At 61.6% G+C, this 211,028-nt stretch carries 211 protein-coding genes, 2 tRNA genes and 1 pseudogene (1 of these 214 only partly in view); 104 read left to right on the top strand and 110 right to left on the bottom strand.

What is annotated here, in order from left to right:
- Positions 1-210: 210 nt before the first annotated feature.
- The gene (locus J7557_RS09340) at positions 211-570 is read right to left on the bottom strand and encodes a hypothetical protein (protein WP_291419577.1); all 360 of its coding nucleotides are present in this window, start codon (positions 568-570) and stop codon (positions 211-213) included.
- 398 nt (positions 571-968) lie between these two features.
- Between J7557_RS09340 and purU the strand changes: the two genes are divergently transcribed.
- Positions 969-1,823, top strand: a complete 855-nt coding sequence (gene purU, locus J7557_RS09335) for a formyltetrahydrofolate deformylase (RefSeq protein ID WP_291419575.1) — start codon at positions 969-971, stop codon at positions 1,821-1,823.
- 44 nt (positions 1,824-1,867) lie between these two features.
- Here purU and J7557_RS09330 read toward each other — a convergent pair whose 3' ends face one another.
- The 5 genes and pseudogenes from J7557_RS09330 to J7557_RS09310 all read right to left on the bottom strand — a co-directional run bounded on the left by J7557_RS09330 (position 1,868) and on the right by J7557_RS09310 (position 7,716).
- Positions 1,868-2,308, bottom strand: a complete 441-nt coding sequence (locus J7557_RS09330; protein ID WP_291419573.1) for an Rrf2 family transcriptional regulator — start codon at positions 2,306-2,308, stop codon at positions 1,868-1,870.
- Positions 2,309-2,961: 653 nt separating this feature from the next.
- Positions 2,962-4,740: pseudogene (locus tag J7557_RS09325) on the bottom strand (cation:proton antiporter); the annotation flags it as partial.
- 147 nt (positions 4,741-4,887) lie between these two features.
- The gene (locus tag J7557_RS09320; RefSeq protein WP_291419572.1) at positions 4,888-5,979 is read right to left on the bottom strand and encodes an ATP-dependent RecD-like DNA helicase; all 1,092 of its coding nucleotides are present in this window, start codon (positions 5,977-5,979) and stop codon (positions 4,888-4,890) included.
- The gene (locus J7557_RS09315; RefSeq protein ID WP_291419570.1) at positions 5,979-6,662 is read right to left on the bottom strand and encodes a fumarylacetoacetate hydrolase family protein; all 684 of its coding nucleotides are present in this window, start codon (positions 6,660-6,662) and stop codon (positions 5,979-5,981) included. The genes J7557_RS09320 and J7557_RS09315 overlap by 1 nt, the downstream gene beginning before the upstream one ends.
- The gene (locus J7557_RS09310) at positions 6,655-7,716 is read right to left on the bottom strand and encodes an aldo/keto reductase (protein WP_291419568.1); all 1,062 of its coding nucleotides are present in this window, start codon (positions 7,714-7,716) and stop codon (positions 6,655-6,657) included. The genes J7557_RS09315 and J7557_RS09310 overlap by 8 nt, the downstream gene beginning before the upstream one ends.
- Positions 7,717-7,850: 134 nt before the next feature.
- On the opposite strand from J7557_RS09310, the gene J7557_RS09305 reads away from it, so the two are divergent.
- From J7557_RS09305 to J7557_RS09290, 4 genes are all read left to right on the top strand, one after another.
- Positions 7,851-8,219 (top strand): GFA family protein, encoded by a 369-nt coding sequence (locus tag J7557_RS09305; RefSeq protein ID WP_291419566.1) that lies wholly within the window; start codon positions 7,851-7,853, stop codon positions 8,217-8,219.
- 28 nt (positions 8,220-8,247) lie between these two features.
- On the top strand, positions 8,248-9,114 hold the full coding sequence (locus J7557_RS09300) for an EamA family transporter (protein WP_291419564.1): 867 nt from the start codon (positions 8,248-8,250) through the stop codon (positions 9,112-9,114).
- Between the two features lie 59 nt (positions 9,115-9,173).
- Entirely contained in the window at positions 9,174-9,575 is a 402-nt protein-coding gene (locus J7557_RS09295; protein ID WP_291419562.1) for a YciI family protein, read from the top strand.
- 95 nt (positions 9,576-9,670) lie between these two features.
- A complete protein-coding gene (locus J7557_RS09290; protein ID WP_291419560.1) occupies positions 9,671-11,125 on the top strand; it encodes a GumC family protein in 1,455 nt (484 codons plus the stop codon).
- 44 nt (positions 11,126-11,169) lie between these two features.
- Here the strand turns inward: J7557_RS09290 and J7557_RS09285 are convergent, their stop codons facing one another.
- Together J7557_RS09285 and J7557_RS09280 are read right to left on the bottom strand one after the other, a co-directional pair.
- Positions 11,170-11,961, bottom strand: coding sequence for a WecB/TagA/CpsF family glycosyltransferase (locus J7557_RS09285; RefSeq protein ID WP_291419558.1), 792 nt, complete (start codon positions 11,959-11,961; stop codon positions 11,170-11,172).
- A gap of 108 nt (positions 11,962-12,069) precedes the next feature.
- Positions 12,070-13,128 carry a glycosyltransferase gene (locus tag J7557_RS09280; protein WP_291419556.1) on the bottom strand — a complete coding sequence of 353 codons (1,059 nt, stop codon included), beginning with the start codon at positions 13,126-13,128 and terminating at the stop codon, positions 12,070-12,072.
- Positions 13,129-13,249: 121 nt separating this feature from the next.
- Here J7557_RS09280 and J7557_RS09275 point away from each other — a divergent pair, with 121 nt between their 5' ends.
- Complete coding sequence (locus tag J7557_RS09275) at positions 13,250-14,110, top strand: DUF6492 family protein (RefSeq protein ID WP_291419554.1); 861 nt, start codon at positions 13,250-13,252, stop codon at positions 14,108-14,110.
- A gap of 11 nt (positions 14,111-14,121) precedes the next feature.
- Here the strand turns inward: J7557_RS09275 and J7557_RS09270 are convergent, their stop codons facing one another.
- Both J7557_RS09270 and J7557_RS09265 read right to left on the bottom strand, forming a co-directional pair.
- On the bottom strand, positions 14,122-15,072 hold the full coding sequence (locus tag J7557_RS09270; RefSeq protein WP_291419552.1) for a glycosyltransferase family 2 protein: 951 nt from the start codon (positions 15,070-15,072) through the stop codon (positions 14,122-14,124).
- Between the two features lie 13 nt (positions 15,073-15,085).
- On the bottom strand, positions 15,086-16,411 hold the full coding sequence (locus J7557_RS09265; RefSeq protein WP_291419551.1) for an O-antigen ligase: 1,326 nt from the start codon (positions 16,409-16,411) through the stop codon (positions 15,086-15,088).
- A 220-nt stretch (positions 16,412-16,631) separates the two neighbouring features.
- Here J7557_RS09265 and J7557_RS09260 point away from each other — a divergent pair, with 220 nt between their 5' ends.
- The 7 genes from J7557_RS09260 (at position 16,632) to J7557_RS09230 (ending at position 25,164) form a co-directional block, all read left to right on the top strand.
- The gene (locus J7557_RS09260) at positions 16,632-17,687 is read left to right on the top strand and encodes an endo-1,4-beta-xylanase (RefSeq protein ID WP_291419549.1); all 1,056 of its coding nucleotides are present in this window, start codon (positions 16,632-16,634) and stop codon (positions 17,685-17,687) included.
- Positions 17,688-17,693: 6 nt separating this feature from the next.
- Positions 17,694-19,130, top strand: coding sequence for a lipopolysaccharide biosynthesis protein (locus J7557_RS09255; RefSeq protein ID WP_291419547.1), 1,437 nt, complete (start codon positions 17,694-17,696; stop codon positions 19,128-19,130).
- Between the two features lie 301 nt (positions 19,131-19,431).
- The gene (locus tag J7557_RS09250; RefSeq protein WP_291419546.1) at positions 19,432-20,871 is read left to right on the top strand and encodes a UbiA family prenyltransferase; all 1,440 of its coding nucleotides are present in this window, start codon (positions 19,432-19,434) and stop codon (positions 20,869-20,871) included.
- Entirely contained in the window at positions 20,871-22,208 is a 1,338-nt protein-coding gene (locus tag J7557_RS09245; protein WP_291419544.1) for an FAD-binding oxidoreductase, read from the top strand. Before J7557_RS09250 ends, J7557_RS09245 begins: the two co-directional genes overlap by 1 nt.
- A gap of 9 nt (positions 22,209-22,217) precedes the next feature.
- Positions 22,218-22,640, top strand: a complete 423-nt coding sequence (locus tag J7557_RS09240; RefSeq protein WP_291419542.1) for an EamA family transporter — start codon at positions 22,218-22,220, stop codon at positions 22,638-22,640.
- A 56-nt stretch (positions 22,641-22,696) separates the two neighbouring features.
- A complete protein-coding gene (locus J7557_RS09235) occupies positions 22,697-23,707 on the top strand; it encodes an NAD(P)-dependent oxidoreductase (RefSeq protein WP_291419540.1) in 1,011 nt (336 codons plus the stop codon).
- A gap of 11 nt (positions 23,708-23,718) precedes the next feature.
- On the top strand, positions 23,719-25,164 hold the full coding sequence (locus tag J7557_RS09230; RefSeq protein WP_291419538.1) for an aspartate aminotransferase family protein: 1,446 nt from the start codon (positions 23,719-23,721) through the stop codon (positions 25,162-25,164).
- Between the two features lie 53 nt (positions 25,165-25,217).
- Here the strand turns inward: J7557_RS09230 and J7557_RS09225 are convergent, their stop codons facing one another.
- Positions 25,218-26,903 (bottom strand): hypothetical protein, encoded by a 1,686-nt coding sequence (locus tag J7557_RS09225; protein ID WP_367272881.1) that lies wholly within the window; start codon positions 26,901-26,903, stop codon positions 25,218-25,220.
- A gap of 224 nt (positions 26,904-27,127) precedes the next feature.
- On the opposite strand from J7557_RS09225, the gene J7557_RS09220 reads away from it, so the two are divergent.
- Positions 27,128-28,543, top strand: coding sequence for an exopolysaccharide biosynthesis polyprenyl glycosylphosphotransferase (locus tag J7557_RS09220; protein WP_291419536.1), 1,416 nt, complete (start codon positions 27,128-27,130; stop codon positions 28,541-28,543).
- 85 nt (positions 28,544-28,628) lie between these two features.
- Positions 28,629-30,359: a hypothetical protein gene (locus J7557_RS09215; RefSeq protein WP_291419534.1), complete on the top strand. Its 1,731-nt coding sequence runs from the start codon at positions 28,629-28,631 to the stop codon at positions 30,357-30,359.
- Here the strand turns inward: J7557_RS09215 and J7557_RS09210 are convergent.
- Complete coding sequence (locus J7557_RS09210) at positions 30,356-31,783, bottom strand: aminobutyraldehyde dehydrogenase (RefSeq protein WP_291419532.1); 1,428 nt, start codon at positions 31,781-31,783, stop codon at positions 30,356-30,358. The genes J7557_RS09215 and J7557_RS09210 overlap by 4 nt on opposite strands.
- Positions 31,780-32,547, bottom strand: a complete 768-nt coding sequence (locus J7557_RS09205; RefSeq protein ID WP_291419530.1) for a gamma-glutamyl-gamma-aminobutyrate hydrolase family protein — start codon at positions 32,545-32,547, stop codon at positions 31,780-31,782. The genes J7557_RS09210 and J7557_RS09205 overlap by 4 nt, the downstream gene beginning before the upstream one ends.
- 102 nt (positions 32,548-32,649) lie before the next feature.
- Here J7557_RS09205 and J7557_RS09200 point away from each other — a divergent pair, with 102 nt between their 5' ends.
- Entirely contained in the window at positions 32,650-34,011 is a 1,362-nt protein-coding gene (locus tag J7557_RS09200) for a glutamine synthetase family protein (RefSeq protein WP_291419528.1), read from the top strand.
- Positions 34,011-35,312, top strand: coding sequence for an FAD-binding oxidoreductase (locus tag J7557_RS09195; RefSeq protein ID WP_291419526.1), 1,302 nt, complete (start codon positions 34,011-34,013; stop codon positions 35,310-35,312). The genes J7557_RS09200 and J7557_RS09195 overlap by 1 nt, the downstream gene beginning before the upstream one ends.
- On the opposite strand, the gene mnhG is transcribed toward J7557_RS09195, so the two are convergent.
- From mnhG to J7557_RS09090, 21 genes are all read right to left on the bottom strand, one after another.
- Complete coding sequence (mnhG, locus tag J7557_RS09190) at positions 35,309-35,674, bottom strand: monovalent cation/H(+) antiporter subunit G (RefSeq protein ID WP_291419524.1); 366 nt, start codon at positions 35,672-35,674, stop codon at positions 35,309-35,311. The genes J7557_RS09195 and mnhG overlap by 4 nt on opposite strands.
- Complete coding sequence (locus J7557_RS09185; protein ID WP_035085482.1) at positions 35,671-35,952, bottom strand: K+/H+ antiporter subunit F; 282 nt, start codon at positions 35,950-35,952, stop codon at positions 35,671-35,673. The genes mnhG and J7557_RS09185 overlap by 4 nt, the downstream gene beginning before the upstream one ends.
- Positions 35,949-36,434, bottom strand: coding sequence for a Na+/H+ antiporter subunit E (locus J7557_RS09180; protein WP_291419521.1), 486 nt, complete (start codon positions 36,432-36,434; stop codon positions 35,949-35,951). Before J7557_RS09180 ends, J7557_RS09185 begins: the two co-directional genes overlap by 4 nt.
- Positions 36,431-38,020, bottom strand: a complete 1,590-nt coding sequence (locus tag J7557_RS09175; protein ID WP_291419597.1) for a monovalent cation/H+ antiporter subunit D — start codon at positions 38,018-38,020, stop codon at positions 36,431-36,433. The genes J7557_RS09180 and J7557_RS09175 overlap by 4 nt, the downstream gene beginning before the upstream one ends.
- A gap of 10 nt (positions 38,021-38,030) precedes the next feature.
- Complete coding sequence (locus J7557_RS09170) at positions 38,031-38,366, bottom strand: Na+/H+ antiporter subunit C (RefSeq protein WP_291419519.1); 336 nt, start codon at positions 38,364-38,366, stop codon at positions 38,031-38,033.
- The gene (locus J7557_RS09165) at positions 38,357-41,260 is read right to left on the bottom strand and encodes a monovalent cation/H+ antiporter subunit A (RefSeq protein ID WP_367272882.1); all 2,904 of its coding nucleotides are present in this window, start codon (positions 41,258-41,260) and stop codon (positions 38,357-38,359) included. Before J7557_RS09165 ends, J7557_RS09170 begins: the two co-directional genes overlap by 10 nt.
- Before the next feature lie 150 nt (positions 41,261-41,410).
- A complete protein-coding gene (phnE, locus tag J7557_RS09160) occupies positions 41,411-42,241 on the bottom strand; it encodes a phosphonate ABC transporter, permease protein PhnE (RefSeq protein WP_291419516.1) in 831 nt (276 codons plus the stop codon).
- Between the two features lie 3 nt (positions 42,242-42,244).
- Positions 42,245-43,156 (bottom strand): phosphonate ABC transporter, permease protein PhnE, encoded by a 912-nt coding sequence (phnE, locus tag J7557_RS09155; protein WP_291419514.1) that lies wholly within the window; start codon positions 43,154-43,156, stop codon positions 42,245-42,247.
- A gap of 62 nt (positions 43,157-43,218) precedes the next feature.
- A complete protein-coding gene (gene phnD, locus J7557_RS09150) occupies positions 43,219-44,139 on the bottom strand; it encodes a phosphonate ABC transporter substrate-binding protein (RefSeq protein WP_291419512.1) in 921 nt (306 codons plus the stop codon).
- 33 nt (positions 44,140-44,172) lie between these two features.
- On the bottom strand, positions 44,173-44,988 hold the full coding sequence (gene phnC / locus J7557_RS09145; RefSeq protein ID WP_291419510.1) for a phosphonate ABC transporter ATP-binding protein: 816 nt from the start codon (positions 44,986-44,988) through the stop codon (positions 44,173-44,175).
- A gap of 99 nt (positions 44,989-45,087) precedes the next feature.
- Positions 45,088-46,287, bottom strand: a complete 1,200-nt coding sequence (locus J7557_RS09140) for an alpha-D-ribose 1-methylphosphonate 5-triphosphate diphosphatase (protein ID WP_291419509.1) — start codon at positions 46,285-46,287, stop codon at positions 45,088-45,090.
- The gene (locus J7557_RS09135) at positions 46,274-47,005 is read right to left on the bottom strand and encodes a phosphonate C-P lyase system protein PhnL (protein WP_291419507.1); all 732 of its coding nucleotides are present in this window, start codon (positions 47,003-47,005) and stop codon (positions 46,274-46,276) included. The genes J7557_RS09140 and J7557_RS09135 overlap by 14 nt, the downstream gene beginning before the upstream one ends.
- A gap of 9 nt (positions 47,006-47,014) precedes the next feature.
- Positions 47,015-47,836, bottom strand: coding sequence for an ATP-binding cassette domain-containing protein (locus J7557_RS09130; protein WP_291419504.1), 822 nt, complete (start codon positions 47,834-47,836; stop codon positions 47,015-47,017).
- Positions 47,833-48,747 (bottom strand): alpha-D-ribose 1-methylphosphonate 5-phosphate C-P-lyase PhnJ, encoded by a 915-nt coding sequence (locus tag J7557_RS09125; RefSeq protein ID WP_291419502.1) that lies wholly within the window; start codon positions 48,745-48,747, stop codon positions 47,833-47,835. The genes J7557_RS09130 and J7557_RS09125 overlap by 4 nt, the downstream gene beginning before the upstream one ends.
- On the bottom strand, positions 48,744-49,829 hold the full coding sequence (locus J7557_RS09120) for a carbon-phosphorus lyase complex subunit PhnI (RefSeq protein WP_291419500.1): 1,086 nt from the start codon (positions 49,827-49,829) through the stop codon (positions 48,744-48,746). The genes J7557_RS09125 and J7557_RS09120 overlap by 4 nt, the downstream gene beginning before the upstream one ends.
- The gene (gene phnH, locus J7557_RS09115) at positions 49,829-50,368 is read right to left on the bottom strand and encodes a phosphonate C-P lyase system protein PhnH (RefSeq protein WP_291419498.1); all 540 of its coding nucleotides are present in this window, start codon (positions 50,366-50,368) and stop codon (positions 49,829-49,831) included. The genes J7557_RS09120 and phnH overlap by 1 nt, the downstream gene beginning before the upstream one ends.
- On the bottom strand, positions 50,368-50,811 hold the full coding sequence (gene phnG / locus J7557_RS09110) for a phosphonate C-P lyase system protein PhnG (protein ID WP_291419496.1): 444 nt from the start codon (positions 50,809-50,811) through the stop codon (positions 50,368-50,370). The genes phnH and phnG overlap by 1 nt, the downstream gene beginning before the upstream one ends.
- Positions 50,804-51,559 (bottom strand): phosphonate metabolism transcriptional regulator PhnF, encoded by a 756-nt coding sequence (gene phnF, locus J7557_RS09105; RefSeq protein WP_035085507.1) that lies wholly within the window; start codon positions 51,557-51,559, stop codon positions 50,804-50,806. Before phnF ends, phnG begins: the two co-directional genes overlap by 8 nt.
- Before the next feature lie 119 nt (positions 51,560-51,678).
- Complete coding sequence (locus tag J7557_RS09100; RefSeq protein ID WP_291419493.1) at positions 51,679-52,767, bottom strand: helix-turn-helix domain-containing protein; 1,089 nt, start codon at positions 52,765-52,767, stop codon at positions 51,679-51,681.
- A 402-nt stretch (positions 52,768-53,169) separates the two neighbouring features.
- Positions 53,170-54,534 (bottom strand): amidohydrolase family protein, encoded by a 1,365-nt coding sequence (locus tag J7557_RS09095; RefSeq protein ID WP_291419491.1) that lies wholly within the window; start codon positions 54,532-54,534, stop codon positions 53,170-53,172.
- Between the two features lie 130 nt (positions 54,535-54,664).
- Complete coding sequence (locus tag J7557_RS09090) at positions 54,665-55,234, bottom strand: SH3 domain-containing protein (protein WP_291419489.1); 570 nt, start codon at positions 55,232-55,234, stop codon at positions 54,665-54,667.
- Between the two features lie 714 nt (positions 55,235-55,948).
- Between J7557_RS09090 and J7557_RS09085 the strand changes: the two genes are divergently transcribed.
- From J7557_RS09085 to J7557_RS09060, 6 genes are read left to right on the top strand one after another with little or no spacing between them, the layout of a single operon-like run.
- A complete protein-coding gene (locus tag J7557_RS09085) occupies positions 55,949-57,391 on the top strand; it encodes a basic amino acid/polyamine antiporter (protein WP_291419487.1) in 1,443 nt (480 codons plus the stop codon).
- Between the two features lie 17 nt (positions 57,392-57,408).
- Positions 57,409-58,647, top strand: a complete 1,239-nt coding sequence (locus J7557_RS09080; protein WP_291419485.1) for an arginine deiminase — start codon at positions 57,409-57,411, stop codon at positions 58,645-58,647.
- A 27-nt stretch (positions 58,648-58,674) separates the two neighbouring features.
- A complete protein-coding gene (locus J7557_RS09075; protein ID WP_291419484.1) occupies positions 58,675-59,055 on the top strand; it encodes an SHOCT domain-containing protein in 381 nt (126 codons plus the stop codon).
- Positions 59,052-59,771 carry an exopolysaccharide biosynthesis protein gene (locus J7557_RS09070; protein ID WP_291419482.1) on the top strand — a complete coding sequence of 240 codons (720 nt, stop codon included), beginning with the start codon at positions 59,052-59,054 and terminating at the stop codon, positions 59,769-59,771. The genes J7557_RS09075 and J7557_RS09070 overlap by 4 nt, the downstream gene beginning before the upstream one ends.
- A 47-nt stretch (positions 59,772-59,818) precedes the next feature.
- Positions 59,819-60,382, top strand: coding sequence for a DUF308 domain-containing protein (locus tag J7557_RS09065; protein ID WP_291419480.1), 564 nt, complete (start codon positions 59,819-59,821; stop codon positions 60,380-60,382).
- Between the two features lie 2 nt (positions 60,383-60,384).
- Positions 60,385-61,851 carry a Na+/H+ antiporter NhaC family protein gene (locus tag J7557_RS09060; protein WP_291419478.1) on the top strand — a complete coding sequence of 489 codons (1,467 nt, stop codon included), beginning with the start codon at positions 60,385-60,387 and terminating at the stop codon, positions 61,849-61,851.
- 8 nt (positions 61,852-61,859) lie between these two features.
- Here the strand turns inward: J7557_RS09060 and J7557_RS09055 are convergent, their stop codons facing one another.
- Positions 61,860-62,894 carry a helix-turn-helix domain-containing protein gene (locus J7557_RS09055; protein WP_291419476.1) on the bottom strand — a complete coding sequence of 345 codons (1,035 nt, stop codon included), beginning with the start codon at positions 62,892-62,894 and terminating at the stop codon, positions 61,860-61,862.
- Between the two features lie 100 nt (positions 62,895-62,994).
- Positions 62,995-63,468: a hypothetical protein gene (locus J7557_RS09050; protein ID WP_291419474.1), complete on the bottom strand. Its 474-nt coding sequence runs from the start codon at positions 63,466-63,468 to the stop codon at positions 62,995-62,997.
- A gap of 201 nt (positions 63,469-63,669) precedes the next feature.
- Between J7557_RS09050 and J7557_RS09045 the strand changes: the two genes are divergently transcribed.
- Together J7557_RS09045 and J7557_RS09040 are read left to right on the top strand one after the other, a co-directional pair.
- Positions 63,670-64,848, top strand: coding sequence for a succinylglutamate desuccinylase/aspartoacylase family protein (locus J7557_RS09045; protein ID WP_291419473.1), 1,179 nt, complete (start codon positions 63,670-63,672; stop codon positions 64,846-64,848).
- Between the two features lie 61 nt (positions 64,849-64,909).
- Complete coding sequence (locus tag J7557_RS09040; RefSeq protein ID WP_291419471.1) at positions 64,910-65,614, top strand: META domain-containing protein; 705 nt, start codon at positions 64,910-64,912, stop codon at positions 65,612-65,614.
- Between the two features lie 149 nt (positions 65,615-65,763).
- On the opposite strand, the gene aceA is transcribed toward J7557_RS09040, so the two are convergent.
- Both aceA and J7557_RS09030 read right to left on the bottom strand, forming a co-directional pair.
- Positions 65,764-67,059, bottom strand: a complete 1,296-nt coding sequence (gene aceA, locus J7557_RS09035) for an isocitrate lyase (protein WP_291419469.1) — start codon at positions 67,057-67,059, stop codon at positions 65,764-65,766.
- 74 nt (positions 67,060-67,133) lie between these two features.
- Entirely contained in the window at positions 67,134-67,361 is a 228-nt protein-coding gene (locus J7557_RS09030; protein WP_291419467.1) for a hypothetical protein, read from the bottom strand.
- 153 nt (positions 67,362-67,514) lie between these two features.
- On the opposite strand from J7557_RS09030, the gene J7557_RS09025 reads away from it, so the two are divergent.
- The 8 genes from J7557_RS09025 to J7557_RS08990 all read left to right on the top strand — a co-directional run bounded on the left by J7557_RS09025 (position 67,515) and on the right by J7557_RS08990 (position 79,082).
- Positions 67,515-68,921, top strand: coding sequence for a short-chain fatty acyl-CoA regulator family protein (locus tag J7557_RS09025; protein WP_291419465.1), 1,407 nt, complete (start codon positions 67,515-67,517; stop codon positions 68,919-68,921).
- Positions 68,922-69,146: 225 nt separating this feature from the next.
- Positions 69,147-70,805: an aspartate-alanine antiporter gene (aspT, locus tag J7557_RS09020; protein ID WP_291419463.1), complete on the top strand. Its 1,659-nt coding sequence runs from the start codon at positions 69,147-69,149 to the stop codon at positions 70,803-70,805.
- A 50-nt stretch (positions 70,806-70,855) separates the two neighbouring features.
- The gene (aspT, locus tag J7557_RS09015; RefSeq protein ID WP_291419461.1) at positions 70,856-72,544 is read left to right on the top strand and encodes an aspartate-alanine antiporter; all 1,689 of its coding nucleotides are present in this window, start codon (positions 70,856-70,858) and stop codon (positions 72,542-72,544) included.
- Positions 72,545-72,584: 40 nt separating this feature from the next.
- Positions 72,585-74,180 (top strand): bifunctional aspartate transaminase/aspartate 4-decarboxylase, encoded by a 1,596-nt coding sequence (locus J7557_RS09010; protein WP_291419459.1) that lies wholly within the window; start codon positions 72,585-72,587, stop codon positions 74,178-74,180.
- 94 nt (positions 74,181-74,274) lie between these two features.
- On the top strand, positions 74,275-74,553 hold the full coding sequence (locus tag J7557_RS09005) for a YtcA family lipoprotein (RefSeq protein WP_291419457.1): 279 nt from the start codon (positions 74,275-74,277) through the stop codon (positions 74,551-74,553).
- Positions 74,553-75,596, top strand: coding sequence for a multidrug transporter subunit MdtN (gene mdtN, locus J7557_RS09000; protein ID WP_291419455.1), 1,044 nt, complete (start codon positions 74,553-74,555; stop codon positions 75,594-75,596). Before J7557_RS09005 ends, mdtN begins: the two co-directional genes overlap by 1 nt.
- Positions 75,577-77,568: an FUSC family protein gene (locus J7557_RS08995; RefSeq protein ID WP_291419453.1), complete on the top strand. Its 1,992-nt coding sequence runs from the start codon at positions 75,577-75,579 to the stop codon at positions 77,566-77,568. The genes mdtN and J7557_RS08995 overlap by 20 nt, the downstream gene beginning before the upstream one ends.
- The gene (locus tag J7557_RS08990) at positions 77,568-79,082 is read left to right on the top strand and encodes a TolC family protein (protein ID WP_291419451.1); all 1,515 of its coding nucleotides are present in this window, start codon (positions 77,568-77,570) and stop codon (positions 79,080-79,082) included. The genes J7557_RS08995 and J7557_RS08990 overlap by 1 nt, the downstream gene beginning before the upstream one ends.
- A 446-nt stretch (positions 79,083-79,528) precedes the next feature.
- Here J7557_RS08990 and J7557_RS08985 read toward each other — a convergent pair whose 3' ends face one another.
- Positions 79,529-80,530 (bottom strand): oxidoreductase, encoded by a 1,002-nt coding sequence (locus tag J7557_RS08985; protein WP_291419449.1) that lies wholly within the window; start codon positions 80,528-80,530, stop codon positions 79,529-79,531.
- 94 nt (positions 80,531-80,624) lie between these two features.
- Between J7557_RS08985 and J7557_RS08980 the strand changes: the two genes are divergently transcribed.
- Positions 80,625-81,551, top strand: coding sequence for an AraC family transcriptional regulator (locus J7557_RS08980; protein ID WP_291419447.1), 927 nt, complete (start codon positions 80,625-80,627; stop codon positions 81,549-81,551).
- Between the two features lie 149 nt (positions 81,552-81,700).
- On the opposite strand, the gene J7557_RS08975 is transcribed toward J7557_RS08980, so the two are convergent.
- The 4 genes from J7557_RS08975 to J7557_RS08960 are packed head-to-tail and all read right to left on the bottom strand — an operon-like array spanning position 81,701 to position 86,399.
- Complete coding sequence (locus J7557_RS08975; protein ID WP_291419445.1) at positions 81,701-83,296, bottom strand: glycoside hydrolase family 43 protein; 1,596 nt, start codon at positions 83,294-83,296, stop codon at positions 81,701-81,703.
- A gap of 50 nt (positions 83,297-83,346) precedes the next feature.
- A complete protein-coding gene (locus tag J7557_RS08970; protein ID WP_291419443.1) occupies positions 83,347-84,282 on the bottom strand; it encodes an aldo/keto reductase in 936 nt (311 codons plus the stop codon).
- Complete coding sequence (locus J7557_RS08965) at positions 84,279-85,313, bottom strand: L-idonate 5-dehydrogenase (protein ID WP_291419441.1); 1,035 nt, start codon at positions 85,311-85,313, stop codon at positions 84,279-84,281. The genes J7557_RS08970 and J7557_RS08965 overlap by 4 nt, the downstream gene beginning before the upstream one ends.
- An 18-nt stretch (positions 85,314-85,331) precedes the next feature.
- A complete protein-coding gene (locus tag J7557_RS08960) occupies positions 85,332-86,399 on the bottom strand; it encodes an ABC transporter ATP-binding protein (protein WP_291419439.1) in 1,068 nt (355 codons plus the stop codon).
- A gap of 106 nt (positions 86,400-86,505) precedes the next feature.
- Between J7557_RS08960 and J7557_RS08955 the strand changes: the two genes are divergently transcribed.
- A complete protein-coding gene (locus tag J7557_RS08955) occupies positions 86,506-87,282 on the top strand; it encodes a GntR family transcriptional regulator (protein WP_291419438.1) in 777 nt (258 codons plus the stop codon).
- Between the two features lie 43 nt (positions 87,283-87,325).
- Here J7557_RS08955 and J7557_RS08950 read toward each other — a convergent pair whose 3' ends face one another.
- From J7557_RS08950 to J7557_RS08935, 4 genes are all read right to left on the bottom strand, one after another.
- Entirely contained in the window at positions 87,326-89,287 is a 1,962-nt protein-coding gene (locus tag J7557_RS08950) for a LamG-like jellyroll fold domain-containing protein (RefSeq protein WP_291419436.1), read from the bottom strand.
- A 16-nt stretch (positions 89,288-89,303) separates the two neighbouring features.
- Positions 89,304-90,134: a carbohydrate ABC transporter permease gene (locus tag J7557_RS08945; RefSeq protein WP_291419434.1), complete on the bottom strand. Its 831-nt coding sequence runs from the start codon at positions 90,132-90,134 to the stop codon at positions 89,304-89,306.
- A gap of 3 nt (positions 90,135-90,137) precedes the next feature.
- Positions 90,138-91,025: a carbohydrate ABC transporter permease gene (locus tag J7557_RS08940; RefSeq protein ID WP_291419432.1), complete on the bottom strand. Its 888-nt coding sequence runs from the start codon at positions 91,023-91,025 to the stop codon at positions 90,138-90,140.
- Positions 91,026-91,094: 69 nt separating this feature from the next.
- Positions 91,095-92,393 carry an ABC transporter substrate-binding protein gene (locus J7557_RS08935; protein ID WP_291419430.1) on the bottom strand — a complete coding sequence of 433 codons (1,299 nt, stop codon included), beginning with the start codon at positions 92,391-92,393 and terminating at the stop codon, positions 91,095-91,097.
- Positions 92,394-92,715: 322 nt separating this feature from the next.
- On the opposite strand from J7557_RS08935, the gene J7557_RS08930 reads away from it, so the two are divergent.
- The 3 genes from J7557_RS08930 to J7557_RS08920 all read left to right on the top strand — a co-directional run bounded on the left by J7557_RS08930 (position 92,716) and on the right by J7557_RS08920 (position 94,685).
- Positions 92,716-93,144 (top strand): disulfide bond formation protein B, encoded by a 429-nt coding sequence (locus J7557_RS08930; RefSeq protein WP_291419428.1) that lies wholly within the window; start codon positions 92,716-92,718, stop codon positions 93,142-93,144.
- The gene (locus J7557_RS08925; RefSeq protein ID WP_291419426.1) at positions 93,141-93,785 is read left to right on the top strand and encodes a thioredoxin domain-containing protein; all 645 of its coding nucleotides are present in this window, start codon (positions 93,141-93,143) and stop codon (positions 93,783-93,785) included. Before J7557_RS08930 ends, J7557_RS08925 begins: the two co-directional genes overlap by 4 nt.
- A 150-nt stretch (positions 93,786-93,935) precedes the next feature.
- Entirely contained in the window at positions 93,936-94,685 is a 750-nt protein-coding gene (locus tag J7557_RS08920) for a murein L,D-transpeptidase family protein (RefSeq protein WP_291419424.1), read from the top strand.
- Positions 94,686-94,703: 18 nt separating this feature from the next.
- Here the strand turns inward: J7557_RS08920 and J7557_RS08915 are convergent, their stop codons facing one another.
- Positions 94,704-95,153 (bottom strand): hypothetical protein, encoded by a 450-nt coding sequence (locus J7557_RS08915; RefSeq protein ID WP_291419422.1) that lies wholly within the window; start codon positions 95,151-95,153, stop codon positions 94,704-94,706.
- 151 nt (positions 95,154-95,304) lie between these two features.
- Between J7557_RS08915 and J7557_RS08910 the strand changes: the two genes are divergently transcribed.
- The 3 genes from J7557_RS08910 (at position 95,305) to J7557_RS08900 (ending at position 97,732) form a co-directional block, all read left to right on the top strand.
- Positions 95,305-95,796, top strand: coding sequence for a copper chaperone PCu(A)C (locus tag J7557_RS08910; protein ID WP_291419420.1), 492 nt, complete (start codon positions 95,305-95,307; stop codon positions 95,794-95,796).
- Positions 95,797-96,089: 293 nt separating this feature from the next.
- On the top strand, positions 96,090-96,407 hold the full coding sequence (locus J7557_RS08905; protein ID WP_291419419.1) for a hypothetical protein: 318 nt from the start codon (positions 96,090-96,092) through the stop codon (positions 96,405-96,407).
- Positions 96,408-96,580: 173 nt separating this feature from the next.
- Positions 96,581-97,732 (top strand): L,D-transpeptidase family protein, encoded by a 1,152-nt coding sequence (locus J7557_RS08900; protein WP_291419417.1) that lies wholly within the window; start codon positions 96,581-96,583, stop codon positions 97,730-97,732.
- 135 nt (positions 97,733-97,867) lie between these two features.
- On the opposite strand, the gene J7557_RS08895 is transcribed toward J7557_RS08900, so the two are convergent.
- Both J7557_RS08895 and J7557_RS08890 read right to left on the bottom strand, forming a co-directional pair.
- Positions 97,868-99,202: an Nramp family divalent metal transporter gene (locus J7557_RS08895; RefSeq protein WP_291419415.1), complete on the bottom strand. Its 1,335-nt coding sequence runs from the start codon at positions 99,200-99,202 to the stop codon at positions 97,868-97,870.
- A 90-nt stretch (positions 99,203-99,292) separates the two neighbouring features.
- Positions 99,293-100,219, bottom strand: a complete 927-nt coding sequence (locus J7557_RS08890; RefSeq protein ID WP_291419413.1) for a cation diffusion facilitator family transporter — start codon at positions 100,217-100,219, stop codon at positions 99,293-99,295.
- A 419-nt stretch (positions 100,220-100,638) separates the two neighbouring features.
- On the opposite strand from J7557_RS08890, the gene J7557_RS08885 reads away from it, so the two are divergent.
- On the top strand, positions 100,639-101,643 hold the full coding sequence (locus J7557_RS08885) for an RNA polymerase subunit sigma-70 (protein ID WP_291419411.1): 1,005 nt from the start codon (positions 100,639-100,641) through the stop codon (positions 101,641-101,643).
- A gap of 101 nt (positions 101,644-101,744) precedes the next feature.
- Positions 101,745-102,326 carry a dihydrofolate reductase family protein gene (locus J7557_RS08880; RefSeq protein ID WP_291419409.1) on the top strand — a complete coding sequence of 194 codons (582 nt, stop codon included), beginning with the start codon at positions 101,745-101,747 and terminating at the stop codon, positions 102,324-102,326.
- A 233-nt stretch (positions 102,327-102,559) separates the two neighbouring features.
- Here the strand turns inward: J7557_RS08880 and J7557_RS08875 are convergent.
- Positions 102,560-102,649: transfer RNA gene (locus tag J7557_RS08875), tRNA-Ser, on the bottom strand.
- Between the two features lie 211 nt (positions 102,650-102,860).
- Between J7557_RS08875 and J7557_RS08870 the strand changes: the two genes are divergently transcribed.
- The 17 genes from J7557_RS08870 (at position 102,861) to J7557_RS08790 (ending at position 117,127) form a co-directional block, all read left to right on the top strand.
- Positions 102,861-103,640, top strand: coding sequence for an MBL fold metallo-hydrolase (locus J7557_RS08870; RefSeq protein WP_291419407.1), 780 nt, complete (start codon positions 102,861-102,863; stop codon positions 103,638-103,640).
- A gap of 244 nt (positions 103,641-103,884) precedes the next feature.
- Positions 103,885-104,424, top strand: a complete 540-nt coding sequence (gene rplU, locus J7557_RS08865) for a 50S ribosomal protein L21 (protein WP_291419405.1) — start codon at positions 103,885-103,887, stop codon at positions 104,422-104,424.
- 14 nt (positions 104,425-104,438) lie between these two features.
- Positions 104,439-104,705 (top strand): 50S ribosomal protein L27, encoded by a 267-nt coding sequence (gene rpmA, locus J7557_RS08860; RefSeq protein ID WP_092426362.1) that lies wholly within the window; start codon positions 104,439-104,441, stop codon positions 104,703-104,705.
- Between the two features lie 116 nt (positions 104,706-104,821).
- Positions 104,822-105,352: a GNAT family N-acetyltransferase gene (locus J7557_RS08855; RefSeq protein WP_291419403.1), complete on the top strand. Its 531-nt coding sequence runs from the start codon at positions 104,822-104,824 to the stop codon at positions 105,350-105,352.
- The gene (locus J7557_RS08850) at positions 105,349-105,876 is read left to right on the top strand and encodes a GNAT family N-acetyltransferase (RefSeq protein WP_291419401.1); all 528 of its coding nucleotides are present in this window, start codon (positions 105,349-105,351) and stop codon (positions 105,874-105,876) included. The genes J7557_RS08855 and J7557_RS08850 overlap by 4 nt, the downstream gene beginning before the upstream one ends.
- Positions 105,877-105,892: 16 nt before the next feature.
- Complete coding sequence (locus tag J7557_RS08845; protein WP_291419399.1) at positions 105,893-106,432, top strand: GNAT family N-acetyltransferase; 540 nt, start codon at positions 105,893-105,895, stop codon at positions 106,430-106,432.
- Positions 106,429-107,472 carry a GTPase ObgE gene (obgE, locus tag J7557_RS08840; protein ID WP_291419397.1) on the top strand — a complete coding sequence of 348 codons (1,044 nt, stop codon included), beginning with the start codon at positions 106,429-106,431 and terminating at the stop codon, positions 107,470-107,472. The genes J7557_RS08845 and obgE overlap by 4 nt, the downstream gene beginning before the upstream one ends.
- Positions 107,472-108,611, top strand: a complete 1,140-nt coding sequence (gene proB / locus J7557_RS08835) for a glutamate 5-kinase (RefSeq protein WP_291419395.1) — start codon at positions 107,472-107,474, stop codon at positions 108,609-108,611. The genes obgE and proB overlap by 1 nt, the downstream gene beginning before the upstream one ends.
- Positions 108,608-109,891 carry a glutamate-5-semialdehyde dehydrogenase gene (locus tag J7557_RS08830; RefSeq protein WP_291419393.1) on the top strand — a complete coding sequence of 428 codons (1,284 nt, stop codon included), beginning with the start codon at positions 108,608-108,610 and terminating at the stop codon, positions 109,889-109,891. The genes proB and J7557_RS08830 overlap by 4 nt, the downstream gene beginning before the upstream one ends.
- A gap of 1 nt (position 109,892) precedes the next feature.
- Positions 109,893-110,528, top strand: coding sequence for a nicotinate-nucleotide adenylyltransferase (locus tag J7557_RS08825; RefSeq protein ID WP_367272880.1), 636 nt, complete (start codon positions 109,893-109,895; stop codon positions 110,526-110,528).
- Positions 110,529-110,711: 183 nt separating this feature from the next.
- The gene (gene rsfS, locus J7557_RS08820) at positions 110,712-111,104 is read left to right on the top strand and encodes a ribosome silencing factor (RefSeq protein ID WP_291419391.1); all 393 of its coding nucleotides are present in this window, start codon (positions 110,712-110,714) and stop codon (positions 111,102-111,104) included.
- Between the two features lie 39 nt (positions 111,105-111,143).
- Complete coding sequence (gene rlmH / locus J7557_RS08815) at positions 111,144-111,626, top strand: 23S rRNA (pseudouridine(1915)-N(3))-methyltransferase RlmH (RefSeq protein WP_291419389.1); 483 nt, start codon at positions 111,144-111,146, stop codon at positions 111,624-111,626.
- Positions 111,627-111,784: 158 nt separating this feature from the next.
- Positions 111,785-113,212, top strand: coding sequence for a peptidoglycan DD-metalloendopeptidase family protein (locus tag J7557_RS08810; RefSeq protein WP_291419387.1), 1,428 nt, complete (start codon positions 111,785-111,787; stop codon positions 113,210-113,212).
- 6 nt (positions 113,213-113,218) lie between these two features.
- Entirely contained in the window at positions 113,219-114,610 is a 1,392-nt protein-coding gene (locus J7557_RS08805) for a S41 family peptidase (protein ID WP_291419385.1), read from the top strand.
- 90 nt (positions 114,611-114,700) lie between these two features.
- Entirely contained in the window at positions 114,701-115,840 is a 1,140-nt protein-coding gene (locus tag J7557_RS08800; protein ID WP_291419383.1) for a divergent polysaccharide deacetylase family protein, read from the top strand.
- A 58-nt stretch (positions 115,841-115,898) separates the two neighbouring features.
- Positions 115,899-116,432, top strand: a complete 534-nt coding sequence (locus J7557_RS08795) for an RNA pyrophosphohydrolase (RefSeq protein ID WP_291419381.1) — start codon at positions 115,899-115,901, stop codon at positions 116,430-116,432.
- A gap of 8 nt (positions 116,433-116,440) precedes the next feature.
- Positions 116,441-117,127 carry an aspartate/glutamate racemase family protein gene (locus tag J7557_RS08790; protein ID WP_291419379.1) on the top strand — a complete coding sequence of 229 codons (687 nt, stop codon included), beginning with the start codon at positions 116,441-116,443 and terminating at the stop codon, positions 117,125-117,127.
- On the opposite strand, the gene J7557_RS08785 is transcribed toward J7557_RS08790, so the two are convergent.
- The 7 genes from J7557_RS08785 to J7557_RS08755 all read right to left on the bottom strand — a co-directional run bounded on the left by J7557_RS08785 (position 117,128) and on the right by J7557_RS08755 (position 126,865).
- Complete coding sequence (locus J7557_RS08785) at positions 117,128-119,281, bottom strand: methyl-accepting chemotaxis protein (RefSeq protein WP_291419377.1); 2,154 nt, start codon at positions 119,279-119,281, stop codon at positions 117,128-117,130.
- 203 nt (positions 119,282-119,484) lie between these two features.
- Complete coding sequence (locus J7557_RS08780) at positions 119,485-119,907, bottom strand: F0F1 ATP synthase subunit epsilon (RefSeq protein WP_291419375.1); 423 nt, start codon at positions 119,905-119,907, stop codon at positions 119,485-119,487.
- A gap of 85 nt (positions 119,908-119,992) precedes the next feature.
- Entirely contained in the window at positions 119,993-121,432 is a 1,440-nt protein-coding gene (gene atpD, locus J7557_RS08775; RefSeq protein WP_291419374.1) for a F0F1 ATP synthase subunit beta, read from the bottom strand.
- A 21-nt stretch (positions 121,433-121,453) separates the two neighbouring features.
- Positions 121,454-122,341, bottom strand: coding sequence for a F0F1 ATP synthase subunit gamma (locus J7557_RS08770; RefSeq protein ID WP_291419372.1), 888 nt, complete (start codon positions 122,339-122,341; stop codon positions 121,454-121,456).
- A gap of 22 nt (positions 122,342-122,363) precedes the next feature.
- A complete protein-coding gene (atpA, locus tag J7557_RS08765) occupies positions 122,364-123,899 on the bottom strand; it encodes a F0F1 ATP synthase subunit alpha (RefSeq protein ID WP_291419370.1) in 1,536 nt (511 codons plus the stop codon).
- On the bottom strand, positions 123,899-124,459 hold the full coding sequence (locus J7557_RS08760) for a F0F1 ATP synthase subunit delta (RefSeq protein WP_291419368.1): 561 nt from the start codon (positions 124,457-124,459) through the stop codon (positions 123,899-123,901). The genes atpA and J7557_RS08760 overlap by 1 nt, the downstream gene beginning before the upstream one ends.
- Before the next feature lie 237 nt (positions 124,460-124,696).
- A complete protein-coding gene (locus J7557_RS08755) occupies positions 124,697-126,865 on the bottom strand; it encodes a primosomal protein N' (protein ID WP_291419365.1) in 2,169 nt (722 codons plus the stop codon).
- A 125-nt stretch (positions 126,866-126,990) separates the two neighbouring features.
- Between J7557_RS08755 and J7557_RS08750 the strand changes: the two genes are divergently transcribed.
- The 4 genes from J7557_RS08750 (at position 126,991) to J7557_RS08735 (ending at position 130,864) form a co-directional block, all read left to right on the top strand.
- Positions 126,991-127,167: a hypothetical protein gene (locus tag J7557_RS08750; RefSeq protein ID WP_291419364.1), complete on the top strand. Its 177-nt coding sequence runs from the start codon at positions 126,991-126,993 to the stop codon at positions 127,165-127,167.
- A gap of 38 nt (positions 127,168-127,205) precedes the next feature.
- Entirely contained in the window at positions 127,206-128,135 is a 930-nt protein-coding gene (locus J7557_RS08745) for a tyrosine recombinase XerC (RefSeq protein ID WP_291419362.1), read from the top strand.
- Positions 128,136-128,360: 225 nt separating this feature from the next.
- Positions 128,361-129,317 carry a DMT family transporter gene (locus J7557_RS08740; RefSeq protein WP_291419361.1) on the top strand — a complete coding sequence of 319 codons (957 nt, stop codon included), beginning with the start codon at positions 128,361-128,363 and terminating at the stop codon, positions 129,315-129,317.
- Between the two features lie 83 nt (positions 129,318-129,400).
- Entirely contained in the window at positions 129,401-130,864 is a 1,464-nt protein-coding gene (locus J7557_RS08735; protein ID WP_291419358.1) for a hypothetical protein, read from the top strand.
- Positions 130,865-131,175: 311 nt separating this feature from the next.
- On the opposite strand, the gene J7557_RS08730 is transcribed toward J7557_RS08735, so the two are convergent.
- The 9 genes from J7557_RS08730 to J7557_RS08690 form a co-directional block, all read right to left on the bottom strand.
- The gene (locus tag J7557_RS08730; RefSeq protein WP_291419356.1) at positions 131,176-131,958 is read right to left on the bottom strand and encodes a succinate dehydrogenase iron-sulfur subunit; all 783 of its coding nucleotides are present in this window, start codon (positions 131,956-131,958) and stop codon (positions 131,176-131,178) included.
- 63 nt (positions 131,959-132,021) lie between these two features.
- A complete protein-coding gene (locus J7557_RS08725; RefSeq protein ID WP_291419354.1) occupies positions 132,022-132,312 on the bottom strand; it encodes a hypothetical protein in 291 nt (96 codons plus the stop codon).
- Between the two features lie 26 nt (positions 132,313-132,338).
- On the bottom strand, positions 132,339-132,770 hold the full coding sequence (locus tag J7557_RS08720) for a DUF3052 domain-containing protein (protein WP_291419352.1): 432 nt from the start codon (positions 132,768-132,770) through the stop codon (positions 132,339-132,341).
- A 2-nt stretch (positions 132,771-132,772) separates the two neighbouring features.
- The gene (locus J7557_RS08715) at positions 132,773-133,315 is read right to left on the bottom strand and encodes an AprI/Inh family metalloprotease inhibitor (protein ID WP_291419350.1); all 543 of its coding nucleotides are present in this window, start codon (positions 133,313-133,315) and stop codon (positions 132,773-132,775) included.
- On the bottom strand, positions 133,312-133,485 hold the full coding sequence (locus J7557_RS08710) for a hypothetical protein (protein ID WP_291419348.1): 174 nt from the start codon (positions 133,483-133,485) through the stop codon (positions 133,312-133,314). The genes J7557_RS08715 and J7557_RS08710 overlap by 4 nt, the downstream gene beginning before the upstream one ends.
- Positions 133,486-133,496: 11 nt before the next feature.
- Positions 133,497-135,308 (bottom strand): succinate dehydrogenase flavoprotein subunit, encoded by a 1,812-nt coding sequence (sdhA, locus tag J7557_RS08705; protein ID WP_291419346.1) that lies wholly within the window; start codon positions 135,306-135,308, stop codon positions 133,497-133,499.
- A 5-nt stretch (positions 135,309-135,313) separates the two neighbouring features.
- Positions 135,314-135,706: a succinate dehydrogenase, hydrophobic membrane anchor protein gene (gene sdhD / locus J7557_RS08700; protein WP_291419344.1), complete on the bottom strand. Its 393-nt coding sequence runs from the start codon at positions 135,704-135,706 to the stop codon at positions 135,314-135,316.
- 2 nt (positions 135,707-135,708) lie between these two features.
- Positions 135,709-136,095, bottom strand: a complete 387-nt coding sequence (gene sdhC, locus J7557_RS08695; protein WP_291419342.1) for a succinate dehydrogenase, cytochrome b556 subunit — start codon at positions 136,093-136,095, stop codon at positions 135,709-135,711.
- Positions 136,096-136,592: 497 nt separating this feature from the next.
- On the bottom strand, positions 136,593-136,808 hold the full coding sequence (locus J7557_RS08690) for a DUF1674 domain-containing protein (protein WP_291419340.1): 216 nt from the start codon (positions 136,806-136,808) through the stop codon (positions 136,593-136,595).
- A gap of 93 nt (positions 136,809-136,901) precedes the next feature.
- On the opposite strand from J7557_RS08690, the gene htpX reads away from it, so the two are divergent.
- The 8 genes from htpX to J7557_RS08650 all read left to right on the top strand — a co-directional run bounded on the left by htpX (position 136,902) and on the right by J7557_RS08650 (position 146,586).
- Positions 136,902-137,885 carry a zinc metalloprotease HtpX gene (htpX, locus tag J7557_RS08685; protein WP_291419338.1) on the top strand — a complete coding sequence of 328 codons (984 nt, stop codon included), beginning with the start codon at positions 136,902-136,904 and terminating at the stop codon, positions 137,883-137,885.
- 61 nt (positions 137,886-137,946) lie between these two features.
- Complete coding sequence (locus J7557_RS08680; protein ID WP_291419335.1) at positions 137,947-139,248, top strand: RsmB/NOP family class I SAM-dependent RNA methyltransferase; 1,302 nt, start codon at positions 137,947-137,949, stop codon at positions 139,246-139,248.
- A 178-nt stretch (positions 139,249-139,426) separates the two neighbouring features.
- Positions 139,427-141,052 (top strand): heparinase II/III family protein, encoded by a 1,626-nt coding sequence (locus tag J7557_RS08675; protein ID WP_291419333.1) that lies wholly within the window; start codon positions 139,427-139,429, stop codon positions 141,050-141,052.
- Between the two features lie 67 nt (positions 141,053-141,119).
- On the top strand, positions 141,120-142,703 hold the full coding sequence (purH, locus tag J7557_RS08670; protein ID WP_291419331.1) for a bifunctional phosphoribosylaminoimidazolecarboxamide formyltransferase/IMP cyclohydrolase: 1,584 nt from the start codon (positions 141,120-141,122) through the stop codon (positions 142,701-142,703).
- Positions 142,704-142,809: 106 nt separating this feature from the next.
- Positions 142,810-144,165, top strand: coding sequence for an oligosaccharide flippase family protein (locus J7557_RS08665; protein WP_291419329.1), 1,356 nt, complete (start codon positions 142,810-142,812; stop codon positions 144,163-144,165).
- Positions 144,166-144,269: 104 nt separating this feature from the next.
- Complete coding sequence (gene leuC, locus J7557_RS08660; RefSeq protein WP_291419327.1) at positions 144,270-145,676, top strand: 3-isopropylmalate dehydratase large subunit; 1,407 nt, start codon at positions 144,270-144,272, stop codon at positions 145,674-145,676.
- Between the two features lie 53 nt (positions 145,677-145,729).
- Positions 145,730-146,098 (top strand): metallopeptidase family protein, encoded by a 369-nt coding sequence (locus J7557_RS08655; RefSeq protein WP_291419595.1) that lies wholly within the window; start codon positions 145,730-145,732, stop codon positions 146,096-146,098.
- Between the two features lie 68 nt (positions 146,099-146,166).
- On the top strand, positions 146,167-146,586 hold the full coding sequence (locus J7557_RS08650) for a DUF1761 domain-containing protein (RefSeq protein ID WP_291419326.1): 420 nt from the start codon (positions 146,167-146,169) through the stop codon (positions 146,584-146,586).
- Between the two features lie 181 nt (positions 146,587-146,767).
- On the opposite strand, the gene J7557_RS08645 is transcribed toward J7557_RS08650, so the two are convergent.
- The 4 genes from J7557_RS08645 to dapF all read right to left on the bottom strand — a co-directional run bounded on the left by J7557_RS08645 (position 146,768) and on the right by dapF (position 150,807).
- Positions 146,768-147,397: a septation protein A gene (locus J7557_RS08645; protein ID WP_291419325.1), complete on the bottom strand. Its 630-nt coding sequence runs from the start codon at positions 147,395-147,397 to the stop codon at positions 146,768-146,770.
- Positions 147,398-147,480: 83 nt separating this feature from the next.
- On the bottom strand, positions 147,481-148,671 hold the full coding sequence (gene ftsY, locus J7557_RS08640; RefSeq protein ID WP_291419324.1) for a signal recognition particle-docking protein FtsY: 1,191 nt from the start codon (positions 148,669-148,671) through the stop codon (positions 147,481-147,483).
- Positions 148,672-148,696: 25 nt separating this feature from the next.
- Positions 148,697-149,959 (bottom strand): tRNA (N(6)-L-threonylcarbamoyladenosine(37)-C(2))-methylthiotransferase MtaB, encoded by a 1,263-nt coding sequence (mtaB, locus tag J7557_RS08635; protein ID WP_291419322.1) that lies wholly within the window; start codon positions 149,957-149,959, stop codon positions 148,697-148,699.
- The gene (gene dapF, locus J7557_RS08630) at positions 149,959-150,807 is read right to left on the bottom strand and encodes a diaminopimelate epimerase (protein ID WP_291419593.1); all 849 of its coding nucleotides are present in this window, start codon (positions 150,805-150,807) and stop codon (positions 149,959-149,961) included. The genes mtaB and dapF overlap by 1 nt, the downstream gene beginning before the upstream one ends.
- A gap of 152 nt (positions 150,808-150,959) precedes the next feature.
- Between dapF and J7557_RS08625 the strand changes: the two genes are divergently transcribed.
- The 5 genes from J7557_RS08625 to J7557_RS08605 all read left to right on the top strand — a co-directional run bounded on the left by J7557_RS08625 (position 150,960) and on the right by J7557_RS08605 (position 154,237).
- Complete coding sequence (locus J7557_RS08625; protein WP_291419320.1) at positions 150,960-151,397, top strand: trans-aconitate 2-methyltransferase; 438 nt, start codon at positions 150,960-150,962, stop codon at positions 151,395-151,397.
- Positions 151,398-151,594: 197 nt separating this feature from the next.
- Positions 151,595-153,178: a signal recognition particle protein gene (gene ffh / locus J7557_RS08620; RefSeq protein ID WP_291419318.1), complete on the top strand. Its 1,584-nt coding sequence runs from the start codon at positions 151,595-151,597 to the stop codon at positions 153,176-153,178.
- A 36-nt stretch (positions 153,179-153,214) separates the two neighbouring features.
- Positions 153,215-153,577, top strand: a complete 363-nt coding sequence (gene rpsP / locus J7557_RS08615; RefSeq protein ID WP_035084937.1) for a 30S ribosomal protein S16 — start codon at positions 153,215-153,217, stop codon at positions 153,575-153,577.
- Between the two features lie 104 nt (positions 153,578-153,681).
- Complete coding sequence (locus tag J7557_RS08610) at positions 153,682-153,984, top strand: BrnT family toxin (RefSeq protein ID WP_291419315.1); 303 nt, start codon at positions 153,682-153,684, stop codon at positions 153,982-153,984.
- On the top strand, positions 153,968-154,237 hold the full coding sequence (locus tag J7557_RS08605; protein ID WP_291419313.1) for a BrnA antitoxin family protein: 270 nt from the start codon (positions 153,968-153,970) through the stop codon (positions 154,235-154,237). The genes J7557_RS08610 and J7557_RS08605 overlap by 17 nt, the downstream gene beginning before the upstream one ends.
- A gap of 57 nt (positions 154,238-154,294) precedes the next feature.
- Here J7557_RS08605 and leuB read toward each other — a convergent pair whose 3' ends face one another.
- From leuB to leuD, 4 genes are all read right to left on the bottom strand, one after another.
- Positions 154,295-155,395: a 3-isopropylmalate dehydrogenase gene (gene leuB, locus J7557_RS08600; RefSeq protein ID WP_291419311.1), complete on the bottom strand. Its 1,101-nt coding sequence runs from the start codon at positions 155,393-155,395 to the stop codon at positions 154,295-154,297.
- Between the two features lie 140 nt (positions 155,396-155,535).
- A complete protein-coding gene (locus tag J7557_RS08595; protein ID WP_291419309.1) occupies positions 155,536-155,931 on the bottom strand; it encodes a RidA family protein in 396 nt (131 codons plus the stop codon).
- A gap of 5 nt (positions 155,932-155,936) precedes the next feature.
- On the bottom strand, positions 155,937-156,365 hold the full coding sequence (locus J7557_RS08590) for an N-acetyltransferase (protein ID WP_291419308.1): 429 nt from the start codon (positions 156,363-156,365) through the stop codon (positions 155,937-155,939).
- A gap of 5 nt (positions 156,366-156,370) precedes the next feature.
- Positions 156,371-156,976: a 3-isopropylmalate dehydratase small subunit gene (leuD, locus tag J7557_RS08585; RefSeq protein WP_291419306.1), complete on the bottom strand. Its 606-nt coding sequence runs from the start codon at positions 156,974-156,976 to the stop codon at positions 156,371-156,373.
- 181 nt (positions 156,977-157,157) lie between these two features.
- Between leuD and J7557_RS08580 the strand changes: the two genes are divergently transcribed.
- Entirely contained in the window at positions 157,158-158,198 is a 1,041-nt protein-coding gene (locus J7557_RS08580; RefSeq protein WP_291419304.1) for a helix-turn-helix domain-containing protein, read from the top strand.
- On the opposite strand, the gene J7557_RS08575 is transcribed toward J7557_RS08580, so the two are convergent.
- On the bottom strand, positions 158,195-158,971 hold the full coding sequence (locus J7557_RS08575) for a FadR/GntR family transcriptional regulator (RefSeq protein WP_291419303.1): 777 nt from the start codon (positions 158,969-158,971) through the stop codon (positions 158,195-158,197). The genes J7557_RS08580 and J7557_RS08575 overlap by 4 nt on opposite strands.
- 149 nt (positions 158,972-159,120) lie before the next feature.
- Between J7557_RS08575 and J7557_RS08570 the strand changes: the two genes are divergently transcribed.
- Entirely contained in the window at positions 159,121-160,512 is a 1,392-nt protein-coding gene (locus J7557_RS08570) for a M20/M25/M40 family metallo-hydrolase (RefSeq protein ID WP_291419301.1), read from the top strand.
- A 155-nt stretch (positions 160,513-160,667) separates the two neighbouring features.
- On the opposite strand, the gene J7557_RS08565 is transcribed toward J7557_RS08570, so the two are convergent.
- From J7557_RS08565 to deoD, 3 genes are read right to left on the bottom strand one after another with little or no spacing between them, the layout of a single operon-like run.
- Entirely contained in the window at positions 160,668-161,030 is a 363-nt protein-coding gene (locus J7557_RS08565) for a DUF1304 domain-containing protein (RefSeq protein WP_291419299.1), read from the bottom strand.
- Positions 161,031-161,044: 14 nt separating this feature from the next.
- On the bottom strand, positions 161,045-161,668 hold the full coding sequence (locus J7557_RS08560) for a hypothetical protein (protein ID WP_291419297.1): 624 nt from the start codon (positions 161,666-161,668) through the stop codon (positions 161,045-161,047).
- Positions 161,665-162,375 (bottom strand): purine-nucleoside phosphorylase, encoded by a 711-nt coding sequence (gene deoD, locus J7557_RS08555; RefSeq protein ID WP_291419295.1) that lies wholly within the window; start codon positions 162,373-162,375, stop codon positions 161,665-161,667. The genes J7557_RS08560 and deoD overlap by 4 nt, the downstream gene beginning before the upstream one ends.
- A gap of 125 nt (positions 162,376-162,500) precedes the next feature.
- Here deoD and J7557_RS08550 point away from each other — a divergent pair, with 125 nt between their 5' ends.
- The 3 genes from J7557_RS08550 to J7557_RS08540 are packed head-to-tail and all read left to right on the top strand — an operon-like array spanning position 162,501 to position 164,286.
- Complete coding sequence (locus tag J7557_RS08550) at positions 162,501-162,986, top strand: SRPBCC domain-containing protein (RefSeq protein WP_291419293.1); 486 nt, start codon at positions 162,501-162,503, stop codon at positions 162,984-162,986.
- 56 nt (positions 162,987-163,042) lie between these two features.
- Positions 163,043-163,996, top strand: coding sequence for an N-acetyl-gamma-glutamyl-phosphate reductase (argC, locus tag J7557_RS08545; RefSeq protein WP_291419291.1), 954 nt, complete (start codon positions 163,043-163,045; stop codon positions 163,994-163,996).
- A 2-nt stretch (positions 163,997-163,998) separates the two neighbouring features.
- Positions 163,999-164,286, top strand: coding sequence for a GNAT family N-acetyltransferase (locus tag J7557_RS08540; protein ID WP_291419289.1), 288 nt, complete (start codon positions 163,999-164,001; stop codon positions 164,284-164,286).
- Here the strand turns inward: J7557_RS08540 and J7557_RS08535 are convergent.
- The 3 genes from J7557_RS08535 to J7557_RS08525 all read right to left on the bottom strand — a co-directional run bounded on the left by J7557_RS08535 (position 164,283) and on the right by J7557_RS08525 (position 166,204).
- The gene (locus J7557_RS08535; protein ID WP_291419287.1) at positions 164,283-164,960 is read right to left on the bottom strand and encodes a YoaK family protein; all 678 of its coding nucleotides are present in this window, start codon (positions 164,958-164,960) and stop codon (positions 164,283-164,285) included. The two genes, J7557_RS08540 and J7557_RS08535, sit on opposite strands and share 4 nt — an antisense overlap.
- A 73-nt stretch (positions 164,961-165,033) precedes the next feature.
- Positions 165,034-165,109, bottom strand: a tRNA-Ala gene (locus J7557_RS08530).
- A 78-nt stretch (positions 165,110-165,187) separates the two neighbouring features.
- Positions 165,188-166,204 carry an NAD-dependent epimerase/dehydratase family protein gene (locus J7557_RS08525; protein WP_291419286.1) on the bottom strand — a complete coding sequence of 339 codons (1,017 nt, stop codon included), beginning with the start codon at positions 166,202-166,204 and terminating at the stop codon, positions 165,188-165,190.
- Positions 166,205-166,274: 70 nt separating this feature from the next.
- Here J7557_RS08525 and J7557_RS08520 point away from each other — a divergent pair, with 70 nt between their 5' ends.
- Entirely contained in the window at positions 166,275-166,841 is a 567-nt protein-coding gene (locus J7557_RS08520) for a TetR/AcrR family transcriptional regulator (RefSeq protein WP_291419284.1), read from the top strand.
- Here the strand turns inward: J7557_RS08520 and J7557_RS08515 are convergent.
- Complete coding sequence (locus J7557_RS08515) at positions 166,838-167,839, bottom strand: Gfo/Idh/MocA family oxidoreductase (RefSeq protein WP_291419282.1); 1,002 nt, start codon at positions 167,837-167,839, stop codon at positions 166,838-166,840. The genes J7557_RS08520 and J7557_RS08515 overlap by 4 nt on opposite strands.
- Positions 167,840-168,025: 186 nt before the next feature.
- Here J7557_RS08515 and J7557_RS08510 point away from each other — a divergent pair, with 186 nt between their 5' ends.
- From J7557_RS08510 to J7557_RS08500, 3 genes are all read left to right on the top strand, one after another.
- The gene (locus J7557_RS08510; protein ID WP_291419280.1) at positions 168,026-169,366 is read left to right on the top strand and encodes a hypothetical protein; all 1,341 of its coding nucleotides are present in this window, start codon (positions 168,026-168,028) and stop codon (positions 169,364-169,366) included.
- The gene (locus tag J7557_RS08505; RefSeq protein WP_291419278.1) at positions 169,363-170,172 is read left to right on the top strand and encodes a hypothetical protein; all 810 of its coding nucleotides are present in this window, start codon (positions 169,363-169,365) and stop codon (positions 170,170-170,172) included. The genes J7557_RS08510 and J7557_RS08505 overlap by 4 nt, the downstream gene beginning before the upstream one ends.
- Before the next feature lie 86 nt (positions 170,173-170,258).
- Positions 170,259-170,537 (top strand): hypothetical protein, encoded by a 279-nt coding sequence (locus tag J7557_RS08500; protein ID WP_291419277.1) that lies wholly within the window; start codon positions 170,259-170,261, stop codon positions 170,535-170,537.
- A gap of 18 nt (positions 170,538-170,555) precedes the next feature.
- Here J7557_RS08500 and J7557_RS08495 read toward each other — a convergent pair whose 3' ends face one another.
- Together J7557_RS08495 and J7557_RS08490 are read right to left on the bottom strand one after the other, a co-directional pair.
- Positions 170,556-171,758, bottom strand: a complete 1,203-nt coding sequence (locus J7557_RS08495) for a GGDEF domain-containing protein (RefSeq protein WP_291419275.1) — start codon at positions 171,756-171,758, stop codon at positions 170,556-170,558.
- Between the two features lie 83 nt (positions 171,759-171,841).
- Complete coding sequence (locus J7557_RS08490; protein WP_291419273.1) at positions 171,842-172,855, bottom strand: LLM class flavin-dependent oxidoreductase; 1,014 nt, start codon at positions 172,853-172,855, stop codon at positions 171,842-171,844.
- A 109-nt stretch (positions 172,856-172,964) separates the two neighbouring features.
- Between J7557_RS08490 and J7557_RS08485 the strand changes: the two genes are divergently transcribed.
- A complete protein-coding gene (locus J7557_RS08485) occupies positions 172,965-173,552 on the top strand; it encodes an acyloxyacyl hydrolase (protein ID WP_291419271.1) in 588 nt (195 codons plus the stop codon).
- Between the two features lie 129 nt (positions 173,553-173,681).
- On the top strand, positions 173,682-174,167 hold the full coding sequence (locus J7557_RS08480) for an acyloxyacyl hydrolase (protein WP_291419269.1): 486 nt from the start codon (positions 173,682-173,684) through the stop codon (positions 174,165-174,167).
- On the opposite strand, the gene J7557_RS08475 is transcribed toward J7557_RS08480, so the two are convergent.
- Positions 174,164-175,354 carry an NAD(P)/FAD-dependent oxidoreductase gene (locus tag J7557_RS08475; protein ID WP_291419267.1) on the bottom strand — a complete coding sequence of 397 codons (1,191 nt, stop codon included), beginning with the start codon at positions 175,352-175,354 and terminating at the stop codon, positions 174,164-174,166. The genes J7557_RS08480 and J7557_RS08475 overlap by 4 nt on opposite strands.
- A 327-nt stretch (positions 175,355-175,681) precedes the next feature.
- Between J7557_RS08475 and J7557_RS08470 the strand changes: the two genes are divergently transcribed.
- Positions 175,682-176,725 (top strand): aspartate-semialdehyde dehydrogenase, encoded by a 1,044-nt coding sequence (locus J7557_RS08470; protein ID WP_291419265.1) that lies wholly within the window; start codon positions 175,682-175,684, stop codon positions 176,723-176,725.
- A gap of 208 nt (positions 176,726-176,933) precedes the next feature.
- Positions 176,934-177,815: an EamA family transporter gene (locus J7557_RS08465; protein WP_291419263.1), complete on the top strand. Its 882-nt coding sequence runs from the start codon at positions 176,934-176,936 to the stop codon at positions 177,813-177,815.
- Between the two features lie 12 nt (positions 177,816-177,827).
- Here the strand turns inward: J7557_RS08465 and J7557_RS08460 are convergent, their stop codons facing one another.
- The 3 genes from J7557_RS08460 to J7557_RS08450 form a co-directional block, all read right to left on the bottom strand.
- Positions 177,828-178,172, bottom strand: coding sequence for a hypothetical protein (locus tag J7557_RS08460; RefSeq protein ID WP_291419261.1), 345 nt, complete (start codon positions 178,170-178,172; stop codon positions 177,828-177,830).
- Positions 178,173-178,274: 102 nt separating this feature from the next.
- Positions 178,275-178,523: a hypothetical protein gene (locus J7557_RS08455; RefSeq protein ID WP_291419259.1), complete on the bottom strand. Its 249-nt coding sequence runs from the start codon at positions 178,521-178,523 to the stop codon at positions 178,275-178,277.
- A gap of 376 nt (positions 178,524-178,899) precedes the next feature.
- Entirely contained in the window at positions 178,900-179,538 is a 639-nt protein-coding gene (locus tag J7557_RS08450; RefSeq protein ID WP_291419258.1) for a carbonic anhydrase, read from the bottom strand.
- A gap of 72 nt (positions 179,539-179,610) precedes the next feature.
- Between J7557_RS08450 and J7557_RS08445 the strand changes: the two genes are divergently transcribed.
- Positions 179,611-179,817: a DUF1737 domain-containing protein gene (locus J7557_RS08445; RefSeq protein ID WP_291419256.1), complete on the top strand. Its 207-nt coding sequence runs from the start codon at positions 179,611-179,613 to the stop codon at positions 179,815-179,817.
- Positions 179,818-179,847: 30 nt separating this feature from the next.
- Here the strand turns inward: J7557_RS08445 and J7557_RS08440 are convergent, their stop codons facing one another.
- The 3 genes from J7557_RS08440 to J7557_RS08430 are packed head-to-tail and all read right to left on the bottom strand — an operon-like array spanning position 179,848 to position 181,738.
- On the bottom strand, positions 179,848-180,426 hold the full coding sequence (locus J7557_RS08440) for an NUDIX domain-containing protein (protein WP_291419253.1): 579 nt from the start codon (positions 180,424-180,426) through the stop codon (positions 179,848-179,850).
- Between the two features lie 54 nt (positions 180,427-180,480).
- The gene (locus J7557_RS08435) at positions 180,481-181,107 is read right to left on the bottom strand and encodes an FMN-binding negative transcriptional regulator (RefSeq protein ID WP_291419251.1); all 627 of its coding nucleotides are present in this window, start codon (positions 181,105-181,107) and stop codon (positions 180,481-180,483) included.
- A gap of 19 nt (positions 181,108-181,126) precedes the next feature.
- Positions 181,127-181,738 carry a LysE/ArgO family amino acid transporter gene (locus tag J7557_RS08430; protein ID WP_291419249.1) on the bottom strand — a complete coding sequence of 204 codons (612 nt, stop codon included), beginning with the start codon at positions 181,736-181,738 and terminating at the stop codon, positions 181,127-181,129.
- 72 nt (positions 181,739-181,810) lie between these two features.
- Here J7557_RS08430 and J7557_RS08425 point away from each other — a divergent pair, with 72 nt between their 5' ends.
- Positions 181,811-182,713 (top strand): LysR family transcriptional regulator ArgP, encoded by a 903-nt coding sequence (locus J7557_RS08425; RefSeq protein ID WP_291419247.1) that lies wholly within the window; start codon positions 181,811-181,813, stop codon positions 182,711-182,713.
- On the opposite strand, the gene J7557_RS08420 is transcribed toward J7557_RS08425, so the two are convergent.
- Genes J7557_RS08420 through ccmA form a run of 5 tightly spaced genes read right to left on the bottom strand, consistent with a single transcriptional unit; the run spans position 182,700 to position 185,504 of the window.
- Entirely contained in the window at positions 182,700-183,251 is a 552-nt protein-coding gene (locus J7557_RS08420; RefSeq protein ID WP_291419245.1) for a DsbE family thiol:disulfide interchange protein, read from the bottom strand. The two genes, J7557_RS08425 and J7557_RS08420, sit on opposite strands and share 14 nt — an antisense overlap.
- Complete coding sequence (gene ccmD, locus J7557_RS08415) at positions 183,248-183,409, bottom strand: heme exporter protein CcmD (protein WP_291419244.1); 162 nt, start codon at positions 183,407-183,409, stop codon at positions 183,248-183,250. The genes J7557_RS08420 and ccmD overlap by 4 nt, the downstream gene beginning before the upstream one ends.
- A complete protein-coding gene (locus J7557_RS08410) occupies positions 183,406-184,167 on the bottom strand; it encodes a heme ABC transporter permease (RefSeq protein ID WP_291419242.1) in 762 nt (253 codons plus the stop codon). Before J7557_RS08410 ends, ccmD begins: the two co-directional genes overlap by 4 nt.
- A 48-nt stretch (positions 184,168-184,215) precedes the next feature.
- The gene (gene ccmB, locus J7557_RS08405; protein ID WP_291419240.1) at positions 184,216-184,881 is read right to left on the bottom strand and encodes a heme exporter protein CcmB; all 666 of its coding nucleotides are present in this window, start codon (positions 184,879-184,881) and stop codon (positions 184,216-184,218) included.
- The gene (gene ccmA, locus J7557_RS08400) at positions 184,878-185,504 is read right to left on the bottom strand and encodes a heme ABC exporter ATP-binding protein CcmA (protein ID WP_291419238.1); all 627 of its coding nucleotides are present in this window, start codon (positions 185,502-185,504) and stop codon (positions 184,878-184,880) included. The genes ccmB and ccmA overlap by 4 nt, the downstream gene beginning before the upstream one ends.
- Positions 185,505-185,661: 157 nt before the next feature.
- Here ccmA and acnA point away from each other — a divergent pair, with 157 nt between their 5' ends.
- From acnA to J7557_RS08380, 4 genes are all read left to right on the top strand, one after another.
- Positions 185,662-188,415, top strand: coding sequence for an aconitate hydratase AcnA (gene acnA, locus J7557_RS08395; protein WP_291419236.1), 2,754 nt, complete (start codon positions 185,662-185,664; stop codon positions 188,413-188,415).
- 135 nt (positions 188,416-188,550) lie between these two features.
- Positions 188,551-189,288 (top strand): thioredoxin family protein, encoded by a 738-nt coding sequence (locus J7557_RS08390; RefSeq protein WP_035084865.1) that lies wholly within the window; start codon positions 188,551-188,553, stop codon positions 189,286-189,288.
- Positions 189,289-189,601: 313 nt separating this feature from the next.
- Entirely contained in the window at positions 189,602-189,946 is a 345-nt protein-coding gene (locus J7557_RS08385) for a DUF2794 domain-containing protein (protein ID WP_291419591.1), read from the top strand.
- Positions 189,943-190,416 carry a GNAT family N-acetyltransferase gene (locus J7557_RS08380; RefSeq protein ID WP_291419233.1) on the top strand — a complete coding sequence of 158 codons (474 nt, stop codon included), beginning with the start codon at positions 189,943-189,945 and terminating at the stop codon, positions 190,414-190,416. The genes J7557_RS08385 and J7557_RS08380 overlap by 4 nt, the downstream gene beginning before the upstream one ends.
- On the opposite strand, the gene J7557_RS08375 is transcribed toward J7557_RS08380, so the two are convergent.
- The 3 genes from J7557_RS08375 to J7557_RS08365 all read right to left on the bottom strand — a co-directional run bounded on the left by J7557_RS08375 (position 190,379) and on the right by J7557_RS08365 (position 192,203).
- Positions 190,379-190,873 (bottom strand): ATP-binding protein, encoded by a 495-nt coding sequence (locus tag J7557_RS08375; RefSeq protein ID WP_291419231.1) that lies wholly within the window; start codon positions 190,871-190,873, stop codon positions 190,379-190,381. The two genes, J7557_RS08380 and J7557_RS08375, sit on opposite strands and share 38 nt — an antisense overlap.
- A gap of 8 nt (positions 190,874-190,881) precedes the next feature.
- Positions 190,882-191,379 carry a GNAT family N-acetyltransferase gene (locus tag J7557_RS08370; RefSeq protein WP_291419229.1) on the bottom strand — a complete coding sequence of 166 codons (498 nt, stop codon included), beginning with the start codon at positions 191,377-191,379 and terminating at the stop codon, positions 190,882-190,884.
- Between the two features lie 98 nt (positions 191,380-191,477).
- Positions 191,478-192,203 carry a Bax inhibitor-1/YccA family protein gene (locus J7557_RS08365; RefSeq protein WP_035084858.1) on the bottom strand — a complete coding sequence of 242 codons (726 nt, stop codon included), beginning with the start codon at positions 192,201-192,203 and terminating at the stop codon, positions 191,478-191,480.
- 201 nt (positions 192,204-192,404) lie between these two features.
- Here J7557_RS08365 and thpR point away from each other — a divergent pair, with 201 nt between their 5' ends.
- The 4 genes from thpR to rlmN all read left to right on the top strand — a co-directional run bounded on the left by thpR (position 192,405) and on the right by rlmN (position 195,916).
- The gene (thpR, locus tag J7557_RS08360; protein ID WP_291419226.1) at positions 192,405-192,944 is read left to right on the top strand and encodes an RNA 2',3'-cyclic phosphodiesterase; all 540 of its coding nucleotides are present in this window, start codon (positions 192,405-192,407) and stop codon (positions 192,942-192,944) included.
- Positions 192,945-193,161: 217 nt separating this feature from the next.
- The gene (locus J7557_RS08355) at positions 193,162-193,683 is read left to right on the top strand and encodes an invasion associated locus B family protein (protein ID WP_051960785.1); all 522 of its coding nucleotides are present in this window, start codon (positions 193,162-193,164) and stop codon (positions 193,681-193,683) included.
- 87 nt (positions 193,684-193,770) lie between these two features.
- Entirely contained in the window at positions 193,771-194,271 is a 501-nt protein-coding gene (locus J7557_RS08350) for an invasion associated locus B family protein (RefSeq protein WP_291419222.1), read from the top strand.
- A 436-nt stretch (positions 194,272-194,707) separates the two neighbouring features.
- Positions 194,708-195,916: a 23S rRNA (adenine(2503)-C(2))-methyltransferase RlmN gene (gene rlmN, locus J7557_RS08345; RefSeq protein ID WP_291419220.1), complete on the top strand. Its 1,209-nt coding sequence runs from the start codon at positions 194,708-194,710 to the stop codon at positions 195,914-195,916.
- A 27-nt stretch (positions 195,917-195,943) separates the two neighbouring features.
- Here the strand turns inward: rlmN and J7557_RS08340 are convergent, their stop codons facing one another.
- Together J7557_RS08340 and J7557_RS08335 are read right to left on the bottom strand one after the other, a co-directional pair.
- Positions 195,944-196,792, bottom strand: a complete 849-nt coding sequence (locus tag J7557_RS08340) for a 23S rRNA (adenine(2030)-N(6))-methyltransferase RlmJ (protein WP_291419218.1) — start codon at positions 196,790-196,792, stop codon at positions 195,944-195,946.
- Positions 196,792-197,439: a LysE family translocator gene (locus tag J7557_RS08335; RefSeq protein WP_291419216.1), complete on the bottom strand. Its 648-nt coding sequence runs from the start codon at positions 197,437-197,439 to the stop codon at positions 196,792-196,794. Before J7557_RS08335 ends, J7557_RS08340 begins: the two co-directional genes overlap by 1 nt.
- Before the next feature lie 166 nt (positions 197,440-197,605).
- Between J7557_RS08335 and J7557_RS08330 the strand changes: the two genes are divergently transcribed.
- The 4 genes from J7557_RS08330 to J7557_RS08315 all read left to right on the top strand — a co-directional run bounded on the left by J7557_RS08330 (position 197,606) and on the right by J7557_RS08315 (position 201,447).
- Positions 197,606-198,250 carry a chloramphenicol phosphotransferase gene (locus tag J7557_RS08330; RefSeq protein WP_291419214.1) on the top strand — a complete coding sequence of 215 codons (645 nt, stop codon included), beginning with the start codon at positions 197,606-197,608 and terminating at the stop codon, positions 198,248-198,250.
- A gap of 67 nt (positions 198,251-198,317) precedes the next feature.
- Positions 198,318-200,429: an EAL domain-containing protein gene (locus J7557_RS08325; RefSeq protein WP_291419212.1), complete on the top strand. Its 2,112-nt coding sequence runs from the start codon at positions 198,318-198,320 to the stop codon at positions 200,427-200,429.
- A 6-nt stretch (positions 200,430-200,435) separates the two neighbouring features.
- Positions 200,436-201,035, top strand: coding sequence for a sigma factor (locus J7557_RS08320; RefSeq protein WP_291419210.1), 600 nt, complete (start codon positions 200,436-200,438; stop codon positions 201,033-201,035).
- A gap of 28 nt (positions 201,036-201,063) precedes the next feature.
- Positions 201,064-201,447, top strand: coding sequence for a VOC family protein (locus J7557_RS08315; protein WP_291419208.1), 384 nt, complete (start codon positions 201,064-201,066; stop codon positions 201,445-201,447).
- A gap of 124 nt (positions 201,448-201,571) precedes the next feature.
- Here the strand turns inward: J7557_RS08315 and J7557_RS08310 are convergent, their stop codons facing one another.
- The 8 genes from J7557_RS08310 to J7557_RS08275 form a co-directional block, all read right to left on the bottom strand.
- Positions 201,572-202,123, bottom strand: coding sequence for a dihydrofolate reductase family protein (locus J7557_RS08310; protein WP_291419206.1), 552 nt, complete (start codon positions 202,121-202,123; stop codon positions 201,572-201,574).
- A 550-nt stretch (positions 202,124-202,673) separates the two neighbouring features.
- A complete protein-coding gene (locus tag J7557_RS08305; RefSeq protein WP_291419204.1) occupies positions 202,674-204,077 on the bottom strand; it encodes a hypothetical protein in 1,404 nt (467 codons plus the stop codon).
- A gap of 135 nt (positions 204,078-204,212) precedes the next feature.
- Complete coding sequence (locus tag J7557_RS08300; protein ID WP_291419202.1) at positions 204,213-206,357, bottom strand: sodium-translocating pyrophosphatase; 2,145 nt, start codon at positions 206,355-206,357, stop codon at positions 204,213-204,215.
- Between the two features lie 179 nt (positions 206,358-206,536).
- Positions 206,537-206,809, bottom strand: a complete 273-nt coding sequence (locus tag J7557_RS08295) for a DUF167 family protein (RefSeq protein WP_291419200.1) — start codon at positions 206,807-206,809, stop codon at positions 206,537-206,539.
- A gap of 28 nt (positions 206,810-206,837) precedes the next feature.
- Positions 206,838-207,140, bottom strand: coding sequence for a YggT family protein (locus J7557_RS08290; RefSeq protein ID WP_291419198.1), 303 nt, complete (start codon positions 207,138-207,140; stop codon positions 206,838-206,840).
- Between the two features lie 292 nt (positions 207,141-207,432).
- The gene (locus tag J7557_RS08285; protein WP_291419196.1) at positions 207,433-208,041 is read right to left on the bottom strand and encodes a DedA family protein; all 609 of its coding nucleotides are present in this window, start codon (positions 208,039-208,041) and stop codon (positions 207,433-207,435) included.
- Positions 208,042-208,126: 85 nt separating this feature from the next.
- The gene (typA, locus tag J7557_RS08280) at positions 208,127-209,941 is read right to left on the bottom strand and encodes a translational GTPase TypA (RefSeq protein WP_291419588.1); all 1,815 of its coding nucleotides are present in this window, start codon (positions 209,939-209,941) and stop codon (positions 208,127-208,129) included.
- Positions 209,942-210,204: 263 nt separating this feature from the next.
- Positions 210,205-211,028 carry the 3' portion of an SDR family NAD(P)-dependent oxidoreductase gene (locus J7557_RS08275; RefSeq protein WP_291419194.1) on the bottom strand. 22 nt of this gene lie beyond the right edge of the window, so only the last 824 of its 846 coding nucleotides appear in the window; its start codon lies off the right edge, out of view — the gene reads right to left on this strand; the stop codon is at positions 210,205-210,207.

The following is a 211,028-nucleotide window of genomic DNA, read 5'->3' as shown; positions in this document are numbered from 1 at the left end:
TGGGGTTTTGCGGTCCAGCTTGCCGTCGGAAGCATCCGGGGATGCAACGGGGGCTCACTGCCGCTTGGCCGGTGGTCGGCATCCACGCATCCGCCTGAGCGACCTCAAGCAGCCCGTCTTCCCGCCCGGCACTTCGTCGGTGCCGCGTGTTAGCGGCGGGAACGGGCAAAGAATGGCACGGTTTTACGGGGCGGGGATAAGATGGATAGATCAGGCCGGCAGGCCCTGCACCAGCCAACCATCCTCGCGAAAACTGTCGGGATCGGAATGGGCGCGGCGGAAGGCCGAAAGGCCGGCTTCGGCATCGCCGAGCGCGCGGCGCAGCGGCTCCGGCGCGATTTCCGCGCCCGCAGGCAGGCGCAGCAGGGACCGGCTGCCGGGCTCGCGCGAGATCAGGCGATAGATATCGGCCATGAACCGCCTGATCGCGACAGCCATGAGGCCGGTGACCGGATCATTTTCGCGGCGCAGGGACAGCTCGAACTGCAACTCTTCGAGCTGTTCGCTGAGGCGCTGGTGTTCGGAAACCTGGTGGCCGGGAATGGCGCTCTTTTCAATGAAACTGGGCATGGGTGCGGCTCCTCTCTCTTGACGGAGAGTGTGCGGCCGGATTGCGCAGGCGGGGATAGATTTGGCTGCGCCTCGCCTATGCGAAGTTTTTGTGACTGGACAGCTCCGGCGAACGGGCGCAAGCTCCCCTCATGTTCAACCAACTTTAAGGAGGTGATCCAGTGTCTTTTGAGAATGCGGTACTCGATAGAGGTCTGGGATTGAAGGTGATGTCGGGGAGTGATCTCTGCTAACACCAACCTCCTAGGCCCTCGAGGCCTATGACTCAGGGAAGGGCCGCTCCATGGAGCGGCCCTTTTCCATTTTCGCGGCAGGGGACAAGATGGGCGGCGTTTGGGCTTGACGGAAATCTCCAAGCCATTGATACCGCTGGCCGACACCTTCCTCGGAGGCCCATCTTGTCCTCGGCCAATTTCGTCCTGACCCTTTCCTGCACCGACCGTCCCGGCATTGTTGCCGCCGTGACCACGGAGCTGGCGGCGCTCAACGCCAATATCGCTGAATCCAACCAGTTCTGGGACAAGGAAACCGGTCGTTTCTTCATGCGCCTCGCCTTCACCGCGCCCGAGGGCGTGGGCCGGGAGAAAATCGAAAAGGCGCTGAAGTCGCCGATCGAGCGTTTTGACATGAAGACCGCGCTCAGCGATGAAAGCCGCCGCAAGCAGATCGTTATTTTGGTCAGCAAGTTCGACCATACGCTGCTGCACCTGCTCTATCAGATCCGCGTCGGCTGGCTCGACGCCGAAGTCGCCGCGGTGATTTCCAACCACGAAGACGCCCGCAAGATTGCCGAAGATGCCGGCATTCCCTTCCACCACCTGCCGGTGACCAAGGACACCAAGGCGGCGCAGGAGGCCCAGGTGCTCGACATCGTCAAGACGGTCGGCGCCGATCTCGTCGTGCTCGCCCGCTACATGCAGGTGCTTTCAGACAACCTGTCCACGCGCCTCTTTGGCCAGGTGATCAATATTCACCACTCGTTCCTGCCCAGTTTCAAGGGCGCCAAGCCCTATCACCAGGCCCATGAGCGCGGCGTAAAAATCATCGGCGCGACGGCGCATTATGTTACGCCCGACCTCGACGAAGGTCCGATCATCGAGCAGGAAACCGCCCGCGTCACCCATGCGCTGAGCCCGGACGATCTCGTCGCCGCCGGCCGCGATATCGAAAGCCGCGTTTTGGCTCGCGCGGTAAAGCTGCACCTTGAAAGCCGGGTCATGCTCAACGGCAAGAAGACGGTGGTCTTCGGCTGAGGGGTTTCACACCCACAGTGTCATCCCCGCGATGGGAGCTGGCCTCAGGCGACTTCGTCGATCGGCAGGTCTTCGAGATTGAGAGAATCCGCAAGACTCGTGCTGTCGAGCACGGCACGGGTGGCGAGAGTTACCCGCTCGAAGACGTGGCGGATCTCGCACGAACTCTCGTCCTTGCAGTCCTCGCACTTGCGATAGGCAATCTTTGAGAGGCAGGGCAAAGGCGCGATCGGACCGTCGATCAGGCGCAGCACTTCGCCATACTTGATCTCCTCGGGCGCCTTGACCAGCTCATAGCCGCCCATGCGGCCGCGCCGGCTCGAAACCATGCCGGCGCGCTTTAATTCAAGCAGGATCTGTTCGAGGAATTTTTTCGGGATCGCCTGGTCGCGGGAAATTTCGCCGATCATGCGGCTCTCGCCCCGCCCGGCCCGGGCCAGTGCCACAAGGGCTCGTAGCGCATATTTGGCCTTTTGCGACATCATGGCGCCAGCTACTCCCTCGGCTCCGGCTTGACCACCGGCACGTCCGGCTCGGCTTTTTTGGGTTCGTCGTCCTGCGGCTCCGGCGCTGGTTCATCGGCCTCCGTGGGCGCAGGATCGGTTTCGGACGGCCCCGTATTCTCGACCGTGTCGCCTGAAACATCTGTTTCCGGCGGCGGCAGGGTTTCGACCGTTTCGGCCGCGGGCTCGGACGCCGTTTCCGGAGACTTGGCCGGCAGGACGATGATCTCGTCGATAGCAGGCGGCGCTTCGCCGATGGACGGAGTGTCCTCTGCCGCGGGCTCCTGGGTTTCGGCCGGCTCGAGCACGACCAGTTCCGCCGATGGCGTCTCGTCTGCCGCGGCGTCTACCTGATTGGTCGGTTCCAGCACGACAAGTTCGGCCGGTGGAACTTCGGCTGGCTCCGGCTCCGGGGCCGGCGGGGGCAGGTCGACGACGGCGGGCGCTTCGATGACCGCGATGGTTTCGGCAGGCTCTGGTTCCACCGGTGTTTCGACGGCGGCAGGCATGGGGATGATCGGTTCGGCGACGGCAACGATGGCAGCGGCCTGAGCCAGGATATTTTCGCTCGGCGGCAGGGGGCCGGCGGGTTCCGTCGATGCCGGCTGTGCCGGCAATTCATCGCGTAGCAGGCCCAAAATGCCCTTGCCGATTTCGCGCTCGCCACGAATGACAATGGTGGCGCCGAGGCCGCGGAGGAAGTCTTCCTCTTCCTCGGAATAGGCGCGGGCGATGATGCTGATCTCGGGATTGAGCTTTCGCCCGCTCTCGCAGACCGTGCCGGCCTCGAAAGCATTGGAAATGGCAACGACGAGGTTTTTCGCCTGGCCGAGATTGGCGAGTTTCAGCGTCGCCTGGCTTGCCGCATTGCCATAGATGACCTCGAGCCCCGCGGCGCGCGCGGCGGCGACGTCGTGGTCGGAATCCTCGATCACCACGATGGAGCGGCCGGCGGCCTTGAGCCCATCGGCAACGATGCGCCCGACCTGACCATAGCCGACCAGCACGGAATGACCCGTGACGGTGAGGGGTTCGACGACATCGTCATCCGGCCCCGGCGCCCCGCGCTCGATGGCGGCTTCGCGCGGCATGTCGGTGGTTGCCGGCCCCAATGAGGCGGCGGAAAGCCCGGCGGGCTCGACCCGGGTTTCCGGCGTCGCGACGGCGACGCGGGGGCCGAAGCGGGCTTCGACGCGCGGGCGCAAAAATTCGAGAAGGAAGAAGACGATGGGGTTGAGGACGATGGAGATCAGCGCGCCGGCGAGGATCAGGTCCTGCCCCTCTTCGGGCATGATGGCAAGGCTCACGCCCATACTGGCGAGGATGAAGGAGAATTCGCCGATCTGCGCCAGGCTCGCCGAAATGGTCAGCGCCGTGCCCGCCGGGCGGCGGAACAGCAGGACGATGGCAAAGGCGGCAAGGGACTTGCCGACGACGATGATGAAGACCGTCGCCAGCACCGGCAGCGGATCGGTGAGGATGATGGTCGGGTCGAAGAGCATGCCGACCGAGACGAAGAACAAAACCGCAAAAGCGTCGCGCAGCGGCAGCGTTTCATTGGCGGCGCGATGGCTGAGTTCGCTTTCCGAAAGGATCATGCCGGCGAAGAACGCGCCGAGCGCCAGGGATACGCCGAAAAGCACCGCCGAACCCAGGGCGACTCCAAGCGCAATCGAGAGCACGGCCAGACGGAAAAGTTCGCGGCTGCCGGTATGGGCGGTGAAATGCAGCGCCCAGGGAATGACGCGGCGCCCGACGATCAGCATGAAGCCGACAAAGGCGGCGATTTTCACCAATGTGATCGCAAGCACGCCCCAGATGCCGACATCGGCATTGAAGATGCGCTCGACGAAAGACACGAAGGGATCGTGCACGCCCGTATCGGTGCCGTTGAGCCCGGCAAAGGCGGGGATCAGAACCAGCGCCAGCACCATGGCGAGGTCTTCGACGATGAGCCAGCCGACGGCGATGCGGCCGCGCTCGCTCTCGATGAGGCGGCGATCCTGCAGCGCCTTCAAAAGCACGACGGTGGACGCGACCGAGAGGGCGAGACCAAAGAGCAGCGAGCCGCCGAGATCCCAGCCGAGCAGGGTACCAAGACCCGCGCCGAGTGCCGTCGCCACCGCGATCTGGGCGATGGCGCCGGGAATGGCGAGGGCCCGCACGCTCATCAGGTCCTTGAGCGAGAAGTGGAGACCGACGCCGAACATGAGAAGAATGACGCCGAGTTCGGCCAATTCGGCGCCCAGCGCCTGATCGGCGACGAAGCCGGGCGTATAGGGACCGGCCAAAACGCCGGCAAAGAGATAGCCGACAAGAGGGGGCAGGCGCAGCTTACTGGCCAGCATCCCGAAAATATAGGCCAGCACCAAACCCGCGACGATCGTGGTGATCAGGGGGGTATCGTGGTGCATCGGCCGTCCTCCGGGGCGAGAAACTCTAGTATGATGATGGGGTATCACCGTGTCAGGCGCAAGAAGCAAAGGCCTCGAAAGATCAATCCCTTGGCTCAGGCGCGACAGAAACTCTAGAGAGAGGGCAAACTTGGCTGAACTGTGACTTCAGCTGATGATGGTGATGCGCTCGGCGGCGCGGGTAATGCCGGTATAGAGCCAGCGCGCCCGCTCTTCGCGGAACACGAAGCTTTCGTCGAAAAGATAGACATTGTCCCACTGGCTGCCCTGCGCCTTATGGACGGTGAGGCAATAGCCGAAGGTGAACTCGTCGAACTGCCGCCGCTCGGCCCAGGCCATGCCCTCCTCTTCGCCCGCGAAGAAGGCTTTGTGAGTAAGGACCTTCGCTTCGCCCTTGCCTTCGTCATCGGCGAGGAGCAGTGACCATTTTCCGTTGGTGCGGCGCGTCGCGTCGGTGACGATCCAGATCTGGCCGTTGAGGAGCTTTTTGCGCGGATTGTTGCGCAGGCAAACCATGCGGTCGCCCACGACCGGCTCATGGAAGGGCAGGCCCTTCAGCTCGCGCAACCGGTCATTATAGGTAAGGCGCGTCTTGTTGCGGCCGACCAGAACCTGATCGGCTTCGAGCACGGCGTCGCGATCGACCTTGTCGCGGCCGACGACGATGCTCTCGCCATAGCGGCCGTGTTCGAGAAAGCCGCCTTCGCGCACGGCCATGGAGAGCTGGATGATGGGGTTGTCGGCGGCCTGGCGGTGAATTTCGGTGAGCATGACGTCGGGTTCTTCGGTGGTGAAGAACCCTGCGCCCTGTACCGGAGGCAACTGGAAGGGGTCGCCGAGAACGAGGATTTTTACGCCGAAGGAGAGGAGATCGGCACCGAGCTGTTCATCGACCATCGACACTTCGTCGATAACGATGAGATCGGCATCGGCCGCCGGGCTTTCCGGATCGAGCACGAAGCGCGGCTCGCCATCGCCTTCGGAAACCAGCGTATAGATCAGCGAGTGAATGGTCTGCGCGCCCTTGCAGCCACGTTTTCGCATGACGAGCGCGGCCTTGCCGGTAAAGGCGGCATATTTGACCGAACGGATATCCTGCGCCAGATGTACGGCGAGCGTCGACTTGCCGGTGCCGGCCCAGCCGAACAGGCGAAAGACCTGCGGACCGTTCTCGTCCTTGAGCCATTTGGACACGGCGATGAGCGCCGCATCCTGCTGTGCGGACCAGACAGGCGCCATCAGTCGATCACCGTGCGCACCGTGCCGACGCCTTCGATCCGGCCTTCGATGACGTCGCCGGGCACGACTTCGCCGACGCCGGCGGGGGTGCCGGTCATGATGATGTCGCCAGCCTTGAGATCAACGAACTGGCTGAGAAAAGCGATGGTCTCGGCAACGTTCCAGATCTGGTCGCCGAGATCGCCGCGCTGGCGTTCGGCGCCATTGACAGAAAGCGTGATTCTTCCCGTTGCCGGATGGCCGATGGCACTGGCGGGCTCGATGGTGCCGATGGGGGCGGAATGGTCAAAACCCTTGGCCATTTCCCAGGGGCGGCCGGCCTTCTTGGCAATGGCCTGAAGATCGCGCCGGGTCATGTCGAGGCCGCAGGCATAGCCATAGACGTGGTCGAGCGCATCTTCGGGGTCGATATCACTGCCGTCCTTGCCGATGGCGACGACCAGTTCCACTTCGTGCTGAAAGTCATCGGTTTTCGGCGGATAGGGGATTGCCGCGCCGCCGACCACGACCGCATCGGCGGGCTTGGCAAAGAAGAAGGGCGGGTCGCGCACGTCATTTCCCATTTCCTTGATGTGCTCGGCATAGTTGCGGCCGACGCAATAGACGCGCCGCACCGCATAGAGCCCCCCGCGGGCGATGGGGATGGACACGGGCGCATGCGGCTCGAACAGGAAATCAGCCACGCGAAAACTCCTTGGCATAGGGCCCGATGAGGTCGAGATCGACGGGGCTCAAGCGGTCCTGTGCACTAAACGACTGGTGCCAATAGGGATAGAGCAGCGGCGGGCGGCTGATATCGTCAAGGCGCTTGCGCTCCTCGGCGCTGAGCACGAAACTGGCCGCGGCGATATTGTCGCGGAACTGCGCTTCATTGCGCCCGCCGATGATGACCGAGGTAACGCCGGGCCGGCCGAGCAGCCAGGAGAGCGCCACCTGCGCGCCGGAAACGCCCCGGGCCTCGGCAATAGCCACCAGTGTATCGATGACCGAATAGAGCTTTTCCCAATCATAGACCGGCGGCTCGCGGAACCCGCCGACATGACGACCAGAATCCGGGCCTCCGTCTCGGCGATATTTGCCGGACAGCAACCCGCCGGCCAGCGGCGACCAGACCAGAATACCAAGGCCCTGGTCCTGCGAGACAGGGACGAGTTCATATTCGGCGTCGCGGCTATGCAGCGAATAGTGGATCTGCTGGGAGATGAAGCGGGCGCCGTGCCGTTTGTCGGCGGCCATCAGCGCCTTCATCATGTGCCAGCCGGAATAGTTGGAGCAGCCGATATAGCGCACATGGCCATGACGCACGAGCGTATCGAGCGCTTCCATCGTCTCGTCGATGGGCGTTTTGCCGTCCCATTCGTGCACCTGATAGAGGTCGATCACATCGGTCTTGAGGCGCTTCAGGCTCGCCTTGCACTGCTCGATGATGTGATGCCGCGAGAGGCCAATATCGTTGGGCCCGTCGCCCATCTTGAAGCGGACCTTCGTCGCGATCAGCGCTTTCTGGCGACGGCCATTTTCCTTGAGAATGTCGCCTAAAATTTCTTCCGAGACACCGGCATTGTAGACATTTGCCGTATCATAGAGGTTGATGCCGGCGTCGAGGCAGAGGTCGACCTGCCGCGCCGCGTCAGTGGGACTGGTATTGCCGATCTTCTCGCTGCCGCCAAAGGTCATCGTTCCCATGGTGAGAACCGAGACTTTGAGACCCGAGCGTCCGAGATAGCGATACTCCATCGACATTCCTCCTTTGTTCCGGCGCTTCAGGGCTAAAGAATTGCGGGATTCGGGTCAATCTTGCTCTTCGCAATTTGCTTGTCTGGAGCGCGCCGAAACGGCTAAGCAGCAGCAACGGACGAGGGAAATGAAGCATGCCGGATGCAGTCGAGGACATCATCGCCACCTGCCATTGCGGCACCGTGACGATCCGGCTCCCCAAGGCTCCCTCGGAAATCACCCACTGCAACTGCAGCCTCTGCCGCCGCTATGGCGTGCTTTGGGCCTATTACGAGATTGCCGACGTGGTGATCGCGACCAAGAGACCCACCGACACCTATGCCTGGGGCGGCAAGAATGTTGATTTCCATCGCTGTTTCGACTGCGGTTGCGTCACCCATTGGTACCCCCGCAAATCCAGTCGGACGAGTCTCGGCGTAAACGCCAGACTGCTCGATCAGAAGCTGCTCTCAGCCGCCGATGTGCGCTACAAGGATTCTGCGGGCACCGGCCTTTTCCATTGACCGCGCCCAACTGCTGAAAGCCTTCGCCTTGCGGCCCCAATCCATTCTCGTTCCCGTCCTGCTTGTCACCCTGGGCATGGTTTTTACCCAGACCGGTGCCAGCTTTGCCAAAATGCTGTTTCCGCTGGTGGGCGCCAATGGCGCGACGGCGCTGCGCCTGACCCTGGCAGCCATTGTCCTCGTCCTTGTCTTCCGGCCCTGGCGCTACAGGCTTGATCGGGCGCAATGGCGGGCCGTGTTGCTCTATGGCGCGGTGATGGGGGCGATGAACCTCTTCTTCTATGCCGCGCTCGAACACATTCCCCTGGGGATCGCCGTGGCGCTCGAATTTACCGGCCCTCTGGCCGTGGCGCTGTTCGGCGCGCGAAAGCCGCTCGATTTCATCTGGATTGCCCTGGCAGTCTGCGGCTTTGCCACGCTGCTGCCCTGGACCGGTTTTGCCGGCGACATTTCTCCGCTCGGCATTGGCCTCGCGCTCTGTGCCGGGGCGTGCTGGGCCGGCTATATCATTTTTGGACAGAAGGCTGGGACCGGTGGCGGCGCCCATATCGCTGCGCTGGGTGTGGCGACGGCGGCGCTGATTGCCCTGCCCTTCGGCATTGCCAGCGCCGGTCCGCTCTTGATCGATCCGGCCATCCTGCCGCTGGGGCTGGCCGTTGCGCTTCTCTCCAGCGCCATTCCCTATGCGCTCGATATGGTTGCCCTGCCCCATATTCCGGCGCGGGTCTTCGGCATCTTGATGAGCGGGCAGCCGGCCCTTGCGGCGCTGTCCGGGCTCGTCATCCTCGGCGAAAAACTGACGCCGGGGCAGGTGGCGGGCATGGCGGCGATCATCGTGGCCTCCATCGGCGCCACGGCGACTATTGCCCGGCCGGCAGAGGAGCCCCAGCCCTAAAGACTGGATTTTCGCGTCGCGATGGGCATAGTGCGTCCCTCGGGAGAGGAAGGTGCAACATGCTCTATGCCGTTTTGTGCTATAATGACGAGAAGGCCGTTTCCACCTGGACCAAGGAGGAAGACGATGCCTGCATGATGAGGCTCGGCCGGGTGCAGGACGAATTGCGCAGTGAAGGCCGGCTCGGCCCGGTGGTGCGCCTGCAGAATACCACGGAAGCCAAGACCCTGCGCAAGGCCAATGGCGAACACGTGGTCTTTGACGGCCCCTTTGCCGAGACCAAGGAACAGTTTCTGGGCTTTTACGTCGCCGATGTGGGCACGATAGACGAGGCCGTCGATTTCGCCAGGAAGCTGGCCATCGCCAATCCCGGCCTCGGCTCCTATGAAATCCGCCCGCTTCGCGTCTATCTGCCGAGCGCCCTGCCGAGCGAGGCCATGGTCGCCGAACCGGCGGAATAAGCAGGTTCTCCTTAACCTCGTTGGGCAATAGGCCGCGCGAAATGTCTGGTTCCGGCCTATATTTAGGCTCGGATTTCCAGAGACCGTCGGGCCCCATGTACCAATCCCTCAAACCAGACGCAGCAGCGCCGCAGCCCAGTGCTGTGCCGTTGCGCGCGGTTGAGGGCACGCCGGCCGCCACGGCGCCGAAGCGGCCGGGGCCAAACCCCTTGGCGGGCATTACCCCCTTCATGATCATCGGCTGGGTCAGGCGCTTCTGGATTGTCGTCGTCGTCCTGGCCGTGCTCGGCGCCCTTGCCGGCTATGCCGCCGGCACGCTGATCCCGCCGCGCTATACCAGCTATTCCGATATCCTGCTCGACCCCAACGACCTGCAGCTTGTGGCCGACGATCTCTATACCCGCGTCGCCCAGGGCGAGGCGCAGTTGATCGATGTCGAAAGCAAGATGCGGATCCTCAGTTCCATCAGCGTGCTGGGCCGTGTCGTCGATCAGCTCGACCTGACCCAGGATCCCGAATTCGTCGATGCCGACAATGCCTCGGCATCGGCCGATGACAAGCGCATCGCCGCCGTCCGGACGCTGGGCGACCGCGTCCGCGTCAGTCGTGAAGAGCGCTCCTATGTGGTCACGACCTCGGTCTGGGCCAATACGCCGGAAAAATCGGCGGCCATCACCGATGCCGTGGTCAATGCCTTCCTGATCGAACTGGCGGCAGTGGAATCCGATGGCGCGCGCAATGCCTCCGACGCGCTGAACCAGCGGCTGGCCGAACTGCGCAATGATGCGGCCAAGGCTGAAGGCGCCGTGGTCGACTATCGCCGCGAGCATGGCCTGCCGGCGACCGGCGATGGCCAGCTCAGCACCCAGACGGCGGTGCAGATCAATACCCAGGTCGATACTGCCCGCGAAACCCTGATCGCGGCGGAGGCGCGCTATGCGGCGCTGACCTCAGGAACCGGCGGCGGTTCGCAGGAATCGGAAACGCTGTCTAAGCTGCGGACCGAATATGCGACGGCCAAGCAGAAGGCCGACGCCCTTGCCGCCACTCTTGGCCCCCGCCATCCGAGCCTGGCGACGGCCCGCGCCGAACAGACCGCCTTGCAGGGCGAAATCGATCAGGAAGTCTCCCGTATCGTCGAGGCAGCCCGGATCGACCTGCAGCGGGCCCGTGATGTCTTCGATCAGTTGAGCAATGCCGCCGGCACCCAGCTCGGCAGCGTCTTCTCGGACGAACAGGCCCAGCTCGAACTGCGCCAGCTCGAGCGCACCGCGACCTCGACCGTGGCCATTTATGAGGCCTATCTGACCCGCGCCCAGCAGGTGGCCGAACGCAGCCAGCTCAATACCAGCAAGGTGCGCGTCATTTCGCCGGCCATGGCGCCAATTGCGCGCAGCTATCCGCCGCGCACGGCTCTGCTCGCCGCCGGCGGGCTGGTCGGTGGCCTTCTCGCGGGATTGGCGCTCGCCGCCGGCCTCGGCTTTCTCCAGTATCTTTTTCTGACGACGCGGCCCCGGCCGGCCGCACCGCCGCGCATGCGCGCCGCCTGAGGGTCAGAAGGCGCGACGAACCGGCAAGGCCGGTGACACAAAACCTATTTCGAATGAAAAATGATCTGCCAGAGGGCGGCGGGATTGGTCTTGAGATAGCGGCCGAGCAGGCGCCGCGGCTCGATCATGGTGCGATAGACCCATTCGAGCCCGGCATTCTGCATCCATTGCGGCGCGCGGCTATTCTTGCCGGAGAGGAAATCGAAAAGCCCGCCCGAGGTCTTGATGACCCCGACACCGCGCAGATTTTCGAGATTGCGCGAAACGAATTCCTGTTCGCGCGGCACGCCGAGCCCGATCCACAGGATGTCGGGCTTGCTGGCAACGATCTCGGCGACGATGCCGGCCTCGTCCTCGGGCTTGTAATAGCCATCGCGGGCGCCGGCAAAGATCAGGTTCGGATATTGCGCGCGCATATTGGCGACGGCGCGGCGATTGCCCTCGGGCGTGGCCCCGAAGAAATAAAAGCGCAGGCCGGCCTTTTGCGCGAGGCGCGCCACGGCATGCACGAGATCGGTGGTGGCGACGCGTTCGCTGAGTTCTTCGCTCGCCACATAGCCCGAAAGCCGCACCATGGGCATGCCATCGGCATGGATTTGGTCAGCCTCAGTGAGAAGCTGCTTGAAGTCAGGATCTTCCGCGGCAAGCGCGATGACCTGGCCATTGGCCGAGGTCGAATAGAAGGGCAGCGCGTTTTGTCCGCGGGCCCGCAAGGCGGTGCGCACCAGCATGCGGGCGGATTCTTCCATGCCCAGAACCGAAATCGGCAGGCCGCCGATATTGGTGCTCGGCTCAAGCTGGGTACCGCTTATGTCGCTGTGGTCAACCGGCCGCATGGCCCACCCTGAATCATGGTCCCCGCAAGGACGCGGGGCTGGCAAAAGCATTCGGGCAAAACATTTAATGGCGGGTTCAGCCGATGGATTGCATTGCAGGCAAAGCCATCATTGGTCGATGCGGGTACCGATCGAGGTCCAGAGTGCGTCGACTTCCCGAGCCACATCGAAGGGTTCGACGGGCTCGCTTCCGGCGGCAAGAACGGCGGCGGCAACGGTGGGAATATCGGCATCCGTTGGCACAAGGCGAATGGTTGAGGTCTCGATCAGGCGCTGGAAGAGGAGATGATGATCGAGGGCATCCGAGGCCAACGGCGCATTGACCACAACCCGGCGCCCCGACAGCGCCGCTGCCAGCACGCTGCCGCGGCGCGACGTGAGGCCTTCGGCAAACAGATAGCAGAAGACGTCGACCTCGGCGAAAATGCCGGCCAGCACATCGTCATCGGCAATATAGCCCGTCACCGTCACGCGGTCGGAAAGCCCGAGCTCGCGAACTTGGGCGAAGAAATTCTCTTCGACATTGTCCATGCCCCTGATGAACGAGCCGACGAAAACAACGCCGACATCATGTCCGGCCCGCTGCAGTTCGGCCGCCACCTGCAACACCACGGCGGACTGCTTTTTGGGATAGATCGAACCGAACTGACCAAGGATCAACCGCCCGGCCCGACGCTGGGCCGACAGGGCGCGACTGTGCTCGCTCTCGACCTTTTTGTCCGAGGGCAGGATATTGGGCGGAATGGGAACCACCTGCCGCTTGCCGGCAACGAAGCGCGAAAAGCGCGTGGCGGCGAACTCGGCGGCGATTTCGGGGGCAGAAAACTTGAGGCGCGTGGCGCAGAGGACAGCCGGGGCGAGGACGACCCGCCGTTTCCAGTCGAGCGCCAGCCATTCGTGGAGGAAGACGACGACATCCTTCCCCATCAGCCGGGCGACAAGGGCGGCAAGGCCGGGCGTGAAAAGGTGGCGCTTCCAGCCCACAATGGGGAAATTGAAGATGACGGCGTCTTGTCCCCTCAGCGCACGCACCAGTGCCAGGAGATCGGCATCGAGCACATGCGTTGCGGCGCGGGAACCGAAATGCTGGGCCAGAAGCCGCGAAAACGCCTCCACGCCGCAGAGCTGGCGGGCCGCCGACACGAATACGAGGTATTTTTGGCTCACCGCTGCGTTCCCAGCGCCGAAGTCTCGGCTTTTGCGTAACGCAACCTTAGATTCCCAGCGTTAACATGGGCTTGCCTCTTGGCTTGCCGCAAAGAGCAGGTCGACCTTGCTGGAGACGCCGATGGCCGCCTCGATTTCGCTTGTTACCCCGAGCTATTCCGGCGATTTTGCAGCCTGCCAATTGCTCTGCGCCTCCATAGACCGGTTCGTGAGCGGCTTTGACATGCACTATCTCGTCGTCGGCGACGAGGATGCAGCGCTCTTTGCCGCGCTCGCCGGACCAAAGCGACGCGTGGTATCCAATGCCGAACTGCTGCCCAAATTCTGGTCGATCGGACGCTGGCGCGGCCGGCGCTATTCCTGGGCCCCCGGGCTCGGCCTGCCGGTCTATGGCTGGCACCTGCAGCAATTGCGCAAGATCGCCATGACCCTCGCCCAGGAGAGCGAGTGGGTGATGTGCGTCGATTCCGACAATTGCTTCGTTCGCCCGTTCGATCTTTCGACCGTCGCCGTGAGCAACAAGGTGCCGCATTTCGTGACGCCGGCTGGCATCACGCCCGACCGACCCAATCACGTCACCTGGCTTGGCAATGCCTATGCCCTGTTTGGCCTGCCCGCTCCCGCACTGCCGGCGGATGACTTTATCGGGCCGATGATCGTCTGGGAACGCGAGACGGTCAGCCAGATGGTGCAGAAGATCGAAAGCTTCTCGGGAAAACCCTGGTGGTCGGCGATCGCGCGGCAGCGGCAATTTTCCGAATATCTGATCTATGCCGCGGCCGTCGCCAGCGACCCCGCCATTGCCGAACGGCATGAGAAAACGACGCAATCCTGGTGCCTGACCTATTGGGAGGGGCCGGCGCTCGACGACAAGGGGCTGGCTGACTTCATCGACCAGCTCGCGCCACACCAGAATTCCATCACTATCCAGTCTCACACCCACACGCCGGCGGATGTAATCCGTCGCGCCGTTCTCGGCTAGGTTGCGTGGACCTAGCGCGAGGCCTTGTAAGGCGTCGGCACGATGCCGAGGCTCGCCATGATGCGGCCAACGGGCAAAAGCAGCGGATGGCTGGCGCCAAGCAAGGAACCGGTTCGCAGGAGGACGGCGGCGCTGCGCACAATGCCGAGCCAGAGACTGGCGACATTCTTCATCACGGCCGCGCCGGGCGACATATGGGTGCGGTCGACGACATAATTGATGCTGCCGGTGCGGATGGAGCGACGGGCGAGGAACTTGGCCGTGACCCGCTCGGCCGGGACGAATTCGTGAATGACGGCCTCTTCGCACCACCAGGTCAGAAAACCCGCGCGCTTGCAGCGGGTGAAAAACTCCATGTCGCCGCCACCGAGGAAATTGAAGCGGATGTCGAAGGCGGGCCTGGGCATGGCCTCGAAGACCCGGCGCCGGATGAGGCAATTGCCCGAACCATGCAACTGGTCGACCTGTCTTGTGATCCCGTCGATGGAAATGAACAGCGGGTGCTCGGCAATGGCTTTTGACACGGGCACATCGAAGCGGCGCTGCACCGGTCCACCCACGAGATCGGCATTTTCCCGTTTTGCCGTCGCGACCATGGCGGCCAACCAGCCGGGCATGGCCTCTTCGTCGTCATCGATCATCAGGAAGAATTCGGCCTCCGGAAAGAGGACTTGCGCCTCGCCGAAGGCGCGGTTGATGGCGTGGCAATTGCCCTGTTGCGGCTCGACAAAAATATGGCTCGGGATTTTGCCGTTCGCGAGCAATTGCCGGGCTCGCGCCTCGCCCTCGGACTTTGCCCCATCGTTATCGACAACGACGAGGGCGAAGCCGAAATCGGTCTCCTGGGCTAGGACCGAGGCCATGGTGCGTTCGAGCCAATCGGGGCGGCGGAAAGTCGGAATGCAGACGACGGCCTCGATGGGCCTCTCCGTCACACTTGCTGCCGTTTGGTTCGAAGCCATTGCGCCAAAGCTCTCAGGATAGCGCCGCACGCAGGTCGCCGGGCGCTATCTGGGGTTTCTCCACCAGATCGGCATGGGCCTGCAAGCGCAGCCCGAAAACGGCGATCAGCATGGTAAACCAGATCGGACCGGAATTCTCGAAGAACGGGCTTTCAAAACAACTGGTGAAGAGCCCGAACAGCCAGATGCGGAGATAGAGCCGCGTCAGGTCTTTGTCGCTGCCGCGCGCCAGCGCCACGGAGGCATGCCGGCAGGGCAGGACGACAAGCCAGATCAGCACCAGGATCAGCAGCGGCCAGCCGCCATTGATTAACTGGTCTAGATAGGCATTGTGGGCATTGGCCGCAGTAACCGCCCAGGTCGAGGCTGAAGCATTGCCGTAAAACAGCGCATCGGTCTGCCAGAAGGACTGAAAACCGTAGCCCGTCAGGGGCCGGCTACCGATGGCCGACACGGCCAGCTCCCAGATCGAGGTTCGGTCGGTAAAGGTCGCATCGATCCCGAGACCCGTGACGAAGGCGTTGATCTCGGGAAACACGGCCACCGAGAGAATGACGAAATTGACGAGAAACAGACCGCCACCGACGAGGAGCAGGCGGAACATGCCGAGGCGTTCGAAGAGCCAGACGGCAACCAGCACGGCCGGCAGCATGGCGGCCGAGGTCTTGCCACCGGAGCTGAGGAGGAAAAAGGCTGCGAGCACTGTCAGCGCCAGCCCGCTCCAGAACATTTTCATTCGCAAAAGATAGAGACCGAAGAAAACCGCAAAAGCCATGGCGGCCGCGGCCGTGTTCTTGTGACCGAAATGGCCGCGCCAATCCCCGGCCAGCGCGGCCTCCGCCGCATCGGTCGCCTGATGGATGGCGCGGGCCGGCATGAAGACAACGCCGAAATAGGAGAGCGCCACCGCAAGGCAGATGCAGATGCCGACGAGCCTTGCAAACTGCGCATTGTCGCGCGGCAGCAGCAGCACGGCGCTGGCCGAGAGAATGACGAGCGCCGAATAGATGGTGCGCCGCAGGGCGGCATCGGGCGTATCGGAAAAAAAGATCGTCAGCACGATCCAGAAAAACACCAGCGCCAGGGGGCCGTAAGCGCGGATCGCGAGGTCTCGCGCCGGATGCAGGAACAGCATGGCCAGCACTAGCCCCGACATGCCGAGCACGATCAACTGGTTGAAGGCGTTCGAGCTTTCGCCATAGGCGGCAAGCTGAGCGCTGCTGGCGGGATTGGGCAGCGGGTCGAGCCCGATCCAGAAATAGAGGAAAACCAGGACAAAGAGCGCGGACGCAAACCACCCACCCTGGGGGTTATATGTTTCCGCGCTTGGGTCAGACACCGGCGCCTCCTTTTGGGAGCCAATCGCATTCTCGATCAATCCCGCACTGGGGTGGCAAAAGCCTGACAGGAAAGTCTGGATAATTCCTTCATGCCAAAGGCTTCATTAGTCGCACATTAACGGTGCGGCCCGCGGATGGATGAGAATTGGGGCCAATGCCGCTATGATAGAAAAAGGCAGTTTATGAGCGCAGTCGCGCCGGGCACAAAGGGCATCTTTCATGCGCAGGCGGGACTTCGTCTTGGGTGCATTGGGCACGGGCGCCCTGCCCTATCTCCTGCCGCAGGGTGCCTTCGCGCAAACCAGGCGAACGGCCATCCCCTATGGGGCCGCCATTCGCATCGACCCCATGTTGGAAGAGCCGGACTACAAGCAGGCCGTGCTCGACTATTGCCAGGTCGTCGTCGGCGAAGGCGGGCTCAAATGGATCGACCTGCGGCCCGACCGCGACAGCTTTGTTTTCGACCAGCCCGACAGGCTTCTGGCCTTTGCCGAGGAGCATGGACTGGAAATGCGCGGGCATACCCTGGCCTGGTATGCGGCCATGCCCGACTGGGTCGAGACCCTCGCCTCGGCCGAGGAAGCCCGGACGGAACTGGTGCGCCACATCGAAACGGTCGTCGGCCGCTATAAGGGCCGCATTTCGAGCTGGGACGTTGTCAACGAACCCATTGCCGACCATCCGACGCGCGAGGCGCCGATCCGCGACTCCATCTGGCAGCGGCATCTGGGGAAAGACTATATCGAACTGGCCCTGCGCACGACCGCCAAGGTCAATCCCGATGCGCGGCTGGTGATCAACGATTTCGACTTCGAACAGCCGACCGACAAGGCCCGCGCCCGTCGCAAGGCCTTTCTGGACCTCATCCGCGAGCTGAAAGGCCGCGATGTTCCGCTGCATGCCATCGGGCTCCAGGGACACCTGCAGGGCGAAATCGCCATCGATAAATCCGGACTGACGGCCTTTGTCGCCGAACTGGCATCGATGGACCTGACGATAATGGTGACCGAACTCGACGTCATCGACAATCTGCTGCCCGGGCCCGAGATCGAGCGCGACGGCATCATCGCCCAGCGCGCCAAGGATTTTCTCGACGCCATCGGCGCCGCCAGGCGCCCCGAAGCCGTGCTGACCTGGGGCATCAGCGACAGACATACCTGGGTGCCGATCTGGTTCAGCCGCGACGACGGCATGCCCAATCGACCATTGCCGCTCGATGCCGATTTCAGGCCCAAGCCGCTGATGCAGGTCATTCAAGATTTTTGTGCAGAATAGCGGCTGATGGTCCGGCAGGTTTCCTCATACATGCTCGCCAACATTGTCTCGGCAATGTTCGGCTTTGCCTCGGTGGTGATCTTCACGCGCCTGCTTGGTCCGTCCGAATACGGCATCTACATCATCGGCTTTTCCATTGCGGCCATGATCTCGTCGCTGGCCTTTGGCTGGATCAAGGCCTCGGTCGTGCCGTTTACCGCCCATGATGACGGCGCCGACTTGCGGGTGACCACCGGATTTGCCTTCATCGCCCTGATCCCGCTCGTTCCGATCCTCTACTTCGCCATTTCGGCCTTCGCGCCGCAATATCAGGACTATCTGCTGGCCGCGATCCTCCTCGCCTTCGGCATCGGCTTCTTCGAATTCTATCTCGAAACCTTCAGGGCCAGGCAGCAGACGACCCCCTATCTCTGGGCGACCGTGATCCGTGCCGCACTGGCGCTGGCGCTTTCCCTCGTGCTGGTGCTGGTCTTCGATCTTGGCGGCACGGGCCTCGTGCTCAGCGTCATGACCTCCTATTTCGCCACGAGCCTCATCTTCGCTTCCATGGTCTGGCAGCATCAGCGAAAACCGTTCGACCCGGCCATGCTGCGCGCCATGCTGGTCTTCGGCCTGCCGATGACAGTTTCCGGCGCGGTCTTCGTGCTTCAGTCGATGCTGGATCGCTTTGTCCTTGCCGGGTCTCTGGGCGAACATGCCGCCGGCATCTACGGCGCATCGGCCGATCTCGTGCGCCAGATCATCCTTTTTCCCGGCGTTGCCATCGGCACGGCGGTGGCGCCGATTGCGGTGCAATTGCTGGCGTGGGGAGAGAAGGCCGAGCTTGACCAGCACCTGGTCGACAGCACCGAAATGCTGCTGGGCGTGCTCGCTCCGGCGGTTGCGGGCCTCGCCATCATCGCCGCCAAGCTCGCCTCGCTCGTGCTCGGCCCCGATTTCCGGCTCGACGCGGCAAACCTCATACCGCTCATCGCGCTGGCCTGGCTCTTCCGCTCCTTTTCCTATCAACTGCTGCATGTCAGCTTCCAGATCCGCAAGACGCCCGGCCTGATGCTGGCGCAGGGCCTTGCCATTCTCGCCATCAATGCACTGGCGCTTTTCATTCTGGTGCCGCGCTTCGGCCTCATGGGAGCAGCTTTCGCCTTGGTCATTTCCGAAGCCGCGGGCATTGTCATCGGCTATCTGTTGACGCGCCGCGCCTATCCGCTGCCGCTTGATCCCCGCCCCTTCGTCAAGGTGGGCCTTGCGACCCTGGGCATGGCGGTTCCCACCTATCTCGTCGATCACGCCCTGCCGGGCGCGGGCGTGCTGGATATTGCGCTCCCGGTCCTTGTCGGTGTGCTCACCTATGGGCTCTGCGCCTATGCGCTCGACATTGCCGGTATCCGCAGCCGTCTCAAGACGCTGCGGACGCGTTCGGCGCCGCTTCCCGCCAGTCGTTAAAAATTTACGGATTCCGCCAAGAATCCCTAAACCCTGATGCAAGATATGGCCCCGAGATCGACTGTTCCGGTCGAGCTAAACCCCGCGCATTAGTCCAAATTAACAAGTTGAGCCGCTAGATTTACGCAAGTTCGGGGCGGCAGTTTTCGCGAAGAGCAAGAGCTCCGCCCAAAATACAAAGCCCAAGAATGGGTGTTAGGCCGGGTGCAGGACAGCGCCTGGCGGACAGGCGAGGTTGGCTTGGTATCGCTGCGCGTCAGCGAAACAGTCGCCGCGCCGGTCTTCTGGGACAGGGTGCGACATGAACGTGCGGGTACAGAACAGCAAGGATCTGCCTTTGGCCGTCGATCTCGACGGCACGCTGATATCGGCCGACCTGCTGTGGGAAAGCATTTTCCAGCTCCTCAAGAAGAATCCGCTGTTCCTCTTCATGCTGCCGGTCTGGCTCATGGCGGGCAAGGCGCACCTCAAGGCCGAGATCGCCAGCCGCGTGGATTTCGATGCCTCCATCCTGCCCTATCGCCAGGAATTTCTGGATTTTCTCCATGCCGAAAAGGCGACCGGCCGCGAAATCGTGCTGGTGACGGCGGCGGCCGAGCCCTTTGCCAGCGCCGTTGCCGCCCATCTCGGCATTTTCACCACCTTTCATGCCTCGAGCCGCGACACCAACCTTGCCGCCCACCGCAAGGCGGCGCTGCTGGTCGAGCATTTTGGCGAGGGCGGTTTCGACTATGCCGGCAATGACCGCGCCGACATCCCCGTCTTCAAGGTCGCGCGCGCGGCCGTGGTCGTCGCACCGGACCGGACGGCTCATCGCTATCAGCAAACGAGCGGCGCTCGCCGTTTCGAGCGCACCAAGCCGAGCTGGAAAACCTATGTAAAGATGCTGCGGGTGCATCAGTGGCTGAAGAACCTCCTGGTCTTCGCCCCGGCCATCCTGGCGCACCAGATCACCAATCCCGAGGTGCTGCTGCCCTCGCTCGGTGCCTTCGTCGCCTTCTGCGCCGCGGCCTCGGCCATCTATATCATCAACGATATTCTCGACCTGCCGCTCGATCGCCAGCACGCGACCAAGCGCAATCGACCCTTCGCCAATGGCACGCTGTCGATCCCCTTCGGGCTTTCCGTATCGGCGGGGCTGATCGCGGTCGCGGTCGTCGTCTGCGTCTTTCTTCCGCCCGTCTTTGCGCTGGTCATCGGCCTTTATGTCGTGTCGACCACCGCCTATTCGCTGGCGGTCAAGCGCATGCTGCTGATCGACGTCCTGTGCCTTGCCGGCCTCTATACGCTGAGGATCATCGGCGGCAAGACCGCGGCGGACCTGCCGCTATCCTTCTGGCTCATCGCCTTTTCCATGTTCTTCTTCCTCTCCCTGGCGCTGGTGAAGCGCTATGTGGAGCTGCAGACCTCCAAGGTCAGCGAGCGCGACCGCATTGCCGGGCGCGGCTATCGGCCCGAGGACATGGCCATTGTCGGCCAGGCCGGCATTGCCTCTGCCTTTACCGCCACGCTCGTGCTCTCGCTCTATATCCAGAGCCAGGAAATCATCGGCTACTATTCCTCGCCCTGGCTGATCTGGCCCCTAGTGCCGATCGTCCTCTACATCGTCATCCGCATCTGGATCCTCGCCTATCGGCGTGAAATGCATGACGACCCGGTGGTCTTTATCGCCACGGACTGGCGCAGCCAGATTTTCGTGGCCTTGGGCGCCCTGCTGATGATCGCGGGGAATTTCATCTGATGGCGGCCAATCTCGACAGCTTTGGGCGCATCGATCGCCATTCGCGCCGTTCTCTGGCGCCGGATCTTGCCATGGAGAGCTTCGATGGGGGCAGCGGCGAACTGAGCCTTCTCGCCTTCGGCAATGGCAAATCCTATGGCGATAGCTGCCATAATGAGGGCGGCGCGCTGGTGCCGATGCGCTCGCGCCGCACCATCCTGCATCTCGATATTTCGAGCGGCGTGCTGAAGGCGGAAGCCGGCATCACGCTCGAAGAAATCATCGCCCACGCTGCCCCGCATGGCTTTTTCCTGCCGGTTACCCCCGGCACGCGCTTCGTCACCCTGGGCGGGGCCATTGCCAATGATGTGCATGGCAAGAACCACCATGTGCGTGGCACCTTTGGCTGTCATGTCACGGGTTTTGAGCTGCTGCGCTCGGACGGGCGGCGCTATGCCTGTTCGCCCAACGAGAATGCGGAACTCTTCGCCGCCACGATCGGCGGCATGGGGCTGACCGGGATCGTGCTCAGCGCCAGCATAAAGCTGATGCGCGTGGGATCGCTCGATGTCGAGGAAGAGATCACGCCCTTTGCCGATCTCGATGAATACTTTGGTCTTGCCGAGGCCGCCGACGCTGCCAACGAATATGCCGTCGCCTGGGTCGACCAATTGGCTCCGACCAATCGCGGCGTGCTTCTTACTGGCAACCACGCGCAGAACGGCAATTTCCAGACTGCGAAGTCGGCGACCCGGCTCACCGTACCCTTCGAAATGCCCTTCTCCATGCTCAATGGGTTGAGCCTCAAGGCGTTCAACTTCGCCTACTTCCACGCCAAGGCTCGGAAGAGCGGCCAGAAGACGCTCAGTACCTATGGCAGCTTCTTTTACCCGCTCGATGCGGTCGGGAACTGGAACCGGCTTTATGGCCCCAAGGGGCTCTATCAGCACCAGAGCGTCATTCCCTTTGCGTCTGCGCGCAAAGCCATTCCGCAGATGCTCGAAGCAAGCCGCAAGGCGGGTCAGGCCTCATTCCTGACCGTCCTAAAACGCTTCGGCGCTGCGGCTTCGCCCGGCCTCTTCTCGTTTCCGCGGCCCGGCTACACGCTGACCATGGATTTTTCCAACCGTGGCGCTTCGACCCTGAAACTGCTCGAAACGCTCGACGCGCTGACCGTCGAAGCCGGCGGACGGGTCAATCCCTACAAGGATCAGCGCATGAGCGCCGCGACTTTTGCCGCGGGCTTTCCCGAATGGGCCGAGCTCGAGCGCTATCGCGACCCGCGCTTCTCATCCGATTTCTGGCGGCGCACAGCGCTCAGCCTTTCCGCAAACGCGCCGGCCCTGGCGGCCGAATAGAGGACAAACATGAACTACCTGCCCTTCATCCTCTTCACCGTTTTCACCAATGCGGCCGCCCAGCTCATGCTCAAGGCCGGGATGAGCTCCATGGGCTCGATCAGTTTTACGGCGGATACGGCGATCCTGCGAATCTTCCAGATCGTCTTCAATCCCTGGGTTTTTGCCGGCCTCGTGACCTTCGTCATCTCCATGGCTTCGCACCTCTATGTGCTTTCCAAGGTCGATATCTCCTTCGCCTATCCCTTCCTGAGCCTTGCCTATGTGGCTGTCGCCATCTTTGCCTGGCTGGTTTTCAAGGAAGACCTCGGCGCCCTCAAGATTGCCGGCATTGCGCTCATCTGCGTCGGCACGGTGCTGATCGCGCAGGGCGGAACCAAGCATGTCGAAGCGACGGAAACCGTCGCCAACCTCGATCAGGCGCGGACCTGATCGCCAGATGATCCAAGCAAACAACAACAGTTTTCACAGATAGGGCGGAACGAAACATGAGACACATTATCTTCGGCGGTGATGGCTTCGTTGGCCGGCATCTGGCCCCGCGTCTGCTCAATGCCGGTCACGAGGTTGTTGTGGCCGACATCGTCAAGTCGGACCTGCCGCACTATCGCGATGTGCAATTCGTCAAGACCGATGTGACCAGCGACGTCTCCGTGCGCGAGCTCGGCATCAAGCCCGACGACATGGTCTATAATCTCTCGGCCAAGATGCTCTCGCCCATTCAGGTGCGGGCCAAGCGGCACGATTTCTTCTTCCCGGTGAACTATTACGGCACGGAAAACATCATCCGCGCCATGGACAAGGCCGGCGCGAACCAGTTGGTCCATTTCACCACCGACATGGTCTATGGCCACACCTATACCTGGCCGCAAAAAGAGGACCATCCCTGCGCTCCGCTCGGGGAATATGGTCTCTCCAAATACAAGACCGAGCTGCTCGCCGCCGAATGGCGCGAAAAGGGCATGAACATTTCCCTCTTCCGTCCGCGCCTCATCATCGGGCCGGGACGCCTCGGGATTTTGGCGAAGCTCTTCAAGCTGATCGATCTCAACTTGCCGGTGCCGATGATCGGCTCGGGCAAGAACCCCTATCAGTTCATTTCGGTGTTCGACTGTGCCTCGGCGGCCCATGCCGCGTTTACAGCCGGTGTACCGAACGAGGTCTATAATCTCGGCTCGCTCAATCCCCCGACGACGCGCGAACTGCTCACCAAGCTGATCAAGCATGCCGGCTCGCGCTCGCTGCTGGTGCCGACGCCGGGCTGGGCCGTTAAGCGCACGCTTGATCTCTTGGACCTGATGAACATGCCGATCATGGATCCCGAGCAATATCTGATCGCCGACGAGATGTGCATTCTCGACGTTTCCAAGGGCGAACGGGAACTGGGCTGGGTGCCGCAATATCGCGACGAGGACATGCTGGTCGCGGCCTATACCGAATATCGCAAGAAGCTCGACGGCGCCGAACCGGCCGCCGTCACCCAGTCCAAAGCCGCCTGAGGAGAGTGCCCATGAGCAGCGTGATGAAACTGTCCGACACCCCGGCGCGCGAAACCAAGACGGTCAAACCCAACCTTCTTACCGTCGAGGACGCCAAGGCGCTCGATATCAGACGGATCAACGAGCTTTTCACCGAGCACATGAATCCCGGCCAGCTGCATTTCATGAAGCTCCTGGGCTTTCACAAGGTGAAAATCGAACGTGCCGAGGGCATGTACTATTTCGACCAGAACGGAAGAAAGATCCTCGATTTCTTCGGCGGCTTTGGTTCGCTCGCCTTTGGCCATAACCACAAGCGCATTCTCGAAGCGCGCAAAAAGTTTGCCGAGGAAAAGCGCCAGGAAATCGCCATTGCGTTCCTCTCGCAATACGCGACGGCGCTGGCGGCCAATCTGGCCGCCTGCTCGCCGGGCGATCTCGACATGGTGTTTCTGGGCTCTTCGGGTTCCGAAGCCATGGAAGCGGCCATCAAGGTTGCCGAACGGGCTGCCGGTCCAAACCGCCCAAAGATCGTCTATGCGGAAAACTCTTTCCACGGAAAGACCAAGGGCGTGCTCTCGATCACCGATGGCGCCCTTTATCGCGGCCAGTTCAAGCTGACCGACAATACCGTCCGCGTGCCCTTTGGTGACATCGACGCTATTGAAGCGGCCTTCAAGTCTGACCCGACCATCGGCACCATCGTGCTTGAAACCGTGCAGGGCGGCGGCGGCATCATCGAGGCACCGGCCGAGTTCTGGCCCAAGCTCCGCGCCCTTTGCGACAAGTATGGCGTGCTCTGGGTGGCCGACGAAGTGCAGTGCGGTTTTGGCCGTACGGGCAAATTCTACGCCTTCGAGCACTATGGCGTCGTGCCTGATGTGACTGCACTGGCAAAATCGCTCGGTGGCGGCAAGGCGGCGATGGGCGCCATGATCGCCAGCCGCGAGGTCTACATGAAGGCCTACGGCACATCCAAGACCGCCATGATCCACGCCATGGCGACCTTTGGCGGTATCGGCGAAGCTTCCATTACCTCAATCGAAGCGCTCAACGTGCTCTATGACGAGGGGCTGATCGACAATTCCGCCGAAACCGGCGATTACCTGATCGAAAAGCTGCGCGAGCTGCAGGCCAAGTACCCGACCCTCCTCAAGGATGTGCGTGGCCGCGGCATGATGGTGGGCCTGGAATTCCACGATTTCTCGCAGACCCTGCCCCTGGTGCTGCGTCCAGTCGTGGCGGCGCTCGACGACAAGTTGAAGGGCTCGCTCCCCGGCTTCATCGGCAGCCACCTGCTGCGCGATCATGGCGTGCTCGTCGCCTTCACCGAATACAACCGCAACGTCATCCGGCTTGAACCGCCGCTGATCTGCACCCGCGAAAACGTCGATGAATTCATCACCGCGCTCGACGAGGTCTTGGCGCGCGGCGTGGTGAAGATCGTCACCGACTTCGTGCGGGCCCAGGTGGGCTGAGGAACACTCAATCCAAAAGAAAAGGCCGGACGAAAGTCCGGCCTTTTGCTTTGCTATGACGGCAGAATACCCTTGCGCAGCAACAGGTCCCAGCAGGGATTGAGAGCGACCACGGTGCGGTCGGTGAGCGCTTCGGCGAAGGTCGCTTCGATATCCCTTCGTGCCCAGGTCACCGGACATTTGGCGCGCAGGACGCCGTCGGTCGCCTCAATGGCAGCTTTGGCATCCGGCGTCAGTGCACCAAGAGTGCGCGAGGGATCGGCGCCGATCTGTAGATGCGGCACGGGCTGGCGATCGAGGATCCAGGGGAACGGATCGGTGAAATCGAGGGTCATCAGGCTCTCTAGGCGAATGGTGTTTTCCGCTTCGAACGCGAGGAGAGATTCGACTGCGCTTTCGGCCGACATCACCCACTGCATCTGATTGTCGATATCGGCGAAATATTGCCAGTTGGGCAACTGATCCTGCCGCGCCAGGTCCTCATAGGCGGGACGGAAATCGGCATAGTGCGTCTCGATCAGTTCGGCGCGCTCCATCATGTCCCAGCGGGCTGAGACCTGGCCGATATTCTTCAACAGGGGCGCGTCGACCTGCGCATAGGTGACGCCGGCAGCAGCGGCGCGGACGCTCTTGGATACGATAGTCGCCACGGTCGGCACGATGGCGAAGGCACCCAGCACGAGGATGGCGGTCCTGGCATACCCCTTCAGGTTTTTCGTGCGGACGAGGATAAGAGCCAGAACGGGCCAGATGAAGATGAACTCCTGGCTGCCGCTGTTTTGGGTTTCAAAGATGATGCCGCCGAGAATGGCGACGGAGAACCAGACAAAGCTGCTGTCGAGGATGCGACCGAGGCCATCGCGCCGGTCGAGCACCAGCAGCACCAGCGCCAAAAGGGCGGCCGGCAGCAGCACATCAAGCTTGTTGGTGATCACGGTGCGGAAGCGCGGCAGGAGCGTCGAGGAATTGTCCCCCGCGAGCGTCGAGATATCGCGCAGATAGGCCGAAACCATGCCGGTCAGCAGTTCGAGAACAAGAAGGGGCAAGACGAAGATGACAGCGGCGAGGAGGACATTGGTCCACTTGAGGCGCCCGGCAAGAACCGCCATCACGCCGAAGAGGCCTCCAACGAGGAAGCCGGTGATCTTGGTGAGAAACAAGGCCAGCATCACGCCGGCGCAGAACACGGCGAGTTTTCGCCCATCGCGCAGGAACAGCAGGCCGCTCAGCAGCACGTAGAGCAGCACCACGACGTGACGATTGTAGATGCCAAAGCCATCAAGGCTCGGCAGCGGATGATAGAATTGCGCATTGGACGGCGCGATGGCGAAGACAAGGAAGGGGACGAGCAGCAGCAGCGACAGCGCACGATCGCGCAGCGAAACCTCCCAGAGCACCACGGCCATGAGCGGCGCCGCGACGACGAGGAGCGCCCATTGCGCGAGGAGGAGGGGTTGCGCTGCCGGGAAAAGCTCAAGTCCCCAGGCAAAGAGATAATAGCCGAGCGGACCGACCGGCATGGAGAAATCAACGCTCGGCAATTGTCCGCTGGCAATGCGATGCGCGGCATCGAGATAAAGATAGGTATCCCAATACATCGGCCCGATGGGCACGACGAGGGGCAACGCCAGAAGGCCCGCCAGTGCGGATAGGACAAGCAGCAGCCAGAACAATGGCTGTGTCAGAAAGCCTGACCGTTCAGTCCGACGTGCCGTCTCCCCCAGACCCGCAGATGCCATGGACCGCGCTTACCCCCTGCTTGCCCGACCGGCTGATATCTCGGCCGCTTCCCGGCGATGACACTAACGGTTTCGGCCTTATCAAAGCTTAATTCCGAAAGAGAAGTTAACGGGTTCGGTAATATTGTCTCTATTAACTCAAGTCCAAGGCAGAACTGAATTTTCCTGCGTTTGGTGCTACAAGCAAGCCGGGACAAAAGTGCTTTGCGACAGGCGGATTTGGGATGAGCATCCTCCTGGAAGGACGAGAGGCACGGCAGCGGCGGCGGTTCAAGCTGTCCGGCCGGGCGACCCTGGGGGGTATCGTCGGAGCCGTGGAAGGCGTGGCGGCCGCAGGGCTGAGCCTGATGCTCTCCTATGCCCATGACATCCTGATCGTTCTGGCCGTGGGGGCCACTGCCGGCCTTATCTATGGCGTCCTGGCATCACGCGCCGCGCGCAAGTTCCTGGCCTATGCCGACCTGCGTCAGCCCTATGCCCTCCATGCCGTGCTGAGCTGGTTCCCGGCCGCTGCCATCGCTTTTCTGGTGGCGCTGGCCGTCTCGCGCTGGGACCTGATCTGGGGGCGCACCTTCTGGGGCTGGCTGTTCATCACGCCATTCGTCCTGACCATTCTGCGCATCTATCTCTATCGCCGCATCGCCACCATGCTGGCGCGGGGGCAGTTCCAGGTCGAACGCATCGGCGTCATCGGCGACGAAACGGCCATATCGCAGCTTCGCGCCGATCCGCGCATCTGGCAGCAGGGTGGACAGGTCGTCACCGATCTCATCCTGCCCGAGGGCATGTCGGGCAAATTGCCGGCGCCCGAAGCCATTGCCGCCTTTGCACGCCGCTGCATCGAAAAGAATTGCCAGCACGTGCTGCTGGTGGGCGATCTCAATGACCTTGAGGCCATCGAGACCATCGTGGATCCGTGTCGCCCCTATGCGCTCAATGTCCTGCTCTATCCGGCGCGCGGTTTCGAGCGATCGAAGGTCGATCTCGTCGATATCGTGCCGCTGGGCTCGGTCAATTCGGTGCGCGTGCTCAGCGCGCCGCTCAACGATATGGGGCATCTGCTCAAGCGCAGTTTCGATATTGCCGCCGCCGGCTTTGGCCTCTTGCTGCTCTCGCCGCTGCTGCTGGCGGTCGCCGTCTCGATCCGTATGACCAGCCCCGGCCCGGCGCTTTATCGCCAGGAACGCCGCGGCTTTAACGGCCGCAATTTCCATATCCTGAAATTCCGCTCCATGCGGGTTATGGAAAGCGGCCGCGCCATGCGCCAGGCCGAGGTCAACGATCCCCGCATCACGCCGATCGGTCGTTTCATCCGCCGCACCAGCATCGACGAATTGCCCCAGCTCATCAATGTTTTGCGCGGCGAGATGAGCCTTGTCGGCCCGCGGCCGCATGCCATTTCCCACGATGACGAACTGTCGGAAAAATTTGAGCTTTACGCGCAGCGCCAGCGCATCAAGCCCGGCATTACCGGCTGGGCCCAGGTCAATGGCCATCGCGGCGATACGTCCACTCAGGACAAGATCGAAGCGCGTACGCTGCACGACCTCTATTATGCCGAGAACTGGTCCGTGCTGCTCGATATCTGGATCGTGCTGCTGACTATTTTCTCCCCGCGCACGCGGCAGAACGCCCACTGATCGCCAGGCCCGATTTGCATTTTGCGGGCAGATTTGGGGAATATTAACCACGTTGCGTCATCGTCTTTTCCAAACGGAAGTGGCGATGACCAACAAAATCATGCAGCAGGCTGAGCCTCTGATCGAAGGGGGCAGGTTCCTCGTCGCGCTGGCGCCGCGCCTGCCGCGCATGGCGGGCGCTACGGCCGTCGTGATGTTCCTTGCCTTCGCCGCCATTCAATTCAGCCCGCAGACTTTTGAGGCGAGCCTCGCCTTGCGCGTGCCGGCGGGCAGCGAGCCGGCGCGGGAAGCGGAAAAACTGACCGACCAGCAATATCTGGGCGATGCGGTTTCCCGGCTCGCGCCCGACATCGTCGCCGATTTGCGTCAGGGTGGCGGCGGCGTGCTCGATACGACCACCCTGCTGGGCAAGCGCCTCAGCCTGCAACCGGCCGATGACGGTGCCAATCTTGAACTGACGGCCACGGCGGGAACGCCGGCGCGGGCGAAAGCCATCGTGACGGCGATAGCGGAAAGCTATGTGACCCTGGCGGGATTGCCGCCGGCTCTTTCCGAAGCCCAGCCGGAACAAACCGCATCGACCGCGGAAGCCATTCCGTCCGGTATTGCCGCCGATGAGGCGGAGACGCAGCTTCTCCAGAAAAAGCTGAGCCTTGCCTGGGAAGAGCGGATCAGGCTTGAAAGCCGCGCACAGCGCATCCAGTCGCTGGTTGCCGATGGCAATTATGCCATGCTGGCGCTCGATGCCGAGAACCTGCCGAGCCTCGGCCGGCAGATCGACGATCTCGCCACGCTCGAAGTCGAACGCCAGAAACTGGCCGTCGATCTCCTGCCTCAGCACCCGCGTATGCGCGTGCTGCAGGAAGAAATCGACCAGCTTACCGCCGACCTCGATACGGGCATGCAGCAATTGGCCAAGCTGGTCGTGGCCGACCGGGATGCGGCGCGGCGTCTCGAAGACGGGCTGCGCGACCAGTTGATCGCTGCCACGACGCCGGTCTCGGTCGATACTGATGTCGTGACCGGCGCCATTGGCGATCGGCCGGAGCCGAAAGTGACGGCCTTGCCCCGACCGGTCCGGACCGACCTGGTTCTGGCCCTTTCAGGCGGCCTCGCCTTTTTTGGCCAGATCGGTCTTTTCGCCTTTTTGCGTTCGCGGCAAAGGGCGGCGGATGAGGTGGTGGAGACCGAATATGCCATGGAGCCAGTGGACGACACGGTCTATGCGCCGGTCGACGCGCTTCAGCCGGCCGAGGACGTCGCGCATAACTGGCTCGATACATCGGTCGCGCCCGAAACCGCGGTCGAAGCGGCGTGGCTCCCCGAGCCTCTGGCGGCCGATCCGGTTGTCGAAGAGGCCAAAGGCCCGGCTGCGGTGCAGGCGACCACCCATGGACCGGGCGATGCCCATATCGTCGCCATTCGCTGCCGGGGCGACATGGGCGCGGCCGTGCGGCGGCTTCTCGGGCAATATGAGGGCCAGGGCCGGCGCGTGGTTTTCGTCGATGCGGCGAGCCGCCGCCGCGGCCGCTCGCCCGGTATCAGCGATCTCTCGCTGGGCCTCGCATCCTTTGCCGATATCGTCCATGGCAGCGGTTCCCACCAAACCGCCCTCGTGCCCTGGGGCCGGCAGGCGCAGTTCGACCCCGCCGCCAAATCGGTGCGCATCCTGGTCCAGGCGCTGGCCGAGCTCTATGATATCGTCATCCTGACGCTCGACAGCGACAATCTCGCGGCTTGCAAGCCCCTCACGGCTCTGGCCGATCTGACGCTGGATGCGGGCGATATTCCGGGCTTTGCCAAGGCGGCAGCCTAACCGAACATCAGGTGCCGGATCTGCGTGTAGTCGAGCAGGGACTGCATGGAGAGATCGGAGCCATAGCCGGAATTCTTCATGCCGCCATGCGGCATTTCCGTTGCCATGACGCCATGGGTATTGATCCAGGTAACGCCATATTCGAGCGCATCGGCGAGAGCCAAAGCTTCGTCGGCATTGCGCGACCAGACCGAGGAACCAAGGCCATATTCCGAGGCATTGGCCCAATCGACGGCGGTCTGCAGCGTGTCGAAAGGCGTGATGCTGACGACGGGACCAAAGACTTCCTTCTGGACGATTTCAGCCTCGATCGGGGCAGCGACAAGCGTCGGGGCGAAGAAGAAGCCATCCCCTTCCGCCGCCTGGCCCTGCATGACATCGGCACCAGAGCCTTTGGCGCGATCGACGAACCCCGCCACGCGCTCATGCTGCCGTGCGCTGATGACGGGGCCGAACTCGACATCGTCGCGTTCGGGGCGGCCATAGACGAGCGAGCCGAGCATGGTTTGGAGCCTGTCGGTCAAAGGCTGGACGATGGCTTTGTCGGCAAAGATGCGGCAGGCGGCGGTGCAGTCCTGCCCGGCATTGTAAAAGCTCGCCTCGCGAAGAGTTTCGACCAGTTTGTCGAGATCGGCATCGGCCGCGACGATCACCGGCGCCTTGCCGCCGAGTTCGAGATGGGTGCGCTTGATCATCGGCCCGGCAGCGGCCTGCAATACGGCGCGGCCGGTGCGGACGTCACCGGTCAGCGAAATCATCCGCACGAGATCATGCGAAATCAGCTTTTGGCCGACATCGGGCCCATTGCCGCAGATGATGTTGATGACGCCCGGCGGCAGCACTTCGGCAAAAATCCTGGCCAAGGCCAGGAGGCTCAGCGGGGTGAGTTCGGAGGGTTTTATCACCACCGTATTGCCCGCGGCGATCGCCGGGGCGATCTTCCAGGCGGCCATGAGCAGCGGATAGTTCCAGGGCGCGATCTGGGCGATGACCCCGATCGGGTCGCGGCGCACGAGGCTCATGCGCTTGGAAGAGCGGTAATTGCCCGCCGCCGGAGCGGGCATATTGCGCACCGCGGTCGCGAAGAAACGAAAGACATCGACGACATTGCCGATTTCTCCGCCCCGCGCATAGCGCAGCGGCTTGCCGGCGTTTCGCGATTCAATTGTTCCAAGCGTTTCGGCCGAGGCCTCGATCTTTTCCGCGATAGCCAGCAAGGCCGTGCTCCGTTCGCGCGGCGTAGTTTTGGACCAGACGGCAAAAGCCTTATGTGCCGCACGGACAGCAAGATCGACTTGATCGGGGCTGGCCGACGTAACTTCGGCAAGTCTGGTGCCCAGCGCCGGTTCGAAGACGGTTTCAATCGCGCCCTGACCGGCAACGAAATCGCCATTGATGAAGAGACGCGTTTCGAAAGCGGTCATGCATTTTTCTCCAATTGAGCCGCCGGCAGATAGTCGGCGCGGGCCGCTTCGCCGAGATAATTCCAGAAGGCCAGATCATGAGGACGACCCTCGGGACGCCATTCGGGGTGCCACTGCACGGCAAAGACCGGCGCGGCGGTGTTTAGAGCCGAGACGGCCTCGATGACGCCATCCGGTCCCGTGGCATTGGTGACGAGGCCATCGGCGAGGCGGTCAATCGCCTGATAGTGGACGCTGTTGACGGTGAGCGCCTCGCTCAGCGCAAAACGCTGCAGGATGCTGCCGCTCGCGACATCAATGGGGTGAGAGAAGGCAAAGGTGTCGTCCAGCGAAGCTTCGGATGGCGCATGATGCGGCACGCGCTCCGTTTCGCTGCGCATGTCACGCAGGCTGCCGCCCAAGGCGACATTGATCTCCTGCAGGCCCCGGCAAATGCCAAAAACGGGCTTTCCGGCGGCGATGGCGGCGTGGATCAGCGCCGCGCCAAATCCATCGCGGCCCCGATCGATCGGCGCCTGTGGCGGCGTCGCCGACCCATAGCGCCTGGGCTCGATGTTGGAACCGCTGCCGGTGAGGAGGATAGCGTCGAGCCTGGTGACAATCTCGGCGGCATTGGCCTCCGGCTGATTGGAGGGAATGATCACGGGAACTGCGTCCGCGAACCGCTCCACCGCTTCGAGATAGCGATGTTTGACGGCCTGAGCCGTCTCGCCCTCGACCTGACGCTCGCAGGCGATGACGCCGATAAGAGGCCGATGCTGCATGATTTTCTTCCCGCCTGCGCGAAAATGCCTTGCTGCCTTCCCCTCAGGCGAAGGCTCCTGCTAGGGTAACGCTGGAACGCACCAAAAGTCGACGGACGAGGCATGAGCATCGAAGCGACAGTGAATACCGACATCGTGAGCTGGCTCGAACAGAACCCGCAGATCGAAGTTTTGCATACCGCCGTCTGTGATCTCAACGGCATCATGCGCGGCAAGCGCATCCCCATCGATCAGGCCCGGCGCATCGGGGAAAACGGCATCCGCATGCCGCTTTCCATCGTCGGGGTGGACGTGTGGGGCGAGGATATCGTGGGCAATCCCATGGTCTATTCGAGCGGCGACGTCGATGGCATTTGCAGCCCCACCGGACGCGGCGCCCTGCCCATCAACTGGACGACGCGCCCGAGCGCCATGATTCCGCTCTGGCTGTTCCAGGATACGCGCACGCCCTTTCTCGGCGATCCGCGACAGGCATTGGCGCTGGTGCTGCGGCGCTATTCGGAAATCGGGCTCAAGCCGGTCGTTGCCACCGAACTCGAATTCTATCTCGTCGATCCCGACGCTGACTCTGCGCAGCCGCCGATTTCGCCCTATACGGGCAAACGGCTCGATTCCGACGCCATTCTCTCGCTCGACGAATTGGAAGATTTCGGCGAATTTTTCCGCGACGTTTACCTGCAATGCGAGCAGCAGAATGTGCCGGCCGACACGGCCGTGGCCGAAAACGGGGTCGGGCAGTTCGAGATCAACCTGCTCCACACCGATGGGTTGAAAGCGGCCGACGACGCCGTGCTGTTCAAGCGCATCGTCAAGGGCGTGGCGCGCAAACACAAGCTCGTCGCAACCTTCATGGCAAAGCCCTATGGCATGCGCTCGGGCAATGGCTTTCACGTGCATTTCAGCCTCAATGACGCTGCGGGCAACAATGTCTTCGACGACGGCACTGAAACCGGCTCCGAGGTCATGCTGCATGCGGTCGGCGGGCTGATGGCCGGTATGGCGGAATCGACCCTGCTCTTTGCTCCGCATTTCAATTCCTACCGGCGCCTGCGCCCCGATACCCATGCGCCGAGCGCGATTTCCTGGGGCTATGAAAACCGCACCACGGCCATTCGCATTCCCGGAGGCAACCCCAAGGCACGCCGCATCGAGCATCGCGTAGCCGGTGCCGATGCCAATCCCTATCTCGTCCTCGCCGGTATTCTGGGCGCGGCACTTGTCGGCATCGAGGACAGCATAAAGCCGCCCAAGCCGTTCAAGGGCCGCGCCTATTCCGAACGCCTGCCGAAATTGCCGGCCGACTGGGCCTCGGCGGTCAACGCCTTTGAAGACGGCGACATGATCCCGCGCATTTTCGATTCCGCGCTCCATTCCATGTTCGTCGCCTGCAAAAGGCAGGAGATCGCCGGCTTTGCCTCGCAGGTGACTGACCTCGAATTCTCCGCCTATCTCGAGGTCGTGTGATGGCCGAAGTTCCAAGCGCCAACTCGCCCTATCCGCCGAGCTATTATGCGGCTTCGCGCAACATCATCCGCGATACCCAAAAGCTCGAAGGCGAGGTGACGGCCGATATTTGCGTTGTCGGCGCCGGCTATTCTGGAATGTCGACGGCGATACATCTCGCCGAACAGGGCTTGAAGGTCGTGGTGGTGGAAGCCGCCGAAGTCGGCTGGGGCGCTTCCGGGCGCAATGGCGGGCAGGTGGTCAACGGGCTCAATGCGAGCCTTGCGACTATCGGCAGGCGCTATGGCGAAAAAACCGCCAATTTCGTCGGCGGTCTCGTGCAGGAAGGCGCGGGGATCATCTATGACTGGGTCGCCCGTTACGGCATCGACTGCGACCTCAAGCGCGGCAATATCTATGCCGCCTATACCGAACAACATATGCGTGATCTGGAGGCCAAGAAGACCCTCTGGCAGAGCCATGGCATGGATGACCACGAACTGCTCGACCGCGAGGCAGTTCGAAAACATATCGGCTCGGACGTCTATGCCGGGGGCATGATCGACCATTCGGGCGGGCATATGCACCCGCTCAACCTCGTGCTCGGCGAAGCCCGGGCATTCGAGGGACTGGGCGGGGTGATTTATGAGCATTCCCCGGTGACGCGGGTCGGCCAGAGCGCTGATAGCGCCGTGGTCGAGACATCAGGTGGGCGCGTGACGGCCAAGACCGTCGTCGTCTGTGGCAATGCGTATCTGGGCAATGTCGTGCCCGAACTGACCTCCCGCGTCATGCCGGTTTCGACCCAAATGATGGCGACGGCGCCGCTCGGCAAGGAGCGCGCCGAAGCCCTGCTGCCGACAGGTATGTGCGTCGAGGACGTACGCTACATTCTCGACTATTTCCGCATCAGCGGGGATTATCGGCTGATCTTTGGTGGTGGCGTCGTCTATGGCGGCACCGACCCGGCTGATGTGGTCGCGAAACTGCGGCCGAACATGGAAAAGGTGTTTCCGCAATTGAAGGGCGAACGGATCGACTTCGCCTGGAGCGGCAATTTCGCGCTGTCCTTCTCGCGCGTGCCGCAGATGGGACGCCTCGGCAATCGCATCTATTTTGCTCATGGCTATTCCGGCCATGGCGTCACCGGCTCGCACCTTTTTGGGCGCATTCTCGCCGAAGCCATTCAGGGCAATACCAAGCGCTTCGACACTTTTGCGGCGCTGCCCTGGATCCCCTTCCCCGGGGGCCGCCTGTTCCGGGCGCAATATTCCACCGTGGGCTCGTGGTGGTACGAGCTCAAGGATCGCCTGGGGCTTTAAGGCGAGGCCGGCGTCTCGGCCTTTTCCGGCCGCTTCGGCACGCCTTCATTGCCCTCGACGCGATCGCGGAAGAGGGTGGCGCGAGCAAGGAGCATCAGCGTCACCGGGGTGGTCAGGGTGACGAAGAGGAAAATGACCAGTTCGTGCACCACCAGCCGCTCCCGGGTGAGGGTGAAATAGATCGCCGAGGCGAGAAGGATCAGCCCGCCGCCCATGCTGGTGCCCATGGTGGGGCCATGGATGCGCAGGTAAAAACTTTTGAGCCGCACAAGGCCGAAGCAGCCCGCCATGGTGAGCAGGGCGCCGAGGACGACGAAGGCCGAGACGAGAATGGAAAGCCAGAGTGGCAGGTCCGCTATCATTCGATCACCTCGCCGCGCATGAGGAATTTGGCGAGGGCCACCGTGCCCACAAAGCCAAGCAGACCCATGAGCATGGCCAATTCGAAATAGACCTGCGAATTGGTGCGGATACCCAGCGTGATCAGCAACAGGAGCGCCACGACGTAGAGGGCGTCGAGCGCCAGGATGCGATCCTGTGCACGGGGGCCGACGACCATGCGATAGAGCGTTGCCAACATGCCCAGGCCCAGCATGATCTGGGCAGCAAACAGGCTCCATTCGAGGATGGTTACGCTCATTGGAAAATCTCCAGCAATAGCGCCTCGTAGCGCTTCTTGACCGTTGCGACCCATTCCTCTTCGTCGACGAGGTCGAAGACGTGAATGAGCACCGTGCTGCGCGCACGATCATATTCGAGCCAGGCGCTGCCCGGCGTCGCTGTGAGGATGACTGCGAGAATAGCGAGGGCGAAGGGGTTTTTGAGAGTCAGGTCCATCTCGATGAACCCGGCCGTCGGATTGGGCCGCGGATGGAACAGCACCGACATGACCGCCAAGTTTGAGCGGATGATGTCGAGGCCAGCAACGAAGATGAGTTGGATAAATTTCAGCGGGCGCCGGATGACAATGCGCTCGGGAATGATAGCGCTCGCGGCCATGGAGACGGCAATGGCGATCACCCCGCCGAAGAGGATATGCCCAAGCCCGGCCGATTGCTGCAGCACCAGCCAGAGAACGAGCAGGAAACCGGCAAGGATCGGGTGTGGCAGGAGACGTCTCATGGCGTCTCTCCCTTGGGTAGGACCAGATCGATATAGTTCTGGGGCGAATGGATGAATTGAGCGGTATCGGCAAAATAGCTCAGCGCCGGTCCGGCGAAGACGGCCATCAAAACACAAAGCGCCAGCAGCACCATGATCGGCCCGACTTCGAGCGGGCGCAGCGCCAGGCCCCCATCACCGGGCAGTGAGGTCCAGAAGATGTTGATGCCGTTTCGTACCATGGCGATGAGCACGAAGAGGCCGGAGACGATGAGCGCGCCGGTGATCCACCATGTAGCGGCCGTCGGTGCATTGGCCGCACCAAAGGCAGCGGACAGCATGGCGAATTTCGAGAGGAATCCCGAGAGCGGCGGGAGGCCAGCCATGACCAGGGCCGCAATGGCGAAGCACCAGCCCAAAAGGGTCGCAGCGGCAGGAAAACTGCGGCTGACTTCCTGATCCTCGTCGAGCACCTCTTCCTCGTCGCCGTAGAATTCGAGCGACACGGCGAGGATCTGCGCTTCGGCCGGAAGCACCTGGTCGATGACATCCTTGAGCAGGAAAAGCGCTCCAGCTGCGAGGGTTGCGACGACGACATAGTAGAGCGCGCCGGTGGTGACCCCGGGCACGTTATAGGCCACGGCGAGAAGCAGTGTGCCGGCCGAAACGAGGATCAGATAACTCGCGAGGCGATCGAGCGCCTTGCTCGACAGCGCGCCGACGCTGCCATAGGCGACCGTGGCAATGCCGAGAACGAAAAGCACGTTTTGGCCGAACGCCAGTTCCGGACCGGTCTGATTGGCAAAGACCAGGGTCCAGAGCCGCAGGATGGCGTAAAAACCGACCTTGGTCATGATGGCGAAAAGCGCGGCCACGGGCGGGGCGGCAGAGGAATAGGTATTGGGCAGCCAGAAGTGCAGCGGCCAGGAGCCGGCCTTGATGAGGAAGGCAATGCCGAGAACGGCAACGCCGGCTTCGAACAGGCCGAGATCATCAGGCGCGATATGCGGCACGGCGCGGGCAATGTCGGCCATGTTGAGCGTGCCGGTCGTGCCATAGATCAGCGCCACGCCGATCAGGAACAGGAAGGACGCAACGAGATTGATGACGATGTAATGCATCGCCGCGCGCACTCGATTGCGCCCGCCGCCATGCAAGGCCAGACCGTAGGACGCGGCCAAGAGCAGCTCGAAGAAGACGAACAGATTAAAAAGGTCGCCGGTGAGGAAGGCGCCGTTGAGCCCCATGACCAGCGCATGGAAGAGGGGGAAGAAATTGGTACCTCGGCTATGCCAGCGAGCCGAGGCGAAGATGAGCGCCGCCAGCGACAGGATCGAGGTTGTAAGAACCATCACCGCGGCGAGGCGATCGGCGACGAGGACGATGCCGAAAGGCACCGGCCAATTGCCGAGCGGATAGACCGCAGCAGCAGCCGTGCTCGATTGGGCGAGGACCGCCAGCAACAGGATCGAGACCAGCAGCAACAGGACGCTGAACCCGATATTGATGCCGATGATGCGTCTGTTGCTGCGCCCGTCGCCCACCAGCAGGTTGAAAACCATTGCCGCCATGGGGATGAGGATTGGCAGGATGGCAATGTGGTTCATGCCGGTCATCTCAATCCCCCTTTCCGTCAACATGGTCAGAGCCGCTGAGGCCGCGGGCGGCGAGCAGCACGACAAGGAACAGGGCCGTCATGGCAAAGCCGATGACGATGGCGGTAAGCACCAGGGCCTGCGGTACCGGATCGGCATAATTGGCGATATCGGCATCGGCGCCCGAAAGGATCGGCGCTGCATCCATGCGCAACCGCCCCATCGAGAGGATGAAGAGATTGACCGCATAGGAAACGAGCGAGAGCCCGATGATCACCTGGAACGTACGCGGACGCAGCAGCAGGTAGACGCCGGACGCAGAGAGCACGCCGATGGCGAGGGCAAGGGTCAGTTCCATTTGTCTGCTCCCACGCGCTGCTTGGGCTTGTTGGAGCCCGCGACCTTTGGCCGACGAATGGATTGGTGCGCCAGGGCGATCAACATCAGCACGGTCGCGCCAACGACAAGGGCAAAGACGCCGAGATCGAAGATCAGGGCGGTGGCCATCGGCACCTTGCCGATCAGCGGGATATCGGCATAGGCGAAGGCCGAGGTGAGGAAGGGCGCGCCCAGCACCATGGCGCCGACGCCGGTGAGAAGGGCCAAGAGGAGGCCCCAACCGATCCAGAGCAGCGGCAGGATGCGCAGGCGTTCCTCGACCCAGCGCGTGCCGCCGGCGAGATATTGGAGAATAAAGGCCAGCGACATGATGATGCCGGCGATGAAGCCGCCGCCCGGCAGATCGTGGCCACGCATCAGCATATAGATGGCGACGACGACGACGACCGGGAACATCCAGTTCATGATCAGCGCCGGAATACGCAGGAAATCGTCGGCGACATTCTCGCTGGAACCAGGCGCGTACTCGTCGAGCACACGCTGCTGTTCGGGACGCTCTGCACTGTCCGAGGCCGGACGGAAGCGACGCAGAAGGCCGAAGACGGTCAGGGCGACCACGCCGAGCACGGTGATTTCGCCCATGGTGTCAAAACCACGGAAATCGACCAGCATGACATTGACGACATTGGTGCCGCCGCCTTCCTTATAGGCATTGGCAAGGAAGAAGTCGGAAATGCCCTCGGATGCCGAGCGCGTCATGATGGCGTAGCTGGCAAGAGCCGTACCCAAACCCACTAGACCTGCAAGAGCCACGTCGCGATAGCGGCGCAACCGTGCGGCCATAGGCGTGCTCTCCGGCACGGGGCTGCGCTTGGGCAGCCAGCGGAGGCCCAGGAGAATAAGAACCGTGGTGGCGATTTCGGCAAGGAGCTGGGTCAGCGCCAGATCGGGCGCCGAGAACCAGGCGAAGGTGAGACAAGTGGCCAGACCCGCGCCGCCCATGAGGATCATGGAGGCGAGGCGATGGAACTTTGCCTGTTGCGCGGCAGCGAGCGCACTGATGCCGCCGAGAAGCCAGACAAGACCCAGCACCGGATCAAAGCTGTCCGGCAGCGGCAGATTGCCCATGCGCGCCCAGCCGGCGGCAATGCCGGCGGCGAGAGCCAGGAAAATAACGACGAAAATCTGCGGCTGCAGGCGCTGCGTGCCGAAGGCGCCGACGAGGTGGCGGGCCCAGCGATTGGTGGCGGTGACGAGGATACGTTCAAAGACACGCTGGCCGACAAGGCCCCGCGTCAGCGGTACGCCATCGATATCCCTGAGTTTTCGATAATAGGGCACGTAGATGACGGCCCCGCCCACCATGGCGATGATGCTCATGATCAGGGGCAGATTAAAGCCGTGCCAGACCGAAAGGCTGTAATAGGGCGTCTCGGCACCGAGAACCGAATGCACTGCCGCCGCGAGATAGGGCGCGATGGTGATGCCGGGAATGATGCCGACGGCGAGACAGATCAGCACCAGGATTTCGATCGGACGACGCATCAGCGCCGGCGGCTCATGTGGCACCTTTTCGAGTTCGGTCGGTGGCGGACCAAAGAACACGCCATGCACGAACTTGATCGAATAGGCGACGCTGAGCATGCCAGCGAGGGTAGCGCCGATCGGCAGGGAGAGATTGACGAAGACATTGGGATCGAACTCGGCCGTCTCGGTGAAGAACATTTCCTTCGAGAGGAAGCCGTTGAGCAGCGGCACGCCGGCCATGGCGGCGCTGGCGATGATGGCGAGAGTTGCCGTGAAGGGCAGGTATTTCCTGAGGCCGCTCAGCTTGCGCACATCGCGCGTGCCGGTTTCGTGGTCGATAATGCCCACGGCCATGAACAGCGACGCCTTGAAGGTGGCGTGGTTAGCGATGTGGAAGATGGCGGCGACGGCCGCGAGGGGGGTGCCCATACCGAGGAGGGTGGTGATGAGCCCGAGATGGGAAATGGTCGAATAAGCGAGCAGGCCCTTGAGATCGCGCTGGAACAGCGCGGTATAGGCCCCGAAGATGAGCGTTGCGAGCCCCGTATAGGTGACGATCCAGAACCAGAGCTGGTGGTCATGCATGACCGGCCAGAAGCGGGTGAGGATGAAGACGCCGGCCTTCACCATGGTCGCTGAATGCAGATATGCCGAAACCGGGGTCGGCGCGGTCATGGCATTGGGTAGCCAGAACTGGAACGGAAACTGCGCCGACTTGGTGAAAGCGCCGAGCAGGAACAGGATCAGCGCCACTGGATAGAGCGGGCTTTCGACAATCTTGCCGCCGGAAGCCAGCACGTCGTCGAGCTCATAGCTACCGACGATATGGCCGATCACCAGCATGGAGACGAAAAGCGCGAGGCCGCCCGTGCCGGTGATGATGAGCGCCATGCGTGCGCCATCGCGCGCGTCGCCGCGGTGATACCAATAGCCGATGAGGAGGAACGAGACCAAGCTCGTCAGCTCCCAGAAGATGGCGAGCTGGATGATATTGCCCGACATGACAAGGCCGATCATGGCGCCCATGAAAGCCAGGAGCAGCGCATGGAAGCGCGCGATCGGGTCCTTGGGCGACATATAGTAGCGCGCATAAAGCACGACCAGGAAGCCGATGCAGGTGATGAGCACGGCAAAGAGCCAGGCGAGCCCATCGAGGCGCAGGGTCAGGTTGAGTCCGAGCTGCGGCACCCATTCGATGCGGCTGATCAACACCTCGCCATTGGCGATGGACGGAAAGAGCGCCAGGGACAGGAGGCTGAGAATGGCCGCGACCACCGCCGTGACCCAGGCCGCACCACGTATCTTTTCGCCCGGCGCGGCCAATACAAAAATGCTAGCCAGAAACGGGAGAAAGCAGAGAAGCGGAAGGGCGAAGTCGGTCGGTATCGAAGGCAGGGGCAAATCCTCGGGCTCGAATCTATTGCCAAGGTATAGGGATGCTCACGCCTCCTGAGAAGACCACTTTGGACTTAACTTGCATGCTCTTGCCGTCACATGAAATTCATAGTCCGCAAAGGGGCAGAAGTTCTGCCCTCTTCAGGTCAATTTGGCGCGGATGCGACGGGATATCGCATCGATGATCGACACCGTGACGAGGATCAGGAGGATGATGAAGGCGGCTGCCTGCCAATTGTTGATGCGGATGCGATCGGAAAGCTGCAGACCGATGCCCCCTGCCCCGACAATACCGAGAATGGTCGCAGAACGCACATTGGATTCGAAGAAATAGAGCACGTGGCTCATCATCACCGGAAAGACCTGCGGGAAGACGCCGAGCCGCATGACGTGCAGGCGCCCCCCGCCTGAGGCGCGCACGCCATCGACGGGCTTTTTGTCGACATTCTCGATGGCCTCGGCAAAGAGCTTTCCGAGGACCATGACGTCACCAACGGCAATGGCGAGTACGCCGGCAAAGGGACCAAGGCCGACAGCGGAGACGAAGATCAAGGCCCAGACGAGGCCATCGATACCGCGGAACGCGTCGAAGAAGCGCCTGATGCCGAAATGAAAGGCCCAGTTGGGAATGATGTTCTTGGCACCCATGAAGCCGAGCGGAACCGCCAGCACGGCGGCAATGACCGTGCCGAGAAAGGCCATGGCGAGCGTTTCGAGCATGGCCAGCAGATAGTCCGGCAGACCATCGCCGGGCCAGGGCGGGATCATCAGGCCGACCAGCATGCCGAGCTTGCCGAGCCCGTTGAAAATGCGCATGGGCGAGGCATCGATCCACCAGAGCCCGAAGCCGAGGACGGCGATAAACGCGACCCATATGCCCCAATCGCGCAGACGCTGCGGCAGCGGGCGATTGAAAATTTCGGGATTGGTGCGGCGAAGACGGGCAATATCGGCGTGCTGAGCGGTGTTCATGGGTCATGCACCCTGCGTGAGGTCGTTGCCGATCAGGCGATGGCGGATGGTTTCGCAGATGATGTCGATCACTGACGTGGTCAGGATCAACAGCAGCAGGATGGCGGAGATGTCGGTATATTCGAACTGGCGGATGGCGACGTAAAGATCCTCGCCAATGCCGCCGGCCCCGACGAGACCGAGCGCGGACGCCCCGCGCACATTGATTTCGAAGCGCAGCAGCAGGTAGCTCGCATAATTAGGCAGCGCCTGCGGCACGACGCCGAGACGCATGATCATCGGCCAATTGCCGCCCGAGGCGCGCACGCCTTCGATGGGGCGCGGATCGGCGTTTTCATTGACCTCGGCAAAGAGCTTTCCAAGCGAACCGGCGGTATGGACGGCAATGGCCAAGACGCCGGCAAAGGGTCCGAGGCCGAAGGCAAAAACGAAGATCAGCGCAAAGACCAGTTCAGGAACGGTGCGGCAGAATTCGAGCGCGCGACGCGCGGCAAAGTAGATGCCGGTATTTTCAACGAGGTTTCGCGAGGCCGGAAAGCAGAGCAGGAGAGCCAGAATACCGCCGAGAACCGTGCCGACAAAACCCATGAGAATGGTTTCGACGAGCAGCCGCAGCCAGAAGCGCAGGCCCCAATACCATTCGCCGAGATCGCCCCAGAGATTTTCCAGCGTCAGCTTCGGCAGGGTGCCGGCGATATAATTCCAGGCCATGGGCAGGCCCTTTATGAGGCCGGGAATGCTGAAATCGCTGACGCTGATGGAGCCGACAAGCGCGGCGAGGAACAGAGCGCCATAGAGAAGCGTCCAGTTGCGGCGAGTGAACTGCTGCTGGCGATAGCGACCTTCGAACGAGAGGAGGCGCTCCTCCCGCGTCGTCGATGACAGCCTGCCATTGGTGGGGGTCAAAGTGGACACGGAGGCCCTCGCAAATGAAAAAGGCCGGCGCACGGGATGCACGCCGGCCAGGGGACAGGAGATCAGTTGCCGTTCTTGCGGCGCTGTTCGGCATTGAATTCGGTGATGGCGACGACGTCGAGATAGTCTTCGTGCTTGGCTTCGACATAGCCGCTCGACGTGCCGTTGCTATAGGTTGCAAAGCCTTCCGGATCCTTTTCCGGGAAAGCCATCAGGGCAGCCTTGAACTCGTCCTGGAGCTCCTGGGGGAGCGTGGTGTTGATCATCACCGGGGTGTTCGGGATGACGGGCGAGGTCCAGATGATGCGGGTCGAACCGGCCGGGATCAGACCCTTCTTTTCCATGGTCTGGATATTGCCCGATTCTTCATTGCGCCAATGGGTGGCGACGGCTTCGAACGTGCCGTTGACGAGAGCCATGACGCTCTGCTCGTGGCCGCCGGAGAAGGCGACTTCACTGAAATACTCGTCGGCCGAGGTGTTGAGCTCAGTCGAGAGATAGTAGGAGGGGACGGCATAGCCCGAGGTCGAGTTCGGATCGGCAAAGGCGAAGGACTTGCCCTTGATGTCCTCGAGGGTCTGGTAGGGGCTGTCGGCGCGGACGGCGATGACCGAATAATAGCCGAGATTGCCTTCGTTATCGAGCGTGACAGCGACCGGGGCAATGTCTTCGCCCATGACCTTGCGGGCCAGCGCATAGGCGGCGGGGCCAACCGAAGCGATCTGCACGTGGCCGGCACGCATGGCTTCGATGACGGCAGCATAGTCGGTGCCGCGGATCATTTTGACCGGCACGCCCAGCTCGCGGCTGAGATAGTCGGCATAGGGCTGGTTGCGGGCGATGGCATCGGTTTCGTTTTCGCCCGAGGAAATGCCGATGGTCAGCTCGGGATATTCCGAGCGCCAGTCCTGCGCGAGGACCGGGGAAACGAGGGCGAGCGAAACCAGCGCAGCCGCAAGGCCGCGACGCGTCAAGGTGAGCATTGGTGAAACTCCGGGTTGGGAAAGGAAGGGGCTCTAGTGAGCCGCCTCCATCTGTCGTCCTGCGGGACTGGTTCCAGCCATGGTCGAAGTCAGGTTTTCGTCCACGGCTGTTTCGGTATCGTCACCATAAATCTCCTGGATCACGGAAGAGGTGAGCTGGCTCGGCGTGCCGTCGAAGACGACGTGGCCATGGGCCATGCCCACGATGCGATCGCAATAGGCGCGGGCCGCATCGAGCGTATGGAGATTGGTGATGACGGTAATCTTATCCTGGCGATTGATGGTGCGCAGCGCATCCATCACCAGCCTTGCATTGCGCGGGTCGAGCGAGGCGATCGGCTCGTCGGCAAGGATGAGGCTCGGCTTCTGCATCAGGGCGCGGGCAATGGCGACGCGCTGCTGCTGACCGCCCGAAAGCGTATCGGCGCGCTGCAACGCCTGGGATAAAAGGTCCAGCCGATCGAGCGCCATGGCGGCATTGGCCCGGTCTTCGGCTGGAAAGCGCTTGAGCATGACCGGCAGCGTCGCCGCGGTGCCGATGCGGCCGATCATGACATTGGTGAGCACGTCGAGACGGTTCACCAGATTAAACTGCTGAAAGATCATGGCGCAGCGGGCCCGCCAGGCCCGCAAGGCCTTGCCTTCGAGGGCGCCGACATCGGTGTCGCCAAAACTGATGCGACCTTCGCTGACGCCTGCAAGGCGATTGATGAGACGGAGGAGGGTCGACTTGCCGGCGCCGGACCGGCCGATAATGCCGACCATCTGGCCCGGGGCGAAGGTAAGCGACACGTTGTTGACGGCGATCGTGTCGCCAAAAGTCTTGGTGACTTTTTTCAGTTCCAGCATGATGCACCCTGCCGTGTTTCCAGCCATTTCACCGGCACGGTGAAATTGGCCTCAACCCCTTGCTCTATGCTCAGACGCTAACGCGTCTCAATGACACGATTAACTCATTCGAATGACTGTCTCGTGACGTGTTGAAAGGCGCGAAAGGGCGAGCGCGCCATCCGAATGGACGAAGCGGCCGCGTGAGAGGGTCGCATGGACGCGACCGACACCGGTATCGCTGGCAATAAGGAGATCGGCGCGCAGACCAGTGCGGATTTCGCCGCGATCTTCGAGGCCGAGCGCCCGGGCGGGATTGAGCGAAGTGAGCTTGGCCGCGCCCGGCAGGCCGTTGGGATCTGTCTTGCCGAGAACCAGCACCGCCGGCAGCATGGCCGAGGGGTGATAGTCGGCGGCAAGAAGATCGAGCACGCCGGCTTCATGGGCTTCACGGGCCGAGAGATTGCCGGAATAGGACTGGCCGCGGAGAGCGTTCGGCGCACCCATGGCATTGAGCATGCCGCGGCGATTGGCTTCTTTTGCCGCCTCAAGGGTAACGGGGAATTCGGAGATGTTGGCGCCGAGGGAATCCATCAGCTCGACTTTTTCGACCGTGTCGTCATCGTGGCTCGCGACCGGCACACCATGCAGCGCGCAATAGTGAGTGATGGCGCGGAGGGTTGCGGTCATGTCGCCGGCCGTTTCCTGGCGGTCACGAATGCGCTGCTGCAACTGTTCGGCCGCAGCTTCGAGCGAAATGCCCTTGTTCTTGGAGATGTTGGCAGCTTGCAATTCGAGATTGCGATACTGCCCCTGCCCCGGCGTGTGATCGCAAAGCGAAACGAGATCGACCGAGCCTTCGCCGACGAGTTCCTTCACGACCGACAGCGCGGCGGGAAAAGTCACCTCGAAACGGGCATGCACGCGATGATCGATGAGCAAGTTCGGCCGCGCGGCGACGACGGCGCGGATCATTTCGCTGGTGAAATCATAGGAGCGCATATGGCCATAGGTGGAGCCCGGCGCGAAGGAGAGCGAGGCATAGGCCGTGGTGATGCCAGAGGTCGCGAGCTTCATGTCGAGATCGCGGAGGCCCATTTCCATCGGCATGCGCACACCGGGACGCGGCTCGATTTCGCGCTCGATCATGTCGCCATGCATGTCGATCATGCCCGGCATCAGGAGGAGACCTTGGCCGTCCACATCGGCATTGGCGACGGGCACTTCGCTGATCTCGGCAATGACGCCGTCTTCGATTTTGACGGCGCCGCTTTCGATGACGCGGTCGGCGAGGACGATACGGAAATTAGAGAGCCACATTGTCTTCTTCCTCGCTCTGGTCGGCAACGACACGGGTATTGAGATTGATTTCACGGGTGATCAGTTGAGCAACGTCGCCGGGGTGATGGAACACGCCGATGATGGCGACGCCCTGCCCCTTCAAATCCGAGAGACGTCGCACGAGCGCTGCGCGGGCGCCAACGTCGAGCGAGGCCGTCGGCTCGTCCAGCAGCAGCAATTTTTGCGGCAGGATCAGCGCGCGGGCGAGGTTGACCTTCTGCTGCTCGCCACCCGAAAAGGTCGAGGGATAGGCGCGCCAGAGTTCGGGACGGACGCCGAACTGGTCGAGCCAGTGCCGGGCCTGTTCCAGCGCTTCGGCCTGCGAGGTGCCGGCGAGCAGCAAAGGCTCGGCGACGATATCCTGCGCCGCAACTCGGGGACGGGCATTGAGGAACTGGGTGACAAAACCGATCTCCTCGCGGCGGAGCAGCGCGATGTCGACATCGGCGGCATTGGCGAGGTCGATCTCGCCGTGATTGGAGCGGTACCAGACGTGGCCGCCAACCGGCAGATAGGAGCGCCAGATGGTGCGCAGCAGCGTCGACTTGCCGGCGCCATTGTGTCCGCGCAGCAGCAGGAATTCGCCTTCATGGAGGTCGAAGCTGACCCCTTCAAAGGCATGCAGCATGCTGTCGAGGTGATACATGCGGAAGGTTTTTGTGAGCCCGTCGACACGCAAGAGAGGAGTGGAGTTCATGGGATCGCCTCAGAGCTTTGCGTGCACGAGTTGCTGGGTATAGGAGTGCTGCGGATCCTGGAACACCTGATCGGCAAGACCCTCTTCCACCACTTCGCCATGGCGCATGACCATGACACGGTCGGCCATGGTGCGGATAACTCCGAGATCGTGGCTGACCAGCACCATGGTGATTTTCCGGTCGCGCTGCAGGCGCTTTAGCGTATCGAGCACCAGAGCCTGCACCGAGACGTCGAGGCCGGTGGTCGGCTCATCGAGCAGCAACAGGGCGGGTTCGAGTGCGATGGCCTTGGCCAATTGCACGCGCTGCTGCATGCCGCCGGACAGTTCAATCGGGCGGGCATCCATGCGCGAGAGCGGGAATTCCGAAGCATCGAGCGCTTCGCGCGCCTTTGTGCGGAGCACATCAAAACTGCGTTCGCCGGCGATAAGCAGCCGCTCGGCGACATTGCCGCTCGAAGAGTGCCGCATAAGAAGACCCAGATGCGGGTTCTGGTAAACGATGCCGATATGCCTGGCGCAGAGCATGCGGCGCTCGTAGCGCGTCAGGTCGAAGAGATTGCCGTCGTCGCGGTTGGGGAGGCGCAGCGTGTAATCGCCGCTATCGGGCGTGTCTTCGAGATTCATCATCCGCAGCAGCGTCGATTTTCCCGAGCCGCTTTCTCCGACAATGCCCATGACTTCGCCAGGATAGACCGTGGCATCGACATGGCGTAGGGCGCGGACGTCACCATAAGTCTTGGAAATATCGCGCATGGTGAGGAGCGGTTCGGCCCGCATCAGGCGCGGGGTGGCGCGGGTCAGCGCCGCCGGGCTCATATCGAGGCTCATGCCGAAAACTCCCCATTGCGATACCAGGTTTTCCCGATCTCGACCGCTGCCCCCTCCGCCTGCTGAATGGCCTTGATGCCAAGATTGCTGTCGGACACTTCAAAGGCCGAACCGCCGCCATCGATGGGCAATTCGTTCATGAAATAGCCCGAGACGCCGGAGCGGCGGCAGGTGAGGTCGGCATGGTGCTCGACCTGATAGGGCCGGTCGGAAAAGACCAGCGGTTCGACGCGGGTAAAGGGCGGCACGGCGAAGAGCCGCTTTTCACGGCCGGCGGAGAGGAAGGTCAGATGCTTGGCCATGTTGAGCTTAGGCACGTCCCAGCGCGGAATGGGCGAGGGCGTCATCACGTGACGGCCATTGACCATCGAAGGATAGCCGGCGCCCTGCATGATCCTGCCTTTGCGGACGATCTGCTCATAAAGCGTCAGCCAGAGTTTTCCATAATCGGCATCGGCATGCATCTGCCGGGCGATGGAAATGTTGGGTTCCACCCCGCGCAGCGGCTCGGGATTGGGCACCTGCAGCACGAGGATCTGGTCCTCGCGCATCACCTCTTCGGGCACGCGGTGGCGCGACTGCACGATGGAAGCGGCGAGCGTATCCCAGGTTTCCCCCGCGCCCGACACGCGCGAAATAAAGCGCCGGATCGAGGCGGCATTGACGCCGTCATCGGCGCCCTGGTCGATCACTTTCACCACTGAAGTCGGGTTGACCAGCGTCAGGGTCACTTGCAACCCGCCGGTACCCCAGCCGCGCGCCATCGGCACTTCGCGACTGGCATAGGGCATCTGGCAGCCGGGCACGGCGATGGCCTTCAGCATTTTCCGGCGCAATTCGCGCTTGGCCGAAGCATCGAGGAAGCCATAGCTTGTCGCAGCCCAGGGTTTTGTCAGGGATGAAAGACTCATTCTGCGGGCTCCGTCTGGCGCTCGACGGCGCCCTTCTGTTCGGCTGCTGATTTCTTGGCCTTGGCATCGCGCATGGCGTCGAGCGTCGACTGGAACGTCACATAGTGCGGCAACTTGAAGTGGATGCAGAAGCCCGAGGCCTCCACGCTTTCTGTGTGATAGAGATAGAATTCTTCGTGGACGGGCGAGCCGACCGGGGCCTCGGCCGAATTGAGATCGAGCGTTGCCGCCGCGATCACTTTCACCTCGTTCCAGCCGAAGGTCGCGGCAAAGCCGAGATCGAGAAAACCGCCCTTTTCCTTGGAGGTCACTTCGGCCTGACTGACACGGACGCGACCGGCAGAAAATTCGGTGCCGCGCGGATGGCGTACCACGACTTCGGCTTCACCGAGCCGCAGTTCATTGACGGTCGGATGGGCATTGCCATAGCCGCGCATGGCCGAATAGCCGAGGGCCAGGACGCCACCCGTTTCGGCACGCGCGAGGCTTTGCAACCGATGGGCGCGCGAGGCCGGGAAGAGGAGCGGTTCGCGCGTCAGGTCCGGAATGTCTTCCGGCGCCACTTTAGCTTCGCCCGTTGGTGCGAGCAGCCCCTGCTCGCGCTGCCAGTCGGCCAGCGACGGCTGTGTCGCCGGGGCTGGCTTTGCGGCGGACTCCACCGCCGGCGGAGCATAGGGCTTTCCTTCGAGCACATCGGTCGCCAGCACGCGGTGCGAATAGTCGAGCGTCGGCCCAAGAATCTGACCGCCAGGAATATCCTTGAACGCGGCCGAGATGCGGCGCTGGGTGAGGATTTCATCCTGCTGTACGGGGCGGGCGATGGCGATGCGCGGCTGGGTGGTACGCCAGGCGCGCAGCACCAGCACGGCTTCCGAGAGTTCGCCGCCGGTCTGCGCCAGGGCGAGCGCTGCCAGTTCCTCGCTATAGAGAGAGGCTTCGCCCATCACGCGATCGATGAGATAGGGCATGGTTTGCTGGATCGTCTCGACGCGCGCTGCGTCGATCGTACCCAGATCCTGCCGGAAGAGGCGCTCGGCCTGTTCGATGGCCTTTTCGCCACCGCGGGTTGCTACATATGCCATTACAGCACCTCCACCAGGGTCGAGCGCGGAATGCCGATGACTGAGCGGCCATCGACGAGGAGCATGTCAAAGCCTTCGGGATAGGCGCAGAGCATGGCGCGCATGGCCCAAAAACCCGGCGCAATGCCGAGGGTCACCTCCAGCACGCCATCGACACCCGGGCCGGAAAGCCGCACACGCTGGCCGACACCGTGGCGGACTGCTGCGACGAGCGTTGCACCATCATCGGGATAGAGCGCGCTGCCGCAGCGGAGTGCGACAAGCCGCGCTTCCGCGCCTTCGAGAGAGGACAGAAACACGTGGTCTGCCTGTGAAATATCTTCGGCCTGAAGCGCACCTGTCGCCGCAATCTGCGCGCGCAAATCCGGATCATCGGAGAACACGGTGCATTCAAGATCGACCAGCGTTTCGACAACCGCGGAAAACCCGGCTTCGGGCATGTCTCTGATATCGCCCGGGCGCGAAAGGGCCCACATCAGCGCCTCGAACGTCGCATTAGCGCGCAGTTCGACGGCATCGGGAGGAGCAACGGTCAGCATCAGAACGTCTCCATTTCAACGCGCGTGGCTTCCACCTGCCGCATGCGCTTCTCGTCTTCGGCGACGAGGTGCGCCCGCTCCTCGGAGAGAAAATCCTTCGTGACCGGCTCTTCGCCCCTGGTCGCAATCCGAAGATCGACGACGGCCATGGCCATGGCGCGTTCGAGATCGCGGCCGGTGACCATGCCATAGCCGATATGGCCTGCGGCGTCGGTGATATGGGCTTCACTCACCAGCACTTCGCCGAGGTGAAAATCGACATTTTCGACCGTGTCGCGCATGGGCACCATGACGAGGCCGGTGCGGTTGGTCAGGACGGCGATCTCGCCCATGCTTTCGAGCAGGGTTTCGGCAAGCGCCTTCAGCCGCTCGGGCCTTGCCCGCGCCAGAATGCCCAGCATGGCGCCTTGATCGGGTCCGCCGGAGGGAGTTTCGTTAAACATCATTGCTTCTTTCGGTCGTCAACACGGTCGGCTGGTCGGTTTCGAAGGTGAACTGCACCCGGTCGCCGGCCCATACCGCCTCGGAAAATCCAATCGGCCGCCCATCGAGATCGGCGTCGACCTTCTGCACCACGAGCACCGACTGGCCCGGCCGCAGCATCAGCATGGCCGCCTCGTTTTCGGAGGCGATGCGGGTGAAGACAGTGGTGCGCAGGCGCCGGTAATCGGTGATGCCGTAGGAATGGTAGACCTTGGTGATCGAGGTCAGTTCGCGCCGCCGCTCCTGCAGGTCCGGAAAGCGCGTCAGGTCGTGATAGGCCCAGCCCATGCTGATCGGCAGGTCATTGGCAAAGCCGCGCCAGGAGCGGGCAATGACCGGCGCATCGATCTCGATCTGGAGAGCGGCGGCCACGCGGGTGCTGGCCGGAATATGCATCTCCGACAGCGTTTCGCCCGAAGCCGTCAGGCCCTGGGAATTGAGATTTTCGCGGAAGCGCGTGCGGGGGCCGATGACATAATTGAGCAAAGGGGCCCGCTCGACAAAGGTACCGCGCCCATGCTCGACGCGCAGCTTGCCCTCGGATACCAGCGCCGCCAGAGCCTTGCGCAGCGAATGGCGCCGCGCCCCGTAAAGCACGCAAAGTTCAGGTTCGGACGGCAGGCGCGTATCCGGCGCGAGGCGTCCCGAGACGATTTCTTCACTGATCCTGTCCCGGGTTTCCTCCCAGGAATGGCCTTGATTGCGCATGATACCAACTCATTCGAATGAGCTGGTTGTAACCATGGTCAATGACACGCGCGTGACATGGGACGGCCCAATCGTGCCGCCGCCTGGCTTTGGCAGATTCGTTGAAAAGCCTGATGACGCTAGCTCTGCATGCCCTTGAGCAGGTCCGTCAGGTCCCTGGCATAGCGATTGATATGGACGTGCCCGACGACAGGACGACGCCGGTTGGCCCTGACATCGGAGGGGCTGCAGGCAAATTCACGCCGGAAAGCCCGGCTGAATTCGGCGGCATCGTTGAAGCAGAAATCCTCGGCAACCTCGAAGATGCGTCGTCCGCTCAGGGGATCGGCAAGCACCTTGTGTGCCGCCAGCAGCCGCCGCTTCTGGATATAATGCATGATGCCTCCCGATGCCTCGAAGAGACGATAGAGGCGGGAGCGGGAAACCCCGAGGCCGCGCAGGATGAAATTCACGTCGAGTGCGGGGTTCTGGAGATTATCCTGTACGCATTGCCGGGCGCGTTCGAGCAAGGCGTGATTGATCATGGCGCCGGCCTCTTCGAGCCGATCCGGCGAGGGCGCGATAGCCGCAAGGAGCAGGGCGCGCGTGGCCGCGACGAGTTCGGCGAGATCGTCGGGCTGCAATTGCGACATGCGGCTTTCAAGGCTCAGCATGTAGTCGGCAAAAATGCCACCCATGCCGTCCTGGAGGAGAGTGAGCGAGGCCGCGTCGAGGAGATGCGCGGTGTCGCGGCAGGTATCGCGCGGGATGTAGAGGAGGTGCGCCTTGCCCGCCGTGACCTGGCCGTGGAAGGGGTCAACAAGCGAGGTAAGTTGCGGAACGCCCGCGATATTTTCGAGCAGAACCCTCGATCCCTCGATGGTGCAGCGGCCGGTGACGAAGAGCGAAACCACCCAGTGATCCAGCGGATCGCGCTTGGCTTGTTCGGCGAGGCTGGCAAAGCGCAGGCTGTCGGTTTCAACGGTCTGGAAAGCCATGCCGCCGAGGTCCCAGGTGCGATGCCGCGCCCGGAAATTGCGGTTCGCCTGGCTCGGAAAAAGATCGAAGGCGGCGGAGTGAACGTCGCGCCAGGCCTCGAACCGATCTTCCGCAGCCACTTCGCTGGTCGAAAAATCTATAGGCCTCAGGCTCTTGGGATCATCTTCCGGCAGGCCTATCAGCGGTACGGCCGATTGGTATCGTGGGCGAATGCTGGACGCATGGTACATTCTGACGCTTCTCCTTCGAGCCCTTCGCGTCGATGACGGCGGAGGGCAACTCACGACGGAGGGGCTGCGAAACAGCCCATCCTTGCTTTGCGGCAGGCCAAGGGGCACACGGCAGCAAGAAGTTGAGAAAGTCGAAGGGGCAGTATGACTACGCTAGAATTTTATCCGAATTTTGCCGCCGCAAGCAATTTGCTTGGCTCCAATGGCGGAAAACAAGCGAATTGCCAATCGACAATACCATATACTGCCGCAAACGCATGTGCATTCCGTCCCGGGCCTTGTCTTTCTGTTCCAATCTGGCCGACGGGAAACGACGCCTTCGCGCCTCTCGGTTAACGGACTGTGACCTTCGAGAGGCGCGCCTGCGCGAATTGGTGAAGCCTTGCGTGAACGGGTTGCGGCCTAGTCCTGATCGCCAGTGATATCCTTGTAGATCACCCCGTCCTTCATGATGATGAGGAACTTGTTTTCCGGATCGGCAACCAAGCTCAGATCTTCGAGCGGATTACCATCGACGAGCAGGAGGTCGGCATAGGCGCCTTCCTCGACAAGGCCGATGCGGCCGGGATAGGGGTTGCGCTTGCCCGAGAGCAGCAGCAGTTCGCCATTGGTGCCCGTCGCCATCTGCAGCGCTTCCACAGGCGTGTACCATTTGAGCAGGTTCAGCAGCATATGGTTCTGGCCGCGGGCCAGAATGGGCGAGAACAGGATGTCGGTGCCCCAGGCGGTCTTGAGGTCGTACTTCCTGGCAAATTCGTAGATATTGCTGGTGCCTTCCAGCACCTCATGGAATTTTTCCATGGACGAGGGCGGCAGGCCCGCGCCCATCGCTTCGTCAAAGGGCTGGGTGCTGAGCCAGATGTCCTTTTCGGCCATGAGCTGCGCCGTCTCGTCGTCGATCAGATGCGCGTGCTCGATGACCTTGACGCCCGAATTGATGGCCGTCTGCACCGCCTGCGGCGTATAGGCATGGACCCCGACATAGGTGCCCCAATTGGACGCAGCCTGGACGGCGGCTTCGATTTCGGCATCGGTAAAGGTCGAGGCATCGAGCGGGCTGAAGGGCGACGCCACCCCGCCGCCGGCCGTCAGCTTGATCTGGGAGGCGCCCTGCATCAACTGCTCGCGGGCCCGCATGCGCACTTCGTCGGGCGAGTCGGTGACCATGGCCATCCCCGCCTCTTCCATCGGGGTCAACTCGCCGATCCTGCGGGGCAGATCGGCAAAGGTGCGGAAATCGCCATGACCGCTGGTAATGGTCAGGATGGCGCCGGAGGGGTAGATGCGCGGCCCGGGAATGAGCCCCTGATCGATGATTTTCTTGAGCCCGAAACTCGGCCCGCCGAGATCGCGCACCGTGGTAAAGCCGCGCATCAGCGTCGCCGTCGCTTCGACCCCGGCAATCAGATGCGTATAGCCCATATCGGCGAGCCCGGTATCGGGCGTGACCCCGATCAGCATGGTGTGCCAATGCGCATCGATCAGGCCCGGCATCAGCACCTTGCCCTCGCCATCGATCACCGTCGCACCGTCTTCGCTGATTTCGGCGGTCGAAATGCCGGCGATCTTGCCATCCCTGACAAGCACATTGGATGGACCGCTCAAGGCATCGGACTGACCGTCAAAAATCCTGACATTTTCGAAGACGACCGGCGGTCTTGCCGGCTGCGCCAGGGCCGCCGGCGCCGCCGCCAGAACGGCGATAGCCGTGACGGCAGGACCCGTAAAAAACAGTGAAATCAAGGACTTGGGTTTAGAGATACTCATGACGCGCAGAGCTCCATAGACTTGAGGGAGTAAAGTTTAGTCGGATCGGAGAGCCCAACAATCGCACTCCGTCCCAATAGGCGGCCTGCCGTCCCAACTGTGGCGAGGGGCGCGGCGGGAAGTGGGCGCCCTACCAGACTTTGACCGAGGCAATGGCCCCCTGCAGGTGGCGGCTCACATTGGCCATGTCGTCGCGGATCGAGGTGCAGTTGCGGAAGTTGCGGGCCGTGCAGAGATCGACGCTGAGCGAATGGCTCTGGCCGCCGCGAAGGGCCACCGAGGCGATCCGGTTGCGCCAATTGCCGAGGTCGTCATTGCCATTGCCGGGCCTGAGGCAAAAACTGTCGCCGCGGAAATTGGGTCGATCGTAGAAGCAGACGCGCGTCGGGCCGGTATCGAAGTCGAAATCGGGCCAGAGCGGCGGCGGCGGCGCGGCGATGACGCGCATCACATAATTTTGGGCGAGCCAGCCGGTCTCGCGCCCGGCATTGACGAGGCACCAATTACGCTCGCAACGGACGATCGTCACGTCTTCGCCCGAGCGCACCACGCGGATCACGGCATGATTGGTGCCGGGCCCATTGCGCAAATTGACATTGGCGACCGTGACGGCCGGCCCGAACATCTGCGCCAGGGCCGGCAGGGACAGCACCAGGGCCGCGGCAAGCGCCATGGCCAGCCGGACAAATGTCTTCATCATCGTAAGCCCTCCCTATAGGTCGCAGTTCGGCCGACCTTGCGGGCGTCAAACCCATGTCGTGACGAACAAAACCAACCAAAATTCCGAAAAATTGAAATAGTCATGCTTGTTTGACTGACGTTAGCACAGAGAAAAATCCGAACAACGCCGGGACAAGCCGGAATCTGAAAAGATGGACGGAATGCCAAGAATATGGACTGGAAGACAAGGGAATTTGCCTGGCTTATATTTTGTTGTTGCTTGATCAGCCAAGAGCCACCCGGTAGTCGATCTCGTTCACTCCCCAAAAAAGGGAAACATTTGTTTGGGTTTCCGTATTCCCACCGATGTCATTCCCGCGAAAGCGGGAAGCTCCTTGCAGGGAAACAGAGATTCCCGCTTTCGCGGGAATGACATCGCGCTTTTTGAAGGAGGACTTCAGAGGCGCGGGCCCTTCGCCTCCTCGGCGAGGGCACGCCGCCCATGTATGAAGCCTGTGGCCCCTGCACTGGCCTTCGGATCAAGTCCGAGCGCAGCACGGCGTGACGAAAGCATTCCAGGCCAAGACCACCCACGTTTCCATCGGTTCTTTCGCGCACAACCAAAATCACGAAGCGGGACGCCCAGCCTAGTGCGGGGACGCCGCGCCATTCTCCTCGCGCCCCGGTGAGCGGTAGCCTCAACGGGCTCCACACCGGATTTATGTTTTGTTGGAGCCTGTTAGGGGAGACGGCAATGGCGACGGGGGCTGACAAGGGGAAACTATCGCTCAATGCGCTGACAGCGATGGTCATCGGGTCCATGATCGGGGCCGGCATCTTCAATCTGCCGGGGCGCTTCGCGACCGCCACCGGGCCTTTTGGTGCCATTATCGCCTGGGCCATTGCCGGTACCGGCATGTATATGCTGGCCCGCGTCTTCCAGTCTCTCGCGACCCGAAGGCCCGACATCGATTCGGGCGTCTTCGCCTATGCCAAGGCCGGTTTCGGCGACTATATGGGCTTTCTTTCCGCCTTCGGCTATTGGCTTGGCAGCTGCCTCGGCAACGTCTTTTACTGGGTCCTTATAGGCTCGACGCTCGGCCGCTTCTTCCCCGAGTTTTTTGGCGACGGCAGCAGCCCGGTGGCGATCATCGTGTCGCTCCTCGGCATCTGGGCCTTCCACTTCATGATCCTGCGCGGCGTCGAACAGGCCGCCTTCATCAATACCGTCGTCACCATCGCCAAGATCGTGCCGATCGTGGTGGCGGTGCTGATCTTCATTTTCTTCTTCAACTACAACCAGTTCTCCGAAAACTTCTTCGGCGGGCTCGACATGCCCGAAAAGAGCCTCGTGGCGCAGGTGCGCGATACCATGCTCATCACCGTCTTTGTCTTCCTCGGCATCGAGGGGGCGAGCGTCTATTCCCGCTTTGCCAAAAAGCGCGAGGATGTCGGCACCGCCACCGTGCTCGGCTTCGTCGCGGTGACCGGGCTCATGGTGGCGGTCACCCTCCTGCCTTTTGCCACCGCACCGCGGGCGGCGATTGCCGGGGTGGCGAACCCATCACTGGCCGGGGCGCTCGAACTCGTGGTCGGTCATTGGGGCGCGATCTTCATTTCCATCGGCGTGCTGGTTTCGGTGCTCGGCGCCTATCTTGCCTGGTCGCTGATCTGCGCCGAGGTGATGTTTGCCGCGGCAAAATCGCAGGACATGCCAAAAATGTTCGCGGCGCAGAATGGCAATGGCGTGCCAGCCAATGCGCTCTGGCTGACCAATATCGTGGTCTCGCTCTTCGTCATCTCCACCTATTGGTCCGCCGACGCCTTCAACTTCATGCTCGACATGACCAGCGTCACTGCCCTCCTGCCATATCTGCTGGTGGCCGGCTATGGCGTCATCGTCGCCCGCACAGGCATCGGCTACACTGCGAGCGATGCCAATGAACGGCCGATGGACCAGATCATCGCCTGGATCGCCGTCATCTATACGCTCTTCATGTTCGTGGCCGCAGGGCTGAAATATGTGGTGCTGGTGGCCGTTCTCTTCGTGCCCGGGACCATCATCCTCTACTTCTGGGCCCGCCGCGAGCAGCAGGCCCGCTTCTTCACGCCGGTTGAGCTGGTGGTTTTTGGTGTCACCGTTCTCGCCGGCATCATCGGAACAGTGGGTCTCATGACCGGGACCATTACCCCCTGAAATCAAGGAGTTTGACGATGGAATCCAGTTTTGGTGTCCATTCCGAAGTCGGCCAATTGCGCAAGGTCATGGTGTGCGCGCCCGGCAAGGCGCATCAGCGCCTGACCCCATCCAATTGCGACGACCTGCTGTTCGACGACGTGCTCTGGGTCGATGTGGCCAAACGCGACCACTTTGATTTCATGAACAAGCTGCGCGAGCGCGGCGTCGACGTGGTCGAGATGCACAACCTGCTCGAACAGACCGTGGCGCTGCCCGAGGCCAAGGCGTGGATTCTCGACAACCAGATTGCGCCCAACAAGGTAGGCCCCGATCTCGTCGACGACGTCCGCTCCTATCTCGATGGACTCTCCAACCGGCAATTGGCCGAAACCCTGATCGGGGGGCTGTCGACCTACGAATTTCCCGACCATATCGGCGGAGAGCGCATGAACCTCGTGCGTGACGCGGCGGGAGTAAACGAATATCTGCTGCCGCCCCTCCCCAATACGCTCTACACCCGCGACACCACTTGCTGGATTTATGGCGGGGTGACGCTCAACCCGCTCTATTGGCCGGCGCGGCACGAAGAAACGCTGCTCACCAGTTCGATCTACAAGTTCCATCCCGACTTTGCCGGCAAGGTGAATGTCTGGTGGGGTGACCCGACCAAGGAATGGGACCTCGCAACGCTCGAAGGCGGCGATGTCATGCCCATCGGCAAGGGCAATGTTCTCATCGGCATGAGCGAGCGCACTTCGCGCCAGGCGATCGCGCAACTTGCGAAAACGCTCTTTGAAAAGGGCGCCGTGGAGCGCGTCATCGTCGCGGCCATGCCCAAGCTGCGCGCCGCCATGCATCTCGACACGGTCTTCACCTTTGCCGACCGTGATTGCGTGTTGATCTATCCCGATATCGTCAACCCGATCGAATGCTTCTCGTATCGGCCCGATGGCAATGGTGGACTGGAACTGAAGAAGGACAAGGGCGGGCTCGTCGAAACCGTGCGCGAGGCGCTGGGGCTCTCCTCCATTCGCGTCGTCGAGACGGCGGGCAATGACTATACGCGCGAGCGCACCCAATGGGACAGCGGCGCCAATCTGGTCTGCGCTTCGCCCGGCGTCGTCTTCGCCTATGACCGCAATACCTATGTGAACACGCTGCTGCGCAAGGCCGGCGTGGAAGTCATCACCATTTCCGGTTCGGAACTGGGGCGCGGACGTGGAGGCGGCCACTGCATGACCTGCCCCATCATCCGCGACGCCGTCGACTACTGAGTTTTCAACGCGTATCGAGGTGCAAAAATGTCTAGCAATTTCTGGGAAATTCTCTGGCTGATCCTCTCCACCTTCTTCCTCATCACCTATCTCATTGTGCTGTTCCAGATCATCGTCGACCTGTTCCGCGATCGCGAGATCGGGGGCTTTGCGCGGGCCATCTGGGTGATTGCGCTGATCTTTCTGCCCATGCTGACCGCGCTCGCTTATCTGCTCACCCGCGGCAGCGGCATGGGACGGCGGCAGATTGCGGCCAATCAGGAGGCACGGGCGGAAGCCGAAACCTATATCCGCAATGTCGCCGGCACATCGCCCGCCGAACAGATCGCCCGGGCGAGCAGCCTCCTCAAGGAAGGGGTGATTTCCGAAGCCGAATTCAATACGCTCAAGGCCAAGGCCTTGGCATGAGCGAGACGGGTCGGGATGGCTCAACGGGCGTTGCCGGCATGACCGACGAGAGTCCCGGCCATGACCATGGCCATGACCCGATCATCCCCATCGTCGATGTCATCGTCGCGCAATTGCGCGAACGGGCGGGGCGGCCCGATGCCGCCCTGACCTGCGCCGATCTCCTCGCCATGGTGGGGGAACGCTCGCATGTGCTTGCGATCATGCTCTTTGCCCTCCTCAACCTGCTGCCCGGTCCGCCGGGCTATAATTTCCTCATGGCGGTCGCCATGTTCGCGGTCGGCATAGCCATGCTGCTGGGGCGCCCGATGAGCTTTGGCAACTGGTTCGGGCGCATGCCGCTGCCCCTAAAAGTCATCAAGAAACTGCTCGAGGCCCTGGCGGTGATCGTGCGCTGGGCGGCAAAAATTTCGGCGCCGCGCTGGCGCGGACTGACGGGCCCAAGTGCCCTACCGTTTCTCGCGGTCATCGCGATCCTCCTCGCGCTCGTCAACATGGCGCCGGTGCCGTTCATGAACCTCATCCCGTCGGCGGGCCTCGCCGTCATCTGCATGGGCGTTCTCAACGAGGATGGCATTGCCGTTCTGGTCGGCATTGCCATCGGTGCATTGGGGACGGCGGTGGCGCTGGTCGCCATCTGGCTGATCTTCGTGCTCGCCTTTGCCCTCGGCGATATCGTCGAGCATGTGGTCGAGGGGGACAACCCCATAGAATGAAATCCGGCCTCTGGGCCAAAGCGATAACAAGTGCAAGGAGTTACCAAATGGCGGCGTCTTCCAAGCGTTGGGCGGTTACATTCAGCCTGTTGCGCGGCGCGCTTCTGCTGATCGGCGGGCTCGTCGCCCTGTTTCTCCCCGATTATGCGCTCAAAGTCGTGGTCGTGGTCGGCGGCACGGTGCTGCTGGTGGATGGCGTGCTGGGGGCGCTGGCGAGCCAGAACTATGGCATTGAATCGAGCTGGCCCTTCTGGCTAAGCCTCATGCGCGGAGGCCTTGCGGCGCTGGCCGGGCTGCTCTTGCTCCTCAGCCCCTTCATTGCCGGCATCCTGACGCCCAGTGTGCTCTCCTGGATTATCGGGCTCGGCGCCATCGCCGTGGGGCTGACGGAAGCCTTCATCCTCATCCGCTACCGCAAGAATTTTCCGCCCGTCTGGACCTCGGTAGCCGGCGCCGCCATCTATATCGTGCTAGGCGCCCTGCTGATTGCCCTGCCGATGACCGGCGCGCTGTTGCTGATGCAGATCGGCGGCGGTCTCGTTGCCCTCTTCGGCCTGATCCAGATTGTCAGAAGCTGGGGCGCGGCCAAGGAACGGCTGGCGCGGGGGTGATCATGGAGCCGTCGGCGCCACTGAGAACGATCCGGGAGCCATCCCTGCTCGACGCGCTGATCCCGCTCATCGTGCTGGCGGTGCTGATTTCGGCCGCTGTCTATCTCTTCGGCAATGATGCCATGGACGGGCCGCTGCAGGTGGCGCTGATCTTTTCAGCGCTCACCGCGGCCCTCATCGTGCTCAAGAACGGCCACTCCTGGGAGGAGGTGGCCGAGGCCGGGCGCAAGGGCGTTTCCTCCGTCGTCAGCGCCATCTTCATTCTCTTTGCCATCGGCGCGCTGATCGGGGCCTGGAACATGGCGGGCACCATCCCGACCCTGGTCTACTATGGCATCATGGTCGTCGACCCCGACTGGTTTTATCCGGCCGCCTTCCTTGTCTGTGCGCTGATCTCCTTCGGTATCGGCAGCTCCTGGACGACCGCGGGGACAATCGGCGTCGGCCTAGTCGGCCTGTCCATCATGGTGGGCGTATCCGCCGAAATCACCGCGGGGGCGGTCATCTCCGGGGCCTATGTGGGGGAAAAGATGTCCCCGCTGTCCGAAACCGCGATCCTTGCCGCGCAGCTGACCGATACGCCCATCCATATCCATTTGCGGGCCCAGGCCTGGAGTTCCGGACCGGCACTGGTCATCGCGCTTGTCGGCTTCGTGCTTCTCGGCACCCTCGATGGCACGGCCGGGGCGAGCGACGCGCTGATCGAATCCGAGCTTGGCGCCCTGTCGCAGCTTTTTGCCATTTCCCCATGGACGCTGCTGCCTGTCGTGCTGCTCGTCGCCCTTTCAGTATTGAAAGTACCTGCTTCGCTGGCCATAGCCGCTTCGGCGCTATCCGCGGCAATCCTTGCGCCCTTCCTTCAATCCGAAGCGGTGTTGCGCTTCATCGATGCGCCGGATCTTGCGCCGATCGTCGCGCACATAAAAGCCGGCTGGCAGGTGATGGCGACCGGTTTTGAGGCCAAGTCCGGCCTCGAACAGGTGGATAGCCTGCTCTCGCGCGGCGGCATGGCGAGCATGCTGCCCACCATTTGGCTCATACTCGGCGCGCTGGTTTTTGGCTCCCTGCTCGATGAATTCGGGCTCTTGATGAAGCTCGTGACCCCGCTGATCGCACGGGCCAAAACCACGGGTTCGCTGATTGCCACCGTCGTCGGCTCGGCCGTTGGCCTCAATGTCGTGGCCGGGGATCAATATGTGGCCGTGGTGCTGCCGGCGCGGATTTTCAGCGCCGAGTTTCAGAAGCGCGGGCTGGCCTCGAGCAATCTGTCGCGGGCCGTGGCCGATGGCGGCAGCGTCACCTCGCCGCTAATCCCGTGGAATTCCTGCGGCGCCTATATGGCGGCGGTGCTGGGCGTGCCAACGCTGATCTACCTGCCATTCTGCCTTTTTAATATCGCGAGTCCGCTGATGACCTTGTTGATCGGTTTTACCGGTTGGCGCATCGTGCGAGCGACTGCCCCAGCGTAAAGCCCGCCTCAGGCCAATGCGGCAAGGATTTCGGCGATATTGGTGATGGAGGCCGCCTGCGTGCCGGGCGAGCGTGACGGGACCGACCGCCCCTCATGCCGCGCCTCGCTGGGGCTATAGCCGAACTGGCGCTTGAAGGCGCGGCTGAATTCGGAAGGTTCGAGGAAACCACGCTCGGCCGCGATTTCGTGAATGGGACGCATGTCCATGCCCGAGGAGAGGACGCGATGTGCATCCTGCAGCCGCGCGACGCGGATATATTGCACGACCCCACCCATGGGTTCGAACAGGCGATAGAGCGCGGTTCTCGACATGCCCAATTGGCGGCAAAGCTCCCGTACGGTGAGGCGGGGGGAGAGCAGGTTCTGGCGGATGAAACGCTTGGCACGCTCCGACTGCGTCGCCTGCAAGGCCGGCATCGCTTCGGCCAGCGCATCCCGACCCGGTGCGGTACAAGCAACCAGCATTGCCCGCGTCGCGGTGACAACGGCGGGCAGGTGCTCTGCACTGAGCCGAGGCAATTGCCGCTGCAGCGAATGGAGATAGTCCGCGAGGAGCCCGCCGAGTTGGGAGGAGACGTGGCGCTCATGCAGGGCATCGAGACCCTGCGCCCCGGTGGGGCAGAAATCGCGCGGCACGACCAGGGCGACGGCATCGAAATCGGTGGTCGAGCCGGCGCTGACCCGGTGCATGGAACGCACATAGCACAGCCCCGCGCCGACCCTGTGCCCGGCCTCGGAGCGCATGGCGCCGCGCCGCGGCGCGACCAGCAGCCAGTGATCGACCGCATCGGCGCGGAGGCGCGAGGTATCGCGGCGGAAATCGAGGGCAGGCATGACCGTATGAGTCAGCGCCAGGGCACCCATATCCCAGGCCAGTGACTGAGCCTTAAACCCCTTGTCGTGCGGGGTTTTCGGCTCCATGGCAACCAGAGGCCGCATGATCGACACCCAGGCATCGAACTGGTGCTTGGCTTCTACGGCAGCCGTCGAGAAGGCGTAGCTCGGGACGCGGTCAGAGGGATTGGCGGTCGCTTCGATCATGTCGGCACCCTTGGCGCTCGGTTTCAAGGCTATATGCACCACCGCCATCCCGGCAAGGTGCCGGGGGTGGCGATCGGGCGCCGGGGGGTCGGCAGAAGGCCTAGATCCGCGTTGCCGTGAAATTCCGGCGCGACACGCCCGGTACGGTCGGATGATAGGTGCAGCGCAGCGTTCTTATGCGCGGCGTATCGCCGACGATGACGCGGCCGAGATTGCCCAAAAACCCGAGCGGCCGGCAATCGACCGAGGCGGCTTCCCAGGCCTGGCGGCGACCGCAGGAGGTGCGGTGAAGATCCATGAAAATATCGCGGCCCGAGGTATGCCAGTCCATGCGGCCATCGCACCTGGTGCCTCCGCCGCGCACCTGGAACGAGCCGCGCCGGTCAAAACAGAAGGTCACGCGATAGGGACCGAAGAGGGTTTCATTGGATCGAAAGCAGCCATTGACGGAAACGCCGCCGGGATGATCGGGCACCATGACCAGCGGCGCGATATCCTGCGCCTGAATGGAGGAGCCGAAACCGGCAACAAGTATGACGGCGGAAAAAAGTAGTTTGAAATTAAAGCCTTTCACGAGAGCGCCCTCCTCTAAATGGTGAGTAGCCATTCCTGCTCCGGGTAATCTTAGCCAATGGGTAGGGCACTTTTGATGTGCATAGCGTCCCACCGCTTTACTCTATGTCCCTATTTGCAAAGCCGCCTCGGGCGATCCTTTCCCGGGGCCTCCTTCTTGGATTAGCTAAAACCGAGATGCGGTTTCAAGGAGAAGAGATTCATGAACAGTGATCACGAAGAGGGATTTGATCGTCGCAACTTCATGATTGCCTCGCTGGGCGCCGTCGGCGCCGCGGCCGCTCTGATGTCGGGGCCAGCTTTGGCCCAGGACGCCGCGACGCCGAAAAACGAAGGCGGCACGGTCTTTACCGGCGACATCATCAGCGGCAAAAAGGTGATCTCCGCGCTCGATATCGAAACGCTGGAGCCAGGCCGACACTTTTTCTATTTCCAGGGCGTGCAGATGCCCACCGGGCAGCATTGGTATGTGTCCGTTGCCGTGATCAAGGGCGAAAAGCCGGGCAAGCGCGTGGGCCTCATCAGCGGCGTACATGGGGACGAAATGAGCCCCATCCACACCATCCAGACCGTGATGGCCGAACTCGACCCTGCCGCAATGTCGGGCAGCGTGCTGGCCGTCTACGACCTGTCGCGGCCGGCTGTAGAAGACATGACCCGCCGCTGGCACAATTCGGGGCGCGGCATGGACCTGATCGACATGAACCGCCTGTTCCCGGGCAATGAAAACGCGCCCGATGCGCCGGTGCGCCATGCAGGCCTGGTCTTCAACCGGTTGCTGCGGAACAATCTCGACTATGCCATCGACTTCCACACAGCCGCCACGGGAATGGACGCCACGTCCTTCCATCTGGCGCGGATGGAGCTGCCCGAAGTGCGGGAGATGGCCGAGCTCTATCCAATCGACCACATCTTCGACAATGTGGCCTATCCCAGCATTTTGCCCAATGCGCTGATCGATGTCGGCATTCCCTCTTTCACGCCGGAAATCGGCCGCCCCCGCATCTTCGACCACGAGATGATCCCGCTCTTCGTCGAGGGCACGATGAACGTCCTAAAACATCACGGGGTGATTGCCGGGGAGATCGGGCGAACGGGCAAGGACAGCGGCGTTGTCATCGGCGATGCCATGGCGCCCGTCATCACCACCCATGGCGGCTTCGTCGAACTGCTGGTCGAACTCAAGGAGAAGGTGGAAGCGGGACAGAAGGTCGCCATCCAGCGCAATACTTTTGGCGAGATCGTCGCCGAATATACCGCGCCTCGGAGCGGCGAGGTGCTGGCGCGACGGACCGACGCCACCTGTGAAGAAGGGATGATCATCCTCTCCTTCCTCTTCGACAGCACGACGCCGGAAGGGGGCGACCAGATCATCGAATGATTTTTGGGGCCGGCTCTCGTCCGGCCTCCTTTTCCACCAACCTGATTTTCGGGAGTTGCCCATGACCAAGGGATTTCATCGCTTTTTGAGGACCGGATCGATACTGGCCATTGCCTCGCTGACGCTACTGGGCGGGGCAGCGCAAGCGGCGAGCTGGACGGCGCGCGGCAATGAGCCCGGATGGCACGTGGAGGTCAGCGATACCGCGATCACGTTCTCCACCATGGAGGGCGAAACCTTTACCATCGAGCCCCTGGCGGAGCCGGTGCGCGCAGAAGACATTGAGGTCTATACGGGCACGGCAGGCGAGAAGGCAGTGACCCTGGTCGCCATCGACAAGATCTGCACCGACAATATGTCGGGCATGCCTTTTCCCAAGGCCGTGGTGATGACGATTGGCGAGAGGGCGCTGGTCGGCTGCGGCGGCGATCCGCTCAGCCTGCTCATTGGGGACTGGAAGGTCGAGGAGATTTCCGGGACGCCGGTCATCGCCGCGTCGGAAACCTCCATCGGCTTTGAGCTCGACGGCAGCATGCACGGCAATGCCTCCTGCAACCGCTTCTTTGGCGGCTTTACCCTGACCGGCGAAGGCCTGACGCTGTCGCCCGGTGGCGCGACCATGATGGCCTGCCTCGACGGGCTCATGGAGCAGGAGCAAAAGTTCCTCGCAGCGCTCGAAGAGGTCAGTCGCTTTGAAAGCCTGCCGGATGGGGGGCTGCGGCTGGTGGACCCGGAAGGCAATACCGTGCTGGCGCTTCGCAAATAGCGGATAACACCTTGGTGCAGCAGTTGCGCCGAAGAGCGCCCCTCCCCAGTCGTCATGCCGGGCTCGTCCCGGCAATCCATCTCGGGAGGCATGGACCACTAGGACACGCCCGGTGGTGACGACGGAGGGGAGGTTAGGGCTGACCGGCGTCAATGGAACTGCGCCGTCTCCGTCGATTCACCCATGGCCGTGGTGGCGCTCTTGCCTTCGCTCACGGCGAGGGAGACGGCGTCGAAATAGCTGGTGCCCACTTCGCGTTGGTGGCGGACGGCCGAAAAACCGTGGGCTTCGGCGGCGAATTCGGCTTGTTGCAGGCGAGAATAGCCGGCCATGCCATCGGCCTTGTAGGCGCGGGCCAGCTCGAAGGTGGTTAGGCTGAGATTATGAAACCCGGCCAGGGTAATGAACTGGTATTTGTAGCCCATGGCGGCGATTTCGCTCTGGAAACTGGCCATGGCGGCTTCGTCCATATGGCGCGCCCAATTAAAACTCGGCGAGCAATTATAGGCCAGCATCTGCTCCGGATGGACTTTTCGGACGGCCTCGGCGAATTTTTTAGCCTCGGCCAGATCGGGCTTGCTGGTTTCGCACCAGATGAGATCGGCATAGGGCGCATAGGCGATGCCGCGGGCGATAGCGGCGTCGATGCCGCCCTTGAGGCGATAAAATCCTTCGGGGGTGCGCTCTCCCGTCACAAACGGCTTGTCGTAGTCGTCGATATCCGAGGTGATGAGCCGCGCGGCCTCCGCATCGGTCCGGGCCATGATCAGGGTCGGCACATCCATGACATCGGCGGCGAGCCGGGCAGCGTTGAGGGTGCGGATGAATTGGCTGGTGGGCACCAGCACCTTGCCGCCGAGGTGGCCGCACTTCTTTTCCGAAGCAAGCTGATCCTCGAAATGCACGGCGGCGGCGCCGGCTTCGATCATTGATTTCATCAACTCAAATGCATTGAGGGCACCACCAAAACCGGCTTCGGCATCGGCGATGATGGGGACGAAGAAGTCGAGATCGGTAGTGGCGATCCCGTCAGCCTGTTCCATGCTCTGGATCTGGTCGGCGCGCTGTAGCGCCTTGTTGATGCGACGGACCACAGCGGGGACGCTGTCGACGGGATAGAGCGATTGGTCGGGATACATGTTTCCCGACGAATTGGCGTCGGCCGCGACCTGCCAGCCCGAAAGATAAATGGCCTGCAGCCCGGCTTTCACCTGCTGCACCGCCTGATTGCCGGTGAAAGTGCCGAGAGTGGGCACGAAATCCTGGCTGTGCAGCAGCTCCCAAAGGCGGCGGGCGCCATTTTCCGCCAGCGTATGGCGGATCGGCAGGGAGCCGGAAAGCCGCGCAACATCGGCGCGAGAAAAGGTGCGGGAAATGGTCTTCCAGCGATCGGGCGCATAGTCGGGTGCTGGAAACTGTTCGGGTTGGCTGGGCTTGTCGAGCATGTCGATCTCCTCATTTGGACATGGCTTCGCCGGTCCCGCGAAGCGGGCTCTGGCATGTTCGGGATGGTGGGGTGTTAGGCGGGGACCTTGCGGCTGAAGGTGGCGGCGAACATGCCGCCGCCGGAGAACAGTTCGGTGCTGTCGGCGCCACTGACCAGGGCGAACTGGTGGCGGCCGATCTTGCCGGCAATGGCATAGCCTTGTTCGTCGAGGCCGCGCGCCTTGAACTGGGCCATGGCTTCATGGGCGCTGGGGGCGATGATGGTCAGATATTCTTCGCGTTCGCTGACGCTGGGGCTCATCTCCAGAACTCCTCTTGGCTGGATGATGTAAAGATTTGACAATTCTGCGCAGAAGGCAAGAATAGACCCGAAATCAGCCAGTAAAGCCGTCAATCGCAGTCAATTTTGATGCTGTGAATTGTAAAGTCTGTAAAGACAGGCGCGGAGGAAACGATGGTTGCCGAGGCCGAAATGCAGATCGGCGGTCGCATCAAGCGGCTGCGCCGGCAGAAAAAACTGTCGCAGGCGGACCTCGCGCAAGCGCTGGGGATTTCGGCGAGCTATCTCAACCTCATCGAGCACAATCGCCGCAAGGTGACGGTCGCTTTGCTCTTCTCGCTGGCCGGGCAATTGGGCGTCGAGCCGGGCGAACTGGTGGACAGCGACGAGGGGCGGCTGGTCGGCGACCTGATGGAGGCTTTTGGCGACGACCTTTTTGCCGATAGCGACATCACTAATCTGGAAATCCGCGATCTCGCGCAATCAAACCCCGCGGCGGCGCGGGCGGTTTTGCGGCTTTACGATCGCTATCGGCTGCTGGGGAGTGCTGGGACGCAAAAGACCGATTTGGCGGAGCCGCCTTTTCACATGGCGACCGACGCCATTTCCGATTTCCTGCAGGAGAGCGCCAATCACTTTCCGGCGCTGGAAGCGGCGGCGGAGCGCATTCGCAGCGACATTGACAATTTTGGCGATAGTTTTGAGAGCGGGCTGAAAGCCTATCTGTTCAATGTCTTTGGGCAGGAGGTGCGGCTGGCGTCATTGCCGCATGGTATTGCAAGGCAGCGCGATCCATCGGGGCGGACTATTTTGATTTCCGACCTGCTGCCGAGCGAAACTGCGCAGTTTTTGCTGGCCCATCATCTCGGCGAACTGGCGGCCGGAGCCGAGATCGAGGCGATCATCGATGCCGCAAATCTGTCGGAAGGCGATGCGCCGGCTTTGGCGCGAAACGTCCTGGCGGCTTATTTCGCCGGGGCGCTGATCATGCCCTATGAGCCGTTTTTGAAAGCGTGCCGCGACCATCGCTATGACATCGAGCGGATCGGGCGACGCTTTGCGGCGAGTTTTGAGCAGGTCTGCCACCGCATGACGACGCTGCAGCGCAAGGGGGCGCAGGGCATTCCGCTGCATCTGGTGCGCACCGATATTGCCGGGAATATTTCAAAACGCTTTTCGCTCTCGGGCATTCACATTCCGCGCCATTCGGGGGCGTGCCCGCGCTGGAATGTCTATGAGGCTTTTATGGCGCCCGAGCGCATTCATGTGCAGGTCAGCCAGATGCCCGATGGGCAGCGCTATTTCTGCATTGCCCGCACCATCATCAAGGGCGGCTATCGCTACAATGCGCCCAAAAGCTATCTCTCCATCGGGCTTGGCTGCTCGGCACATCATGCGCGGGACATGGTCTATGCCGATGGCCTGGATGTGTTTGGCGAGGGTCAGGCCGTGCCGGTGGGCGTCGGGTGCCGCACCTGCCCGCGCATGGAATGCGGCCAGCGGGCGCATCCGCCGGCAGACCACAGGTTCAGCCTTGATGGATCGAGCCGACCAGAGAGCTTTTACGGGCGGATGAGCTGAGCCAGGACGCGCCCGGCACAACGCTTCCTTTGCCAAGTAAGACAACACGACTGTCTCAAGTTGTATGGTAGATATTCTTGCCACGATCCCAGCAAAACCACTCAATCAACTTTGCCTAAAAAGCAGGTCATTGATCTATTCTGGATTGAGTGGCAATGTGAGTTAAATGTGAGAATAAAATTCATCGCTGCCAGTGTTTAAATTCAATTCTTATCGAGTTGATTTATGGGTCTGCTTACTAACGCCACGGCGGCGCTTTTCTTATCCATTGCACTAGGACACCTGATTGGGCGGTTGCGGATAGGCCCCGTTCAGCTTGGCGGTGTCTGCGGCACGCTCTTTGTCGCGCTGGCCATCGGCCAATTGGGCGTTTCGGTCAGCAACGACCTCAAGAATACTGCTTTCGCGCTATTCATCTTCGCGCTGGGCTTTTCGGCAGGGCCACAGTTCTTCGTCAATATTCGCTCCGGCTGGCGCTATGGCATCTTCTCGATCATCGAGGTGGTGACCGTTCTTGCGCTGGTTGCCATGGCCACGGTGCTGTTCGGCTTCGATCCCGGTACGGCGGCGGGCCTCTTTGCCGGGTCGGCCACCGAATCTGCCGTTCTCGGCACCGCCGCCGAGGCGATCTCCCATTTCGGGCTGGAAGCGGCGCGGCTGCAAGCCAATCTCGCCACCGCCTATAGCGTCACCTATATTTTCGGCCTCGTCGCCATCGTCGTCTTCATCACCCAGATCGCGCCGCTGATCCTCAAGGTCGATCTCGAGGAAGAAGCGCGAAAACTCGGGGAGAAGCTGGGCTCGGGGGATAGCGAAGAATATGAGCCTGGGCTGCCTTCGCTCGTCGGACGTGCCTTTCGCGCCGGTTCCGTTGCCGGCAGCACGGTGGGTGACTTCGAGCGCAGCCGCCACAATTTCGTGACCATCGAACGCCTCAAGCGCGGCCGCGATATTATCGAAGCGACGCGCGATACCGTCATCGAGGCCGACGACATCGTCTTCCTCCTCGGCCGCCGCCAATCCGTCATTACCGCGCAGGACAAGCTCGGCGAGGAAGTGCCGGTGCCCAATGGCAGCAATGTGCCGATCACTTCGCTCGACCTGGTGCTGATGCGCAAGGATGCCTTCGGGCTCAGCGTCAGCCAGTTGCGCCGCGCCGCCGGCACCGAAATGCAACGCGGCGTGTTCATCTCCGGCATTCGCCGGCTCGACCATGCCATTCCGGTGCTGCCGGGGACAGTGTTGCAGCAGGGCGATATCCTCACCCTTTATGGCACCGAGGAGGCTGTCACCCGGGCCGCCAAGGAACTGGGCAATAAGCTGCCCCCGACCGATCAGACCGATTTCGTCTTTCTTGGTCTCGGCATCGTGGTGGGGCTTTTTATCGGCGGCCTGAGTTTCAAGGCCGGAGCGCTCGATCTGACGCTGGGTACCGGCGGCGGGGCGCTGATTGCAGGTCTGGTCTTTGGCTGGCTGCATATGCACTTCCCGCGCCATGGCACCCTGCCCGTGCCGGCCGTGGAATTCATGAAGGACTTTGGGCTTTCCGCCTTCATCGCCTGTGTCGGCCTTGCGGCCGGCCCCGATGCCATTCGCCTGATTGCCGAATATGGGCTGCAATTGCCGCTTCTGGGGCTCCTGGTCTCGGGCATTCCAGCGCTGGTTTCGCTGTTTGTCGGCTGGAAGCTCATGAAGATCGAAGCGCCGATCCTGCTCGGCGCCATTGCCGGCCAGCACTGTTCCACGCCGGCCATCACGGCCCTGGTTTCCCAATCCAAAAGCGGGATCCCGGTCATCGGTTACACCGTCACCTATGCCATTTCTAACGTGCTGCTGCCCCTGATGGGACCAGTTGTCGTCGGCATGGCGTCGGCCTTGCAATAGCGAGGCATTTCACCGGTTCAATCGCACTTATCCATCAACAGGAGGCCACCATGGAATGGATCAAGGAGCAGGTAGGGCACTCGCCCGAAATATTGCTCTTTCTCTCGCTCGCCGTCGGGTTCTGGATCGGTCAGTTCCAGATCGGCAAATTCCAACTCGGCGGGGTCGCCGGCTCGCTGCTGGTGGCGGTGCTGCTCAGCCTTGTCGGCGTGCCGGTGGATAATGGCGTAAAATCCATCCTCTTCGCGCTGTTCATCTATGCCGTGGGCTTTGAAAGCGGCCCGCAATTCTTCAAGTCGCTCGGGCCGCAATCGCTGCGCGAAATCTTTCTGGCCCTGTTCATGGCGGTGATCGGGCTGGCAACGGTTCTCGTCATGGCCAAGCTTTTTGGGCTCGACAAGGGCATGGCGGCGGGCCTTGCTGCGGGCGGCATGACGCAATCGGCCATTATCGGCACGGCAGGCGATGCGATTTCGCGCCTGGGTCTTGCCGCCGACGAGGCGCAGCGCCTCCAGGCCAATGTCGCCATCGGCTATGCCGTCACCTATATTTTCGGCTCGCTCGGCGCCATCATCGTCTGCGTCAATATCCTGCCCCGCTTCATGGGCAAGGGCATAGCCGACGATGCCATCAAGGCCGAGGCCGAGCGCCTCAAGGGTGCCATTGCCTTCGGGCCGGGGCAGGAGCCCGCCATGCCCGAAATCGTCGGTCGCATCTATAAGGTCGGCGCTGCCGCCGGCAAGACGGTCGCCGCCATCGAGGCTTCCGCGGGCGCCAATACCATCACTGTGGAACGGCTCAAGCGCAAAGATCATCCGGTGGATGTGACGCCCGATACGGTGCTTCGAGAAGGCGACATTGTCCTCATCGTCGGGCGCCGGCCAGGCGTCGTGGCGCTTTCGGACACGATTGGCGCAGAGCTGCAATCTGCCCCCGGCATGGACCTCGTCATGCTTACCGAGGACGTGGTGCTGCGCAATGCGGCCTATGCCAACCGGACCCTCGGGGAGATCAAGGCGTCGACTTCACCGCTCCTCAGGCACGGCATCTTCGTCATCGGCATCAAGCGCGAAGGCGATAGCGTGGCCCTGGCGGACGCGACGGCCATCCAGGCCGGAGACGTCGTCACCGTCTATGGTACCGACCAGGACATCAAGCGCGTCGTCACCGAGGCGGGCGTGCCGCTGCCGATCAGCATCAAGACCGACTGGATCTTTCATGGCGCAGGTCTGGTCGTGGGCCTCCTTATCGGCCTCATCGTCATCCGCATCTCCGGCATTCCGCTGACACTCGGGGCCGGCGGCGGCGCCCTTTTGTCGGGTCTGCTCTTCGGCTGGCTGCGCAGCCGGCACCAGACCATGGGCAATATGCCCCTGCCGGCTTCCCAACTGCTCAAGGATCTCGGCCTTGCCGGTTTCGTGGCGGCGGTTGGCCTGCAGTCCGGTTTGCAGGCTATCGAGACTATCGCCCAGAGCGGCTTGTCGCTGTTCCTCATCGGCGTCGTCGTGACGCTGGTGCCGCTGCTGCTCACCATGCTCTTCGGCCGCTATGTGCTGCGCTACGACAATGCGGCCGTCTTTGCCGGTGCGCTTTCCGGCTCGCGCAGCGCCAATCCCGCCTTTGGCGAAGTGCTCGGCAAAGCCGGCAATTCCATCCCCACCGTGCCTTTCGCCATCACCTATGCGCTGGCGAACGTCTTCCTCACCCTGCTCGGGCCCTTGATCGTCGCCTTTGCGTGACATCGAGCGCTGCTGACTGAAATATTGAAGGAATAATGAAATGGCAAAAGTCGACTATTCGCAGTTTTCCAAGCTCAGCCCCTTCGAACTCAAGGACAATCTGATCAACCTCGCCGCGAGCCACCGCGACAGGCTGATGCTCAATGCCGGTCGCGGCAATCCCAATTTCCTCGCGACGCTGCCGCGCCGCGCCTTCTTCCAGCTTGGCCTCTTCGCTACCGCTGAATCCGAACTGTCCTTCTCGTTCATGCCTGAAGGGGTCGGGGGCTATCCGCGCAGCGACGGGCTGATCTCGCGCTTCGACACGTTCATTGCCCAGCATACCGACCGCCCCGGCGTGGTGTTTCTGGGCAAGGCACTGTCCTATGTCAGGGACCAGCTTGGCCTTGATCCCCATGCTTTCCTCCTCGAAATGGTGGAAGGCATTCTGGGCTGCAATTACCCCGTTCCCGACCGCATGCTGCGCCTCAGCGAAGAGGTGGTGAAGGAATATATCGCCCGCGAAATGGGCGCCCCGGGCATGGATCACGAAAGCTTCGACCTCTTTGCCGTTGAAGGCGGCACCGCGGCCATGGCCTATATCTTCAACACGCTCAAGCAGAACAAGCTCATCTCCAAGGGCGACAAGATCGCCATCGGCGCCCCGATCTTCACGCCCTATCTCGAAATCCCCGAGCTTGCCGAATATCAGCTCGAACAGGTGCTGATCGAGGCCGATCCCAATCTCGGCTGGCAATATCCGCTCTCTGAGCTGAAAAAACTCGAAGACCCCTCGATCAAGGCCTTCTTCCTCGTCAATCCGAGCAATCCGCCCTCGGTCAAGCTCAACGACGAAAGCCTTGCAGCCATTGCCGAAATCGTGCGCAAGCGCCCCGATCTCATCCTGCTTACCGACGACGTCTACGGCACCTTTGCCGACAATTTCAAATCGCTCTTCGCCAGCTGCCCGAACAATACGATCCTGGTCTATTCGTTCTCGAAATATTTCGGGGCGACGGGCTGGCGGCTGGGCGTCATTGCCCTTTCCAAGGACAATGTGCTCGACAAGGCTCTCGGCAATCTCTCCGACGCCGACAAGACCGAGCTCGACGAGCGCTACTCGACGCTCACCACCGAGCCGCGCAAGATAAAATTCATCGACCGGCTCGTTGCCGATAGTCGCGCCGTGGCGCTCAACCACACGGCGGGCCTTTCCACACCGCAACAGGTGCAGATGGTCCTGTTCTCGCTCTTCAACATGATGGACGCGCGGCAGGATTATAAGGAAGCGCTCAAAACCCTGGTGCGCCGGCGCGAAGCCGCGCTCTATGACCAGCTCGGCCTGCCGCGCGAGAGCGATCCCAATTCGGTCGATTATTATACGCTGGTCGACATGGAGAGCACCTGCCGCAAACTCTGGGGCGACGGCTTTGCCGATTGGGTGCTGAAGACGCAGAACCCGACCGAGGTCCTGTTCCGCGTCGCCGACGAGACCGGGGTCATTCTGCTGCCGGGCAGCGGCTTCGGCGTGCTTCATCCCTCGGGCCGCGCTTCGCTCGCAAATCTGCAGGAATATCAATATGCCGCCATCGGAAAATCGCTTCGCAAGCTGGCGGAGGAATATTATGAGGAGTTCAAGAAAAGCGGCGGCAAATAGCGTTCTCACAAGGTGATAGGGGCGCGGGCTTTGGTGGCATTCCAGGGCCCGCGCTCGACCTCATGATCCGGCGCGGCATAAGGACAGAACAGATATGACACGGTCGAGCCGATACGGCATTGCCATTCTGGTGACCGCTTTACTCGCGGGTTGCAGCGCCACGGGCGGCCCGCCCTCGGTGCCGATTTTCGGCTCCTTCTTTCCCGCCTGGGTCATCTGTGCGGTGGGCGGCATTTTCGTTGCCGTGATCATCCGGGCACTGCTCATTGCCCTTCATATCGACGAGCACCTGCCGGCCCCGCCGCTGGTCTATCTGTGCCTCGCCATCAGCGGCGGCATCGTCCTGTGGATGGCATGGTCGGGAGTGGTGTGATGCGGGCGGTTCTGGGCAAGATCATCGGCTATGGAGTTTTTGTCGGCACGGCAGTGCTGATCTATCTCGCCTGGAGCGCCGGGCAGGCCAGTCCCCGCTCCGACGTCGCCGAGATCGAGGCGCCGGTAATCCAGGTTTCGTCCAATGTGCCCGGCCGCATCATTTCCATTGCGGTGACCAACAACCAGGCGGTGAAAAAGGGCGACATCCTGTTCCAGATCGACCCCGAGCCCTATCGCCTGCGGCTCGAACAGGCGCAGGCCGAACTGGCCGCCGCGCAATCCGAACTCGCCCAGGGCGAACGCAATATCGCCACCGAACAATCCAATGCCGATGTCGCGCAAAAGCAGATCGAGCGCGCCCAGTTCAATGCCGATCTCGCCCGGCAAACGCTTGAGCGTCTGGAGCCGCTACTCGGGCGCGGTTTTGTGACGGCCCAGCAGGTCGATCAGGCGCGCACCGCCTATAATGATGCTCTGGTCAGCCTCGATCAGGCCCTGCAGCAATCCCAGGGGGCGAGCCAGGTAATCGGTACGCTCGACACGCGTTCGGCCCAGGTGGATGTGGCAACGGCCACCGTGGCGCTGGCGCAGCGCGATCTCGACAATACGACGATCCGCGCTCCCTTTGACGGCATCATCTCGGGCCTGACCATGCCGGCGGGCGAATATGTCATTACCGGCCAGAGCGTTTTCGCCATGATCGACACGTCCCATTGGGAAGCGGTCGCCTTTTTCCGCGAAACCGAACTGCCCAACCTTGCCGTCGGCGACAACGTCGATGTCTTCGTCATGGCCAATTCCCGGCTCGCCGTGCCGGGCACCATATCCGCCATCGGCTGGGGCGTGCGTTCGACCGATGGCGCCACCATTCTGGGCCTGCCGATCATTTCCAATTCGCTCAATTGGGTGAAGGTCGCCAAGCGCTTCCCCGTCTATGTGGAACTGCACGAGCCGCCCACCGACCTGATGCGCGTGGGTGCCTCCGCCGTGGTCGTGGTGCGCGGAGAGACGGAAGCGGGCAATGGCGGCGACCAGCACTAGGCCGGGCCTTTTCGAGCTCTTTGTCGAAGAGCTGCGGCCCTATGAGGGCCGGCTGGGCGCCTCGCTGCGCATGACGCTTTGCTGCGTCATCGTCGTGGTGCTGGCGATGAGCCAGCACGTGCCCGAAGCCGCCCTCTCCTGCTATCTCATCTTCTTTGCCAGCCGCGACAATGCGGCAAGCGGCATTCTGATTGCGCTGGCCCTGATCGTTGCCGCCTCGGTGGGCATTCTCCTTGGCCTTCTGTTCCTGCAGATCGCTGCCGACGAGCCCATGCTGAGGCTATTCTTCATGGCGGCCTTCACCTTTGGCGGCATGTATTTTTCGGTGGCCACCAAAGCCGGCCCGATTGCCGCCACGGTGGGCTTCGTCTTCGCCTTCGTGATGACGCTCAACGATTTCGTGCCCATTCCCGAACTGCTGTCACGCGGACTGAGCTGGATGTGGGTCGTAGTGTTTTTCCCCATGGCGACGCTGGTTCTGGTCAATGCGCTGATCGGGCCCAATCCGGCAAAACTCGCCCGGCGCTACACGGCAAGGCGGCTGGCCGCCGCGGCGGGCGTGCTGCGGGATGAGCCCCGCGCAAGGGAAGAAGCCGCCGAACTGCTCGCCGAAGGCGCGGGTGAATCGGGGTCCTATACAAGGCTTGGCGCGCTTTTCGGCTTTCACTCCAAGACAGAGGCCGCGCGCCTCGCCGCTATTGCGCCCGAAGCGCGGAGCATTCTCGCCGACAGTTTTGGCGCCCGCCCCGACCCCGCCTTGGCACAAGGTTTTGCGCTTCTGGCAAAAGCCATCGAAGAGCGCGGAGCGCTTCCCATGAGCTGGCGTGCATTTGCCGATATTTCAGTCAATCGGCCCCTCGCCGCCTCAGCCGAGAAACTCGCGGGATGGTGGAGCGGAAGCCTTCCCCTGCCTGCGGAACGAAACGCCGAAAAGGCAGAACCGGCCGACACTTTTACCAATCCCGCCTATATGCAGTTCGCGCTCAAAACCATGCTGGCGGTGTTCATCACCTATGCCATCTATACCGTTGGCGGCTGGTTCGAAATCCACACGGCCATGATCACCTGCTTCTACGTGGCGCTCGGCACGACGGGGGAAACCCTGCATAAGGCCACATTGCGCATTATCGGCTGTCTCGTCGGCGCGGCCATGGGCGTGGGCAGCATCATCTTCATCATGCCGCATATGACCGATATCGGCCATTTGCTGCTCCTGGTGGCCGCGGGCAGTTTTATTGCCGCCTGGGTGGCCAATGGGTCGAGCCTTATCCAATATATGGGCTGGCAGATGGCGCTGGCCTTCTTTCTCTGCGTGCTGAAAGGTTTTGGGCCGGCCTTCGACATCGACGTCGCTACCGACCGCATCCTCGGCATCCTGATCGGCAATGTCGTGGTGACAGTGGTTTTCCTCTGGCTCTGGCCCGCCAGTGTTTCCACAAACATTGCCCGCAATCTTTCCGAGGCGGCGAAAAAGCTCGGCGAAGCGCTGCGTCCCTTCGGCACGAGCCTTGCCGCTATCGCCCCGAGACTGGGGGAGGCGGAGCGGCTTGGCCGGCTCTCGAATTTTGAGGCCAACCGCCTGCGCATGGTCTCGCCGATCCTGCCGCATGCCGCGGCCATCGAGGCGGCGACGCAAAAAGCCCTGCCCGAAGTGGCGCGACTGCGGCTCCTCCGTCAGCGCCAGCGCTACCTTTTCGGCGCGCCGCGCTGTGTGAAAGCGGCAACGCTTGCACAGGAAGCAGAAACGGCCGGGTTTTTGAATCTCGCTGCCGCCGCTATCATGACGCCTGAACCACAGGCCCGGACCATGCTGAACCTCTCGCTGCACCGATCGACCGAGGCCCTGCAAAGGCTTGAACGCCTAGCGCACAAGACCCCGCCGCGCGCGCCCTGGCGCCGCGATCTCGCCGAGACCGCCCGATCCTATCGCCAGCTGATAGACGGCTTTTCCCGCACGCTCGAGGCCCTGTGATGGCTTTTCGTCCGCTTTTCGGTATTGCCGCCCTTTTCAGTGCCCTTCTGATACTGGCCGCCTGTTCGAGTTCAGCCTTCAACCTGGCGCCGGCCAGCCCCACGACGCCCTATCGCGGCACGGCCGGCGCGCCGGCGACAAATGCGGGCGGCAGCGATTTCGCCGTCACGCCCGATCCGAGCCTGCCGATCGCGATCGCCGCGCCGCAACTCGACCCCGCGCGCAATTACGGCCTCTCCGAACTCATCAATATCGCCCAGCTTTCCAACCCGGCGACCCAGGCCGCCTGGCAGCGGGCGCGGGAAGCAGCAGCGGCGACCGGCATTGCCGAGGGCGCCTATCTGCCGATCCTCACCGCCGATGTTCTGGCCGGTTATGCCGTTACCTCCACCACCGCACCGGGTTTTGACGGCGTGCTGGTGGACATTCCCAATGGCAGCATCACCACGTCGGGCATGCAGGTCATGCCCTCGCTGGCCGTCAAATGGCTGCTCTTCGATTTCGGCGAGCGCGATGCAGCGCTGGCGACGGCGCAGCAATTGTCCTTTGCCGCCAATGTCGGCTTCAATGGCGCGCATCAGACACTGATCCACGAGGTCAGCATTGCCTATTTCCAATATAGCGCCGCACGGGCCCAGTCCCGCATCGATGCGGCCGCGCTCGACAATGCCAAAGTGGTGCTGACCGCCGCTCAGGCGCGCGTGGAACAGGGCGTGGCGACCACGATGGAAGTGGCGCAGGCCACCCAGCAGGTGGCGCAGGCCGAGTTCGACCTGACGCTGGCGCAGGGACGCGAGCGCAGCACCTATTCGGCTCTCCTCGGCGCCATGGGCATTTCCCCGGCGACCCGCATAAAAGTGCAGGATCTGGGCGGTAAGCCGCTGCCACGACAGGTGCCGGCTGACCTCGAGCAGTTGATCACCACCTCGCTGCAACGCCGCCCGGACGTGCAGGCGGCCTTTGCCCAGGTAAAAGCCAGCGAACAGGGCATTTTGGCCGCAGAGGCCGGGTTCCTGCCCAAGGTGGCGCTGACCGGCACGGTCAACCGCACCTTTGGCAGCTATTCGGTGACCGATTCGCGCTTTGACACCACCGCCACGCTCGATGTAAGCCAGCCCAATGCCGCCGTGCTCCTGGGCATTTCCGTGCCGATCTTCGACGGGGGCATGCGCGACGCGCGGCTCGACGCCGCCAAGGCAAATGCCGCCGCCTCGCAACAGGATTTTGCCCGCCTGCAAAGCGCGGCGGCGCAGGAAATCGTCGTGGCCTATGACGTGCTGCGCACGAGCCTTTCCGCCTATGCCGCCGCCAGCGCGCTGGTAAACGCCGCCAAGGTCAACAATGAAGCCGCGCTAGACTATTACAAGAATGGTCTGGGGACGCTGGCCGATATCAGCGTCACCCAGACAGGCCTCTTAAAAGCCCAATACGCCCAGGCCCAGGCCCGCAGCGACGCCTTCGTGGCCGCGGCAACGCTGGCCTTTGCCACCGGGACATTGACCAGCGCGCAATAGAGCGTTTTTGGGCGCGACAAGCCGCAAGCACTTCGTGGGTGCCGGCCGATGATGGTATCGATGGGAAGAAGTGGCGGAGAGAGGGACTCTCCGGGAGTTCCGGAAGCACAGGGCTTTCAGCGTCAAAGGCTCGAAAACCAATGTGCATAAGGAACATCTCGATCTCAAGGCCGGGATGGCACAACCAGCTCTAGCCTGAGTTCCAAGCTCTTCGGACGCTGCATTTTGCGGTTACCGCGGCACGGTCGAGATTGCATGGGATTTCGACGATTCACGCCTCCGTCAAGTGTTCATCGAGGCGGTCAAGAGCGTCAAATAGAGCCTCGGCCGCGCATGAGTAGAGGGCGCTCCTGCGACCGTCCTCTATTTCCATCCCGCAACAGCGTGGCTGAGGCGGGGAGCGTAGAAGCGTTTGTTTCCGCCGCTCCCCCGGCTTCAAGGTTAATTTATTCAATCCCTATGCCGGTCATGGCTTCGCTGATGGTCCAGAGGCGCCGGGCTGAATCGGTGTCGATCGCATAGGCTGCGACATGGGAAGTGCGCCGGTCACGGCCCTCAAGCGTCAGTGCCGTCCTGCCTTGCTCTATGGGTGCAATATCCGAATTAGCACAGAATACACCGCCTCTGCCTTCGAGCTGCGGGCTGACGGCGCACCAGATATGGGTGGCGGCGCCCTGCGGTACCGATTTCATATCGCGGTCCGGATCGATGACCGGCTCGCCATCGGCACCGAGATTGCCCATTTCCTTCAACCTTTCGGTGGACAAATGCTTGGCAAGGCCGGTGACGATGCCGCCCGGATGCAGCGAGAAGGCGCGGATGCCGTGGTCACGGCCCAGCCGATCCAGTTCGACCGCGAACAGGATGTTTGCGGTTTTGGATTGGCCATAGGCGCTCCAGGGATCGTAGGGACGGGTCTCAAAATTGATGTCGTCCCAGACGATATCGGAGAAGCGGTGGCCCATGGACGAGACCGAGACCACCCGCGCGCCATTGGCGCGCTTCAGCGCCGGCAACAGCCGCAGCACCAGTTGGAAATGCCCCAGGTGATTGGTGGAGAACTGCATCTCATTGCCGCGCGCATCGCGGGTCAGTTCGGGCACGGCCATGATGCCGGCGCTGTTGATGAGAAGATGCAGCGACAGCCCGGAGTTGACGATGCCGCGGGCGAAACTGTCAATCGAGGCGGGGTCGTTGAGGTCCATGGGCCGCACTTCGATGCCGCCGCCGATCTCGGAGACGGCGCGGCGGGCGCGCTCGATATCACGCGCCGGCACGATGACGCGCGCGCCGGCCTCGGCCAATGTGCGCGCGGCTTCAAGCCCGAGGCCCGCATATCCGCCAGTGACGATGGCGAGTTTGCCCACAAGATCGATGCCGGCGATGACATCGAGCGTGGTCGTGTGGGCGGAAAAACCCGAGCCGAGCGGGATCTGGGGAGTGGTCATTTTGGCTTTCTCCATTCTTGAGGCTTGGATATGGCGGGGGTTGCGCGTATTTTGAATGTGCAAAAGTCCCGTATTTCTTCGCTTGCGTTCAGAAATGCCTCGTGATCCCCTGTCTCAAACTCTCGAACTGGTCGATGCCCGCACCATCTATGCGGGCGGTTTCATCGGCGGCGGCAAATGGTCCATCCGTTTCGAGCCTCCCAGGAAGATCAAGTTTTTCGTCATCGGGCGCGGTCGGTGCCACCTGGCCCTGGATGGGACCGAGCCGCCATTCCTCCTGGAGCAGGGCGACATTTTCCTGCTCACGCGCAATGCTGGCTTCACGGTTGCAAGCGACCTGTCGATGCCGCCGCGTCCGTCTGCGGACCTGTTCCGGGGTGCCGGCGCGGCCATCGTCCCAGTCGGGGAGGGTAACGATTTCCTGTTTTTGGGCGGGCACCTCGATACCGACCAGGCCGGCGGACGGCTAATGGTGGAGAGCCTGCCCGATTTCATTCACCTGACCGCCAGCGATAGCGGCGCCGGGCGGCTGGCGGCCCTGATCGGCGAACTTGTCGAGGAAGCGGCCGGCCGGGCGCCGGGTGCGGAGATGGCCTGTTCCAGCCTGGCGCATCTTTTGCTGATCCAGATATTGCGCCGCCACCTTGCCGCCGGCAACACGGTGGAGATGGGCTGGCTGCGTGCCGCCTGCGACCCGCGGCTGGTGCCGGTGCTGGCGCTGATCCATGAAGATCCGTCACGCCATTGGTCGCTGGCCGAGATGGCGCGTGCCGCGGCGATGTCGCGCACGACCTTTGCCACGCATTTCAAGGCTGTAGCAGGCCTTCCTCCGCTGGCATATCTGACGGAATGGCGGATGCGGCAGGCCGACCGGGCACTGCGCAGGGAAGGCAGTTCGGTTTCGCGGGTGGCCCATGACGTCGGCTATAGTTCAGATGCGGCGTTCAGCACCGCCTTCAAGCGCGTTATGGGCTATTCGCCCCGCCGGCAACGCGATCAGGCTCCGGCTTTCACCCAATGACAGCAAGGCGTCCGGCTCAGGCGTGTCGGCGCTCAGCGCTTGGCGAATTGTCTTGCCAGTTCGCTCGTCTGCTTTGCTAGAATTGAGCCATCGCTACCAACAGCGATGAATTGGAAGCTTCAGGCGAAGCGGCGCCGGTCGCTGCCAAATTAGGCCTTCGCGCGAACCGGCACATAGTTGAAATAGGCGAAGTCCGCGGGTGTCGCCGTGCCATTCAGGTCATTTGCGGCCATGCCGACGAAGGCTCCGGTAAAACTGCCGTCGACGCCATAGGCTCCGCCCTCGTCGGACAGCAGCGAAGCGTCGAGAACCGGCCCTACCGGAACCAGCGGACCGTCTGCGCCGATGCCATAGAAAAATTGAAGACCGGCTTCGCGGACCGAAAGCGCCAGCCTGATAGCGCCGGTCTGCGGCAAAACTACGGGCGGCGCAGGAAACTGCACATTGCCATCCGGGAAGCTGCTGGGCGAACTCATGATCAGCAATTCGCGCTGGCCATCAGCGTCCGCGGTGATAGCGAGATAATGGAAATTGTAGCGCTGATAATAGGCGACGAGCCCTGCCATGACGCGCTCGTTGGTCGGCGCGACCTCCACCAGAGTTTCGGCATCGTAGTCGAAATGGGTCTGCCGGCGCGCCACGAGCGCCTGTTCAAACCATGAACCCACGGATTCTCGCCCAAAAAGACGCAATTTGCCGCCCGTCACCGCAAAGATGCGCTCCGGCTCCGGCGTGCGCAGCCATTGGAAGTCGCTGTGCAACCCTTCGCCGAAAGTGTAGTGGCGTGGTGCATCAAGACGGCCATCCCGGTTTGCTGGCAGATCCACGCGGACTTCGGGCAGAATGCCGCCTCTTTTGAGCCACAACCAGTCATCCCGCCATTCCACTTCCTGAATAGCCGTCTCCCGCCCCAGGACACAGCGTCTTTTCTGGGTGATGGGCCGGCCGGCAAGATGCACGATGAAGTGGCGACCGTCCGCTGTTTCGACCCAGTCACCATGTCCTGTTCGCTGCAGCGGGTGAAGCGGAGCGTCCTTGGCGGTGAAAATGTGCTTCTGCGGATGGGTCTCATAGGGCCCGTCAATCTGCCGCGAACGCGCCAGCGTCACCGCATGGTCATAGCCGGTGCCGCCCTCGGCAGTCAGCAGATAGTACCAGCCATTGCGCTTGTAGAGATGCGGCCCTTCGGTGAGCCCGAGATCGGTCCCGTACCAGATGGTCTTGACGGAGCCGACCAGCCTGCCGCGCACCGGGTCGAATTCCTGCAGGCGGATACCGGCAAACATATTTGGCCGGGCGCGATGATCCCAAAGCATATTGACGAGCCACTTGCGCCCATCGTCGTCGTGAAAAAGGCTGGGGTCGAAGCCGGACGAATTGAGATAGACCGGATCGGACCAGGGGCCCTTTATGTCCGCGGCGGTAACGACGTAATTATGCGTATCCTTGAACGATCCGTCCTTGCGCTTGACGTCCGTATAAACCAGCCAGAATTTTTCCCCGTCATGGGTTAGACACGGCGCCCATACACCGCAACTATCTGGATTGCCGCGCATATCGAGCTGGCTCTTGCGGTTGAGCGGCCGCGTGATCAGCGTCCAGTTAGCAAGGTCGGTGCTGTGATGAATCTGCACGCCCGGAAACCACTCGAAGGTCGAGGTGGCGATGTAATAGTCTTCGCCCACCCGCAGGATCGAAGGGTCCGGGTTGAAACCGGGCAGGATCGGATTGGTGACGAGCGGCATGGCGATCCTCGATCAGTGGTGATTTTGGGCAGGCGAGGGGTCGATGCGCATCAACCCCAATCCTTGCCGGCAACCGGCGCGAGGATGGCCTGAACCCCCGCGACCAGTTCGGAATCTGCCGGCGTGCCGAACCAGGAGAGACAACGTTCGAGCGAGGACCGGCTGGCAGTGCTGAACATGGTGGTGGCGATCTCGGGGTGACCGGTGGAAAACTGGAAGGCCAATTGACTGATCGAGGTGCCGCTTCTGGCGCAATAGTCCGCGGCCGCGCGGAAAACGGCGCGATCCTCGGGCCCGGCGACATGCCAGTCCGCCGGCCCACGCTCCGTAAGGAGGCCGCTGGCAAAGGGCGAGGCATTGATGATGCCGATGCCCTTTTCGCGCGCCTTCGGCAACAGCGAGGTCGATCGGGTATCGTTGAGGCAGTAGTGGTTGTGGACAAGGGCCGCATCCACCGGCAACTCGGCAAAAATGCGGTGCCAGAGGTCCATTGGATAAATGCCGAAACTGACCGAACCAATGCGCCCCTCGAGCTTGAGAGCAAGCAGTGTCTCAAAACCCTCGGTCAACGCCTGATCAAGATGGCTTCGCCCTTGATATTCGACGTCATGGATATGGATGATGTCGAAATAGTCGGTACCAAGACGCGCGGCGCTCTCATCAAGGGACGCTCTTATACGCGCGGCGGAATAGTCGAGCGTGTCGTGTCCATAATGGTCGGGGTCGGTATATTTGCCCACCTTGGTCGAGAGCACATAGCGCGACCGGTCGATACCCTTTAGCGCCTTGCCCAAAACGGTTTCCGACCGCCCTCCGCCATAGGCGGGAGCAACGTCGAAATAAGTGATACCCGCATCGAGCGCCGCATGCACCGTGGCGATCGCCTCGGCCTCATCCACGTGGCGAAAAACGCCGCCCAGCGCCGAGGCGCCGAAACTCAGGGCCGAAACCTCGAGCCCCGTGTGACCCAGAGCATTGCGCTTCATGGTTCGATCTGCACCTTGATCACCCCATCCTTGCCCACGGCGCGCGCCATGGCAGCGTCCATTTCGGCAAGCGGATAGGTGGCGTTGACGAGCCGGTCCACCGACACACGCCCCGATGACAGCAGATCGAGGGCAATGCCGAAGGCATTGGCGAAGCGGAAGGAGCCGAGATAGTTCAGTTCGCGCGCCATGATCGTGTTGAGCGGCGCGGTGACATCGGCCGGCAGCGTCCCGATCTGCACGATCGTGCCGCCGCGCCGCGCAAGGGCGATGGCAGCGGAAACCGCGGGCGGTGCGCCCGAGGCTTCGAAAACGACATGAAAGCCTTCTGGGGCGAGCGCTTCGGCTGCACCAACGATATCCGGATCGGCCGCATCTAGCGCTCCATCCGCACCAAGCTCGACCGCCAGGGCACGCGGAAATTCAGCAATGTCGGAAAGCACGACCCGGCTGGCGCCGAAGGCCCGCGCCACCAATGCCGTCAATTGACCGATGGCGCCGCCGCCGATCACCAGCACCGATTTGCCAGCCAGTGTGCCAGCCCGCATGGCGGCGTGCACGCAGACCGAAAGCGGCTCGGTCATCGCGGCTGCGGTCCAGTCCAGGCCTTCGGGCAGGACGTGGCAATTGGCGGCCGGTGCCACCGCATATTCGGCAAATCCGCCATCCACATGCGGGTCGGTACTGGCAGAGCCATAAAACCGCATATTGATGCAGAGGTTGTAGCGCCCTTCGCGACAATAGGCGCAATGCCCGCAGGGCATGGATGGATCGATCGCCACACGCTTGCCCAACAGATTCGCGTCGCCGCCCGGACCCGCCGCCACCACTTCGCCCGCGATCTCATGGCCGAGAATGAAAGGCCGCTTGGGGACGAAGCTACCGGCCCTGCCATGCAAAAAGTAATGCATATCCGAACCGCAGATGCCGGCGCGTCGAACGCGTACCAGCACCTCCCCCGCGGCAGGCTGCGGGGTAGGAACCGTCTCGGCCCGCAGATCGCGCCGGCCGTGTAGAACAATGGCTTTCATATCGTGAAGACTCGGGAGTTATCGCGGACGCAGCGCCAGACCATCCGCGGCGAAAAGCTGCAGCCGGTCCGCCGGCGCCGTCAGCGCCACCGCATCGCCGGGCCGCAGACTGCTATTGCCCGGCAGCTTGACGATGACAGGTTCTGGCGTTCCGGCGTCGACGTAGACAATCGCCAGTTCGCCCAGATTTTCGATCACCGAAGCACGGCCGCGAATAAGCGCATTGCCGGTCGCCAGCGTCAGATCTTCGGGGCGCACACCCAGAACCGCCCCGGCCTCGACCGGCGCAGAAAAGGGTAGATCAATGGCATCACCTTCGGCAGTCTTGATCCGGCCATCGTCCACCCGAGTGACCGGCAGGAAATTCATGGCGGGAGAGCCGATGAACCCTGCCACAAAGCGGTTGGCCGGGGCGTGATAGAGCTCGAGTGGCGTTCCAACCTGCTCTACGCTGCCTGCGCGCATCACCACGATGCGGTCGGCCAGGGTCATGGCCTCGACCTGATCATGGGTAACGTAGATCATGGTGGTGTCGGACATGGACTGCTTGAGGCGGGCGATCTCGATACGCGTCGCCACACGCAATGCGGCATCGAGATTGGACAGGGGCTCATCGAACAGAAAAACCTTTGGATCGCGCGTAATCGCGCGACCAATGGCGACGCGCTGGCGCTGGCCACCCGAAAGCTGCTTGGGCAAACGGTCAAGCAAAGGCGTGAGCTGCAGCATTTCGGCCGCCCGGTTCACGCGCTGTTCGATCTCCGCCTTCGGTTCCTTGGCCATGCGCATGCCGAAGGACATATTGTCCCTGACGGTCATGTGCGGGTAGAGCGCATAGGACTGGAACACCATCGCAATGGCGCGCTCGGCAGGCGGCAGGTCGTTTACGAGGCGCCCGCCGATGGCAATGCTGCCGTCTGTAATGTCTTCAAGGCCCGCGATCATGCGCAGCAAAGTGGATTTGCCGCAGCCCGAAGGGCCCACGAACACCACGAACTCGCCGGCCCCGATGGTAAGGTCGATGCCTTTGAGCACGCTTACGCTGCCATAGGACTTCTTCAGTCCGGAAATCCGCAAATCGGACATTGGCTTCCTCGCCTCAAAAACTAATATATCGGTATATTGCTATACCGGTAGTGTCAACCGCTCTCGAATGTGTCAAGGTCAAAATCTCACGCGTTTAGGAGACACGATGCCCCGGCCCAGGCGGATCGAAGCGAAGGACAGCATCGATATCGGTGCGATCTTTTCGGCGAGCGACATCAATCCTGCACTTCCCAAGACTGCCCAGGTTTATGACCTCGTGCGGGGCGCCATCGTGTCTCTGGAAATGCCGCCGGGCATGGCGATCAACGAAAAGGAAATCTGCGAGCAATTACAGGTCTCCCGCACACCGCTGCGCGAGGCCATTTTGCAGCTCCATGCAGAAAACCTGGTCGATGTCCGCCCTAATGCGGGCACCTTCGTCGCACCGATCGATCTGCGTTACGTGCTCGAAGGACAGCTCGTCCGCGATGCTCTCGAGGTAAAGGTCGTGCGGTTTGCCGCGCGGCGGGTCAGCAAGGCTTTCCTCGCCCGGCTCGACCTCAACATGCATCAGCAAATACTGATGGCGACCGATAGCGACTACGACCAGTTCTACGAGCAGGATGAGGCGATGCACCAGCTCATCTGCGAACATGGCGGTTCGCCGCGCATCTGGCGCCTCGTGACTGGAGCCAAAGCGCAGCTCGACCGCGTACGTCGCCTGCAGATGCCTGAACCCAATCATATGAAAATCGTACTCGACGAGCACAGAGCCATCATTGAAGCCATCCGCGCCGGTGACGAGGGCGCCGCCGCCAAGGCGATGAAGGTCCACCTCGACCGGGTCTTCCTCACCATCCGCCACCTGATGACGCAGCGGGCCGAACTATTCGCGCCCGAAGCCGGACAATTGCTGGAGGAGTTCGAGCGCTTCTCGCTTTGAGAACCGGCAGCGCGGCGGGAGGATTTGCCGCGCCACCGGCCTCCTACTGCCGGACCTGGAAGGAGACGTGGACCGGCCGTGTGGCTGAAATTTCGACCCAGATCACCAGATCGCTGCGTTCAGCGCTGTGCCGCCAACCCAGACGCAGATGCTTGCCCGGCGAAACTGCCTCTCCATCGATCTCGACGCTGAGTTCGCCGGGGCAGTCTTGGACGATGAAGGCAGGGTTGATGATCGGGGTTTCGGTGCTACCCTCCAACGTGGCTCTGATCGCCGAGCTTCCCTTCAGGACGTAGGCCTTTTCTACCGGATCGAACTGCCCCTCTGCGCCCGAAAGCGGTGCCGGCGAAAGCCAGGCGGCAGCGAGCGGCACCAAATCTTCCGCCTTCCGGTCGGTCAGTCCATGCAGCATGACGCGCTGCCGGGAAGTGGGCGTCACCTTGTAGTCGGCCCATTCCGAGCCGGTCAGCACCGAAGAATGCGAAGCCCGGTCGGCCGCCACGGCGCGCCGACCGTCGGATGGAATATCGCTCGTCGGCCAATGGTTCCACCAGGGGAACTTCTGCCCTTCGCTCAGGGTCTCGTGGTAGTAAGGGGGAAAGAGCGGCGCCGGCTGCGGACCATCGTCGCGCGTCAGGCAGGGTTCATCCGAAACAATCATGTAGGGCCGCTGCGTCGCCTTGGTATTGATGACAGCGATATTGGCGCGTGCCGGTTCGGGCAAATGTCGCGGCCGACCATTTTCCCAGGAATAGGTTTTGGCTTCGCCTGCCATATTGGCCAGTGTCACCGGCTCGATCTCCAGCACATCCTCCGGCCGCTGGCCGGGGCCGAGCACCACGATGGACTCCTGGAATTCATGCGAGTCCATCGGCTGGGTGGAATGAAGCGTGATCGAGCGGGTCGCCGTGCCATCGGGATAGATGGTGTAGACCTCGTCCGAAAAATCCGTCCAACCGCTCACCGGGTCCTTGCGCGGTCGCACATCGAGCACGTCGACCAGGGCGTAGCGCCAATGCACGACGACGCGGGCATCATGGCTCTCGATGATGCGCACATGCGAATAGGCGCAATGCTTGTCCGACATCGGTTCGGCGCAACCGGTCGCGCCATTGCCCCAGGTTTCGTTGAATTCGTTGGTGTACCAGACCCCCTCCCCACTGACCCAGCAGGGGATGTAGTTGGTGCCACGCCAGAACACGACCCGATAATCGGCCTCGTCGAAGCGCACCAGAACGTCCGGATGCTCGCCGACGCGCCAGCGCCGATCCCAGCCATCATAATATCTGAGATATTCATATGTGGCCCCGAAGCGCCCTTTACCGGCTGGCCCGGCAGGTAGCTGGCGAGGTGCCAGTTCGGGCAATTCCGAGGGGCTCCCGACCGACCCAGCGGGAGCCACACCCGACCCGATTGTGACCGCTTCGATCAGACCGTCGAAATAAACGGTAATGGGCAGGTGCGCGTAGGGGCGGATCGGTCCAGTGGGAATAATCTCGTGGCGCGTGCGGCCAATGAGCGCCTCGCTTGCCTCCGATGGCCGATAGGTGCCCGAGACGCTGCTCCGCCCGACCTCCTGCCCGTCGACAAGGATGCGCATGGCAGTGCCGGGCTCGTATTCGAAGACGACCCGATGCCAACGATAGAGATCAAGCGCCATCTCCCCGTTGAGCACATGCAGGCCCGTACTGGTCACAAGGGCGAAACGCGGCCGCCCCCTGTCGTCAATGGCAATGCTGAAGCCGGATTCACCGCCATCCCGTTCAAGCGTCAAAGCATCGAGAAGCGGGCAGACATTCCAGGGATAGGCGGCAAGCGCCAGATTGACTGCAATATGGAACGAACCCGCCAAACCGGTCGGAGCCGGCCCCGACACATAGCCGGAAAAACCATCGAAGGTCAGTGCCTGCTCGGTATCGAGCCCTTTGACCGCGACGAGATAGCCGTGGCGCGTGTATTCTGTTTGAGCATCGCCGGCGGTCCAGCGATAGGACGAAGCAGACATGGATATTCCTTGAGAATTATGCTTTGAGCGCGCCTTCGATCAGACCGTTCTGAATCTGGCGGCGGAAGAGCAGGAAGACGATGAGCGGCGGTGCCGTTGCGAGCAGCAGGGCGGCGACCTTGAGATTCATGAGAGCGGCGTGGCTGCCCTGGAAGGCCATCATCCCGAGGGTGACAGTTCGCAACGACTGATCGTTGAGATAGATCAGCGGCCACATGAAATCGTTGAAGATCCAGATGAAATAGACGATGCCCACCGTGGCCATGGCCGGCTTGGCCAGGGGCAGCATGATGCGGGTGAAGATGTTCCATTCGGACACCCCTTCCACCCGCGCCGCCTCGGCGAGTTCGCGCGGGATGCCGGCGAAATACGCCCGGAAGAAGAAGATGGCGAAGGGCACCCAAGCGAAATAGGTGAGGATCACAGCCCAATAGGTGTTCACCAATCCCAGCGTCGCCATGATCTTGAAGCTCGGGACCAGGATCACCTGCGGCGGGATCATCATGCCCGCAAGGAAATAGAGAAACAGGGCCTCGCGGCCCCGGAACTGGAAATGCGCCAGCGCATAGCCGGCCGCACTGCAAAACGCGATGAGGCCGGTCACGGAAAGGGCCGTAATACCCAGCGAGTTGAGGTATAGCTGCGTAAAATTGCCCTGCTGCCAGGCATCGACGAACACCCCGAAATTGGGCGCCGTCGGCAGCGAGAATGGTGATTGGCTGATTTCCGCAGTGGTCTTGAGCGCCGTGGCGATCATCCACAGGAAGGGCAGCACGATCGAGACGGCAAGGGCCAGCAGCAGAAAATAGGCAGCGATCCGAACGGCGAATGGAAGCGATTTGAACATGGGCTATGCCGCCTTTTGGCCGCGGCCGGACAGTGCCAACTGAATGACGCTGACGCAGAGAACGATGACGAAAAGCATCATGGCAATGGCGGTGCCATAGCCTGGATTACCCTTGAGGAAGGCCTCGGAGTACATGAAGACGCTCAGAACTTCCGATGCGTGGAAGGGGCCGCCATTGGTCATGACAACGACGAGATCGAAGAGCAGGAAGGCATTGGTGGTGACGAGCACGATGACCACGGTCAATACCGGCCGCATCAGCGGCAGGGTGATGTGGCACGTGATGTTCCAGGCGCTGGCGCCATCGACGCGCGCCGCTTCGATATAGTCGTTGGGAATGGTCTGAAGCCCCGCCAGCAGTAGCAGGATGGCAAAGCCCAATTGCTGCCAGACATAGACCAACATGATCATCGGCAGCGCCGTATCGCGGCTGCCCAACCATTGATGCTCGGAGACACCCGGGACGCCCAGAGCCGACAGGGCCGGACCGACAAGGCCTACGGTGGGGCTCAGCATTTGCGTGAAAAGCAGGCCGATGACCACGCTCGAGAGCACGATGGGAATGAAGAAGATGGTCGAAAAGACCGAATGTCCGCGCGGCCTGGCATTGAGGATCAGCGCATAGGTCATACCCAGCACGATGATCGCGCAAAGCACCACGGCGACGAACAGCAGATTGTTGCGCAGCGCGTTCCAGAACCAGCGATCATCGAAAAGCTCGACATAATTGGCCAGTCCCACCCAGCGGATGGAGGCGAGGCTGACCCCATTCCACTGCGTAAAACTGGACAGGAAGGCCACGACCGCCGGGACGATCCAGAACACGGTGTAAAAGGCAAAGGCCGGTAGCAGCAGCCAGATGTGGAACTTGGTCCGGCCCGAACGGCGCACGGCACTTCTCCTCGGCGATAGACGGAAAGAGTGGAAGGAGCGGACAAGCCGCTCCTTCCCGGATCGGCATTACCAGTTGCGCGAGGCACGCAGGTCGTCAACGCATTCCTGATGCATGTCGCCTGCTTCCTGCGGGCTGAGGTCGCCAGTCAGCACCGCGACATTGGCCTCGTTCACATTTTCCTGCATGCACTGCACATCCTCGATCATGTCGAGGAACGGCGAGGCGTTCTGCGCATTCTCGAGCAGATCGCTGACCTGGCGCAGCATCGGGTCCATGCTCCAGGACGACATGTCGTAATTGTAGGGACTGAGGTCGAAATTCTCCTCGACATAGAGCTTCTGCACTTCCTCGCTGGTGAGGAATTCGAGGAACCGCTTGGCCGCATCGGCATCCTTGGTGGTGGCGGGAATAGTGAAGAGCAGTGAATTGGTCACGATGGCCGTCGGTTCCGGGCTATCGGCAACCGGCGGAAACAGCGTCAGCGCCACATTCTCGGCCCCGGCACCCTTGGCCATCCCGACACCCCAGCTGCCGGTCGAGTAGAACGGGGCGCGACCCGAGAAGAACAGGCCCGCCGCCGTGTCATTGTCGTCGGAGAGGTAGCCGGAGGTGAAATAGCCCGCATCGGCCACGGCCTTGAACAGTTCCCAGGCACGCACCGGCTTCTCATCGTTCCACTTGATGTCCGAGGTCACGGAGGGGTCCAGCGTCTGCAGGCCAATACGATCGTATTCGTCCTTGCTCAGTACGCCGTGCAGGATGTGGTTGAAGTAGTGATTGCCGGTCCACTGATCGCGATCGCCGAAAGCAATGGGCGCAATACCGGCATCAAGGAAGGTTTGGCTCGCATCCATGAAGCCCTCCCAGGTGGCCAGACTTGCCGGATCGACGCCCTGCTCTTCGAGCATTACCGGATTGTAATAGAGAATATTGCCGACCTTGAGCCCCCACAGCACGCCATAGGACTTGCCGTCATACCGGTACATGGTCTCAAGACCCGGACGCAGCTTGGCCTCGATCGGCGTGACGAAGTCGGTCAAATCCAGCAACTGCCCGGACTGGGCATATTGAAAGGCATTGGAACCGGCATTGACCTCGGCAATGTCGGGCGGCGTGCCGCCGGCAAAGGCCGTGCGCAGCGCGGTTTCATAGGCTGTATTTTCAAACGCGGTGTGTTTGACCACGACATCGGGATTGGCCGCATTGAACATCTCGACCACCTTATTGAGCACGGTGGATTCTGGAGGAGCCGAAAGCTCCGACCAGAGATTGAGTTCAACGGTTTGCGCCATCGCCCCGCCCTGGGCGATTGCAAAGACAACGCCGGCCAGGGCCAGGGCGCGCAAGGTGCGAAGTGTCGTCATGACCGATCGGTCCTCCCTTTCGTATCGGGACTTGGTCCCTCAAATACTAATATATCGGTATATTGGAAAAGAGGGGGCGTCAAGGCAAGGCGGCACTCTCACGCCTATTCTCCCACCCGCCATCGACTGCGACGTTTGTCCGGTGATCATCCAGCCGTCATAATGAGCAAGACGATCGGCAAAGGCGCGGTCTCCCGCGTCCAAACGGATTTACTGCGACAATCGGTAGATTGCCCAAACCTCAGTGGCTTGACGATGCCGAAAACCCCTTGCTCCTCTAGTCGCTAGAGGTCGTAGATTCCCCAAATCACTGGGGATCTAGATGACCAACAGGGCCACTTCGAGCAATCTGCTATTCATCGCTTGGGGACTGGCGCTCATTGCGACATTGTCTGCCATCTTTATCGGCGAGGTCATGGGGCAGACGCCCTGCGTTCTCTGTTGGTATCAACGGATTGCGATGTTTCCGCTGGTCGTGACATTGGGCGTTGGGATTTACCTCGACGACGGCAGGGCGCCGCTCTACTCGCTGCCTCTGGCACTCGGCGGGCTCGTGGTGTCGTCCTATCACACGACGCTTTTTTACGGCTTGGTACCTGAGACGATCCAACCTTGCGCTGCGACTGGTCCGTCATGCTCGGACGCGGCCATGACGGTGTTTGGCTATCTGCCGCTGCCCGTGCTCGCCCTCGCCACTTTCCTTTCCATCACCATCCTTCTGGCCCTTGCTCTCCGGAGACCTCGACCTTGAACCGACGCCTTCTGCTGATTGCCGCAGCCATAGTTGCGTTAGGCGCTTTTGCGCTTGCCGCCTTCCTCTACCCGCGCCTGAACTCGCCCCAGCCGGTCGCCACTATTGAAAACAGCAACTTGGTGCGTTTCGATTCAATCGTCATCGGCGAGCAGAATGCACCGGTCACGATCGTCGAGTGGTTTGACCCCAGTTGCGAAGCCTGCAGGGCATTTTATCCGATCGTGAAGCAGATCATGGATCGATATCCCGGGAAGGTCAGGCTGGTTCTCCGCTACGCCCCTCTCCACGAAGGGTCGGATGAAGCAGTGCGCATATTGGAAGCTGCTCGGAAGCAGAACCTTTTTATCCCCGTGCTCGAGACTTTGCTCATGACGCAACCCACCTGGGCGGCGCATGGAGCTCCTGACCTAGACAGGGCTTGGCAGGCCGCCGGATCGGCAGGACTGGACAGTGAGAAGGGCCGCATGGACGCGGCCGGCGGAGACATTTCAGCCAGGCTCGAACAGGAGAAAAGCGACCTGGAGGCGCTGGGGATCTCGCAGACGCCTACCTTCTATGTGAACGGCCAAGAGCTGATCGATTTTGGGCCTCAGCAACTCGCGGATCTGGTGGCAGAAGCGGTTTCAAAGAGCAACTGACGGGCTCGTCTAGCGGACGTGTTCGATCACGATCAGGAGAAGCGAACGCGGATTCGCTGGGAAGTGACGAGACGGTAACCCGCCCCTGGTTAGCGTTGCGGCGCTTAATTGGAAGTCCGAATGATACCCACTCTGCTTCGAACAGCGCTCTTGCTGCTGCTTGCTTCAGCTTTGGCAGCTTGCAGCCAGTTTGTCGGCGATAACCGTCACAATGTTCCTTTGCCGAAGGCCTTGGTCGAGCGTCTGGCCGCAATTGGTTCGTCGCCAACCGAACCAATGGTGATCCGGGTCTTCAAGCAGAGTTCCGAGCTTGAAGTCTGGAAGAGGACCTCCACGGGCGACTACGCCCTGCTCAAGAGCTACCCCATCTGCAAATGGTCGGGCGCCTTGGGGCCGAAGATCCAGGAGGGCGACTACCAGTCACCGGAAGGGTTCTACGATGTCACGCCGGCGATGATGAACCCGAAGTCCAATTATTACCTCTCGTTCAATGTGGGCTTTCCGAACAAGTTCGATCAGGCCTGGAACCGCACGGGCAGCTACCTGATGGTTCATGGCGATTGCCTGTCTGTCGGGTGCTACGCGATGACGGATGAGGGAATAAAGGAAATCTACGCGCTGGCGCGTGAGACTTTCCGGGGCAATGGCTCCTTCCAGATACAGCTTCTGCCGTTTCGCATGACTGAAGCCAATTTCGCGGTCAACGCGGCGAGCCCGCATGTGCCATTCTGGCGTGATCTAAAAGTCGGAAGCGACCTCTTCGAAAGCACGCGTCGGCCGCCTTCATGGGATGTTTGCGAGAAGCGATACGTCTTCAACAGGACCATGCCCGGAGGTGCGCCGCTCGATCCCTTGGGGCCGTGCCCACCGGGGCCATCACCGATAATGGCGGGCCTCTAGCCTGCGCCGTTTTATGGGTCAGTGGACGTAGTCGTGGTGGTCTGGGGGCGCTTCTCCTGCACCCGCGACCAGGGCCTCGAACGGCGTGCTTGCTACCCCTGACAGATTGAGCTGAAGCTTCAGGGCGGAACCCACTTCAAACCGCCCCTGGACGAGCACACGGACACCCTGTTCGGTCATATAGAGTTCCGCATGCACAGGAATTCTAATTGATTCCAGGGCGGTGCCTGCGGCCGAAATCATCGTTCCAGGTTCCTGGCCTTCAACTCGCACGCCAGACACTGTCACAGGGTTTTCGGTCGCGTTGTTCACGACGAGGAAAACCTCGGACATGTTGTTACCCTCGACCGGGCGAACCCAGGCGGATTCCACCGATATGCCGTCAGCGACTTGCGCCGGCGCTACCTCGTTGGCGGCGCTTGGAATGACGGCGAGGCATGTTAGAAGGGCAATCATCGTGAGCTTCATGTCTTCATCTCATACGTGACCTACCCAGAAGGCTATGCCGCTTCTGGTCGCAGCCAGACGTCTCGCGACCTCGTGATCACCAGCACGCTTGCTCCTCCAGTGGCTAGAGGAGGTACAGCACGTATCTCTCCAACCCAAACCATCTGGAACCATGCAGAAGATCATCGCCACCCTGTTTCTGGCCTCACTAGCGACCTTTGGTAGTGTGCAGCTTTCTTCGGCGCATGGGTTCAAAGGCGGCGAGATTTTCATAGACCATCCCATGATCCAGGAGGCGCCTCCGGGCGCCCGTGTATTGGGTGGATATGTCACCCTTCAGAACAACGGTGCCGAAGACGACAGACTGATCGCCATCGAAAGCCCCGCCGCCGAGAAGGTGGATCTGCACCAGTCTGTGGTCACCGATGGCATCGCGCGCATGACCCCGCTGAGCGAAGGCTTGCCACTCCCTGCTGGCCAGATTGTCTGGCTCGGAGACAACGGCACGCATGCAATGTTCGTCCAGCCGGATCGTCGATACGCGGTTGGCGACGAACTCCCAGCCACATTGATCTTTGAGAAGGCTGGCCGCGTCGAGGTGACGTTCAAGGTCGAAGAGCGCAGCACCGAGCTGGCCCCCGGCCACGGGGATCACGGCCAGTGATTTCCTGCGATTTGTTCGCAGCTTTCTATGGCTGTTGGTCGCTGTCGTCGGTGCCGGGGCGCTTGCCCTTCTGATCGTGCCACCTGAGCACTCGGTCGATGCCGACGCCACCCCGTTTTTTTCGTTGGCGAACTCAAAACGGGGTGAGTGAAGGCGCCGAGTCTGTCGTAGACCACCTATTGCGACGCGTTACGAAATCATAACCCGCCAACTGCAGCGTCTCCAATTGTTGCCGGATTTCTGGTACATCTTACTAGTCGATTTGGCATAAGCGTGAGGGGAGACGGTTCGCGGTGAAGCTTGGTCAGCGACTGCTGCTAACGCTGCTGGCATTGCTCGCCTTCGCCTTGGCTTCGCACCAGGCCATGGCGTCGACGCCCTTGGCCGCACCTTGCGTTGAAGAACACCATCTCGCAACCGACAACACCCATGCCGCGATCGATCTCGACCATTGCGTCACTTGCTGCCAGGCAAGCCAGGCGCTTGCCTTCTTCGAGGACGCCGTAGATTTCGGCGCAACCACGCTGTGGATAGCCGATCCTGTTGCTCGGAAGGCCGATATCCAGCTCACCCTGCACGATAAGCTTCTGCGGCCTCCACGCCTCTCCTGATCCTTAGTCCTCAATGGGTTCCGAGAGCGGTTTTGACCGCCTCGGCGCCTGCCTTTTGTACTGAAGCATCCGATCAGGTCATGAAACGCAGACATTTTCTTCAGCTCCTCTCGGCAGGAGCCGCCGGGCTATCGCAAATCGCGCCGGCTCAAGCACAGTCGCTCTGGAGCATGATGAACCAGGGCAGAACGTTGACCGACGCCGAGCGTGAGGCCAATAGCGCAGCCGCAATCCAGGCCATCGACACGGTCGAGCCGATCCTCTCCTACGACACCGCCAACAACCTGCAGATGGCGATCGCTCAATATGAGCCCTTCGTCATGGCTGGCGGCTGGGAGCAGGTGCCGCAAGAAACCTATGGCGTGACCATGGGCGTTCGGCGCGATGGCGTGGTGCAACTAAAGCGCCGGCTGCTGTCTTCGGCAGACATGGCCATGGTGGACCAGGTCGATGAAGCCTTCGACGGGCCGACGGATGGGGCTCTCCGCCGCTTCCAGGCCCGGCATGGCCTACAGGTCAATGGCCAGGTCGACGAGCCCACCTGGTACGCACTCAATGTCCCCGCCGAAGCTCGCCTCCACCAGCTACGCCTCAATCTCCTGCGCGTCCAGGCCATGGCGCGGGCCTTGGCTGACCGCTATGTGGTGGTGAACATTCCAGCCGCCTTTATCGAGGTCGTCGAGGGTGGAATGGTTCAGCGGCGCCACACGGCTGTGGTCGGGCGCATCGACCGGCAAACGCCGATCCTCAAGAGCCGCATCCACCAGATCAATTTCAACCCGTTCTGGAACGTGCCGGTTTCGATCATAAGGCGGGATCTCATCAAGTACATGAACGAGAACCCGAACTACCTCACCGAGCAGAAGATCAGGATTCTCGACGGCAATGGCCAAGAGGTGCAGCCCAGCTCCATCAATTGGCAGACCGAAGAGGCCGTGAACTACCGCTTCCGTCAGGATCCAGGACCGCTCAATTCCATGGGCAATGTGAAGATCAATTTTCACAATCCCCACGCGGTCTATCTGCACGACACGCCGACCAAGGGACTGTTCGGTGACAACGCCCGTTTCCTGTCCTCGGGCTGCGTTCGCGTGGACCAGGTGCAGGACTTCGTATCATGGGTTCTGCGCGACACTTCAGGCTGGGCCAGCGGGGAGGTCGGAAATGTGTTCGCCACAGGTGAGCGCAAGGATGTCGACGTCCGCAATCCGGTCGAAATCCACACCACGTATATCTCCGCATGGGCGAACCGCGACGGCGTCGTCAGTTTCCGGGACGATGTCTATGAGTTCGACATGGCCGGCAAAGTGGCCTTCGAAACCTGACGCCAAGCCCGCAAGCAACGGGCATCGTCATGAGCAATCGCATCCGCTGGATGGTGGCAGCAATCGTCATCGGGACGCACCATCCAGCGGGTGACGCCCATGCTCGGCATCGCCCCGGATTTTGTACCGGCGCCCTTAACCGGTGACGAAGTCGAACAGGAGTTTGACGTTGAGGCCGGCGATCACGAGGGCGATGAATACGGCCAGGGCAATCAGCCAGAGCGGAGCGACGAGCTGGCCCATCTTGCGCTTGTCAGCGGTGAACATCACCAGTGGAAACACCGCGAACGAGAGCTGCAGGCTCAACACCACCTGAGTGAGGATCAAAAGCTGGGCAGTTCCTGATTGTCCAAACCAGATAGTGACGGCAGCGGCCGGCACGATGGCGATGATGCGCGTAATTAGGCGCCGAAGCCACGGCGCGAGCTGAATATTTAGAAAACCCTCCATGACGATCTGCCCTGCCAGGGTTGCTGTCACGGTGGAGTTGATCCCACAGCAGAGCAGCGCAACGCCAAACAGCGTCGGCGCAATGGCCATGCCCAGCATTGGAGCCAGAAGGTTGTGCGCCTCTCCGAGTTCGGCAATTTCGGTCTGACCTGCGACGTTGAAGGTGGCCGCTGCCAGGATCAGGATCGAGGCGTTCACCAGCAGCGCGAACATCAGGGCAACGGTAGAGTCTATCGTGGCAAACTTCAGTGCTTCGCGTTTTTCCGGGAGCGTCTCGCCATAATCCCGGGTCTGAACGATACCCGAGTGCAGATAGAGGTTGTGAGGCATCACGGTCGCGCCGAGGATACCCAGAGCGAGATAAAGCATCTCTGGATTGGTGACGATCTCTGTGGTCGGCGCGAAGCCGCGAATAACGTCTCCCCAGTTCGGATCAGCCAGCGCAATCTGCACGATAAAGCAACCAGCGATCACGGCCAGCAAAGCGATGATCAGGGCCTCCACCCAGCGAAATCCGAGCTTCTGCAGGTAGAGGATCAGAAACACATCGAGGGCGGTGATGATGACGCCGATCTCGAGTGGAATACCGAATATAAGATTGAGACCGATGGCTGTCCCGATAACCTCCGCGATATCAGTCGCGATGATGGCGACTTCTGCGAGGAACCAGAGCACGAAGCCTACCGGCTTGGGGAAGGCATCCCGGCATGCCTGAGCGAGATCGCGCCCTGTTGCGATCGCCAGCCGGGCGCATAGCGACTGCAAGACAATCGCCATAATGTTCGAGATCAGGGCGACAAAGAGCAGGGTATAGCCAAAGCGGGAGCCACCCGCGATGGACGTCGCCCAGTTGCCCGGATCCATATAGCCGACGGCGACGAGATAGCCTGGGCCGACAAATGCTGCGGCACGACGCCATTTCGAAGACTTCTGTCGCACCTCGATGCTTCGGTGCACATCGGCCAGGGAAGCGTCGCCACGGTCCGCACGCCAGCCGCCAAAGAACCCGCCAGAATCCATCGCCTGAAACCAATAAATGCAGTTGCAAGTCATTTGCATATCACGATGCGAATGATTTGCAACTGCATTAAGCGGGTCGGGCTGTTCGGTTTACAGTTCCGCTGTCCATAGCGTGCCCGGGCGGTCCACCTGAACCGTGACATGGTCGATGTCGTAGCGGGCTTTCAGCCACTTCGAGACGAGATCGGGTAGCAATAGAGGGTCGATGCCTGACGCTGGAGTGACATGCACAGTCGCCACCACGGTGTCATCGGTAAGGGTCCAGGCGTGGAAATGGCCAGCGTTGTCGATCTCGGCCAATTCCACGAGCTCGGCCTCGGCTTTGCGTGCGTCGACCCCGCGAGGCACGGCCTGCAGCAAGACGCGGAGAGAGTCCCGCACGAGCGACCAGGCCGAGCGTACTACGAGTCCGGCTACGAGAACCGACAGGATGGGATCGAGAAGCGTCCAACCCGTCAACATGATCCCGATCGCCGCCGCTATGGCGCCCACAGAGCCCAACAGGTCGCCAACAACGTGAAGGAATGCTCCTTTCAAGTTGCTGTCGCCTTTATTGCCTCGCGATAGGATCCATGCGCCCGCAAGGTTGACCACCAACCCGATCGTTGCGACGATCAGCATTGGTCCTGCCAAAACCTCATGCGGTGCATTGATACGGCCGATGGCCTCCCACACAATCCAGGCGACGAGGAGAAGTAGGGAACCGCCATTGGCCAATGCAGCCAAGACGCGAACGCGATGAAAGCCATACGTCCGCGTGCTATCCGCTGGTCGCCTGGCCACCCGATAGGCAATGAGGGCCAGCAGCAGTGCTGCGGCATCGGACACCATGTGGCCGGAGTCCGCGATGAGGGCGAGGGACCCGGAGAACCATCCGCCGAGCGCTTGCACCACCGCATAGATAGCGGTGAAGGCGAAGACGAACCTCATGCGGCGCTCGTTGCCGGCCGTCACCTCCTGCCCATGATCGTGATCATGGTCGTGACCTCGTCTCGCACCACCGCCGCTTTCAGACATGATCCATTCCCTTCGGATCTCGCGCATTTCTTGCCGTGATCGTAGCAGACAACTGAAACGCTGAGACGTCCACCTTTGGCGGGGCCACAGATCAGGAGTGAGAGCATCCACCCAGTAGCAGCTCAAGCCAAGTTGTCCCCAGAACCTGCATTTCCGCTTTCCACCCATAGGCGCCAGTGGCGCACGTTCGCCTTTGGGATCGGGCAACAGCGACTTGAACGGCCTCTGTGAATGATCCCCGATGCAAAAGGTAATGCGACGAGTTCGTGCGTTGGTCGGGCGCCTGGCGGGCCGGCAACGTCGGCCTGGTTTCGGTCATCTGCGGTTGCTGCCTGCCTCTTTGACAGTGCTTCGCGCAAGCGGACATGAGTTCGAGCCTGCGCTATCATGCCCCTCTTTGCGGGTAGCGTGTGGGACCGATGACCAATTTGGAGGCTCTTGAGCAGGCTGTGCTGGGCAGCAGGCAGGCGTTCGAGGGGCTCGTGAGACCCTATTGCCGGCGCCTACACCTGCATTGCTATCGCATGCTCGGGTCGCCCTTCGATGCCGATGATGCGCTGCAGGAAACTCTGTTGGCGGCATGGCGCGGGCTCAACACTTTCCAATCCCGCAGCACCCTAGTCACCTGGCTCACGACCATCGCAACACGCGTATGCCTACGCATGATTTCTCAGCGCCAGCGCCGTACGATCTCGAGCGACTATGGCCCGCCGCTCTCATCCACCTCGGACCTCGGTGAGATGGTGATGGGGCCGGTCTGGGTCCAACCCATTCCCGATGCTGAGTTACAAGCAGAAGCTGCCGATGCCGATGATCCGGCATCGATTCTCTCCCGCCGCGAGAATGTCAGCTTGGCCTTCGTCGCCTTGCTACAGCACCTGCCGGGCACGCAACGCGCGGCGCTGCTGATGCAGGACGTGCTGGGGTATTCGGCTGTCGAAACGGCCGACATGCTGGAGACGTCTGTCGCCTCGGTGACCAGTGCCCTGCAGCGCGCCCGCGCCACGATGGCGACGCGATCGGCTGCAGGCGCGGAAGTCGCGCGCCTGACCGTTCGGCCTGCCCTCAATTCCGTCTTGGACAGTTTTGTTTCGGCGTGGGAGCGTCGCGACATCGAGGCCATCATCCAGTTGCTTGCCGAGGACGCTCGCTTCACCATGCCGCCGCTCCCGGCCTGGTTCCACGGGCGAGATGCTGTCGCGTTGTTCTTCGAGGAGCGGGTCTTTGCGACGGCCTGGCGCCTTGTGTCGCTGGGCGGCAACGGTCAGCCTGGCTTTGCCTGCTACCAGCAACAGGACGATGGCCACTTCCGCCCGGGGGGCGTCGTTCTGCTGACGATGTCGGACGGGCAGATTATTGCCATCGACAGCTTCCTCGACCGCAAGGTGTGCCAGCGGTTCGGTATGCTCGAAGAACTCACCTGAAATTTCTGCCGACCGACCGATGAGTTTGGCGACCGGCCTGTCTCAAAGGAGTGCCAAGGCCGGTGATGGCCGGATGGCGCTTCAAGAGAAAGGTATTCACTATGGCCAAACTCATCGTCAGCATGCTCAGCACCCTCGACAACTATTGTGCGGGCCCCGGCGGTCGGCTCGACCAACTCCCCATGGGAGCGCCATTCGACGCTCACAACCTCGAACTCATGCGCAGCGCTTCGGCCATGCTCTTTGGTGCGGTCACTTTCCCGATGTTCGAGGCCTACTGGCCGAACGTCGAGCGTGGACCCGGGAGCGACCCGGTCCAGCGGGATATCGCCGAGCGCGCGGACGCGGCGCGCAAGCTCGTCGTCAGCAATACGCTGGTTCTGAACAAGGCGTCTCCATGGGCGGAGACGGAAGTGGTCAGCCGCGATCGGGCCGCACGGAGAGTTAGCGAACTCAAAGTGCAGGAGACCGGCAACCTGATGATCTTCGGCAGCCACATGCTGGTCAACCTGCTGCTCACCGAGGGATTGGTCGACGAATATCACCTGCTCGTCGCTAACGTTGTTCTCGGCGGTGGCGTCCCCACCTTCGAACCGGGTGCAACCGCATCATTCCAGCTCCTCAACCACCGTCGGCTGCCCGCCTCGGACATCGTCGCTTTGCACTACGCGTGCAGAAGTTGAGCGGAGGTAGGGCGGCGGTACCGCTGCCGCCCTACTTTCAACCCCCTATCCATAAGGCTTCAATCCGCCTGGGTAATGCCGATCGGCCTAAGGACAGGAGAGCGTCAAAAGTATGGAAAAGACTCCTGCCGAGCCGCCGGAGAGGTCAGCAAGGACGGCACAGCATCGGGCATGTGTATGACACCCGAAGATTCTTCGGGAGTCTAAATCATTGAAAACTGGGTTCGAGAAAATGGCGGAGAGAGAGGGATTCGAACCCCCGATAGAGTTGCCCCTATGCCGCATTTCGAGTGCGGTGCATTCAACCGCTCTGCCATCTCTCCGCGAGATCGAAAAGGGATCGTTGAAAATCCCGGCCGGTCGATACGGGGCGGCTTATGGCATAGCGTGAGGCGGGCTGCAACACCCCTTGTGCGGTGTTGTCACAGAAAGCCGTAGAGCCTCCCCGCGGTCACAAATCCGTGTCGAGCAATCTCCCTTCGCAAATCTGCGTTGTCTTGGCGTCAGGCACTAATCTTTTCACGGGAGAGACTTATGGTTACGCGACGTAGCTTCGTTGCCGGCATGGCCGGCTTGCCAATAGCCGGGCTTGCCGCCAATCTTTTCAGCACCAGCTTCGTATTTGCTCAGGACGCATCCATGGCCGAGACCATTGCCACCAGCGAGGGCGACCTCATCATTCATCCGGTCGAACATGCGAGCCTCGTGCTCGAATGGGGTGACAAGGTGATCTATGTCGATCCCGTGGGCGGTGCCGCGCTCTATGAAGGCCTGCCGGCCCCGACCGCCATTCTCATCACCCATGGCCATGGCGACCATTTTGATGTGCCGACGCTGGAAGCTATTGCCGGCTCGGCGCCGCTCCTCACCAATGAAGATGTGTTTGGGAAATTGCCCGAAGGGCTGAAGGCCAATGCCAAATCCATCGCCAATGGCGCGGATGGCGAACTCGACGGCGTCACGCTCAAGGCCATTGCGGCACATAACACCACGGCTGACCGTATGAACTATCACCCGGTCGGCGTCGGCAATGGCTATGTCCTGACCTTTGGCGACAAGCTGGTTTACGTGGCCGGTGACACCGAGCCGACCGAGGACATGCTGGCGCTGACCGACATTGCCGTCGCCTTCCTGCCGATGAACCTGCCCTATACGATGACACCGGACCAGGCCGTCGAAGCGATCAACACGTTCAAGCCCGGGATCGTCTATCCCTACCATTATGGGGACAGCGACCTTTCGGTACTCGAAACCGGGGTCGGCGACCATACCGAAGTGCGCCTCCGCAACTGGTACACGCACGGCCAGGGCTGATAGGCCAAAGCGCTGCCGAAACCTGCGACAGCGCTTGACTCTTGGGGCCTTTTTCCCGATAAGCCCCCGATCCCACGCGTACTGGTCCCACCGGTGCGCTGGTTTTGTTTGAAAACGCTGCTTGAGGCTGCCGGTCGGAAATCTCCGGCCCCAGACTTGAAAACCGCGGAAAAGGCATGAAAGCCGCGGTGCCGCAGGGCGCGACAGAAAAGGGACCGAGCGCAAAAAACGTTCGGTTGTGCATATGACTTTTGCAGTCATCAAGACGGGCGGCAAGCAGTACAAGGTTGCTGCCAATGACGTCATCAAGATCGAAAAGCTCGACGCCGAAGCCGGCGACATCGTCACCTTTGACGAAGTCCTGATGGTTGGCGACGTGATCGGCGCTCCGCTGGTTGAAGGCGCACTCGTTGCTGCCGAGCTGGTCGAAACCAAGAAGCAGAAGACCGTCATCATCTTCAAGAAGCGTCGTCGCCACAATTCGCGTCGCCGCAACGGTCACCGCCAGCTGCTGACCACCGTTCGTATCACCGAAATTCTGACCGGCGGCGCCAAGCCGACGATCAAGGCTGCTGCCAAGGCCGAAGCATCAGACGCCGTGACCGAAAAGGCCCCGGCCAAGAAGGCTGCTCCCAAGGCTGAAGCCGCTGAGGCAACCGAAGCCAAGGCCGCACCGAAGAAGGCTGCGCCCAAGAAGGCCGCTGCTGCTGAAGGCGAAGCCGCTGAAAAGCCGGCAAAGAAGGCCCCGGCCAAGAAGGCCGCTCCCAAGGCCACCGAAGAATAAGAGGAAGCTAGACCATGGCACATAAGAAAGCAGGCGGTTCATCCCGCAACGGTCGTGATACCGCTGGCCGTCGTCTCGGCGTGAAGAAGTTCGGTGGCGAAGCTGTCGTCGCCGGCAACATCATCATCCGTCAACGCGGCACCAAGTGGGCTGTCGGCACCGGTGTTGGCCTCGGCAAGGATCACACGATCTATGCTCTGGTTGATGGCAGCGTCGCGTTCCGCACCCGTGCGAACAATAAAGTACACGTGTCTGTCATCCCGGCAGAGGCCGCCGAATAACCCGGCAGGCTCGACTAACCCGCCGGTGACCAGTTCCCGGCGGCGTTTGGCGACACACCAGACTTGCGAAGGGGAACCGGTCAACCGGTTCCCCTTTTCGTTTCTGGAGCATTCGCATGACCACCATCAAGGACCGCCTGCCCGCCTCGATCCGCACCGAACGCCTAGTGCTGACCGTGCCGACCATGGCTCATGCTCCAGCAATCGCTCAACTCGCCAATAATAAAAACGTCCATCGCTGGATGGCGCGGCTTCCCTTTCCCTATGCGCTGAGCGACGCCGAATTCTTCGTTGAAGAGATCGTACCGACGGCCGAGGAAGCCTGCTTTGCCATCGAGGTAGACGGCACATTTATCGGCGTGGTCGGGCTCCATTTTGCCGATGGTCAGGTTCCTGAACTTGGCTACTGGCTGGGCGAGGCTTTTTGGGGCCAGGGCTATGCCAGCGAAGCGGCACGAGCCTTGGTGGCAGAGGCACGAGCGGCGGGCGCCACCGCCCTGCGCTCACGCGCGCTCAAGGAAAATGTCAGCTCGCGCAATGTCCTCAGAAAAGCCGGCTTCACCGAGACCGGCGAAGCGATCGAGGCGGCGAACAACCTTGCCGGCCAGACCATGGTGCTCATGCGGTTGGAGTTTGGCGAGAGATGACCGAGCTTCATACCGAAAGGCTGATCCTGCGCGCGCCAAGGCCAGAGGACGCGCCCTGCTACGCCCTGGGCGTCAGCGAATTCGCCGTTGCAAAATGGCTGACCCCTGTCCCATGGCCCTATACGCTCTCCATGGCGCAGGAGTTTTTGCGCATGGCGCCAACCCCAACGCCCGAAAAAGCCTTCTTCATCATCGAGCATGAGAAAAAGGGGCTGATCGGTTGCGTGACGCTGGTTTCCGAACTCGGCTTCTGGATATCGCGCCCGCATTGGCACAAGGGTTATGGGATGGAAGCGGCCTCCGCGCTGATCGACTGGCATTTTGACGGCACAGGCGCTGAAACCATTCGGTCGAGCGCCCACCACAACAATGTCGCGTCCCTAAAGCTCAAGGCCAAGCTGGGCTTTGTGGCGACGGGGCGGGAAATGCGTTTCTCCCAGGCGCTGCAGCACAATGTCGAGCACGTGACGACGGCGCTGAGCCGCGCGGACTGGCGGGCGAGAAGGAGTGATCTATGCGCCTGACGGAGTTTTTTTGCCGATGATGCTGCCGATCATCGAAACGGAACGACTGATCCTGCGCACCCCGCGCGCGCAGGACGCCGAGGCTATTGCGCGCTACCTCAATGACTTTGAGGTAGCGGGAAATCTGGCGCGGGTGCCATTTCCTTATTTCCTCTCGGACGCCAAGGCGTGGCTACGCACACGACACAGCGATGTCCAGGCGGACGATGCGAACTTTACCATCGAGATCAAGGGCGAGGGTTATGTCGGCCATATCGGCTTCCATCCCGGCCCCGATGGTCCCGTCATCGGCTATTGGCTCGGCAAGCCCTTTTGGGGTCGCGGGATCATGACCGAGGCGGCGATTGCCTGCCTCGACTGGTTCTTCGACACCACCAATGCGCCGGTGGTCTATTCCGGCGTTTTTCACTTCAATCTGGCTTCCCTCGCTATTCAGCAGAAGCTGGGCTTTACCCAAAGCGGACGAAGCTGGCTGCTCTGCCTTGCGCGCGACGCCGAGGTGGAGCATATCGACACAGAACTGACGCTTGGCGTCTGGAAGGCACGACGCACATGAAATTTCTCGATCAGGCCAAGATCTACATCAAGTCCGGTGATGGCGGCGGCGGCGCTGTCAGCTTTCACCGCGAAAAGTTCATCGAGTTCGGCGGCCCCGATGGCGGCAATGGCGGACGCGGCGGCGACGTCGTGGCTGTCTGCGCCGATGGCCTCAATACGCTGATCGACTTCCGCTATGCCCAGCACTTTCGCGCGCCGACGGGCGTCCATGGCATGGGCAAGAACCGCGCCGGCGCCAATGGTGAAGACATCGTGCTGCGCGTGCCCAAGGGCACGCAGATTTTCGAGGAAGACCAGGAAACGCTGATCGCCGATTTTACGGAAATCGGCCAGCGCGTCGTGCTGCTGCAGGGCGGCAATGGCGGTTTTGGCAATGCCTATTTCAAGACCAGCTCCAATCAGGCCCCGCGCCACGCCAATCCCGGCCAGCCGGGCCTCGAAAAGGGCATCTGGCTGCGTTTGAAGCTGATTGCAGACGCGGGTCTTGTCGGCCAGCCCAATGCCGGCAAGTCGACTTTCCTGGCGGCTGTTTCGGCGGCCAAGCCCAAGATTGCCGATTATCCGTTTACGACGCTGCACCCCAACCTTGGTGTGGTCCGTGCCGGTGAGCGTGAATTCGTGCTTGCCGACATTCCGGGCCTCATTGAAGGCGCCAGCGAAGGCATTGGCATCGGCGATCGCTTCCTCGGCCATATCGAGCGTTGCGGCGTGCTCATTCACCTCATCGACGGCACCAATGAAGACGTGGCACATGTCTATAAGGCGGTGCGTTATGAACTGGCGGCCTATGCCGATGTGCTGGCGGACAAGCCCGAAATCGTCGTGCTCAACAAGATCGACGCCCTGACGCCCGAAGAGCTCAAGGCCAAGATGAAGGCGCTGAAAAAGGTCAGCAAGGCCGAAGTGCGCGCCATTTCGGGTGCAACGGGCGAAGGCGTCGAGCAGGTGCTCTATGACGTGCTCGGCGTGATCGACGAGACCCGTGCTGAAGAAGCCGCAGCCCTCGCGCCCAAGACCGAAGAGAAGTGGACCCCCTGATGTCAGCCAATGCGCTGGCGCCCTATCGGCGCATTACCATCAAGATCGGTTCGGCGCTGCTGGTCGACAAAACCGGTAAACTGCGCAAGGCATGGCTCGACGATCTCGCCGAAGACATTGCGGCGCTGAAGGCCGAGGGACGCGATATCGTCGTCGTCTCCTCGGGCGCCATTGCGCTGGGGCGTGGGCTGCTGGGGCTTTCGGCGGTGTCGCTGACACTGGAGCAATCGCAGGCGGCGGCGAGCGCGGGGCAGATTGCCCTGTCGCAGGCCTGGGCCGAGGCGCTGGCGCGGCACAATATCGTCACGGGGCAGATTCTCATCACCCCCAACATCACCGAAGAGCGCCGCTATTATCTCAATGCGCGGACCACGGTGACGACCCTGCTTGGGCTCGGCGCCATCCCCATCTTCAATGAGAATGACAGCGTGGCGACGGCGGAAATCCGCTATGGCGACAACGACCGCCTCTCGGCGCGTGTCGCGACCATGATTGAGGCCGATTGCCTCGTGCTGCTCTCGGACATTGACGGGCTCTATACGGCGCCGCCGGCGAAAGACCCGAATGCGCAGCATATTCCGGTGGTGGAAAGCATCACGCCGGCCATTGAAGCCATGGCGGGCGGCGCTGCGAGCCATCTGTCGCGTGGCGGCATGACGACGAAGGTCGAAGCCGGCAAGATTGCGACGCTTGCCGGGACAGCCATGGTGATTGCCAAGGGCACGGAAATGCATCCGCTAAAAATGCTGACCGAAGGCGGCCGCCATACGCTATTTCACCCTGCCCGCTCGCGGGCGCAGGCTCGCAAGCGCTGGATCATGGGGACGCTCACGGTTGCCGGCACGCTTCAGGTCGATGCCGGCGCGACGAGTGCGCTGAAGCAGGGCCGCTCGCTGTTGCCGATTGGTGTGACGAAAATTTCGGGCGAATTCGAGCGCGGCGATACCGTTGCCATTATCGATCCCGATGGGCGCGAATTGGCACGGGGCCTTGTGGGTCTCGACAGTGAAGATGCGCGCCTCGCCATGGGGAAGCGCAGCGACATGATTGTCGAACTGCTCGGCGTGGGCAGCCGCTCGGAACTGATCCATCGCGACAATATGGTGCTGACGGCGGCGCTGGAGGAATTGCATCAATGAGCCTTGCTGAAGTCGCCTCCAACGATATTCCGACGCTGATGCTTGAGCTTGGCCGCAAGGCTCGGGCTGCCGCGAGCAAGCTCGCAACGGCAAGCGCTGAACGCAAATATGCGGCGCTGATTGGCGCGGCCGAGGCCGTGCGCAATCACAAGCCGGATATTCTCGCCGCCAATGCGGTCGACATGGAGAATGCCCAAGCCAAGGGCATGACCAAGGCGTTTCAGGATCGGCTGCTGCTGACCGAAGCGCGGCTCGACGGCATTATCGATGCGCTGCGCACCATTGCCGAACTGCCCGATCCCGTCGGTTCGATCATTGCCGAATGGGACCGGCCCAATGGCCTCCATATCGAGCGCGTGCGGACCCCGCTCGGCGTCATCGGCGTCATCTATGAAAGCCGGCCCAATGTGACGGCGGATGCCGGTGCGCTGTGTCTCAAGTCGGGCAACGCGGTCATTCTGCGCGGCGGCAGCGACAGTGTGCACTCGTCGCGTGCTCTGGTCGATTGTCTGCGGCTGGGCCTGAAGCTTGCAGGTCTGCCGGAAGACGGCGTGCAACTGGTGCCGACGACGGATCGCTCTGCCGTGGGCGAACTGCTGGGCGGGCTCGGTGGCGCTATCGACGTGATCGTGCCGCGTGGCGGAAAATCGCTGGTGGCCCGCGTGCAGGCCGAAGCGCGGGTGCCGGTCTTTGCGCACCTTGAAGGCCTGGTGCATGTCTATATCGACCGCTCGGCCGATCTCGACAAAGCCGTGTCCATCACCCTCAACGCAAAAATGCGCCGCACCGGCATTTGCGGGGCGGCGGAAACGCTGCTCGTGCACAAGGATGTGGTTGCCACGCACCTCAAGCCGATCATCGATGCGCTGGTGGCAAAAGGCTGCGAAATTCGCGGGGATGCGACGGTTCAATCTTTGATCGCCGAGGCAAAGCCGGCGACCGAAGAGGATTGGAAGACCGAATACGAGGATGCGATCATCTCCGTAAAGGTGGTCGACAGCGTCGAAGCGGCCATCGCTCATATCGAAAAGTATTCGAGCCACCACACCGAGGCGATCATTGCTGAAGACCCTGTGGCGGTCGAAAAATTCTTCAACGAGATCGACAGCGCCATTCTCGTCCACAACGCCTCGACCCAGTTTGCCGACGGCGGCGAGTTCGGCTTTGGCGGCGAGATCGGTATTGCGACGGGCAAGATGCATGCGCGCGGGCCGGTGGGCGTCGAGCAGTTGACCTCTTTCAAATACCGCGTGCGCGGCAATGGGCAGCTCCGACCCTGACGTGACCTTGCATACGGCCATCCGCATTCCCGGCATAACCGACCTGCCGCCGTCCGGCAGCGGTATGCGCATTGGCCTTTTCGGCGGCAGTTTTAATCCCATCCATGCCGGCCATGTGCTGGTAATGGAAGAGACCATGCGCCGGCTGGAGCTCGATGCGCTCTGGGTGCTGGTGACCCCCGGCAATCCGCTGAAAAACCACTCCGAACTGGCCCCGCTGGCCGACCGTGTGCAGGCGGCGCGCGCGCTGATCGACAATCCGCGTATTCGCGTCACCGGGTTCGAGGCGCAGAAGGGGTTTCGGTACACCTGGCAGACCGTGCGTTTTCTGAGGCACTCGCTGGCTGACAGGCGCTTTGTCTGGATCATGGGCGCAGACAGCCTTGCCGATTTCCATCGCTGGGAACGCTGGCAGGATATCGCGAACACGCTGCCTATCGCGGTCTATGCGCGGCCGGGCTCGTCCAATAAGGCGTTGGCGTCGCGGGCCGCTCTGGCACTGGCCCACGGGCAGATCGACCAGGAGGATGCGCCGGTTCTGGCAAACCTGCCGCCCCCCGCCTGGGTCTATCTCCATGGGCGGCAATCGGGCCTTTCCTCAAGTGCAATTCGGGCGGCCAAACGTCATAAAACTTGAGATTTTACCCTTCATCTTGCGGAAAAGACGAAAAACGCGCATATTCAGGGAAATGATCGCTGTTTTCGGAACAGGAACTGACGGCTTGCCGTTCGCCAAGACGCCGCAATATTCCGATCAACAACCAAGGATGCTGACTAATCGCATGACTCATGCTCGCGCATGGGCGGAAGGCCGTTTCTGATGGCCGCGCTGCCCAATAACACTGTTTCCGCCTCTGCAGCCGCTGCTGCGCCTTCGGTCGAATCGGCCGTCGAACTGATCCTCAACACGCTCGAAGACGCCAAGGCGGAAGAGACCGTGTCGGTCGACATCACCGGCAAGTCCTCGCTCGCCGACCACATGATCGTGACCTCGGGCCGCTCGCAGCGCCATGTCGGTGCCGTTGCCGACCAGATCATCCGCGCCCTGCGCGAGCATGGTTTTGGTAAGCCCCGCGTGGAAGGCCTGCCCCATTGCGATTGGGTGCTGGTCGATACGGGCGATGTGATCGTGCATATCTTCCGTCCGGAAGTGCGCGAATTCTACAATATCGAGAAGATGTGGCAGGCGGATTTCTCCGCTGACGCTCACTAATCCAGGCGCCGGCCGCGAGCCGGCGCATAGGGAAAACCCATGCGCATAGCCATTGTGGCCGTGGGCCGGATGAAATCCGGCCCCGAGCGCGAGCTTGTCTCGCGCTATCTTGATCGAGCCACTGCGTCGGGAAAGCCTCTGGCCCTGAGCGGCTTCGATGTCACCGAACTCAATGAATCACGCGCCGGCTCGGCTGCCGCCCGAAAGGTCGAAGAGGCAAAGGGGCTGCGCGCCGCCTTGCCCGATGGCATTCTGGTGACGCTCGATGAGCGCGGGAAATCCTTGGGCTCTGAAGCTTTTTCCAGGCTGCTTGGACGTTGGCGCGACGAAGGCAGGCCCGCCGTCTCCTTCGTCATCGGCGGGGCGGACGGCATTGACCCCGATTTCGTGAAAAGCGCCGACCTGTCGCTGAGCTTTTCGCCGATGGTCTGGCCGCACCAGTTGGTGCGCATCATGCTGGCCGAACAGCTTTATCGCGCGACGACCATTTTGTCCGGTCACCCCTATCACCGCGGTGATTGAGCGCCACAATTCCGGCACCTCCGCCCCATAGGCAGCGCGAACGGGTGCGGAGAGTTATGGTTAAGCATCGTTAACCTGCAGTTTTCCTGCCCTTTGCTAATCTCGCCTCTGAGTGATTCGGTGCGCCATGCGGCAAGCCGCTGGGCCCAGGAGTTTTCATGCCGGTTTGGCCGGATAGCATCGTCAGAGCCACGCTCGGCGGCATCGTGCTCGCCGGGGGCTTTGCCTTGCCCCTGCTTGCCCAGACCGAAACGCCGCCTGCCGCAACCACTCCACCAGCAGCGACGGCGACCACTCCCGCGGCAACACCGACAACGCCTGCCTCCACCGAAACTGCCCCAGCAACCGAAGCTGCGCCGACCGAGACGACGCCTCCGGCCGATGGCGAAGAAACGGCGCGCAATAACGCTGCCGATCTCGAGGAAGTGGAAGCCTCGCTGCAATTGAGCCGCGAGCGGATCGATGCCCTAAAAGCCGAGATCGCCGAAATGGAGGGTGACCGCACCCGCCAGAACGCCGCCCTCATTGCCGCCGGCCAGCGGGTAAAACTGGCCGAAATCGAAGTGGCCGATGTCGAAGAGCGCCTTTCCAATCTCATCGTCGAGGAGCTGGAAGTGCGCGGCCGGCTCGATGGCGCCGATGCCGAGATCGCCAATGTGCTGGCAGCGCTCGAGCGCATTTCGCTCAATCCACCGCCGGCCCTGATCGTTGACCCCAGCGACGCCCTGGGCTCGGCCCGCGGCGCCATGCTGATCGCCGCCATCGTGCCGCAACTGCGCGAGCGGGCGGATACGGTGGGTGCGGACCTGAAATCGCTGATGGCGATCAAGGAACAGGCGCTAGCCGAAGAAGCGACCCTCAAGGCCAATTATGCCGTGCTCGAGGAAGAGCAATTGCGCATCGCAACGCTGATTGCGGCGCGAAAACAGGGCATCGAGCAGGTGGGTGCGCAATTGAGCACCGAGGAACAGGCGGCGGTCGATCTTGCCGAACGCGCCAGCACGCTGCGCGAACTGATCGACGCCCTCTCGGCCCGCGCCAACCAGACTCAGACCGGCAGCGCACCGGCTCAGCCGGACATGCCGCAGCTTTCGCCCGAAGCGATTGCGCTCGCCTTTGCCAATGCGGCGCGCACCGAGCCGGCCGTGCCCTTCCCGCTGGCCAAGGGCTACCTCGCCCAGCCGGCCAATGGCGTCACCGTGGTGCAGTTTGGCGCCGGGGATGGCTTTGGCGGCATTTCGCAGGGCCAGTCCATCGTCACCCGCGCCGAGGCGCAGGTGGTGGCCCCGGCCGATGGCTGGGTGCTCTATAAGGGCCCCTACCTCAATTATGGCCAGATCGTCATTCTCAATACCGGCCAGGGCTTCACGACCCTGCTTGCCGGGCTTGAAACCATTTCAGTCGATATCGGGCAGTTCGTCCTTTTGGGCGAACCGCTGGGACAGATGGGATCACGCACAATTGGGCGGACCGTGACCACCAATGCTGGCAACGCCCAGCCGACGCTTTATATAGAATTGCGACAGAACAACGAGCCCATCGACCCGGAAAGCTGGTGGGCCCCGAGCGAACAACAGACGGGATAGTAATCCATGCGCTTGACCACCCTTCGCGCCGCCGCCCTTGGTGTGGCGCTGCTCATCCCGACCGTGGGGATTCTGGCGCAGGACGCGCCGCCGCCCCCCGAAACGCCGGTGGAAGAGCCCAATCCGAGTGGCGAGCAGCCCGAGCCCACAGCCGAAGAGCTCAAGAAGGAACCGCGCGATCCCCTGCAGATCTATGCCGATCTCAATCTCTTCGGCGAGATTTTCGACCGCATCCGCGCCGAATATGTCGATCCCCCGGACGAGCAGGAGCTGATCCGCGCCGCCATCCAGGGCATGCTGACTTCGCTCGACCCGCATTCGGGCTACCTGCCGCCGCAGGATGCCGATGAATTCCGCCAGGACACGTCGGGCGAATTCGGTGGCCTTGGCATCGAAGTCACCATGGAAGAGGGCACGATCAAGGTCATCTCGCCCATCGACGATACCCCGGCCGCCCGCGCCGGGATTCTCGCCAATGATTTTATCATCGAGCTCGATGGCGTCTCCATCCAGGGCCTCTCGCTCGACGAGGCCGTCGAAAAGATGCGTGGCCCGGTGGGTACGGATATCACGGTGACGGTCGCCCGCGAGGGTGTCGACAAGCCGCTCGAATTCAAGCTGACCCGCGCTACCATCGCCATGCGCGCCGTGCGCTGGACCATGGAAGGCGACGTCGCCGTGCTGCGGCTCGCCCGCTTCTCGGCCCAGGCCTATATCGGCATCGAGAACGCCATCAAGGATATCTACGCCGAACGCGACGGCGTGGCGCCCAAGGGCATCATTCTGGACCTCCGGAACAATCCGGGCGGTCTCGTCGACCAGGCCGTCTATGTCGCCGACGCTTTCCTCAAGCAGGGTGCCGTGGTCTTGACCCGTGGCCGCACCGAGCAGGAAAGCGCCCGCTATGACGCCGAGCCCGATCCGCTCGACGAACAGCTCAAGGACGTGCCGCTGGTGGTGCTGATCAATGGCGGCTCGGCCTCGGCTTCCGAAATCGTCGCCGGGGCGCTGCAGGACCACAAGCGCGCCACGCTCGTCGGTACCCGTTCCTTCGGCAAGGGTTCGGTGCAGTCGATCATCTCGCTCGGCCCCGATGGCGCCATGCGCCTGACCACGGCCCGCTACTACACCCCGGACAACCGCTCCATCCAGGCCCTCGGCATCACGCCCGATATCGAGATCCGCCAGGTGGTGCCGGCCGAATTCCAGGGCCGTGACGAAATCGTCGGCGAAGCCGGGCTTGCCGGTCACATCACCATCGAAGGCCAGGAAGAAAGCACCGTCGGCTCCTCGGTCTATGTGCCGCAGGAAGCCGCCGACGACGCCCAGCTTCAATATGCGATCAAGCTGATCAACGGCGAAGAGACCAACGCCGCCTATCCGCCGAAGGCGGAGTAACGGCTGAGCCGTGCTAGACTGGGGGCGCAACGGGTTGATTCGCCGCTGCGCCCCCATTTTATTTCTCTCTCGGGTAGGGCCGGACTGCCGATGGCCAATGATTTGAGTACGCCCCTGACCGGTCGCCGTCAGCGCCTCAAGAATGCCTTGGGGCGTCCGCACCTGCCGATCGCGCGCATCCTTTTCGGCCTGATCGGCGTCATTGCCATTGGCACGGTCGCCAGGCTGGTTCTGGTTGACGACCCGACGGGCGGACGACCCAGCCAGGAAGCGGGCATCGTCAATTCTCAGGTGGGCAATAGCGTCGCCGACACCGTCGCCTCTGGCCCCGCCACCATCACCGCCGATCCTCAGCAATATCCAGCCGATGGCTCGATCACCGTCGTGCCCGCCCCAGCCGCAGATACGGCAACGGCCGAGGCGCATTCGGCGCCCAACGCCTTCGGCATCGTGCCTGAACTCAGCGAGGAAACGGCCAATGGGCCCATTCCGCGCATTTCCGGCACCGGCCAGACCCCGTTTGCCACCTATCACCACCCATTTGAAGCTGCGAGCGCCGGCACCGGGCCGCGCATCGCGCTGATCGTCACCGGGCTTGGCATCAACGAGCAGGGCTCGCTCGACGCCATTGCCCAGCTGCCCGATCTCGTGACGCTGGCCTTCGCGCCCTATGGCAAGGCGCTCGAAAAGACCGTTGCCGTCGCCCGCGGCGGCGGCCACGAAGTCATGCTCGAAGTGCCCTTGGAACCCTTCGATTTTCCGCAGAACGATCCCGGCCCGCATACTCTGCTGACCGGCCAGCCGCCGCGCGAAAACCTCGAAAAGCTTTTTTGGCTTATGGCGCGCTTTGGCGGCTATTTTGGCATCATCAACAATATGGGTGCGCGCTTCACCGCCTCGGCCGGCGATTTCGGCCCGGTGATGGAAGAGCTGGGCGCCCGCGGCGTCGGCTATATCGACGATGGCTCCTCCAATCGCTCGGTTTCGGCCCAACTCGCCAGCGCCAACAAGGTGCCCTATGCACGGGCCAGCATGCTGATCGACGCCAATCCTGCACGTTCATCTATTCTCTCAGCGCTGGACAGCCTTGAAGCCGAAGCCATGGAACATGGCAGCGCAATCGGTATTGTCAGCGCATTGCCCATTTCCATCCAGGCCGTGTCGGAATGGTCGGCCGGCCTTGATGGCAAGGGTATCGCACTGGTCCCCGCCAGCGCGCTGATGCAATAGCGTCTCAGAGACTGGCTAGCTTTGCTCCGCTGGGCGCCAACAGAACTGACCGAAAACCATGTCCTCTATTCCGAGCCGAGAATCCCTTCCCTATCGCGACTGCGTCGGTATTGCCGTATTCAATGCAGAGGGCAATGTCTTTGTCGGCCGTCGCAAATCGGACGACCCGGAAAAATCGGCCGACTATGACGCGCCGTGGCAGATGCCGCAGGGCGGGATCGATGCGGGAGAGGACCCGCTGCGCGCCGCGTTGCGCGAACTCTATGAAGAAACCAGTATCTCGTCCGTCAGCCTCCTCGCCGAGGCCCCGGAATGGATCTATTACGACCTGCCCGACGAGCAATTGGGCAAGGCGCTGAAGGGCAAATACCGCGGGCAACGCCAGCGCTGGTTCGCCTTCGCCTTTACCGGCAACGATGGGGATATCGATGTGGCCGCGCCTGGCGGCGGCAAGTTTCACGCCGAATTCGACGCCTGGCGCTGGGAGCGCCTGTCGCGCACGCCGTCCCTCATTGTGCCGTTCAAGCGCGAAGCCTATGAAAAGGTTGTCGAAGCCTTTATCGACATCCCGCAACGCTTTACCCACGCGTAGAAGAACCCATGAAGACCATTGGCCTTATCGGCGGCATGAGCTGGGAATCGACGGCTCACTATTATCGCATTCTCAACCAGGAGACGGCGGCGCGGCGCGGTGGGCTGCATTCGGCGCCGGTGCTGGTGGATTCACTCGATTTTGCGCCGATTGCCGAGCTGCAATCGGCGGGCAAATGGGACGAGGCCGGCGCCCTGCTCAACCGCTCGGCGCTGCGGCTGCAAGCGGCCGGCGCCGAGGTGATCGGGCTTGCAACCAACACCATGCATCTGGTTGCCGAACAAATGATGCAGGGCGTAAACGCCCCCTTCGTGCACATTGCCGATCCGACTGCCGATGCCCTGCTTGCCGATGGCTACAAAACGGTGGGGCTTCTCGGTACGCGCTTCACCATGGAAATGGGCTTTTATCGCGAGCGGCTGGAACAGCGCGGCCTCACCGCACTTATTCCCGAAGTGGATCGCACCAATCTCAACGGCATCATCTATGATGAACTCTGCCGCGGTATCGTCCGCGAGGAGTCGCGAAAGATCTATATTGAAGCCATTGCCCGCCTCGCCGCGCGGGGCGCCGAGGCGGTCATTCTGGGCTGCACCGAGATCGGCATGCTGATCGACGATGCCGTCAGCCCCCTGCCCGTCTTCGATACGACGGACCTGCATGCCCGCGCATTGGTGAGCGCAGCGCTGGCCTGATCAGGCCGCGTTGCGAACGCGGGACGGTCCGGACTCCTGCAGTTGAAAAATATCGACGATGCGATCGAGGGCTTGGGTCTGGGCCTCGGTCTGCTCGATGGCGGCATGGGTTTCCTGCACCAGGGCCGCATTGTGCTGGGTGACTTCGTCGAGCGTGTGAATGGACGAAGTGACCTCGCGGATGGCGGCCGCCTGTTCGCGGCTGGCGCGGGCGATGGCGCCGACGAGTTCGGTATTCTGCTGCATCACATCGAGCATCTGCATCAGCTTGTTGCCCGCCGCTGCCACCAGTTCCTCGCCGCTTTTCACCTCGCTGCCGCTCTTTTCAACCAATTGCTTGACCTCGGATGAAGCTTGGGCCGTCGATTGGGCGAGACGCCGGACTTCGACGGCAACCACGGCAAAGCCCTTGCCCGCCTCGCCGGCCCGCGCGGCTTCCACCGAAGCGTTGAGGGCAAGCAGATTGGTCTGGAAGGCAATATCGTCGATCAGCCCGATGATATTGGCGATCTGGCCGGACGAGTGGGTGATGCGGTGCATGGCCTCAGTCGCTTCGCTCATCACCGTACCGCTTTGCTGGGCCACCGTGGCGACGGAGGCGGTCTGATGCGCGGCCTCTTCGGCGCGGCCGGCATTTTGGACCACCGTACCGGCCAGCGCTTCCATGGCGGCGGACGTCTGCTCGATGGTTGCGGCTTGGCGCGTCGTGCGGTCGGAGAGATCATTGGCCCCGCTCAGCAATTCGCCGCCGGCGACGCGCAACGACTTTGCCGTCATCTGCAATTGCTGCATGACATCGGCGAAGCGCTCGACCGTTCCATTGAGCGCGAGACGCAGGTCTTCGAATTCGGCGGGGAAGGGCGTCGCGATGCCGCCGGTCAGATCGCCATCGGCGAGCTGTTTCAGGCCGGCACCGAGCGCCGCGACGGACTGCTTTCGCGCGGTGACATCGGTTGCGAACTGCACGATTTTATAGGCTTGGCCGGCATCATCGCAGATCGGTGTAAAAGTGCTCTGGATCCAGACTTCGCGCCCATCACGCGAACGCCGCCGATATTCGCCGCTCTTGAACTCGCCAGCCGCGAGATCGCGCCAGAACTGCTTGTAGCTTTCGCTCTGCGGGGTCGCATCGAACAGGAAGAGCGCATTGGGCTTGCCGGCGATCTCGTCGAGGCGATAGCCGAGGAGATTGAGAAAATTCTCGTTCGCTGATGCCACCGTGCCGTCGAGATTGAACTCGACGACGATCTGCGAGCGCGAAATAGCCTGCAATTGGCCGGTATGGTCGGCAGCTTCGATCAGATGCTGCCGGGCCTGAGCGTCGAGCGCCGCCTTCTGCGCTGCATTGCTGCGGAACACTTCCACCGTGCGCGCCATCAGCCCAAGTTCATTGCCGTTTTCGAGATAGGGAATGGCGTGGTCGAGATCGCCTTCGGCAATGGCGGCCATGGCTTCAGAAAGCCGCGGAATCGGCTTGGTAATGGCGCGAGAGACCAGAAAGGCAGTCAGGCCGAGCACCAGCACCGCCAGCGCCACGATGCCCGACAGCACCAGCATGGAGCGATTGAGCACCGCTTCGATCGGCGCCCGGGCCACGGCTACCATCAGGGCGCCGATGACCGTGCCGTCTTCCTTGGCAATGGGCTGATAGCGGAGAAAGTAGCCTTCGCCCGCGATGTCGCCATCGGTCGTAAACGAACCGTTGGCCACAAGCGCTGCATGGATGGGCGAACCCGCCGTGATAGGTTGGTCAACCAGGCGTTCGCCCGCCGCATTGGTGAGACTGGTCGTACCGACGAGAAAATCCGGCGACTGTTCGGGATCGAGCACATAGATGGCGACATGCTGCCCGGCGACGCCGGCGATGGCATCGATCATATCATTGGTGCGGAAGCGGGGCATGCTGCGGCCGGTCAACGCCTCGACATTGCCGGTCGCGTCCACGACCACTTCGAGATTGGGCAGGTTGACCTGAAAGATTTGCGCGGCAATGCGCGTCGACGAGCGGATGGCGTCATGCGCATCGCTGCTGACCGTACCGGAGAGGGTGACGAACAGAGCGCCCAGAATGGTGACGCCGGCAAGGAGAATGCCGATGATCGACATGGCCGCGATGACCACGGTCAAGCGCAGATGGCTGAGGATGGAAAGCATGTGTGTCCCCGAAACACCGGCGTCCCAACGCCGCGTTGCCGAAAGACTGAGGCAGAAACGTTAATTGAAGTTTGCCGCAGGATCAAAACCGCGCAACACCAATAACTTGCTCAATTTCTAGGCACGGTCCGCGGCGGCCAAAACAAAAGGCCACCCCCTCGCGGGAGCGGCCTTTTCAAAGAACTTTGGGCAGAGCCCGAGGCTTAATGAACGTGACCTTCATTGAGCTGCTGGGCTTCGAGCGCCAGGTTCAGCAGGGCGCTGACGAACTGTTGGGCATAGGACTTGTCCTCAGGCGTTTCGGCCCGGGCCAGCTCTTCCTCGGCAGCCTTGATCTGCGCCTGCAGGTCCGAGTGGTCGAACTCGGTGAAGGGTACGGATTCTTCGGCAAGGATCGTCAGGCCGGTGGGCGAGACGTCGGCAAAGCCGCCGCGCACGAAGAAAATTTCAGCGGAATTGTCGCCGGTCACGGTGATGAAGCCAGGACGCAGCGTGGTCATGAAGGGCGCATGGTCCGCCATGACCGTGAAATAGCCCTCGGTGCCCGGCACGCTGACCGACTGCACGGTCTGCGAAACCAGCAGACGTTCGGGCGACACGATCTCGATCTTGAGGCCTTCAGCCATTTTTTTGGTCCCTTAGCGGAGAAAACCCGACAGGATCGGGCTTAGGCGCTGGGCCCGCCGCGAACGGCAGGCCCAAGTTGCAAAATTAAGCAGCCTGAGCGGCGAGCTTCTGGGCCTTCTTGACGGCATCTTCGATGGTGCCGACCATGTAGAAGGCGGCTTCCGGCAGGTGGTCGTATTCGCCCTTAACCAGACCCTTGAAGCCCTTGATGGTGTCTTCGAGCTGCACGAACACGCCCGGCGAACCGGTGAACACTTCGGCCACGTCGAAGGGCTGGGACATGAAGCGCTCGATCTTGCGGGCGCGGGCCACGGTCAGCTTGTCTTCTTCGGAAAGCTCGTCCATGCCGAGGATGGCGATGATGTCCTGCAGAGCCTTGTACTTCTGCAGGATCGCCTGAACGTCACGAGCGACTTCATAGTGGTCCTGGCCGACAACGTTCGCGTCGAGAATACGCGAGTTGGATGCCAGCGGATCCACTGCCGGGTAGATGCCCTTTTCCGAAATGGCGCGGTTAAGAACGGTCACGGCGTCGAAGTGGGCGAACGAGGTCGCCGGCGCAGGGTCGGTGAGATCGTCTGCCGGCACGTACACGGCCTGAACAGAGGTAATGGAACCCTTGTTCGTGGTGGTGATGCGTTCCTGCATCGCGCCCATGTCGGTCGCCAGCGTCGGCTGGTAACCCACGGCGGACGGAATACGGCCCAGAAGAGCCGACATTTCAGCACCGGCCTGGGTGGAACGGAAAATGTTGTCGACGAAGAACAGCACGTCCTGACCCTGGTCGCGGAAGTTTTCGGCAACGGTGAGACCGGTCAGAGCAACGCGAGCGCGGGCACCCGGGGGCTCGTTCATCTGGCCGAACACGAGGGCGCACTTGGAACCAGCGGCCGAGCCACCGTTCTCATGCGGATCCTTGTTCACGCCCGATTCGATCATTTCGTGATAGAGGTCATTGCCTTCGCGGGTGCGTTCACCGACGCCCGCGAACACCGAGTAACCACCGTGCGCCTTGGCGACGTTGTTGATCAGTTCCTGGATCAGAACGGTCTTGCCCACGCCGGCGCCGCCCATGAGGCCGATCTTGCCGCCACGAGCATAGGGAGCGATCAGGTCGACGACCTTGATGCCGGTGACCAGAACCTGCGATTCCGGGTTCTGTTCGGCGAAAGCCGGCGCGTCCTGGTGGATTTCGCGCTTGGCTGCCGAGACGATCGGACCGGCTTCGTCGATCGGCTCGCCGATGACGTTCATGATGCGGCCCAGGGTCACGTCGCCGACGGGCACGGAAATGGCCGAACCGGTGTCGGTCACTTCGGTGCCGCGGACCAGACCTTCGGTCGTGTCCATGGCAATGGTGCGCACGGCATTTTCGCCGAGATGCTGGGCAACTTCCAGCACCAGGCGCTGGCCATTGTTGGTGGTTTCAAGTGCGTTCAGGATGGCGGGCAGGTGATCGTCGAACACCACGTCAACGACGGCGCCAATGACCTGCGAAACGCGACCGGCCTTTTTTTCTGCCATTTGTTCGTCCTCGCTGATGGGTTAGAGCGCTTCCGCGCCAGAAATGATTTCGATGAGTTCTTTGGTGATCTGGGCCTGACGCTGGCGATTATAGCTCAGCTGCAGCTTTCCGATCATTTCGCCGGCGTTGCGGGTCGCATTGTCCATGGCGGACATCTGCGCGCCGTAGAACGAGGCGCTGTTTTCGAGCATGGCGCGGAACACCTGCACGCTGATATTGCGCGGCAGCAGGTCTTCAACGATTGCCTCTTCGCTCGGCTCGTATTCGTAGATCACGGTAGAGGCCGCGGCTTCGCCCTGACCTTCCACACGTTCGATCTTGGCCGGGATGATCTGGATGGCCGTCGGCTCCTGGCTGATCACCGAGTTGAACTTGGCATAGAACAGGGTTGCCACGTCAAATTCGCCGGCAGCAAACAGGGCTTGGACCTTGTGGCTGATCTCGCTGGCCTGCGCAAAGCCGATATTCTTGACTTCGCGATAGCTGACGGTCTCGATGATCTTGTCTGCGAACTGGCGCTTGAGGATATCGTTACCCTTGCGGCCGACGGTCAGGAACTTGACGGTCTTGCCGGCAGCGATGAGCTTGTTGGCATGATCGCGCGCCAGACGCGCGATCGAAGAGTTGAAACCACCAGCAAGCCCGCGCTCGCCAGTCGCCACGATCAGAAGATGGGCCTGATCCTTGCCATTGCCGCCCAAAAGGACGGGAGCATCGGACTGGCCGTCATAGACGGCAGCCAGACTCGCCAGCACCGAACCCATGCGCTCGGCATAGGGACGGGCCGCTTCGGCTGCATCCTGGGCACGGCGGAGCTTAGCCGCCGCAACCATCTGCATGGCCTTGGTGATCTTCTGCGTCGACTTGACCGAGTCGATCCGGTTCTTAAGATCCTTTAGCGACGGCATTGCCTGTCGTCTCCTTCAGGGCTCAGGCCGCGTAGGTCTTCTTGATGTCGTCGAGAGCCGACTTCAGCTTGGCGCGGGTATCGTCGCTGAGCTGCTTTTCGGTAGCGATGGTCTTCAAGAGGTCAGCATGCTTGGAACGCAGGTTCGACAGAACATGCTTTTCGAAGTCCTGGACCTTGTTGACCGGAACGGTATCGAGATAGCCCTGGCCACCGGCAAAGATCACCGCAACCTGTTCTTCCGTCTTGAGCGGAGCGAACTGGGGCTGCTTGAGCAGCTCGGTGAGACGCGCACCACGGTTGAGGAGGCGCTGGGTAGCAGCGTCGAGGTCCGAACCGAACTGAGCGAAGGCGGCCATTTCGCGGTACTGAGACAGTTCGCCCTTGAGCGAGCCGGCAACCTGCTTCATGGCCTTGACCTGAGCCGAGCCACCAACGCGCGAAACCGAGAGACCAACGTTCACGGCAGGACGGATGCCCTGGAAGAACAGGTTGGTTTCGAGGAAGATCTGGCCGTCGGTGATCGAGATCACGTTGGTCGGAATATAGGCCGACACGTCGTTTGCCTGGGTTTCGATCACAGGCAGAGCGGTCAGCGAACCAAGACCGTGGTCTTCGTTCATCTTGGCAGCGCGTTCGAGAAGACGGCTGTGGAGGTAGAAAACGTCGCCCGGGTAAGCTTCGCGGCCCGGCGGACGACGCAGAAGCAGCGACATCTGACGGTAGGCAACGGCCTGCTTGGTCAAATCGTCATAGGCGATAACGGCATGCTTGCCGTTGTCACGGAACCACTCGCCGATGGCGCAGCCGGTGAACGGCGCGATGTACTGGAGCGGAGCCGGATCGGATGCGGTAGCCGCGATCACGATCGAGTACTGCAGGGCGCCTGACTCTTCGAGCTGACGCACGAACTGGGCAACGGTCGAACGCTTCTGGCCAACGGCGACATAGATGCAGAACAGCTTGTCGGTGTCCGAAGCGTCGGCATCGTGGGCCGGCTTCTGGTTGAGGAAGGTGTCGAGAATGATGGCGGTCTTGCCGGTCTGGCGGTCGCCGATGATCAGCTCGCGCTGGCCACGGCCGATCGGGATCAGCGCGTCGATGGCCTTGAGGCCGGTCGACATCGGTTCGTGAACCGACTTGCGCGGCAGAATGCCAGGAGCCTTGACGTCGACGCGGCGACGTTCGGTGTGCACGATCGGGCCCTTGCCGTCGATCGGGTTGCCGAGGCCGTCGACGACGCGCCCGAGGAGGCCCGGACCAACCGGGGTGTCCACGATGGCGCCGGTACGCTTGACGACGTCGCCTTCCTTGATCGAGCGGTCATTGCCGAAGATCACGACGCCGACATTGTCGGTTTCGAGGTTCAGCGCCATGCCCTTGATGCCGCCCGGGAACTCGACGAGCTCACCGGCCTGCACCTTGTCGAGGCCGTAGACGCGGGCAATACCGTCACCGACGGAGAGCACCTGACCGACTTCCGAAACCTGGGCTTCCTGGCCGAAATTCTTGATCTGGTCCTTGAGGATCGCAGAAATTTCCGCGGCTTTGATGTCCATTATCCGACCTCTTTCATGGCGATCTTCATCGCAGCGAGTTTTGTCTTGATTGAAGAATCGATCATCTGGCTGCCGACCTTCACCTGAAGGCCGCCGATCAGCGAGGGATCGACAAACTGGTTGAGCGTGACGGTTTTACCGAGCTTGGTCTTGAGCGTGTTGCTCAGGGCCGCAACCTGGTCCGCCGTCAGCGGGGTTGCCGAAGTCACTTCGGCAGTGGTTTCGCCACGGGCCGCAGCGGCCAGCTCGCGGAAACCGACAATGATATTGTCGAGCGCGAAGAGGCGACCATTCTTGGCCACAAGGCGCAGGAAATTGGCAACCAGCGGGTTGACCTGGGCCTTATTCAGGATCGCGTCGAGCGCTGCAGCCTTCACGTCACCCGAAATGACCGGCGAGTGCAGGTAGCGCGAGAAATCGTCGCTTTCGCCGATGAGGCGGGAAATATCGGAAAGGCCGGTTTCGACCGAGGCCAGCTGATTCTCGCTCTGAGCGAGGTCAAACAGCGCCGACGCATATGGCCGCGCGATCTGGGTAAGCACTGAATTCTGCGCTGCCAATGTCGCTTCACCCTCTTATGTTGCCGTTCCCTGAACTTGATCAGGTCGGCTTATTCAACGCTTTGAACGTGTCCGGAAATGAGGCCCCAGTCGGACTACCCCCCGCAGGACCCCTTCAAGTCGGGCTCGCTCTAACACAAGCCAAGCGGGCCTTGCAAGGCTGGGTGGCACGATTCGATTGCGGCGAAAATGTCGCAGGCTTGTCATGGGGACAAGCGGGCTTTTTCAGGCGACCGGCTACATGAAACTCATGGGGTCGATATCGACCTGAATTTTGAGGTCGCCCTTGGGCTTTTCGGCGCTTGAAAGCCAGAAGCGGACATAGCCGGAAAGGTCAAAATCCTTGCCCGATTGCGCGAGGAGCCGCACCCGGTGCCGGCCGCGGATCATGGCGACGGGCGCATCGGCGGGACCGAACAGCCTGACACCATCGGCCATGGGCGCTGCAGAAAGCAGCAGGCGGGCAAAATTGGTGGCATTGTCATGGTCATTGGCCGAGACGATCAAGGCTGCGAGACGCCCAAAGGGCGGCATGCCGCCGGCTTCCCGCGCCAAAATTTCCTGCGCGTAAAAAGCCTCGCGATCGCCTGAAACCATGGCTTTCATCACCGGATGGTCGGGATGGTAGGTCTGCAAAAATGCCTTGCCGTGACGAGAGGCGCGACCGGCGCGGCCGGCGACCTGGGTCAGAATCTGGAAGGTTTTTTCCGCCGCGCGCGGATCGCCATGAGCCAGGCCCAGATCGGCATCGAGCACGCCGACCACCGAGAGCTTCTCAAAGTGGTGGCCTTTGGAGACGAGCTGTGTGCCGATGATGAGATCATATTCTCCCCGCTCGACCTCGGCAAAGCGTTCACGCAACTGGGCGTGGCTGCCCATATCGGTAGAAAGAAGCACGCGGCGGGCATCGGGGAAGCGGACTGCCGCCTCCTCAGCGACGCGCTCGATGCCCGGACCAACCGGCACGAGACTGTCCACCTGCCCGCATTCGCTACAGTGTTTTGGCGTGCGCACTTCGTGGCCGCAGTGGTGGCACATGAGGACGCCACGGAACCGATGCTCGACCATCCAGGACGAGCAATCCGGGCATTTGTACTGGTGGCCGCAGGCATTGCAGAGGGTGAGTGGGGCATAGCCGCGGCGATTGAGGAAGAGCAGCGCCTGTTCGCCGCGATCGAGCGCGGCAAAAACCTCGCGGGCGAGGATCGGCGCGATCCATGAGCCTTTTTCCGGCCCGTCCACGCGCATGTCGATGGCGGTAATGTCGGGCATGGCCGCTGCGGCAAAGCGGCTTTCGAGCCGCACATGCGCATAGCGTCCCTGATTGGCATTGTTTCGCGATTCGACCGAGGGCGTCGCGGAAGACAGCACAACGCGGGCCTGAGAGAATTGGGCCCGCACCACCGCCATGTCGCGGGCGTGATAGGTAAAACCTTCAGACTGTTTGTAGGCGCCGTCATGCTCTTCATCGAGAACGAGCAGGCCCAGTTCGCGAAACGGCAAAAACAGCGCCGAACGGGCGCCGACGACGGCGCGCACGGTCCCCTCCAGCACACCGCGCCAGACTTTTGAGCGCTGCACCGGCGTCATGTCGGAATGCCATTCGGCAGGGCGCGTGCCAAAGCGGCGGGTGAACCGGTCGATAAAGGTATTGGTCAGCGCGATTTCGGGCAGGAGGATCAGCGCCTGCCGGCCGGCACGGAGGGTATCGGCCACCGCCTCGAAAAACACTTCGGTCTTGCCGCCGCCGGTGACGCCATCGAGAAGGGCGACGCCGAACCGGTGTGGATCGAGGACCAAAATATTGTCGAGCGCGGCCTGCTGCTCGGCATTGAGTTTTGATGGCGTCCCGTCGGGATCGGGCGGCATGACTACGGGCGGGGCCGGGATTTCGAGTTTTTCGAGCGCCCCTGCCCGTTCGAGACCATCGATGACAGACGTAGAGACACCCGTGGCGCCGACCAAGGCCGGCTTGGGCCAGGCCATGTCGTCCATCAGCGCGTCGAGCACGCGAAGGCGAGCCGGCGTCAGCTTTTCGGGTTCGATTCCGGTGCGGCGATAGGCAGTGACCGGCTTTGGTGCATCAAGCGCTTCGGGCGAGCGCAATACGCCACGCAAGACCTGCCCGGGCGCCGTGATCGTGTATCTTGCGACCCATTCGACCAGCCGCAGCAGCTCTTCGGAGAGCGGCGGCACGTCAAAAACCTGGACCACGTCGCGCAGGCGGTTATGGGCGATATTGTCCTTGGGTGCGCCCCAGACGACGCCGAGGATGAGACGAGGCCCCAGCGGCACGGCGACAATGGAGCCGCGCTCGACCACCATGTGTTCGGGCACGCGATAGCTATAGGGGCCGTCAACGGCGACCCCGACCATCACAGCAACAATGTCCATCCGCGTCTGCATCTCTGCCCGTTCGGTTCGCATCGGACCCAGGGAATTGCAAGCGATTCGACCCGTCTCGCCATGCTGACAGACCCTGTCACTGCGTTCACTTAATGTTCTTGGGAGGAAAAGAACAGGAGGACGTGATGATTGGAAGTGAAAATCGGCGTGACCCCGGCGATCTCGTCGCCATCGCCCGCAATGCCAGCCTTTACGACTGGCTGATCAACGTGGCCCGGCCTCGCCGCCTGCCCGTACCGTCGCGGCTGCGGAGCGATGTCGGTCTGCCACCGCAATCCGAGGAATCGCGCTGGCACGCCTAAGCTAGAGATCGGTAACCCAACCGATATAGACTCTGCCCATGACCGACAGCGCCTTTGCCACCGATGCCTTTATCCAATCCCAGATCGCGCTCTGGATGCGCGAACTGGGATCGGTGAAACGCCTGGCCGACAAGACTCTTGAAGCCTATAGCCGCGACCTCAGCCAGTTCATGAGTTTTTTGGCCGGCCATATGGGCGGGCCGATCACGCTGCAATCGCTCAAAGAGCTGCGCGCCGCCGATGTCAGGGCCTTCATGGCGCAGCGCCGGGAAGAAAGCCTCGGCTCCCGCTCGCTGGCGCGCGTGCTTTCGGCCCTCAAGAACTTCTTTGCTTTTCTGGAGCGCGAAGGCGTGCTGGCGACCGAAGCTTTTAACGCCATTCGCACACCCAAAATTCCACGCTCGCTGCCGAAGGCCCTCACGGTGATCGAGGCAAAAAAGACCATTGCCGCGGTCGATGAAATGGAAGAGCAACCGTGGGTCGCCGCACGCGACATGGCGGTCATTTCGCTCTGCTATGGCGCGGGCCTGCGTATTTCCGAGGCCTTAGCTCTCACCAAGGGCGATCTTGAAAGCGACGTGCTGCGGGTCACCGGCAAGGGCGGCAAGATTCGCATGGTGCCGCTGATTTCTCCGGTGCGGCAGGCGATCGAAGAATACCTCAAACTCAGCCCCTTCAAGCTCTGGCCCGAAGACCCGCTGTTTCGCGGCGTGCGCGGCGGGGTGCTGTCCCCGCGACTAATCCAGAAGCGCATGGAGTCGCTGCGCTCTGCCCTTGGCCTGCCGCCCTCGGCGACACCACATGCGCTGCGCCACTCCTTTGCGACGCACCTCTTGGGAAAAGGCGGCGACCTGCGCGCCATCCAGGAATTGCTCGGCCATGCGAGCCTTTCCACCACGCAAATCTATACCGCCGTCGACACCGAACGCCTGATGGAAAGCTATGCCAAGGCACATCCGCGCGGCTAAGCGCTGCCGCTGGACGGATTCGCCATAGTCCGCCTTTCCAACCGTACCCACCGGTACTATAGAAACAAAAATGTCTTCGCGCCCGCAGATTTCGCTTGTCCTGATCTCGCTTATCCGACCCATAGGGGCGCGGACCGAAGGCTGACATCCAGCATTTGGCAACCCGGCCCGCGCCTTGCGGTGTCCGGCGGGAGACATCGGGGCGGGGCAGAAAGAACAGAACCCATGAGTGCCCCGGAAATCGCCGCCTCAGCGCAAACCCAACCCAAGATCGACATGCTCGGCTATGGCCTCGCCTTTGCTGGCGCAGCGCTGTTTTCGACCAAGGGCATTTTCATCAAGCTGGCCTTCGCCCAGGGCGTGTCGGTGGAGGCAACGCTGGCTCTGCGCATGATGATGGCGCTGCCGATCTATCTGGTCATTCTGGCCATGCTTTTGCTGCGCAATTCGAAACTGCGCGGTCTGATGACGCCGTGCCGGTTGCTCGGGGCAATGAGCGTAGGGGCGCTGGGCTATTATCTCTCGAGCTATCTCGACTTTGCTGGGCTCGCTTTTGTGTCTGCGCAATATGAGCGGCTGGTGCTCTTTACCTATCCCTTCTTCGTCCTGCTCTTCGGCGTCTGGTTCTTTGGCGACCGGATGAACTGGAAAGTCGTGCCGGCCATGCTGCTCAGCTATTCCGGCCTGATGGTCATCTTTGCCTGGAATCTCAGCGTCGAACCCGATGGGCTGGTGACGGGTACGCTGCTGGTACTGGGTTCGGCCCTGACTTTCGCCTTCTACCAGCACCTCGCCAAAAGGCAGATGCTGGTGCTGGGCACCATGGTCTTTACCTGCGTCGGTATGTCGACCGCTGCCGTGCTCGCCATCGGCCAGAGCCTTGTCGTCGATGGCCCGGCCACTTATGCGGCCTTCACGCCCAATATCTGGGGTATCGGCCTGATGCTCGGGATCTTCGGCACGGTGCTGCCATCGTTCCTCCTCAATGGCGGCATTGCCCGGATCGGGGCGCGCGCGACGTCTTCCACGGCTTCCTTCGGACCGATCGTTACCATCGTTCTGGCAGTTTTTGTTCTGGGTGAAGCCTTTACGTGGATCCACGCGCTGGGTACCGGACTTGTGCTGCTGGGCTCCTGGCTTTTTGCCCGCACGGACAGAAACAGCCGATCCCGAACAAAATAAACAACAGCATTTACGCTTTTGACTGCCGCAAAGCCGCTGTAATCTCGCCCCAGAACGAGGGTGCAAAACCGGAGGGACAACCGATGCGCGCGATTAGTCACGTCATGGCAACAGGCTTGCTAGGCCTCGCCTTGATGGCTGGCACGACCATGCCGAGCCTGGCCCAGAAACACACCACACCTGCCGCTTCGACGATTGATTTCGGCGATGATTCCTCGGATTGGGCCAATGACGGGGAGTGCGACGACCCGCGCTTTACCGGTGAAGGCGCCGCGTCGGAACTGGTCGATGCCGATCGCATGAAGGACGCCACCGACTGCAAGGCAGCCTTCGAAGCCGGCACCGTTACCCTCAAGGACGGTGGCGCGACCACCACAGCTACCGCCGCGACCGAGATCGATTTTGGCGACGATTCCTCGGAATGGGCCAAGGACGGCGAATGCGATGATCCGCGCTTTGAAGGCACGGGCACCGCCGACGAACTGGTTGATGCCGACCGCCTGAAGGACGCCACCGACTGCCAGGCCGCCTTTGAGGCCGGCACCGTCACCCTCAAGGACGACGGCACAGCCACGGCGGCCGCCAGCACCGATATCGACTTTGGCGATGACTCTTCCGAATGGGCCAAGGATGGCGAATGCGACGACCCGCGCTTTACCGGCGCAGGCTCGGCCACTGAATTGGTCGATGCCGACCTGATGAAGGACGCAACCGACTGTAAGGCAGCCTTCGAGGCCGGCACGGTGACCCTCAAGGATGGCGGCTCGACCGCAGTCGCAACCCTTGCAGACATCGATTTTGGCGACGATTCCTCGGAATGGGCCAAGGACGGCGAATGCGACGATCCGCGCTTTGAAGGCACGGGCGCTGCCGACGAGCTGGTCGATGCCGACCGCATGAAGGACGCGACGGATTGCCAGGCAGCATTTGAAGCCGGCACCGTCACCCTCAAGGATGGTGGTTCAACCCCGGCTGCCGCGATCGACTATGGCAATGACTCCTCCGAATGGGCCAATGACGGCGAATGCGACGACCCGCGCTTCACCGGCAAGGGCGTTGCCAGCACCACGCTTGCCGAAGACATCAAGAAGGACGCCACCGACTGCCGCGAGGCCGTGGAAGCTGGTCGCGCCGTCTACAATGGCGAACAGCAGGCCGCTGCCTTCGACTTCGGCTCGGACTTTTCCAAGTGGGCCAATGATGGCGAATGCGACGACCTGCGCTTTGAAGGCGCAGGCGTCGACAAAAAACTGCTCTCGGAAGACCTGATGGGCGACGCCACCGATTGCCGCACGCTGCTCGACGAAGGCAAGATTGCCATTCGCCTCGTCTACACGCCCGAATATGCCGCCGGCGCGCCCTATGACAGCTCGGACATCGATTTCGGCGACAATTCCTCGTCCTATTCAAATGACGACGAATGCGACGATCCGCGCTTTGAAGGCCCGGGCACGGCCACGACGCTCCTCGACAGCGACCGCCTGGCCGACGCCGACGATTGCCGCGCGGCTTATGAGGCCGGCACGATCGTGCTGATCGAGGGCTGACCAACCAGCGTCACCACCGGGCTTGTTCCGGTGGTCCACTCTTGTGACGAGATGGATTGCCGGGACGACGGAAAAGAGATTTGAGCGGCGGGGCAAAAGCTCCGCCGTTTCTGTTTGGGAAGTTTCCCCCTCACCGACTCGGCTTCGCCGAGCCACCTCTCCCCGATCGGGAGAGGAATAGGCGGGCGCCACTGGCCCATTCTTCTCCCCATCGGGGGAGAAGGTGGCCCGAAGGGCCGGATGAGGGGGCCTATCCAAACAAAAAGGCCCGCGACAATCGCCGCGAGCCCCAAAATCCGAAAAACCTAAAACTAGGCCGCCTTGCGCTCGACCATCATCTTCTTGATCTGGGCGATGGCCTTGGCCGGGTTGAGACCCTTGGGGCAGACTTTTGCGCAGTTCATGATGGTGTGGCAGCGATAGAGCTTGAAGGGGTCTTCAAGATTGTCGAGGCGCTCGCTGGTGGTTTCGTCGCGGCTGTCGATCAGCCAGCGATAGGCCTGCAAGAGGGCTGCGGGGCCGAGATATTTTTCGCCATTCCACCAATAGCTCGGGCACGAGGTCGAGCAGCAGGCGCAGAGAATGCACTCATAGAGACCGTCGAGCTTGGCGCGATTTTCGACCGACTGCGTCCATTCCTTTTGCGGGGTGGGCGAGGTCGTCTTCAGCCACGGCTCGATGGCGCGGTGCTGGGCGTAGAAATTCGTCAGGTCCGGGACGAGATCTTTCACGACCGGCATGTGCGGCAGCGGATAAATCTTCACCGGGCCCGAGGAGTCATCCATGCCCTTGGTGCAGGCAAGGGTATTGAGCCCGTTGATGTTCATCGAACACGAGCCGCAAATGCCTTCGCGGCAGGAGCGGCGCAGGGTCAGGGTCGGATCGACCTTGTTCTTGATATAGAGCAGCGCGTCGAGAATCATCGGACCGCAATCGTCAAGATTGACGAAATAGGTATCGATGCGCGGATTTTCGTTCTTGTCCGGATCGTAGCGGTAGATGTGGAACTCGCGCAGGCGCGTGGCGCCTTCGGGCTTTGCCCAGGTCTTGCCCTTTTGCGGCCGGTCGGCCTTGCCCAAAATAAGTTCGGCCATTTTCTCAACTCTTCCTTCCGAAACGCCGCTCAACCCGGCGTAAATTCATCTGTCGCCGCGAACTCAGTAGTTCGGCTTGCAGACCTGGTTCGATTTGGCGACGTAGGTATTGTAGGCGTCATATTCCCCGGCGGCGGGCGAGCCGCCCTTCATCGAAGCGATGACGACGCCCATGAACCGCTCGTCGATCAGCGTCATGGCCGCATCGGCCTTGCAGCCGCAAAGCGTCGCGTCCTGGGCGATGCCCATGCAGACCGAATAAAACTCTTCCTTCTGCGCCGCAGTCGGCGCCGCGGCAAAGGCGGGCAGTGCGCCGGCAACGAGAAGCGGCAGGGCGAGGATCAGCTTGTGCATGCTCACTCCATGGAGCGTTTGAAAGTTCATCGCGCATCCTTCCGGATAACGAGTTTGAGGCCGGACCAAACCTCGTCCACCGCGCAGACTTTTACATCGACAAGCCCGAGCGGCAGGACGATCTCGCGGATGGTGTCTTCGGTGATGTCCGTGGGCACCTTGCTGGCTTTTTTCGGCCAGCTCACCCAGATCATCCCGTCGCGGACAATCAGCCCCATCAGTGGCTGCGCCAGCTTTTCGAGCACGGCGCGGCTAGCGGTGAAGAGGTGGATGAAATTGTATCCCTGTTGCGCATCCCCGAGCTGGTCGAGCGTGAGGCGCGAGGATTCGGCAAAGGCGCGCGAGGTCGTGAGATCGCTGAGCGAAGTCGGAAGGTCGATGAAGAGGGCACGAAACCCGTCCTTCAAGCCCAGTTTTTGCGCCAGTGGCGTACCTGAATATCCCGCTACATCACTCATGCTCACACCCCGCCCCGGCTGAGCTTGACCGTGGTCGGCCCGAACATGGTGTTGACGGTGCCAAGATACGCGCCGGCATTGTCGGCGACGAGCTGGCCGCGCAACTGGCCCGAAGCATCGGTCAGGACGACGCCATTGCCGGCGACCATCCAGCCGGCGAGGGCCGAAAATTCATTGGAACAAAAACCGGTCTGATTGGCCTGCAGCGCGCCCGACGTACCGTCCAGCGGCGTGACGCTAAAGGACAGGGTGCAATTGCGGGCATAGCTGTCCGAGAGGGTCCAGTTGCCGATCATGGCATTGGTCATGGCCGGGGACGCCGGCGCATTGCCGACGGAAAAGCTGCCGCCGGTGACGACGCGCTGGCCGGTTACCGGATCGACCTGGCTATTGGTGGTGGCGACGCCATTGCTGCCGAACGCCGTCTGCTGGGTCTGGCCATACATGCCGGTCGCCGGCGGTGCGTTGGAGGCCATGGAGAAGGAGCCGGTCGAGCAACCGGCTAGCGCCATAGCCGCAACAGAGGCGAGAAGCAGCCGGATCATGGCGCAGCCTTCTTCGCTGGCGCCGCCGCGACGGGTGACGCCTTGCTATCGAGAGGCGCATGCTCCTTGGGAAGCGGCTTTGCCGCTGCCTTGCCATAGCTTGAGTAGAAGGCGGCCGCGAGCGCGTCGAGGTTGTCTTCGTCGTCAAGAGCCCGGCACTGTTCGCACATGCTTTCGGTCCTCAGTAAACGCGCGCCTTGGGCGCGATCTTCTTGAGGTCGATGCCGCCCTGGTCATAGGGCGTCAGCGGGTCGACGATCACCGGACGATAGGAGAGCTCCACCTTGCCGGTTTCGATATCGACCAGCGCCAGCGTGTGCTTGCGCCATTCGACGTCGTCGCGGCTCGGGAAATCCTCGTGCGCATGGGCGCCGCGGCTTTCGTGGCGGGCTTCGGCCGAAACCACCGTCGCCATGGCGCAGGCCATGAGGTTTTCGAGTTCGAGGGTTTCGACAAGGTCCGAATTCCAGATCAGCGAACGGTCCGTGACCTTCACATCGCCAAGGCGCGAATAGATCTCGGTCATGGCGGTGACGCCATTTTTCAGCGAGGCATCGGTGCGGAACACGGCGGCGTCAGCCTGCATGGTGCGCTGCATTTCGTCGCGCAACTTCGCCGTCGGCTGTGAGCCGTTGGCATTGCGCAGGCGATCGAAGCGAGCGAGGATTTTTGCGTCCGAAGCGGCATTGATGCCAGGGATCGGTGCGGCCTTGTCTATGACCTGACCGGCGCGAATGGCGGCCGCGCGGCCGAAAACCACGAGATCGGTGAGCGAGTTCGAACCAAGGCGATTGGCGCCATGCACCGAGGCGCAGGCGGCTTCGCCCACGGCCATCAGGCCCGGCACGATACGGTTGGGGTCTTCCGGCGTCGGGTTGAGGACTTCGCCGTGATAGTTCGCGGGAATGCCGCCCATATTATAGTGCACGGTCGGCAGCACCGGGATCGGCTCGCGGGTCAGGTCAACGCCAGCAAAGATTTTTGCCGATTCGGTGATACCCGGCAGGCGCTCGTGCAGCACCTTGGGATCAAGGTGATCGAGGTGCAAATAGATATGGTCCTTGTTGGGACCAACGCCGCGACCTTCGCGGATTTCGAGCGTCATGCAGCGCGAGACGACGTCGCGCGAGGCGAGGTCCTTGGCGTTGGGCGCATAGCGCTCCATGAAACGCTCGCCTTCGGAATTGGTGAGATAGCCGCCCTCGCCACGCGCGCCCTCGGTGATGAGAACGCCGGCGCCATAAATGCCGGTGGGGTGGAACTGCACGAATTCCATATCCTGCAGCGGCAGGCCGGCGCGAGCGACCATACCATTGCCGTCGCCGGTGCAGGTATGGGCCGAAGTCGCCGAGAAATACGAGCGGCCATATCCGCCCGTCGCCAGCACCACCATCTTGGCGCGGAAGCGGTGCAGCGTGCCATCGTCGAGCTTCCAGGCGATGACGCCCTGGCACTCGCCGTTTTCGCCCATGATCAGGTCGAGCGCAAAGTACTCGATGAAGAACTGCGCATCGTTCTTGACCGACTGGCCATAGAGCGTGTGGAGGATGGCGTGGCCGGTACGGTCCGCCGCGGCGCAGGTGCGCTGCACCGGCGGGCCATCGCCGAATTCGGTCATGTGGCCGCCGAACGGACGCTGATAGATTCTCCCCTCTTGGGTGCGGGAAAAGGGCACGCCGTAGTGCTCGAGTTCGTAGATCGCGGCCGGAGCCTCACGCGCCAGGTATTCCATGGCGTCGTTGTCGCCCAGCCAGTCCGACCCTTTCACGGTGTCGTACATGTGCCACTGCCAGCTATCGGGGCCCATGTTCTGCAGCGAAGCGGCAATGCCGCCCTGCGCCGCGACGGTGTGCGAGCGGGTCGGGAAAACCTTGGTGATGCAGGCGGTGTTAAAACCCTGCTCGGCCATGCCGAGAGTGGCGCGTAGACCCGCACCGCCAGCGCCAACCACTACCACGTCGAATTCGTGGTCGATCAGTTCGTAATTGGCCATTTCGATCAACCCCAGAAGACGATTTTAAGCACGGCGCCAGCGCCGGCGAGGCCGACGATCAGGCAGAAGAGCGTGTTGAGCAGCATGGTCAGGCGATACATGGAGCCGGCGAAGTAATCTTCGAGCGTATCGCGCATGCCATTGCGCATGTGGACAGCGGCGATGGCGATCAGCACCGCCAGCGGCACGCCGATCCAGAAATTGCCGATGACCGAAACCATGTCGGCGCGATCCTGGCCCGCAAGGCGCACGACGATGAAGAGCAGGAGGCCGAGGAAGAGAACATTGATCAGGCCGGTAACGCGCTGCGTAATAAAATGGCGCGTCGAGGCCTTGGCATCACCATAGTGAGCCTTGGGATTGGCGATGGACGCGGGAGTGATGACGGTTTCGCGCATGTTCAAGCCATCCACACAAAGACGGTCCAGATAAGAAGGGTGATGACCACCGAAGCGGCGATCGTGGCCCAGGCCATGGTCTCGCGCTGACCCGGCTCCATCATCACGGCAAAATCCCAGACCCAGTGGCGCAGACCACCGAGCATGTGATGCACAAGGCTCCAAGTGAAACCGAAGAGCACGAGCTGGCCGAACCAGCTGCCATAGATGACGTTGACGAAATTGAGCGCTTCCTGATCGGCAGCAGCGGCAACCAGCCAGATCGCCAACAGCGCCATGCCGGCGTAATTGGCAATGCCGGTAGCACGATGGAAGATCGACATCGTCATCGTGATCGTCCAGCGATAGATCTGGAGGTGCGGAGATGTGGGGCGGGCTCTGACCGACATTGAACTTTCCGGGGGCCTGGAGGACGCGAGGGAGAGGCGTCCAGTTTGGAATAGTTCGAGATTACTACTCGTCAATTGTTACGAAATCAAAGACGTTTCCGGGATCGCTCCAGCGTTTTTGGCGAATACCGCACTTTGTTCGTATATCGCACAACATGTTCGCGGGACGCGCGGGGGTTAGGTGTTGGAGCTGTCGCTTGGAGAGGGCGTAGTTTGACGAAGCGCCGTGCACGAGGCGGCACTCCCCCTCATCCGTCGCTGCGCGCCACCTTCTCCCCGATGGGGAGAAGAATAGGCCGGCGATAACCTCTTGTTCCTCTCCCCATCGGGGAGAGGGTGGATCGCGCGTAGCGCGAGACGGGTGAGGGGGATTCGGTTCGGGTCGAACCCTTTTGCTTGTCGTCATTACCGGGCTTGTCCCGGTAGTCCATCCCGCCTCCGCATGGACCACCGGGACAAGCCCGGTGGTGACGATCATCGAGGCATAATGGGCGGATTCAAAAATCGCTGGTAAGGCCCTTGATCTCCCAATCGCCATAGCGACCCGGCTCCAAACCACCGCGGCCGCCCTTTTCTTTCGGCGCCATGGCGCTGGCGGCGTCGATCTCGTTGCGGCGCGCTTCGGCCTCGGCGAGGGCGCGCTGTGCGGCGGGGGTGAGTACCCTATGTTCGGCTTCAGCCGGAATGTCTTGCGGCTCGGTGCTATCGGTCATGGTCGGGTTCGCATTACAATATGGTCATGCGCTTGCAGGGAACGCTTCGCCACACAACATAATTGTTCGAAGAGACCAACCCAAGGGGTTTTGATGTTCAACGCCTTCCGCACCTTTGTACTCATCGCGGCCATGACCGCCCTGTTCATGGTGGTCGGCTATTTCATCGGCGGTACCGGCGGCATAATGATTGCCCTGCTGTTTGCAGCCGGCACCAATCTCTTTGCCTACTGGAATTCGGACAAGGTCGTGCTGCGCATGCAGAATGCCGTGCCCGTGGCCCAGAGCCAGGCACCCGAACTCTATGACATGGTCGACACGCTTTCAAAGCGCGCCGGCATTCCGACGCCTGCGGTCTATGTCATCCAGTCCGACCAGCCCAACGCTTTTGCAACTGGCCGCGACCCCAACAATGCCGCTGTTGCGGTTTCGACGGGCCTGCTGCGCCAACTCGACACGCGCGAAGTGGCCGGTGTCGTCGCGCACGAACTGGCCCATATTCGCTCGCGCGACACGCTGACCATGACCATCACGGCGACGCTGGCCGGTGCCGTTTCGGCCCTTGCCCAGTTCGGCCTCTTTTTTGGCGGCGGCAACAATCGCGACAATCCGCTGGGCGGCATTGGCGCGCTGCTGATGGTTTTCCTCGCCCCGGTCGCGGCAATGATGGTGCAGATGGCCGTCAGCCGTACCCGCGAATATGAGGCCGACAAGGATGGCGCCGAGATTTCAGGCGATCCGCTGGCGCTCGCCTCGGCGCTCAACAAGATCGCGACCCTTGCCGGTCGTCAGGTCAATGTCGCGGCCGAGCGCAACCCGGCCATGGCCCATATGTACATCATCAACCCGCTCTCGGGCGCCCGGATGGACAATCTCTTTTCCACCCATCCCGATACCGGCAATCGCATCGCCGCCTTGCAGAGGCTTGCGGGCGAGATGCGCGTAGACGATAAGGGCCGCAGACCCGCGCCCCGTCCGCAGTCCGCTTCCAGTGGCCGCGATACCGGCGGCGGCTGGCGGGTGCCGAGTGCAGGCCGTGGCGAAGACGATAGCGGCGTGCGCGGTCCTTGGGGATAAGATGCGTCGCGCGGAAAAGTGGCTACCGGTTTTCCGTTCAGCGACGCGAAGAGAGTGCTGATTGTCGAAAAAACCTGATCCGGCTGGCCTTGGGCTCCGTCTGATTGCCGCCCGGAGGCTCCGTGCCGTTCTGGGCGGTGAGCATTTTGCGCCCCTGTCGGCGGCAGAATTGCCCGATGGCCGCGATCGCTCGCTTGCCAACCGCCTGATCAACACTGCCCTGCGCCGTCAGGGTCAGATCAACCTGATGATTGCCGAATTGCTCGAAAAGGGCATGCCGGCGAAGTCTGGCACTTTTGAAGCCGTGCTTCGCCTATCGCTGGCCCAGCTGGTTTTCCTGCCCGATATCGGCGCTCATAGCGCCCTGTTCCTTGCCGTCGAAGCCACCAAGCGCGACGCCAAGGCGCGGCACCTTTCGGGCCTGATGAACGCCGTGCTCCGCCGCGCCCAGGCCAATTCGGCCCGCTATGGTCTGCTTGAAGACGACCTGCTTCTCCCCGACACCTTCCAGCGGAAATGGGAAGCCGCCTATGGCGCCGACGCGGTTGCACGCTTTGTCGATGGTCTCGTTGATGGCGCGCCGCTCGATCTCACCCTCAAGGACGACGACGCCGCGCTGGTCGAGGCTCTTGGCGGCGATAGGTTGATCGCCGATTCCATCCGCGTCGAGACGCGCGATCGCCCGGTCGACGCCCTGCCCTTTTATGACGAGGGTCGCTGGTGGGTGCAGGACGTCGCCTCCGCCCTGCCCGCACGCCTTCTCGCTGCCAAGACCGGGGGTAATGTTCTCGATCTCTGCGCCGCACCCGGCGGCAAGACGGCCCAGCTTTCAAAGGCCGGCTATGTCGTGACCGCGCTCGACAGCGACGGCACGCGGCTCGAACGCCTCCAGGCAAATATGGCTCGGCTTGGCTACAATCCGACCGTGATCGAAGCCGACGCAACGAGTTACATCGCAGCCGAACCATTTGACGGTATTCTGCTTGATGCTCCCTGTTCGGCCACCGGCACCTTCCGTCGACACCCCGAGGTTCTGTGGCACCGCAATGCCGCCGATATCGAAGGCCGGGTAAAGCTGCAGCAGGGCATTTTCGCCCGGGCCGTAAAGAACCTCGCTCCCGGTGGGAGCCTGATTTATTGTGTCTGCTCGCTTGAACCCGAAGAGGGTGAGGCGATCGTGGGTTGGGCCCTTAAAGCGTTCCACAATCTCGAACTTCACCCGGTTGCTCCAACGGAACTGCCCGGCCTTGAAGGCGCTGTCACGTCGGGCGGCCTCGTTCGCACTCTACCCTCGATGGCACCGAATGGCGTCGACGGTGGCATGGATGGATTCTTTGTGGCGCGGTTTCGCCGGGCGAGCTAAGTCTGTGGACGCAGGAGTTTTCCAGCAAGAAATCTATCCCCGGCTGGGCAAATCACGGCAAATTCACTAGACGCATCAACATCGAGCGGCCGGTGCCGCGTCTTGGAAGGTTCATTCCGGTGGGATTTGAGGGCAGCGATCGACCTGCCCGCGTAGGTTTTTCGCGCGGAGACAGACGTTGAGCGGGCGGTCCGGTGCGACCTCGCGACGCTTTGGCTTGCGCTTCGCCGATGCCGTCGTTACCTCGCGCTTCACGCGCTGGACCTGGCAGGGCCTTGCCGAGCAGGGCTATAAGGGTGAACTCCCCGAATTCCGCCCCACCGACCGGGATGCGGTCCGCGAAATGATGTCGGGGCGCTACCTCCTCGCCTCAAAACTCATCGAAACCGGCGGCACCTCGCCATTTTCCCTCGATGTCGATTTCCCCGACTGGTGGAACAATCTGCAGAGCTTTTCCTGGCTCCGGCATTTCCGCGATGTCCGCGATCCCGGCGAAAAGCTCTTTGCCCGCACGCTGGTGCTTGACTGGATAGGACGCGAAGGAAAGTTCGATCCAGAAAGCTGGTCGCTGCCGCTGACCGGTCAGCGCGTGCTCAACTGGCTCCGCCACCTGCCGCTGCTGCTCGATGGCGCGACGCCCGACCAGGCCAAGACCATGCAGCGCAGCCTCGGTACGCAGGTGCAAAGTCTTCGTGTCCGCGGAAAGCTCGCGACTGATCCTGTGGACCGACTCTTTGCAGCCATGGGCATTTTGGGCGCCGAACTCTGCGAGCCGGAAGACAGCGCCGATGTCGAAGCGCGCCTCATGCAACTCGACGCGGCTCTTGCCGAACAGCTCGACGAAGAGGGGCTCCACAAGAGCCGCAACCCGCGCATTCAGCTCAATCTGCTGGTCGAGCTTTCAAGCCTGCGCCAAGCTGCCAACCGCCATGGCAGCCCGACCTTTGCTTCGCTCTCCAATCGCATCGACCGCATGCACGAGGCGCTAGACGCCGTTACCCTTTCGAGCGGCGAACTCGCCTATTTCAACGGCTGCGGACAGGTGCCGCATGACGTGCTGGTGGCCGTGCAGGCCAATGGCCCGACGCCGGCGCGGCGATCGCGCATTTTGGGCGGTTACGGCATTTTGCGCAGTGGCCGCGCCGTCGTCATTGCCGATTCAGGCCTGCGGCCGGAACCGGGCTTTGATGCCGAAGCCCATGCCGGCGCCCTTGCCTTCGAATTTTCGCACGGCAGCGAACTAATCCTCGGCTCCTGCGGCCCCGCGCCCGCCGACATGCCGGAAACACGCGATCTCTTCCGCCAGGCCATCGCCCATTCCTCGCCGACCATCGAGGACGAAGACGCCTTTGTGCCGCCAAAGGGTTTTCGCGCAAAACCGCCCGCTGTGCCGGACATGGAACTGGTGCCAGCCGAGCATATGCTGGCCGTCTCCTCCATCGGCTATGCCAACCGTTTTGGTGCCGAGATCGAACGCCGCCTGACCCTGCTAGGCGATGGAACGACACTGGTCGGACAGGATCGCGTCGTTGCCGAAGGCACGCCGAACGGACACCTCTCCATCCGCTTCCACCTCGCCCCGGGCATTTCCGTTCATGCCCCGGTCGGCGAGGGCATGCGCCGGCTGACCCTGCCCAATGGCGAGGTCTGGAGCTTCCTCTGGGAAGGCGCGACCCTCCGCCAGGACGATAGCGTCCGCCAATCGGCCTATCTCGGTTTCAACCGCACCATTCAGCTCGTGCTCGAAGCCGATCTCGCCCCGGGTGTGGAAGTAGGCTGGATCCTGACACGCGAACACGGTTGAGCTTGGACTCCGCGGCCCGTTCGTGATAGCGGAGCCGCGAAATCTCCTCCAATGCGAGCAAAAACTCATGGGCAAGACGGTCACGGTCGGGCGGGCACTGCTTTCGGTATTCGACAAATCGGGAATGGCGGATTTTGCCCGCGGGCTTTCCGAAGCCGGTGTGGAGCTGGTCTCCACCGGCGGCACGCATAAGCTCATCGCCGAAACCGGCCTGCCGGTGCGCGAGATTTCCGACCTGACCGGCTTTCCGGAAATGATGGATGGTCGCGTCAAGACGCTGCATCCAAAAGTGCATGGCGGCCTGCTCTCGGTTCGTGACAATCCCGAGCACAAGGCGAGCATGGACGAACACGAGATCGGCCCCATCGACCTCGTCGCCGTCAATCTCTATCCGTTTGAAAAGACCGTCGCTTCCGGCGCTTCTTACGACGAGATCATCGAGAACATCGACATCGGCGGCCCCGCCATGGTGCGCTCGGCGGCCAAGAACCACGCCTATGTGACCGTTGTCGTCGATCCCGCCGACTATCCGGCCATCCTCGAAGCCATCCGCAATGGCGGCATTCCCTACGAGCTGCGCCAGAGGCTGGCGGCAAAAGCCTATGCCCGCACCGCAGCCTATGACAGCGCGATCTCGGCCTGGTTTGCCAAGGAAATCGACTTTGCCGAAGTCAACTATCGCAGCTTTGCCGGCACGCTGAGCGAAGTCATGCGCTATGGCGAAAACCCGCATCAATGGGCCGCCTTCTACAAGACCAGCGAGAACCGTCCTGGCGTTGCGACCGCCTCGCAGGTGCAGGGCAAGACGCTCTCCTACAACAATATCAACGATACCGACGCGGCTTTCGAATTGGTTTCCGAATTCGACCCCAAGGAAACTGCTGCTGTCGCCATTATCAAGCACGCCAATCCCTGCGGCGTCGCTACAGCTTCCAACCTGACCGAGGCCTACAAGAAGGCCCTGCGCACCGATCCGGTCTCGGCTTTTGGCGGTATCGTCGCCACCAATCGCGAAATCGACGCCGAGACTGCGACCGAAATCGTGAAGGTTTTCACCGAAGTGATCGTCGCCCCCTCCGCTACGCCTGAGGCTCAGGAAATCATTGCCGCCAAGAAGAACCTGCGTCTTCTCCTCACCGGCGGCCTTGCCGATCCCAAGGCCGAGGGCTTGCAGGTGAAATCGGTGGCCGGTGGCCTGCTCGTGCAGAGCCGCGACAATCGCAATGTCGATGATTGCGAACTGAAGGTTGTCACCAAGCGCGCCCCGACCGAGGCGGAACTGGCAGACCTGAAGCTGGCTGCGAAGGTCGCAAAGCACGTCAAATCCAATGCCATCATCTATGTGAAGGACGGCGCGACGGCCGGCATCGGCGCTGGTCAGATGTCCCGCGTCGACTCCGCCCGCGTTGCGCATCGCAAGTCGATCGACGCCGCTGAAGCTGCGGGTATCGAAGGCGCGCTGACGGTTGGTTCGGTCGTCGCTTCCGACGCCTTCTTCCCCTTCGCCGATGGCCTTGAAGCCCTCGTTGCGGCCGGTGCTACAGCCGTCATCCAGCCGGGCGGTTCGATGCGCGACGACGAAGTGATCGCGGCCGCCGACGCTGCAGGGATCGCCATGGTGATGACGGGCATGCGCCACTTCCGCCACTAGGCGAACACGCTGCCGTGAGGGCCAAAAAACCCTCACGGTAAGACCTTCTTGACGGGGTTCTGGCACTCTCTGCCCGCTCGGCATTTTGGCCGGCACGAGGACCTTCATGCGGCTGGCTGTTCCAACCGATCTTTCTGCCCTGCTCTCTACCGGCCTTCTGCGCTCGGTGGGTTCGCTCGGCATCAAGGTCGCGACCGCGGGCCTCACCTACATCACCTATGTCGTCCTCTCGCGCACCCAGACCGAGAGCGAATATGGCCATTTTGCCTTTGGCCTCGCCTTGGCAACCGTGCTCGCCATTCTCGCCGGCATGGGCCAATCCACGGCCGTGCTGCGCCTCTGGCCGCAATTGCGCGCCAAAGGCGAGAAAAGCGACGCGGAAGCCGTTGTCGCTGCCGGTTCGGCCATCACCATTGGCGCCAGCCTGATCCTCGCCGGCCTCCTCTGTGTCCTTGCCGTCGCCAGCATTCCCTTCCTGCCGCCGCGCGAGACCATCAATCATTTCATCGGCGCGGCATTCCTCATCCTTCCCATGGCGCTGGCCGAGTACAATTCCTCGGTGCTGCGAGCCCAGGGATCGCTCTGGACCGCTCTGCTTCCACGCGACATCTTCTGGCGCCTGGCTTTGCCGGCTGCCGTGATGGCACTCTTTGCAGTGGGCATTGTGCTCAGCGGTCCTGATGCGCTGACGCTTTCCGCCGCCCTTCTTATAGGCGCACTGGTCCTGCAAATGAGCGTGGCGCTCAAGCGCAACTACGCCATCCTGCCGCGCGTCGCGCCGGTAAAGACCCATTGGCAGCGCTGGGGGAGCCTCAGCAAGTGGCTGCTGCTCGGCGCACTGATCGAAACCTTTACGCTCAATGCTGACGTCATCCTTGTCGGCCTGATGCTCGATCTCGAAAGCTCCGGCCTCTATTTCAACGCCTTCCGCACTGCCGGCCTGATGACGCTCTTCACCTTCGCCATCGAACTGGTGATCGCCCCCATGGTGGCCGAGCACTACCACTCCGGCGCCATGCGGAAAGCCCAGGCCATCACCGCGCTCTGCGCCTGGGCCGGCTTTGTCTTTTCGCTCGTGATCTTCGCGCTGTTCATGTTTTTCGGCGAGTTCATCCTCTCGCTCTTCGGCCCTGCCTATGCCGAGGGCACGCTGGTGCTGCTGCTCCTCGCCTTTGGCCTGCTTTTCGATGCCGTCACCGGCCCCTCGAAGATCGTGATGATGATGACCGGACACGAACGCGCCTATGTCGGCATTTTTGGCGCCATCATGGGTTTTGGGTTTCTCGTTCAGATCGCCGTGATCCCGATCTGGGGCATTGTTGGTGCCGCAGCGGTCAATATGGGCGCCCGCATCCTGGCCCAGGTGGCCATTGCTCTATGGTGCCGCTACCGCATTGGGCTTGATACGAGCCTGCTGGGCGCTCTTGCCGTCGGCCGCCTGCGCGACGCCCCGGCAAACTGATTACGGCAAGAGCGTACCCAAGAGTACGGTTGTTCTTGACCCAAAAGCCGGTTCGGGCTTAGAACCAATCCAAACTTCCATTCCTGCCCCTCGGAACACGACGCATGATCAAGGCCCGCACGCTCTACGACAAGATCTGGGACGACCATCTGGTTCAGAACAATCCGGACGGCACGAGCCTTCTCTATATCGACCGTCACCTCGTGCACGAAGTGACGAGCCCGCAGGCCTTTGAAGGCCTGCGCATGAACGGTCGCAAGGTTCGTCACCCCGAGCGCACGCTGGCCGTGGTCGACCACAACGTGCCGACGACCGATCGCTCGCTGCCCAATCCCGACCCGGAAAGCGCGATCCAGATCGAGACGCTGGCGGAAAACACTAGGGATTTCGGCATCGAATATTACGACCCGTTCGACAAGCGTCAGGGCGTCGTCCACATCGTTGGCCCTGAACAGGGTTTTACCCTGCCCGGCATGACCATCGTTTGCGGTGACTCGCACACCTCGACCCACGGCGCTTTCGGCGCGCTGGCCCACGGCATCGGTACGTCGGAAGTGGAACACGTTCTGGCCACCCAGACGCTGATCCAGCAAAAAGCCAAGAACATGCTGGTGCGTGTCGATGGCCAGTTGCCGCCCGGCGTCACCGCCAAGGACATCATCCTCGCCATCATCGGCGAAATCGGCACGGCCGGTGGCAATGGCCACGTGATCGAATTTGCCGGCGAAGCCATCCGCTCGCTGTCGATGGAAGGCCGCATGACGGTCTGCAACATGACTATCGAAGGCGGCGCCCGCGCCGGCCTGATCGCGCCTGATGAAACCACCTTTGCCTATGTGAAGGACCGTCCGCGCGCCCCCAAGGGCGAAGCGTTCGACATGGCCGTCGACTACTGGAAGACCCTCTACACCGACGAAGGCGCGCACTACGACAAGGTCGTCATCCTCGACGCCGCAAAACTGCCGCCGATCGTTTCCTGGGGCTCGTCACCGGAAGACGTCATCTCGGTGCAGGGCGTGGTTCCGAACCCGGATGATATCCAGGACGAAACCAAGCGCGCCTCGAAATGGCGTGCCCTTGACTATATGGGCCTCAAGCCCGGCACCCCGATCACCGATATCAAGATCGATCGCGTCTTTGTCGGCTCCTGCACCAATGGCCGTATCGAAGACCTGCGCGCTGCCGCTGCCGTCATTGGCGATGGCAAGGTCGCGAGCCACGTCTCGGCTATGATCGTGCCAGGCTCAGGCCTCGTGAAGGCGCAGGCCGAAGAAGAAGGTCTCGACGTGATCTTCAAGAATGCCGGCTTTGAATGGCGCGAACCGGGCTGCTCCATGTGCCTAGCCATGAACCCGGACAAGCTGAAACCCGAAGAACGCTGCGCGTCGACCTCGAACCGCAACTTTGAAGGCCGCCAGGGTTTCAAGGGCCGTACGCACCTCGTCTCCCCCGCCATGGCTGCCGCTGCCGCCATTGCCGGCCACTTCGTCGACATCCGCGAGTGGAAGTAAAAGCCACCGACTGGTCGGGGTTCTATGCCCCGACCCTCGATGACATCGAGGCCATGGCCAGCAAGGCCCTGGCCGAACTGCCCGAGCCCTTCAAGTCGCTCGCGGCCGACGTCACCTGCACGGTGGCCGAATTTGCCGAAGACGACGTGCTCGCCCATTTCGAGATGGAAAGCCCCTTCGAGCTGATGGGGCTTTTCACCGGGATTGGTCTCACCGAAGACGGCGCCGTTCCCCAGACCGGGCAAATGCCGAACACGGTCTTCCTCTATCGCCGCGCCATCCTCGACTATTGGGCCGAAAACGACGACAACACGCTCGGCGAAGTCGTCACCCACGTCCTGATCCACGAACTCGGCCACCATTTCGGCTTTTCCGATGAGGACATGGAAGAGATCGAAGCTCGCGCCGACGCGGAAGACTGACCCGTTCCCCAGCGATTTGAAAAGGCATAGATTGCCTTGGGCGCATGCTGCGCTTTCGGGGGAATTCCATGTCGTTTCTTGCCGTCAATTGGCTGGCCATCGTGCTGGCTACCGTCGCCAGCTTCGCCTTTGGCGCGGTCTGGTACATGAGCCTGTCCAAGCAATGGATGGTCGCCCTCGGCAAGACCAGGGATCAGCTTGACCCCGGCTACACACCATTCATCTGGTCGGTCGTCGTCGAACTGGTCATGGCCTATTTCATTGCCGTCTTCATCCCAGCTTTGATGGGCACGGTCGACATCGGCGCTGGCGCGCTGACAGGCTTTTTGTGCTGGTTTGGCTTCGTGCTCACGGTGATGATCATGAACCACCGCTATGAAGGCATGAAATGGTCGCTGACCCTGATCGACAGCGCCCATGTATTGGGCGTGCTGGTCATCCAGGGTGTAGTCATCGGCCTTTTCGGACCGGTTGCTGCGGCCGTCTAGTCAACCGACCTTTCCCCGCCATCGTCATTGCCGGGCTTGTCCCGGCAATCCATCTTGCCGATGCATGGACCACCGGGACAAGCCCGGTGGTGACGATAGTTGGAAGTTCAACCGCGCAAACAAAGATCCCCGCTTTCGCGGGGATGACACTCTGTTTTTGGATGTCTTGAAGGACCAAAAATCAGCTCTCGACCACGATATTGGGCGGAGAAGGCGGTTCGTTCGGTGGCGCGTATTTGCTCAGCAGCGGCAACTGGCTCATCGAGAACAGCACCGTCAGCGGCATGACGCCCCAGACCTTGAAGGCGATCCAGATCTCGGTCGAGAAATTGCGCCACAGCACTTCGTTGATCACGGCGAGCACGAAGAAGAAAATGCCCCAGTTGAGCGTCAGCCGCCACCAGCCCTCGGGCTTGAGCTTATAGACTTCGCCGAAGACATATTTCAGCAGCGACTGGCCAAACAGCAGGCCGCCGAGCAACACCGAGCCGAACAGCACATTGGTGATGGTCGGCTTGATCTTGATGAAAGTGTCGTCCTGCAACCAGAGCGTCAGGCCACCAAAGACCAGCACCACCACGCCCGTAACGAGCGGCATCACGGCGACCTTTTTGAGGATCAGCCAGGAGAGCAGCAGCGACACGACCATGGCGCCCATGAACCAGGCGGTCGCGACAAATATGTCGGCGCGCGCATTGGCGATGAAGAACACCACCAGCGGTCCCAGTTCCAGGGCCAGCTTGGTGATCTGCGGGCGCAGCTCGTCCCAATTGACGTCCGCTTCGGCTTTGTCGGTCATTGAACGTTCCATGGCGTATCCTGCCAATGTGATGGCATGAGCCACCTGATGCAAGCCGAATAGCCAGTAAGAGTGGTTAGATTTTGACCGAAACCTCAGTCTTGCCCGGCAATTGCGCTGGCAAAATCCTTGGCTTCGAAAGGCTCGAGATCGTCGACACCCTCGCCGACGCCGATGAAGTGCACCGGCAGGCCAAACTTCTTGGCGATGGCAACGAGAATGCCGCCGCGGGCGGTGCCATCGAGCTTGGTCATGACGAGGCCCGTCACGCCAGCGCGCTTGCCGAAAATCTCGACCTGCTTGAGGGCATTCTGGCCCGTCGTTGCGTCAAGGGTGAGCAGCGTCGCATGCGGCGCTGATGGCTCGACCTTCTTGATGACGCGAATGACCTTTTCGAGCTCGTCCATCAGCTCATCGCGGTTTTGCAGGCGCCCCGCCGTATCGATGATCAGCACATCACGGCCCTCGGCCTTGGCTTGGGTGACGGCGTCGAAGGCAAGACCCGAAGCGTCGGAGCCGGCAGGTTTTGAGATTACCGGCGCACCTGTGCGCTTGCCCCAGACCTGCAACTGCTCGATGGCGGCGGCGCGGAACGTATCGCCTGCAGCCAGCATCACGGACTTTCCTTCGCCTGCGAACTTTTGTGCCAGCTTGCCGATGGTCGTCGTCTTGCCCGAACCATTGACCCCGATCATCAGGATGATGAAGGGTTTTTTGGCCGTGTCGATCACAAGCGGAAGCGCAACGGGGCCGAGCACTTTTTCGACCTCCGAAGCGAGCACGGCACGCACATCGCTGTCGGACACCTCGCGGTCAAAGCGATCACGGCGCAGGGTTTCGGTGATGGACATCGCCGTCTCGAGCCCGAGATCGGCCTGGATGAGCACGTCCTCAAGTTCGTCCAGCGTCGCCGCATCGAGCTTGCGCTTGGTGAAGACCGAAGTGATCGAGCTGGTGAGATTGTCCGAAGACCGCTTGAGGCCCGAGGTCAGGCGCGAAAACCAGCTCTGGCGCTGGGCCGGGGCCGGAACGACAGCGGGCGGCGTGACGAACTGCTCTTCCACGGCCTCGATATAGTCGGGCGTTGTTTCCGGCGGCCCAGGAGGCGGCGGGGTATCGACGGGTTCGGGCTGCTTGACCGGCTCGGGAACGGGTTCAGGCGTTGGAGCAACCGGCTCCGGCGCCACGGCCGGGGTCTCGGGCAGCGTTTCGGGCGGAGCCGGCGGCACGGGGGCCGGCTGATTGCCAAAGAGGCGCTGGAAAAAGCCGGGTTTCTTGTCGGTCATATCTGAAGTCTTTCCCTCGCCGCCTTCAGGCAGCAACCCGTAGCTTTTCGCCCATGAGCCCATCCGGACCGCGACCGGTTATCGCGACTGCGGCAAGCTCACCTGGCTCCATACCGGCAACGCCCACGGGCACAAATTGTTCGGTGCGGCCGAGACCGCCCCGCTCCATAAGCACGTTCTCAATGCGGCCAAGGCGCGTATCGCACAATGCCGCAAATTGCTTTTCGCCCTCTGCGCGCAGACGGCCCGCCCGCTCGCGGGCAATCGACTTGCTCACCTGCGGCATGCGCGCGGCCGGAGTGCCGGGGCGCGGCGAATAGGGGAAGGCGTGAATGTACGTAATCCCTGCTTCACCGATGAAGCGCAGCGTATTCTCGAACATCTCGTCGGTCTCCGTCGGAAAACCGGCAATGATGTCAGCCCCAAACACCATGTTCGGCCTGATCGCCCGCAGCTTTGCGACCACACCAAGCGCGTCGTCGCGTGAGTGCCGACGCTTCATGCGCTTGAGGATGAGATCGTCGCCCGATTGCAGCGACAGATGCAGATGCGGCATCAGTCGCAAATCGGCGGCGGCCTCGTAAAGAGCTGCATCGGCCTCGATGGAGTCGATCGAGGAAATCCGCAACCGCGGCAGGTCCGGAACGTGCTTCAGGATCGCCTGGGTAAGAAGGCCCAGCGTCGGGGCGCCCGGCAAGTCGGGGCCATAAGAGGTAATGTCGACGCCGGTAAGCACGATCTCACGATAACCATTGCCCACGAGCCGCTTAATTTGCTCGACCACCAGCCCCATCGGCACCGAGCGCGAGGGACCGCGGCCAAAGGGAATGATGCAGAATGTGCAGCGGTGATCGCAGCCATTTTGCACCTGCACGAAGGCGCGGGTATGGGCGTCCATGCCTTCGATGAGGTGCCCGGCGGTTTCCCGCACGCTCATGATGTCGTTGACCTGCACCTTGTCATTGAGCGGCAGGCCAAAGGTCATCGGCCTATAACTCTCGGCCTTGAGCTTGTCGGCATTGCCGATGACAAGGTCGACCTCAGCCATGTCGCCAAAAGAGCGCGCCTCGGTCTGGGCGGCGCAGCCGGTGACGATGATGCGGCTTTGCGGGTTTTCGCGGCGCGCCTTGCGCACGGCTTTTCGTGCCTGGCTGACGGCTTCCTGCGTCACGGCGCAGGTATTGATGATGATGGCGTCCTCGAGCCCGGCCTTTTCGGCTTGGGCTTTCATCACTTCGCCTTCATAGGCGTTGAGACGGCAGCCGAAGGTTAGCGTGCGAACCGCCATCAGGCCGCCTCGGCGCGCGTCCAGGCGCCCGTTGCAGGATCGAATTCACCGCGCCATTCGAACTCGGCAGGACCGGTCAGGGTGACATGATCATCCGGCAGCCATTCGACCACGAGATCGCCGCCCGGTAGCGTCACCGTTGCCTTGCGTTCGGTGCGGCGCGTACGGGCGCCATTGACGAGAGCCGCGCAGGCAGCAGTGCCGCAGGCTTCGGTAATGCCGGCGCCGCGCTCCCATACGCGGAGGATGATCTTGTCGGGTGCGGTGACCTGGGCGATGCCGATATTGGCGCGCTCGGGAAAGATCGGATGGTTTTCGAGCAGCGGCCCAAACCGGTCGAGGGCATAGAACCAGACGTCGTCCTTGACCCAGAAGGTGGCGTGCGGATTGCCGATCGACATGACCGAAGGCGAATGCAGCACCGGCGCATCGATCGGTCCGATCTGCAGCTCGATCTTGCGGGTATCGGCAAATTCCTCGGCGAGCGGAATATCGAACCAGGCGAACTTGGGCGTGCCCATATCGACGGTGATCAGCCCGTTTTCCGCCTCTTCGCCAAAGAGAATGCCGGCCACAGTTTCAAAGGTGAAGCGCTGGCGGCCCTGCTCGACGCTGAGGGTCTGCACCACGCAGCGCATGCCATTGCCACAGGCTTGAGCGCGGGAACCGTCAGAATTGATGATTTCGATATAATTGGCCGTGCCCGACGTCCTGGAATCATGGATGGCCATGATCTGGTCGAACTTGGTTTCGGCGCGGGCATTGATTGATATAGCGGCTTCGGCCGTGACGCGATCCCGGCGGCCGCGCATGTCGGCCACGATGATCTGGTTGCCCAGCCCGTTCATCTTGAGAAAGGGTGCGTTGCTCAAAGCGTTTCGCCTGTATCTGTGTCGAACCCTATATGGCGGAACTAGCCGGCAATTGCCAGTGCAGGCGCTGCATGGGAGCGTTTGCGCTGCTGACGGGTTCTGTCGTGGCGTAATTGGAAGGTTGACGCATGGCTGATCGAGTTTCACCCCGCATTGCGAATGTCGTCGCCGCCCTGCCCCTAACCGGGAGTATGCGGGTTCTGGAGATCGGTTGCGGGCCTGGCGTTGCCGCGCGGCTTGTCAGCCAGAAGCTAAAAACGGGAATGATCCTTGCCATCGACCGCTCGGGAAAGGCCGTGGCAGCGGCCATTGCCGGCTCGGAGGAGGAGATAGCCACGGGCAAGCTCGCCTTTCGCTGCGTAGCGATCGAGGATTTTGTGCTTCAACCCGGTGAGCAGAAATTCGAACTCGCTTTTGCCATGCGCGTGGGGGCACTGGACGGACGCCATCCTGAGCTTGAAGCCCGCGCCCTGGGGAGGCTGAAGGCTGCACTCGCGCCAGGAGCCGTGCTCATCGTCGATAATGCCGCGCCGCTTTCCGCGGCTGATTTGCCGGACTTTCCTTGACTCGATAGGCCATCTGTCATAAACGCCCCCTGTTCATCAGGCTTTTGCTCCTGACCAGCCGACCGGGACCCCATACGGGTACCACGATCCCGGAGGCCAACATCCGCCAGCGCGTTGCGCCCGCGGGTGGGTTTTGCGTTTGGCCTTTTGGTACTTATCTCTCCGGGGATCGTCTCCGCGAGCGAAAAGGAAATAGTATGTTCGAGAGCCTCTCAGACCGGCTTGGCAAAATTTTCGATGGTCTTCGTGGACGCGGCGCGCTGAACGCTGCCGATGTCGATGCGGCCATGCGCGAAATCCGCCGGGCGCTGATCGAGGCTGACGTCTCGCTCGAAGTTGTACGCGCGTTTGTTGAGCAGGTCCGCGAGCGCGCTGTCGGCGCCGAAGTCACCCGTTCGGTGACGCCGGGCCAGCAGGTCGTCAAAATCGTCAATGACGAGCTGGTTGCCGTTCTCGGTTCCGATGCCGTTACCATCGATCTCAATGCCCCGGCGCCCGTTACCCTCCTCATGGTGGGTTTACAGGGCTCGGGTAAGACGACGACCACGGCGAAAATCGCCAAGCGTCTCAAGGATCGCCAGAAGAAGAAGGTTCTTCTCGCGTCCCTCGACACCCGCCGCCCGGCCGCCATGGAGCAGCTCCGCGTGCTCGGCGAACAGGTCGGCGTCGATACTCTGCCGATCGTTGCGGCCGAAACGCCCGTTGAAATTGCCCGCCGCGCCGAGCGCGAAGGCCGTCTTGGCGGCTATGACGTTCTCATTCTCGATACCGCCGGCCGTACGCATATCGACGAAGAGCTGATGGTTGAAACGGTCTCCATCAAGGAGATCGCCAAGCCTCACGAAATTCTGCTCGTCGTCGACGCTTTGACCGGTCAGGACGCGATCAACGTCGCGCGCAGCTTCGACACCCGTCTCGATGTGACCGGTATCGTCATGACCCGCGTCGATGGCGACGGTCGTGGCGGTGCGGCGCTCTCGATGCGCGCGGCCACCGGCAAGCCGATCAAGCTGATCGGTGTTGGCGAAAAGATGGATGCGCTCGAGGATTTCCATCCCGCGCGTATCGCCGACCGAATTCTGGGCATGGGCGACATCGTCTCGCTCGTCGAAAAGGCCGCCGAGCACGTCACGGCCGAAGACGCCCAGAAGATGGCGGCCAAGCTCAAGAAGGGCTCCTTCGATCTCGACGATCTGCGCGCACAACTGCTGCAGATGAAGAAGATGGGCGGCATGGGCGGCCTGATGGGCATGCTGCCCGGCGCCGGCCAGATCAAGAAGGCCATGGCCGGGGCCAATGTCGACGAGAAGGTCTTCGACCGTCAGATCGCCATCATCAATTCCATGACCAAGAAAGAGCGGGCCAATCCGGATCTGCTCAATGCCTCGCGCCGCAAGCGCATCGCCGCGGGCGCGGGCGTCGAAGTCTCCGAAATCAACAAGCTTTCCAAGCAGCACCGCCAGATGGCGGACATGATGAAGAAGGTTTCCAAGGGCGGCATGGGGTCGCTGGCCGGCATGTTCGGCGGCAAAATGGGCGGCATGCTCGGTGGCATGCCTGACCTCTCCAAGATGGACCCAAAGCAGCTCGAACAGATGGCCCGTCAGGCCGGCATCAATCCCGACCAGTTGAAAGGCCTTCCTTCGGCTGACCTGCCGATGACCGACAAGCTGCCCACCGACGTCAACAAGCTTCTGAAATCCGCTGGGGCCCCAGGTCTGCCCGGTCTTGGCGGTGCTCCCCGTTTCCCTGGCCTTCCGGGCCTCGGCAAGAAGAAATAACCCTGAACTTTCAACCGACACCCTTAGGAACAAAAAATGTCCCTCAAGATCCGCCTTGCCCGCGCTGGCACCAAGAAGCGCCCGTTCTACCACATCGTCATCGCCGACGCCCGTTCGCCGCGCGATGGCCGTTTCATCGAAAAGCTGGGCACCTTCAACCCGCTGCTCGACAAGACCGCTGAAAACCGCGTCGTGCTCAACACCGAACGCGCCCAGCACTGGGTTTCCGTTGGCGCCCAGCCGACCGACCGCGTTGCTCGTTTCCTCGACGCTGCGGGCCTCCTGAAGCGCGAAGCCCGCAACAACCCGAACAAGGGCGAACCCGGCACCAAGGCCAAGGAACGCGCTGAAGAAAAGGCTGCCAAGGCCGCCGCTGCCGCCGAAGGCGCTGCCGAGTAATTTTTGGGATATTTTGGTCCCGCGAATGCAAAAGCCCCGGTCTCGCGACCGGGGCTTTTTTCGTACCCACTTGAACACAGTGTATATTATGGCAATATACGTGGATGATCGACTGGACTGTTATCACAGGCTTTGAGTGGGACGATGGCAACACTCGTAAGAGCGCCGACAAGCATTCGGTGAGCCAAGCCGAAGCTGAGCAGATGTTCTTCAACCAGCCCCTGTTGACCCTGATTGATCACCTGCACAGTGTCGATGAGATTCGCATTCATGCTCTGGGTCATACCGACGATGGCCGTTCGCTGCATGTAACGTTTACGCTTCGGCAGGACGAAACGAAGATACGCGTCATTTCAGCCCGCGACATGAGCCGCAAGGAAAGGGCCTACTATGAGCAAAACACTTAAACCCATTCCGCAATTCCAGAGCGAGATCGAAGAACGGGCGTTTTGGGAGGCCAATGATACGACCGACTATGTCGACTGGAGCAAGGCTGAAACCGTAAGCCTGCCCAATCTGAAGCCAAGCTCGACATCCATCTCGCTGCGGCTACCAAATGGCCTTCTGGAGCGGATTAAAGTGGCCGCGAACAAGCGCGACGTTCCCTATCAATCGCTGATCAAAACCTGGCTCGCCGAAAAGGTTGATAGCAACAAATAGTAAGGCCCCGGTATCAAAACCGGAGCCTTTGTTCTTCGGGTGTAATGAACCGAGGCTTCAAGCCTTGAGCTTGCTCAGAATCGCCGCGCCCATTTCTTCGGTGCCAATGGTCTTGCGGTTGTCCTGGGCAATATCCCCCGTCCGCAGGCCATCGCTGAGCACAGCCGAGATGGCGCCTTCAACCTTGTCGGCCAGTTCGATCATGTTGAACGAATAGCGTAGCGCCATGGCGAGCGAGGCGATCATGGCGATCGGGTTGGCAATGCCCTTGCCGGCAATGTCAGGAGCCGAGCCGTGGACGGGCTCATAAAAGGCCTTGCGCTTGCCGGTGGCGGCATCGGGCGCGCCGAGCGAGGCGGAGGGCAGCATGCCGAGTGAACCGGTCAGCATGGCGGCAACGTCGGAGAGAATGTCGCCGAAAAGATTATCGGTGACCATGACGTCGAACTGCTTTGGCGTACGCACCAGCTGCATCGCGGCATTGTCGGCCAGGATGTGGTGGAGTTCGACGTCCGAATAATCCTTGGCGACGCCCTTGACCACTTCGTCCCAGAGCACGCCCGACTTCATCACGTTCTTCTTGTCGGCCGAGTGCACCTTGTTCTTGCGGGTGCGGGCGAGATCGAAGGCGACACGAGCGATGCGGTCGATTTCGTAGGTTTCGTAGACCTGGGTGTCGATCGCGCGCTTCTGGCCATTGCCGAGATCGGTAATGGTTTTCGGCTCGCCGAAATAGACGCCACCGGTCAGTTCGCGGACGATGAGAATGTCGAGCCCTTCAACCAGCTCTTTCTTGAGCGAGGAGGCTTCGGCCAGCGCCGGATAGCAGATCGCGGGACGCAGGTTAGCGAAGACGGCCAGTTCCTTGCGAAGACGCAGGAGCGCGGCTTCCGGGCGGTGCTCATAGGGCACATTGTCCCACTTGGGACCACCCACGGCGCCGAAGATGACGGCATCGGCGCCCTTGGCCTTGGCGACGTCTTCGTCGGTGATGGCAACAGAGTGCTTGTCATAGGCGGCGCCGCCGGCGAGGCCGCGGTCGAGCGAGAAATCGGTCAGGCCTTCGGCATTGGTCCAGGCGATGATCTTTTCGACCTCGACCATGATTTCCGTGCCGATGCCGTCGCCGGGCAGAAGAAAGAGGGAATGGGTGGCCATTTTGGGAAAAACTCCTCGCCGTACTGGTGGGTACACCTTGGCCCGGCACATAGCTTTATTTTGGCTTTTCGCGCAAGGGCGCCCAAAACAAAACAGCGCCCCCGAAAGAGCGCTGTCACATTTTCATGAGCTTTTGGGGATCAGCTATGGCTGGTGGCGGCGCCGATCCGGGCGGTCACTTCGATCTCGATCTTCATGCCTTCCTCGATCATCGCCACGATGAGCATGGAAGCGGCCGGGCGAATATCCTTGAACACCGGGCCGACGGCGGCGACGACTTCATCCACATAGGAGCGATCGCCGACATAGTAGACGACGCGAACCGTGTCCTCGATCGAGGAGCCCGCTTCCTTGAGCGCCTTGTCGATGGTGGCGAGGGCATTCCTGGCCTGGGCGCCAACGCCCTCGGGCATCTTCATGACCGAGTAGTCGTAGCCCGTGGTGCCCGAGACATAGACGGTGTCTTCGTGGCGCACGGCGCGGGAATAGCCGAAGGTCGCTTCAAAGGGCGAACCGGTAGAGACGCGTTGAACCATTTTGGTCAGCTCAGCTGTTTGTGGAGGAAATACCGGCTGTGGCCGGGTGGGCAATCGGTGATTTCGCCGAAAACGGAGTAGCCAAGCTTCTCGTAAAAGCCACGCGCCTGGAACGAAAAAGTGTCGAGCCTGCTGCCGACGCAACCCTTTTCGCGGGCTACGGCCTCGGCCCTGAGCATCAGATCGCGGCCAATGCCCTGTCCGCGCAGTCGCTCCGGCACAAAGAGCAGTTCCACGAACATCCATGCATAACCGATCCGCGCGGCGAGCCCGCCATCGATCACGCCGGTTTCGGGGTTGGTTAGCGTCAGCCCGATAGTGGCCACGGGCCCGTCGAAATCGGCAGTCTTGCTGGCATTGAACGCCATGAGGCCTTCAACGATTGCAGCCCGGCTATTAGGCTGCAATTCCGGTTCATAGGTGATCTCGACCATCCGGCTTAGAGCCAGGGACGCTCATTGGCCATCTTGCCCTCGAAGGACGAAATGGCCGGATCGGATTTCAGCGTACCGGCGATATCGTCGAGGCCTTCGAGCAGGATGTGCTTGCGCGCCGGATCGATATCGAAATGCAGCGTGCCACCATCCGGGCCCTTGATGGTCTGGGCTTCGAGGTCGATGCTCAGCGTGGCGTTGGAGCCCCGATCGGCATCGTCGAGCAGGAGTTTGAGCTGCTCAGCCGAGACAACGAGCGGCAGAATGCCGTTCTTGAAGCAATTGTTGTAAAAAATGTCGGCGAAGCTGGTGGAAATGACGCAGCGGATACCGAAATCGGCCAGGGCCCAGGGAGCATGCTCGCGCGACGAGCCGCAACCAAAATTGTCGCCGGCAATGATGATCTTGGCCTGACGATAGGCCGGCTTATTGAGCACGAATTCGGGATTTTCCGAACCGTCTTCATTGTAGCGCATTTCTGAAAACAGGGCCGTACCGAGGCCGGTCCGCTTGATGGTCTTCAGGTACTGCTTGGGGATGATCATATCGGTGTCGATATTGATGATCGGCAACGGCGCCGCGACACCCGTCAATGTGGTGAATTTTTCCATCGGAAAACCTCGCTTTGCCTTGAGGCTTTGGGCCAAACCGGGGTCTGGGTCAAGTCGGCTCTGGACGAAAGCGTTCGGCGCTTGACCGCAGGCACTCCGTTTGTCTACTCCTGACGCCCTGAACGGTCTTACCTTCAACTTGCGCTCGGGGGGGCGGGTGATGCAGGGACCAGTGCCTCCTGTGCCTGAACTTGGCCAGACGAAATCCTATCAGCCGACATCACGCCAGCTTTTGCGGGCGCTCGAAACCATGGCAGGCGTTGGCTTTTTCACGCTGTCTTTCGCGGACGGCAAGGTGCGGCCATCCGATGGCCTGCTGGTTTTGGCCGGAACGCTCGATCAGGTGGGCCAGCCGATCGGCATTGAATTCATCGAGGCGCGCACCCATCCCGACGACCGGGCCAGCCTCATCGAAAGCTTTCACATGCTGATGCGCGATACGCTGCCCACCCAGCGTGATCTGCGCATCCTGCGTGAGGATGGCACGGAGCGGCGCCTCGAAATGCGTTTTGAGCGCATGGCCGACGAAGCGCGCCGTCCGGTGGGCTGGATCATCTGCGTGCTCGACCGCACCGAAGAAGAGAGCCTCAAAAAGAACCTCGTGCTCATGCGCCAGCGCTTGCGAGCGGTGCTCGAGCGGCTCGATGTGGACATTGCCTGGTTCAGTTCACCCAATGGCAGGGTGATCGAGCGGGTCAAGCAGTCTGAAAATGCTCATCTGCCCGACACCTCGCTCTTCACCCTCGACAGCTGGTTTTCGTCCGTGCATCCCGACGACCGAGCACAGGCCCTTGCCGGTCTCGATCACCCCGAACGCAGCGTCACCGAGGTGCGCGTCGAGCGGGCGCCGGGCCAATATGTTCCCATGCGCACGGTGCGCCAGCCCGTGCTCAACGAGACCGGCGAAACTATCGAATGGCTGGGGCTGACGACGCTTGTCGAACCGGGACGGGGCGGGCTCGAAGCGAATGCGGCGGCAAGCGAAGAATTGCTCAATGGCCCCCTGCTGCGCGCCGCGCGAAACCTGCTCGGCTGGACCATTCCGGTGCTGGCCGAACAGTCAGGCGTTTCGGCGAGCACCATCATGCGGATCGAGGAGGCGACGGCTCCGGTCATCGAGGTGGCACGACGGCGCACCGCCGAGCGATTGACCCAGGCCCTTACGGGAGGCGGGGTAACCTTTCACAGCACGCTGACCGGAAAACTCGCCATTTCGCTCTAGGGTTTCACCTCAAGACCTTCCATGCGGCCGGCCGCGCGCGCAAAGCCTTCGGCAATCGCCACGCGCATGGCCTCGCGGGCGCCCTGTGAACTCTTGTCGACGATCGCCTGGGCGATGGCGCGGTGCACGGCCACGGTCTGCGTCAGCGCCTCCGGCTCATTGACCGGCGAGGAAATCGTGAAGGCAGCCGTCAGCGCCATTTCCACCAGCGCACTAATGGAGGCCATGAACGGATTGCCCGAAGCATCCGCGACGGCCTTGTGGAACTCGAGGTCATGCCGGGCAAAATCCTCGGGCGTGCGGGCGCCTTCCATGCGATCGACAGCGGCCATCAGAAGCTTTGCCTGCTCTTCCGTTCGGCGCTCTGCTGCGAGCGCCGCCGCCTCGATTTCGATGCCGATGCGCACTTCCGCCAGGCTCTGCAAAAAACTGACTTCCGGGCCGAGTTCAAAATGCCAGGCCAGCACGTCGGCATCAAAGAGGTTCCAGCGATTGCGCGGCAGCACGCGCGTGCCGATGCGCGCCCGCGCTTCGATCAGGCCCTTGGCGGCAAGCGTCTTCAACGCTTCGCGCAGCACCGTGCGCGACACGCGGAACCGGTCGAGCAGTTCGGTATCGGGCGGCAGGATGGAGCCCTGCGCATATTGGCCCGAGACGATGGCAAAGCCCATGTCCCAGAGCACGTCGGAATGGAGGTTGTGCGCCAGATTGCGGCCCGACAGGGCAGCGATGAGGTCGCCGGAATGGCGCGCTCTGCCGCCTGATCGATCCATGCTTGCTGGCTCCTTGCCGAATGGTCAGGCGACCTAAGCACAGGTGAATAAGTATGACAATATTGGCTTATGTCCGAGGCTGGACAGAGCGGCCCGGGCTCGCCATGTTGCGCCCAGTTCTTTTCGTGAATTCGCCGCAGGATTTTGCCATGACCGACCAAGCCCAACTCGATGCCGTTCTTGCCCATGTGGATGCGGGCCTCGACCAAAGCCTCGATCGGCTGTTTCATCTCCTGCGCATCAAGTCGATCTCGACCGATCCGGCGTTTGCCGCCGAGTGCCAGAAGGCCGCTGACTGGCTGGCCACGGAGCTGAACGGCCTCGGCTTTGCCGCCAGTGCCCGCCCGACCCCGGGCAATCCAGTGGTCGTCGCCCATGGTCCCGACCAGGCCGGCCCGCATGTCCTCTTTTATGCCCACTATGACGTCCAGCCGGTCGATCCGCTGAACCTGTGGAATTCCGACCCCTTCGATCCGCAGATCAAGGAAGACGCTTCAGGCCGGAAAATCATCGTTGCCCGCGGCGCCTCGGACGACAAGGGCCAGATGCTGACCTTCATCGAAGCCTGCCGTGCCTATAAGGCGGTTACCGGCAGCCTGCCGGTAAGGGTTTCGCTGATGCTCGAAGGCGAGGAAGAATCCGGCGGCAAGAACCTGCCGCCCTTCATGCGCGACAATGCCGAGGAACTGAAGGCCGACATCGCTCTGGTCTGCGACACCGACATGTGGGACCGCCAGACCCCGTCCATCACCACCATGCTGCGTGGCCTTGTGGCCGACGAGATCGTCGTCACCGCCGCCAACAAGGATCTTCACTCCGGCATGTTCGGCAATGCCGCGCGCAATCCCAATCAGGTGGTTGCCGAAATCATCGCCAGCCTCCGCGCGCCTGATGGTTCGGTGACGCTGCCGGGCTTTTATGACGACGTCGCCGAAATCTCGCCCGAGCTGAAGGCGCAGTGGCAGGGCCTGGGCTTTGACGAAAAGGCCTTCCTCGGCAGCGTCGATCTGTCGGTCCCGGCCGGCGAGCAGAACCGCTCGGTCCTCGAAATGCTCTGGTCGCGCCCGACCTGCGAAATCAACGGCATGAGCGGCGGCTATACCGGCGACGGGTTCAAGACTGTCATCCCCGCCAAGGCCTCGGCCAAGATTTCATTCCGCCTCGTCTCGGGCATGGACCCCAAGAAAATCCGCGCTGCCTTCCGCGCCCATGTCGAAAAGATGATTCCCGCCGATTGCTCGGTCGAATTCATCCCGCATGGCGGCTCGCCGGCCATCACGGTGCCAGCCGACGGCGAATTCCTGCGCAAGGCGCTGGCCGGCCTGTCAGCCGAATGGGGCAAGCAGGCCGTGATCACCGGCTCTGGCGGGTCGATCCCGGTCGCCGGTGAGTTCAAGTCGATCCTCGGCCTCGACACCTTGCTTATTGGCTTTGCGCATGTGGACGATCAGATCCACAGCCCCAACGAGAAATACGACCTCGACAGCTTCCATCGCGGCATCCGCTCCTGGGTGCACGTGCTGGCGGCGCTGTCGAAGTAAGAAAGCTTTCTGCCAAGCCACCGCTGTCCCATCCATCGTCATTGCCGGGCTTGTCCCGGCAATCCATCTTGGGGAGCCGGTCATCCTGCGGATGGCATGGACCACCGGGACAGGCCCGGTGGTGAAGACAATTTGGCAGTCAGTATCCCGCCGACTTACGCGAAGACCAGCGCAATAATCGCCAGCACAGCCGGAAGGGTCTGGATGAACAGGATCTTCCGGCTGGCCGTGGCCGCGCCGTAAATGCCGGCGACGGCGACACAGGCGAGGAAGAAGAGCTTGATCTGCCAACCCACGGCCATGTCGGGGTGAAACAGCCCCCAGATCAGGCCCGCGGCGAGAAAGCCATTGTATAGGCCCTGATTGCCGGCCAGCGTCTTGGTCTGTTCGGCAAATTCCGGCGTCAGCCCAAAGGCCTTCTGGCCGCGCGGACTGGTCCACCAGAGCATTTCCAGAAGCACGATGTAGATGTGGATCAGGGCGACCAGCGCCACGAGAATATTTGCGACGAGCGTCATGCCCGGTCTCCTAACTAGCCGTTGAGTTTGCGCAGCAGCTTTTCCATGCGGTCGCGCTTGGATTTCTGCATCATGCCATCGAGCCGCTCGCGGATAATGGCGAGAAAGCCCGGCTTCTCTTCCGGCGTAATGACGCTTGCGGTTTCCTCGGCATAGGTCGGAAACTGGTTTGGCGCTGCGTCTTTCAGCCGCTCGACAAGAATGGGCACTGCCTTTTCGGCATAGCCAGAGCGAGCCAGCTTTACGAGCAGCGAGGTGCAGCGATCCCTAGCGATGACCGAACCCCGATCGGCCGCCTCGATCACCTTGGGCAGCTCGGCGGCGATTTCATCCGCGCGAATTTCCGCCAACGCATCGAGCGCCGTCATCGCGCCCCAGACCTGGCGATTGTTGCCGCTGCCCAGCGCATCAATGAAGGCCGGGCAATAATGGCCGATGAGATCCGGGCTCCGCGCCCCAATCTCGTAAAGCACCTTCATCGCATCATTACGCTGACGCGCCGTGCCCGAGCGCACGATCTCGACCAGTTCGGCAATTTCCAGGCTGTCGCCGGAGGCCGCCAGTTCCTCGGCAAGGGCCACATTGGGCTCCTCGTCGCGGCGATCCAGCGCCCCGGCCAGCCGATCGGCAATCGTCACGCTTCCACCGCCACGTCGAGCGCCAGCTCGACCATGTCCTTGAGCGAGGTCTGGCGCGCATCGGCGCTGATTTCCTCGTGGGTGATGAGGCAATCGGTCATGGTGCAGATGGTGAGCGCCTTCGCTCCAAAACGGGCGGCCAGCGTATAGAGCGCCGCTGCTTCCATCTCGACTCCGATGACGCCGTGGTCCGGCAGCTTGTCGTAACCGGCAAAGCCGTCGGCATGGTAGAAAATATCCGAGGACAGCATGTTCCCCGCGTGGAATTTTAGGCCCTTGGCATCGGCCTTGTCGGCGGCGGAGCGCAGAAGGCCAAAATCGGCGATGGGCGCAAAATTGAACGCCCCGAACCGCCCCTTCACGATCGAACCGTCGGTCGACGCCGCCTGCGCCAGGATGACGTCGCGGACCTTCACCTTGGCATTGAGCCCGCCACAGGTGCCGACGCGGATCAGTGTCTTGGCGCCGTAAACATTGATCAGCTCATGCACATAGATCGAGAGCGACGGCTGCCCCATGCCTGAAGCCTGCACCGAGACCGGCTTGCCCTTCCAGGTGCCGGTATAACCGAGGCAATTGCGCACCGAATTGACGAGTTTCGGATTTTCGAAAAACGTCTCGGCAATCCACTTGGCACGCAGGGGATCGCCGGGGAGCAGTACAGCCTCAGCATAGTCGCCTTCCTTGGCGTGATTGTGCGGGGTCATGCTGCTCTCCTCTGTTCCGAATCCCCCGAGCATTGCCACCGGTCGCGTGCCTTGACAATCCTCGGCACGGAACGGCCTTCCCTACCCGCGCATTCTCCTTGCAAACAAAGCCAAGGAGGCTGTCGATGTCCGATAGAATCGAAGCCAAGGTCACACATCGTTTTCGCGCCAGCCCCGAACGGGTCTTCGACGCCTTCGTCGATCCCGTTCTGGCCCGCCGCTGGCAGGCAGCATGGCTCAAGCGCTCCGGCCAGAACGGGCGCCTGACCCAGTCGCAGATCGACCCGCGCGTCGGCGGCAGTTTTCTCCTTGCCGATGAGCGCGAAAGTGGCGAAGCCCGCCATTGGGGCACTTTTCTCGCGCTCGATCGACCGACGAAAATCTCCTTCTCCTGGATCGTCGATGAGAGCGCAGAGGATGACCCCAGCATCGTCAGCCTGATCATCGAACCCGAGCCCAATGGACCGGGTAGTGTGGTAACGCTCTACAACGAGATGGACGCTCAATGGGAAGACTGGCTGGCACAGACCGAAAAGGGCTGGATAGCCATGCTCACTGGCATAGAGGATGTCATAGAACGGCGCGATATTCCGCCGACGCTAAACGCTTGACGGCGGGGGGCCAGAGCCCCATTTAACACCAGCAATTTTGCGCGGGAGCCAAGGACATGGTCGCGAAGATCTTTATCGACGGGGAAGCAGGAACCACGGGGCTGCAGATTCGCGAGCGCCTGGCCGGCCGTCGCGATCTCGAGGTCATCTCCATCGCCCAGGACAAGCGCAAGGATCAGGACGAGCGCAAGCGCCTCCTTAACCTCGCTGATATCGCCATCCTCTGCCTGCCCGACGATGCGGCCAAGGAGAGTGTGCGGCTGATCGACAACGGCACGACCCGCATCATCGACGCCTCGACCGCTTTTCGCGTCAATCCCGACTGGGCCTATGGCTTTGCCGAGATGGACAAGGATCAGGCCGACAAGATCGCCAATGCGCGCTTCGTCGCCAATCCCGGCTGCTGGCCGCAGGGCCTGATCGCAGGCCTGCGTCCGCTGATCGCGGCCGGCCTCATCCCGGCCGACCACCCGGTCATCTATCACGGCATTTCCGGCTACACCGGTGGTGGCCGGCAGATGATCGAGGAATACGTCGCCGAAGGCGCCGATGCCAGCCAGTTCATGCCCTATGGCCTGACCTTCCAGCACAAGCACGTGCCCGAAATGACCTTCTATACCGGCCTCAAGCGCGAACCGCTGTTCGAGCCCGTTGTCGGCAATTTTGCTCAAGGCATGACGACGGCCCTGCCCCTGCAGCTTGGTACGCTCGCCAAGGTGCCGACCGGCGCCGAAATCCACGCCGCCATAGCCGACCATTTTGCCGGCATCAAAGACAGTTTTGTGAAGGTCGCTCCCTACGATCCGGCTCTGGCAAAAACCCCGGCGCTCGATCCGCAGATTCACAACGGCACCAATACCCTCACCCTGCATGTCTTTGCCAATGACGCCCGCGCTCAGGCAGCGATCGTCGCTGTCTATGACAACCTCGGCAAGGGCGCCTCGGGCGCGGCGGTGCAAAACCTCAACCTTATGCTCGGCGTTGCGGCGGCCGAGAGCCTCGCGGCCTGACCATGGGGGATTACAACATCCGGCGCGAAGAAGGCCCGACCCGCGGCCGCTATGTGATCGATCTCGCGCCCGGCGCCGAGGCCGAGATGACCTATCGCCGCGAGGATGGTCGCATCATCGTCGACCATACCGGCGTGCCGAAGGAATATGAGGGCCGGGGCATTGCCCTGGAACTGGTCAAGGCTTCCATCGCCGATGCCCGCGCCGAAGGGTTCAAGATCACCCCGGTCTGCCCCTATGTAGTGGTACAATTCCGCCGTCATCCGGAATGGACGGATTTGCTCGCCTAGTGAAAAGCCCGCATGAGGGCGACGGCCATGAGCAACACTCCCATGCCGACGAACAGCCAGCCGCCTATCGCGAGATAGGCGGCAACGCCCAAAATGCCGCCGAAGATGAAAGCGGCCATGGCCATACTATAAAGCTTGAGCCGTGCCGTGGACTCCGGATCCCGTGACTGCGCGCCAAGCAGCGCCGCCAGACCCAGCCCGATATCCGTTGCCATGCCCGAAACATGCGTCGTGCGCACCCGTGCATTAGAAATCCGCGTCGTCGCGGCGTTCTGGATGCCCATGGCAAAACTGAGGCCAAGGATCAGCCCATGGGTCGGGAGAATGTGCAGCAGATCAGCGCCACCAAGCACGAAGACCACCAGGCCTTCGAGCACGATGCCATAGGCATATTTGGCCCGGCTCTGGCGCGCCCCACCCCATTGGATGAGCAGGCCCGAAATCATGGCGCCGAAGACAAAGGCCGAGATGAACAGCGCGAAAAGCCCAGCCAGCGACCAATCGCCGAGCGCCATATGATCGGAAAATGACGAAGCATTGCCCGTCATATTGGCCGAAAAGAACCCCGCAGCCTGAAAACCCGCGGCATTGAGCGCCCCGGCAATGGCCGCAAAGAGCACGGCCAGTTGCCCGTCGATCCTGAATGTGCGTTTGTTGCCTTCGCTGATCAGCACCTTTGCCTCCACCGGGCAAATCATGCCCGCCGCAGGCGGGTCAAAGGTCTGATAGCACCGATTTGGAAAGAATTGGTGGAGCTGAGCGGGATCGAACCGCTGACCTCGTCATTGCGAACGACGCGCTCTCCCAACTGAGCTACAGCCCCGCACCAATGGCTGAGATATGGACATAAAACGCTGACAGGGCAAGGGGGATCGTGGACCGCCCTTGCCCTATAAATGCGCTAAACGAGACGTTGCGACACGAGGCTGTCGGCAGTGGCCAGAAGGGCCTCGGGGGCGGTGCGGAGCGGGCGGCCGAGAAGGGCGATGGCGTCGCTGGAATCGAGCTGCTTGATATAGCCAAGCTCGCCCATATTGTCGCGCATATCCCGATCGAAAAGGGCATAGAGGCGCACGGCCCAGTCGGGCATACCAAAGCTCGGGATGCGCCGCTCCGGATAGCGCTCGCGGAGGATTTTTGCCGCTTCGAGGAAGAACACCGTGCGCTCGCCCATGGGAAAGCGCTTGCCGCCGGCATCGGGCGCCGTCATGGCAGCGACATGGGCGGCCGCGATATCGCGCACATCGATAATGGTCATGGGAATACGCGGCGCGGCCGGAATGGAGCCATCGAGCAGGCGCTGCACGATGACAGCAGACGTACCGGGATCATCATCGAGAAGGGGGCCAAAAATGGCGCTCGGATTGATCACCGCCAGGGCGTTGCGACGACCGGCAGCGTCCATGATTTCCCAGGCGCGCTTTTCCGCCAGGGTCTTGGATTCCTGGTAAAAATTGACCGCGCGGCCATTGAGATCGGTCCAGTCCTTGGCCGTGAAGGGCGTCTTGCGGCTCTTGTCATGACCATAGGCTATGGCGGCCATGGAGGAAGTGAGAACCACCCGCTCGACACCGGCCTTGTTGGCAGCGTTGAGGGCGCGCTCGGTTCCTTCCACGGCCGGGCCGATCAGCTCCATCTTGTCCTTGGGGATCTGGATGAGAAAGGGCGAGGCGGTATGCTGGAGATAGCGAACGCCCTCCATAGCCTCGTTCCAGCCGGCATCGCGCATCAGGTCGAGCGCCACAAATTCGAGACGCGAGACATCGCCACCATGGTGCCGCAGTGTTTCGCGCACCTTGTCGGCACGCTTGAGGTTGCGCACGCTGCCGCGCACGGTGTAGCCAGAATTCAGAAGCTGAAGGGCGACATGGCCGCCGAGAAAGCCGGAAATGCCGGTAAGCAGAACACGATCGGTCATGATTGTTCTCCTGACGAACTGAACGATATATAGTTCAATCGTTCAGTTCGTTCAAGGTGTGGAGTATATGATGGAAGCTGGCCTCGATCGCGCCGCCGAAAAGCGCCGCCGCATTCTCGATGCGGCGCGACTGCTGTTTGTGCGCGACGGCCTGCGCGGCACGACCATGGAGGGGATCGCCCGCGCCGCCGGCGTCGCCAAGCCTACGCTCTATGGCTATTTTTCCGACAAGGACACGGTCTTTACCGCATTGCTCGACGACCTGTCGGACGCGCTGACCGCCGCTTTCGAGGCGGGCATGGCCGGGCCCGGCACCGTTGCCCAGCGTATCGGCGCGGCCCTGGCGGGCAAATATGGCACCATAGCCGCCGTGGTCGAAACCTCGCCCTTTGCCGAAGAACTCTATTCGACCCATAGCCGCGTCTCGCTCCGCTTCCGCACGCTCGATACGCAGATGAGCGACACCATGGTGCAGCAATTGCGCGAAGCCGGGGTGCGCGAGCCGACCGAACTCAACCGGCTGGTGCAGGCGGCGGCCTATGGCGTCGCCCGCAAACTTGTGGATGAAGCCTCCGTGCGCGCCGCCCTGCCGGTTCTGGCCGAGCGGCTGATCACGCCGGAACTGCCCAAAAACTAGACCTTTTCCCAGGCACCCGACTTTTCACTGGCAAAGATGGCGTCGAGCACCTTCATCGAGGCTATGGCATCATCGACGCCGTAGGGCGCTGGAATCTCCCCAAGGACGGCTTTGGCGAAGGCGCTAGCCTGTTCGGTATATTGATCGCAGGCCGGAAGGATTTCCCGCCGCGCCAGCGAGCCGTCGATTGGCGAGCCGGTGTCCACCAGGATTGCGGTCCGTTCATTGGGCGGCGCATTGAAGGGAATGACGATCTCGAGCTTGCCCTTCGTGCCAAAAACCTGCACGCGCTGATGCGGCACGAGCTGGGTCGAGCAGGTAAAGCTGAGGCGCTTGCCCGCACCAAAATCCATCATCACGCTGGCAAGGCGGTCGGTGCCAAAATTGGGATCGCGCTCGACCAGCGAAACCACGCGCTGCGGCTCGCTTTCGAAAAGGAACCGGCCCGACGTGATCGGATAGCAGCCGATATCGAGAATCCCGCCGCCGCCAATATCGGCCTGGTTGCGCACATTGTCCGGATTGGCGTTGAAATAGGAAAAGACGGCGTCAATGGCGCGCACTTCCCCCAATTCGCCCGAGCGGATGATATCCCGCGCCCGCTGCCATTGCGGATGGAAGCGGATCATGAAGGCTTCCATGACGAGGCGCCCCGCCGGCACCTGGCGGAGTTCTTCGGCTTCCCCAGCCGTGATGGCGATGGGTTTTTCGCACAGCACATGTTTTCCCGCCCGCGCAGCGGCAAGCGTCATCGGCACATGCAGGTGATTGGGCAGGGGATTGTAGATGACGTCGATTTCGGGATCGGCAAAGAGCTCTTCGTAGGAGCCATAGGCTTTTGGAATGCCGAGCTTGCCGGCCGCCGCGCGGGCCTTTCCGAGATCGCGCGAGGCAATCGCCACCACTTCGCAATTTTCCGCCTTCTGGATGGCCGGCGTCACCTTGGCCATGCCGATATTGGCGGTCGACAAAATCCCCCAGCGCACTTTCTTCGTCATTCTCGTCTCCCTTGTCGTAGCCGGATTGGCCTAGCGCCCTCCCCTGCCGCGCCGCAAGCGGAAAGCGTGCTCACGGCACTGTCATCGCCCCGGCATTAACCTCATAAAATACTGCCTCCTTCTTGCCGATATCGCTGTGTTAACGTCGGCTTAATCGGCCCGCCCGGGCCGCAAGGGGGACCAGAGATGCAGCTCAAGGCCAACGCCTTCCGTCTCAACGAAACGGTGCGCGGGGTGGAGACCATGACCCGCTTCGCTCTCGCGGTGCTGGCACTGGCTTCGGGCGTCTATACCTATCTTGGCGTCCGAGGCATTCTCGACGGTTCGGCGACCTTCGTCTTCTTTGCCGCCATCATCTATTCGGCTGCTGTCTCCGTCGCCATTTATGCCTTCTGGAGCTTCATGCTCCGCTTCGTGCCGCTGGTGACCTCCGGCGTGCAACGCATCGGCCTCTTCATCACCATGGCCATCGGCTGCGCCATGATCATCGCCATGTCGTCCTGGCTCAATGCCGCCGCCCTTGCCGGCTCGGCGGCCACCGAACAGCACATGGCTGTCACTCTGCAAGGCTATGCCGAAGACCTCGACCAGGCCCATGCCAATGCGCTTGCCGCCCAGAGCCTCCTCCCCGACGTACAGCGCGCCGCCGAACGCTTTTCGGGCCTTGCGGCCGACGAGCGCGAATCCGGCGCCCTGACCGGCACGACCGGCTCGGGCAGCGTCGTGCAATTGCTGACCCAGATGGGCTCGCAGATGAACCAGCTGGCCGCAACCATTACCGGCAGCCGCGAAGAGGTTGCGGCCCTCTTCGAACAGGGGTCGACCCGCCTTGCCGCCATGCGCGAACTGGTTTCCACCCCCGGACAGATCGAACCGCGCGCCGACGCCTTCCAGACCGAGGCCGTGCAGCTTTCCGCCGTCATCGCTGCCTTGCAGCAGACCGGCGTCGCCGCTTCCGTAAAACGCGCTTCGGCCGACCTTTCGGCCGGCTTCATTGCGCCGGTGGCCGATGGTCGTTCGGCCGACCTTGCCAATCGGCAGGATCAGGTGATGGAAACCGTGCGCGCCTCCGTTGCCGCCCAATCCACCGCCCTCAGCGCCGCCGCCGACGAAATTCTGGCCACCCCGCGGGTCGAGCAACGCCGCTATGTGCCGCTCTCCAGCGCCGAAGCCGTCATCCGCTATTGGCAGGATTTCATTCCGTCCTGGGCCGGCGCCATCTCCATCGATCTGCTGCCGGTGGTGCTCGTTCTAGTGCTGATGATCGTCAACGACGCGATGCGAAAGGATTCATCCTCGCTCGAGGAGGCAGAAAACATCACGGCGGCGGAAATGCTGCGGGCCCTGGCGCTCTATCGCCGCATGGAAGCCGCCGGCATCGACGTTGCCACCGGCCAGCCCAGACCGGAACCGCTGGCGCCTTCCGAAGACCTGCCCGCAGCCGCAGAACTGCCACCCGATGACGGCACGGTTACCCCCATCGATGCCGGCCAGCGCAAACGCACCGACGGCCCGCGGCCGGCATGAAGACTGAGGCAAACCACCGCGCGCCTTCGGCCAGTCCCGGCATCATCGCCCGGCTCGCCGCCATAGATGATGGCAATATCATCCGCGTGGCCTTCTTCGCCCTGCTGATCGGCACGGCAAGCGTGCTCTATGTCGATTTTCGCGAACTGGCTCTCAGCGAGCCGGCTGCCCTGGCACCAACCTTGACGCCCATCCTGCCCCCGGCAGATCCAGGCAGCGGGGTCGAGGGGCGGCCCATGCCACACATCACCTCGTCGCCGGAAACCCTCGATGCTCCACTCACCATCGCGCTCGAAAGTGGCGGCGACTTGCAACTGACAGGCACCATCGATCCCGGCTCCGCTCTCCGCTTTGCCACGGAGATTGAACAGCGCGGCGAATACGTGAAGACTGTAGTTCTTGATTCGCCCGGAGGATCAGTGATGGACGCGCTGGAGATCGGCGCCCTCATCCAGGAGAAAGGCCTCGCGACAAAGGTCGCCGCCGGAAACCTCTGTGCCTCGTCCTGCCCCATAATTTTCGCTTCGGGTGCCGAGCGCCTCGCTACCGCCGACTCGGCCATTGGCGTGCACCAGATCTATGCCGCATCGCTCGGCGAAGCATCGCGCGATGCTTTTGCCGTGGCTGGTGTTGCCATGGCCGATGCGCAATCAACCACAGCCGAAATCACGAGACATCTGACCAAAAGCGGCGTCGACCCGGCCCTTTGGCTGCATGCGCTCGATACGCCGCCCGACCGGCTCTATTATTTTTCAGGAGAGGAGATGCAGCGTCTGAAGCTTGTCACGCAATTCATCGAGAATTGAACGCCCGCCAGGAACCGGTGGAGGACCGGGACCGTTAGGCGGGTAAGGGCCAAAAGTGCCCAAAATACCTCGTGGAGGAGGCTACCATGTCCGCTACGCATACTCTGACGCGACACAGCGATATCCAGAGCTGGGTTACCGATCGCAAGGGCATTCCCGCTGTCGCGCGTATCCGCAATCGCTTTGGTGAGGAGAAATCGAAGCTCCTGCTGCGCTTTGTCCGCAGCCAGGGCGGCACGACCGACGATGGCATGAGCCCTTGTTCGTGGACCGCCTGGTTTGCCGAACTGGATCGCCAGCAATTGGCCCTGAAGGTGACGCAGGCCGGAGACTGCGAACTCGTCCCGCGCGCCGCACTCAACTAGGCCGACCAAGCCAAAAAATCAGGCCCGGGCTTGTTGCTCGGGCCCATCCCGCGAAATTCCAATAGCCATAACGGGCGCCACGCAAACGCGGTCGCGTCCGCGCGATTTTGCTTCGTAAAGCGCCGTATCGGCGCGCCGCAGCAGGTCGGCAAGGCTTTCGCCCGCCTCCATGGCGGCGATCCCGAACGAGGATGTGATCTGTCGCTCCATACCGCGCTCTTCCACCGGGAGTTCGCGCAACAGCCGCCTTGCCGCTTCCGCCGCGCCTCGGGCCACGCCGAGGTCTCCGCCGGGCAGCAAAACGGCAAATTCCTCGCCGCCCAGGCGCCCGATGACGGCACGAAGATCAAAGCTCTCCTTCAGCACGCGACCGAAAGCGGCGATGGCCCGATCGCCCGCTGCATGGCCAAAGCTGTCATTGATGGCTTTGAAATGGTCGAGGTCGGCCACGATCATCACCGCTGGCGCCCCCGCCCGCACAGCCAGCAACCTGGCCTTTTCGGCTCGATCCTCAAAGCCGCGCCGATTGAGCAGGCCCGATAGCGTATCGGTCTCTGACCGCGCGGTCATGTCGGCCATCATGTCACGCACGATGATGAGCAGGATGAGAAGACCATTTGAGATCAGCAGCACCGCCGCCGTGCTCTGCGAAATCGCGGCATAATTGCTGCCAAGATATCCCTGCGGCGACCCTCCCGAGCCGATCAGCAAGGCAATGAAAGGCTTGGAGAGGAAATTGAGCGCGACCAGCACCATCAGGCCGACCAGCGCCATGTCGAGCGCACGATTGGATTTTCGCGACAGGATAAGCGCGGCTCCGACAAGCTGCAGGACCGCATAGGGCGCCTGATAGAGAATGGCGCGAATGAAGGAATCGCGCGGCATATCGAGAATGGCGACATTGATGGCGAGCGAAGCCACGACAATCAGAGCGAGAATGAGCCACGGCGGCCGGATGCCGTAGTGACGGGCGATACCCACATTGGAAAGGGCAAGCGCAAAGAGGAATGCCGCGAAGATGGAAACGCTGACCGGCCTTGCATCGACCTGATAGGGCAGGATGAATTCGAAGACGCCATTGAGGATGCCGGTCGCATAGGCAAGCGCCAGCCAGCGCGCGCCGATGGCACCGCGGTAATAGGCGGCAACAATGCCGAAGGCTGTGGCGAACAACCCCGCAATGAAGAGGTTGATGGCCAGCACAAAGCCTGCTGCGCTCATGGAGATTTCCGGCACGGTGGGACTGATCCGATCGTGCCGTCGTTTCGGTAAAGAAACGTTAAGTTTTCACCGAAAACCCCGCCTCAGCGGGGCGTGACCCCAAGCGCCTCGGCCAGAAGCGCGAAGGAGCGGCGGCGCAATTCATAGGAGTGGATGGTGGTGGTGATCATCACCTCGTCGGCCTGGGCTTCCCGCGCCTTCGCCGTGATTTCTTCAGCCATGCGTTCGGCACTGCCGACCATCCACAGGGTACCCTGATGCGCAATCACCTGCTGTTGCTGCGGCGTCAGGGTTTTGGCGCGCTCGATGGCTTCTTCCGGGGGCGTCAAACGGCGCTGCTCGCCGGTGACGAAGAGGGCCCAGTTCACGGCCTGTGAGGTCGCAAGATACTTCGCTTCCTCATCAGTCGGCGCGGTGATGACCGAGAGACAGAGAATCGTGCGTGGCTCGGGAAAATCCGCCGATGGCTCGAAGGCGGCACGATAGGAGGCAAAAGCGGGGGCTGCCGGGGTGTGCGAAAAATGCGCCGCAAAGGCATAGCCAAAGCCGATCTGGCCCGCAGCCTCTGCACTGGCGCCGGACGAGCCAAGCAGCCATTTGGGCGGCAGACGAACGCCACCGGGCGAAACCGGAACCCGTGAGAACGGATGATCGGACGGGAAATTGTCCTCGTCAAACGCCATCAGTTCCGCGAGATAATTGGAAAATTCCTCGCCGCCACCGGAGCGCAGGGCTCGCATGGCATAGCCATCCCCGCCCGGGGCGCGGCCAAGCCCGAGATCGATACGGCCCGGATGCAGCGCCTCGAGCGTGCGATAGGCCTCGGCAATACGCAGCGGCGCATGGTTGAGCAGCATGACGCCGCCCGATCCGACGCGGATGCCCTTTGTCGCCGCAGCAGCACTGCCGATGAGAATTTCCGGCACGGAAGACGCGATGCTCGGCATGCCGTGATGCTCGGCATACCAGAGCCGTTCATAGCCCAAACTGTCGGCGGCCTGCGCCAGTTTCACCGTCTCCGCCATGGCCTCCGCCGTCGAACTGCCCTGTGCGATCGGGGCAAGATCCTGCAAGGAAAGCTTGAAACTGGCGGACATGGGAAACTCCAAAAGGTTGTGCCGCTTATATCGGTATCTGCCGATGGATTTCCAGAGGCTTACGCAAAGCGCGCTTTTATGCTAGCCTTGGGTGAATGAGGGTTATGCTGTGCGGCGTGCTATTCTTCTGACGATGCTATTGGGTGCCTGTGGCACCGGGACTGCCAACGCGCAGAATCTGCTCGATCCCCATCCGCTGGCCGGCGTCGTTGATGAACTGCGCTTCGGCCTCCACGCCTACAATGTGCACGGCGCAATGCTGCCGTTCCTCGTCAATGAGTGGCAGATCACGGAAGTCCGGAGCCTTAGCTTCGACGTGCTTTTCGTCTCTCCCGACATCGATGCCTTCCGCTGGATCGGCTCGCCCCGGCCCGAGATCGGGACCACCATCAACCTCGGCGGCAAGGAAAATCTCCTCCATGCCGGCCTCACCTGGCAATTGCCTGTCTTTGATACGCCGATTTATCTCGAAGGCACCTTTGGCGCTGCCATTCATGACGGCGCCTTGACCGGCGCCGCTTATCCGACGAAGAATTTTGGCTGCCGCATCAATTTCTACGAGCGCTTCGGTATTGGCGCCAATCTCTCGGACAATGTGACGGCAACCGTCACCTACGAACACACCTCCAATAACAACTACTGCGAGGCCAATGACGGCCTCTCGAACTTCGGCGTTCGACTGGGCTGGAAGTTTTAATCCTTTCATGCGCATAATATCCGCGAGGCCCTCGCGGATATTTTCTTTATGAAGATCTCTGGGAACACCACTGTCGCCTTGGCGGCATATCTGTTGTTTTCAGTTCCTGCGCTTGCGCAGGATTTTGGCGTGTCCGAAATTCGTGGCGGAATCTTTTCCCATAGCGTCGATGAGCCTGGAAGCTTTCTGGGCATGCTCAATGCCGAGCGCGTCCATGACATCAATGTCGAGCTGCTGTTCGACGCGCCAAGCCTGACCGAATGGGTCACACTCGGCGAATTGCGCCCCCATATAGGCGCCACGCTGAGCCTAGGGGGCCTTGAAAACATGGTCTATGCCGGCGCGAGCTGGACCGTGCCCCTGTTCGATTCGCCGGTTTTCGTCGAAGTCGCCTTTGGCGGCGCCGTGCACACGGGCAACAATATCGGCCCGACGCCGATGCCGGCACGGAGCCTGGGCTGTTCGCTGCTGTTCCACGAAGCGGCCAGTATCGGCGTCCAACTTACGGAAAATGCCTCGATCATGGCCACGATCGAGCACGCCTCCAATGCCAATCTCTGCCTCGACAATCGCGGCCTGACCAATATGGGCATCCGCCTCGGCTGGAAATTTTAGGCGACCTGCCCTGCCGACCAGCCTGAGGCCCAGGCCCATTGGAAATTGTAGCCGCCGAGCCAACCAGTCACATCAACTGCTTCGCCTACAAAATAGAGGCCCGGTACAGAGCGCGCCATCATCGTCTTGGCGTCGAGCCCGGTGGTGTCGACGCCGCCCAGCGTCACCTCAGCCGTGCGATACCCTTCAGAACCCACCGGCTTCAGCGTCCAGCGACTGACCTGATCGGCCACCGGTTGCAGTTTCTTGTCCGAGAAATCGCCGATCATGCCCGGCTGGTTGATCATTTCGCCAAGCAGTTGAGCCAGGCGCTTTGGCAGATGCCCGGCCAGCACGGTTTGCACATGGTTGCGCGGCTGCTCTTTTCGCGCCGCCTGCAGCATGGCCAGCGCGTCCTGTTCCGGCAAGAGATCGATGGAGATACTATCGCCCTCGCGCCAATAGGACGAGATCTGCAGGATCGCCGGGCCGGAAAGCCCGCGATGGGTAAAGAGCAGCGCTTCGCGGAACTTGGTCTTGCTGTGGCTGACAATCGCGTCGGTCGAAACACCGGCCAATTCCTTCAGCTCCTCCAGCTTGCCTTCCTCAAAGGTCAGCGGCACGAGGGCCGGGCGCGTATCAGTAACCGCCAGCCCGAATTGCTTGGCCAGCGAATAGGCAAATCCGGTCGCGCCCATCTTCGGGATCGATTTGCCGCCCGTCGCGACGACGAGGCTCTCGCAGGTGACATAGCCGTCACCCACCAAGACCTTGAAGCCCTCGTCGATCTTCTCCACCGAGCCGACCGAACGGCCCGTCCAGATCGCCGCACCGGCCTGCCTGAGATCGTCGATCAGCATGGACACGATCTGCGTCGCCGGCCCATCGCAAAACAGCTGTCCCAGCGTCTTTTCATGAAAGGAAATGCCACGCTTCTTCACGCGCTCGATGAACATATCGGGCGTGAAGCGTGACAGCGCCGAAAGCGCAAAGCGGGGATTGCTGCTGAGGAAGCGCTCGCGGCCCAGAACATGGGTCGCATTGATATTGGTGAAGTTGCAGCGCCCGCCTCCTGAAATACGGATTTTCTCGCCGGGGTTCTTGGCATGGTCCACCACCAGCACGCGGCGGCCGCGGCGCCCCGCCTCGATGCCGGCCATGAGGCCCGCGGCGCCCGCGCCCAGGATGATGATATCAAAATCGGTCATTTCGGGCCTCTCGCCGCTCTTTGCCTTCCCGTATAGTCCCCCGTGCCGCCGCGCCACTCCAATTTCATTGACTCTTTCCTATTTGAGAGTATGAGAAGTCCTGCTTTTCCTATGAGAGCACTGATTTTCATGCGCAGCTTCGGCCACATCGCCGTTTTCATGACCACCCGGCCTAAGGCCGGGTTCATGCTTGCCATGACCAAAACCACCAAAACCGTCTGACGCTTTTCCCCGGGTTCCCTCCCGCCGGGGAGAGGCTCAAAGCACTGACCGCGATGGAAGATCATCGCGCGGGGGCGGAAAAGGTAAAGGGACCGGAGTTCCAAAATGGGTTATCGCGTCGCTGTCGTCGGGGCCACGGGCAATGTGGGCCGCGAAGTTCTCAACATTCTCGCCGAGCGCAACTTTCCGGCTGATGAGGTCGTCGCACTCGCCTCGTCCCGTTCGATCGGCAAGGAAATCTCTTACGGCGACAAGGTTCTGAAGGCCAAGGACCTGCAGCACTTCGATTTTTCCAATATCGACTTTGCCATCATGTCGGCCGGCGGCTCGATTTCCAAGGAGTGGGCACCGCGCATCGCCGCCGCCGGTGCCATCGTCATCGATAACTCGTCCTACTGGCGCTACCACTCGGACGTGCCGCTGATCGTTCCGGAAGTGAACGGCCACGTGCTCGATCGCTGGCTCGCCGACGCCAAGCGCAACAATATCATCGCCAACCCCAACTGTTCCACGGCCCAGCTCGTCGTGGCGCTGAAGCCGCTGCACGACGCGGCCACCATCAAGCGCGCCGTGGTTGCGACCTACCAGTCGGTTTCCGGCGCCGGCAAGGAGGGCGTCGACGAGCTCTGGAACCAGACCAAGGGCATTTTCGTCAACGATTCGCCCTCGCCGCAAAAATTCCCCAAGCAGATCGCCTTCAACGTCATCCCGCACATCGACGTGTTCATGGAAGACGGCTACACCAAGGAAGAGTGGAAGGTGCTCGCCGAGACCAAGAAGATCCTCGATCCCAAGATCAAGGTCACCTGCACCGCCGTCCGCGTGCCTGTGTTCGTGGGCCACTCGGAAGCTGTCAATCTCGAATTCGAAAAGCCGATCTCGGCCGACGAAGCACGCGATCTCCTGCGCGAAGCGCCGGGCATTTCCGTGCTCGACAAGCGCGAAGCCGGCGGCTACGCGACCCCGGTCGAAGCCGTGGGCGAATACGACACCTTTGTCAGCCGTATCCGTGAGGACGTGACGGTCGAGAATGGTCTTGCCATGTGGGTTGTCTCGGACAACCTGCGCAAGGGTGCCGCGCTCAACACCATCCAGATCGCCGAAGCCCTCATTGAAAAGGGTTACAAGGCCCGCGCTCTGGCCGCCTGATAGGCCACCTGACCGACGCGCAATTTTGCGCTGTCGTCATTGCCGGGCCTGTCCCGGCAATCCATCTCGCCTCCGCTGGGGACCACCGGGACAAGCCCGGTGGTGGCGAGCGCTGGGAGATCGGTACAGGCATCCCAGCTCTGCAATTCGAATGCCTTGAGCCCAAGGATACAGAAGCGTAGAAGACTGCCGTACCGGTAGTTACTCCATGCCCATCCGCCATATTCTCCTCGCCCTTCTGGTCGTCGCCATCTGGGGCTTCAATTTCGTCGTCATCAAATTGAGCGTCGAAGCGCTGCCGCCCATTCTGGCGGCCGCCCTGCGCTTTTCCGCGGCCGCCTTCCCGGCCATTCTCTTTGTAAAGCCGCCCAAGGCGCCGGCCTGGCTGGTGATCGCCTTCGGCCTCTCCTTCGGCTTTGCGCTCTATGCCTTCCTCAATCTCTCGATTGCCTGGGGCATGCCGGCAGGCCTTTCCTCACTCGTGCTGCAGACCCAGGCCTTTTTCACCATGGCCATGGCTTTCGTCTTGCTGGGCGAGCGGCCGAGCAAGTTTCAGGTCATTGGCGCAGGAATCGCGTTTCTGGGCATCGGCGTCATCGCCTTTGAACGTATAGAGGGCGCTGGTTTCGTGCCGCTGCTGATGGTGTTGCTGGCCGCGCTTGCATGGGGTCTTGCCAATGTGTTGACCAAGAAGGCCGGCAAGGTCAACGCCATTGCCTTTACCGTCTGGGGCTCACTGGCCGCGCCCCTGCCGCTCTTCGCGCTATCCTTCGCCACCGAAGGAAGCGACGCGATATCAGCCGCTTTCGCCGGTTTTAGCTGGTCCGATGCAGCGCTGATCGCCTTCCTCGCCTATCCGGCGACTTTGCTCGGCGGCGGCATCTGGAGCTGGCTCCTGGGACGCCATCCCGCCTCGGTCGTCGCCCCCTTCACCCTGCTCGTCCCGATCACCGGTCTCTTGTCCGGCTATCTGGTCTTGGGCGAAACCATCACCGCAATCGAGATTGTGGGCGGCATGCTGGTGATCACAGGCCTCGTCGTCACCTTGAGAAAATCGAAATCAGCCGAGCCGGCAATCCGGCTCGACTGATCGTTCGGGGTCTTAGTCGACCAGGGAATCCTGCGCGGCCGGTTCTTCGGCCGGTGCGGCAGGCACATCGAGCGGCGCCGGTACGGCCTCAAGAGGTGCCGGTACGGCTTCGGCCGGGGCCGGCACGCTGGCCGGCTGCAGCGCATTGAGCTGTTCCGGCGTCAGGCCGCCAGCACCTTCAATATCGGCCGCGGCGAATTCCTCGGGGGTCAGGTCCGGCCAAACAACCTGCAGCTCTTCGTAGCTTAGGCGGCCGTCGCCATTGGCATCGACATCGGCAAAGGTCAGGGGTGTCTGTGCCATGACGGGCACGGCGAAAAGGCTGGCGGCCACAAGGCCGAGGGCGATCTTGCGCATGGGAGAAAATCCTATGGTCAAAGGAGGAGCGACGAGGTCGCAAAATGAGGACGCCACCCCCTAAGGGTCGGAGTGGCGTGCAGCCCGGAACCGGGCGAAGGCTTAGCTGGCCGGAACGGCAGCAGCTGCAACGAGGGCATCATATTCTTCGGCGCTGAGCTCACCATTGCCGTCGGTGTCGGCAGCCGTGAAGGCCTCCTGGGTCAGGTCAGGCCAGGCAACCTGCGCTTCGACCAGCGAAACGCCGCCATTGGCATCGGTATCGACCGAGGCAAAGTCAGTGGCAGCCTGCGCCATCGCAGCGCCGGTGAGGCCAAAAATAACGAGGGAGGACAGAACGATCTTCTTCATGGTGTTGCTCCATGCTTTTGGGAACGTGCGATGGGAGATTGGTCTCCCAACGACGGGCTGCTCTCCTGCGGCCCGTGACCAAAAGACTGGCGGCGCAATGTGTCTGCGGACCGACCACACAAAGGCGTGATCGGACAAATCTCTGGGCCATTTCCGGGCAATGGAAATAGACCGTAAGATCGGCACTTCTGGAATGTTTTGGGGATTAACTGGAAGACGACTGCAGTCGCAGTGGCAATGTTTCCATCAGCAACTGATCACGATTTCAACAATGCAAGATCAACTTGAAGGCCAAAACGGGGCGACTGTTCACGGCCAAGTGATCAGCCCTCCCCCAACAGACTTAGATGTCTGAGCCCGCCGAAAACCGGCGGAGTCAGAGTTCGGGGCGGATGAAATCGCCGTCGTGGTCCATAACCCACAGTTCGCCGGTCGAGATATCGAACCAGGCGCCGTGGACGGCCAATTTCCCCTCGGCCTCGAGCGCGGCCACATAGGGGAAAGTGCGCAGGTTCCGGATGGAGTTGCGGATCGAAATCCGCTCCATCGCCGTCTGCCGCTCGGTCGAGGTAAGAAGGCTGTTCTGCCCGAGCTGACTCGGCAATTCGCCCAGCATGCTCATCCACTTGCCGATGAAATCGCCAGAATCGAGTGGCTTCAGGTCGGGATCAAGCGCCGCCTTGATGCCACCGCAGCGGCCATGGCCCATCACCACAATATTGGCAATGCCCAAGGCCTTGACGGCAAATTCGATCGCCGCCGACGTACCGTGCTGTCCGCCGTCGGGCTGATAGGTCGGCACCAGATTGGCGACGTTGCGCAGCACGAACATTTCGCCTGGCCCGGAGTCAAAAATCATTTCCGGCGCCGCGCGGCTGTCGCAGCAGGCAATGATCATGGTGGTCGGCTTCTGGCCGGCCTCGGCGAGATCGCGAATGCGTTCCTTCTCGCGGACATAGCGCCCGGCTAGAAAGTTTGCGTGACCGTCGAGCAGTTCTTGCGGAAAGCTGTGCATGCCGTCTCGATTAGCGCTAAGAGGCAAGAGAATCAATCTCGGCGCTGGGCTCGCGCCGCAATGGGGGTATGCATGCTTATCTATCGCTTCCTGACGGGCGAAGACGACTCTTTGTTCTGCCACAAGGTCACCAAGGCGCTTTCTGAAGGCTGGCAGCTGCATGGCAGCCCCACTTACGCCTTCGATGCGGTCAGCAAGAAGATGCGCTGCGGCCAGGCCGTGACCCGCGTCGCCAAGGATCAGCCTTACGATCCCGACAAAAAACTCATCGATTTTTGATGCGAATGGGCCGGCTCACGCCGGCTCAATTCACTTCGTCAGTTCGGCAAGGCGCAGATGCTGGAGCAGAACGACGGTCTTTCCATCGATGATGCGGCCATCGCGACAGGCCGCAAGGGCGTCATCGAGGTCCATTTCGATCACTTCGAGCTCCTCACCTTCTTCGACGAGGCCGCCGCCAAGGTCGCGATAGGTGTCCTCGCCATAGTGGCCGACGAAGAGGCTGACCTTCTCCTGCACCGAACCGGGCGACATGTAGACATCGCTCACATGCACAATGTCGCGCGGTTCGTGCCCGGTTTCCTCGATGGCCTCGCGCCGCGCGCAGGTTTCGGGATCGTCACCATCGAGCAGGCCCGCACAGGCTTCGAGCAGAAAGGCGGCATCGCCATTGGCGAGCACAGGATAGCGGAACTGCCGCACCAGCAGAACCGTGCGCTTTTCCGGATTGAAGAGAACAATGGAAGCCGCATTACCGTGGTCGTAATTTTCGCGGCTGAGACGCTGCACGGTGCCGTCGTCGCGGCGATAGTCAAGCGTCACGCGCGTCAGCGTCCCCCAGTCATCCGAGAGCGTTTCCGAACCGATAAGGGTGACTTTGCCGTCCATGATGCTTCCTTCGCCTTTGGCCGGAAGCTGGCGCATTTTTCCCGATTCTGGAACTCAATCCCGGCCCGGCAATTCTGCCATGCGCTCTGCCAGCGCCTCCTGGCCCGAGGATTTCAAACCGTACACCGCGCCTTCGAAATCCCTGGTGTCCCGGTTCTGGCTGAGTTTTGACTTGGCCATGGTCCGCGTGACGGCAATGCGGAAGGCAACAATCTTGCCCAGCATGTCAGTCATATAGTCCGCCGGCGCATCGGCCATGCGCCAGGCCTTCTCGCCATTGAGCCGCCGCTCGTGTTCGCGCGTCAGAAGGCCCACCGCGGCCCGTTTGCTGCTTTCGTCGTGCTGAAAGCTGATCGTGCCATGCATGTGCACGACCTGATAGTTCCAGGTCGGCACCTGCTTATGGTGCTCGGCCTTGCTAGGATAAAAGTTGGGCGAGACATAGCCGTCAACCCCGCGGAAGATAACCAGCACCTCCTGCCCCTCGGCAATCAGCCGGTGCATGTCATTGGCGAGCGCGATGTGCCCGACGAGTTCGCCGCGCTTGTCGACAAGGATCGGCATGTGATTGGCGATCAGGCCCTCGGCTGTATTCGCTACCACGCAGCCGAGTGGCGCCGCAGCGATCACTGCTGCGATCTCCGGCGGGTCGATTTCCTTAAAATGCTCGGGCAGATACATAGGCGCCTCACGGAAAAACTCAGCCGCCCAGAACCAGTTTGAGGGCAATGGCCCACATCACCAGGGCGATGATCCCTTCCAGAATACGCCAGGCAAACGGTTTGACGAAGATGGGACGCAGAAAAGCCGCGCCATAGCCAAGGGCAAAGAAAAACGCGAAGGACCCGGTAATGGCGCCGGCGGCAAACTGCGCCTCGCGCCCGGCAAACTGCGTCGAGATGGTTCCGAGCAGCACGACCGTATCGAGATAGACGTGGGGGTTGAGCCAGGTAATGGCGAGGCAGGCCAGCAGCGTCGGCAAGAGCGGCCCCGCCATACCGCTATCGCTCACCGACAGAGCACCATGCGATTTGAGCGCCGAATAGAGGCTCTTGGCCCCATACCAGATGAGAAACGCCGCGCCACCAAAGCGCATCACCGGATCGAGCCAGGGCAACACGGCGGCAATCCGCCCAAAGCTTGTCACGCCCAGGACGATCAGCACCGCATCCGAAAGCGCACAGACGAGGCAGACGGCAAAGACGTGCTCGCCCTTCAACCCCTGCCGAAGCACGAAGGCATTTTGCGCGCCGATGGCGACGATGAGACTGAGCCCGATGGAAAGGCCCGCGATAAAAACCGGAATATCCATGCCCTTGCGCTAATCGACCGCGCATGGTTAGGCAAATTAATCTGCCTAACATCGAATTAGCTGAGCTAATCCATGATCGATTATTCCGCCGCTCTAGCCGTCGCCCGGATCGTACAGACCGGCAGCTTCGAAAAGGCCGCCCGCGCCCTCAACGTCACGCCATCGGCGATCTCCCAGCGCGTCCGGCAACTCGAGGAGCGCATGGGCACGGTTCTTATTGAGCGCGGCACACCCTGCATCGCCACCGAAAAAGGCGCCTGGCTCTGCCGCCATATGGAACTGGTCGGCATGCTGGAAAACGATCTGCTAAAACATCTGCCGAACCTCGGGGCGGAACAAACCGGCCCGACGACGGTCGATATCGCCGTCAATGCCGACAGCCTCGGCACCTGGTTTCTGCCAGCCGTTGCCGCTTTTTCGGAAAATTCCACCGTCCTGCTCAACATCACCGTCGACGATCAGGAGCACACCGCCGAAGCCCTGCGCCGCGGTCGGGTGCTGGCCGCGGTGACGGCATTGGCCGAACCGGTCGCCGGTTGCCGCACCATTCCCCTCGGCCGCCTGCGCTATCTCGCAACGGCCAGTCCCGCCTTCATGCGCCGCCATTTTGCCGATGGGGTGACGAAAGAAGCCCTGTCGAGGGCTCCCGCCCTGACCTTCAACCAGAAGGACCTGCTGCAAAACGACTGGGCGACAAACCTGCTTGGTGAAACCGTCTCCGGCCCGAGCCATTTCCTGCCTTCAACGCATGGCTTTGTCGAAGCCTGCCTCCTCGGTATGGGTTGGTGTCTCAACCCCATTCATCTCGTGCGCGACCATCTGGCGGCAGGACGTCTCGTAGAACTGGTGCCGGGCGCAGTGCTCGATGTGTCGCTCTACTGGCAGGTGAGCCGCCTCGCGGCCGGTCAGTTTGCGGACCTGACCAATGCCCTGGTGGAAGCGGCTCGACGCGAACTCTTTCCTATGGCGCCATAGGAAGCTGGAGCCGCGCCTTTTCGAGGGCCGGGAGCAATTCGCTCTCGATCGCTTCGGCCGTCAGCGGCCCGACATGCTTGAAGATGATCTTGCCTGATGTATCGACAACAAAAGTTTCCGGCACGCCATAGACGCCCCAATCGATGGAAACGCGCCGGTCGCGATCGGCTCCTATGGCGTCATAGGGATTGCCGAGTTCGGCCAGAAACGCCCGCGCATTCTCCGGCGCATCCGAATGATTGATGCCGAAGAGGCGCACGCCGGTTTTTTCCTTCAGCGCTTCGAGCAGCGGGTGCTCGTCGCGACAGGGAATGCACCAGGAGGCAAAGACATTGACCACGGTCGGCTCGCCCGTGAGCGAAGCCGTATCGAAACCGGGCACATCCATACCCTCCACCGGAGCCAGCGTAAACTGGGGGGCCGGCTTGTCGATCAGCACCGAGCGGACAAGGCTCGGATCGCGATTGATGGTGCTGGCGAAAACCGCGATGAGGCCGACAAGCAGCAGCAGGGGGGCTGCAAAAAGCAGTTTCTTCATTGGGCTGAACTGTTCGAGCGAGTGTCACCCAGCTCTTCCAGCCGGCGCTTGGTCTGGCGCGTCGTAAACACCGTCCAGCCAATAAGACCGGCAAGCCCGGCAAAAACCCCGACATAAGCGGCGATGATGAATTCGGCATGGGCGCCAAGAGCGATCATCGTGCATCTCCCCGCGCAGCGCGGCGTTCCAGCGTCGTGATCCGGCGCCGGCGCACTTCGGTGTGCATGGCCGCAAGCTGCAGCGTAATGAAGAGGAAGGTGAAGGCGAAGAACATGACGAACAGCGGCGTCAGGATTTCGCCCGGCATGGTCGGCCCATCGGCGCGGAAAACGCTGGCCGGCTGGTGCAGCGTGCTCCACCAATCGACCGAAAACTTGATGATCGGAATGTTGACCGCGCCCACAAGCGTAAAGACCGCAACGACACGGGCGGCGCGCAGCTGATCGTCAAAGGCGCGCCACAGCGCAACGATGCCGAGATAGATGAAGAGGAGGACGAGGGTCGACGTCATACGCCCGTCCCACTCCCAGAACGTCCCCCAGGTCGGGCGACCCCAGAGCGAGCCGGTGAAAAGCGCCATGGCGGTAAAGGTGGCGCCCAGCGGCGCAGCGGCCTTCATCGACACATCGGCCATCGGATGACGCCAGACCAGCGTGCCAAGCGCCGAAACGGCCATGGTGGCGTAGACGAACTGGCTGAGCCAGGCCGTGGGCACGTGCACATACATGATGCGGACCGTGTCGCCCATGTACTTTTCCGGCGGCGAGGAGAAGAGGCCATACCAGAGGCCGATGACGAACAGCACGCCCGTGAGCACTGCCAGCGGCAGGACGAGCGGGCGGGTCTGGACGACGAACTGACCGGGATGGGACAGCCGGTTCCACCAGCTCATTTTGGGTGTCGTATCGATCGTCATACTTGCCGGGGGCCTTCGGAACGCATGTCGCGGTGAGATCAGAACGCTCTAATCTTCGCCCCAGTCTATCGCAAGGGCTGCCGCGAAGGGAGAGAGCACCACAACCATGAGACTGAGTGCCGCAAGGAGGAGTGCCGCGGCCTGCGCCTGGTCCGGCCCGCCACTGGCGGAAATGGCTCCGACCCCAAAGATCAGGACAGGCACTGAGAGCGGCGCAATCAGGATAGGCGCAAGGAGGCTTCCCCGCCGTGTGGCCACGGTTACTGCAGCACCGATGGCCCCGAAACCCGCCAGAGCCGGCGTGCCAAGAAGCAGCGACAGCACCGTGCGCCAGAATGTTTCACCATCCATGGCAAGGAGCAGCGCAAGGGCGGGCGATGCCAGGATCAACGGCAGCGCTGCGGTCAGCCAATGGGCCATCACTTTTGCGGCAACCACGGCCGAAAGCGGAATATCAGCCAGCCGATAGAGCGCCAGCGTGCCATCGGCCCGATCCGGCCCGAACAGCTTTTCGAGGCCGAGCAGCATGGCGAGGAAGGCCGCGATCCAGACGATGCCCGGCGCAATGCGCGCCAAGAGCGCCTTGTCCGGTCCCACCGCAAAAGGCACCACCGCGCCAACGATGACAAAAAACAAAACGAGCGTGAGAATTTCGCCGCCACCGCGCAGGCTGAGCCGGATTTCGCGCGAAAGCACCGACAGAAAGCCGCTCATGCACCGGCCTCCAGCGTGAAGACGCCAAGCCCGCCGACCGCGATGGCATCGTGGCTGGCAATGACAGCTATGCCGCCAGCGGCCAAATGATCGCCGATCAGCCCGGCCAGCAGCTTTTGCCCTTCCGTATCGAGCGCGGATGTCGGTTCATCGAGAAGCCAGACCGGGCGCGCCGAAACCAGCAATCGCGCCAGCGCCAGGCGGCGCTGCTGCCCTGCCGAGAGATAGGCAGCGTCAAGCTTGGCTTGTCTGCCAAGACCAACGCGATCGAGCGCTTCGGCAACCGGCATGGCCGCATTGCCGTTGATGCCACACCAGAACTCAAGCGTTTCAACCGCCGTCAGGCGCGGACGGATGGCATTGCGATGGCCACAATGATGGAAAGCAGGACCAAAATCTTCGTCATGCCCCTCCAGCACGACGGATCCTTCGAGCGGCTCAAGAAGACCCGCGAGGGTAAGAAGCAGCGTCGATTTGCCGGCGCCATTCGGACCGCGCAGCAGCAAGCCGCTACCGGCCGGAACCGACAACGCGATATCGCGCGCCAGCACGGTGTCACCGCGACCGACGCCCAGTGCGAAGGTCCTGAGGCAGAGCGGAGAATGGACTTGCCCTTCAGTCATGACCCCATCTCGTATTGAACCATGGGCGAGACTGGCAAGGGCTTTTCCGATTGACTATAAAGGACATAGATTAGAGTCATTCCAGCAAAGCGCGGTTTTACCGGCGGCCCCCATTGCTCTCCGGTAGGCAGCGTTACAGCAGCAAAGGGCGGAGCAAGTGGCCTCACTAGACAGCTTCAAATCCAAGTCGACCCTGACGGTCGGTGGCAAGACCTATACCTATTTTTCCATTCTCGAAGCGGAAAAGAACGGTCTGGCGGGCGTCTCCAAGCTTCCCGGCTCGATGAAGGTCGTGCTCGAAAACCTGCTGCGCTTTGAAGACAACCGCACGGTCAAGAAGGAAGACATTCTGGCCATCGCCGAATGGCTCGTCACACGCACCTCTGAATATGAAATCCAGTATCGACCGGCCCGCGTGCTGATGCAGGATTTTACCGGCGTTCCGGCCGTGGTCGACCTTGCAGCCATGCGCGACGCGACAGCAAAGCTCGGCGCTAATCCGCAAAAGATCAATCCGCTCGTGCCCGTCGATCTCGTCATCGACCACTCGGTGATGGTCGATTCCTTCGGCACCCCCCTCGCCTTCCAGCAGAATGTCGAACTCGAATATGAGCGCAATGGCGAGCGCTATGAATTCCTCCGCTGGGGCCAATCCGCCTTCGACAACTTTCGCGTGGTTCCTCCCGGCACGGGTATCTGCCACCAGGTGAATCTCGAATATCTGGCCCAGACCGTCTGGACCAAGGACGAAGATGGCGAAACCGTCGCCTATCCCGATACGCTCGTCGGCACCGACTCGCACACGACCATGGTCAATGGCCTCGCCGTACTCGGCTGGGGCGTCGGCGGCATCGAGGCTGAAGCCGCCATGCTCGGCCAGCCGATCACCATGCTGATCCCCGAAGTCGTCGGCTTCAAGCTCACCGGCAAAATCAACGAAGGCATCACCGCCACCGACTTGGTGCTGACGGTCACCGAAATGCTGCGCAAGAAGGGCGTGGTCGGCAAGTTCGTCGAATTCTATGGCCCCGGCCTCGACTATCTGAGCCTCGAAGATCAGGCGACCATCGCCAATATGGCCCCCGAATATGGCGCCACCTGCGGCTATTTCCCGGTCGACGCCGATACGCTCAAATTCCTTTCCACCACCGGCCGCGATCCCGATCGCGTGGCATTGGTAGAGGCCTATTCCAAGGAGCAGGGCATGTTCCGCACCACGGACACGCCCGACCCGGTCTTTACCGCGACGCTCGAACTTGACCTGTCCACCGTCGTGCCCTCGCTCTCCGGCCCAAAACGCCCGCAGGATCGCGTGGCGCTGAAAGACGTTACCCGCGCCTTTGACGCAGCCCTCCCCGAGCTCTCGGGTGGCCGCATCGAACGTACCCGCCTGCCCGCCGACAAGCAGGAAAGCCGCTTCGTCGATGAAGGCGCCAATGGCGTTCACGACATCCCCGAAGAAGCCGCTTTCGAGGTAAAGGGCACCGACTACCACATCACTGATGGTTCGGTTGTCATCGCCGCCATCACCTCCTGCACCAATACCTCCAATCCCTCGGTGCTGGTCGCCGCCGGTCTCGTCGCTCGCAAGGCGCGCGCCCTCGGCCTCAATTCAAAGCCCTGGGTGAAGACCTCGCTGGCGCCCGGCTCACAGGTCGTCACCGACTATCTTACGGCCGCAGGCCTGCAGGCCGATCTCGACGCCATCGGTTTCAATCTTGTCGGCTATGGTTGCACCACCTGCATCGGCAATTCCGGGCCCCTGCCCCAGGCCATTTCCGATACGATTAACGAGAACAAACTGGTCGCCGCCTCGGTGCTCTCGGGCAATCGCAATTTTGAAGGCCGCGTGAACCCCGATGTGCGGGCAAACTATCTCGCCTCCCCGCCACTGGTTGTCGCCTATGCCCTGCTCGGCACGCTCAATGTCGACATCACCACCGAACCGCTCGGCACCAGCAAGGATGGCAAGCCGGTCTACTTGAAGGACATCTGGCCCTCCAACCACGAGATCGCCGAGATCGTCCGCAAGCACGTCAATGCCGACATGTTCCGCTCGCGCTATTCCGACGTGTTCAAGGGCGACAAGCACTGGCAGTCGATCTCGGTCGAAGGCGGCGAGACCTATGGCTGGAACGGCGCTTCCACCTATGTGCAAAACCCGCCCTATTTTGAGGACCTGACCATCGAGCCTAAGCCGGTCACTGACGTGGTTTCGGCCCGGGTGCTGGCGCTGTTCCTTGATTCCATCACCACCGACCACATTTCCCCGGCCGGTTCCTTCAAGGCCGGCACCCCCGCCGGAAAATACCTGACCGAGCGCCAGGTCGCCCCGAAGGATTTCAATTCCTACGGTTCCCGTCGCGGCAATCATGAAATCATGATGCGCGGCACCTTCGCCAATATCCGCATCAAGAACATGATGCTCGACGGCGTCGAAGGCGGTTTCACCAAGGGTCCCGATGGCTCGCAGATGGCGATCTACGATGCCGCCATGGCCTATCAAGCGCAAAACACGCCGCTGGTGATCTTTGCCGGCAAGGAATACGGCACCGGCTCCTCGCGTGACTGGGCCGCCAAGGGTACGAACCTCCTGGGCGTGAAAGCCGTCATCGCCCAGAGTTTCGAACGTATCCACCGCTCGAACCTCGTTGGCATGGGCGTCATTCCCTTGCAGTTCAAGGACGGCGAAAGCTGGCAGACCCTCGGCCTCGACGGCACCGAAACCGTTGATATCGCCGGCGTGGAAAACATCGAACCGCGCGCCACGGTCCCCGTAAAAATCACGCGCGCCGATGGCTCCGTGCTCAATATCGAAACCCGCTGCCGCATCGATACCGCCAACGAGCTCGACTATTTCAGGAACGGCGGTATCCTGCACTACGTGCTGCGCAGCCTCGTTGCCGCTTAGGCAGCAAACCAAATCGTACAAGAATGGCAGCCCACGAGGCCGCCATTTTCGTTTCGGGCACTGACAACTCCGATTCCGCCTTCTCACCCTCTTTTGACTAGGCAGCGGGTGCTGGGCCAGCCTACAACCTTGCCCATGATCTCAAGACCCCTCATCGGCCTCGCTCTAGCGCTGGCGGCTAATTTTTGTGTGCTCGGCGCCGCCGCGTCTGCGGAGCAGCACATCGAACCCAAGGCCGTGGTAGAACTGTTCACGAGCCAGGGCTGCGCCTCCTGCCCGCCCGCCGATGCCCTGCTGACCGCTCTTGCCGAGCGCGAAGATGTGGTCGCCCTAGCCTTTCACGTCGACTATTGGGACTATGTGGGCTGGAAGGACACTTTCGCCCAGGAAGCCTTTTCCGATCGCCAGCGCGCCTATGCCAAGAGCTGGGGTTCCTCGCGCATCTATACCCCGCAGGTCGTCGTCAATGGCGCCAAGGCCGTGGTCGGCTCGCGCCGCAATGAAGTGCAGCAAGCCGTCGATCGCGCCAGCCTGCCTCTGGCCATGGACCTCACGCTCAATGGTGACATGCTGAAAATTTCCGTGCCGCCCAAGGCCGATCTTTCCGACGCCGTCGTCTGGCTCGTGACCTATATGAACCGCGCCGACGTCAAGATCGACAGCGGCGAAAATGCCGGAAAGTCCATGGTCTATACCCAGGTGGTGACCGGACGGCAGGTACTGGGCATGTGGGAAAGCGAGACCGGCGCTGAACTCAAGCTCCCCCTGGGCGAAGTCTTGGGCGCCGCCAATACCGGCATTGCCATCGTCGTGCAGCAGGAGCGCGGGGGCCTGCCCGGCGCCATCCTCGCCGCCGGCGCTTACGAGCCCTAGGGCCCGACACACAAAGAAAACGCCTGCTCCGGGGGCTTGGAGCAGGCGTGACTATAAGGTCAACTTTTAGGAGACTGGCAACCGGACGTCATGGTTGGGGGCTCGGTCGGTCCGGTTGCCAGCCGCTGGAGGCAATGGTGAGAAGATGCCGGCCCAATTGGGCGTCAGAAAGGACGAATCGTGGCTGAAATGGGATTTTTTCTTCCCTTGCCAAGGCGGCGGAATATGCCGATCATGACTATCCGATGACATGAATCTCGGTGGAGGTCGCGTGCAGGGTCGTCAACCAAATGAGCCTCCGGCCAATCTTTCGCTGGTGCATGTGGGCGAGCCACAGAGCCAGCCGTCCCGCCCCGCTCAGCCCATCGTCGCCTTCGATCGCCGCGAACTGATGCAGATCCTGTCGGTCTATGGCCGCAAGGTCGGTGCCGGTGAATGGCGGGATTACGCCATGGACTTTCTCAAGGACCGGGCGCTTTTTTCCATCTATGCCCGCGTCTCCGAACGCCCGCTTTTCGTCGTCGAGAAAAACCCGAAACTGCGCGCCAGACAGGGCCAATACATGGTCACCAACCAGCAGGGCCGTATCCTCAAGCGCGGCCACGACCTCGCACAGGTCCTGCGCGTACTCGATCCCGACCTGGCTGTCGTTGGATGAGCATTTCGGTTCGGCGGGCGGAGCCGGGCGACGTCCCCGCCATGAGCCGCGTGCTCACCGCCTCCATCATCGAACTCTGCGCCACTGACCACGGCAATGATCCCGCCGCCATCGCCGCCTGGACGCGCAACAAGACGCCCGAAGGCGTCGCCACCATGCTGGCCAATGCCAATCTCCTCATGTTCGTCGCCGAGGTGGCCGGCGAGATCGGCGCCGTGGGTGCCGTGACACGAACCGGTGAGATCGCCCTCAACTATGTGGCCCCGGACATGCGCTTTCTCGGGCTCAGCAAGGCATTGCTGGCGCGACTCGAGACCGAATTGCAGGCTCTTGGCTTCCAGGAGGGGCGGCTTGAAGCGACCGCAACTGCCCAGCGCTTTTACGAGCGCGCCGGGTGGCGGCTCGATGGCCCGCAGGCAAGCGGCCGCGTGGTCAATGGCTATCCGATGAGGAAGGTGCTGGCGGGCTGAATTTTCCGGCCAGTTCATCTTCATCCGGCGGCTCGAAAGTACCAGCCCATTGCCGCAGGAATTCGAGCGGCAACACATAATGATTCCCGCCCGCCGTCGCATTGCGCAGCGTGACGCGGCGCTCCAGTTCAGTGAGATCGACATGCTCGAAATGGATCGCGCAACTGGCGCCCAGCGCCTTGGCGCGTGCGGCAAAGGAAGCCCGTTCCGCACGCGACCAGAAACCGAAATCGAGGATGACATCGGTACCCCGCGCCAGCAGGGTTTCGGCGATTTCCCACATCAGCGCCTCGACCTCGTCGTGGCGCCGGTCATGGTCGGGATGATGGACGTCATTACCAAAAAGCCGAAGCTGCCATTCGTCCGGCGTCAGCCGCAAGGCGCCGGTTTCAGCGGCGAGCAGCTTTGCCCGCGTGGTCTTGCCCGAACCGGGCAGGCCGACCATGAGGTGCAGCACGGCCAGGGTCAGAGCGCCTTTTGCAGATGCACGATATCATGCCAGCGATCGAATTTGAGGCCCACCGACTTGTAGTAGCCGACGCGCTCGAACCCGAACTTTTCGTGGATGGCGATGGAATTGGCCGTGTCGGCCGTGATCACCGCCAGCATCTGCTTGAAACCATGCGCCTTGGACTGGATCAGCAGTTCCGTCAGCAGCGCCTTCCCCAGGCCCTTCCCGGTCTCGGTGGGGTCCAGATAGATCGAGTCTTCGCAGGTAAAGCGATAGGCAGCGCGCGGACGATAAAAACTCGCATAGGCATAGCCCAGCACTTTTCCGGCGCGTTCCGCAACAATGACCGGATGACCCAATTTAAGAAGCCCCGCATATTTTTCCGCGATTCCTTCCTCGCCCGGCGCTTCGGTATCGAAGGTGATGGCGGTGTTATCGACATAGTGGCGATAGATCGTGGTGATCGCAGGAACGTCGGACCAGGAAAACGGGCGGAGGGAAAAATCGGACATGGCGGCTTACAAAAGAAAAGGACCGCAGCCTTTGTAGGCTGCGGTCCGAATATCAGTCCAACCAAATTCCTTGATTGAGCAATCAAGGAAGCTGCTGATTACTCGCGATTGCCGAAGAGGCGGAGGAGCATCAGGAACAGGTTGATGAAGTCGAGGTAGAGCGACAGGGCACCCATGATGGCATTCTTGGCCATCACATCGGCGCCATAGGCGTCCGAATAGCTTTCCTTGATCTTCTGGGTGTCATAGGCGGTCAGACCGGTGAAGATCAGCACGCCGACGACCGAGATGATGAAATCGAGCATGGACGAAGCCATGAAGATATTCACGATCGAAGCGATGATGATGCCGATAAGGCCCATCATCAGGAAGTTGCCCATGCCGGTCAGGTCACGCTTGGTGGTGTAGCCGTAAAGGCTCATCGCGCCAAAGGTAGCGGCGGTGATGAAGAACACCTTGGCGATCGAGGCGCCGGTATAGACGAGGAAGATCGAGCTGAGCGACAAGCCCATCACGGCCGCGAAAGCCCAGAAGATAGCCTGGGAGGCGCCGACGGAGAGCTTGTTGATGCCGAAGCTCAGCACCAGCACGAAGGCCAGCGGCGAGAGCATGATCACCCAGGACAGCGGGCTGCCATAGATGAGCTGCGCATTGGCTTCGCTCGAGAGCGCCCACTGGCTGGTGAAGTAAGCCACGACGCCCGTGACCACGAGGCCAAGGCCCATGTAATTGTAGACGCGCAGCATATAGCTGCGCAGGCCCTCGTCGATGGCCAAGGCCGAGCCGGCCCGCGCACCGAGGGTCTGACGGTCATATTCAGCCATTCTAATTCCCTTTCCCTTGGAAAATCGCGGTCGATATCACCGCCGGGGGCAATTGGCTTTTGCCACTTGAGTGCAAATATGGATTCGGACCTGTTGATTTACAAGGCGAAACGGAACGCTGCGACATCTGTGACTGGCCAGATGACCCGATTGTGTTAGGGTCTCCATCAGATTCCGTCGCTCCTGCCTGGGAGAACTGCCATGCCCCGGCTTTTTACCGGCCTCGAAATCCCCTCCGATATCGGCTTTGCCCTGTCGCTGAAGCGCGGCGGCCTTAACGGCGCGCGCTGGATCGAACCGGAAAACTATCACATTACTTTGAGATTCATCGGCGATGTCGACAACAAGACCGCCAATGAGGTCGTGGACAATCTCGACTATCTCAGCCAAAGCCTGCGCTTTCCCATAAAGCTCACGCATCTGGGGACCTTTGGTGGCGACAAGCCCCGGGCCCTTTATGCCGGGGTCGAGCCCAGCGAAGCGCTCAATCGCCTGCAGGCCGCGCATGAGCGCATGCTGCAGCGCGCCGGCCTGCCGCCCGATGGCCGAAAGTTCGTTCCGCATGTCAGCCTCGCCCGGTTGCGCGGTACCGCTGCCGAAGACGTCGCGCGCTTCATTGCCGAGGCAGGCCGCTTCGAACCCTTAAGTTTTTCGGTTGCGCGCTTCGCGCTCTTTTCGAGTCGGGATTCGGTGGGGGGCGGCCCCTATGTGGTGGAAGAAACCTATCCTCTTGCCGCCTGAATGCTCTCGCTCACGCAAGCGTTAGCCTCGTTTTAACCGTTCGGGTTCAAAGCGGGACCTTGTGGCGTGCACCTGCCAAATTGCCGCCGCCTTTGCCGAGCATTTGAGGCAAAAGCGGCGCATGAAAGGCCCGCTTGACAGGTTAGTAACCATGTTTGCGGCATGCTGGGCGGACGCATCCCACGCGAACTGGCAGCGAAAAGAGGAAGAATTGGCAATGAAGAAAAAGACCGGTGGCCTCGTATTTGGGCTCGCGGTGACTGCTCTCGTGACATTTGCGACCGCCGCCCAGGCGCAGCAGGCCACGGAATTGGGCTCGTTCAACGCCTGGACCGCCTGGCAGGCAACCGATGCCAGCGGCCAGATCTGCTATATTTCGGCAACGCCGACCAAGTCGGAGCCCGCGGGCGCCAATCGCGACCCGATCCACTTCATGATCATCCATCGCAAAGGCCTCGGCACCAAGAACGAAGTCCAGACCCTGATCGGCTATCCGTTCAACGCCACCGCGGCCAATGCCAGCGCCTCCGTCGACGGAAAATCCTATCCCATGGTCACCGAAGGCTCGGCCGCCTGGCTCGCCTCGACCGGTGACGAGGCCGGCTTCGTTTCCGCCTTCAAGGCCGGCAGCCAGCTCCTAATCAAGGGCACGTCGCAGCGCGGTACCAATACCACCGATACCTATTCGCTCTCCGGCGCCACCGCCGCGATGAACGCCATCGACGCCGCCTGCAAGTGATTTGGGCTTTGCCCGCTCTTTCGTTTAGACCATAAAGGGCGCCGGGCTTCGGCCCGCGCCCGTATCAATGCTGTGAGCCTCCCGTCCATGACCCCTGGAAAAAAGTCCGCTCTCGCCCTGGCCCTTGTACTTGCCACCGCGCTTCCGGCGCTGGCGCAGTCGGCGCGGGTGCTGGGGGATTTCAGGGATTGGTCGAGCTATGCGGCTGACGATGGTTCAGGCACGATCTGCTTTGCCATGACCAAGCCCAAAACCTCGGACCCGGCATCCGAAGGCCAGGGCTATCTCTACATCACCAATCGCCCCGGCGAGGACGTGGTCAGCGAAATCAACATCGTTGCCGGCTACACCTTCCAGACCGGCTCGGTCGCGACAATCAGCGTCGGCGGCCAGAGCTTTGCGCTCTTCACCCAGGGCGATGCTGCCTGGCTCGACGATTCCGGCCAGTCTGCCGCCCTCGCCGCCGCCATTCGCGCCGGCTCGTCGCTGACCGTGCAGGGCACCAATGCCGCCGGCACCCAGGTCATCCAGAACTATTCGCTCTCCGGCGCCACCGCTGCCCAGCAGGCCATCGGCGCCGAGTGCTGATCGGCCACTGGCCGAAACCGGATTTATCCAGTTTATCCCCGCCCCTTCGAACCAGTGATAAAACAGCTCCATTCCCCCCACGGGACGGAGTCGAGACGGACGGCTGCGGGGATGCTGAGCGCGCGGGACCGTTCCCGTGTGGGTTCGGGGGCTGGTCCCATGCGACGAGCGATCAAGTGGCGCTATAAGTCCTGTCCAAAAAATCAGCACCCCGAGGCGGTTTCGTCTCACTAACTAAAATCTCAGGGGCGCAATCGCCTCGGGGTCCGTTCCAATTGCAAAAAACCTGACGCGGAGACGCGGTCAGGCCAAAGCGCTGTCCCTTGTGTCCTGCACCCTTCGCAAAGCCGCCTCCCGCGGGCGTGACTTTGTGTTTTTTGCTCCCATATGCTATTGGCGCCGGACTTCCCGCATTTTTGAGCCCCTTCGAGCCGCCATGAGCATCGCGCTGAACCTTGACCATTCGACCGCCATCCGCCCCGAGACGGCGGCACGGCCGTCGCTGATCGGCCTAAACAAGGCGCAGCTCGCCGAAACGCTCGTCGCCAATGATGTGGTGGGCGAAAAGGAAGGCCGCATGCGTTCGAGCCAGCTCTGGAACTGGCTCTATGTGAACGGCGTCACCGATTTCGACCGCATGACCAATGTGGCCAAGCCCGTGCGCCAGAAGCTCTCCGACACTTTTATCCTTGATCGCCCCGAGATCGTTTCGGAGCAGGTTTCGGTCGATGGCACACGCAAATGGCTGTTCCGCTTCCGCGATCCACAGAACCCGAACTTTCCGGCCGTCGAAGTCGAAACCGTCTACATCCCCGAATCCGATCGCGGGACGCTTTGCGTGTCCTCGCAGGTCGGCTGCACCCTCACCTGCTCCTTCTGTCACACCGGCACCCAGAAGCTTGTCCGCAACCTGACCGCAGGCGAAATCCTGGGGCAGATCCTCATGGCCCGCGAGCGCCTGGGCGATTTCCCCGGCGGTTCGCGTCCCGATGACGGCGGCCTCGTGCCATCAGGTGAAAACCGCGCCATCACCAATATCGTGATGATGGGCATGGGCGAGCCGCTCTACAATTTTGACAACGTCAAGCAGGCCCTGCTCATCGCTTCGGCCGGCGATGGCATGTCGATTTCCAAGCGCCGCATCACCCTCTCGACCTCGGGCGTCGTGCCCTATATCGAGCGTACCGGCAGCGAAATCGATGTCATGCTGGCGATCTCGCTCCACGCCGTGCGCGACGACCTGCGCGACGTCTTGGTGCCGATCAACAAGAAGTGGCCGCTCAAGGAGCTGCTGGAAGCCTGCCGCAACTATCCTGGCCTCTCCAACTCCCGCCGCATCACCTTTGAATATGTGATGCTCGACGGCATCAACGACAGCGATGCGGAAGCCAAGGAACTGGTGCGCCTCCTCGCCGGCATTCCAGCAAAGATTAACCTGATCCCGTTCAACCCCTGGCCGGGTTCGAACTACGGTACTTCGCCCTCTTCCCGCATCGAGCGTTTTGCCGACATCGTCAACCGCGCCGGCTATGCCTCCCCGGTCCGCACTCCCCGCGGCCGCGACATCTTTGCCGCCTGCGGCCAACTCAAGAGCGAAAGCGAACGCCTCTCCAAGAAGGATCGCGACGCCCTCGCTGGTGTCTGACCAAGGCGCGGGGAGAGGGCGCCAGAGCTATTCCCCCGCCACCCAGTCTATCGCCCAACGTCCCCTGCCCTCGTCGCTGAGCACGTCGGCAAGCAGCGGCATCAGCACCCGCATCTCTTCTTCAAGCACGAAGGGCGGATTGATGACGATTATGCCGGTGCCATGGAGGCGCGGCGGGTTGGAAGGCTGACGGATGGTCAGTTCCAGCCTCAGGATCTTTGGGATACCCGATGCCTGAAGCAAGGCGACGAACTTATCCACGTCTGCCACATCCTTGATAGGATACCACAGGGCATAGAGCCCTGTAGGCCAACGTTTGTGAGCTTTGATGAGGTTCTGCGCCATGCGCTCGAATTCATTCCGCTCCTCAAAGGGCGGATCGATGAGCACAAGGCCCCGCTTCTCCTTGGGCGGCAGATGCGTGCCGAGGGCCTGCCAGCCATCGACATGCGTAACGCGAACCTGAAAATCGCCGACAAAATTCTCGCGCAGCGCTTCGACATCGACCGGATGCAGTTCGAGCGCCATCAGCCGATCCTGCTGGCGCAGCATGTTTCGCGTGATCAGCGGTGAGCCCGGATAGAAGCGCAGATCGCCATCTGGATTCTGCGCGCGCACGGCAGCGAGATAAGGAGCGAGCAGGTCTTTTGCTGGAGCGGGAAGTTCGCGATCAATCAAACGCCCAATACCATCGACCCATTCACCGGTCTTTTCCGCCGCCTCACCCTTGAGGTCATAGAGCCCGACACCGGCATGGGTGTCGATGACACGAAACGGAGCATCCTTGCGCATCAGGTAGGTCAGGATACGGGTGAGAATGGTGTGCTTGACCACGTCGGCGAAATTGCCGGCATGGAAGACGTGACGATAGTTCATCAGTGCCGCGCCTGTGCCGTGAGGATAGTGGCAGCAAAGGCGGTAAAGATCGCCGCAAAGCTCCAGTTCAAAATACGCTCGACCCATTTGCTGCGCTTGAACGCCGCAGCAAGCCAGTCGGCTGCCAGCACCGTGACGAGCCCAAGCGGGATCGAGAGAAGCACAAACTCAAAACCGAGGAAGAACAGTTTTGATGTCGCCGATGGATCATGCGCATCGACGAACTGCGGCAGGAAGGTCACGAAGAACAGGACCACCTTGGGATTGAGGAGGTTGATGCCGAGCCCCGTCGCAAAACTCTGCCGCACAGTCGGCGGCTTCTTGGCGGCTTCGGCGATCCTCAGGCCACCGCCATGCACGATCGCCTGATAGGCCAGCCACAAGAGGTAGAGCGCGCCGACTATCTTCAACGCGAGAAACAACGGCGGTGCAGCGATGATCAGCACCGAAATGCCGAAAGCCACGAGGGTCGTGTGGACCAGAATACCCGCCATCGCCCCGAACATTGCCGCTACACCATGGGCACGGCCATAATTGATGGCGCGGCTCAGTTGCAGCGCCATATCCGGCCCGGGGGTGATGGCAAGAACCACCGTCGCCAGCGCAAAAGCCAGAATGACGGGCAGATCGGGAATGAAGGCAGACATGGCTGGTTTGGCCTTGAGGCAGCGGAGCGTTGAACCGGTATGGCACTAAGCGGAGGCGCTGAACAGGTCTGCGCTTGATCATCGCCAATGGTATGTCGGTCTTGACCCTCCGCGCGCTCCGCTCTACCCCCTGGGGCTCGTACCCTTCGAAGAAGGCGAACAGCTCATGTCTTCTAGCGACGCGACGCGCCTTGGGCGCGTGGTTATTCTCAATGGCGCGCCGCGCTCGGGCAAATCCAGCCTTGCCCGGGCGATCCAGACTAGCGTTCCCGGCACCTGGCTCAACACCGGTGTCGACAGCTTTGTGGCGACGCTGCCACAAGGCCTCACGCCCGGCATTGGCCTTCGCCCCGGCGGCGAACGGCCCGATCTCGAACCGGCCGTGACAAGACTCTACGACCTGCTCTTCGCAACCATCCGCTTGCAGGCGGAAGCAGGTTTCGACATCGTCGCCGACCTCGGCATGCACGAGGATTATTCCGTTCCTCTGGGCATTCTCGATCGAGCCGCGTCAGTCCTTGGTCCACTCGGCGCCCTGTTGATCGGGGTAGACTGCGACATCGACGAGATCATGCGCCGCCGCAATGCCGACCCGCAGGGTGGATTTTATGCGACCGGCGATATCCCGCCCCCGCCCGTGCTCCGCTGGCAGGACGGCGTGCACCGCGGCAAGGACTACGATTTGCGGCTCGACATGGGCCGCCTTACGCCTGAGCAAGGCGTGACCCAAATCGCAGCATTGCTGGCCGATCCACCGGCCTCGCCCGCCCTCTCTCACAGGACTGCAAATTCATTCGCGTCATCGATTTAAGTCTGCGTTAAGCCCCTGCCTTTAGCTTCACCAAAGCGTCATGAAAGAATGACACAGAGGGATATTGATGGGGGAACTGGACGCTGGCACGACCGACGTCGCTGACGCGCTGCTGCTTGATGCTGCGCTGGAAAACATCCCCTATGGTTTTTGTGTATGGTCGCCGCAGTTCCGGCTGGTCATGTGGAACAAGAACTATCGCGAATTTTACGGCTTTTCCGAAGACGCTATCCGCAAGGGCATGACGCTCGAAGAGGTCGTGCACCTCTCCCACAAGCTCGGCAACCATCCCGGCCAGAGCCCGGATGCCTTCTACGAGGCCTATACGAGCGACCTGCTCTCCAATCGCGGCGGCATGCGCACCAAGAGCCAGGAAGTGGTCTATGGCGGTCGCATCGTCGAAACCGCCCATATCTATTCCGAAAAGCTCGGCTGGGTGGTGACGCATGAAGACGTCACCGACGAAATCCAGATGTCCGAATCCGTACAGAAGCGGAAGCTGGAGCTGGAACGCCAGAATATCCGGCTCGACGCGGCCGTGAATAACATTTCCATCGGTCTTTGCATGATGGACGCCAAGGGGCGGCTCGTCATCTGCAATGAGCCCTATTCGCGCATCTACAATCTACCCGAAGAATACGTGCGCCCCGGTGCGCAGCTCGAAGACATTCTGGGGCACCTCTTTGACGAGGGCATGAGCGCCGGTGGCGATCGCGAAGACTACATCATCTGGCGCCGCGAGGTCATCGCCAAGCGCGAATATGGCAAGAACATCCATGAACTCAATGGCCGCGTCATCCTGATGCAACACCATCCGATGAAGGATGGTGGTTGGGTATCGACACACGAAGACATAACCGAGCAGCGCCAGAACGAGGCGCGCATTCATCACCTTGCCCGGCACGACGCGCTGACCGACCTGCCCAATCGAGCCGAGTTCCTTGAGGAAATGGCCCGCACCGAAGCCTGCTTGCAGCGTGGCGAAATGGCGGCCGTGCTCTATATCGACCTCGACCACTTCAAGGCCGTCAACGACACGCTCGGTCATGCCGTCGGCGACGAAGTGATAAAGCAGGCCGCGGTGCGCCTTTGGGGCACGACCCGGGAAACGGACCTGCTTGCCCGCCTTGGCGGCGACGAATTCGCGCTGCTCTTGCGTCCCATCGACAGCGCCGATACGGCCGCACGCGTTGCCGATCGCATTACCAAGACTATGTGCGCCCCGATGAATATCCGCGGCCAGCAGATCGAAATCGGTGCCAGCGTCGGCATTGCTGTCGGGCCCGGAGACGGCCTGACCACTGATACGCTGGTCAAGAATGCCGATCTCGCGCTCTATAAGGCTAAAAGCGAAGGCCGTTCTACCTACCACTTCTTCGAAACCGGCATGGATGCCGAATTGCAGCAGCGCCGCCTGATCGAGGCCGGCCTGCGCCTGGCGCTGAGCCGGAACGAGTTCCGGCTGATGTACCAGCCGCTCCTCGGCCTTGCGGAAAACCGCGTCACCTGCGTCGAAGCGCTGCTGCGCTGGGATTTTGAGGGCCGCACTGTGTCGCCCGCCGAATTTGTGCCCGTCGCCGAGGATACCGGACTGATCGCCGCCATCGGCCAGTGGGTCCTCAACGAGGCCTGCGCCACTGCGGTCAACTGGCCCAAATCGGTGCGTATCGCCGTCAATCTCTCCCCGGTCCAATTCCGCCAACGCGACCTCGTCACCCAGGTGCGCCGCGCGCTCAGCAATGCGCGGCTCGACCCCAGCCGGCTCGAACTCGAAATCACCGAAAGCCTGCTGCTTACGGACAGCGAATCGACGCTGAAGGCTCTGCACGAGCTGCGCGCCATGGGTGTTCGCATTTCCATGGACGATTTTGGAACGGGCTATTCCTCGCTCTCGTACTTGCGCTCTTTCCCCTTCGACAAGATCAAGATCGACCGCTCCTTCATTCGCGATCTCGCCGACCGCGCCGACAGTCAGGCCATCATTCGCGCCGTCATCGGGCTTGGCCAATCGCTGGGCATGTCGACCACGGTGGAAGGGGTCGAAACCGAAGAACAGCTCTCGCTGGTGCGCGCCCAGGGCGTTTCCGAGGTGCAAGGATTTTTGTTCTCTCCGCCCATTTCCGACACGGCGCTGGCGAACCTCTTGAGCGAGGAAATTGCCCTCGCCCAGGCTTCTTAGCCCAAGATGCGCGGCCGCCTTTATGCGCAGCTCCTCTCCATCGCTGCGCGGGAACATACCGCCGCCGAAGCGGAAGACGTGGTGCAGGAGGCACTGATATCGGCCATCACCGCGGGCCGCAGCGATATCGAAACGCCCGAAAATGCCCGCTGGCTGACTGGCGTCGTGCGCAACCGCGCCCGCATGGAGGCGCGCACGGCACGCCGACGCAAGGGGCGCGAAACCGCCTGGCACGCGGCACGGGCGCCGGCAGCAAAGGCCGACGATACCAAACAGGACGACATTCTCTCCGGCCTCCCCCCTGCTTTGCGCACTTTAGCAGCCCTGGTGCTGACCGGGCATAACCGGCGCGAAATCGCTTATTTGCTCCACTTGCCCGACACCGCCCTGCGCCAACGCATTTCGGCGCTGAAGCGGCATCTTGCGAGCAAGGGACTGGCGGCACCGGATGAATTGACCGGGCTTAATCTCGACCTCGCCTATGGCCGCATCCGCGACATTCTCCTGCCCGCGCTCCTCCGTCATGGCGGGGTTTTTGCCAGCCACGACCCCGACGGGCATCTTTTTCTGATAAAGCGCTCACAAAATGAGACGCCGCGGCAATAGGCTGACGTAACCCAGATTGGAGCCTGCCATGAGCCTCAAGCCCAAGAACGTCAGCATCGTCTTCTATGTCAGCGATATCCTTCGCACCGAAAGTTTTTATAACGAAACGCTGGGCCTCGGCCTCGAACGCATGGAGGGTACCGAACCCTTCTGGCTGCAGGGTTCCATTGAAAACGGCCCCGACTTGATCTTCTTCCAGCAGGAAGGACAACGCGGTAATACGCCGGCCATCGTCTTCGAACTCGACGAGGGCGGCATCGACGATGTGGTGAGCGAACTGGCGCAAAAGGGCGTCAATATCGTCACCCCGGTTTCTGAAGCCCCCGGCGGCTGGAGCGCCGACTTTCTGGACCCGGATGGCTTTGGCCTCGGCCTCTGGCAATCGGGCGACCTGCCGCGATCGGTGAAGTAGGACCGCTGCCTCCTCAGTCGTCACCACCGGGCTCGTCCCCGTGGTCCATGCCATCCGAGGGATGGCGTGCCTCCCAGAGATGGATTGCCGGGACAAGCCCGGCAATGACGACGAGTTGAGAGTGCTAACCGAACCGCCGATAGACCTGCACCACATTGCCCTTGGACGTGGTGCGGGCGCGGATCAGTTCGAGCCGCGTCGTCGGATCCCCGGACTCGAACAGGTGCCGTCCGGTGCCGGCAATGACCGGATGGGTGATCAGCGTCAATTCGTCCATCAGCCCGGCAAAGACCAGCTGCCGCACTAGCGAAATGCCACCCATGGCGCAGATATCGCCGCCTTTGCCCGCTTTCAAGTCGCGGACGAAATCGAGAAAGTCGCTCTCAATCAAATGGGCATTGCTCCAGGTCAGGTCCAACGGCTGCAGCGTTTCCGAGGCAACGAATTTTTCGATCCCATTGATGAAGCCGGCAAAATCGAGGTCCTGCTGGGCATTGGGCCAATAACCCGCCCATTCGGAATAGCCCACGCGGCCCATCAGCACCGTGCCGATACTGCCCATGATGGCCCCCATTTCCTGGGCCAGCTCATCATCGAAAGAATCGAACTGAAAGAGGTTCGGTGCTTCGACCACGCCATCGACGGAATGAAAAAGGCCCGCAATCACTTTACGCATTTTGTCCCTGCTTGCTGTCCGGGCCCCCTGCCCGATTGCTGATGCGACGAATGGGGGGAGAAAAGTTCGACAAATTTTGTTTTGGTGTTTTGTGCCCTGCCGGTCGTCACGCTCGGCCCCGGCATACGCTGACTTTCAGATTTTCCCTATGTCATCCCCGCGAAAGCGGGGACCTCCGTTTCCAAACGGGGGTTCGCGCTTTCGCGGGAATGACACCGTGGATAGGCGAAAAGCGCAGGTGCAATTGCCAACACCACCACCCTGCCCGCGTCTCCGCGTCAGGTTTTTGCAAGAGGAACGGACCCCGAGGCGCTTTCGCCCCTGAGTATTTTAGTTAGTGAGACGAAACCGCCTCGGGGCGCTGATTTTTTGGACAGGACTTTTAGCGGCACTTGATCGCTCGTCGCATGCGGCCAGCCCCCGAACCCACACGGGAACGGTCCCGTGCGCTCAGCATCCCCGCAGCCGTCCGTCTCGACTCCGTCCCGTGCGGGGAATTTTTTGATTTTACGCCGGGGTGGAGGGGGCGGGGATAAACTGAATAGTAAAATTAGAAAATACGCTTGGCGATGTCGCTCGCAGAATTAAGTCCACCCCGCCGATCACTTCCAGACTTGGGCAGAATAAACGTATATCGATCATCGTCCTGATAGACGAGTTTAATATGTTTACCTTCTTCAGTAACAGAAAATCCTAGTGCCTCAAGGCCCGCTCTAGTAGGAGCATCCATCGATCTATAGTCACGCAACAAAGATTTTATTCTATCACGATTATTGCGAGCAATGTCGTTACTTGGGTTTGCATTAGCAAAAGAGCGAAGTATGTGCCCTCTTCGGCTATCATCCGGATACCGATCCGCACAATCTCGAAGCGCATCGCCCAACACGCTTGCTATCTCGCCGGAATACAAGTTCTGCTCAGAACCTGGCTGGACAATCGCTCCTACGCTTGAAGCCTCCTGCGACTGGAGCCTAACAATTTCTCGCTGCAGACGTGCGATTTCTTGTTCTGCGACCTCAATTTGTCGGTCCCGCGCAGAGAGATCAGCATCAAAGGTCGCGACGTATTCTGATAGCTCTTTCGAGCCGCCCGACTTGAGCATTTCGTATTCGTTGCGACGAACCTCACTCTCCACCGCCTCCCAAGTGCACTGGGGTAGAGGCCGTCGATTTAATAACGCTCCTCGAACTTCATCTGTTATCGCCCATTTCAAAACCTCCGGAGAATCCAATTCTTCAGAGAAAAATTTCCGCCGTCCTGTTCCTTGGGGCCAGTAGATACCGACGGCGCCGCCATATACATTTTGTGAAGAAACATCTATCTGCAGACGTCTAGAAAACGGCCTATTTGGTTCAACGACAACATGAGCCATCCCAGACAAATCTTTTGAGAATTGATTGGGATCAATTGCGTACTTGCCGTCAAATCCGCAACTTAGATAAACAACTGGCAATCGACATCCCGCCTCACCGTTCAGAAGGCGCGCGGCCAAATCGATGTCGCTATTGGTTAGCCAGACCGGCGAGTCACTCACCACCAGAGCGCCGTCCACGGCCCCACCAAGCCGTTGCAAAAGCAGTCTCACGGCGTAAGGCTTCTTGGCGGCTGGTAGTTTGGAAACGGGCTGATGCGACTCGTTGGATGTCCGAATACCAATCCACGAACCAGCGGAGCTTTTCGAAAAAACTACGGCGGTCTCCCAGCTGATTCCAGCGTCCAGCGTTGAATTGCGAAACGCGACAAACTCCTCCCCGTTTGGCCTAACAATGCCTATTGACCTTACGGAGTGATCTCTTCCCTTCTTAAAGAACTCCTTATTAGGAGAAAGGTCCGCCAGATCACCTTCAGAAAGACCAGTAAAAGGTGACTTTTCGACCCAATCGCGCATTGTGGAAAGGAAATCACTGGATGTTGTATTCTGATGTACCGGAAACTCAGTCGCAAAAGTCAGCACCGGATCGATTCTCCCATTTGAATAAATTTAGGGAAATGAACGTTCGACATACAAGTCCAATATTGTGCCTTTTAACGACAGCAAGGCCCGGGATTGCTCCCGGGCCTTCTTCAATTCAGTGTAGACTGCGTCTGCCTAGCTACCCATATGCGCCAGCACGGCCAGCAGCAGCAGGGCCACGATATTGGTGATCTTGATCATCGGATTGACGGCCGGACCGGCAGTGTCCTTGTAGGGATCGCCAACGGTGTCGCCGGTGACGGAGGCCTTGTGGGCGTCTGAGCCCTTGAAATGCTTGACGCCGTGGCTGTCGGTAAATCCGTCTTCAAAACTCTTCTTGGCATTGTCCCAGGCGCCGCCGCCGGCGGTCATGGAGATGGCGACGAAGAGGCCCGTCACGATCACCCCCATCAGCATGGCGCCGAGGGCGGAGAAACCGGCGGCAGGGCCAGCGATCCAGTTGATGATGACGAAGACGAGGATGGGGCTAAGGACAGGCAGCAAGGACGGAACAATCATTTCCTTGATCGCGGCTTTTGTCAGCATGTCGACGGCGCGGCCATAGTCTGGCTTGTCGGTGCCGGCCATGATGCCTGGCTTTTCCTTGAACTGGCGGCGCACTTCGACGACGACCGACTGGGCGGCGCGACCGACGGCAGTCATGGACATGCCACCGAAGAGGAACGGCAAGAGACCACCGAAGAGGAGGCCGACGACGACATAGGGATCGGCCAGCGAGAAGGCCAGCGTGCCGACGCCGGCAAAGATGGCCGGCGCATCGGGCAGGGACGAGAAGTAGATCAGGTCCTGCGTATAGGCAGCAAAGAGCACAAGGGCGCCGAGACCGGCCGAACCGATGGCATAGCCCTTGGTGACGGCCTTGGTGGTATTGCCCACCGCATCGAGCGCATCGGTATTGTGGCGCACTTCCTTGTCGAGGCCCGCCATTTCGGCGATGCCGCCGGCATTGTCGGTGACCGGGCCAAAGGCGTCGAGCGCCACGATCATGCCGGCGAGGGCCAGCATGGTTGCCACCGCGACGGCGATGCCGAAAAGGCCGGCCAGCGAATAGGTGACGATGATGCCGGCAATGATGACCAGGGCCGGCAGGGCGGTCGATTCCAGCGAAACGGCAAGGCCCTGGATGACATTGGTACCATGGCCGGTAACCGAGGCTTCCGCAATGGAGTTCACCGGGCGACGGTTGGTGCCAGTGTAATATTCGGTGATGACGATGATCAGGCCCGTGATGACGAGGCCGACGACGCCGCACCAGAAAAGACTCCAGGGCGTGAACACCTTGTCTGATGTTTCGATGGCAAGGTTCATGTCGCCAAAGAGCAGCCAGAGGACTGGCAGCAGGGCGACGAGCGACAGAACACCGGAGGCGATGACGCCCTTATAGAGCGCGCCCATGATGTTGTTGTCGGAACCCAGTTTGACGAAATAGGTGCCGATGATGGAGGTGATGACGCAGGCCCCGCCAATGGCGAGGGGCAGCACCATGCCGGTGAGTTTGAGCGCCTCGGGCAGGATGATCGCCGCCAGAACCATGGTGGCGACAATGGTGACCACATAGGTTTCAAAGAGGTCGGCGGCCATGCCGGCGCAATCGCCGACGTTGTCGCCCACATTGTCTGCAATGGTGGCGGGGTTGCGCGGATCGTCTTCCGGAATGCCGGCTTCGACCTTGCCCACCATATCGCCGCCGACGTCTGCACCCTTGGTAAAAATGCCGCCGCCGAGACGGGCGAAGATGGAGATCAGCGAAGCGCCGAAGCTCAGGGCCACGAGCGAGTCGATGACGACGCGGCTCGTGGGCGCATTGCCCATGCCAGTGAGGATGATGAAATAGAGAGTGACGCCCAGAAGGCCCAGACCCGCGACCAACATGCCGGTGACGGCGCCGGATTTGAAGGCGAGATCAAGTCCCCGGGAGAGCGACGAAATCGCCGCCTGGGCGACGCGCACATTGGCACGCACCGAAACGTTCATGCCGATAAAGCCGGCTGCGCCGGAAAGCACGGCGCCGATGAGGAAGCCCACGGCCGCATGCGGGCCCAGGAGCAGCCAGGCGGCAATGAGGATGACCACGCCGACAATGGCAATGGTCGTATATTGGCGTTTGAGATAGGCCGAAGCGCCTTCGCGTACGGCGGCGGAAATTTCCTGCATACGGGCAGAACCAGCGTCAGCCTTTAACAGGCCCTGCGTGGTGACGATGCCATAAACAACAGCCAAACCGCCGCAGGCGACGATCAGCCAAAGTGCCAGATCCATGAAAACCGTTCCTCGAATGTGAAAGATTCGAGGCCCGCCCCGGTCGTGGCCAGCTCTTTTGGGTGCAAATGCCCCCTGTCCGGTCCGCAACCGCCCTCCGGCGGACCTCCTCCCAAAGGGGAGATTAACCGGTTCAGGCCGTTAAGCAATTGGAAAGTGTGACGGTTTGTCGCGGCCCGTCAGGCGATGGCGGCGAGCCGCTCGAGGACGGCATCGGACGCATCGGCGACCAGCACGGTCTTAAGCCGCGCGGTTTCGCCGCCGACGAGAGTCACTGACGATTTGGGAATGCCGAGGGTTTTGCTCAGGAGCGCTGTGACCGCGGCATTGGCCTTGCCCTTGTCGGGCACTGCGGCAACGCGAAGGCGCAGGACGGCGGAACCGTCATCGCGGGTCTCGGCGCCATCAATGATATCGCGACCCGCATTGGGCGTGACGCGGAGGGATAGCAAAAATCCCTCCGGCGTGATGCGGTAAAAGCTAGATGCCGGCGCGGGCAACGGCTGGATAGATGTAATAGCCGATGATCGACTGGATGAAGAAGATGATCAGGAACGCCACCAGCGGCGAGAGATCGAGGCCGGAGAAATTGGGCAGCAGGCGCCTTAGAGGCCGCAGCACCGGTTCGGTCAACTGATTGAGCACGCGCCAGACCGCTTCGACGAACTGATTGCGGGTATTGATCACGTTGAACGAGATCAGCCAGCTCATGATGATCATGATGAGCAGGACCCACCAATAGAGCTGGAGCAGGATGAGGATGATGTCGAGAACGGCGCGCATGGGCGTCTCCGCGAGAAAAGGTCCGAATTATCTAGTGGGTTAGGGCTAAAGCCACAAGACCAACCCCCGGAAAAGCCGGAGCCCCGCACCGGGCAAGCGATACGGGGCCCAAATGACTGACATCCGGTATGCAGTACAAGGGTCCGGACAGGCCCTCCATTGCACGAAGCGTGCCAAGTTCGCGGCCCCGCAAAACCGGGATCAAAGATTAAGCTCTTATTACTATTGGTCTTTTTTCGTTTTCAACGCTTCGCAAAATGCAAGGCGCGTTGCAAAATGCGAGGCAAATAGGTCAAGCCTTGGCTTGGCTCGGCTTCCAGGTGGCGACCTTGATCAGGTACAGCACGACGACGAGGCCCAGGACCACGTAGCTCAAGGGATCGAGCACGACTTCGATCATCTCGTAGTGCTCATGCAGCAGATAGCCCGAGAGCGTGAGGAAGGTATTCCAGATCAGGGCACCGGTCGTCGAGGCAAGCAGAAAGACCGGCAGGCTCATGCGCGAGAGGCCGGCGGGAATGGAAATCAGCGTGCGGATGAGCGGGATCAGGCGACCGAAGAGCACGATGATCGGCCCATAACGCGTGAACCACTTTACCGCGACGTCGATCTCGTCGGCATTGAAGGCCATGACGCGACCGAACCGGTCGGCGAGGTAACGCACGCGCGAAAGCCCAAAAAAACGGCCGGCATAGTACCAGGGCAGCATGCCGACCACCGCGCCGAAGGTGGCGGTGAACAGCACGCCGAAGAGATTGAGGTCGCCATTGGCGGCAGCAAAGCCGGCGAAGGGAATGATGAGTTCCGACGGGATCGGGGGAAAGATCGACTCGGCGAGCATGACGAGAAAAATTCCGACATAGCCGAGATCGGTGATGGTCTGGATGATCCAGTCGGTCATTGGCACTCCTTGCGCTGTTCATATGAGAATGCCCGGACAAGCCGGGCATTCCTGTGACATTCGCGAATGAGTTTTAAGAAAACTCTTAGGCCGACTTGGCGGCGCGGCTCATGCGCTTGCGATCGTTCGGATCGAGCCAGATCTTGCGCAGGCGGATCGATTTCGGCGTCACTTCGACATATTCGTCTTCGGCGATATAGCCGAGCGATTGTTCGAGGGTCAGCTTCTTCGGGGTCGTCAGACGCACCGCTTCGTCCTTGGAGGTCGTGCGGATATTGGTGAGCTGCTTGCCCTTGAGCGCGTTGACTTCAAGGTCGTTCTCGCGGGAATGCTCGCCCACGATCATACCTTCATAGATGTCGACGCCAGCGTCGATCATGATCGGGCCGCGGTCTTCGAGGTTCCAGAGCGCGAAGGCGACGGACTGGCCGGTGCCGTTCGAGATCAGAACGCCGGTACGGCGGCCAGGCAGTTCGCCTTTATAGGGCACGAAGGAGTGGAACAGGCGGTTGAAGATAGCCGTGCCACGGGTATCCGAGAGCAGTTCAGGCTGGTAGCCGATCAGCGAGCGGGTCGGGACCAGCAGCTGGATGCGGGTACGGCCAACGCCGGACGGACGCATGTCGGTCAGTTCGCCCTTGCGCTCGGTGAGCTTCTGGACGACGGCGCCGGTGAATTCGTCATCGACGTCGATGATGACTTCTTCGATCGGCTCGTGACGGACGCCATCGATGTCCTGCATCAGGACTTTCGGGCGACCGATGGTCAGCTCAAAGCCTTCGCGGCGCATGTTTTCGATGAGAACGGCGAGCTGAAGTTCGCCGCGGCCGGCAACGTCATAGGAGTCGTTGTCGTCGCCCGGGGTCACGCGGATCGCGACGTTACCCTCGGCTTCACGCATCAGGCGTTCACGGATGACGCGCGACTGCACCTTGTCGCCTTCACGGCCGGCTAGCGGGCCGTCATTGATGCGGAAGGTAACCGACAGGGTCGGGGGATCGATCGGCTTGGCAGCGATCGGCTTGGTCACCGAAGTGGCGCAAAGCGTATCGGCCACGGTCGAGGTGACGAGACCGGCAATGGCGACGATGTCGCCGGCTTCGCCGACATCGACCGGGGTGCGCTCAAGGCCACGGAAGGCCAGAACCTTGGAAACGCGGCCCTTCTCGACTTCCTTGCCTTCGCGGTTGAGCGTGTGGATGGGGTCGTTGGCCTTGACGGAACCCGAAGTGATGCGGCCGGTCAGGATGCGGCCGAGGAACGGGTTGCGCTCGATGGTGGTGACCAGCATGCGGAACGCGCCTTCTTCGACGCTCGGCTCCGGCACATGTTCGATAACCTTGTCGAGCAGCGGCCCAAGGCTTTCCTTCGGACCTTCGGGCTCCAACGCCATCCAGCCCTGCTTGGCCGAACCGTAGAGAACAGGGAAATCAAGCTGCTCGGGCGAAGCGTCGAGGGCGATGAAGAGATCGAAGATTTCTTCGAGCACTTCGAGGTGACGCTCGTCGGACTTGTCGATCTTGTTGATGGCAACGATCGGACGCAGGCCCTGGGCCAGCGCCTTGCCAAGCACGAACTTGGTCTGCGGCATCGGGCCTTCAGCGGCGTCGACGAGAATGACCACGCCATCGACCATGGAGAGGATGCGCTCGACTTCACCGCCGAAGTCGGCGTGGCCGGGCGTGTCGACGATATTGATGCGGGTGTCTTTCCAAAGGAGGGAAGTCACCTTGGCCAGAATGGTGATACCGCGCTCGCGCTCGATATCATTGCTGTCCATGGCGCGTTCTTCAACGCGCTCGTTTTCGCGGAATGAGCCCGACTGCTTGAGCAGGACGTCGATCAGGGTGGTCTTACCGTGGTCAACGTGGGCGATGATGGCAATATTGCGCAGGGACATGGGCACCGGGGCGTTGGGCATGGTCCAGCGGCAGCAAGGGGGCGAACGGCCAAATCATGCGGAAAACAGGAAGCGCCAGTTGCAATATCAGCAAACTGGCGCATTTCGGTGCGGCTATTATAGAAATTTTCCCCATTTCACAAGCGCTGCTGGCGCAGGGCGGGTTTGCGCGGGTGGGGAGGAGGTCATCTACGGCTAGGTTGGGCGGGTAACCTGAATGGCGGCTTTTGGAGAAAAGGCGCCGAAAGCTGACATCCTCTATCTCAATCTCTGTTTTGGAAGTCGTCTTGCGCAAGCGGCCTTGGACTCTGCCCATCGATGTCCAAGATGCCATATTCCCGCGCTAATGCCGCCACCACGTGAGGTCGGCCCGACTTTTTCAGCAGGCCTTCATCTCGCCAGAGGCCGGCAATCACACGGCCAACAAACCGGGGCGATTCCGAGTTGGACAAATCCATGAATTCTGCCGCCCGCAGCACCGCTTCGGTGCGCACCAGCCCCGGATAGAGTGCAACAGCCGACACGCCGTATGGCATCAGATCATGCGAGCAATCAGCGGCAAGCTTGTTTGCCCCGGCCTTGGCGACGCCATAAATTGCATTGCCTTCGAAAAGTTCAGCCGCCCAGAACGAGATATTGACGATAAGGCCTTTTCTTTTGGCTATCATGGCAGGAGCAACTGCCCTAGACGTCACGAAGGCCGAACGCAGCCCAACGTCAATCATAGCGTTCCACCGCCACATCGGCTGTTCCCAAAACGGCTTTGGCCAGGTGAAGGTTGTGCCCTCGACCATATGTTCGTAGCCCGGCCATGCATTATTGACCAAGAGGTCTACACCACCGTGTACCTCTTCAATTTTGGCGACTACTTCGACCGTCTGCTTGTCGTCGGCGTGATCGCACCGATGTATCATGAGCCGACCCGGTAGGCTCGATGCCTCCTCGGCGAGGCTCTCAAGCGACCCAGAACCTTGTGGGTGCGTAAGCGCATCTGCCTCTGTGAGCGTGCGGGCCGTCACGTGAACAAAGGCTCCTTCCTCCAGCAGGGCCAAGGCGATGCCCCGCCCGACGCCGCGGCTTCCGCCAG

Source organism: Devosia sp., assembly GCF_017744655.1.
GTDB lineage: Bacteria > Pseudomonadota > Alphaproteobacteria > Rhizobiales > Devosiaceae > Devosia.
The sequence above is the reverse complement of the archived record's forward strand: the minus strand, read 5'-3'. Positions and strand labels throughout refer to the sequence as shown.

Bases quoted from the DNA above. Each gene is read 5' to 3' on its own strand.
- J7557_RS09225 (WP_367272881.1), bottom strand. From the start codon at position 26,903: ATGGCATCTGCGGGTCTGGGGGAGACGGCACGTCGGACTGAACGGTCA.
- J7557_RS08740 (WP_291419361.1), top strand. From the start codon at position 128,361: ATGAGTGCCCCGGAAATCGCCGCCTCAGCGCAAACCCAACCCAAGATC.
- J7557_RS09220 (WP_291419536.1), top strand. From the start codon at position 27,128: ATGAGCATCCTCCTGGAAGGACGAGAGGCACGGCAGCGGCGGCGGTTC.
- J7557_RS08955 (WP_291419438.1), top strand. From the start codon at position 86,506: ATGCCCCGGCCCAGGCGGATCGAAGCGAAGGACAGCATCGATATCGGT.
- J7557_RS08320 (WP_291419210.1), top strand. From the start codon at position 200,436: ATGCGCGGCCGCCTTTATGCGCAGCTCCTCTCCATCGCTGCGCGGGAA.
- ftsY (WP_291419324.1), bottom strand. From the start codon at position 148,671: ATGACCGACAAGAAACCCGGCTTTTTCCAGCGCCTCTTTGGCAATCAG.
- atpD (WP_291419374.1), bottom strand. From the start codon at position 121,432: ATGGCAGAAAAAAAGGCCGGTCGCGTTTCGCAGGTCATTGGCGCCGTC.
- rlmN (WP_291419220.1), top strand. From the start codon at position 194,708: ATGAGCATCGCGCTGAACCTTGACCATTCGACCGCCATCCGCCCCGAG.
- purH (WP_291419331.1), top strand. From the start codon at position 141,120: ATGGGCAAGACGGTCACGGTCGGGCGGGCACTGCTTTCGGTATTCGAC.
- J7557_RS08645 (WP_291419325.1), bottom strand. From the start codon at position 147,397: ATGGAACGTTCAATGACCGACAAAGCCGAAGCGGACGTCAATTGGGAC.
- J7557_RS08595 (WP_291419309.1), bottom strand. From the start codon at position 155,931: ATGGTTCAACGCGTCTCTACCGGTTCGCCCTTTGAAGCGACCTTCGGC.
- J7557_RS08475 (WP_291419267.1), bottom strand. From the start codon at position 175,354: ATGACCGATTTTGATATCATCATCCTGGGCGCGGGCGCCGCGGGCCTC.
- ccmB (WP_291419240.1), bottom strand. From the start codon at position 184,881: ATGAGCGGCTTTCTGTCGGTGCTTTCGCGCGAAATCCGGCTCAGCCTG.
- J7557_RS09320 (WP_291419572.1), bottom strand. From the start codon at position 5,979: ATGGCGCCTGTCTGGTCCGCACAGCAGGATGCGGCGCTCATCGCCGTG.
- J7557_RS08935 (WP_291419430.1), bottom strand. From the start codon at position 92,393: ATGACGACACTTCGCACCTTGCGCGCCCTGGCCCTGGCCGGCGTTGTC.
- obgE (WP_291419397.1), top strand. From the start codon at position 106,429: ATGAAATTTCTCGATCAGGCCAAGATCTACATCAAGTCCGGTGATGGC.
- ccmD (WP_291419244.1), bottom strand. From the start codon at position 183,409: ATGATCGCTCTTGGCGCCCATGCCGAATTCATCATCGCCGCTTATGTC.
- mtaB (WP_291419322.1), bottom strand. From the start codon at position 149,959: ATGGCGGTTCGCACGCTAACCTTCGGCTGCCGTCTCAACGCCTATGAA.
- J7557_RS08460 (WP_291419261.1), bottom strand. From the start codon at position 178,172: ATGCGCAAGATCGCCCTCGGCCTTGTGGCCGCCAGCCTTTTCGCCGTG.
- J7557_RS08800 (WP_291419383.1), top strand. From the start codon at position 114,701: ATGGCCAATGATTTGAGTACGCCCCTGACCGGTCGCCGTCAGCGCCTC.
- J7557_RS08770 (WP_291419372.1), bottom strand. From the start codon at position 122,341: ATGCCGTCGCTAAAGGATCTTAAGAACCGGATCGACTCGGTCAAGTCG.
- J7557_RS08915 (WP_291419422.1), bottom strand. From the start codon at position 95,153: ATGAAGCTCACGATGATTGCCCTTCTAACATGCCTCGCCGTCATTCCA.
- sdhC (WP_291419342.1), bottom strand. From the start codon at position 136,095: ATGTCGGTCAGAGCCCGCCCCACATCTCCGCACCTCCAGATCTATCGC.
- J7557_RS08445 (WP_291419256.1), top strand. From the start codon at position 179,611: ATGCTTATCTATCGCTTCCTGACGGGCGAAGACGACTCTTTGTTCTGC.
- J7557_RS09310 (WP_291419568.1), bottom strand. From the start codon at position 7,716: ATGGAGTATCGCTATCTCGGACGCTCGGGTCTCAAAGTCTCGGTTCTC.
- mdtN (WP_291419455.1), top strand. From the start codon at position 74,553: ATGCGGGCGGTTCTGGGCAAGATCATCGGCTATGGAGTTTTTGTCGGC.
- J7557_RS09245 (WP_291419544.1), top strand. From the start codon at position 20,871: ATGGCGGCCAATCTCGACAGCTTTGGGCGCATCGATCGCCATTCGCGC.
- aspT (WP_291419463.1), top strand. From the start codon at position 69,147: ATGGGTCTGCTTACTAACGCCACGGCGGCGCTTTTCTTATCCATTGCA.
- J7557_RS08610 (WP_291419315.1), top strand. From the start codon at position 153,682: ATGATCGACTGGACTGTTATCACAGGCTTTGAGTGGGACGATGGCAAC.
- J7557_RS09100 (WP_291419493.1), bottom strand. From the start codon at position 52,767: ATGTACCATGCGTCCAGCATTCGCCCACGATACCAATCGGCCGTACCG.
- J7557_RS08425 (WP_291419247.1), top strand. From the start codon at position 181,811: ATGATCGATTATTCCGCCGCTCTAGCCGTCGCCCGGATCGTACAGACC.
- J7557_RS08655 (WP_291419595.1), top strand. From the start codon at position 145,730: ATGGCCAGCAAGGCCCTGGCCGAACTGCCCGAGCCCTTCAAGTCGCTC.
- J7557_RS09305 (WP_291419566.1), top strand. From the start codon at position 7,851: ATGCCGGATGCAGTCGAGGACATCATCGCCACCTGCCATTGCGGCACC.
- J7557_RS08945 (WP_291419434.1), bottom strand. From the start codon at position 90,134: ATGTTCAAATCGCTTCCATTCGCCGTTCGGATCGCTGCCTATTTTCTG.
- J7557_RS09340 (WP_291419577.1), bottom strand. From the start codon at position 570: ATGCCCAGTTTCATTGAAAAGAGCGCCATTCCCGGCCACCAGGTTTCC.
- J7557_RS08455 (WP_291419259.1), bottom strand. From the start codon at position 178,523: ATGAAGAAGATCGTTCTGTCCTCCCTCGTTATTTTTGGCCTCACCGGC.
- ccmA (WP_291419238.1), bottom strand. From the start codon at position 185,504: ATGACTGAAGGGCAAGTCCATTCTCCGCTCTGCCTCAGGACCTTCGCA.
- J7557_RS08570 (WP_291419301.1), top strand. From the start codon at position 159,121: ATGACCGACCAAGCCCAACTCGATGCCGTTCTTGCCCATGTGGATGCG.
- rsfS (WP_291419391.1), top strand. From the start codon at position 110,712: ATGGCCGCGCTGCCCAATAACACTGTTTCCGCCTCTGCAGCCGCTGCT.
- J7557_RS08500 (WP_291419277.1), top strand. From the start codon at position 170,259: ATGTCCGCTACGCATACTCTGACGCGACACAGCGATATCCAGAGCTGG.
- J7557_RS09175 (WP_291419597.1), bottom strand. From the start codon at position 38,020: ATGAACCACATTGCCATCCTGCCAATCCTCATCCCCATGGCGGCAATG.
- J7557_RS09295 (WP_291419562.1), top strand. From the start codon at position 9,174: ATGCTCTATGCCGTTTTGTGCTATAATGACGAGAAGGCCGTTTCCACC.
- J7557_RS08340 (WP_291419218.1), bottom strand. From the start codon at position 196,792: ATGAACTATCGTCACGTCTTCCATGCCGGCAATTTCGCCGACGTGGTC.
- rpsP (WP_035084937.1), top strand. From the start codon at position 153,215: ATGTCCCTCAAGATCCGCCTTGCCCGCGCTGGCACCAAGAAGCGCCCG.
- J7557_RS08965 (WP_291419441.1), bottom strand. From the start codon at position 85,313: ATGAAAGCCATTGTTCTACACGGCCGGCGCGATCTGCGGGCCGAGACG.
- htpX (WP_291419338.1), top strand. From the start codon at position 136,902: ATGTTCAACGCCTTCCGCACCTTTGTACTCATCGCGGCCATGACCGCC.
- J7557_RS08290 (WP_291419198.1), bottom strand. From the start codon at position 207,140: ATGCGCGCCGTTCTCGACATCATCCTCATCCTGCTCCAGCTCTATTGG.
- J7557_RS08650 (WP_291419326.1), top strand. From the start codon at position 146,167: ATGTCGTTTCTTGCCGTCAATTGGCTGGCCATCGTGCTGGCTACCGTC.
- J7557_RS08850 (WP_291419401.1), top strand. From the start codon at position 105,349: ATGACCGAGCTTCATACCGAAAGGCTGATCCTGCGCGCGCCAAGGCCA.
- J7557_RS08930 (WP_291419428.1), top strand. From the start codon at position 92,716: ATGACCAACAGGGCCACTTCGAGCAATCTGCTATTCATCGCTTGGGGA.
- J7557_RS08550 (WP_291419293.1), top strand. From the start codon at position 162,501: ATGTCCGATAGAATCGAAGCCAAGGTCACACATCGTTTTCGCGCCAGC.
- J7557_RS08735 (WP_291419358.1), top strand. From the start codon at position 129,401: ATGCGCGCGATTAGTCACGTCATGGCAACAGGCTTGCTAGGCCTCGCC.
- J7557_RS08880 (WP_291419409.1), top strand. From the start codon at position 101,745: ATGGCCAAACTCATCGTCAGCATGCTCAGCACCCTCGACAACTATTGT.
- J7557_RS09065 (WP_291419480.1), top strand. From the start codon at position 59,819: ATGGCGGCGTCTTCCAAGCGTTGGGCGGTTACATTCAGCCTGTTGCGC.
- J7557_RS08890 (WP_291419413.1), bottom strand. From the start codon at position 100,219: ATGTCTGAAAGCGGCGGTGGTGCGAGACGAGGTCACGACCATGATCAC.
- J7557_RS08430 (WP_291419249.1), bottom strand. From the start codon at position 181,738: ATGGATATTCCGGTTTTTATCGCGGGCCTTTCCATCGGGCTCAGTCTC.
- J7557_RS09205 (WP_291419530.1), bottom strand. From the start codon at position 32,547: ATGCAGCATCGGCCTCTTATCGGCGTCATCGCCTGCGAGCGTCAGGTC.
- J7557_RS09255 (WP_291419547.1), top strand. From the start codon at position 17,694: ATGGTCCGGCAGGTTTCCTCATACATGCTCGCCAACATTGTCTCGGCA.
- dapF (WP_291419593.1), bottom strand. From the start codon at position 150,807: ATGAACGGGCTGGGCAACCAGATCATCGTGGCCGACATGCGCGGCCGC.
- mnhG (WP_291419524.1), bottom strand. From the start codon at position 35,674: ATGATAGCGGACCTGCCACTCTGGCTTTCCATTCTCGTCTCGGCCTTC.
- J7557_RS08525 (WP_291419286.1), bottom strand. From the start codon at position 166,204: ATGACCGATCGTGTTCTGCTTACCGGCATTTCCGGCTTTCTCGGCGGC.
- rpmA (WP_092426362.1), top strand. From the start codon at position 104,439: ATGGCACATAAGAAAGCAGGCGGTTCATCCCGCAACGGTCGTGATACC.
- J7557_RS08810 (WP_291419387.1), top strand. From the start codon at position 111,785: ATGCCGGTTTGGCCGGATAGCATCGTCAGAGCCACGCTCGGCGGCATC.
- aspT (WP_291419461.1), top strand. From the start codon at position 70,856: ATGGAATGGATCAAGGAGCAGGTAGGGCACTCGCCCGAAATATTGCTC.
- J7557_RS08690 (WP_291419340.1), bottom strand. From the start codon at position 136,808: ATGACCGATAGCACCGAGCCGCAAGACATTCCGGCTGAAGCCGAACAT.
- J7557_RS08315 (WP_291419208.1), top strand. From the start codon at position 201,064: ATGAGCCTCAAGCCCAAGAACGTCAGCATCGTCTTCTATGTCAGCGAT.
- J7557_RS09090 (WP_291419489.1), bottom strand. From the start codon at position 55,234: ATGATGAAGACATTTGTCCGGCTGGCCATGGCGCTTGCCGCGGCCCTG.
- J7557_RS08605 (WP_291419313.1), top strand. From the start codon at position 153,968: ATGAGCAAAACACTTAAACCCATTCCGCAATTCCAGAGCGAGATCGAA.
- proB (WP_291419395.1), top strand. From the start codon at position 107,472: ATGTCAGCCAATGCGCTGGCGCCCTATCGGCGCATTACCATCAAGATC.
- J7557_RS08330 (WP_291419214.1), top strand. From the start codon at position 197,606: ATGTCTTCTAGCGACGCGACGCGCCTTGGGCGCGTGGTTATTCTCAAT.
- J7557_RS08365 (WP_035084858.1), bottom strand. From the start codon at position 192,203: ATGGCTGAATATGACCGTCAGACCCTCGGTGCGCGGGCCGGCTCGGCC.
- J7557_RS09135 (WP_291419507.1), bottom strand. From the start codon at position 47,005: ATGAACTCCACTCCTCTCTTGCGTGTCGACGGGCTCACAAAAACCTTC.
- J7557_RS08325 (WP_291419212.1), top strand. From the start codon at position 198,318: ATGGGGGAACTGGACGCTGGCACGACCGACGTCGCTGACGCGCTGCTG.
- J7557_RS08710 (WP_291419348.1), bottom strand. From the start codon at position 133,485: ATGTGCGAACAGTGCCGGGCTCTTGACGACGAAGACAACCTCGACGCG.
- J7557_RS09170 (WP_291419519.1), bottom strand. From the start codon at position 38,366: ATGGAACTGACCCTTGCCCTCGCCATCGGCGTGCTCTCTGCGTCCGGC.
- J7557_RS09030 (WP_291419467.1), bottom strand. From the start codon at position 67,361: ATGAGCCCCAGCGTCAGCGAACGCGAAGAATATCTGACCATCATCGCC.
- leuD (WP_291419306.1), bottom strand. From the start codon at position 156,976: ATGGAAAAATTCACCACATTGACGGGTGTCGCGGCGCCGTTGCCGATC.
- J7557_RS08565 (WP_291419299.1), bottom strand. From the start codon at position 161,030: ATGACGCTCGTCGCAAATATTCTCGTGGCGCTGGTCGCCCTGATCCAC.
- aceA (WP_291419469.1), bottom strand. From the start codon at position 67,059: ATGCTCGACAAGCCCAGCCAACCCGAACAGTTTCCAGCACCCGACTAT.
- J7557_RS09180 (WP_291419521.1), bottom strand. From the start codon at position 36,434: ATGAGACGTCTCCTGCCACACCCGATCCTTGCCGGTTTCCTGCTCGTT.
- J7557_RS09270 (WP_291419552.1), bottom strand. From the start codon at position 15,072: ATGGCTTCGAACCAAACGGCAGCAAGTGTGACGGAGAGGCCCATCGAG.
- J7557_RS09140 (WP_291419509.1), bottom strand. From the start codon at position 46,287: ATGTGGCTCTCTAATTTCCGTATCGTCCTCGCCGACCGCGTCATCGAA.
- J7557_RS08985 (WP_291419449.1), bottom strand. From the start codon at position 80,530: ATGACCACTCCCCAGATCCCGCTCGGCTCGGGTTTTTCCGCCCACACG.
- J7557_RS09330 (WP_291419573.1), bottom strand. From the start codon at position 2,308: ATGATGTCGCAAAAGGCCAAATATGCGCTACGAGCCCTTGTGGCACTG.
- J7557_RS08900 (WP_291419417.1), top strand. From the start codon at position 96,581: ATGAACCAGGGCAGAACGTTGACCGACGCCGAGCGTGAGGCCAATAGC.
- J7557_RS08990 (WP_291419451.1), top strand. From the start codon at position 77,568: ATGGCTTTTCGTCCGCTTTTCGGTATTGCCGCCCTTTTCAGTGCCCTT.
- J7557_RS09250 (WP_291419546.1), top strand. From the start codon at position 19,432: ATGAACGTGCGGGTACAGAACAGCAAGGATCTGCCTTTGGCCGTCGAT.
- J7557_RS09195 (WP_291419526.1), top strand. From the start codon at position 34,011: ATGGCCGAAGTTCCAAGCGCCAACTCGCCCTATCCGCCGAGCTATTAT.
- J7557_RS08870 (WP_291419407.1), top strand. From the start codon at position 102,861: ATGGTTACGCGACGTAGCTTCGTTGCCGGCATGGCCGGCTTGCCAATA.
- J7557_RS08310 (WP_291419206.1), bottom strand. From the start codon at position 202,123: ATGCGTAAAGTGATTGCGGGCCTTTTTCATTCCGTCGATGGCGTGGTC.
- J7557_RS08495 (WP_291419275.1), bottom strand. From the start codon at position 171,758: ATGAGCGCAGCAGGCTTTGTGCTGGCCATCAACCTCTTCATTGCGGGG.
- leuC (WP_291419327.1), top strand. From the start codon at position 144,270: ATGATCAAGGCCCGCACGCTCTACGACAAGATCTGGGACGACCATCTG.
- phnH (WP_291419498.1), bottom strand. From the start codon at position 50,368: ATGCTGACCGTTGCTCCTCCCGATGCCGTCGAACTGCGCGCTAATGCG.
- J7557_RS09045 (WP_291419473.1), top strand. From the start codon at position 63,670: ATGAACAGTGATCACGAAGAGGGATTTGATCGTCGCAACTTCATGATT.
- J7557_RS08505 (WP_291419278.1), top strand. From the start codon at position 169,363: ATGAAGACTGAGGCAAACCACCGCGCGCCTTCGGCCAGTCCCGGCATC.
- J7557_RS09200 (WP_291419528.1), top strand. From the start codon at position 32,650: ATGAGCATCGAAGCGACAGTGAATACCGACATCGTGAGCTGGCTCGAA.
- J7557_RS08995 (WP_291419453.1), top strand. From the start codon at position 75,577: ATGGCGGCGACCAGCACTAGGCCGGGCCTTTTCGAGCTCTTTGTCGAA.
- J7557_RS08980 (WP_291419447.1), top strand. From the start codon at position 80,625: ATGCCTCGTGATCCCCTGTCTCAAACTCTCGAACTGGTCGATGCCCGC.
- J7557_RS09120 (WP_291419500.1), bottom strand. From the start codon at position 49,829: ATGGCATATGTAGCAACCCGCGGTGGCGAAAAGGCCATCGAACAGGCC.
- J7557_RS08540 (WP_291419289.1), top strand. From the start codon at position 163,999: ATGGGGGATTACAACATCCGGCGCGAAGAAGGCCCGACCCGCGGCCGC.
- J7557_RS09075 (WP_291419484.1), top strand. From the start codon at position 58,675: ATGTCTAGCAATTTCTGGGAAATTCTCTGGCTGATCCTCTCCACCTTC.
- J7557_RS09080 (WP_291419485.1), top strand. From the start codon at position 57,409: ATGGAATCCAGTTTTGGTGTCCATTCCGAAGTCGGCCAATTGCGCAAG.
- J7557_RS08470 (WP_291419265.1), top strand. From the start codon at position 175,682: ATGGGTTATCGCGTCGCTGTCGTCGGGGCCACGGGCAATGTGGGCCGC.
- J7557_RS08575 (WP_291419303.1), bottom strand. From the start codon at position 158,971: ATGGATCGATCAGGCGGCAGAGCGCGCCATTCCGGCGACCTCATCGCT.
- J7557_RS08335 (WP_291419216.1), bottom strand. From the start codon at position 197,439: ATGTCTGCCTTCATTCCCGATCTGCCCGTCATTCTGGCTTTTGCGCTG.
- J7557_RS09060 (WP_291419478.1), top strand. From the start codon at position 60,385: ATGGAGCCGTCGGCGCCACTGAGAACGATCCGGGAGCCATCCCTGCTC.
- J7557_RS08285 (WP_291419196.1), bottom strand. From the start codon at position 208,041: ATGACCGACTGGATCATCCAGACCATCACCGATCTCGGCTATGTCGGA.
- J7557_RS09130 (WP_291419504.1), bottom strand. From the start codon at position 47,836: ATGAGCCTCGATATGAGCCCGGCGGCGCTGACCCGCGCCACCCCGCGC.
- J7557_RS08390 (WP_035084865.1), top strand. From the start codon at position 188,551: ATGATCTCAAGACCCCTCATCGGCCTCGCTCTAGCGCTGGCGGCTAAT.
- J7557_RS08590 (WP_291419308.1), bottom strand. From the start codon at position 156,365: ATGGTCGAGATCACCTATGAACCGGAATTGCAGCCTAATAGCCGGGCT.
- J7557_RS08730 (WP_291419356.1), bottom strand. From the start codon at position 131,958: ATGGCCGAACTTATTTTGGGCAAGGCCGACCGGCCGCAAAAGGGCAAG.
- J7557_RS09230 (WP_291419538.1), top strand. From the start codon at position 23,719: ATGAGCAGCGTGATGAAACTGTCCGACACCCCGGCGCGCGAAACCAAG.
- deoD (WP_291419295.1), bottom strand. From the start codon at position 162,375: ATGACCCCGCACAATCACGCCAAGGAAGGCGACTATGCTGAGGCTGTA.
- J7557_RS08490 (WP_291419273.1), bottom strand. From the start codon at position 172,855: ATGTCCGCCAGTTTCAAGCTTTCCTTGCAGGATCTTGCCCCGATCGCA.
- J7557_RS08720 (WP_291419352.1), bottom strand. From the start codon at position 132,770: ATGAGTGATGTAGCGGGATATTCAGGTACGCCACTGGCGCAAAAACTG.
- typA (WP_291419588.1), bottom strand. From the start codon at position 209,941: ATGTCCCTGCGCAATATTGCCATCATCGCCCACGTTGACCACGGTAAG.
- sdhA (WP_291419346.1), bottom strand. From the start codon at position 135,308: ATGGCCAATTACGAACTGATCGACCACGAATTCGACGTGGTAGTGGTT.
- argC (WP_291419291.1), top strand. From the start codon at position 163,043: ATGGTCGCGAAGATCTTTATCGACGGGGAAGCAGGAACCACGGGGCTG.
- J7557_RS08885 (WP_291419411.1), top strand. From the start codon at position 100,639: ATGACCAATTTGGAGGCTCTTGAGCAGGCTGTGCTGGGCAGCAGGCAG.
- leuB (WP_291419311.1), bottom strand. From the start codon at position 155,395: ATGGCCACCCATTCCCTCTTTCTTCTGCCCGGCGACGGCATCGGCACG.
- J7557_RS08350 (WP_291419222.1), top strand. From the start codon at position 193,771: ATGACCCCTGGAAAAAAGTCCGCTCTCGCCCTGGCCCTTGTACTTGCC.
- J7557_RS09125 (WP_291419502.1), bottom strand. From the start codon at position 48,747: ATGAGTCTTTCATCCCTGACAAAACCCTGGGCTGCGACAAGCTATGGC.
- J7557_RS08785 (WP_291419377.1), bottom strand. From the start codon at position 119,281: ATGCTTTCCATCCTCAGCCATCTGCGCTTGACCGTGGTCATCGCGGCC.
- J7557_RS08855 (WP_291419403.1), top strand. From the start codon at position 104,822: ATGACCACCATCAAGGACCGCCTGCCCGCCTCGATCCGCACCGAACGC.
- J7557_RS09235 (WP_291419540.1), top strand. From the start codon at position 22,697: ATGAGACACATTATCTTCGGCGGTGATGGCTTCGTTGGCCGGCATCTG.
- J7557_RS08665 (WP_291419329.1), top strand. From the start codon at position 142,810: ATGCGGCTGGCTGTTCCAACCGATCTTTCTGCCCTGCTCTCTACCGGC.
- J7557_RS08370 (WP_291419229.1), bottom strand. From the start codon at position 191,379: ATGTCCGATTTTTCCCTCCGCCCGTTTTCCTGGTCCGACGTTCCTGCG.
- J7557_RS08910 (WP_291419420.1), top strand. From the start codon at position 95,305: ATGCAGAAGATCATCGCCACCCTGTTTCTGGCCTCACTAGCGACCTTT.
- J7557_RS09210 (WP_291419532.1), bottom strand. From the start codon at position 31,783: ATGACCGCTTTCGAAACGCGTCTCTTCATCAATGGCGATTTCGTTGCC.
- J7557_RS08750 (WP_291419364.1), top strand. From the start codon at position 126,991: ATGATTGGAAGTGAAAATCGGCGTGACCCCGGCGATCTCGTCGCCATC.
- J7557_RS08520 (WP_291419284.1), top strand. From the start codon at position 166,275: ATGGAAGCTGGCCTCGATCGCGCCGCCGAAAAGCGCCGCCGCATTCTC.
- J7557_RS08440 (WP_291419253.1), bottom strand. From the start codon at position 180,426: ATGGACGGCAAAGTCACCCTTATCGGTTCGGAAACGCTCTCGGATGAC.
- J7557_RS09290 (WP_291419560.1), top strand. From the start codon at position 9,671: ATGTACCAATCCCTCAAACCAGACGCAGCAGCGCCGCAGCCCAGTGCT.
- J7557_RS08830 (WP_291419393.1), top strand. From the start codon at position 108,608: ATGAGCCTTGCTGAAGTCGCCTCCAACGATATTCCGACGCTGATGCTT.
- J7557_RS08895 (WP_291419415.1), bottom strand. From the start codon at position 99,202: ATGGATTCTGGCGGGTTCTTTGGCGGCTGGCGTGCGGACCGTGGCGAC.
- J7557_RS09275 (WP_291419554.1), top strand. From the start codon at position 13,250: ATGGCCGCCTCGATTTCGCTTGTTACCCCGAGCTATTCCGGCGATTTT.
- J7557_RS09040 (WP_291419471.1), top strand. From the start codon at position 64,910: ATGACCAAGGGATTTCATCGCTTTTTGAGGACCGGATCGATACTGGCC.
- J7557_RS09085 (WP_291419487.1), top strand. From the start codon at position 55,949: ATGGCGACGGGGGCTGACAAGGGGAAACTATCGCTCAATGCGCTGACA.
- J7557_RS08970 (WP_291419443.1), bottom strand. From the start codon at position 84,282: ATGAAGCGCAATGCTCTGGGTCACACGGGGCTCGAGGTTTCGGCCCTG.
- J7557_RS09215 (WP_291419534.1), top strand. From the start codon at position 28,629: ATGACCAACAAAATCATGCAGCAGGCTGAGCCTCTGATCGAAGGGGGC.
- J7557_RS08465 (WP_291419263.1), top strand. From the start codon at position 176,934: ATGCCCATCCGCCATATTCTCCTCGCCCTTCTGGTCGTCGCCATCTGG.
- J7557_RS08420 (WP_291419245.1), bottom strand. From the start codon at position 183,251: ATGAAGAAACTGCTTTTTGCAGCCCCCCTGCTGCTGCTTGTCGGCCTC.
- ffh (WP_291419318.1), top strand. From the start codon at position 151,595: ATGTTCGAGAGCCTCTCAGACCGGCTTGGCAAAATTTTCGATGGTCTT.
- J7557_RS08380 (WP_291419233.1), top strand. From the start codon at position 189,943: ATGAGCATTTCGGTTCGGCGGGCGGAGCCGGGCGACGTCCCCGCCATG.
- J7557_RS08355 (WP_051960785.1), top strand. From the start codon at position 193,162: ATGAAGAAAAAGACCGGTGGCCTCGTATTTGGGCTCGCGGTGACTGCT.
- phnE (WP_291419516.1), bottom strand. From the start codon at position 42,241: ATGAACACCGCTCAGCACGCCGATATTGCCCGTCTTCGCCGCACCAAT.
- J7557_RS08755 (WP_291419365.1), bottom strand. From the start codon at position 126,865: ATGCAGACGCGGATGGACATTGTTGCTGTGATGGTCGGGGTCGCCGTT.
- phnD (WP_291419512.1), bottom strand. From the start codon at position 44,139: ATGCTCACCTTGACGCGTCGCGGCCTTGCGGCTGCGCTGGTTTCGCTC.
- J7557_RS08795 (WP_291419381.1), top strand. From the start codon at position 115,899: ATGTCCTCTATTCCGAGCCGAGAATCCCTTCCCTATCGCGACTGCGTC.
- thpR (WP_291419226.1), top strand. From the start codon at position 192,405: ATGCCCCGGCTTTTTACCGGCCTCGAAATCCCCTCCGATATCGGCTTT.
- sdhD (WP_291419344.1), bottom strand. From the start codon at position 135,706: ATGCGCGAAACCGTCATCACTCCCGCGTCCATCGCCAATCCCAAGGCT.
- phnF (WP_035085507.1), bottom strand. From the start codon at position 51,559: ATGCGCAATCAAGGCCATTCCTGGGAGGAAACCCGGGACAGGATCAGT.
- J7557_RS08515 (WP_291419282.1), bottom strand. From the start codon at position 167,839: ATGACGAAGAAAGTGCGCTGGGGGATTTTGTCGACCGCCAATATCGGC.
- J7557_RS09185 (WP_035085482.1), bottom strand. From the start codon at position 35,952: ATGAGCGTAACCATCCTCGAATGGAGCCTGTTTGCTGCCCAGATCATG.
- J7557_RS08950 (WP_291419436.1), bottom strand. From the start codon at position 89,287: ATGTCTGCTTCGTCCTATCGCTGGACCGCCGGCGATGCTCAAACAGAA.
- J7557_RS08780 (WP_291419375.1), bottom strand. From the start codon at position 119,907: ATGGCTGAAGGCCTCAAGATCGAGATCGTGTCGCCCGAACGTCTGCTG.
- J7557_RS08510 (WP_291419280.1), top strand. From the start codon at position 168,026: ATGCAGCTCAAGGCCAACGCCTTCCGTCTCAACGAAACGGTGCGCGGG.
- J7557_RS08975 (WP_291419445.1), bottom strand. From the start codon at position 83,296: ATGCCGCTCGTCACCAATCCGATCCTGCCCGGTTTCAACCCGGACCCT.
- J7557_RS09240 (WP_291419542.1), top strand. From the start codon at position 22,218: ATGAACTACCTGCCCTTCATCCTCTTCACCGTTTTCACCAATGCGGCC.
- J7557_RS09010 (WP_291419459.1), top strand. From the start codon at position 72,585: ATGGCAAAAGTCGACTATTCGCAGTTTTCCAAGCTCAGCCCCTTCGAA.
- J7557_RS08745 (WP_291419362.1), top strand. From the start codon at position 127,206: ATGACCGACAGCGCCTTTGCCACCGATGCCTTTATCCAATCCCAGATC.
- J7557_RS08435 (WP_291419251.1), bottom strand. From the start codon at position 181,107: ATGTATCTGCCCGAGCATTTTAAGGAAATCGACCCGCCGGAGATCGCA.
- J7557_RS08410 (WP_291419242.1), bottom strand. From the start codon at position 184,167: ATGACGATCGATACGACACCCAAAATGAGCTGGTGGAACCGGCTGTCC.
- J7557_RS09025 (WP_291419465.1), top strand. From the start codon at position 67,515: ATGGTTGCCGAGGCCGAAATGCAGATCGGCGGTCGCATCAAGCGGCTG.
- atpA (WP_291419370.1), bottom strand. From the start codon at position 123,899: ATGGACATCAAAGCCGCGGAAATTTCTGCGATCCTCAAGGACCAGATC.
- J7557_RS08725 (WP_291419354.1), bottom strand. From the start codon at position 132,312: ATGCACAAGCTGATCCTCGCCCTGCCGCTTCTCGTTGCCGGCGCACTG.
- J7557_RS09095 (WP_291419491.1), bottom strand. From the start codon at position 54,534: ATGAGTATCTCTAAACCCAAGTCCTTGATTTCACTGTTTTTTACGGGT.
- phnC (WP_291419510.1), bottom strand. From the start codon at position 44,988: ATGCTGGAACTGAAAAAAGTCACCAAGACTTTTGGCGACACGATCGCC.
- J7557_RS08805 (WP_291419385.1), top strand. From the start codon at position 113,219: ATGCGCTTGACCACCCTTCGCGCCGCCGCCCTTGGTGTGGCGCTGCTC.
- J7557_RS08625 (WP_291419320.1), top strand. From the start codon at position 150,960: ATGGCTGATCGAGTTTCACCCCGCATTGCGAATGTCGTCGCCGCCCTG.
- phnG (WP_291419496.1), bottom strand. From the start codon at position 50,811: ATGTTTAACGAAACTCCCTCCGGCGGACCCGATCAAGGCGCCATGCTG.
- J7557_RS09055 (WP_291419476.1), bottom strand. From the start codon at position 62,894: ATGATCGAAGCGACCGCCAATCCCTCTGACCGCGTCCCGAGCTACGCC.
- J7557_RS08715 (WP_291419350.1), bottom strand. From the start codon at position 133,315: ATGATCCGGCTGCTTCTCGCCTCTGTTGCGGCTATGGCGCTAGCCGGT.
- J7557_RS09070 (WP_291419482.1), top strand. From the start codon at position 59,052: ATGAGCGAGACGGGTCGGGATGGCTCAACGGGCGTTGCCGGCATGACC.
- J7557_RS08450 (WP_291419258.1), bottom strand. From the start codon at position 179,538: ATGCACAGCTTTCCGCAAGAACTGCTCGACGGTCACGCAAACTTTCTA.
- rplU (WP_291419405.1), top strand. From the start codon at position 103,885: ATGACTTTTGCAGTCATCAAGACGGGCGGCAAGCAGTACAAGGTTGCT.
- J7557_RS08845 (WP_291419399.1), top strand. From the start codon at position 105,893: ATGATGCTGCCGATCATCGAAACGGAACGACTGATCCTGCGCACCCCG.
- J7557_RS09260 (WP_291419549.1), top strand. From the start codon at position 16,632: ATGCGCAGGCGGGACTTCGTCTTGGGTGCATTGGGCACGGGCGCCCTG.
- J7557_RS08300 (WP_291419202.1), bottom strand. From the start codon at position 206,357: ATGGATCTGGCACTTTGGCTGATCGTCGCCTGCGGCGGTTTGGCTGTT.
- J7557_RS09285 (WP_291419558.1), bottom strand. From the start codon at position 11,961: ATGCGGCCGGTTGACCACAGCGACATAAGCGGTACCCAGCTTGAGCCG.
- J7557_RS08790 (WP_291419379.1), top strand. From the start codon at position 116,441: ATGAAGACCATTGGCCTTATCGGCGGCATGAGCTGGGAATCGACGGCT.
- J7557_RS08960 (WP_291419439.1), bottom strand. From the start codon at position 86,399: ATGTCCGATTTGCGGATTTCCGGACTGAAGAAGTCCTATGGCAGCGTA.
- J7557_RS09005 (WP_291419457.1), top strand. From the start codon at position 74,275: ATGACACGGTCGAGCCGATACGGCATTGCCATTCTGGTGACCGCTTTA.
- rlmH (WP_291419389.1), top strand. From the start codon at position 111,144: ATGCGCATAGCCATTGTGGCCGTGGGCCGGATGAAATCCGGCCCCGAG.